The 230,686-nt window shown below is 71.9% G+C and carries 203 protein-coding genes, 1 tRNA gene and 1 pseudogene (1 of these 205 running past the window's edge); 118 read left to right on the forward strand and 87 right to left on the reverse strand.

The window, feature by feature from the left end; translation table 11 throughout:
* Positions 1–91: 91 nt before the first annotated feature.
* Entirely contained in the window at positions 92–1,558 is a 1,467-nt protein-coding gene (locus AB0N27_RS02750; protein WP_364362661.1) for an MFS transporter, read from the reverse strand.
* A gap of 218 nt (positions 1,559–1,776) precedes the next feature.
* Between AB0N27_RS02750 and AB0N27_RS02755 the strand changes: the two genes are divergently transcribed.
* On the forward strand, positions 1,777–2,358 hold the full coding sequence (locus AB0N27_RS02755; protein WP_364362662.1) for a helix-turn-helix domain-containing protein: 582 nt from the start codon (positions 1,777–1,779) through the stop codon (positions 2,356–2,358).
* A gap of 3 nt (positions 2,359–2,361) precedes the next feature.
* Here the strand turns inward: AB0N27_RS02755 and AB0N27_RS02760 are convergent, their stop codons facing one another.
* Positions 2,362–3,717, reverse strand: a complete 1,356-nt coding sequence (locus AB0N27_RS02760; protein ID WP_364362663.1) for a pentapeptide repeat-containing protein — start codon at positions 3,715–3,717, stop codon at positions 2,362–2,364.
* A 204-nt stretch (positions 3,718–3,921) separates the two neighbouring features.
* On the opposite strand from AB0N27_RS02760, the gene AB0N27_RS02765 reads away from it, so the two are divergent.
* Positions 3,922–4,695, forward strand: coding sequence for an alpha/beta fold hydrolase (locus AB0N27_RS02765; protein ID WP_364362664.1), 774 nt, complete (start codon positions 3,922–3,924; stop codon positions 4,693–4,695).
* Between the two features lie 126 nt (positions 4,696–4,821).
* Here AB0N27_RS02765 and AB0N27_RS02770 read toward each other — a convergent pair whose 3' ends face one another.
* Positions 4,822–5,694 (reverse strand): aldo/keto reductase, encoded by an 873-nt coding sequence (locus tag AB0N27_RS02770; protein WP_364362665.1) that lies wholly within the window; start codon positions 5,692–5,694, stop codon positions 4,822–4,824.
* Positions 5,695–5,894: 200 nt separating this feature from the next.
* Here AB0N27_RS02770 and AB0N27_RS02775 point away from each other — a divergent pair, with 200 nt between their 5' ends.
* Positions 5,895–9,815 carry a CHAT domain-containing protein gene (locus AB0N27_RS02775; RefSeq protein ID WP_364362666.1) on the forward strand — a complete coding sequence of 1,307 codons (3,921 nt, stop codon included), beginning with the start codon at positions 5,895–5,897 and terminating at the stop codon, positions 9,813–9,815.
* A gap of 8 nt (positions 9,816–9,823) precedes the next feature.
* Here AB0N27_RS02775 and AB0N27_RS02780 read toward each other — a convergent pair whose 3' ends face one another.
* Positions 9,824–10,282, reverse strand: a complete 459-nt coding sequence (locus tag AB0N27_RS02780) for a hypothetical protein (protein WP_364362667.1) — start codon at positions 10,280–10,282, stop codon at positions 9,824–9,826.
* Complete coding sequence (locus AB0N27_RS02785; RefSeq protein WP_364362668.1) at positions 10,279–10,599, reverse strand: hypothetical protein; 321 nt, start codon at positions 10,597–10,599, stop codon at positions 10,279–10,281. Before AB0N27_RS02785 ends, AB0N27_RS02780 begins: the two co-directional genes overlap by 4 nt.
* Before the next feature lie 211 nt (positions 10,600–10,810).
* On the opposite strand from AB0N27_RS02785, the gene AB0N27_RS02790 reads away from it, so the two are divergent.
* The 4 genes from AB0N27_RS02790 to AB0N27_RS02805 all read left to right on the forward strand — a co-directional run bounded on the left by AB0N27_RS02790 (position 10,811) and on the right by AB0N27_RS02805 (position 15,217).
* Positions 10,811–11,176, forward strand: a complete 366-nt coding sequence (locus AB0N27_RS02790) for a YciI family protein (protein WP_364362669.1) — start codon at positions 10,811–10,813, stop codon at positions 11,174–11,176.
* 129 nt (positions 11,177–11,305) lie between these two features.
* On the forward strand, positions 11,306–12,688 hold the full coding sequence (locus AB0N27_RS02795) for an FAD-binding oxidoreductase (protein WP_364362670.1): 1,383 nt from the start codon (positions 11,306–11,308) through the stop codon (positions 12,686–12,688).
* A 199-nt stretch (positions 12,689–12,887) separates the two neighbouring features.
* Positions 12,888–14,336, forward strand: a complete 1,449-nt coding sequence (pyk, locus tag AB0N27_RS02800; RefSeq protein WP_364362671.1) for a pyruvate kinase — start codon at positions 12,888–12,890, stop codon at positions 14,334–14,336.
* Positions 14,333–15,217: an acyl-CoA thioesterase II gene (locus tag AB0N27_RS02805; RefSeq protein WP_364362672.1), complete on the forward strand. Its 885-nt coding sequence runs from the start codon at positions 14,333–14,335 to the stop codon at positions 15,215–15,217. Before pyk ends, AB0N27_RS02805 begins: the two co-directional genes overlap by 4 nt.
* A gap of 55 nt (positions 15,218–15,272) precedes the next feature.
* On the opposite strand, the gene AB0N27_RS02810 is transcribed toward AB0N27_RS02805, so the two are convergent.
* Positions 15,273–15,941, reverse strand: coding sequence for a YceI family protein (locus tag AB0N27_RS02810; RefSeq protein ID WP_364362673.1), 669 nt, complete (start codon positions 15,939–15,941; stop codon positions 15,273–15,275).
* Positions 15,942–16,160: 219 nt separating this feature from the next.
* On the opposite strand from AB0N27_RS02810, the gene AB0N27_RS02815 reads away from it, so the two are divergent.
* Positions 16,161–16,625, forward strand: a complete 465-nt coding sequence (locus tag AB0N27_RS02815; RefSeq protein ID WP_364362674.1) for an Rrf2 family transcriptional regulator — start codon at positions 16,161–16,163, stop codon at positions 16,623–16,625.
* 207 nt (positions 16,626–16,832) lie between these two features.
* Positions 16,833–17,819 (forward strand): sulfite exporter TauE/SafE family protein, encoded by a 987-nt coding sequence (locus tag AB0N27_RS02820; RefSeq protein ID WP_364362675.1) that lies wholly within the window; start codon positions 16,833–16,835, stop codon positions 17,817–17,819.
* A 356-nt stretch (positions 17,820–18,175) separates the two neighbouring features.
* Here the strand turns inward: AB0N27_RS02820 and AB0N27_RS02825 are convergent, their stop codons facing one another.
* Entirely contained in the window at positions 18,176–19,615 is a 1,440-nt protein-coding gene (locus AB0N27_RS02825) for a pyridoxal-dependent decarboxylase (protein WP_364362676.1), read from the reverse strand.
* A gap of 244 nt (positions 19,616–19,859) precedes the next feature.
* Here AB0N27_RS02825 and AB0N27_RS02830 point away from each other — a divergent pair, with 244 nt between their 5' ends.
* A complete protein-coding gene (locus tag AB0N27_RS02830) occupies positions 19,860–22,121 on the forward strand; it encodes a cellulose binding domain-containing protein (RefSeq protein ID WP_364362677.1) in 2,262 nt (753 codons plus the stop codon).
* A 200-nt stretch (positions 22,122–22,321) separates the two neighbouring features.
* Here AB0N27_RS02830 and AB0N27_RS02835 read toward each other — a convergent pair whose 3' ends face one another.
* Entirely contained in the window at positions 22,322–23,365 is a 1,044-nt protein-coding gene (locus tag AB0N27_RS02835) for an LLM class flavin-dependent oxidoreductase (protein WP_364362678.1), read from the reverse strand.
* 14 nt (positions 23,366–23,379) lie between these two features.
* Entirely contained in the window at positions 23,380–23,859 is a 480-nt protein-coding gene (locus tag AB0N27_RS02840) for an Lrp/AsnC family transcriptional regulator (protein WP_364362679.1), read from the reverse strand.
* Positions 23,860–23,942: 83 nt separating this feature from the next.
* Here AB0N27_RS02840 and AB0N27_RS02845 point away from each other — a divergent pair, with 83 nt between their 5' ends.
* A complete protein-coding gene (locus tag AB0N27_RS02845) occupies positions 23,943–25,124 on the forward strand; it encodes an aminotransferase class I/II-fold pyridoxal phosphate-dependent enzyme (RefSeq protein ID WP_364362680.1) in 1,182 nt (393 codons plus the stop codon).
* Between the two features lie 426 nt (positions 25,125–25,550).
* Here AB0N27_RS02845 and AB0N27_RS02850 read toward each other — a convergent pair.
* The 3 genes and pseudogenes from AB0N27_RS02850 to AB0N27_RS02860 all read right to left on the reverse strand — a co-directional run.
* A pseudogene (locus tag AB0N27_RS02850) lies at positions 25,551–25,775 on the reverse strand (NAD-dependent epimerase/dehydratase family protein); the annotation flags it as partial.
* 91 nt (positions 25,776–25,866) lie between these two features.
* The gene (locus tag AB0N27_RS02855) at positions 25,867–26,634 is read right to left on the reverse strand and encodes a transcriptional regulator (protein ID WP_364362681.1); all 768 of its coding nucleotides are present in this window, start codon (positions 26,632–26,634) and stop codon (positions 25,867–25,869) included.
* A gap of 15 nt (positions 26,635–26,649) precedes the next feature.
* Positions 26,650–26,727: transfer RNA gene (locus tag AB0N27_RS02860), tRNA-Leu, on the reverse strand.
* Between the two features lie 97 nt (positions 26,728–26,824).
* Here AB0N27_RS02860 and AB0N27_RS02865 point away from each other — a divergent pair.
* From AB0N27_RS02865 to polA, 8 genes are all read left to right on the forward strand, one after another.
* The gene (locus tag AB0N27_RS02865; RefSeq protein ID WP_364365987.1) at positions 26,825–27,448 is read left to right on the forward strand and encodes a response regulator; all 624 of its coding nucleotides are present in this window, start codon (positions 26,825–26,827) and stop codon (positions 27,446–27,448) included.
* Positions 27,449–27,499: 51 nt separating this feature from the next.
* A complete protein-coding gene (locus AB0N27_RS02870; RefSeq protein ID WP_364362682.1) occupies positions 27,500–28,684 on the forward strand; it encodes a hypothetical protein in 1,185 nt (394 codons plus the stop codon).
* A gap of 208 nt (positions 28,685–28,892) precedes the next feature.
* Positions 28,893–30,059: a branched-chain amino acid ABC transporter substrate-binding protein gene (locus AB0N27_RS02875; RefSeq protein WP_364362683.1), complete on the forward strand. Its 1,167-nt coding sequence runs from the start codon at positions 28,893–28,895 to the stop codon at positions 30,057–30,059.
* A gap of 111 nt (positions 30,060–30,170) precedes the next feature.
* Complete coding sequence (locus AB0N27_RS02880) at positions 30,171–31,121, forward strand: branched-chain amino acid ABC transporter permease (RefSeq protein WP_364362684.1); 951 nt, start codon at positions 30,171–30,173, stop codon at positions 31,119–31,121.
* Positions 31,118–32,308, forward strand: a complete 1,191-nt coding sequence (locus tag AB0N27_RS02885) for a branched-chain amino acid ABC transporter permease (RefSeq protein WP_364362685.1) — start codon at positions 31,118–31,120, stop codon at positions 32,306–32,308. The genes AB0N27_RS02880 and AB0N27_RS02885 overlap by 4 nt, the downstream gene beginning before the upstream one ends.
* A gap of 43 nt (positions 32,309–32,351) precedes the next feature.
* Positions 32,352–33,221, forward strand: coding sequence for an ABC transporter ATP-binding protein (locus AB0N27_RS02890; protein ID WP_364365990.1), 870 nt, complete (start codon positions 32,352–32,354; stop codon positions 33,219–33,221).
* Positions 33,211–33,921 (forward strand): ABC transporter ATP-binding protein, encoded by a 711-nt coding sequence (locus AB0N27_RS02895; protein ID WP_364362686.1) that lies wholly within the window; start codon positions 33,211–33,213, stop codon positions 33,919–33,921. Before AB0N27_RS02890 ends, AB0N27_RS02895 begins: the two co-directional genes overlap by 11 nt.
* Before the next feature lie 135 nt (positions 33,922–34,056).
* Positions 34,057–36,756, forward strand: coding sequence for a DNA polymerase I (gene polA, locus AB0N27_RS02900; protein WP_364362687.1), 2,700 nt, complete (start codon positions 34,057–34,059; stop codon positions 36,754–36,756).
* Between the two features lie 100 nt (positions 36,757–36,856).
* On the opposite strand, the gene AB0N27_RS02905 is transcribed toward polA, so the two are convergent.
* Genes AB0N27_RS02905 through AB0N27_RS02920 form a run of 4 tightly spaced genes read right to left on the reverse strand, consistent with a single transcriptional unit; the run spans position 36,857 to position 38,911 of the window.
* Positions 36,857–37,204, reverse strand: a complete 348-nt coding sequence (locus tag AB0N27_RS02905; RefSeq protein WP_357993731.1) for a DUF3140 domain-containing protein — start codon at positions 37,202–37,204, stop codon at positions 36,857–36,859.
* Positions 37,191–37,409, reverse strand: coding sequence for a DUF2945 domain-containing protein (locus AB0N27_RS02910; RefSeq protein ID WP_364362688.1), 219 nt, complete (start codon positions 37,407–37,409; stop codon positions 37,191–37,193). Before AB0N27_RS02910 ends, AB0N27_RS02905 begins: the two co-directional genes overlap by 14 nt.
* Before the next feature lie 36 nt (positions 37,410–37,445).
* Positions 37,446–38,048 carry a Uma2 family endonuclease gene (locus AB0N27_RS02915; protein WP_364362689.1) on the reverse strand — a complete coding sequence of 201 codons (603 nt, stop codon included), beginning with the start codon at positions 38,046–38,048 and terminating at the stop codon, positions 37,446–37,448.
* A gap of 56 nt (positions 38,049–38,104) precedes the next feature.
* Entirely contained in the window at positions 38,105–38,911 is an 807-nt protein-coding gene (locus AB0N27_RS02920) for a class I SAM-dependent methyltransferase (protein ID WP_364362690.1), read from the reverse strand.
* 379 nt (positions 38,912–39,290) lie between these two features.
* Between AB0N27_RS02920 and rpsA the strand changes: the two genes are divergently transcribed.
* Both rpsA and coaE read left to right on the forward strand, forming a co-directional pair.
* On the forward strand, positions 39,291–40,793 hold the full coding sequence (gene rpsA / locus AB0N27_RS02925) for a 30S ribosomal protein S1 (RefSeq protein ID WP_364362691.1): 1,503 nt from the start codon (positions 39,291–39,293) through the stop codon (positions 40,791–40,793).
* 189 nt (positions 40,794–40,982) lie between these two features.
* Entirely contained in the window at positions 40,983–42,164 is a 1,182-nt protein-coding gene (gene coaE / locus AB0N27_RS02930; RefSeq protein ID WP_364365993.1) for a dephospho-CoA kinase, read from the forward strand.
* Between the two features lie 26 nt (positions 42,165–42,190).
* On the opposite strand, the gene AB0N27_RS02935 is transcribed toward coaE, so the two are convergent.
* A complete protein-coding gene (locus AB0N27_RS02935; RefSeq protein ID WP_364362692.1) occupies positions 42,191–43,669 on the reverse strand; it encodes a hypothetical protein in 1,479 nt (492 codons plus the stop codon).
* Between the two features lie 299 nt (positions 43,670–43,968).
* Here AB0N27_RS02935 and uvrB point away from each other — a divergent pair, with 299 nt between their 5' ends.
* From uvrB to AB0N27_RS02955, 4 genes are all read left to right on the forward strand, one after another.
* Complete coding sequence (uvrB, locus tag AB0N27_RS02940) at positions 43,969–46,077, forward strand: excinuclease ABC subunit UvrB (protein WP_364362693.1); 2,109 nt, start codon at positions 43,969–43,971, stop codon at positions 46,075–46,077.
* Between the two features lie 70 nt (positions 46,078–46,147).
* On the forward strand, positions 46,148–46,984 hold the full coding sequence (locus tag AB0N27_RS02945) for a helix-turn-helix domain-containing protein (RefSeq protein ID WP_364362694.1): 837 nt from the start codon (positions 46,148–46,150) through the stop codon (positions 46,982–46,984).
* A 65-nt stretch (positions 46,985–47,049) separates the two neighbouring features.
* Entirely contained in the window at positions 47,050–47,418 is a 369-nt protein-coding gene (locus AB0N27_RS02950; RefSeq protein WP_364362695.1) for a VOC family protein, read from the forward strand.
* Positions 47,419–47,602: 184 nt separating this feature from the next.
* Positions 47,603–48,460 carry a helix-turn-helix transcriptional regulator gene (locus AB0N27_RS02955; protein ID WP_364362696.1) on the forward strand — a complete coding sequence of 286 codons (858 nt, stop codon included), beginning with the start codon at positions 47,603–47,605 and terminating at the stop codon, positions 48,458–48,460.
* Between the two features lie 112 nt (positions 48,461–48,572).
* Here AB0N27_RS02955 and AB0N27_RS02960 read toward each other — a convergent pair whose 3' ends face one another.
* A complete protein-coding gene (locus tag AB0N27_RS02960; RefSeq protein ID WP_364362697.1) occupies positions 48,573–48,866 on the reverse strand; it encodes an antibiotic biosynthesis monooxygenase family protein in 294 nt (97 codons plus the stop codon).
* A gap of 388 nt (positions 48,867–49,254) precedes the next feature.
* Between AB0N27_RS02960 and AB0N27_RS02965 the strand changes: the two genes are divergently transcribed.
* Entirely contained in the window at positions 49,255–50,253 is a 999-nt protein-coding gene (locus AB0N27_RS02965; protein ID WP_364362698.1) for a TerC family protein, read from the forward strand.
* Positions 50,254–50,290: 37 nt separating this feature from the next.
* On the opposite strand, the gene AB0N27_RS02970 is transcribed toward AB0N27_RS02965, so the two are convergent.
* Positions 50,291–51,205 carry an NlpC/P60 family protein gene (locus AB0N27_RS02970; RefSeq protein ID WP_364362699.1) on the reverse strand — a complete coding sequence of 305 codons (915 nt, stop codon included), beginning with the start codon at positions 51,203–51,205 and terminating at the stop codon, positions 50,291–50,293.
* A 60-nt stretch (positions 51,206–51,265) separates the two neighbouring features.
* A complete protein-coding gene (locus AB0N27_RS02975; protein WP_364362700.1) occupies positions 51,266–52,363 on the reverse strand; it encodes a dipeptide epimerase in 1,098 nt (365 codons plus the stop codon).
* 43 nt (positions 52,364–52,406) lie between these two features.
* Here AB0N27_RS02975 and AB0N27_RS02980 point away from each other — a divergent pair, with 43 nt between their 5' ends.
* On the forward strand, positions 52,407–53,204 hold the full coding sequence (locus AB0N27_RS02980; RefSeq protein ID WP_364362701.1) for a tyrosine-protein phosphatase: 798 nt from the start codon (positions 52,407–52,409) through the stop codon (positions 53,202–53,204).
* On the opposite strand, the gene AB0N27_RS02985 is transcribed toward AB0N27_RS02980, so the two are convergent.
* The 3 genes from AB0N27_RS02985 to typA all read right to left on the reverse strand — a co-directional run bounded on the left by AB0N27_RS02985 (position 53,173) and on the right by typA (position 56,757).
* The gene (locus AB0N27_RS02985; protein WP_364362702.1) at positions 53,173–53,874 is read right to left on the reverse strand and encodes a lysoplasmalogenase; all 702 of its coding nucleotides are present in this window, start codon (positions 53,872–53,874) and stop codon (positions 53,173–53,175) included. The genes AB0N27_RS02980 and AB0N27_RS02985 overlap by 32 nt on opposite strands.
* 52 nt (positions 53,875–53,926) lie before the next feature.
* Entirely contained in the window at positions 53,927–54,775 is an 849-nt protein-coding gene (locus AB0N27_RS02990; RefSeq protein WP_364362703.1) for a serine hydrolase, read from the reverse strand.
* A gap of 113 nt (positions 54,776–54,888) precedes the next feature.
* Positions 54,889–56,757, reverse strand: coding sequence for a translational GTPase TypA (typA, locus tag AB0N27_RS02995; RefSeq protein WP_203176814.1), 1,869 nt, complete (start codon positions 56,755–56,757; stop codon positions 54,889–54,891).
* Between the two features lie 133 nt (positions 56,758–56,890).
* Here typA and AB0N27_RS03000 point away from each other — a divergent pair, with 133 nt between their 5' ends.
* Together AB0N27_RS03000 and AB0N27_RS03005 are read left to right on the forward strand one after the other, a co-directional pair.
* Complete coding sequence (locus AB0N27_RS03000; protein ID WP_364362704.1) at positions 56,891–58,309, forward strand: DedA family protein; 1,419 nt, start codon at positions 56,891–56,893, stop codon at positions 58,307–58,309.
* Positions 58,310–58,343: 34 nt separating this feature from the next.
* Positions 58,344–59,222: a lytic transglycosylase domain-containing protein gene (locus tag AB0N27_RS03005; RefSeq protein WP_364362705.1), complete on the forward strand. Its 879-nt coding sequence runs from the start codon at positions 58,344–58,346 to the stop codon at positions 59,220–59,222.
* A 60-nt stretch (positions 59,223–59,282) separates the two neighbouring features.
* On the opposite strand, the gene AB0N27_RS03010 is transcribed toward AB0N27_RS03005, so the two are convergent.
* Positions 59,283–61,409 (reverse strand): efflux RND transporter permease subunit, encoded by a 2,127-nt coding sequence (locus AB0N27_RS03010; protein WP_364362706.1) that lies wholly within the window; start codon positions 61,407–61,409, stop codon positions 59,283–59,285.
* A 123-nt stretch (positions 61,410–61,532) separates the two neighbouring features.
* On the opposite strand from AB0N27_RS03010, the gene AB0N27_RS03015 reads away from it, so the two are divergent.
* The 5 genes from AB0N27_RS03015 (at position 61,533) to AB0N27_RS03035 (ending at position 66,668) form a co-directional block, all read left to right on the forward strand.
* Positions 61,533–62,048 (forward strand): MarR family transcriptional regulator, encoded by a 516-nt coding sequence (locus tag AB0N27_RS03015; RefSeq protein WP_364362707.1) that lies wholly within the window; start codon positions 61,533–61,535, stop codon positions 62,046–62,048.
* A 2-nt stretch (positions 62,049–62,050) separates the two neighbouring features.
* On the forward strand, positions 62,051–63,724 hold the full coding sequence (locus AB0N27_RS03020) for a CocE/NonD family hydrolase (protein WP_364362708.1): 1,674 nt from the start codon (positions 62,051–62,053) through the stop codon (positions 63,722–63,724).
* A gap of 144 nt (positions 63,725–63,868) precedes the next feature.
* A complete protein-coding gene (locus tag AB0N27_RS03025) occupies positions 63,869–64,744 on the forward strand; it encodes a hypothetical protein (protein ID WP_364362709.1) in 876 nt (291 codons plus the stop codon).
* A 71-nt stretch (positions 64,745–64,815) separates the two neighbouring features.
* Positions 64,816–65,391, forward strand: coding sequence for a metalloregulator ArsR/SmtB family transcription factor (locus AB0N27_RS03030; protein ID WP_364362710.1), 576 nt, complete (start codon positions 64,816–64,818; stop codon positions 65,389–65,391).
* On the forward strand, positions 65,388–66,668 hold the full coding sequence (locus AB0N27_RS03035; RefSeq protein ID WP_364362711.1) for an MFS transporter: 1,281 nt from the start codon (positions 65,388–65,390) through the stop codon (positions 66,666–66,668). The genes AB0N27_RS03030 and AB0N27_RS03035 overlap by 4 nt, the downstream gene beginning before the upstream one ends.
* 49 nt (positions 66,669–66,717) lie before the next feature.
* Here the strand turns inward: AB0N27_RS03035 and AB0N27_RS03040 are convergent, their stop codons facing one another.
* A complete protein-coding gene (locus AB0N27_RS03040; RefSeq protein WP_007072071.1) occupies positions 66,718–66,921 on the reverse strand; it encodes a cold-shock protein in 204 nt (67 codons plus the stop codon).
* Positions 66,922–67,114: 193 nt separating this feature from the next.
* Between AB0N27_RS03040 and AB0N27_RS03045 the strand changes: the two genes are divergently transcribed.
* Together AB0N27_RS03045 and AB0N27_RS03050 are read left to right on the forward strand one after the other, a co-directional pair.
* Complete coding sequence (locus AB0N27_RS03045; protein ID WP_364362712.1) at positions 67,115–67,798, forward strand: 50S ribosomal protein L11 methyltransferase; 684 nt, start codon at positions 67,115–67,117, stop codon at positions 67,796–67,798.
* A gap of 101 nt (positions 67,799–67,899) precedes the next feature.
* A complete protein-coding gene (locus AB0N27_RS03050) occupies positions 67,900–68,508 on the forward strand; it encodes a VTT domain-containing protein (protein WP_364362713.1) in 609 nt (202 codons plus the stop codon).
* 160 nt (positions 68,509–68,668) lie between these two features.
* On the opposite strand, the gene AB0N27_RS03055 is transcribed toward AB0N27_RS03050, so the two are convergent.
* Positions 68,669–69,322 (reverse strand): MBL fold metallo-hydrolase, encoded by a 654-nt coding sequence (locus AB0N27_RS03055; protein ID WP_364362714.1) that lies wholly within the window; start codon positions 69,320–69,322, stop codon positions 68,669–68,671.
* A 7-nt stretch (positions 69,323–69,329) separates the two neighbouring features.
* Positions 69,330–70,046, reverse strand: coding sequence for a maleylpyruvate isomerase family mycothiol-dependent enzyme (locus tag AB0N27_RS03060; protein WP_364362715.1), 717 nt, complete (start codon positions 70,044–70,046; stop codon positions 69,330–69,332).
* A gap of 179 nt (positions 70,047–70,225) precedes the next feature.
* Between AB0N27_RS03060 and rsgA the strand changes: the two genes are divergently transcribed.
* From rsgA to AB0N27_RS03085, 5 genes are all read left to right on the forward strand, one after another.
* Positions 70,226–71,296, forward strand: coding sequence for a ribosome small subunit-dependent GTPase A (gene rsgA, locus AB0N27_RS03065; protein WP_364362716.1), 1,071 nt, complete (start codon positions 70,226–70,228; stop codon positions 71,294–71,296).
* A 192-nt stretch (positions 71,297–71,488) separates the two neighbouring features.
* Positions 71,489–74,434, forward strand: coding sequence for an excinuclease ABC subunit UvrA (uvrA, locus tag AB0N27_RS03070; RefSeq protein ID WP_364362717.1), 2,946 nt, complete (start codon positions 71,489–71,491; stop codon positions 74,432–74,434).
* 168 nt (positions 74,435–74,602) lie between these two features.
* A complete protein-coding gene (locus AB0N27_RS03075) occupies positions 74,603–75,085 on the forward strand; it encodes a Rieske (2Fe-2S) protein (protein WP_364362718.1) in 483 nt (160 codons plus the stop codon).
* A 111-nt stretch (positions 75,086–75,196) separates the two neighbouring features.
* A complete protein-coding gene (gene uvrC / locus AB0N27_RS03080; protein WP_364362719.1) occupies positions 75,197–77,185 on the forward strand; it encodes an excinuclease ABC subunit UvrC in 1,989 nt (662 codons plus the stop codon).
* Positions 77,186–77,734: 549 nt separating this feature from the next.
* On the forward strand, positions 77,735–78,391 hold the full coding sequence (locus tag AB0N27_RS03085) for a C39 family peptidase (protein ID WP_364362720.1): 657 nt from the start codon (positions 77,735–77,737) through the stop codon (positions 78,389–78,391).
* A 63-nt stretch (positions 78,392–78,454) separates the two neighbouring features.
* On the opposite strand, the gene recQ is transcribed toward AB0N27_RS03085, so the two are convergent.
* Positions 78,455–80,296, reverse strand: a complete 1,842-nt coding sequence (recQ, locus tag AB0N27_RS03090; RefSeq protein ID WP_364362721.1) for a DNA helicase RecQ — start codon at positions 80,294–80,296, stop codon at positions 78,455–78,457.
* Positions 80,297–80,460: 164 nt separating this feature from the next.
* On the opposite strand from recQ, the gene rapZ reads away from it, so the two are divergent.
* The 8 genes from rapZ (at position 80,461) to AB0N27_RS03130 (ending at position 87,592) form a co-directional block, all read left to right on the forward strand.
* Positions 80,461–81,393: an RNase adapter RapZ gene (gene rapZ, locus AB0N27_RS03095; RefSeq protein WP_364362722.1), complete on the forward strand. Its 933-nt coding sequence runs from the start codon at positions 80,461–80,463 to the stop codon at positions 81,391–81,393.
* A complete protein-coding gene (locus tag AB0N27_RS03100; protein WP_364362723.1) occupies positions 81,390–82,466 on the forward strand; it encodes a 2-phospho-L-lactate transferase CofD family protein in 1,077 nt (358 codons plus the stop codon). The genes rapZ and AB0N27_RS03100 overlap by 4 nt, the downstream gene beginning before the upstream one ends.
* Before the next feature lie 54 nt (positions 82,467–82,520).
* Positions 82,521–83,501: a DNA-binding protein WhiA gene (gene whiA / locus AB0N27_RS03105; protein WP_074312802.1), complete on the forward strand. Its 981-nt coding sequence runs from the start codon at positions 82,521–82,523 to the stop codon at positions 83,499–83,501.
* Positions 83,502–83,762: 261 nt separating this feature from the next.
* On the forward strand, positions 83,763–84,767 hold the full coding sequence (gene gap, locus AB0N27_RS03110; protein WP_364362724.1) for a type I glyceraldehyde-3-phosphate dehydrogenase: 1,005 nt from the start codon (positions 83,763–83,765) through the stop codon (positions 84,765–84,767).
* Positions 84,764–85,963, forward strand: a complete 1,200-nt coding sequence (locus AB0N27_RS03115; RefSeq protein ID WP_364362725.1) for a phosphoglycerate kinase — start codon at positions 84,764–84,766, stop codon at positions 85,961–85,963. Before gap ends, AB0N27_RS03115 begins: the two co-directional genes overlap by 4 nt.
* Complete coding sequence (gene tpiA / locus AB0N27_RS03120; RefSeq protein ID WP_364362726.1) at positions 85,964–86,755, forward strand: triose-phosphate isomerase; 792 nt, start codon at positions 85,964–85,966, stop codon at positions 86,753–86,755.
* Between the two features lie 95 nt (positions 86,756–86,850).
* Positions 86,851–87,111, forward strand: coding sequence for a preprotein translocase subunit SecG (gene secG, locus AB0N27_RS03125; RefSeq protein ID WP_109819549.1), 261 nt, complete (start codon positions 86,851–86,853; stop codon positions 87,109–87,111).
* A 139-nt stretch (positions 87,112–87,250) separates the two neighbouring features.
* Positions 87,251–87,592 carry an RNA polymerase-binding protein RbpA gene (locus AB0N27_RS03130; RefSeq protein ID WP_364362727.1) on the forward strand — a complete coding sequence of 114 codons (342 nt, stop codon included), beginning with the start codon at positions 87,251–87,253 and terminating at the stop codon, positions 87,590–87,592.
* Between the two features lie 4 nt (positions 87,593–87,596).
* Here AB0N27_RS03130 and pgl read toward each other — a convergent pair whose 3' ends face one another.
* From pgl to tkt, 6 genes are all read right to left on the reverse strand, one after another.
* Entirely contained in the window at positions 87,597–88,367 is a 771-nt protein-coding gene (gene pgl / locus AB0N27_RS03135) for a 6-phosphogluconolactonase (RefSeq protein ID WP_364362728.1), read from the reverse strand.
* Positions 88,368–88,506: 139 nt separating this feature from the next.
* The gene (locus AB0N27_RS03140) at positions 88,507–89,523 is read right to left on the reverse strand and encodes a glucose-6-phosphate dehydrogenase assembly protein OpcA (protein ID WP_364362729.1); all 1,017 of its coding nucleotides are present in this window, start codon (positions 89,521–89,523) and stop codon (positions 88,507–88,509) included.
* A complete protein-coding gene (zwf, locus tag AB0N27_RS03145) occupies positions 89,520–91,034 on the reverse strand; it encodes a glucose-6-phosphate dehydrogenase (protein WP_364365996.1) in 1,515 nt (504 codons plus the stop codon). The genes AB0N27_RS03140 and zwf overlap by 4 nt, the downstream gene beginning before the upstream one ends.
* Positions 91,035–91,057: 23 nt before the next feature.
* Entirely contained in the window at positions 91,058–92,707 is a 1,650-nt protein-coding gene (locus AB0N27_RS03150; protein ID WP_364362730.1) for a glucose-6-phosphate isomerase, read from the reverse strand.
* Positions 92,704–93,879, reverse strand: a complete 1,176-nt coding sequence (tal, locus tag AB0N27_RS03155) for a transaldolase (protein WP_364362731.1) — start codon at positions 93,877–93,879, stop codon at positions 92,704–92,706. The genes AB0N27_RS03150 and tal overlap by 4 nt, the downstream gene beginning before the upstream one ends.
* 15 nt (positions 93,880–93,894) lie before the next feature.
* The gene (tkt, locus tag AB0N27_RS03160) at positions 93,895–96,033 is read right to left on the reverse strand and encodes a transketolase (protein WP_364362732.1); all 2,139 of its coding nucleotides are present in this window, start codon (positions 96,031–96,033) and stop codon (positions 93,895–93,897) included.
* 264 nt (positions 96,034–96,297) lie between these two features.
* On the opposite strand from tkt, the gene AB0N27_RS03165 reads away from it, so the two are divergent.
* The 3 genes from AB0N27_RS03165 to AB0N27_RS03175 all read left to right on the forward strand — a co-directional run bounded on the left by AB0N27_RS03165 (position 96,298) and on the right by AB0N27_RS03175 (position 98,802).
* Entirely contained in the window at positions 96,298–97,251 is a 954-nt protein-coding gene (locus AB0N27_RS03165; RefSeq protein WP_364362733.1) for a heme o synthase, read from the forward strand.
* A gap of 280 nt (positions 97,252–97,531) precedes the next feature.
* On the forward strand, positions 97,532–97,867 hold the full coding sequence (locus AB0N27_RS03170) for a hypothetical protein (protein WP_364362734.1): 336 nt from the start codon (positions 97,532–97,534) through the stop codon (positions 97,865–97,867).
* Between the two features lie 14 nt (positions 97,868–97,881).
* Positions 97,882–98,802 carry a hypothetical protein gene (locus tag AB0N27_RS03175; RefSeq protein ID WP_364362735.1) on the forward strand — a complete coding sequence of 307 codons (921 nt, stop codon included), beginning with the start codon at positions 97,882–97,884 and terminating at the stop codon, positions 98,800–98,802.
* Between the two features lie 27 nt (positions 98,803–98,829).
* On the opposite strand, the gene AB0N27_RS03180 is transcribed toward AB0N27_RS03175, so the two are convergent.
* Positions 98,830–99,792, reverse strand: a complete 963-nt coding sequence (locus AB0N27_RS03180; RefSeq protein ID WP_364362736.1) for a COX15/CtaA family protein — start codon at positions 99,790–99,792, stop codon at positions 98,830–98,832.
* A gap of 176 nt (positions 99,793–99,968) precedes the next feature.
* Between AB0N27_RS03180 and AB0N27_RS03185 the strand changes: the two genes are divergently transcribed.
* The 10 genes from AB0N27_RS03185 to AB0N27_RS03230 all read left to right on the forward strand — a co-directional run bounded on the left by AB0N27_RS03185 (position 99,969) and on the right by AB0N27_RS03230 (position 108,289).
* The gene (locus AB0N27_RS03185) at positions 99,969–100,691 is read left to right on the forward strand and encodes an HTH domain-containing protein (protein WP_364365999.1); all 723 of its coding nucleotides are present in this window, start codon (positions 99,969–99,971) and stop codon (positions 100,689–100,691) included.
* The gene (gene sufB, locus AB0N27_RS03190) at positions 100,688–102,118 is read left to right on the forward strand and encodes a Fe-S cluster assembly protein SufB (RefSeq protein ID WP_364362737.1); all 1,431 of its coding nucleotides are present in this window, start codon (positions 100,688–100,690) and stop codon (positions 102,116–102,118) included. The genes AB0N27_RS03185 and sufB overlap by 4 nt, the downstream gene beginning before the upstream one ends.
* A gap of 65 nt (positions 102,119–102,183) precedes the next feature.
* Positions 102,184–103,350 carry a Fe-S cluster assembly protein SufD gene (gene sufD / locus AB0N27_RS03195; protein WP_364362738.1) on the forward strand — a complete coding sequence of 389 codons (1,167 nt, stop codon included), beginning with the start codon at positions 102,184–102,186 and terminating at the stop codon, positions 103,348–103,350.
* Complete coding sequence (locus AB0N27_RS03200) at positions 103,350–103,676, forward strand: non-heme iron oxygenase ferredoxin subunit (protein WP_364362739.1); 327 nt, start codon at positions 103,350–103,352, stop codon at positions 103,674–103,676. Before sufD ends, AB0N27_RS03200 begins: the two co-directional genes overlap by 1 nt.
* Complete coding sequence (gene sufC, locus AB0N27_RS03205) at positions 103,676–104,449, forward strand: Fe-S cluster assembly ATPase SufC (RefSeq protein WP_364362740.1); 774 nt, start codon at positions 103,676–103,678, stop codon at positions 104,447–104,449. Before AB0N27_RS03200 ends, sufC begins: the two co-directional genes overlap by 1 nt.
* 20 nt (positions 104,450–104,469) lie before the next feature.
* Positions 104,470–105,774 carry a cysteine desulfurase gene (locus AB0N27_RS03210; RefSeq protein WP_364362741.1) on the forward strand — a complete coding sequence of 435 codons (1,305 nt, stop codon included), beginning with the start codon at positions 104,470–104,472 and terminating at the stop codon, positions 105,772–105,774.
* A gap of 2 nt (positions 105,775–105,776) precedes the next feature.
* Positions 105,777–106,250 (forward strand): Fe-S cluster assembly sulfur transfer protein SufU, encoded by a 474-nt coding sequence (gene sufU, locus AB0N27_RS03215; protein WP_121653048.1) that lies wholly within the window; start codon positions 105,777–105,779, stop codon positions 106,248–106,250.
* The gene (locus AB0N27_RS03220) at positions 106,247–106,711 is read left to right on the forward strand and encodes a metal-sulfur cluster assembly factor (RefSeq protein ID WP_364362742.1); all 465 of its coding nucleotides are present in this window, start codon (positions 106,247–106,249) and stop codon (positions 106,709–106,711) included. The genes sufU and AB0N27_RS03220 overlap by 4 nt, the downstream gene beginning before the upstream one ends.
* Positions 106,712–106,950: 239 nt before the next feature.
* Positions 106,951–107,583 carry a LysE family transporter gene (locus AB0N27_RS03225; protein ID WP_364362743.1) on the forward strand — a complete coding sequence of 211 codons (633 nt, stop codon included), beginning with the start codon at positions 106,951–106,953 and terminating at the stop codon, positions 107,581–107,583.
* A 52-nt stretch (positions 107,584–107,635) separates the two neighbouring features.
* Positions 107,636–108,289 carry an acVLRF1 family peptidyl-tRNA hydrolase gene (locus AB0N27_RS03230; protein ID WP_364362744.1) on the forward strand — a complete coding sequence of 218 codons (654 nt, stop codon included), beginning with the start codon at positions 107,636–107,638 and terminating at the stop codon, positions 108,287–108,289.
* An 87-nt stretch (positions 108,290–108,376) separates the two neighbouring features.
* Here AB0N27_RS03230 and AB0N27_RS03235 read toward each other — a convergent pair whose 3' ends face one another.
* A complete protein-coding gene (locus tag AB0N27_RS03235; protein WP_364362745.1) occupies positions 108,377–109,300 on the reverse strand; it encodes a neutral zinc metallopeptidase in 924 nt (307 codons plus the stop codon).
* Positions 109,301–109,562: 262 nt separating this feature from the next.
* Between AB0N27_RS03235 and AB0N27_RS03240 the strand changes: the two genes are divergently transcribed.
* Positions 109,563–111,167: an ABC-F family ATP-binding cassette domain-containing protein gene (locus AB0N27_RS03240; protein ID WP_364362746.1), complete on the forward strand. Its 1,605-nt coding sequence runs from the start codon at positions 109,563–109,565 to the stop codon at positions 111,165–111,167.
* A gap of 15 nt (positions 111,168–111,182) precedes the next feature.
* Here the strand turns inward: AB0N27_RS03240 and AB0N27_RS03245 are convergent, their stop codons facing one another.
* The gene (locus AB0N27_RS03245) at positions 111,183–111,782 is read right to left on the reverse strand and encodes a cadmium resistance transporter (protein WP_364362747.1); all 600 of its coding nucleotides are present in this window, start codon (positions 111,780–111,782) and stop codon (positions 111,183–111,185) included.
* A 216-nt stretch (positions 111,783–111,998) separates the two neighbouring features.
* Here AB0N27_RS03245 and AB0N27_RS03250 point away from each other — a divergent pair, with 216 nt between their 5' ends.
* Complete coding sequence (locus tag AB0N27_RS03250; protein ID WP_074312753.1) at positions 111,999–112,226, forward strand: helix-turn-helix domain-containing protein; 228 nt, start codon at positions 111,999–112,001, stop codon at positions 112,224–112,226.
* Between the two features lie 18 nt (positions 112,227–112,244).
* Here the strand turns inward: AB0N27_RS03250 and AB0N27_RS03255 are convergent, their stop codons facing one another.
* Positions 112,245–112,385, reverse strand: a complete 141-nt coding sequence (locus AB0N27_RS03255; protein ID WP_244295905.1) for a hypothetical protein — start codon at positions 112,383–112,385, stop codon at positions 112,245–112,247.
* On the opposite strand from AB0N27_RS03255, the gene AB0N27_RS03260 reads away from it, so the two are divergent.
* Both AB0N27_RS03260 and AB0N27_RS03265 read left to right on the forward strand, forming a co-directional pair.
* On the forward strand, positions 112,327–113,040 hold the full coding sequence (locus tag AB0N27_RS03260; RefSeq protein ID WP_364366003.1) for an enoyl-CoA hydratase/isomerase family protein: 714 nt from the start codon (positions 112,327–112,329) through the stop codon (positions 113,038–113,040). The genes AB0N27_RS03255 and AB0N27_RS03260 overlap by 59 nt on opposite strands.
* 112 nt (positions 113,041–113,152) lie before the next feature.
* Entirely contained in the window at positions 113,153–115,129 is a 1,977-nt protein-coding gene (locus tag AB0N27_RS03265; protein ID WP_364366005.1) for an ABC transporter ATP-binding protein, read from the forward strand.
* Between the two features lie 12 nt (positions 115,130–115,141).
* Here AB0N27_RS03265 and mug read toward each other — a convergent pair whose 3' ends face one another.
* The 6 genes from mug to AB0N27_RS03295 form a co-directional block, all read right to left on the reverse strand.
* Entirely contained in the window at positions 115,142–115,747 is a 606-nt protein-coding gene (gene mug / locus AB0N27_RS03270; RefSeq protein WP_364362748.1) for a G/U mismatch-specific DNA glycosylase, read from the reverse strand.
* Positions 115,748–115,776: 29 nt separating this feature from the next.
* Positions 115,777–116,538 (reverse strand): SDR family oxidoreductase, encoded by a 762-nt coding sequence (locus AB0N27_RS03275; protein WP_364362749.1) that lies wholly within the window; start codon positions 116,536–116,538, stop codon positions 115,777–115,779.
* Positions 116,523–117,053, reverse strand: a complete 531-nt coding sequence (locus tag AB0N27_RS03280; RefSeq protein WP_364362750.1) for a hypothetical protein — start codon at positions 117,051–117,053, stop codon at positions 116,523–116,525. The genes AB0N27_RS03275 and AB0N27_RS03280 overlap by 16 nt, the downstream gene beginning before the upstream one ends.
* A complete protein-coding gene (locus AB0N27_RS03285; protein ID WP_364362751.1) occupies positions 117,050–117,868 on the reverse strand; it encodes a DUF692 domain-containing protein in 819 nt (272 codons plus the stop codon). The genes AB0N27_RS03280 and AB0N27_RS03285 overlap by 4 nt, the downstream gene beginning before the upstream one ends.
* Complete coding sequence (locus AB0N27_RS03290; protein WP_364362752.1) at positions 117,865–118,773, reverse strand: TIGR04222 domain-containing membrane protein; 909 nt, start codon at positions 118,771–118,773, stop codon at positions 117,865–117,867. The genes AB0N27_RS03285 and AB0N27_RS03290 overlap by 4 nt, the downstream gene beginning before the upstream one ends.
* An 81-nt stretch (positions 118,774–118,854) precedes the next feature.
* A complete protein-coding gene (locus AB0N27_RS03295) occupies positions 118,855–119,427 on the reverse strand; it encodes a TetR/AcrR family transcriptional regulator (protein WP_139586810.1) in 573 nt (190 codons plus the stop codon).
* Positions 119,428–119,505: 78 nt separating this feature from the next.
* Here AB0N27_RS03295 and AB0N27_RS03300 point away from each other — a divergent pair, with 78 nt between their 5' ends.
* The 3 genes from AB0N27_RS03300 (at position 119,506) to AB0N27_RS03310 (ending at position 122,191) form a co-directional block, all read left to right on the forward strand.
* Positions 119,506–120,366, forward strand: a complete 861-nt coding sequence (locus AB0N27_RS03300) for a carbon-nitrogen hydrolase family protein (protein WP_364362753.1) — start codon at positions 119,506–119,508, stop codon at positions 120,364–120,366.
* Between the two features lie 65 nt (positions 120,367–120,431).
* Complete coding sequence (locus tag AB0N27_RS03305) at positions 120,432–121,076, forward strand: HAD family hydrolase (protein ID WP_364362754.1); 645 nt, start codon at positions 120,432–120,434, stop codon at positions 121,074–121,076.
* A 182-nt stretch (positions 121,077–121,258) separates the two neighbouring features.
* Positions 121,259–122,191: an RIO1 family regulatory kinase/ATPase gene (locus AB0N27_RS03310; RefSeq protein ID WP_364362755.1), complete on the forward strand. Its 933-nt coding sequence runs from the start codon at positions 121,259–121,261 to the stop codon at positions 122,189–122,191.
* 45 nt (positions 122,192–122,236) lie between these two features.
* On the opposite strand, the gene AB0N27_RS03315 is transcribed toward AB0N27_RS03310, so the two are convergent.
* A complete protein-coding gene (locus tag AB0N27_RS03315; RefSeq protein ID WP_364362756.1) occupies positions 122,237–122,485 on the reverse strand; it encodes a DUF2630 family protein in 249 nt (82 codons plus the stop codon).
* 464 nt (positions 122,486–122,949) lie between these two features.
* Here AB0N27_RS03315 and AB0N27_RS03320 point away from each other — a divergent pair, with 464 nt between their 5' ends.
* The 9 genes from AB0N27_RS03320 to AB0N27_RS03360 all read left to right on the forward strand — a co-directional run bounded on the left by AB0N27_RS03320 (position 122,950) and on the right by AB0N27_RS03360 (position 132,650).
* Positions 122,950–124,287, forward strand: a complete 1,338-nt coding sequence (locus AB0N27_RS03320) for a cytochrome P450 (RefSeq protein WP_364366008.1) — start codon at positions 122,950–122,952, stop codon at positions 124,285–124,287.
* Positions 124,288–124,304: 17 nt separating this feature from the next.
* Positions 124,305–125,201, forward strand: coding sequence for a terpene synthase family protein (locus AB0N27_RS03325; protein ID WP_364362757.1), 897 nt, complete (start codon positions 124,305–124,307; stop codon positions 125,199–125,201).
* A complete protein-coding gene (locus AB0N27_RS03330) occupies positions 125,194–126,801 on the forward strand; it encodes a prenyltransferase/squalene oxidase repeat-containing protein (protein WP_364362758.1) in 1,608 nt (535 codons plus the stop codon). Before AB0N27_RS03325 ends, AB0N27_RS03330 begins: the two co-directional genes overlap by 8 nt.
* Before the next feature lie 125 nt (positions 126,802–126,926).
* A complete protein-coding gene (locus tag AB0N27_RS03335; protein ID WP_364362759.1) occupies positions 126,927–129,497 on the forward strand; it encodes a nitrate- and nitrite sensing domain-containing protein in 2,571 nt (856 codons plus the stop codon).
* A gap of 90 nt (positions 129,498–129,587) precedes the next feature.
* The gene (locus AB0N27_RS03340; RefSeq protein ID WP_139586819.1) at positions 129,588–130,010 is read left to right on the forward strand and encodes a roadblock/LC7 domain-containing protein; all 423 of its coding nucleotides are present in this window, start codon (positions 129,588–129,590) and stop codon (positions 130,008–130,010) included.
* A 5-nt stretch (positions 130,011–130,015) separates the two neighbouring features.
* Positions 130,016–130,402, forward strand: coding sequence for a DUF742 domain-containing protein (locus AB0N27_RS03345; protein WP_357355436.1), 387 nt, complete (start codon positions 130,016–130,018; stop codon positions 130,400–130,402).
* On the forward strand, positions 130,383–130,994 hold the full coding sequence (locus AB0N27_RS03350; RefSeq protein WP_364362760.1) for an ATP/GTP-binding protein: 612 nt from the start codon (positions 130,383–130,385) through the stop codon (positions 130,992–130,994). The genes AB0N27_RS03345 and AB0N27_RS03350 overlap by 20 nt, the downstream gene beginning before the upstream one ends.
* Before the next feature lie 86 nt (positions 130,995–131,080).
* Positions 131,081–131,416, forward strand: a complete 336-nt coding sequence (locus tag AB0N27_RS03355; RefSeq protein WP_364362761.1) for a YciI family protein — start codon at positions 131,081–131,083, stop codon at positions 131,414–131,416.
* Positions 131,417–131,420: 4 nt separating this feature from the next.
* Positions 131,421–132,650 carry a sigma-70 family RNA polymerase sigma factor gene (locus AB0N27_RS03360; RefSeq protein ID WP_364362762.1) on the forward strand — a complete coding sequence of 410 codons (1,230 nt, stop codon included), beginning with the start codon at positions 131,421–131,423 and terminating at the stop codon, positions 132,648–132,650.
* Positions 132,651–132,676: 26 nt separating this feature from the next.
* On the opposite strand, the gene AB0N27_RS03365 is transcribed toward AB0N27_RS03360, so the two are convergent.
* The 3 genes from AB0N27_RS03365 to AB0N27_RS03375 form a co-directional block, all read right to left on the reverse strand.
* Positions 132,677–132,796 (reverse strand): DUF397 domain-containing protein, encoded by a 120-nt coding sequence (locus AB0N27_RS03365; RefSeq protein WP_364362763.1) that lies wholly within the window; start codon positions 132,794–132,796, stop codon positions 132,677–132,679.
* Between the two features lie 9 nt (positions 132,797–132,805).
* On the reverse strand, positions 132,806–133,030 hold the full coding sequence (locus AB0N27_RS03370; protein WP_364362764.1) for a winged helix-turn-helix domain-containing protein: 225 nt from the start codon (positions 133,028–133,030) through the stop codon (positions 132,806–132,808).
* Between the two features lie 690 nt (positions 133,031–133,720).
* Positions 133,721–136,573 carry an aconitate hydratase gene (locus AB0N27_RS03375; protein ID WP_364362765.1) on the reverse strand — a complete coding sequence of 951 codons (2,853 nt, stop codon included), beginning with the start codon at positions 136,571–136,573 and terminating at the stop codon, positions 133,721–133,723.
* 275 nt (positions 136,574–136,848) lie between these two features.
* Here AB0N27_RS03375 and AB0N27_RS03380 point away from each other — a divergent pair, with 275 nt between their 5' ends.
* Entirely contained in the window at positions 136,849–137,505 is a 657-nt protein-coding gene (locus AB0N27_RS03380) for a DedA family protein (protein ID WP_364362766.1), read from the forward strand.
* 63 nt (positions 137,506–137,568) lie between these two features.
* On the opposite strand, the gene AB0N27_RS03385 is transcribed toward AB0N27_RS03380, so the two are convergent.
* From AB0N27_RS03385 to AB0N27_RS03395, 3 genes are all read right to left on the reverse strand, one after another.
* Positions 137,569–138,228: a C39 family peptidase gene (locus AB0N27_RS03385; protein ID WP_364362767.1), complete on the reverse strand. Its 660-nt coding sequence runs from the start codon at positions 138,226–138,228 to the stop codon at positions 137,569–137,571.
* 825 nt (positions 138,229–139,053) lie between these two features.
* Positions 139,054–139,776 (reverse strand): hypothetical protein, encoded by a 723-nt coding sequence (locus AB0N27_RS03390; protein ID WP_364362768.1) that lies wholly within the window; start codon positions 139,774–139,776, stop codon positions 139,054–139,056.
* Between the two features lie 16 nt (positions 139,777–139,792).
* Positions 139,793–139,999: a hypothetical protein gene (locus tag AB0N27_RS03395; protein ID WP_364362769.1), complete on the reverse strand. Its 207-nt coding sequence runs from the start codon at positions 139,997–139,999 to the stop codon at positions 139,793–139,795.
* 19 nt (positions 140,000–140,018) lie between these two features.
* On the opposite strand from AB0N27_RS03395, the gene AB0N27_RS03400 reads away from it, so the two are divergent.
* Entirely contained in the window at positions 140,019–140,684 is a 666-nt protein-coding gene (locus AB0N27_RS03400; protein ID WP_364362770.1) for a hypothetical protein, read from the forward strand.
* Between the two features lie 37 nt (positions 140,685–140,721).
* Entirely contained in the window at positions 140,722–141,111 is a 390-nt protein-coding gene (locus AB0N27_RS03405; RefSeq protein ID WP_364362771.1) for a hypothetical protein, read from the forward strand.
* 75 nt (positions 141,112–141,186) lie between these two features.
* Here the strand turns inward: AB0N27_RS03405 and AB0N27_RS03410 are convergent, their stop codons facing one another.
* The gene (locus AB0N27_RS03410) at positions 141,187–141,648 is read right to left on the reverse strand and encodes a hypothetical protein (RefSeq protein WP_364362772.1); all 462 of its coding nucleotides are present in this window, start codon (positions 141,646–141,648) and stop codon (positions 141,187–141,189) included.
* Here AB0N27_RS03410 and AB0N27_RS03415 point away from each other — a divergent pair.
* From AB0N27_RS03415 to pulA, 3 genes are all read left to right on the forward strand, one after another.
* On the forward strand, positions 141,635–141,898 hold the full coding sequence (locus AB0N27_RS03415) for a hypothetical protein (RefSeq protein ID WP_364362773.1): 264 nt from the start codon (positions 141,635–141,637) through the stop codon (positions 141,896–141,898). The two genes, AB0N27_RS03410 and AB0N27_RS03415, sit on opposite strands and share 14 nt — an antisense overlap.
* Before the next feature lie 77 nt (positions 141,899–141,975).
* Positions 141,976–142,650, forward strand: coding sequence for a cellulose binding domain-containing protein (locus AB0N27_RS03420; protein ID WP_364362774.1), 675 nt, complete (start codon positions 141,976–141,978; stop codon positions 142,648–142,650).
* A gap of 108 nt (positions 142,651–142,758) precedes the next feature.
* Positions 142,759–148,260, forward strand: coding sequence for a pullulanase-type alpha-1,6-glucosidase (gene pulA / locus AB0N27_RS03425; protein ID WP_364362775.1), 5,502 nt, complete (start codon positions 142,759–142,761; stop codon positions 148,258–148,260).
* An 84-nt stretch (positions 148,261–148,344) separates the two neighbouring features.
* On the opposite strand, the gene AB0N27_RS03430 is transcribed toward pulA, so the two are convergent.
* From AB0N27_RS03430 to AB0N27_RS03440, 3 genes are all read right to left on the reverse strand, one after another.
* Entirely contained in the window at positions 148,345–149,985 is a 1,641-nt protein-coding gene (locus tag AB0N27_RS03430; protein WP_364362776.1) for a hypothetical protein, read from the reverse strand.
* A 303-nt stretch (positions 149,986–150,288) separates the two neighbouring features.
* Positions 150,289–152,067, reverse strand: a complete 1,779-nt coding sequence (locus tag AB0N27_RS03435; protein WP_364362777.1) for a right-handed parallel beta-helix repeat-containing protein — start codon at positions 152,065–152,067, stop codon at positions 150,289–150,291.
* A 366-nt stretch (positions 152,068–152,433) separates the two neighbouring features.
* Positions 152,434–153,915, reverse strand: coding sequence for an aminopeptidase P family protein (locus AB0N27_RS03440; RefSeq protein WP_364362778.1), 1,482 nt, complete (start codon positions 153,913–153,915; stop codon positions 152,434–152,436).
* 135 nt (positions 153,916–154,050) lie between these two features.
* On the opposite strand from AB0N27_RS03440, the gene asnB reads away from it, so the two are divergent.
* Positions 154,051–156,012 carry an asparagine synthase (glutamine-hydrolyzing) gene (gene asnB, locus AB0N27_RS03445; protein WP_364362779.1) on the forward strand — a complete coding sequence of 654 codons (1,962 nt, stop codon included), beginning with the start codon at positions 154,051–154,053 and terminating at the stop codon, positions 156,010–156,012.
* Between the two features lie 78 nt (positions 156,013–156,090).
* Here asnB and AB0N27_RS03450 read toward each other — a convergent pair whose 3' ends face one another.
* Entirely contained in the window at positions 156,091–157,188 is a 1,098-nt protein-coding gene (locus AB0N27_RS03450; RefSeq protein WP_364362780.1) for a lytic polysaccharide monooxygenase, read from the reverse strand.
* A 324-nt stretch (positions 157,189–157,512) separates the two neighbouring features.
* On the opposite strand from AB0N27_RS03450, the gene AB0N27_RS03455 reads away from it, so the two are divergent.
* Entirely contained in the window at positions 157,513–158,658 is a 1,146-nt protein-coding gene (locus tag AB0N27_RS03455) for an XdhC family protein (RefSeq protein ID WP_364362781.1), read from the forward strand.
* Positions 158,659–158,756: 98 nt separating this feature from the next.
* Positions 158,757–159,692: a PfkB family carbohydrate kinase gene (locus tag AB0N27_RS03460; RefSeq protein ID WP_364362782.1), complete on the forward strand. Its 936-nt coding sequence runs from the start codon at positions 158,757–158,759 to the stop codon at positions 159,690–159,692.
* Here AB0N27_RS03460 and AB0N27_RS03465 read toward each other — a convergent pair.
* The gene (locus AB0N27_RS03465; protein WP_364362783.1) at positions 159,689–160,519 is read right to left on the reverse strand and encodes an MBL fold metallo-hydrolase; all 831 of its coding nucleotides are present in this window, start codon (positions 160,517–160,519) and stop codon (positions 159,689–159,691) included. The two genes, AB0N27_RS03460 and AB0N27_RS03465, sit on opposite strands and share 4 nt — an antisense overlap.
* Positions 160,516–160,920 carry a hotdog domain-containing protein gene (locus tag AB0N27_RS03470; protein ID WP_139583813.1) on the reverse strand — a complete coding sequence of 135 codons (405 nt, stop codon included), beginning with the start codon at positions 160,918–160,920 and terminating at the stop codon, positions 160,516–160,518. Before AB0N27_RS03470 ends, AB0N27_RS03465 begins: the two co-directional genes overlap by 4 nt.
* A 127-nt stretch (positions 160,921–161,047) precedes the next feature.
* On the opposite strand from AB0N27_RS03470, the gene AB0N27_RS03475 reads away from it, so the two are divergent.
* The gene (locus AB0N27_RS03475; RefSeq protein WP_364362784.1) at positions 161,048–162,082 is read left to right on the forward strand and encodes a phosphatase PAP2 family protein; all 1,035 of its coding nucleotides are present in this window, start codon (positions 161,048–161,050) and stop codon (positions 162,080–162,082) included.
* Between the two features lie 36 nt (positions 162,083–162,118).
* Here AB0N27_RS03475 and AB0N27_RS03480 read toward each other — a convergent pair whose 3' ends face one another.
* The 3 genes from AB0N27_RS03480 to AB0N27_RS03490 all read right to left on the reverse strand — a co-directional run bounded on the left by AB0N27_RS03480 (position 162,119) and on the right by AB0N27_RS03490 (position 164,536).
* On the reverse strand, positions 162,119–163,519 hold the full coding sequence (locus tag AB0N27_RS03480) for a PH domain-containing protein (protein WP_364362785.1): 1,401 nt from the start codon (positions 163,517–163,519) through the stop codon (positions 162,119–162,121).
* Between the two features lie 34 nt (positions 163,520–163,553).
* Positions 163,554–164,081 carry a PH domain-containing protein gene (locus AB0N27_RS03485; RefSeq protein WP_364366012.1) on the reverse strand — a complete coding sequence of 176 codons (528 nt, stop codon included), beginning with the start codon at positions 164,079–164,081 and terminating at the stop codon, positions 163,554–163,556.
* 224 nt (positions 164,082–164,305) lie between these two features.
* The gene (locus AB0N27_RS03490; protein ID WP_357989361.1) at positions 164,306–164,536 is read right to left on the reverse strand and encodes a hypothetical protein; all 231 of its coding nucleotides are present in this window, start codon (positions 164,534–164,536) and stop codon (positions 164,306–164,308) included.
* A gap of 241 nt (positions 164,537–164,777) precedes the next feature.
* Between AB0N27_RS03490 and AB0N27_RS03495 the strand changes: the two genes are divergently transcribed.
* The 3 genes from AB0N27_RS03495 to AB0N27_RS03505 are packed head-to-tail and all read left to right on the forward strand — an operon-like array spanning position 164,778 to position 167,811.
* Entirely contained in the window at positions 164,778–165,884 is a 1,107-nt protein-coding gene (locus AB0N27_RS03495) for a MoxR family ATPase (protein WP_364362786.1), read from the forward strand.
* On the forward strand, positions 165,863–166,864 hold the full coding sequence (locus AB0N27_RS03500; RefSeq protein WP_364366015.1) for a DUF58 domain-containing protein: 1,002 nt from the start codon (positions 165,863–165,865) through the stop codon (positions 166,862–166,864). Before AB0N27_RS03495 ends, AB0N27_RS03500 begins: the two co-directional genes overlap by 22 nt.
* On the forward strand, positions 166,861–167,811 hold the full coding sequence (locus tag AB0N27_RS03505; RefSeq protein ID WP_364362787.1) for a VWA domain-containing protein: 951 nt from the start codon (positions 166,861–166,863) through the stop codon (positions 167,809–167,811). The genes AB0N27_RS03500 and AB0N27_RS03505 overlap by 4 nt, the downstream gene beginning before the upstream one ends.
* Positions 167,812–168,154: 343 nt before the next feature.
* On the opposite strand, the gene AB0N27_RS03510 is transcribed toward AB0N27_RS03505, so the two are convergent.
* A complete protein-coding gene (locus AB0N27_RS03510) occupies positions 168,155–168,478 on the reverse strand; it encodes a hypothetical protein (RefSeq protein ID WP_364362788.1) in 324 nt (107 codons plus the stop codon).
* 309 nt (positions 168,479–168,787) lie between these two features.
* Between AB0N27_RS03510 and fabG the strand changes: the two genes are divergently transcribed.
* The 4 genes from fabG to AB0N27_RS03530 all read left to right on the forward strand — a co-directional run bounded on the left by fabG (position 168,788) and on the right by AB0N27_RS03530 (position 172,210).
* Positions 168,788–169,492: a 3-oxoacyl-ACP reductase FabG gene (fabG, locus tag AB0N27_RS03515; RefSeq protein ID WP_364362789.1), complete on the forward strand. Its 705-nt coding sequence runs from the start codon at positions 168,788–168,790 to the stop codon at positions 169,490–169,492.
* A gap of 28 nt (positions 169,493–169,520) precedes the next feature.
* The gene (fabI, locus tag AB0N27_RS03520) at positions 169,521–170,288 is read left to right on the forward strand and encodes an enoyl-ACP reductase FabI (RefSeq protein ID WP_364362790.1); all 768 of its coding nucleotides are present in this window, start codon (positions 169,521–169,523) and stop codon (positions 170,286–170,288) included.
* A gap of 97 nt (positions 170,289–170,385) precedes the next feature.
* On the forward strand, positions 170,386–171,438 hold the full coding sequence (locus AB0N27_RS03525; protein WP_364362791.1) for a ferrochelatase: 1,053 nt from the start codon (positions 170,386–170,388) through the stop codon (positions 171,436–171,438).
* Positions 171,431–172,210: an HAD-IIA family hydrolase gene (locus tag AB0N27_RS03530; protein WP_139587782.1), complete on the forward strand. Its 780-nt coding sequence runs from the start codon at positions 171,431–171,433 to the stop codon at positions 172,208–172,210. Before AB0N27_RS03525 ends, AB0N27_RS03530 begins: the two co-directional genes overlap by 8 nt.
* A gap of 145 nt (positions 172,211–172,355) precedes the next feature.
* Here the strand turns inward: AB0N27_RS03530 and AB0N27_RS03535 are convergent, their stop codons facing one another.
* Positions 172,356–173,150, reverse strand: a complete 795-nt coding sequence (locus tag AB0N27_RS03535; RefSeq protein WP_364362792.1) for a hypothetical protein — start codon at positions 173,148–173,150, stop codon at positions 172,356–172,358.
* Positions 173,151–173,382: 232 nt separating this feature from the next.
* Between AB0N27_RS03535 and AB0N27_RS03540 the strand changes: the two genes are divergently transcribed.
* Positions 173,383–174,195, forward strand: a complete 813-nt coding sequence (locus AB0N27_RS03540) for a DUF3097 domain-containing protein (RefSeq protein WP_364362793.1) — start codon at positions 173,383–173,385, stop codon at positions 174,193–174,195.
* A 24-nt stretch (positions 174,196–174,219) separates the two neighbouring features.
* Here the strand turns inward: AB0N27_RS03540 and AB0N27_RS03545 are convergent, their stop codons facing one another.
* The gene (locus AB0N27_RS03545) at positions 174,220–175,521 is read right to left on the reverse strand and encodes a serine hydrolase domain-containing protein (RefSeq protein ID WP_364362794.1); all 1,302 of its coding nucleotides are present in this window, start codon (positions 175,519–175,521) and stop codon (positions 174,220–174,222) included.
* A gap of 108 nt (positions 175,522–175,629) precedes the next feature.
* Here AB0N27_RS03545 and AB0N27_RS03550 point away from each other — a divergent pair, with 108 nt between their 5' ends.
* The 4 genes from AB0N27_RS03550 to AB0N27_RS03565 all read left to right on the forward strand — a co-directional run bounded on the left by AB0N27_RS03550 (position 175,630) and on the right by AB0N27_RS03565 (position 180,514).
* Positions 175,630–176,103, forward strand: a complete 474-nt coding sequence (locus AB0N27_RS03550) for an NfeD family protein (RefSeq protein ID WP_364362795.1) — start codon at positions 175,630–175,632, stop codon at positions 176,101–176,103.
* 4 nt (positions 176,104–176,107) lie between these two features.
* Positions 176,108–177,214, forward strand: coding sequence for an SPFH domain-containing protein (locus tag AB0N27_RS03555; RefSeq protein ID WP_364362796.1), 1,107 nt, complete (start codon positions 176,108–176,110; stop codon positions 177,212–177,214).
* Positions 177,215–177,364: 150 nt separating this feature from the next.
* Positions 177,365–178,132 (forward strand): hypothetical protein, encoded by a 768-nt coding sequence (locus tag AB0N27_RS03560; RefSeq protein WP_364362797.1) that lies wholly within the window; start codon positions 177,365–177,367, stop codon positions 178,130–178,132.
* A gap of 186 nt (positions 178,133–178,318) precedes the next feature.
* Positions 178,319–180,514, forward strand: coding sequence for a transglycosylase domain-containing protein (locus tag AB0N27_RS03565; protein WP_364362798.1), 2,196 nt, complete (start codon positions 178,319–178,321; stop codon positions 180,512–180,514).
* A 66-nt stretch (positions 180,515–180,580) separates the two neighbouring features.
* Here the strand turns inward: AB0N27_RS03565 and AB0N27_RS03570 are convergent, their stop codons facing one another.
* Together AB0N27_RS03570 and AB0N27_RS03575 are read right to left on the reverse strand one after the other, a co-directional pair.
* Positions 180,581–181,309: a hypothetical protein gene (locus AB0N27_RS03570; protein ID WP_364362799.1), complete on the reverse strand. Its 729-nt coding sequence runs from the start codon at positions 181,307–181,309 to the stop codon at positions 180,581–180,583.
* A gap of 141 nt (positions 181,310–181,450) precedes the next feature.
* Positions 181,451–183,298 (reverse strand): thiamine pyrophosphate-requiring protein, encoded by a 1,848-nt coding sequence (locus AB0N27_RS03575; protein WP_364362800.1) that lies wholly within the window; start codon positions 183,296–183,298, stop codon positions 181,451–181,453.
* Between the two features lie 117 nt (positions 183,299–183,415).
* Here AB0N27_RS03575 and AB0N27_RS03580 point away from each other — a divergent pair, with 117 nt between their 5' ends.
* The 3 genes from AB0N27_RS03580 to AB0N27_RS03590 are packed head-to-tail and all read left to right on the forward strand — an operon-like array spanning position 183,416 to position 187,545.
* Complete coding sequence (locus AB0N27_RS03580; RefSeq protein WP_364362801.1) at positions 183,416–184,228, forward strand: RNA methyltransferase; 813 nt, start codon at positions 183,416–183,418, stop codon at positions 184,226–184,228.
* A gap of 28 nt (positions 184,229–184,256) precedes the next feature.
* The gene (argG, locus tag AB0N27_RS03585; RefSeq protein ID WP_364362802.1) at positions 184,257–185,708 is read left to right on the forward strand and encodes an argininosuccinate synthase; all 1,452 of its coding nucleotides are present in this window, start codon (positions 184,257–184,259) and stop codon (positions 185,706–185,708) included.
* A gap of 52 nt (positions 185,709–185,760) precedes the next feature.
* Positions 185,761–187,545: a PucR family transcriptional regulator gene (locus AB0N27_RS03590; RefSeq protein ID WP_364362803.1), complete on the forward strand. Its 1,785-nt coding sequence runs from the start codon at positions 185,761–185,763 to the stop codon at positions 187,543–187,545.
* A gap of 106 nt (positions 187,546–187,651) precedes the next feature.
* Here AB0N27_RS03590 and AB0N27_RS03595 read toward each other — a convergent pair whose 3' ends face one another.
* Positions 187,652–189,004, reverse strand: coding sequence for a hypothetical protein (locus AB0N27_RS03595; protein ID WP_364362804.1), 1,353 nt, complete (start codon positions 189,002–189,004; stop codon positions 187,652–187,654).
* Positions 189,005–189,085: 81 nt separating this feature from the next.
* Between AB0N27_RS03595 and murD the strand changes: the two genes are divergently transcribed.
* Complete coding sequence (gene murD / locus AB0N27_RS03600) at positions 189,086–190,432, forward strand: UDP-N-acetylmuramoyl-L-alanine--D-glutamate ligase (protein WP_364362805.1); 1,347 nt, start codon at positions 189,086–189,088, stop codon at positions 190,430–190,432.
* A 1-nt stretch (position 190,433) separates the two neighbouring features.
* Here the strand turns inward: murD and AB0N27_RS03605 are convergent, their stop codons facing one another.
* The 3 genes from AB0N27_RS03605 to AB0N27_RS03615 all read right to left on the reverse strand — a co-directional run bounded on the left by AB0N27_RS03605 (position 190,434) and on the right by AB0N27_RS03615 (position 192,520).
* Positions 190,434–190,940: a DUF6114 domain-containing protein gene (locus AB0N27_RS03605; protein ID WP_364362806.1), complete on the reverse strand. Its 507-nt coding sequence runs from the start codon at positions 190,938–190,940 to the stop codon at positions 190,434–190,436.
* Position 190,941: 1 nt separating this feature from the next.
* The gene (locus tag AB0N27_RS03610; RefSeq protein ID WP_364362807.1) at positions 190,942–191,571 is read right to left on the reverse strand and encodes a DUF6230 family protein; all 630 of its coding nucleotides are present in this window, start codon (positions 191,569–191,571) and stop codon (positions 190,942–190,944) included.
* 184 nt (positions 191,572–191,755) lie between these two features.
* Complete coding sequence (locus AB0N27_RS03615; RefSeq protein ID WP_364362808.1) at positions 191,756–192,520, reverse strand: TetR/AcrR family transcriptional regulator; 765 nt, start codon at positions 192,518–192,520, stop codon at positions 191,756–191,758.
* Between the two features lie 395 nt (positions 192,521–192,915).
* Here AB0N27_RS03615 and AB0N27_RS03620 point away from each other — a divergent pair, with 395 nt between their 5' ends.
* Positions 192,916–193,599: a Tat pathway signal sequence domain protein gene (locus AB0N27_RS03620; protein ID WP_364362809.1), complete on the forward strand. Its 684-nt coding sequence runs from the start codon at positions 192,916–192,918 to the stop codon at positions 193,597–193,599.
* Between the two features lie 63 nt (positions 193,600–193,662).
* Here AB0N27_RS03620 and AB0N27_RS03625 read toward each other — a convergent pair whose 3' ends face one another.
* Positions 193,663–194,688, reverse strand: a complete 1,026-nt coding sequence (locus AB0N27_RS03625) for a hypothetical protein (RefSeq protein WP_364362810.1) — start codon at positions 194,686–194,688, stop codon at positions 193,663–193,665.
* Between the two features lie 166 nt (positions 194,689–194,854).
* On the opposite strand from AB0N27_RS03625, the gene AB0N27_RS03630 reads away from it, so the two are divergent.
* The 5 genes from AB0N27_RS03630 to AB0N27_RS03650 all read left to right on the forward strand — a co-directional run bounded on the left by AB0N27_RS03630 (position 194,855) and on the right by AB0N27_RS03650 (position 201,104).
* Positions 194,855–196,153, forward strand: a complete 1,299-nt coding sequence (locus AB0N27_RS03630; protein ID WP_364362811.1) for an aspartate aminotransferase family protein — start codon at positions 194,855–194,857, stop codon at positions 196,151–196,153.
* Positions 196,150–197,637, forward strand: a complete 1,488-nt coding sequence (locus AB0N27_RS03635) for a CoA-acylating methylmalonate-semialdehyde dehydrogenase (protein WP_364362812.1) — start codon at positions 196,150–196,152, stop codon at positions 197,635–197,637. Before AB0N27_RS03630 ends, AB0N27_RS03635 begins: the two co-directional genes overlap by 4 nt.
* A 185-nt stretch (positions 197,638–197,822) precedes the next feature.
* On the forward strand, positions 197,823–199,235 hold the full coding sequence (gene ngcE / locus AB0N27_RS03640) for an N-acetylglucosamine/diacetylchitobiose ABC transporter substrate-binding protein (protein ID WP_364362813.1): 1,413 nt from the start codon (positions 197,823–197,825) through the stop codon (positions 199,233–199,235).
* A 64-nt stretch (positions 199,236–199,299) separates the two neighbouring features.
* The gene (locus tag AB0N27_RS03645; RefSeq protein WP_364362814.1) at positions 199,300–200,208 is read left to right on the forward strand and encodes a sugar ABC transporter permease; all 909 of its coding nucleotides are present in this window, start codon (positions 199,300–199,302) and stop codon (positions 200,206–200,208) included.
* On the forward strand, positions 200,205–201,104 hold the full coding sequence (locus AB0N27_RS03650; RefSeq protein ID WP_364362815.1) for a carbohydrate ABC transporter permease: 900 nt from the start codon (positions 200,205–200,207) through the stop codon (positions 201,102–201,104). The genes AB0N27_RS03645 and AB0N27_RS03650 overlap by 4 nt, the downstream gene beginning before the upstream one ends.
* A gap of 151 nt (positions 201,105–201,255) precedes the next feature.
* On the opposite strand, the gene AB0N27_RS03655 is transcribed toward AB0N27_RS03650, so the two are convergent.
* Complete coding sequence (locus AB0N27_RS03655; RefSeq protein ID WP_364362816.1) at positions 201,256–202,245, reverse strand: BadF/BadG/BcrA/BcrD ATPase family protein; 990 nt, start codon at positions 202,243–202,245, stop codon at positions 201,256–201,258.
* A gap of 204 nt (positions 202,246–202,449) precedes the next feature.
* Here AB0N27_RS03655 and AB0N27_RS03660 point away from each other — a divergent pair, with 204 nt between their 5' ends.
* From AB0N27_RS03660 to AB0N27_RS03680, 5 genes are read left to right on the forward strand one after another with little or no spacing between them, the layout of a single operon-like run.
* Entirely contained in the window at positions 202,450–203,412 is a 963-nt protein-coding gene (locus AB0N27_RS03660) for a MurR/RpiR family transcriptional regulator (protein WP_364362817.1), read from the forward strand.
* Positions 203,409–204,158 carry an SIS domain-containing protein gene (locus AB0N27_RS03665; protein WP_364362818.1) on the forward strand — a complete coding sequence of 250 codons (750 nt, stop codon included), beginning with the start codon at positions 203,409–203,411 and terminating at the stop codon, positions 204,156–204,158. The genes AB0N27_RS03660 and AB0N27_RS03665 overlap by 4 nt, the downstream gene beginning before the upstream one ends.
* 27 nt (positions 204,159–204,185) lie before the next feature.
* Positions 204,186–205,622 (forward strand): N-acetylglucosamine/diacetylchitobiose ABC transporter substrate-binding protein, encoded by a 1,437-nt coding sequence (gene ngcE, locus AB0N27_RS03670; RefSeq protein ID WP_364362819.1) that lies wholly within the window; start codon positions 204,186–204,188, stop codon positions 205,620–205,622.
* Between the two features lie 18 nt (positions 205,623–205,640).
* Complete coding sequence (locus AB0N27_RS03675) at positions 205,641–206,549, forward strand: sugar ABC transporter permease (protein WP_364362820.1); 909 nt, start codon at positions 205,641–205,643, stop codon at positions 206,547–206,549.
* The gene (locus AB0N27_RS03680) at positions 206,549–207,478 is read left to right on the forward strand and encodes a carbohydrate ABC transporter permease (protein ID WP_364362821.1); all 930 of its coding nucleotides are present in this window, start codon (positions 206,549–206,551) and stop codon (positions 207,476–207,478) included. The genes AB0N27_RS03675 and AB0N27_RS03680 overlap by 1 nt, the downstream gene beginning before the upstream one ends.
* Positions 207,479–207,485: 7 nt before the next feature.
* On the opposite strand, the gene AB0N27_RS03685 is transcribed toward AB0N27_RS03680, so the two are convergent.
* Together AB0N27_RS03685 and AB0N27_RS03690 are read right to left on the reverse strand one after the other, a co-directional pair.
* Positions 207,486–209,183: an ABC transporter ATP-binding protein gene (locus tag AB0N27_RS03685; RefSeq protein ID WP_364366018.1), complete on the reverse strand. Its 1,698-nt coding sequence runs from the start codon at positions 209,181–209,183 to the stop codon at positions 207,486–207,488.
* Positions 209,184–209,233: 50 nt separating this feature from the next.
* Entirely contained in the window at positions 209,234–210,967 is a 1,734-nt protein-coding gene (locus AB0N27_RS03690; RefSeq protein ID WP_364366020.1) for an ABC transporter ATP-binding protein, read from the reverse strand.
* Positions 210,968–211,066: 99 nt separating this feature from the next.
* Between AB0N27_RS03690 and AB0N27_RS03695 the strand changes: the two genes are divergently transcribed.
* Complete coding sequence (locus tag AB0N27_RS03695) at positions 211,067–212,776, forward strand: bifunctional 3'-5' exonuclease/DNA polymerase (RefSeq protein WP_364366023.1); 1,710 nt, start codon at positions 211,067–211,069, stop codon at positions 212,774–212,776.
* 204 nt (positions 212,777–212,980) lie between these two features.
* Complete coding sequence (locus AB0N27_RS03700; protein ID WP_139585168.1) at positions 212,981–213,574, forward strand: NTP transferase domain-containing protein; 594 nt, start codon at positions 212,981–212,983, stop codon at positions 213,572–213,574.
* 125 nt (positions 213,575–213,699) lie between these two features.
* Here the strand turns inward: AB0N27_RS03700 and AB0N27_RS03705 are convergent, their stop codons facing one another.
* The 13 genes from AB0N27_RS03705 to AB0N27_RS03765 all read right to left on the reverse strand — a co-directional run bounded on the left by AB0N27_RS03705 (position 213,700) and on the right by AB0N27_RS03765 (position 230,634).
* A complete protein-coding gene (locus AB0N27_RS03705) occupies positions 213,700–215,109 on the reverse strand; it encodes a GH1 family beta-glucosidase (RefSeq protein ID WP_364362822.1) in 1,410 nt (469 codons plus the stop codon).
* A complete protein-coding gene (gene yicI, locus AB0N27_RS03710) occupies positions 215,106–217,337 on the reverse strand; it encodes an alpha-xylosidase (RefSeq protein ID WP_364362823.1) in 2,232 nt (743 codons plus the stop codon). The genes AB0N27_RS03705 and yicI overlap by 4 nt, the downstream gene beginning before the upstream one ends.
* The gene (locus AB0N27_RS03715) at positions 217,334–217,819 is read right to left on the reverse strand and encodes a carbohydrate ABC transporter permease (RefSeq protein ID WP_364362824.1); all 486 of its coding nucleotides are present in this window, start codon (positions 217,817–217,819) and stop codon (positions 217,334–217,336) included. Before AB0N27_RS03715 ends, yicI begins: the two co-directional genes overlap by 4 nt.
* Positions 217,798–218,205: a hypothetical protein gene (locus AB0N27_RS03720; protein WP_364362825.1), complete on the reverse strand. Its 408-nt coding sequence runs from the start codon at positions 218,203–218,205 to the stop codon at positions 217,798–217,800. The genes AB0N27_RS03715 and AB0N27_RS03720 overlap by 22 nt, the downstream gene beginning before the upstream one ends.
* 10 nt (positions 218,206–218,215) lie before the next feature.
* Positions 218,216–219,184 (reverse strand): sugar ABC transporter permease, encoded by a 969-nt coding sequence (locus AB0N27_RS03725; RefSeq protein ID WP_364362826.1) that lies wholly within the window; start codon positions 219,182–219,184, stop codon positions 218,216–218,218.
* A gap of 67 nt (positions 219,185–219,251) precedes the next feature.
* Positions 219,252–220,556 (reverse strand): extracellular solute-binding protein, encoded by a 1,305-nt coding sequence (locus AB0N27_RS03730; protein WP_364362827.1) that lies wholly within the window; start codon positions 220,554–220,556, stop codon positions 219,252–219,254.
* Positions 220,557–220,634: 78 nt separating this feature from the next.
* Entirely contained in the window at positions 220,635–221,666 is a 1,032-nt protein-coding gene (locus AB0N27_RS03735) for a LacI family DNA-binding transcriptional regulator (RefSeq protein ID WP_364366027.1), read from the reverse strand.
* Between the two features lie 197 nt (positions 221,667–221,863).
* Positions 221,864–222,772 (reverse strand): amidohydrolase family protein, encoded by a 909-nt coding sequence (locus tag AB0N27_RS03740; RefSeq protein WP_364362828.1) that lies wholly within the window; start codon positions 222,770–222,772, stop codon positions 221,864–221,866.
* Positions 222,769–223,578: a metal-dependent hydrolase gene (locus AB0N27_RS03745; RefSeq protein WP_139585151.1), complete on the reverse strand. Its 810-nt coding sequence runs from the start codon at positions 223,576–223,578 to the stop codon at positions 222,769–222,771. Before AB0N27_RS03745 ends, AB0N27_RS03740 begins: the two co-directional genes overlap by 4 nt.
* A gap of 103 nt (positions 223,579–223,681) precedes the next feature.
* Positions 223,682–225,304, reverse strand: coding sequence for a serine/threonine-protein kinase (locus AB0N27_RS03750; protein WP_364362829.1), 1,623 nt, complete (start codon positions 225,302–225,304; stop codon positions 223,682–223,684).
* Positions 225,305–225,424: 120 nt separating this feature from the next.
* On the reverse strand, positions 225,425–227,134 hold the full coding sequence (locus AB0N27_RS03755; RefSeq protein ID WP_364362830.1) for a protein kinase: 1,710 nt from the start codon (positions 227,132–227,134) through the stop codon (positions 225,425–225,427).
* 84 nt (positions 227,135–227,218) lie between these two features.
* Positions 227,219–228,553, reverse strand: coding sequence for a glycosyltransferase family 4 protein (locus AB0N27_RS03760; protein ID WP_364362831.1), 1,335 nt, complete (start codon positions 228,551–228,553; stop codon positions 227,219–227,221).
* A 137-nt stretch (positions 228,554–228,690) separates the two neighbouring features.
* Positions 228,691–230,634, reverse strand: a complete 1,944-nt coding sequence (locus AB0N27_RS03765; RefSeq protein ID WP_364362832.1) for an amylo-alpha-1,6-glucosidase — start codon at positions 230,632–230,634, stop codon at positions 228,691–228,693.
* 42 nt (positions 230,635–230,676) lie between these two features.
* On the opposite strand from AB0N27_RS03765, the gene AB0N27_RS03770 reads away from it, so the two are divergent.
* On the forward strand, positions 230,677–230,686 hold the beginning of the coding sequence (locus AB0N27_RS03770; RefSeq protein WP_364362833.1) for a glucosidase. Its footprint extends 2,699 nt past the window's final position; the window shows 10 of its 2,709 coding nt (coding positions 1–10); its start codon is at positions 230,677–230,679; the stop codon falls past the right edge of the window.

The raw sequence follows: 230,686 nt of genomic DNA on the forward strand, positions 1-230,686 counted from the left end.
TCACTCCGGGGTCCGGGGGGGGGCCGTGCCCGTTCACCCGTGTGGGTCGCGGGCCGGGGCCCCCCCCCCCCCCGCCCCGCGACACGGACCCTCAGCGGGTCGCGGGCATGGTGGCGAACTCGCCGGCTAGCTCGGATTCGACGATCGTCGAGGTGGACGGCCGGCGACCGGCCGACGCCCGCCGGGCGGACGGGACGGCGAGGGCCGCGAGGGCGGCCGCCAGGGCGATCGCGGTGAGGACGAGAAACCCGGTGGTGAAGCCGGCCTCCCGGGGCAGGCCGCTGGCCTGCGGGTGGGCGGTGATCACGCCGCTGACCACCGCGGCGCCGATCGCGCCACCGATGGTGCGGATGTTGGCGTTCATGCCTGTCGCCACGCCCGTCTGGCTGGCCGGCACACTGCCGACGATCAGGTTGGCCATCGACGCGAAGGCCAGGCCGATGCCGAGGCCGACCAGGCCACCGGCGACGGCGACCTCCCAGCGGGTGTCGTGCGCGGCGGCGAGCATGGCGGAGGCGGCCACGTTGAACGCGGCGCCTGTGGCGAGCTGCGCCTTGGCGCTGAAGACGGACTGGAGTCGCCCGGCGACCAGGCCGGCGACGAACATCGCGACGAGCATCGGCAGCATGAGCAGGCCGGCCTGGCTGATGCTGGCGCCGAACCCGTAGCCGGCGGACGTGGGGGTCTGCACGAACTGCGGGAGGAACGCGTACACCGAGAACATCGACGCGCCGTAGAGCAGGGCTACCAGGTTGGTGGTCCAGACGCCGGGCAGGCGCATCATCCGCATGTCGATGAGCGGGTTGGGCGAACGCACCTCGGCGACCAGCCAGCCGACGAGCAGCACCACGGCGAGCGCCAGCAGGCCCAGCACCCGGGTGGAGGTCCAGCCCCAGGACGCGCCCTGACTGATCGGGAGCAGCAGCGCGACAAGCCAGGCGGAGAGCAGCACTGTGGCGCGCCAGTCGATCCGGCCGGGCGTGCGCACCGGCGACTCGGGGATGAACAGGTGCGCGGCGACGGCGGTCAGCCCGACCACGACCATGGGGATCCAGAACAGCCACCTGTAGTCCAGCGCGGTGACGATCGGGCCGGCGAGCACGACACCAAGGCCACCGCCGGCGGCGACGATCGCCGAGATGGCGGCGACGGCGGAGCCGACCCGCGCGGCGGGGAACTCGTCGCGGATGATGCCGAACGACAGCGGGAACACCGCGCCGCCGATGCCCTGCACGACCCGGGCGATGATGAGGACGCCGATGTTCGGCGCGACGGCGGCCAGCAGGCAGCCGAGGGCGAGCGCGGCGAGCGAGACGACGAGCATCCGCTCCTTGCCGACCATGTCGCCGACGCGGCCGAGGATGGGCGTGAAGATCGACGCGGAGAGCAGGTAGGCGGTGAGCACCCAGGTCACTGTGTTCTGGGAGGTGTGCAGGTCCTGCTGGATGGTCGGCAGCACCGGAGTGATCAACGACTGGAGCATCGCGAAGAACCCGGCGCCGGCCGCGAGCACGGTGAAGGTGAGCCGACGCGAGCTGCGTCGGGAGGTCACTGACACGAGAGAGAACTCCTGATGATGGTACGGAGGGAGGTTTGTGGCCCTGCCGTCTGCGGCGGGCGGGATGTCGGGGTCCGGGCGATCGGGTGGCCAGGCGGATCGGGCGGGTCCCGAGGTAAGCTAACCGGAGGGTTCCCTCCGGCATTTCCGGAGGGGTGCCTCCACTAAGCTAGCGGAGGGGTGCCTCCGGATGCAACCAGGATGAGGTGACGCACGTCATGACCAGCGGGGGGCAGACGCCCGAGGTCTTCGCGCGCCGGCCCAAACGAGCCGACGCGCGGCGCAACTACGACGCCCTGGTCATCGCGGCTCGTGACGCGTTCGCCGAGAACGGTGCCGCCGCCTCCCTGGAGGACGTGGCCCGCCGGGCCGGGGTGGGCATCGGCACGCTCTACCGCAACTTCCCGACCCGGCGGCACCTCTTCGAGGCCGTCTACGTCGAGGAGGTCCGGGCGCTGAGCAGTTCCGCCGCCGACCTGGCCGAGCTGCCCCCGTGGGACGCGCTCGTCGCGTGGCTGCACCGCTTCGTCGCGTACGTCGCCACCAAGAGGGCGCTCGCCGAGCAGTTGCTGCACGACTCGGAGATCTTCCAGAGCTGCCGTACGGAGATCTACGCCGCCGGCGACCCGTTGATGCGCCGCGCGCAGGCCGCCGGCGTGGTGCGTGACGACATCGTGTTCGACGACGTGGTGCGGCTGATCAGTGGCCTCACCATGGCCCAGTTCCCCTCGCCCGAGCAGCGCGACCGGGTACTCGGCGTGGCCCTCGACGGGCTGCGCCCCACGGCCGCCGCTCGCTGACCGTCAACCGTCGACGAGCAGCAGCCACTCGTCGTCGAGCCGTTTCACCACGGTGCCCGCCGGCCAGCGGTGACCGAGATCGACCACCGCCCGCGCCTGCTCGACCTGCGGCGACCGGCTGAAGTGGACGTCGCGGAAGCTGGCCATGCTGTGAAAGCGGGCCCTGCCGAAGTTCGCGGCGTCGGTGAAGCGGGCACCGTCGAACAGCGCCTCGGCACCGAAGATCGTCCAGCGGAACAGCGCCATGTTCGTGAAGCGGACGGAGCGGAAGCTGGCCGACCCGCCGAACTCGGTGTGCTCCATCGACAGGGCGCCGAGGAACTCGGCCTCCCGGAACGAGGCGGTGTCCTCGAAGCGGGTCGCGTCGAAGCTGGTCGGCTGGCCGAAGGTCGCCCGACGAAATGAGGTCGGGCCGGCGAAGCGGGACCGCCGGCAGGACAGGCCGTCGAACGCGGCCCCCTCGAAGCTGGCCGACCCGCCGAACCGCACGCCGTCCAGCACGACCTCCGCCTCGGCGTTGAGACCGTCGAAGACCACGTCACCGACGGCCGCCGCCCCGAACAGCAGCGACCCGCGCACAGTCGCGCCCGCGAAGCTGGTCGTGCCTGTGAACACCGCACGCCTGAAGTCGGCGTCGACGAGCGTGCAGCCGGCGGCGTCGAAGTCGACGAGCGTGGCGCCGGTCAGGTCCAGGACGATGCCCGGCCAGTGGTCCGCGTCGTCCGCGCGCAGGTGCCGGGTCAGGACCCGCTGCGCGGTGCGCCGGACCTCCGTCTCGCGCGGCTCGTCGTTCGGCGCCGGCATCCGCAGGTACGCGCAGAGCACCGCCACGATCGTCGGCCGCTGCGCCGGATTGTCCTGACCGAGGCGTTCCAGGGCGTGCAGCCCGCCGAGGCGTACGGCCGCGCTGTCGTTGCCGAGCAGCTCGACCGCGCGGGTGTACAGCTCGGTGAGTCGGCGTTCGGCGGCGTCGTGTTCGGCCGACCGGGACTGCCGGTCCTGGTGGTGCTGCGCGGCCTCGGCCACCGACTCGGCGTGTGCCTGCACCCGGTCGCGGTGTGCCTGGTCGCGGGCGGCGACGCTCTCCTGGTGCCGCTGCGCGCGTTCGGCGATCCACTGGCGGCGGGCGGCCAGCAGCAGCGCCAGCCCGCCGCCGGTGCCGGCTACCACTGTCAACCCGGTGCGGATCGCGTCGATGCGCAGGGTGGCGCGGGTGTCCGGCTGCCCGGCCCGGTCGGCCTCGGTGAGCAGCAGGTCCAGGACCAGCCAGCCGAGGGCGACGGCGACCAGCAGGCCGACCAGGACCAGCCACCACGGCATCACCCGCAGTTGGCGTTCGGGGGGTTCGTCCGCGGCCACTGCCACAGCATGCCAGCCGGCAGCTGCGTCCGATATGGAGTGCGGCGGTATGCCGGTTTGCACCCTCGGTGGAACAACGGGTTACCGGCGCGTAACAAGCCATTGACGTTTCCAAATTGTTGCGGGCATCATCGGCGCACGGTCGACCGGACACCCCCACCCACCTGCCCGGTCCGCCGGGCGCCTCCCTCCGGAGGTGCAGCCATGCTGCTCCGAAAGACCGCCCTCGCCCTGGCCCTGGCCACCGCCGCCGTCCTCGCGACCACCACACCGGCGGCGGCCGCCCCCACCCCCGCCGCCAATTCCGCACCGGCAGCCGCCGCCAACCCCGTCATCGTGGTCGGCGGGCTCAGCGGCGTCGCCGTCGCGTACGAGCCGATCGCCGCCCGGCTGCGCGGCGACGGCTACCGCACGTTCATCTACCAACTGCCCGGCCTCGGCCTCGGCGACATCCCGGCCTCCGCCCGCGCGTTCGCCGGCTTCGTCGAGCAGGTACGGGCCAGCACCGGAGCGTCAATGGTGGACGTCGTCGCCCACTCCGAGGGCGGCCTGGTCAGCCGCTACTACCTCAAACGGCTCGGCGGCACCGCCACCATCGGCAGGTACGTCAGCCTCGGCACCCCGCAGTACGGCACGTACGTGGCGAACATCGTGGCGTTCCTGGGCCTCGGCAGCTGCGCCGGTGTCGTGGCCTGCCAACAGATGACCATCGGTTCGGCGTTCCTCGCCGACCTCAACGCCGGTGACGACACACCGGGCGCGGTGCGGTACACGACGATCCGCACCCTCCAGGACGAGTTGGTCCGCCCCACCGGGAACGCCGCCGTGAACGACGGAGCGACGAACGTGCTGATCCAGGCGTACTGCCCGCTGCGGGTCGTCGGGCACCTCGGTCTGGTGCTCGACGGCACCGCGTACACAATCGTGCGCGGCGCCCTGGTCGACGGCCCGGTGCGACCCAACTGCGTGGCGCTCTGATCCGACCCGCGCGGGCGGTCCCCGAAACGGGGGTCGCCCGCGCGGCTGCGCCGGCGAGTGTCGGGTGGGCGACGTTGCGGGCCGGACACCACCGGCTGAACCGGTGGCGTCCGACCCGGCAGCGGGTCAGCTCGCCTTGGCGAGCGCCTCGAACTCGTCGTCGGTGAGCCGCACGTCGGCGGCTGCCACGTTCTCCTCCAGGTGCGCCACCGAGGACGTACCCGGAATCGGCAGCATCACCGGGGAGCGGCGCAGCAGCCAGGCCAGCGCGAGCTGCGCGGGCGTGGCGTCGTGGCCCGTGGAGATCGCGTCCAGCGGGCCGCCCGGTCGGGCCAGCTCGCCCGTCGCGATCGGGAACCACGGGATGAACGCCAGGTCGTTGCGCTCGCAGTACTCCAGCACGTCCTCGGCGCTGCGGTTGGCGAGGTTGTACAGGTTCTGCACCGAGACGATCTCGGTGATCGCCCGCGCCTCTTCGATCTGCTCCACGCTCACCTCGGACAGTCCGATGTGCCGGATCTTGCCCTCCTCGCGCAGCAACGCCAGCTCGCCCAACTGGTCGGCGAGCGGCACCTGCGGGTCGATCCGGTGCAACTGGTACAGCGGGATGCTGTCCAGGCCGAGGTGGCGAAGGCTCAGCTCACACTGCTGGCGCAGGTACTCCGGCCGGCCCAGGGGCCGCCAGTCGCCGGGGCCGGAGCGGCTCAGCCCGGCCTTCGTGGCGATGACCAGATCGTCGGCGTACGGGTGCAGGGCCTCACGGATCAGCAGTTCGGAGACGAACGGCCCGTACGAGTCGGCGGTGTCGATGAACGTCACGCCCAGCTCGACAGCCCGACGCAGCACGCGCAGCGCCTCGGCCGGGTCCTTCGGGTCGCCCCACACACCGGGGCCGGTGAGCTGCATCGCGCCGTAGCCGAGCCGGTTGACCTGGATGTCGCCGCCGATCAAGTACGTGCCGGACGCCTTCGCGGGCTGCTTGCTGATGTCGGTCGCCATACGCGGTTCCCCAATCATGTCGTCGCGGCGGGAGGCCAGCCACCCGCCGCCCCGGTGATGATCCCCCGAATCACGCCGCCCTACCCCGGGGAGCCTGTGGGAGGGAACACGACGGCTGTCCGGAATTCGCATCTTCCTGCCACTGGCATGCGACCTGTCCGGTCTGCTACCCCTGAACCAGGCCGGTCGGGGGAGGCGCGATGTGGCGACGGTTCAGGTCCGACCCGGTACGCCATCTGCGGGAGCGGCTGGACCGCTTCGCGGCCACCCTGAGCCCCCGTGAGGTGCTCGACTCCGGCGCGATCCGCGACGCCGAGATGGTCATGGAGTTGGTCGCCGGCACGCCGACGGACGGGCCGCTGCCGGAGCAGGTGGCCGAGGGCATGGTCCTGCTCGCCTGCCTGCACTCGTACCGCTACCAGCTGCTGCCCCCGGGTGAGGACGCCGACGACCTGGCCCGGGCCGTCCAGCTCACCGAGTTCCTCCTGCGTGTCGCCCCGCACCGGGTGCCACCGTCGCTGCTGGCTGTCCTGGGCCTCGCGCGCCCGGGCGGCGCCCGCGTCCCGAACCCCCGGCCGGCGGACGACACGGCAGGCGTCCGGTACGTGGAGGCGGTCATGCTGATGGGCGCGGCGGAGGCGAGCAACGACTACCGGGCCGCCGACCGGGCCGAGACGCTGCTGCGCGAGGCGGTCACCGCCACTCCGCCGGGCGCGCCGGAGCGCGCGCACTACCTGTCGGCGCTCGGCAAGGTGCACCGCGACCAGTTCCAGCACCTCGGACGCGGGCGCGCCCTGCCGGCCGCGATCGACGCGCACCGCGAGAGCCTGGAGTCCACCCCAGTCGGGGACCGGGAACGGCCGGCGCGACTGTTCAACCTCGGCAACGTCCTCGGCGACCGGTACGACACCGGGAGCGACCCGGCCGACCTGGACGAGGCGATCACCCTGCTGCGCGAGGCAGCCCGGACCGCCGGCGCGGCCGCCCCGGTGGCGGCCATGGCACGCGCGAACCTCGGGCAGCGCCTACGCGACAGGTGGCGGCTGCTCAGGCGGCCCGGCGACCTCGACGAGGCGGTCGACGCCCTCGGCGCGGCCCGCGACAGTGGTGATCCCCGGATGGCGGCGCTGCACGGCACGGCTCTTGCCGAACGGTTCCTGCGCGACCGCGCCGACCGGGACCGGGACGCCGCGATCGACGCGTACCGGTCGGCGTTGAGCGGGTTCGGAGGGCTCGCCCCGGACCTGGCCGGCACCGCCCAGGCCGGGCTCGCCTCCCTGCTCGCCGTACGGCACGAGGCCGACGGCGCCCCGGGCGACCTCGACGCCGCCATCGAGGCGTACCGGGTGGTGGGGTCTGTCGGGTCGACCCACGGCGGACCGGACCGCGCCGACGCCCGGCAGGCCCTGGCCGGCCTGCTGGTCACCCGGTACGAGCAGCGGCGGCGCGTCGACGACATCACCGAGGCGGTGCGGTTGGTGCGCGACGCCGTCGCCACCGAGCGGGACCCGGCGGGGAGGGCCCGACGGCTCGCCGACCTCGGCTACACGCTCGCCAGGGGACAGGCCGACCTGGGTGGGGTGGACGCGCTGCGGGCGGCCCGCGACGCGCTCACCGAGGCCGGCTCGCTGCTGCCCCGCGCCGACCCGCTGCGCCACCAGGTGCTCAACAACCTCGGCAACACGCTGCGGGAGCTCAGTGACCTCGCGGGGGAGCCGGAGCTGCTGGAGCCGGCCGCCGTGGCGCTGCGGGACGCGGTGGCCGCCGCCGCCCCGGACGCCGCCCTGCTGCCCCGCTACCGCTCGAACCTGGGCCTGGTGTTGCAGTCCCTGTTCGCCTCCACGCAGGACCTGGCGACCCTCACCGAGGCCGTCGGGGTGCTGGCCCAGGCGACCGAGGCCGCGCCACCGGGGCACCCGGACCGGATGCTGGCGCTCACCAACTACGGCTCCGCGCTGAACCGCCGTGTCGAACTCGCCGTCGAGGGCGCCCTGCCCGCCGGCGGGGAACCGGAGGACCGGGTCGCGGCCCGCGTCGCCCGGGACTCCGACGCCGCGATCACCGCCCTGCGCGAGGCTGCCGACCTGGCCGAGCGGGAAGCCGAACCGGTCGAGTACGCCCAGACGCTCGCCACCCTCGCCCTGGCCCACCTGCTGCGGCACCGACTGCGCGACGACCCGGCGGCACTGGACGAGGCGATCGGCCTGCTCCAGCGGTTGGACGGGCTGCCGTCGGCCGACGTGGACCGGCACCGGATCCGCACCAACCTCGGCAACGCCCTGCTGCTGCGCTTTCGGGCGCAACGCGCCGACGCCGACGGGGTACGCGCCGACGGCGAGGCCATGCTGGCCGCGTACCGGGGGGCGGTCGACGCGCTGGCCGCCGACCATCCCGCCCGCGCCATGTGCCTGAGCAACCTCGCCACCGCCCTGGAAGCGGTCGCCGGGGCGGCCGAATCGACCGAGGCAACCGAGGCGCTGCGCGCCGCCGCGCGGGTGGAGGCCGCGCCGTCGCTGCTGCGCGCCAGGGCGGCCAGCCGGTACGCCGCGCACGCCGAGGCGGCCGGCGACCTGCCTGCCGCGCTCGACGGGTACGCCACAGCGATCGAGCTGATCGACCTGGTGGCCTGGCACGGCATGGACCCCGACGACCAGGCCCGCCTGCTCGGGCTCTTCTCCGGGCTGGCCAGCGACGCGGCGGCCGTCGCCGTCGACCTGGGCCGGCCGGAGCGCGCGGTCGAGCTGCTGGAGTACGGCCGGGGCGTCCTGCTCACCCGGGCCCACGACGCGGGCGCCGACCTGGCCGCGCTCCGCGCGCAGGCACCCCGGCTGGCCGCCCGGCTCACCGAGATCCAGGCCACCCTCGACGACTTCGCCGTGCCGCCGGCCGTGTCGATGTCACCTGTCGGTCCGCCCGGGCCGGCCCCGGAACGACGCTACGACCTCGCCGTACGCCGGCGTGAGGTGCTTGCCGAGATCCGCGAGCGGCAGGGGTTCGCCGACTTCCTGCGCCCGCCGCCGTTCGCCGCGCTGGCCGGGGCCGCCGCCGGTGGTCCCGTGGTGCTGGTCAACGTGGCCGCCCGGCGCTGCGACGCGCTTGTCGTCGCCGACGGCCGGGTCGAGCTGGTGCCGCTGCCCGGCCTGACCCTTGCCGAACTCGTCAGCCGGACGGCCGGATTCCTCACCGCGATAGCGGCGCTCACCGGCCCGGCCCAGCCGGACGCCGCCGAGCCGCAGACGCAGCGCAGCCGGGTTGCGGCCCGTGGCGAGGTCGCCGACACGCTGGACTGGCTGTGGCGTGCCGTCGCCGCACCGGTGCTCGACGCCGCCCTGCCCACACCCGCGCCGTCCGAGCCGGACTGGCCCCGGCTGTGGTGGTGCCCCACCGGGCTGCTCACCCTGCTGCCGTTGCACGCGGCCGGCCCACTCGACGGCGGCGACGGGCTCCTGGACCGGGTGGTGCCGTCGTACACGGCCTCGCTGCGCGCGCTGGCGCACGCCCGCCGTGGCGTACCCGCCCGAGCCGAACCTGTCGACTCGGCGCTCGTGGTCGGCATGCCCCGGACCCCGGGCCTGGCCGACCTGCCCGGCGTCGGCCGGGAGGAGGAGATCGTCCGCCGGCACCTGCCCCGGGTCCGTTCGCTGCTCGGCCCGGCGGCCACCCCGGCGGCGGTGCTCGCCGCGCTCCCCGGGCAGCCGGTCGCGCACCTGTCCTGTCACGGCACCCAGGACCTGCGCGCCCCGGCCTGGGGACACCTCGCGCTGGCCGGCGGCGCGCTGCACGTACGGGACCTGTGGCGACCCGCCCACAACCCGGCAGCGCTCGCCGTCCTGTCCGCCTGCGAGACGGTACGCGGCGGCGCGGCCCTGCCCGACGAGGCGCTCACCCTCGGCACCGCGTTCCAGCTCGCCGGGTTCCGGCACGTCATCGGCGCGCTCTGGTCCATCTCGGACGCGTTGACGGCCCAGCTCTGCGCGGACGTGTACGACGGCCTGGCGGTGCCCGGCGGGATCGCACCCGACCGGGCGGCTGCGGCCCTGCACCAGGCGGTCCGCCGGCTCCGCGCCGCCCTGCCGGGGCTACCCGACACGTGGGCCGCCTACGCGCACCTCGGGCCGTGACGGCCTGGTCAGGAACCGGGCGCGTACCAGGTCACGCCCACGGCGGCGACCAGCAGCGCGGTGCAGAGCAGCACCAGCCCCACCCCGGTCCGCAGGAACCGGACCGCCGCCAGGGCCTCCAGGTGGTCGCCGAGCGGCGCCGGCGGAAGGTCCTCCACCGCGATCACCGTCAACCGGCCGTGCGCCGCGCGCAGCAGAGCCAACGCCCCGCCCACGCCAGCGGTCAGCGCGGCGAGCAGCAGGACACCGACCAACGCACCCCAGCCCGACGCGAGCGTGCTGACGTCGGTGCGACCCCGGATCAGACTGAACCCGACAAGCGCCACCAGCAGCCCGCCGAGACCGTTGCGCCAGGCCACCGCCGCCGCGCGGACCCGCTCCAGCTCGCCCCGCAGCAGGCCGGCCAGCTGCTGGGCGCGGTGCAGGTCGGCGACCGTCGCGGGCGGCCCCGGACGTAACCGGATCATGCCTCGGCCTCCAGCCGCACCGTCCAGTACGCGCCGCACCCGCGCGAACCGGCAGGCCGGGCCGGATGGTCGGCCTCGCACTCGCAGAGCACCGCCCGGTAGTCGGCATCCGGGACCGTCGCCGGGGCGTTGCGCCGGTACAACGCGTCCACAAGCGTGCTCGTGGTCGGGTGGTCGCAGCGGGGGCACCGCCCGCTGAGCTGCACCGCGAACCCGAACTGCCGCACCGTGAAGTCGGCCGCGGCCCGCACCGCGTACGCCTCGTCGGTCACCTCGGCGTACGGCAGCGCGACCACCACCGGCTCGTCGTCGCCCATCCGACCTCCCTGCGCGCGCCGCCCGGATCGTCCACCGTAGCCGGTCGGGGCACCGGGCCGGCGGCCCCGAACCCCGGCACCGTGGGAGGCGCCGCCCCGACCGGGGCCAGTTGCGCCGAGCGGCAGGTACGGCCCGCACCGGCGTGCGACGCTTGGCGCGTGCCGGCGACACCTGCCGGTACGTGCCGACGCGACGGCGGAGGGAGCGCCCATGACGGGAGTGCCGCAACTCAACTTCGCGCTCGACACGTACGAGTGCATCGTGATCTATCCCGGCGCGGCCGGACGGGCCCTGCCGGCGGAGACCGTGCAGCGGTTGCAGGCCGAGCACACCGAGCACATGCAGGCGTTGCAGCGGCGCGGCATCATCCTGGTCGCCGGTTCCGTGGACGGTCCGGCCCGCAACCCGGACCCGCCGATCGGCTTCGGGCTGGCCCGCACCGGCAGCGTCGACGACGTCCGCAGCGTCCTGGAAGCCGATCCCGCCGTGCAGGCCGGGCTGTACCGGGTGGACGTGCTGACGTTCCTCTGCCCGGCCGGTTCGCTGGAGTTCCCGCTGGTCAAGACCGAGAGCTGACCTGGCGATCCAGCGATGGCTGTCGTGATGGTGACGGCGCCCGGCCGGCCGCCGGTGCTACGGTCGCGCCCTGCGCGGGCCGCCGGGGCGTACCCGGCGCCACCGGTCGGCCCCGGTCGAGGAGTCGCCGTGATCTCCGCCGCCCGCCCCGATGTCGCGTCGGCCACCGCCCGGCTGCGCGCCCTGCTCGGTGACCGGCTGCACGAGCCGGCCGACCCCGCGTTCGCCGCCACCACCCGACTGTGGAACGGCGCCGTGGACCGCTCTCCCGCGCTTGTCGCCCGATGCGTGGACGCCGACGAGGTCGCCGGCGTGCTCCGCGTCGCCGCCCGGTGTCACCTGCCGGTGTCGGTCCGCTCCGGCGGCCACGACTGGGCCGGTCGGGCGCTGCGCGACGGCGGCGTGGTGCTCGACGTGACAGGTCTGCGGGCCGTCCGCGTCGATGCGGACACGGCCACGGTGACCGTCGGCGGCGGGGTCACGGCCGCCGCGCTGCTCGCCGCCGCCCGCCCGTACGACCTGGTGGTGCCCACCGGCACGGTCGGGAACGTGGGCATGGCCGGGTTGACCCTCGCCGGCGGGTACGGGCCGCTGTGCGGCCGGTTCGGCCTCTCCCTGGACAGCCTGCTCGGCGCGGAGGTCGTGCTCGCCGACGGCCGCCGGGTCACCGCCGACCCCCACCACGACGCCGAGCTGTACTGGGCGCTGCGCGGGGGCGGCGGCAACGTCGGGGTGGTCACCGAGCTGCGCTTCCGCGCCCACCGGCTGCCCGCCGTGCTGGCCGGGATGATCATGTTTCCGTTGGCCGAGGGGCCCGCCGTGCTGCGTGGCTACGGCGCGTTGCTCGCCGAGGCGCCCGACGAGCTGACCGTGATGGCCGGTTTCCTGCCCGGTCCGGCCGGCGAGCCGGTGATCTTCGTCTGCCCGTTCTACAGCGGCCCGGACCTGGCCGCCGGGCAGCCGTGGATGGACCGGCTGCGGGCCCTGGGCACGCCGCTCGTCGACCAGATCATCCAGATGCCGTACGCGGACGCGCTGCGGATGTTCGACGGCGGGATGGTCGACGGCAACCACTACCTGCTGCGGACCCGCTGGCTGCCGGCGCTCGGCGACGGCGCCGTCGACACGCTCGTCGACGCGGCCCGGCGGGTCAGCTCGCCGTACTCGGCGGTGGCCCTGCACCACTTCCACGGCGCGGCCACCCGGGTCGGGCTCACCGACACCGCGTTCGGCCTGCGCACCGAGCACATCCTGACCGAGATCATCGCGGTCTGGGCGCCGGGGGAGCAGGCCGACCCGCACCGGGCCTGGGCCGAGCGCACCTCCGCGGCCCTCGCCCCGCTCGCCCTGCCCGGCGGCTACCCCAACCTGCTCGGCCCGACCGAGACCGACCGGGTCCGCCTGGCGTACGGCCCGAACTGGGCGCGGCTGCGCCACGCCAAGCGGCGGTACGACAACCGTGACCTGCTCACCGCGGTGCCGACGCTGCCCCCGCCGGGGCCCGAAACGTGACCCGCCCTCGGGAGCACCCCGAGTGCCGGCGCCGGCAGAGGCGTACGATTCCCGGCGCGCGGTCGCCGTTGCCCGTCGCCACAACGTTCCCGGTGCGGTTCCGCCCGCCGGCCCGACGCGCACCGCGCGTCGTTGGACACCTGTTCCGCTGCCTGCAAGGGGTCGGCCACGAGTTCGACCCGAAGGAGAGACTAGCCTGATGGGCGTGACACGCCGCGCGAAGATCGTCTGCACTCTTGGTCCCGCCACCTCGTCCCCGGAGCGCATCCGGGGTCTCGTCGAGGCCGGCATGAACGTGGCGAGGCTCAACTTCAGCCACGGCAGTCACGCCGACCACGAGGCGGTCTACCGACTGGTCCGGGAGGCGTCCGAGGCGGCTGGCAAGCCGGTGGCCGTCCTCGCCGACCTGCAGGGTCCCAAGATCCGGCTGGGTCGGTTCGCCGACGGCCCGCACGAGTGGCGTACCGGCGACTCGGTCGTGATCACCGGCGACGACATCGTCGGCACCAAGGAGCGGGTCTCCTGCACGTACCGCAAGTTGCCGCAGGAGGTGAAGCCCGGTGACCGGCTGCTGATCGACGACGGCCGCGTCGCCGTCGAGGTCACCGACGTCACCGGCAACGACATCCGCTGCCTGGTCACCGAGGGCGGTCCGGTCTCCAACAACAAGGGCGTCTCGCTGCCCAACGTGGCCGTCAGCGTGCCCGCGATGTCGGACAAGGACTCCGAGGACCTGCGGTTCTCCCTCGGGCTCGGCGTCGACCTGGTCGCCCTGTCCTTCGTCCGTTCGGCCGAGGACATCAAGCTCGTGCACGGCATCATGGCCGAGGAGGGCGTGTTCCGCCCGGTGCTGGCCAAGGTCGAGAAGCCGGAGGCGGTGGAACACCTCGAGGCCATCGTGCTGGCCTTCGACGGCGTCATGGTCGCCCGCGGTGACCTCGGTGTCGAGATGCCGCTGGACCAGGTCCCGCTGGTGCAGAAGCGCGCCGTGCAGCTGTGCCGGGAGAACGCCAAGCCTGTCATCGTGGCCACCCAGATGCTCGACTCCATGATCGAGAACTCGCGCCCCACCCGCGCGGAGGCCTCCGACGTGGCGAACGCGGTGCTCGACGGCGCGGACGCGGTGATGCTCTCCGGCGAGACCAGCGTCGGCAAGTACCCGGTGCTGACCGTCAGCACCATGGCCCGGATCATCACGACGACCGAGTCCGGCTCGATCGGCGTGCCCCGGTTGCAGCACGACCCGCGTACGCACGGCGGCGCGCTCACCGTGGCCGCCTCGTCGATCGCCCGGGCCATCAACGCCAAGGCGCTCGTCGCGTTCTCGCAGACCGGCGACACCGTCCGGCGGCTCTCCCGGCTGCACTGCGACCTGCCGCTGCTGGCCTTCACCCCGGTCCCCGAGGTGCGTGACCAGCTCGCCCTGACCTGGGGCGTGGAGACCTTCCTGATGCCGTTCGTGCAGCACACCGACGACATGTTCCGCCAGGTCGACCAGGCGCTGCTCGGCCTCAACCGGGCCAACCCGGGTGACTACGTGGTGATCGTGGCGGGCAGCCCGCCCGGCACCCCCGGCTCGACCAACACGCTGCGCGTACACCAGTTGGGCTCGCTCGTCGACGCGGCGTCGGCGCGGGCGCTGCAGTGAGCGACGGCCGGGTCGCGGTCGGCCAGGCGGCGGTGGACCAGCTCCTGGAGGTGCTGGACCTTGAGGCGACCGGGGCGATGACGTTCCGGGGGATGAGCCCCCGGGTCGGCCCGCAGCGGGTGTTCGGCGGCCAGGTGGCCGGTCAGGCCCTTGTCGCCGCCGGCCGCACGGTCGACCCGGAGCGGTTCGTGCACTCCCTGCACGGCTACTTCGTCCGCCCCGGCGACCCGGCCGAACCCATCGCCTACGAGGTGGAGAACATCCGCGACGGCCGCTCCTTCTCGGTGCGCCGCGCGGTAGCCCTCCAGCACGACAAGCCGATCTTCTTCATGTCGGCGTCGTTCCAGCGGGCCGAGGAGGGGCTGGACCACCAGGCGCCGGCGCCGCCCGACGTGCCCGCCCCGCAGGACGTGCCGACGATGAGCGACAGGCTGGCCCGCTACCCGGAACGCCTGGGCATCTGGGGCCAGATTCCCCGGCCGATCGACGTGCGCTACGTCGGTGAGCCCGGCTGGGTCCGCCCGGGGGACCGGCCGGCCGACCCGCACCAACGGGTGTGGATGCGCATCGACGGCAAACTGCCGGACGACCCGCTGCTGCACGCCTGCGCCCTCACCTACGCGTCGGACCTCACCCTGCTCGACTCGGTGCTCTCCGTGCACGGCGAGGTGTGGGGGCCGGGCGGGGTCGTCGGCGCGAGCCTCGACCACGCGCTCTGGTTCCACCGTCCGTTCCGCGCCGACGAGTGGTTCCTCTACGACTGCTGGAGCCCGTCGGCGTCGGGGGCGCGAGGGCTGGCCACCGGCCGGATGTTCACCACCGACGGCCGGCAGATCGCCAGCGCCGTGCAGGAGGGTCTGCTGCGCCGCGTCGGCGCCTGAGACCGCCGTCGTCCCCGCCAGGCGCACACCAGCGTTCCTGGCGGGGATTCGCGTCTCACGCCTGGTGGATGGCCTCGCCGGCGATCTCGATCTGCACGGTCTTGCCGACCAGCACCCCACCGCTTTCCAGCGCGACATTCCAGAGCAGGCCGTAGTCCTCACGGTTGATTTCCGCCGTCGCGCTGAATCCGAAGATGTTCTGCCCGTACGGATCCTGGCGCGCGCCACCGTAATTCACCTGAAGCTCGACCGCCCGCGTGATTCCCTTCACAGTCAGCTCGCCGGTGAGGACGAATCGTCCGGACGGCGAGTCGGGCTGCGGCGGGGAAATGTGACTTCTGCCTCGTGCGCCGAGTCGGCTGCTCCGCAATCGCGCCCATTGGAAGATCGGGTCCTCGTTGCGCTTCCACTCGATACCAGTGCTTCTATATTCAAGATTCGGAAAGCGTTCCACATCGAGGAAGTCGGCGCTCTTGAGATGCGTGTCCCGGTCGAGGCTGCCGGTGGTGATGCTGGCCGCCTCGATGGTCGCGGTCACGGACGAGAGCAGCGGATCCTCCGCCACCGATATCTGCGCGGTCGCCTCGGTGAACTCGCCACGCACCGGGCTCACCATCATGTGTCGGGACAGGAAACCGATCCGCTTGTGCGCCTGATCGAGACGATAGGTGCCGGCGACCGGGATGGTCATGCCATCCCAGGTACGTGTGGCGACATCGGTCATCGTGTTGCTTCCCCCCGACGTGATCCAGGTGTTTATCAATATGCTTCCGGAGGCCGCCCTAACGAATTGTCAGTCGCACTCCCCGCCCAGCATAAGGTCGCTTCATCGCGGCTTTTCGGCCCCACCTGACGGTGGATCGAGACGTACCCGGCCGCTGGCTGGATGATCGGTTGAGGGCCGCTCGTCCGGCCGGTCGGCCACCGGGCTAACCTTGCCGACATGCGCCTTTCCGCCCGGGTCGACTACGCCCTCCGCGCGGCCGCGGAACTCGCCGCGACGGCAAGCGGCCCCGGGCGCGGCCGGCCGGTCACGGCCGACCAGATCGCCCGAGCCCAGGAGATCCCGCCGAAGTTCCTGGAGAGCATCCTGCTCCAGCTGCGCCGGGGCGGCATCGTGCACGCCCAACGCGGGCCGGAGGGCGGCTACTGGCTCGCCCGCCCGGCCGAGGAGATCTCCCTCGCCGAGGTGATCCGCGTGATCGACGGCCCCCTCGCCCACGTCCGCGGGCAGCGCCCGGAACAGCTCGGCTACCACGGCCCGGCCCGTGCCCTCCAGGAGGTCTGGATCGCCCTGCGCGCCAGCGAGCGGGAGATCCTGGAGCTGGTGAGCATCGCCGACGTCGCCGCCGGCACGCTGCCCGCCCGGGTCACCGAACTGGCCGCCGACCCCCGCGCCTGGATCTGACGACCCCTCGCCGAGGCTCTTCCGGCCTGCGCGGCGTCCCGGCCTGCGCGGCGTCCCGGCCTGCGCGGCGTCCCGACCTGCGCCGCCTTCCGGCCTGTGCTGCCGTCGGCTGGCGTCCCATCCACCGATCAGGGGCTTGACCCTGGCAGCCCCGTGGCGCATTGTCGACCAAGTCGATAGGAGATATCGAAAAGTCAGGGGGCGCTCGTGCGCAAGCTGCTGGTTCTCGCACTGGTGGGGCTCGTCGCGCAGCTGATCGACGGTTCCCTCGGCATGGCGTACGGCCTGACCTCGTCCACGCTGCTGCTGGTCGCCGGCGTCGCCCCGGCCGCCGCCTCGGCCTCGGTGCACCTGGCCGAGATCGGCACCACCCTCGCCGCCGGCGTGGCCCACTGGCGTTTCGGCAACGTCGACTGGCGTGTGGTGAGCCGCATCGCGGTCCCCGGCGCGATCGGCGCGTTCGCCGGCGCCACAGTGCTCAGCTCGATCTCCACCGAGTCCGCCGCGCCGTGGATGGCAGGCATCCTTTTCACCCTCGGCGCGTACCTGCTGGTTCGCTTCGCCCGTCCACTGCGTACCGACCGGGTCGGCGGGCGGCTGCGCGGCCGGTTCCTCAGCCCGCTGGGCCTGTTCGCCGGGTTCGTCGACGCCACAGGCGGCGGGGGCTGGGGTCCGGTCGCCACCCCGGCGCTGCTCGTCTCCGGCCGCCTGGAACCGCGCAAGGTGATCGGCTCGGTGGACACCGCCGAGTTCGTGGTCGCCGGCGCCGCAAGCGTCGGCTTCCTGATCGGACTCGGCACCGAAGGATTCCTCCTGCCCACCGTCGCCGCGCTGCTGATCGGCGGGCTCATCGCCGCCCCGCTGGCCGCCTGGCTGGTGCGCATCGTGCCCGCGCAACTGCTCGGCGCGGCGGTCGGCGGCGTGATCGTGCTGACCAACGCCCGCACCCTGATCCGGTCCGCCGAGCTGGACGGCCCGGTCCGCCCCACGCTGTACGCCCTGCTGGCCGCCGGCTGGCTGGCGGCGCTCGTGCTGGCCGTGCGCGCGCTACGCCGTACCCGTCAGGCCCGCGCCACCGCCGCCAAGGCCGCGGCCTCGGCCCTCGTGCCCGTCGGGGCCCTGGCTATTGCGCCAGTCGGGTCGCCCGCCGGCGCGGTCGATCTGGCCACGACGGGTACGTCAAACCCACGCTGAACTTCGCCCCGCCCGCATCCCGCCCGGCCCGCCAGGCGTGTCCGCCCGACCTGCCCGACCTGCCGACCGGTAAAGATCGTGCTCGATCATTAATGTAGTGGCATGGGCGCGCCGCGAGGCCGCTACATCCTGGGTCGAGCACGATCTTGGCGGCCCCATGCGCTCCGCACCCCGTTCGGTCTCCGGGCACGGTGTTCGTCGTCAAGATCCGCGCAACATCGGGGATGTTGCTGTCTCCCGCGCGCCGGAGGCAGCAACATCGGGAACTTGCGTTGATCATGGCGTAAGGCGTGGGGCGTAAGGCGTGGGGCGTAAGGCGTGGGGCGTGGGGCGCGGGGCGTGGGGCGTGGGGCGGGTCAGGGGGTTGGCAGGTTGTCGGCCGCTGCGGACAGCAGCCTCCACGCCTCGTCGACGTGCGCCTCGGTGGTCTGCGGCGCGCCGACGGCCAGCCGCAGCGTGTACCGGCCGGAGACCCGGGTGTGCGTCAGGTGCACCAGGCCGCTTCCGTTCACCTCCGCCAGTAGTGCCGCGTTGGTGTCGTCGTCGGCGCGCAGCCGGAAGCAGACAAGCGAGAACGGGTGCGCCGCCACCACCTCGAAGCGGTCGTCGGCGCGGACCCGTTTGGCGAACCGGGCGGCCAGGGCCACGCCGGAGCGGATGTGTGCCCGCAGTCCCTCGGCGCCGTACCAGCGCAGCACGAACCACAGCTTCAGGGCCCGGAAACGGCGGCCCAGCGGTACCTGCCAGTCCCGGTAGTCGATGACCGCACCGGATTCGGTTGCCGCGTTGCGCAGGAACTCCGGCAGGACGGTCAGCGCCTCGACCAGTTCGGCCCGGTCGGCCACCCAGAACGCGTCGTAGTCGAAGCCGGTGAGCAGCCACTTGTGCGGGTCGAAGCAGTACGAGTCGGCGTACTCCAGGCCGGCGTGTGACCAGCGGAGTTCGGGACAGACCGCGGCGGAGCCCGCGTACGCGGCGTCGACGTGCAGCCAGATGCCGTACTCGGCGCAGATCGCCCCGATCTCCGCTACCGGGTCGACGGCGGTGGTGGAGGTGGTGCCGATGGTGGCGACGACGATGGCGGGGATGTCACCGGCGGCCAGGTCGGCCTCGATCGCGGCGCGCAGCGCGGCCGGCAGCAGGGCCTGGCTGTCCGGGTCGACGTCGATCGAGCGGACGCCGTCGGCGCCCAGCCCGGCGATCCGGGCGGCCTTCTCGATGGAGGAGTGCCCGTGGGTGGAGGTGTACGCGCGGTAGCGCCTGTCGATGCCGTTCTCCCGCCAGCGGCCCCGGCTGGCCCGGTGCAGCGCGGCGAGTGTGGCCACGAGGGTTGCCGAGGACGCCGAGTCCTGGATCACCCCACCGCCGCCGCCTGTCGAGTGGAACCGCTTCGGCAGGTCCAGCAGGTGGGCCAGCCAGTCCATCATCACCGTCTCCAGCTCGGTGCAGGCGGGGCTGGTGGTCCAGAGCATTCCCTGTACGCCGAGCCCGGAGCTGACCAGGTCGCCGAGGACGCTGGGGCCGGACGTGTTGGCCGGGAAGTAGCCGAAGAAGCCCGGGTGCTGCCAGTGGGTCAGCCCGGGTACGACGATCGAGTCGAGGTCGGCGAGGATCGCCTCGACCGGTTCGCCGCCGACGGTGGGCGGCGCGGTGGGCAGGGCGGACGCCACGGCGCCGGGCGGGCCTGCCGGGGTGACCGGCCGCTGCTCCACCGTGGTCCAGTAGTCGGCGATCCAGTCGATGACGGCGTATCCGGCGCGGCGGAACTCGTCGGGGCTCATGTGGGGGGCGCTCACCCCCACGAGTCGATCAGGTGGCGCGTGCCGGGGCAAGACTCTGACTGAGGAACAACGGTCGTCGATGTTGCGTACTGGAAAGCGCTTGCCCTACGATGCGGCTTGAGTCGGATCCGTGAGTTCCAGGGCGTTCATCCCGATCAGATCGCCGTCCGTCGCCGTCGCGGCGGGCAGGGTTCCACCGTGCTTCCCGGGCAGGGTCGGTGGACCGTGGCGGTCACCACCGGATCCCCGGAGGCAGTTCATGCACCCGTCCAGACATCGGCTGATCCTGCTCGCCGCATCGACGGCGGCAACCGTCGTGGCCGGCACCGTCGGCACCGTCGTCGCCTCGGCCGCCGCCGTCGGCTGTCGCGTCGACTACCAGGTCACCAATCAGTGGCAGGGCGGCTTCGGCGCCAACGTCACAGTCACCAACCTCGGCGACCCGGTCAACGGCTGGGCGCTCACGTGGTCGTACGCCGGCGGTCAGCAGGTGGCGCAGGCGTGGAACGCGACGGTGACCCAGTCCGGCGCGCAGGTCACCGCGCGCAACGTCGACTACAACGTGGCCATCGCGACGAACGGCACCGCCGCGTTCGGCTTCAACGCCTCGTGGAACGGCAGCAACCCGGCGCCGGCCAGCTTCGCGCTCAACGGCGTCACCTGCACCGGCGCCCCGCCCACCGGCGAGCCGACGACCCCGCCGCCGACCACCCCGCCACCGACGACGCCACCACCCACCACGCCACCGCCGACCACGCCACCGCCGACCGGCAGCGGGATGCAGATGGAGAACCTCGACCGGGGGCTCGTCAGTGTCCGCTCCGGCAGCGGCAACCTGGTCTCCTGGCGGCTGCTCGGCACCGAGACCTCAGGTGTGGCGTTCAACCTGTACCGGGGCTCGACCAGGGTCAACTCCAGCCCGATCACCGGGGCGACCAACTATCTCGACAGCGGCGCGGCGGCCGGCTCGGCGTACACCGTGCGGGCCGTGGTGGGCGGCGCCGAGCAGGCGGCGTCCGCGCCGGCCCTGCAGTTCGGCAACGGCTACCTGGACGTGCCGTTGCAGGTCCCGGCCGGTGGCACCACCCCCAGCGGGGAGAGCTACACCTACAGCGCCAACGACGCCTCGGTCGGTGACCTCAACGGCGACGGCAGCTACGAGATCGTGCTCAAGTGGGATCCGTCGAACGCCAAGGACAACTCCCAGTCCGGCTACACCGGCAACGTCTACGTGGACGCGTACACCCTCACCGGCACCCGGTTGTGGCGCGTCGACCTGGGCCGCAACATCCGCGCCGGCGCGCACTACACCCAGTTCCAGGTGTACGACTACGACGGCGACGGCCGCGCCGAGGTGGCCATGAAGACCGCCGACGGCACCCGCTCCGGCACCGGCCAGCTCATCGGCTCGTCGTCGGCGGACTACCGCAACTCCAGCGGCTACGTGCTCGCCGGTCCGGAGTACCTGACCATGTTCGACGGACGCAACGGCGCGATCCTGTCCACGGTCAACTACGACCCGCCGCGCGGCACCGTGTCGTCCTGGGGTGACTCGTACGGCAACCGGGTCGACCGGTTCCTCGCCGGCACCGCGTACCTGGACGGGCAGCGCCCGTCGCTGATCATGGCCCGGGGCTACTACACCCGCGCGGTGATCGCGGCCTGGGACTTCCGCAACGGCACGCTGACCAGGCGCTGGACGTTCGACTCGAACTCCTCCGGCAACGGCGCCGCCGCCGGCCAGGGCAACCACCAACTCGCCGTCGCCGACGTGGACGGTGACGGCCGTCAGGAGATCGTGTACGGCGCCGCCACCATCGACGACAACGGCCGGCTGCTCTACTCGACGGGCAACGGGCACGGCGACGCCCTGCACGTCGGGGACCTGGACCCGGGCCGCGCCGGCCTGGAGGTGTTCAAGGTCGACGAGGACGCCAGCAAGCCCAGCTCCTGGTTCGCCGACGCCCGTACGGGTCAGATCCTCTGGTCCACGCCGGCGTCGGGCGACAACGGCAGGGGTGTCTCCGCGGACATCTGGGCGGGCAGCCCCGGCGCGGAGTCGTGGTCGTCGGCGGTCGCCGGGCTGGCCAACACCAGGGGCCAGAACGTCGGCCGCAAGCCGTCGTCGGCGAACTTCCTCGCCTGGTGGGACGGCGACCCGGTGCGGGAGCTGCTCGACGGAACGAAGATCGACAAGTACGGCACCGGCGGCGAGACCCGGCTGCTCACCGGCAGCGACGTGGCCTCCAACAACGGCACCAAGTCCACGCCGGCGCTCTCCGGCGACATCCTGGGGGACTGGCGTGAGGAGGTGATCTGGCGGACCACCGACAGTCGGGCGTTGCGCATCTACAGCACGCCCACCCCGACCAGCACCCGGATCCACACGCTGATGCACGACCCGCAGTACCGGGTGGCGGTCGCCTGGCAGAACACCGCCTACAACCAGCCGCCGCATCCGGGCTTCTTCATCGGTGATCAGATGGCCGGCCCGCCGACCCCGAACATCTACCTACGGTGATCCGACCCCTGGCGGTCCCGAACGGGGTCGCCTAGGGTGGCAGGCACCGGGCCGCAGCCGCGGAATCCGCTCAGCTCCGGCCCGGTGCGCCACACCGCGGCATTCCCGACCCGTCCCGACCGGGAATGCCGTACCACCACCGGCACCAACATTAGGCACCGTCCGGGTCGCCGGGGTGACGCTGACGTGAAGATCGTGTTTCACGCGTCCTGGCGCAGGCCGCCCGCCACCTGCTCGGCGATCAGCTCGTACGAGCGCACCCGGTCCTGCACGTCGTAGACGAGCGTGGTCAGCATCAGCTCGTCCGCGCCGGTGCGCTCCTGCAACTCGGTCAGCTGCCGACGCACCGTCTCCGGCGAGCCCATCGCCTGACCGTCGCGGCGGGCCAGGACGAACTCCCGCTCGATTTCCGTGTACGGGTAAGCGGCCGCCTCGTCGGGCGTCGACAGCGGCTCCGGCCGGCCGGAGCGCAGCTTCAGGAACGACAGGGCGCTCGGCCCGGCCAGCCACTCGGCGCGCTCGTCGGTGTCGGCGCAGACGGCGTTGACGGCCACCATCGCGTACGGCTTGTCCAGCCACTGCGACGGCCGGAAGTTCTGCCGGTACAGGGCCAGCGCCGGCAGGGTGTTCGCCGAGCTGAAGTGGTGGGCGAAGGAGAACGGCAGGCCCAGCAGGCCGGCGAGCTGCGCGCTGAAGCCGCTCGACCCAAGCAGCCACACGGCCGGCTGCTGGCCGCGACCCGGGGTCGCCACGATCTGCCCCGGCTTCTCCCCGCTAAAGTAGTTCATCAGGTCGGCCAGCTCGTTGGGGAAGCCCTCGGCGGACAGCCCTTCCATCGTGCGGCGCAACGCCAGCGCGGTCATCTGGTCGGTGCCCGGCGCGCGACCGATGCCCAGGTCGATCCGACCCGGGTGCAGCGCCTCCAGGGTGCCGAACTGCTCGGCCACCACCAGCGGCGCGTGGTTGGGCAGCATCACCCCGCCCGACCCGAGGCGGATCGTCGAGGTGTTCGCGGCCAGGTGCGCCAGCAGCACGGCGGGCGCGGAGCTGGCGATCGCCGGCATGTTGTGGTGCTCGGCCACCCAGAAGCGGCGGTAGCCCAGCTCCTCGGTGCGCCGGGCCAGCTCGGTGGTGGCCTGCAACGCGGCGCCGGCGGTGGCGCCCTTCGCGACCGGGGCAAGATCAAGAACAGACAAGGGTACGGTGATCACACGTTGTGCCAACTCCCCGGCCTGCCCGTTCATTCCATCCGGGCCGCTCAGCCCATCCCGCGCGCCTGCTCGAAGATCAGGCTGGTCTGGGTGTGCTGCACCACCGGATCGACAGCCAGATGGTCCAGCACGAAGTCGCGCAGCGCGTCACCGGACGCCGCCCGCACGTGCAGCACGTAGTCCTCCGCGCCGGCCACGTGGAACACCGACACCACCCCCGGCAGCCGCACCGACCGGGCCCGGAAGGCGTCCACGGCCGCCCGCTCGTGCGCGGTCAGCCGCACCGACACCAGCGCCTGCAGGGGCAGACCCAGCGCAGCCGGGTCCACCTCGGCGTGGAATCCGCGGATCGCGCCACGCTCCCGCAACGCCCGCGTACGGGTCAGGCAGGTCGACGGCGCCACCCCCACCCGCTCGGCGAGGGCGTTGTTCGGCAACCGGCCGTCCGCAGCCAACTCGGACAGGATCGCCCGGTCCACCTCGTCCAGGGCCGGATACGGCCGTACATCATTCGGCTCAGCAGGCATTCCACCATTCTCGCCCGAATGCGGCGACGAAAACAGCCCTCTCAACAGAATGATCTGCCGAACCATTGCCCCTGAGCCGGTAGATGTTCGACGCTACGCGCATGACGACGACGGTGGACACCAGAGCCGTACACGCCGGCCGCGACGACCTGCGCGCCCTCGGCGTGCACGTGCCACCGATCGACTTCTCCACCACCAACCCCCTGCCGTCGGTCGACGGCGGCGGCGACGCCTACGAGCAGCTGGCCACCGGCGGCACCCTCCCCGCCGACGGCAGCGCCGTCTACCAACGGCTCTGGAACCCGACGGTCGCCCGCTTCGAAACCGCGCTGGCCGACCTGGAGGGCACCGAGCAGGCCGTCGCCTTCGCCAGCGGCATGGCCGCCCTCACCGCCACCCTGCTGGCGGCCACCCGCGACGGCCACCGGCACATCGTCGCCGTCCGACCCCTGTACGGCGGCACCGACCACGTCCTCGCGACCGGCCTGCTCGGCACCACAGTCACCTGGGCCCACCCCGACCAGGTCGCCGACGCCATCCGCCCCGACACCGCGCTGGTCATCGTCGAGACCCCCGCCAACCCCACCCTCGACCTCGTCGACATCGCCGCCCTCGCCACCGCCGCCGGCGACGTCCCGCTGCTCGTCGACAACACCGTCGCCACCCCCGTCCTGCAACAACCCGCCCGGCACGGCGCCGCCCTCGTCCTGCACAGCGCCACCAAGAGCATCGGCGGTCACGGCGACGTCCTCGCCGGCGCCGTCGCCTGCGACGCCGACTGGGCCACCCGGCTGCGCCAGGTCCGCGCGGTCACCGGCGCGATCCTGCACCCCCTCGGCGGGTACCTCCTGCACCGCGGCCTGCAGACCCTGCCGCTGCGGGTCCGCGCCCAGCAGGCCAGCGCCGAGAAGCTCGCCGGCTGGCTCGCCGACCATCCGGCCGTACACCTGGTGCACCACCCCTCGGTGCACGACCCGGCGGCGCTCGTCGGCCGGCAGATGGCCGGCCCCGGCAGCCTGCTCGCCTTCGAGGTACGCGGCGGCGCACCCGCCGCGGCCGCCGTCGCCGGCGCCTGCCGCCTGATCACCCACGCGGTGTCCCTCGGTGGCGTCGACACCCTCATCCAGCACCCGGCGTCACTCACCCACCGGCCGGTCGACGGCGACGCGAAACCCGCCGCCGCCCTGCTGCGCCTCTCGGTCGGCCTCGAAGACCCCGAGGACCTGCGCGCGGACCTCGCCCACGCCCTCGACACGATCGCCTGACCAGCGCAGCTCGCGGTTGCCCAACACCCGGGTCGGTGAGCCCTCCCGCGCCACCCGCAGCATGGCCCGGCCGATCCCGTCGGTGGTGGTGACCTGGTTGGGGAAGAGTCGCCTCAGCACCGGGAACAACGGACGCGTGACCGCGTACCCGGTCCGATACAACCGGGTCTTCGACACCGCCCCGTACGTCGGCTGGATGAATCCCGGCCGCGCCGCGTACCCGTTGGGCAGCAGGTCGATGATCGCGTTCTCGGCACGACCCTTGACCCGCGCCCACATCACCCGGCCCTGACCCGACGAATCGGTCCCCTGGCCCGAGACGTAGATGAACGTGACAGGCGGACTCACCTCCGCCAGCAACCGCGCGGCGGCGAGCGGGTAGTCGTAGCTGATCCGGGTGTACGCGGCCTCGTCCAGACCCAACGACGACGCACCCAGGCAGTAGAAACACGCGTCCACGCCTGTCAACTCGGCGCGTACCGCCGCCAACTCGCCCACGTCCGCGACCGTCAGCTCGCGCAGCTTCGGGTCCGGTCGGCCGGTCGGCCTCCGGCCGACAGTCACCACCTCCCGCACGTCCTGGGCGAGCAGACACTCCCGCAGCACGCCCTGACCGACCATGCCGGTCGCACCGAAGATGACCACCCGCATCAGTTCCCACCCCTGTCGTCGACCCGCCACCGGCCATCCGCCCGCGCGTCAGCCAGGCTCCCACGATCGGCACGACCCGCGCCGGCGGCGGTCAGGACTTCGGGCCCACATGCCGGTCCAGCGCGGCGACCGCGCCTCGCCGCGCCACCGAGAGCGAGTTGCGCCGGTTCATCCGCCAGTCGATGCCGAGCAGGTCGAGACCCCACTGGCACAGCTGCATGATGTCGGTCGACTCGTTGACGAACATGTATCGCGGATAGACGTACGCCTTGCCGCGCACGGTCACGCGGTTGGCGACTCGACAGCCGTCGGAGTGGAACAGGCCGCGCAGGAAGTCGCCGGGATGGCTCTGGAGAATCGGTCGCTGCCAGTCGGTCAGGACGATGGGCCGATCGTGCTTCTTGCCGGGGCCGTGCTGCGGGAACAGGCACGGCCAGTGCATGCCGTAGCTCTGCACCCCGACGCAACCCTGTTTTTGGACCCGTTGCACCTTCGACGCGAGTACGGCCCGCATGGCCATGTCGCACGCCTCGATCAGCCCTGGCCATGCGTTGGAGCAGTAGATGCGCAACACCGGCACGCGCGCAGTCGTCACCAGGTGGCCATCGCCCAGGTAAAGGCCGAGCAGATAGGCGTAGGCCTTCGGGTCTGTCGGACTGTCGACACCGTCACGGCAGCGAAAACACCGGTGTTGCGTGCCCTGGAACTTCGTCTCTGGTCGGTCGTTGCACCAGTGCCAGACAGTCCGATAGGGCAGGCTGACCGCACGAGCGGTGTCGGCAACCGTGCCGCCAGCGAGGAAGAGCTGTCGCGCACGGGCACGTATCTCGGGTGGGTGCACGAGAAAATTCTCGAACACCCGTACGACAATTTTTGGTGCCCTCGGTGGGATTCGAACCCACACTGTATGGAGTTTGAGACCATTGCCTGCTGCCAGTTGGGCTACGAGGGCGCTTCCCTGATTCAGCACTGACAGGATACCCACTACGCTGAGGGCGGTGACACCCGGCTGGGCGGGTGACGCGTTCGAACTGGTGGGGGTTGGGCTGGTGGCTGAGACGCCGACGGATGCCGAGCGCAGGCGCGTACTGATCGCCGAGGACGAGGCGCTGATCCGGCTGGACCTCGCCGAGATGCTCGTCGAAGAGGGCTACGAGGTGGTGGGGGAGGCCGGCGACGGCGAGACCGCCGTGCGCCTCGCCGAGGAGCTGAAGCCCGACCTGGTCATCCTCGACATCAAGATGCCGATCATGGACGGGCTGGCCGCCGCCGAGCGGATCGCCGGCGCGCGGATCGCCCCGGTGATCATCCTGACCGCGTTCAGCCAGCGTGACCTGGTGGAGCGGGCGCGTGCCGCGGGCGCGATGGCGTACCTGGTGAAGCCCTTCCAGAAGAGTGACCTGGTCCCGGCCGTGGAGATCGCGCTGTCGCGCTACTCGGAGGTCGCGGCCCTGGAGGCCGAGGTCGCGAGCCTGACCGACCGGCTGGAGATCCGCAAGACGGTGGAGCGCGCCAAGGGCGCGCTGATGACGACGTACGGGATGACCGAGCCGCAGGCGTTCAAGTGGATCCAGCGCACGGCGATGGACCACCGGATGACCATGAAGGAGGTCGCCGAGCGGATCCTGGCCGAGACCGCCGGTGGCGAGATGGCGCAGCAGCCGACGGTCTGACCGTCGCGGCGGGGGCCGCGTCCGGTCGGCCGGATCGATAGCATCACATGCGTGTCGGTCCGGCGTGTGATCGCGGTGTTCGGGGTGGTGGCCACGCTGCTCGCCGGCTGTCGAGCCGGCCGGGACGAGGGTCCGCCGGAGCCGGTCCGGCCGCGGTGGGAGGCCGCCGCTCTGCCGGTTCCGCCGGGTTCCGCGGGTCGGCTCATCGTCCGTGACGTGACGGCCTGCGCGGGTCGGTGGTACGTGGTGGGCGCGGTGGGTGGGCCCGACGGCGCGACCCGCCCGGCCGCGTGGGGCAGTCCGGACGGTCGCATGTGGACGCCGCTGCCGTTGCGCCCGATCAGTTACTACGGTGAGCGGGCGATCCTCTATGCCGCAGGCTGTCATGAGGGCCGGGTCGCGGTCATCGGGGCCCGGGCGGGCGGCGCGCACGGCAATCCGCGGGTGCGGACGTGGCGACCGGACCCGGACGGCGGTCTGACCGAGGTGCCTGCCGAGTTCGAGGTGTACGGCGGGCCGGAGGCGGTGAGCGCGAGCCGTATCGCCGGTGGCGCCGGCGGTTGGTTGATCGCGGGCGCGCGCACGGGTGGCGCCGCGGTGTGGCTCTCCCCGGACGCTGCCGACTTCCAACTGGTCGACCGCGCCGCGGCGTTGGCCAGCGACGCGGGTCTGACGACGCTCGCCACGGACGCGGTGGCGGTGCCGGACGGCTGGCTGGTCGGCGGTGGGGGGCGGCCGGCGGGTCGGGCCGATCGTGATCCGTTCGTCTGGTTCTCCGGCGACGGCCGGTCGTGGACACGTGTGGCGCTGCCGGCGACGGGGGACGACGAGATCGTGCAGCGTCTCGTGCGGATCGGGTCGACCATGTACGCGGTGGGGGTGCGCGGCGGCGCGTTCCAGGCGTGGGTGAGCGAGCCCGGGGATGGGGCCACGGGCGCCGCCACGTGGCGGGCGGCGGGTCGTTTCGGTGCCACGGGCACGGGTGCGGTGGCCGGTGTGGAGTCCGCGGCCGGCCGTGCGGACGGGCTTGTGGCGATGACTGTGGCGGCCGGTGGGCATCGGCTGTGGCGGTCCGCAGCGGGTGCCGCGTCGTGGCTTCCGGTGGTGCTTCCGAGTGACGTTTCCGCTGGTGGGGACACGTCTGCGGCGGTCGCGGTGCTGGCTAACCGGGTGGTGGTCATCGTCGATGACGGGGTCGCGGCGAGGGTCTGGTTCGCGCCTTCCGGGGCCGCCTGACGGGTTGTCGACAGCCGCCGATGTGACATCTAAACGCGAGGTTCTCCGCGTCTGGTAACGGTTGAGTCAATGCCGCCTACGACACCTTACGGTGAGTAGTGCTTCTGGGATAACGTCCCGCCCCAGACCGGGTGAACGGTCCGGTCCGTTGGCGTCGAGGCGCTCTGCCAGGCGACATCGGGCTTCTGGACGGAGGAGGGTTCCAGCCTTGAGGCAAAACTTCGTGCGCGTCCTCGGCAGCGTCGCCATCGTGGCGCTCGTTGCCGGCGGCGCCAGCGCATGTAAGAAGGACGAGGGCACGTCGGGTGGTTCCGCCAGCAAGGCGTGCGACCTCAAGATCGGTTTCTTCGGGGCGCTCTCGGGCGCCGACGCCGGCCTGGTCACCCCGATGAAGCAGGGTGCCGACCTGGCCGTGGAGAAGTACAACGCGGCGAACGCGGACTGCAAGGTCACCGTTCAGGCGTTCGACTCGCAGGGCAAGGCCGACCTGGCCGGTGGTCTGGCGACCAGCGCCGTGGCGGACACGAAGATCGTCGGCATGGTTGGCCCGGCGTTCTCCGGTGAGAGCGAGGTCGCGCTGCCGATCTTCGACACCGCGACCCTGCCCAGCATCAGCCCGTCGGCCACGCGGCCGAGCCTGTCCGAGAAGGGCTGGAAGGTCTTCCACCGGGGCGTCGGCAACGACTTCTCCCAGGGCCCGGCGATCGCCAGCTACATCAAGAACGTGCTCAAGGCGCAGAAGGCGTTCGTCATCGACGACCAGTCGGCGTACGGCGCGGGTCTGGCCGACGAGGCCAAGAAGGGCCTCGGCCCGCTGGTCATCGGCACCGACAAGGTCGTCGACAACGCGCAGGAGTTCGGCGCGCAGATCTCCAAGGTGAAGACCAGCGGCGCGACCGTGCTGTTCTACGCGGGTTACACCGAGGAGGCGGCGCCGTTCCTCAAGCAGCTGCGCGCCGCTGGCTGGACCGGCACGTTCATCGGTGGCGACGGCATCAACGACGCCAACATGCTGTCGGTGGCCGGTCAGAAGGACGTCGAGGGCACCATCGCGACCTGCCCGTGTGGCCCGGCGACCGCGGCCAAGGGCACCTTCGTGACCGACTTCAAGGCCAAGTACAACGTGGACCCGGGCGTGTACGCGGACGTGGCGTTCGACCTGGCCAACATCTACCTTGAGGCGATCAAGGCCGGCAAGACCACCCGCACCGACATCCAGGCCTTCCTCTCCTCCTACAACAAGGCTGGTTCCGCCTCCGGCGTGACCTACAAGTGGGAGGCCAACGGCGAGCTGGACCCGGCGCAGGTCAAGGTGTGGGCCTTCAAGGCGACCGCCGGTGCGTGGGCTCCGGACGTGGAGATCCCGAAGGCCTGATCCCGTTCCAGGGTCACAGGTTTGAGGGCGTGACGAACAGAGTTGTTTCGATGCGGTCGGGGTGCGTAACCCCGGCCGCATCGGCTCAACGCAACACCCTTCGGAGCATCGGTGGACTTTGCAGAACTCGTCCGGGGCTTCCCGGAACTGACCACAACCGGGTTGGTGCAGGGTGCGATCTACGCGCTCATCGCCCTCGGCTACACCCTCGTTTACGGCGTACTGCGCCTCATCAACTTCGCGCACTCCGAGGTCTTCATGATCGGCACGTTCGGTGCCATCTGGACCTGGGCAGCCTTCGGGCTCGATAGCAACAGCGGGGCACCCTCGGTGGGTCGCGCCCTGCTGCTGATCGCACTGGCGATCGTGGCGGCGGCGCTGCTGTCCGGCAGTGTCGCGCTTCTGATCGAGGTTACCGCCTACCGTCCGCTACGGCGGCGCAACGCGCCGCCGCTGGCCTTCCTGATCACGGCCATCGGCGCGTCGTACGCCCTGATGGAGCTGATGGGGACGCTGACCCAGCGTCGCCAGGTCGGCGCGCCGGCGCTGCTGCCCGCTGACACGTTGTTCAGCATCGGCGGCTGGAGCGTCACGCCCGTGCAGATGCTGACGCTGAGCGTGGCCATCGTCATGATGGTCGGGCTCGACTGGTTCGTTAACCGCACCCGCTTCGGCAAGGGCATCCGCGCGGTCGCGCAGGACTCCAACACCGCCGCGCTGATGGGTGTCAACAAGAGCCGCGTGATCGCGCTGGTCTTCGTCCTGGGTGGTCTGATGGCCGGTGTGGCCGCTGTCTTCAGTGACATGAAGAGCGGAAACACCAGGTACAACATCGGCTTCCTGCTCGGGCTCAAGGCGTTCTCCGCCGCGGTGCTGGGCGGTATCGGCAACCTGCGGGGCGCGGCGATCGGCGGCGTGCTGCTGGGTCTGGTCGAGAACTACGGGTCGGCGCTGTTCGGCTCGCAGTGGCGGGATCTCATCGCGTTCGTCGTGCTGATCGTCCTGCTGATGTTCCGGCCGACCGGTCTGCTGGGCGAGTCGTTGGGGAGGGCGCGGGCATGACCGCTCTGCGAGAGCGCTGGCACTCCGCTTCGAGTGCCATCGGTCGGCGGGTCGACGGGCTGCCGAAGTCCGCCCGGATCACCGGGTTGCTGGCCTTCATCGCCTTCATGTACGTCCTGCCGAACAAGTGGTTCTACGAGTACCTGAACATTCCGGGTCTGTGGATCCCGCTGTACACCACCCGCAACGACATGGCGGCCGTGCTGTTCTACTGCGCGTGGATCGTGCTGCTGTCGCTCGGCCTCAACGTGGTGGTGGGGTACGCAGGCCTGCTGGACCTGGGTTTCTTCGGCTTCTTCGCGGTCGGCGCGTACACGGTGGCGTTGCTGACGTCGCCGGAGAGCAAGCTCATCACCGAGTACAACTGGCTGGAGAGCCCGTGGCCGTGGCTGGTGACGATTCCGATCGCCATCGCCCTGGCGCTGCTGTCAGGTGTGCTGATCGGTGCGCCGACGTTGCGGTTGCGCGGTGACTACCTGGCGATCGTGACGCTCGGCTTCGCCGAGATGATCCGGATCATCGCGAAGAACCAGGACTGGATCCTCAACGGTGACCGCGGTATCCCGCAGGTGGCGCACCCGCCGGGCAAGTACCCGGACGGAACGGCCATCTTCCAGTTCGAGTTCAAGCCGTACTACTGGCTGCTGCTCACCGTGATCATCGGCGCGGTCTTCCTGATCCGTAACCTCGCAAACAGCCGGGTGGGTCGGGCGTGGGTCGCGATCCGGGAGGACGAGGACGCGGCCGAGCTGATGGGCGTTCCGACGTTCCGGTTCAAGCTGTGGGCGTTCGCGATCGGCGCTGCGGTCGGCGGTCTGTCCGGCACGCTGTGGGCCGGTCAGGCCAACTTCGTCAACTCCTCGACGTTCTCGTTGGAGAATTCGATCCTGGTGTTGGCGGCGGTGCTGCTCGGCGGTGCCGGCAGCATCGGCGGCGCGATCCTCGGCGGCTTCCTGGTCATCTACATTCCGGAGTGGCTGCGGTCGGTGGGTGACGTGTTCGGTCTGCCGGAGACGGCCACCGTCTTCGGCAACGACTTCGACGTGAGCCCGACGTCGTTGCGCTACTTCATCTTCGGGATCCTGCTGATCATCGTGATGATCTTCCGGCCGCAGGGTCTCTGGCCGAACCGGCGGCGGGCCGCCGAGCTCAAGGACCGGCAGAAGGAGGTGGCTGTCGTTGAGTGAGCCACGGATGGGTAGCGAGCGCGACGTCACCAGCGAGCGCGACATGGCGATCGACGCGCGGACGACGGCGGGTAGCCCCCCGGAGACCTCGTCGACGCCGGACGAGGCGGTCAGTGAGCCGACCCCGTCGGCCGACGGTCGCAAGCCGCTGCTGGAGGTCGACCACGTCACGCTGCGGTTCGGCGGCGTGGTGGCCCTCAACGACGTCAACTTCACCCTCTACGAGGGGGAGATCCTCGGGCTGATCGGCCCGAACGGCGCGGGCAAGACCACCTGCTTCAACGCCATGACCGGCGTCTACACCCCGACGACCGGGCAGATCCGGTTCCGGGGCGAGAAGGTCAGCGGCCGCAAGCGGTTCCAGATCACCAAGCTGGGCATCGCGCGTACCTTCCAGAACATCCGTCTCTTCCCGGAGATGACGGCCCTGGAGAACGTGCAGGTCGGCGCGGACGCCAACCACAAGACCAGCGTCCCGAGCGCCCTGCTGCGGTTGCCGCGGCACTGGCGCGAGGAGCGGCAGGGCAAGGAGAAGGCTCGCGCGCTGCTGGACTTCGTGGGTATCCAGGGCCGCGCCGGTGACCTGGCCCGCAACCTGTCGTACGGTGACCAGCGCCGACTGGAGATCGCCCGCGCTCTGGCCACCGACCCGCAGCTGCTCTGCCTCGACGAGCCGGCGGCCGGCTTCAACCCGGCCGAGAAGGTGGCGCTGCTCCAGCTGATCCGCAAGATCCGCGACTCGGGCGTCACCGTCCTGCTGATCGAGCACGACATGCGACTGGTCATGGGCGTGGTGGACCGGCTCGTGGTGCTGGAGTTCGGGCAGAAGATCGCCGAGGGGTCGCCGGCCGAGGTGCGCGACGACCCGAAGGTGATCGCGGCGTACCTGGGAGGTGTCGAGGATGCTGCTTGAGATCGACAACCTGAAGCTGCTCTACGGCCGGATCGAGGCGTTGCACGGCATCAGCCTGCACGTGGAGCAGGGCGAGATCGTGGCGCTGATCGGCGCGAACGGCGCGGGCAAGACCACGACCATGAAGGCGATCTCGGGGCTGCACGCCATCTCCGGCGGCAGCATCAAGTTCGAGGGCACCGACGTCAGTCGGCTGCGCGCCGACCTGCGGGTGATCCGGGGCATCGGGCAGTCGCCCGAGGGCCGCGGTGTCTTCCCCGGCATGACCGTGCTGGAGAACCTGGAGATGGGGGCCTACACCCGCAAGGACAAGGCCGACATCGCCAAGGACCTCGCGATGGTGTTCGACCTGTTCCCGCGGTTGCAGGAGCGCCGCAAGCAGGCCGGCGGCACGCTCTCCGGCGGTGAGCAGCAGATGCTGGCGGTGGGTCGCGCGCTGATGACCCGTCCGAAGCTGCTGCTGCTCGACGAGCCGTCGATGGGCCTCGCGCCGAAGTTGATCCAGCAGATCTTCGAGATCATCACGCGGATCAACGAGCAGGGCACCACGATCCTGCTGGTGGAGCAGAACGCCCAGCAGGCGCTGTCCCGGGCCCACCGGGGGTACGTGTTGGAGACCGGCCGGATCGTCAAGGAGGGCACCGGCCAGGAACTCCTGCACGACCCGGCGGTCAAGGAGGCGTACCTCGGCGTCGCCTGAGCTGTAGGTGCGGCGGCCGGTCATTCCCTCGGGGGTGGCCGGCCGCGGCCGTTTCGACCGGGCTGTCCGTTCCGGCCCCGGCGCGCGCGGTGCCGCCGCCGGGAGATGTCGGTGCGACGGACTAGAGTCGCTGCCGTGACAGCTACGACGCCGCGCCTGCTCCTCGTCGACGGACATTCCATGGCATACCGGGCCTTCTTCGCCCTACCCGTGGAAAACTTCTCCACCACGACGGGTCAGCCGACAAACGCGGTGTACGGCTTCACCTCGATGCTGATCAACGTGCTGCGCGACGAGCAGCCCACGCACATCGTCGTGGCGTTCGACGTCTCCCGTCGCTCCTTCCGCACCGAGAAGTACGCGGAGTACAAGGCCGGCCGCAGCGAGACACCCAACGACTTCAAGGGCCAGGTCAGCCTCGTCAAGGAGGTCCTGGCCGCGCTGCAGATCCCGGTGGTCGAGAAGGAGGGCTTCGAGGCCGACGACGTGATCGCCACGCTCGCCTGCCAGGCCCGCGACCAGGGCATGACGGTGCTGATCAGCAGCGGTGACCGGGACGCGTTCCAGCTGGTCGACGACCAGGTGACCGTGCTGTACCCGCGCAAGGGCGTCTCCGACCTGGCCCGGATGGACCCGGCGGCGATCGAGGCCAAGTACGGCGTTCCGCCGCAGCAGTACCGCGACCTGGCCGCGCTCGTCGGCGAGACAAGTGACAACCTGCCCGGCATCCCGGGCGTGGGCCCGAAGACCGCCGCCAAGTGGATCACGACGTACGGCGGGGTGGAGGGCGTGATCGCCCGCGCCGACGAGATCAAGGGCAAGGCCGGCGACAGTCTGCGGGAGCGTCTCGCGGACGTGATCCGCAACTACGAGATCAACTGCCTGGTGTCCGACCTGGAGCTGCCGTTGCGCCCGGAGGACACCAGGTGGACCGGTTGGGACCGCGAGGCGGTGCACCAGGTCTTCGACACCCTGGAGTTCCGCATCCTGCGCGACCGCCTCTACCAGTATCTGGAGTCCGTCGAGCCGGAGGCCGAGTCCGGGTTCGACCTCACCGGCGCCGTGCTCACCGAGCCGGGTGCGCTCGCCGCCTGGCTGGCCGACCACGCTCCGGCGGGTACGCCCGTCGGGTTGGCGGTCAAGCTCGACACCGGCCCCAACCGCCGGCACACCGCCTCGATCACCGGCCTGGCGCTTGCCACCGCCGGGGGCGCGGCGGCCTGGGTCGACCCGGTGGGGCTCGACCCGACGGACGAGAGCGCCCTGGCCGCCTGGCTGGCCGACGCGCAACGACCCAAGGTGCTGCACGACAGCAAACCCGCTGTGCTGGCGTGCGCCGCGCACGGCTGGGAGCTGGCCGGGATCCAGCGCGACACCCAGATCGCCGCGTACCTGGCCCGACCGGACCAGCGTTCCTACGACCTGACCGACCTGGCGTTGCGCTACCTGCACCGGGAGCTGCGCGTCGACCTTCCGGAGTCCGGCCAGCTAACCCTCGACGGGCTGGGTGACGAGGGTGTCGTCGAGCAGAACCTGATGCTCCAGGCCCGCGCGACACTGGATCTGGCCGACGCGATCGACGCCGAGCTGTCCCGCGACGGCGAGCAGTCCGCCCGGCTGATGGCGGGTGTGGAGCTGCCCCTGATGCGGGTGCTGGCCGGCATGGAGCGCACCGGCATCGCCGCCGACACGGACTACCTCTCCGAGTTGGAGGCGCACTTCGCGGCCGAGGTGAAGGCCGCCGCGCAGGGCGCGTACGAGGCGGTGGGCCGGGAGTTCAACCTGGGTTCGCCCAAGCAGTTGCAGGAGATCCTCTTCACCGAGCTGGGCCTGCCGAAGACCAAGAAGATCAAGACCGGTTACACGACCGACGCGGACGCGTTGCAGTGGCTCTACGCGCAGCAGCCGCACCCGGTGCTGGCCCACCTGCTGCGCCACCGCGACGTCGCCAAGCTCAAGTCGACAGTGGACGGCCTGCTCAAGTCGGTGTCCGACGACGGCCGCATCCACACCACGTTCAACCAGACGGTGGCGGCCACCGGGCGGCTCTCCTCCACCGAACCCAACCTGCAGAACATCCCGATCCGCACCGAGGAGGGCCGGCGGATCCGCCGCGCGTTCGTGGTCGGCGAGGGCTACGAGTGCCTGCTGACCGCCGACTACAGCCAGATCGAGATGCGCATCATGGCGCACCTCTCCTCAGACGACGCCCTGATCGACGCGTTCAACTCCGGAGCCGACTTCCACGCCGCCACCGCGTCGTCGGTGTTCGGGGTGCCCGTCGACGAGGTCACCCCCGACCAGCGTCGCAAGATCAAGGCGATGAACTACGGCCTGGCGTACGGGCTGAGCGCGTTCGGCCTGTCCCAGCAACTCGGCATCAGCACCGAAGAGGCACGCGGGCTGATGGAGAACTACTTCGCCGGCTTCGGCGGAGTGCGCGACTACCTGCACCAGGTGGTCGCCCGAGCCCGCCAGGACGGCTACACCTCGACCATCCTGGGCCGCCGCCGCTACCTGCCCGACCTGGTCAGCGACAACCGGCAGCGTCGCGACATCGCTGAACGGATGGCGCTCAACGCCCCCATCCAGGGCTCGGCGGCAGACATCATCAAGGTGGCGATGCTGCACGTCGACACCGCGCTGGGCGAAGCCGGGCTGCGCTCGCGGATGCTGCTGCAGGTGCACGACGAGTTGGTCTTCGAGGTCGCCCCCGGTGAGCGGGAGGCGTTGGAGGCGCTGGTCCGGCGGGAGATGGGTGGGGCGTACCCGCTGTCGGTGCCGTTGTCGGTGTCGGTCGGCGAGGGCCGGGACTGGAACAGCGCCGATCACTGATCTTGTGGTTGTGGTGGGGGCTGCCCCGGAAACTTTGACCAGGTCATGCTGGTCGCGTCCACCGCCGTGAGCGCTTGATCTGGAGGCGCTCGGTGGTGGGTTACTTGAGGGGGTCGTGGCCCCAGTTCATGAGGGACCAGCGCCACTTGGTGTCGCGGACGTCGCCGGAGGGGCGCTGGGCCATGTGCCGGCGGACGTAGCCGACCACCTTGCGCATGTGCTTGTAGTCGCCCTCGGACAGGTCGGCGCGCTTGCGACGCAACAGGTCGATGATCTTCCGACCGGACTCGTGCCCGACGGACTCGCCGCCGCCGGAGCGGCCGCCCTTGTGCCAGCCGACCTGCTTCGACTCGTCGGTCTCCAGCCAGGTGGACAACTCGCGGGGCTTCATGTTCACCGCCTCGGTGAACTCCCGGTAGGTGTCCCGGCCGTCGTCACCTCTGCTCATGGCGCAGCGCCCCGGGTCGGTGGGCCACGTCGCGACCCGTTCCGTCGCTGCGAACCCGGTACTGCGGGTCGTCGGGAGCCGCGTTCACGGCCCGCCCCCGAATCCGGGTCCGCTCGGTGATCTTCCCCTGCACCACGCCGTACGCGCGGCTTCCGTGGGCCGACCAGGAGACGTGGTCGCCCTTGCGGAACCTCTGTTCGGCCATGCGCCCCGGCTACCCGACCCCGGCGGGGCGAAACGGCTACGGCCTGATCTCGGCGATCGGCAGCTTCATGTCGAACGGCTCGGTCAGCTCGATCACGTCGGCGCCGTCGGTGACCAGCTCGTACTGTCGCTCACCGCCCGGCCCCACCCGGTCGCCGATCCGGTACGCGTACACGTGCACCGGGTCCTGCTCGATCCTCCAGTAGTAGGGGATGCCGGCGGCGGCGTACTCACCGGGCTTCGCGAACCGGTCGATTCGTCGCGTGCCGGGCGAGACGATCTCCACGGCGAGCACGACGTCGGCCGGCAGCAGTGTGGACCGGTGGGACGGGATCTCGGCGTGGCAGAGCAGCACGTCCGGCAGGCGGCTCGTGTTTCGGCTGAGCGCGACGCCGACGGCCTGTGCGGCACGGAGGTCCGCCGGGGCGTGCGAGCGCAGCCACAGCCACAGCAGGCTGCAGATGTCCTGATGGCCCAGGGTGGGGGAGGGTGTCACCTGGACAACTCCGTCGACGAGTTCGACGCGGGGGGCGTCGTCCGGCAGGGCGAGCAGGTCCTCCAGCGTGTAGTCGGCACGCTGCTGCCGCATCGGATCCGGACACCAGGGGCCAGGTGATGTCGGGATGGGCTCGGCGCTCATGGGACGAGCCTACCGGCGATCGATGGAACGCAGGCCAGACAACGCGTGCGACGCGCTCACCCGGCCGGCTTCTCGGTCACGAAGATGGCGGTGCCGGGGAACAACCGTCCCCGCAGGGGGCTCCACTGCCCCCAGATCCCGTCGTGCCCCTGCGGCCACTCCGGCTCCACCAGGTCCACCAGCCGGAAACCGGCGCCGACCAGCTCGCGGACCCGGTCGCCCAGGGTGCGGTGCTGCTCGACGTAGGTGGCGACGCCCGCCTCGTCCTGCTCGACGTAGGGCGAGCGGTCGAAGTACGAGTGCACGGCCGTCAGGCCACCCTCGCCCGGGTCGTCGAGGAAGATCCACCGCATCGGGTGGGTCACCGAGAACACCCACCGGCCGCCGGGACGCAGCACCCGGTGCACCTCGGCGTGCAGCGCCGCCGAGTCGTCCACGAACGGGATCGCGCCGAACGCGGTGCACGCGAGGTCGAACGACAGGTCGGCGAACGGCAGGGCGAGCGCGTCGGCCTGCGCCAGCGGTACGCGTACCCCGGTGCGGTCGGCGGCCTCGGCGGCGTGCCGCAACATGCCGGCGGACAGGTCGAAGGCGACCGGCTGGGCGCCCTGGGTGGCGAGCCAGCGGGCGGCGGCCGCGGCGCCGCAGCCCACCTCCAGCACCCGTCGCCCCGACACGTCGCCGAGCAGCCGGGCGTCGGCCTCCCGCAGGCCCTCCGGGCACCAGACGAAGTCCACGTCGCCGAGGAACGCGCCGTGCTCGGCCTGGTAGTCGTCGGCGTCGGCGTCCCACCAGCCGCGGTTGGCGCGCCGGGCCTCGGCGTCACCCACCCGGCGCCGGGTCACCCGGCTGTCGTCATCCACCCGCCCACGCTAGGCCCCCTCGGGGCCGAGCGGCCCGCTGGGCCGACCCGACCCGCCGACCGGCTCCCGCGGTGGCTATCGGGGCGGGTGTGACGCACGAGACAGCAGGGGCGGTTTCCGGGCGATTGTTCGGCTTTCGCAGGTCATCGCATCCAGAGAAGCCGGGAGGGCTTGCACGCTGTGGTAATGCGCACGGTAGGCTAGACGATGCGCTCGCGGATCGTGTGTCTCGGCAGGGAGCAGGTGCGCGGTCGACGGAGCCACATCATGATCTCACTAGGCGATCGTTCGGTGTGCCCGGCGACGGATCCGCTGGCGCGAACAGGTCACTGCGACACCAGCCTGCTGTGACAACCCACCGACCGGAGCAACCGCCCACATGACGAGCAGCATCGAGGCCCCCTCGAGCGCCACCCGGGTCACCCACGACGATCTCGGTTCCGAGGAGGCTTTCCTCGCCGCGATCGACGAGACCATCAAGTACTTCAACGACGGCGACATTGTCGAAGGCACCGTCGTCAAGGTCGATCGGGACGAGGTCCTGCTCGACATCGGCTACAAGACCGAGGGTGTCATCCCCTCTCGGGAGTTGTCGATCAAGCACGACGTGGACCCCGCCGAGGTTGTGACTGTTGGCGACCACATCGAGGCCCTGGTCCTCCAGAAGGAGGACAAGGAGGGTCGTCTGATCCTCTCCAAGAAGCGGGCGCAGTACGAGCGGGCCTGGGGCACGATCGAGAAGATCAAGGACGAGGACGGCGTCGTCCGCGGTTCGGTCATCGAGGTGGTCAAGGGTGGCCTCATCCTCGACATCGGGCTGCGCGGCTTCCTGCCCGCGTCCCTGGTCGAGATGCGGCGCGTGCGCGACCTGCAGCCGTACGTCGGGCGGGAGCTCGAGGCCAAGATCATCGAGCTGGACAAGAACCGCAACAACGTGGTCCTGTCCCGCCGGGCCTGGCTGGAGCAGACGCAGTCCGAGGTGCGCACCGAGTTCCTCAACAAGCTGCAGAAGGGCCAGGTCCGCAAGGGCGTCGTGTCCTCGATCGTCAACTTCGGCGCCTTCGTGGACCTCGGCGGCGTCGACGGTCTGGTGCACGTCTCCGAGCTGTCCTGGAAGCACATCGACCACCCGTCCGAGGTCGTCGAGGTGGGCCAGGAGGTCGAGGTCGAGGTCCTGGACGTCGACCTGGACCGCGAGCGCGTCTCCCTGTCGCTGAAGGCGACGCAGGAGGACCCGTGGCGTCAGTTCGCCCGCACCCACGCGATCCAGCAGATCGTGCCCGGTAAGGTCACCAAGCTGGTTCCGTTCGGCGCGTTCGTCCGGGTGGACGACGGCATCGAGGGCCTGGTCCACATCTCCGAGCTGGCCGAGCGCCACGTGGAGATCCCGGAGCAGGTCGTCCAGGTCGGCTCCGAGGTCATGGTCAAGGTCATCGACATCGACCTGGAGCGTCGCCGGATCTCGCTGTCGCTCAAGCAGGCCAACGAGGGCTTCGTCGAGGGCGAGGAGCACTTCGACCCGACCCTCTACGGCATGGCCGCGACGTACGACACCGAGGGCAACTACATCTACCCGGAGGGCTTCGACCCGGAGACGGGCGAGTGGCTCGAGGGGTACGACAAGCAGCGCGAGACCTGGGAGAACCAGTACGCCGAGGCCCGTCAGCGTTGGGAGGCCCACACCAAGCAGGTGCAGACCTCTCGGGCCGCCGACGCCGAGGCCGCTGCCAACCCGACTCCGGCCGTCCCGGCCGCCGCTGGGGGCACCACCTCCTCGTCGTCCAGCCCGGCCCCGAGCCGGCAGGCCGAGGAGCCGGCCGGCACGCTGGCCACCGACGAGGCGCTCGCCGCACTGCGGGAGAAGCTCGCCGGCGGTAAGTGACCCGCTGAACGACGACAGGCCCCGTCCCCGCGATCTTCGGATCGCCGGGGGCGGGGCCTTCGCCGTTCGTAGGCCCGGCCTTCGCCGTTCGTGGACCCGGCCGTGCTGCGCACTCCGGACCGGGCGCGACGCGCGGCCGGCGCGGTGCCGGGTTTGGCGGCGGGCACGGTGATCCGGTTGACTGGTCGGGTGCTGAGGGTGGGGTTGACCGGTGGAATCGGATCGGGCAAGAGCGCGGTGGCCGCGCGGCTCGTCGAGCGGGGCGCGGTGCTCATCGACGCCGACCAGATCGCCCGCGAGGTCGTCGCACCTGGCAGCCCGGGCCTGGCCGAGATCGTCGCCGCCTTCTCCGACCGGGTGCTGGACGCCGACGGCGCGTTGGACCGGGCCGCGCTGGGCGCCGTGGTGTTCGCCGACGAGGCGGCCCGCCGTCGGCTGGAGGCCATCACCCATCCTCGGGTGCGGGCCCGTACCGCCGAGCTGACGGCCGCGGCACCACCCGACGCGGTAGTCGTCAACGACGTGCCGCTGCTCGTGGAGGTCGGACTCGCGCCCGCGTACAACCTGGTGGTCGTGGTGCAGGCGGCCGTGTCGACGCGACTGGACCGGCTGGTGCGCACCCGGGGGATGGACCGGGCGGACGCCGAGCGGCGGATCGCCGCGCAGGCCGACGACGACCGTCGCCGCGCGGCGGCGGACGTGGTGCTGACGAACGACGCGTCCCTGACGGCGCTGCACACCGCCGTCGACGAGCTGTGGGAGCGGCGTCTGCTGCCCTACGAGCGCAACCTGCGGTCGCGCCGGGTGGTGCCGCCGGCCCGGGTCGACAGGACGGTGGCCGACCCGACGTGGCCCGAGCAGTACGCCCGGCTGGCCGCGCGGATCCGGCAGGCGCTCGCGCCGGCCGAACTCCGGATCGACCACGTCGGTCCGACGGCGGTGCCCGGCGTCGCCGCGGAGGACGTCATCGACGTGCAGGTGGCGCTGCCCGACCTCGCCGACGCCGACGGGGTGTTCACCGACCGGTTGGCGAACGCCGGGTTTCCCCGGGTGCCGGGCCAGTGGTGGGACGACCCGCGGCCGGTCGGCGGCGGCCGTTGGGAGAAGCGGCTGCACGGCAGCGCCGACCCGGGCCGCCCGGTGCGCCTGCACGTGCGCCAGGTCGACTCGCCGGGCTGGCGGCACGCGTTGCTGATGCGCGACCACCTGCGGGCCGACCCTGACCGGCGGTCCGCGTACTTGCTGCTCAAGCGGGAGCTGGTCGACGCCGCGCCGGACGCCAGCGGGTCCGGTACGGCGCGCGACCCGTGGTTCGACGAGGAGTACCTGCGCGCCGAGCAGTGGGCCGCGCAGACCGGTTGGCGGCCCTGAGGGTCACGGACTCCGCGGCGCGGGGGTCAGCGCGGCCGGGCGGCCGGGCGGGTCGTGGCCGGTGGCCGGGGCGCCGGGCCCAGCCGGGGCATGACGCCGGGGCTGAGGTCCAGTTGCGCCCACATGCCGGCGCTGGTGTGCAGTTCCAGCCGGCGCAGTGAGCCGTCGCGGTCGATCCAGTAGCGCAGCCGGCCGGGGCCGGTGCCCAGCTCGATGACGTCCACGGTCCGCCCGTCGGCGACGTCCTCGCGTACCCGTTGGGCCGGTCCGCGCCGCACGTCCGTGCCGGCGGCGAGCGCGGCCCCGGCCAGGACGCTCAGGTCGTCCGTGCCGGTGCGGTCGAAGCGCCAGGGGCCGGCGGGCGGTGGCATGGGTGGCCGGCCGGGCGTCTCGGCGGTGCCGCCGCCACCGGCCGTGGCGGGCACGTCCGCGCGGGCCTGCGTCGCGGCGTCCCGCCACAGCAGGGTCCGCCGGTCGGGTACGCCGAGGTCGGCGACCGCCAGGTAGGCGGTGCGCGTGGTCCAGCTCAACCAGCCGGCGCCCCGCAGGTTGGTGTCGGTGCCCACCGGCGCGGTGAGAGTCGCCGTGGCGCCACCGCCCTGGGCCCGCAGCCGGGCGGGTAGCCGGTCCAGCCGGCGCCGCTCGGCGTCGGTGAGCGCGCGGGGCAGCCCGGGCCGGCCGCCGAGCGCGTCCACGGGGCGCAGCGTCGGGCGGTCCGCGCGGTTGAGGGTCACCGTGACCGGGCCGACTCCGGGCAGCCGGGTCACCAGCTTGTGCAGCCGGGCGTCCCCGTCGAGCCAGTAGCGGGGCTGCCCGTCGTCGGGCGCGGCCGGGCTGGCCGGTGTCGCGGCCGGCAGTGTCGCGGCGGGCAGTGGGGCGGCGAGGACGTCCACCGGACCGCCGGCGACGGTGTCCCGGGCAACCCAGCGGCCCACCGTCGGCGACGGGTCGGGCCGGTCGGCGCAGAGGCCGAGGAGCAGGTCGAGCACCGGTGCCAGGCCCGTGCCGGGCGTCAGGCGGTGCTGCCGCCAGCGGTCGGCGGGAGGCACCAGGGGAGGCGCGGCGGGGGTGGGCACCGCCGCCGGGTCCGGCCGGACCACCAGTGCCGGGCCGACGCGCTGCAACAGGCCCCGCTCGATGCCGGCGCCCGGCCCGCCCACGTCCAGGTAGAGCAGGGACCGCGACCAGTCCACCCAGCCGACCAGTTCGGTGCGCTCGGCGCCGGTGCCGGCCGTGACACGGACCCCGGCGCGCAGGTCCCGCAGGTTGGTGACACGCATCGCGGCCAGTCGCTCGCCCTCGGCGAGGGTGAGCGGCCGGGCCGGCTCGGGTGGGTCGGGAGCCCAGCTCAGCAGCCCGATCACCAGCGCCGTCGCGGACATCGCCGCGGTCAGGCCGAGCAGCAGCAGCACCGTGCGCCGTCGGCGGGCGGGTGGCGTCGGGCCGTCGGACCGGGGCGCGTCGCCGGAGTCGGTGTCGGTTGCCGGGTGCGCAGAGGTGTCCACGGATGTGAAACGGGTGGAGCGCGACGGGGTGACGAGCAGGGGCGCTCGCGGCGGCCGGTCTGCGCCTCGAGCGCGACCACACAGGTGCGCACGCCGGACGTGCCGGGTGCTGCGACCCGCAGTGCCGGGGGCGACCGGCCGAGATGACGGCCCGGCCACCGGCCCGGTCGGCCGCCGCGAGCGGCCTACGTCGAAAGCCTAGCGCCGGTGACATGTGCCACACAATGGGAATATTGAAGCTGATCACGTACCCGGCGTGACGGCCGATCCTGTCGGACCTCCGGCGTACCGTTGAGGTCATGGCGCTCGACATTCCCCGGCTGGACAGCCGCTTCCAGGTCGTCAGTGAGTTCCAGCCGGCCGGTGACCAACCGGCCGCCATCGACGATCTTGAGCGACGCGTGCGGCGTGGCGACCGTAACACGGTGCTGCTCGGCGCGACAGGCACCGGCAAGAGCGCCACGACGGCGTGGCTGATCGAGCGGTTGCAGCGCCCGACCCTGGTGCTCGCCCCCAACAAGACGCTCTGCGCGCAGCTGGCCAAGGAGTTCAGCGAGCTGATGCCGCACAACGCTGTCGAATACTTCGTCTCGTACTACGACTACTACCAGCCCGAGGCGTACATTCCGCAGACCGACACCTACATCGAGAAGGACTCCTCGATCAACGAGGAGGTCGAGCGGCTGCGGCACTCGGCGACGATGTCGCTGCTCACCCGCCGCGACGTGATCGTGGTGGCGACCGTCTCGGCGATCTACGGTCTGGGCACCCCGGAGGAGTACCTGGACCGGGCGGTCCGGGTCGGGGTCGGCCAGGAGCTCGACCGCGACCAGTTGCTGCGCCGGTTGGTCGACATCCAGTACACCCGCAACGACATGGCCTTCCAGCGGGGCACGTTCCGGGTCCGGGGCGACACCCTGGAGATCATTCCGGCGTACGAGGAGCTGGCGGTCCGCATCGAGCTGTTCGGCGACGAGGTGGAGAAGCTCTACTACCTCAACCCGCTGACCGGTGACGTGGTCCGCGAGGTCGACAAGCTGGTGATCTTCCCGGCGACGCACTACGCGGCAGGCCCGGAGCGGATGGAGCGGGCGATCCGCGACATCGAGGCGGAGCTGGCCGAGCGGCTGGCCGAGCTGGAACGGCAGGGCAAGCTGCTGGAGGCGCAGCGGCTGCGGATGCGCACCACCTACGACATCGAGATGATGCGGCAGGTCGGCTTCTGCTCCGGCATCGAGAACTACTCGATGCACATGGACGGGCGGCTGCCCGGCAGCCCGCCGCACTGCCTGCTCGACTACTTCCCCGACGACTTCCTCACCGTGGTCGACGAGTCGCACGTGACGATCCCGCAGATCGGCAGCATGTACGAGGGTGACGCCTCCCGGAAGCGGATGCTCATCGACCACGGCTTCCGGCTGCCCAGCGCCGCCGACAACCGGCCGCTGCGCTTCGACGAGTTCCTGGAGCGGGTCGGCCAGATGGTCTACCTCTCCGCGACCCCCGGGCCGTGGGAGCTGGAGCAGTCCCAGGGTGAGTTCGTCGAGCAGGTCATCCGCCCCACCGGCCTGATCGACCCGGAGGTCGTCATCAAGCCGACCAAGGGTCAGATCGACGACCTCATGCACGAGATCAAGCTGCGCACCGAGAAGGACGAGCGGGTCCTGGTCACCACGCTGACCAAGAAGATGGCCGAGGACCTGTCGGACTACCTGCTCGAGAACGGCATCCGGGTGCGCTACCTGCACTCGGAGGTGGACACGCTGCGCCGGGTGGAGCTGCTGCGCGAGCTGCGCAAGGGCGAGTACGACGTGCTGGTCGGCATCAACCTGCTCCGCGAGGGTCTGGACCTGCCCGAGGTGTCGCTGGTGGCGATCCTCGACGCCGACAAGGAGGGCTTCCTGCGCAGCGGCCGTTCGCTGATCCAGACCATCGGGCGGGCCGCCCGTAACGTGTCCGGGCAGGTGCACATGTACGCGGACAAGATCACCCCGTCGATGGCGGCGGCGATCGACGAGACCGACAGGCGTCGGGCCAAGCAGATCGCCCACAACGAGGCAAACGGCATCAGCCCGGAGCCGCTGCGCAAGAAGATCCACGACATCCTGGACGACATCTACCGCGAGGCGGAGGACACCGAGAACTCCCGGGTCGGCGGCGCGGTGCGCCAGCTCTCCCGGGGCAAGGCGCCCGTCAAGGAGACGCGCAGCCGGAGTCGGGCCGGCGCCTCCACTCCCTCGCGGGAGGGGATGGCCCGTGCCGACCTCGCCCAGCTCATCCAGGAGCTCAACGACCAGATGCTGGCCGCCGCCCGCGAGTTGCAGTTCGAGCTGGCGGCGCGGATCCGCGACGAGGTGGCCGACCTGAAGAAGGAGCTGCGCGGGATGGACGCCGCAGGCGTGAAGTGACGACGGTCCCCGGCGACGCGCGGGTGGGCGCGGCCGGTCGGGGCGGGGGAGGGCGGTCGGGTTGACAGCGGTGACGCCTGCCGACGAGATGGTCGTCGGCCTGCCCGAGGTCCGGTTGCGGCCGTTCGTCGACAGGTACATCGGCTACCGGGAACGCGCCGATGTGCCGCTGGTCCGCCGGGAGACCGCGGGCGTGTTCGTGGTGCTGATCCTGGGTTGGGGCGCCCCGCTGGACGTGACCGACCCGCGCAGTGCGGAGCGCGGCGTCCGGCGGGTGGACTCGTTCGTGGCCGGCACGTTCGACGGCTGGTGCACGACCCGCACGGTGGGGGTGGGGGAGGGCGTCGAGCTGCTGTTGTCGCCGCTGACCGCCCGCCGCCTTCTCGGCCTGCCGCTGGGTGAGCTGACCAACCGGGCGGTGGGTGTCGGGCAACTCCCGGGCGGTTGGCTCGATCGGCTGCGGTACCGGCTGGCCGACGCGCCGGACTGGCCGCGCCGTTTCGCGCTCCTCGACGCGGCGCTCGCCGCCCGGCTGGCGGCGTCCCCACCTGTCGACGCCCGGCTCGACTGGGCCTGGCGGTGGCTCGTGGCACGGGGTGGGCAGGGTGGCGTGGGCGCGCTCGCCACCGAGCTGGGATGGAGCCGGCGGCACCTGGCGGCCCGGTTCCGGCAGGAGGTCGGCCTGCCGCCCAAGACGGCGGCCCGGCTGCTGCGCTTCCAGCAGGCCCGCGCGGCACTGGGCAGCGCGGACGCGGCGACCGGAACGGCGTCGGCCGGGCGGGCCGTCGACTGGGCCGAGGTGGCGGCCCGTTGCGGGTACTACGACCAGTCCCACCTTATCCGGGACTTCCACCAGTTCGCCGGAACCACCCCGGCGGCACTTCTCGCCGCCCGCCCGGCGGGCTGACCGCCGGCCTGCCGCAGGTCACATTCGTCCAATCGGGAGCGGTCCGTGGGCGGGAGACTCGTCGTATGCGAACCGTCTATCCGATCCTTCGGTATCCCGATCCCCGCGCCGCGATCGACTGGCTCTGCTCCGCCTTCGGTTTCCAGGTGCACGCCGTGTACGACGCGCCGGACGGCACTGTCGCGCACGCCGAACTCGTCCTGGACACCGGCATGATCATGCTGGGTCCCCGTGTCGACGGGGCGCCCCGGCCGGCCGACGACGACTGGGCCCTCTACGTGGCTGTGCCGGATGTCGACGCGCACTGCGCCCGGGCCCGAGCCGCCGGCGCGGACGTCACCCGGGAGCCGTACAACACCGACTACGGGTCCCGTGACTACGCCGCCCGTGACCTCGCCGGCATCCCGTGGGCGTTCGGCACGCACCGGCCCTGAGCCGCCGGTGGACGCCGGCCGGGCGACGCGGGGGCGCCCGGTCGGCGTCGGCCACCGGGTGCGGAAACCGCACGTGCCTGTCGGTCCGGCCCGGTGGGTGATGGACCTCCCCGGTTGCGGTCTGCGAGCAAGGTATTGCACTGGGTGATCGTCCTGCGTACTCTCCCTCGGTGGGGAGGCCGGGATGCCGCTGCCAACAAGTCCTGTCATTCGACGAGTACGTCTGGGCGCAGAACTGCGCCAGTTGCGCCGACGTGAGGCGCTGACCCTGGAACAGGTCTGTGACCGGCTGGGGTGGGCCTCGACGTCGAAGTTGTCCCGCATCGAGCTGGGGCAGAGCCGACCGGACCTCGCCGACGTGCTGGACCTGCTGGACGTCTACCAGGTGCCGTCGCCGGCCCGCGAGGCGCTGATCGTGATCGCCCGGGACGCGGCCACCAGCCGGGGCTGGTGGAGGACGTTCGGTGAGATGAGCGAGCGGCAACGCACGTACGCCGAACTGGAGGCCGGTGCGGCGCACATCGTCGAGTACCAGCCGGCGATCGTGCCGGGGCTGCTCCAGACACCGGCGTACGCCCGGTTGCGGGTCGCCGCCGGCGCCCTGCTCGCGCCCGACGTGAACGTGGAGGTGGAGGTGCGCGCCCGGGCGCTGCGCCAGGAGGTGCTGCGCCGGGCCGACCCGCCGCGCTACACGGCGGTGCTCGCCGAGGCGGCCTGCGACCCGGGCGACCTGCCCGTCGAGGTGTGGCGCGAACAGTTGCGGCACCTGGTCGCCGTGACCGGGCTGGCGCACGTGACGGTGCGGCTGCTGCCGCGTGGGGCGGCCGGTGGCGGCCTGCACCCGCTCACGCCGTACTCCTGCTATGCCTTTCCCGACCCGGCGGACCCGCGGACGGTGATGTTGGAGGCGTTGACCACCGACGTGCGGCTGGCCACGGTGCTGGACGTCGACCGCTACGAGCGGATGACCGAGGCCCTGCTGGCGGCCGCGCTGTCACCGGAGGAGTCGGTCACCGCGCTGGCCCGGCGCGTCGGCGAGTGAGGGCGGGCACGGTGGTGCCCGCGCGGCCACCGGGCCCGGCGCCCCCGAGCCCGTCGGGACCGGCGACCGGCGCGTGCGCGGGCACGCTATCTGGGGGGTACGACAGCTTCGCTCAGGCCGGTACGTCGAGGAAGTGCTCGACCACTGGCGGCCCGGCGAAGTGCGGGCCGATCAGGGCGCGCCACTGCTCGAACCGCTCGGTGGCCCGGAAGTTCTCCTCGTGCGCCTCGACCGAGTCCCATTCGACGAGCAGCACGAACCGGGTCGGGGACTCGATGCCCCGGGTCATCCGCACCGACCGGCAGCCGGTGGCCCCGGCCAGGATCGGGTGACCCTCGGCGTACGCGGCGGCGAACGCGTCCTCGTGTCCGGGCAGTACGTCGATCAACGCGACCTCAAGCACCATGTCGCACAGCCTCCCACGGTCCGGGGGAGCGGCGGCCTCGTGGGGTCGGCGTCCACGCCGGACCTGCACTAGCCTCCTAGGACACGCGTGCGGGTGTGATGTGCGCGATACCGGTGGGCGCAGCCACCGGCTGCCCGGGGTGTGATCACGGCGCGTGGTGGGCAACAATGGTCATTGAGGAGGGGAGTATTCCCCCGCGTCGGAGTCGTCAGCACGGTCGATCGCCGCAAGCCCCGGGCGTCCCGACCCGGCTCCGTCGGTCGTCGCCCGGTGGGGCGGCGGCGGAAGAGACCTCCGACAGTCACCAGAGTGAGCGTCACCGGTACACCGGCCTCCCCACGAGCGTACGGTGTGCCCGACGTCGCGTGTCTGCCGGAGGATGGAAACGTTGGACGTGTCCGGATTGGTGTGGGCGGGGACCCTCGTCGCACTGACTGCGGTTCTGCTCGTCGACCTGTTGATCATCGGTCGGCGTCCGCACGAGCCGAGCGTGCGGGAGTCGAGCCTCTGGGTCGCGTTCTACGTCGGCCTGGCCCTGCTCTTCGGCGCCGGCCTCTGGTTGACCTCCGGGGCCAGTGCGGCGGGGCAGTTCTACACGGGCTGGCTCACCGAGTACAGCCTCTCGGTGGACAACCTCTTCGTCTTCGTGATCATCATGGCCCGCTTCGGGGTGCCCCGGCAGTACCAGCAGAAGGTGCTGCTCATCGGCATCGTGCTGGCACTGGTGATGCGCGGCGGGTTCATCGCGGCGGGCGCCGCGCTGATCTCGCAGTTCTCCTGGGTCTTCTACATCTTCGGCGCGTTCCTGATCTACACGGCGGTCAACCTCGCCCGCCAGGGTGAGCCGGACGAGGACGAGTTCTCCGAGAACCTGCTGATCCGCTGGAGCCGCCGGGCGCTGCCGATCTCCAAGGGCTACGACGACGCGAAGCTGATGACCCACGAGAACGGCAAGCGGCTGTTCACCCCGATGCTCATCGTGATGATCGCGATCGGCACCACCGACCTGATCTTCGCCCTGGACTCGATCCCGGCGATCTTCGGCATCACACAGGAGCCGTACCTGGTCTTCACCGCCAACGTGTTCGCGCTGATGGGCCTGCGGCAGCTCTACTTCCTGCTCGGCGGCCTGCTGGACCGGCTGATCTACCTGAGCTACGGCCTGGCCGTGGTGCTCGGTTTCATCGGGGTCAAGCTCGTGCTGGAGGCGCTTGCCGACAACAACCTGCCGTTCATCAACGGCGGGGAGCACGTGGGCTGGGCGCCGCACATCCCGATCTGGCTCTCGCTGCTGGTCATCCTCGGCACGCTGGGCGTCGCCACCGCCGCCAGTCTGATCAAGTCCTCCCGGGACCGGCGCCGCGAGCTGACCGACGCCCGACGCTGACGTCGCGCCGGCCGGGCGTCCGGACGCCCGGCCGGTGTCAGACCCGGTGCGCGCCGACCAGGGTGGCGGTGCGCTCGGCCGGCAGGGCCTCCTCGACGACCCGCCGCCGCCGGTAGCAGGCGTGCAACATCCGTCGCTGCTCCCCGCCGGGCGGCGCGGTGACGATCCCGATGTGGTGGATGCCGCGGCCGGGTCGCGCGAAGAAGTAGAGGTCGCCGGGGCGCTCCGCGCCCAGCGGCAGGGGAGTGGTGGCCACCGCCTGGTCGTCGGCGTCGCGGGGCAGCAGGACCCCGAAGCGCCGCCACGCCAGGTGCACCAGCCCGGAACAGTCGATGCCGTACGACGACAGCCCACCCCACACGTACGCCACGTCCAGCAGGCGCTGCGCCACGGCGAGCACCTGCTCCGCGTTCGGCGGCTCGGTGGACGGCGGGGCGAGGTCGCCCTCGGACAGCCAGAGCGGCGTGGGCTGGCCGGGGACGTGCACCGGCTGCCAGCCGTCGCGGGCCGGGCCGGCCGGCACGAGGCGGGTCCCGACGACCACGCCTGGCACCACGACAGGCCCGTTCGGCGTGGCGCGCAGCCCGGTGACCGTCGCGTCCACCACAAGCGCGTCCCCGGCGACGGCCGGGTCGACGGGGGTGAGCTGGTCGGCGGGGAGCCAGCCCGGGTAGCCGCGGGGGTCCAGTTTGGCGGCCGGCTGCTCGACGGCGACCACCCGCGCCCAGCCGTCCGGGCGTAGCTCGCTGACCAGGACCCGCTCGCCGAGCAGGAGTTGGCTCAGCACGCAGTCGCCTACCTGCTGGTCGGTGTCCAGACCGGAGATCCAGGCCGAGATGTCGGCACCGGCGCTCAACGCCGGGCCGTCGACCGGGCGGACCGCCTCGGGGGAGGTCCACAGGGTGGCCACCGCGACCCGGACGAGGGCCTCGCGGCCCGTTTGCAGATCCACGTCAACCCCCAGCTCGAATCGGCTGTCCCGGGGAAACTCTATGAAAGAAACCAACGGCCATCAACCTCGGTCTTGCACCTTAGCTTCAGCCAGGCCGGAAATGCCCAGGCCAGGGGCCTCCGGCAGCACCACAGTCGCCCCGTCGTAGCGGATACCACCCTGCACCGGCGACCAGGCCAGCCACCAGCCGGCGTCCAGGTCCGCCACGGCCGTGGTGCCGTACGCCGCGACCAGGCTCGCCGCCGCGCCGATGCCCACCTGACTCTCCATCATCGACCCGACCACAGTGCCGAGGCCGTGCGCGGCGGCCAGCTCCAGCAGAGTGCGCGCCGGCTGCAACCCGCCGCACTTGGCAAGCTTGACGTTCACCATGTCGGCGGCCCGGCGACGGATCACCTCCACCAGGTCACGCACCCCGAAGACCGCCTCGTCGGCGAGGATCGGCACGGACACCCGGTCGCTGACCCACGCCAGACCGTCCAGGTCCCAGCGCGCCACCGGCTGCTCGACCAGTTCCACGTCGAGGCCGGCGTCCTCGATACCCCTGATCACCCGTACCGCCTCGCGGGGCGTCCACCCCTGGTTGGCGTCCAGCCGGATCCGGACCCCGGCGCCTACCGCCGCGCGGACCGCCCGCACCCGGTCCAGGTCACCTGCCGCGTCGGTGCCCACCTTCATCTTGAGCACGCCGAAACCGTCGGCCTGCCGCTGCCGCGCGGCCGCCGCCAGGTCGACCGCGTCGCCGGCCGCGAGGGTCACGTCCGTCGGGACCCGCAGCGCCGTGCCACCCAGCAGACGCACCAGCGGTACGCCCAAACGCCGGGCGGCCAGGTCGTGCAGCGCCACGTCCACAGCCGCCTTCGCGGCCTCGTTACCGACCACCGCCCGCTGCACCTGCGCGCAGCGGGCCACCAGGTCGTCCGGGTCACGGCCGATCAACAGCGGCCCGAGCAGCTCGCGTACGCACGCCTGGGAACCGGCGACCGACGCCCCGGTGACCTGCCAGACCTGCGGTGCCTCGCCGAAACCTGACCGGCCGTCGGCGTCGACGAGTTCGACGACCAGGGTGTCGACAGTCGTGGTGCGGCGCAGCGCGGTGACGAACGGGGTGTGTAAGGGGGCGGAAACCCGGTGGGTGCGTACCGCCGAGATCGTCATGTGGGGCACCCTATACGCAGACTCGCGGCGGAGGGGGAGACCGATGACCGGGCGGGACTGGGAGCTGGTGGGCGCGCCGAACGCCCGTGACCTTGGTGGCCTGCCGGGCGCCGACGGCCGGCGGGTACGCACCGGACGGCTGATCCGTACCCCCGCGCTGGGCCGCCTCACCGACGAGGACCTGCCGGTGCTCGCGAAGCTCGGACCGGCCTGTGTGCTGGACCTGCGGGACTTCTCGGAGGTCGCGGTCGCCCCGGCCGACCGGCTGGCTGGCGAACCGCGGCTGGTGCACCTGCCGGTGCACGACCCGGAACACCCCGTCTTCACGTACGTCTCGGCGGTGCTGCTCGGCCACGACCTGGACGCGTACGCGGAGCTGGCCCGGCAGGGCACGGCCGGGGCGATGGCCCAGATCTACAGGTGGTTCGTCACAGGTGAGTCGGCGCGGGTCGGCTTCGCCGAGGCGGTGCGGCTGGCCACCCGGCCGGAGAACCTGCCGCTGGTCTACCACTGCTCCGCGGGCAAGGACCGCACCGGCTGGCTCACCGTCATCCTGCTGACCGCGCTTGGCGTCGACGAGGCCACCATCCGCGCCGAGTACCTGCGTAACAACGCGCTGACCGAGAGCCTGCGCGCGGTGATCATCGAGGCGATGCGGCGGCGGCAGCCGGAACTGGACGTGGAGGCCGTGCTGCCGGTGCTGGAGGTCCGCGACGCGTACCTCGACGCCGGCTACGACGAGGTACGTCTGGTGCACGGCTCGTTCGACGGCTACCTGCGCGACGGGCTCGGGCTGACCGACGACGTCCTCACGGCGTTGCGGGCGCAACTGCTGGAGTGACAGGCGTCTCCGGCGGTGCCTGCGCGTGTGCCGCCCGGCCCGCGACGATGAGCGCCTGACCTGCCGCGTACGTCGCCATGACCAGCACCGGCGCGCCCGGCGGCTGTGCCACGTCGGCCACCCCGGCGGCGATCAGCAGATCGGAGCCGAGGAACAGCGCGGCGCCGAGCCCCACCCGCCAGCCCTGCGTGACGGCGGTGGTGGCCATCGCGGCCAACGCGAGCGCGTAGCCGGCCACCGGTACGGCCAGACCCTCGTCGGTCAGTCCCGCCCACATCCAGGCGAGCGCGAGGACGGTCAGGACCGCGTACCCCAGGGGGACCGCGACAAGCGGCGGACGACGCAGCGCGGTCGCGGCGCCGCCCCTGGTGAACGCCGCGAGGTAGCACAGATGGGTGCCGAGGAAAGAGGCCATGCCGGCGATGAACCAGCCGGTGCCGTCGTCCAGCAGGGCCACGTCGCCGCCTGTGGCGAACGCCAGCCCGGCGAGCACCAGCCGGTCCGCCCGGGCGCCACGCTCGACTGTGGACCGCAACAGGTACGCGGCCAGCAGCGGCATGAGCAGCGGCTTGCTGAGCACCTCGGCCAGGTGGTTGTCGGTGGCGTTGGCCAGCAGGTTCACCGCCGTGACGGCGAGGAAGACGATCAGGATGGTGCGGCTGCGCGGCATCGACGGCTCCGGGGTTGGGGTGCGAGCAGCCTAGCCGCAGCGGCGGTCCCGGTCAGAGTTGGTGACGGGCGGCCCACACCTGCGCCGAGATGTGCGCGAGCAGTAGGCAGGCGTCGTCCTCGACGTCGTCGCCGCCGGCCAGGTCGGTGGTGGTGCAGACGGCGATCAGGTACGGCGGGGCGTCGTCGGGCAGCACCACTCCCGCGCCGTGCCGGACCCCGCGCACCCACCCGTTCTTGTGCGCGATGCGGGTGCCCTCGGGCAGGCCGGCCGCCAGGTCCTCGCGGTGCTCCTGGGCGAACAGGACGTCGAGCATGGCCGCGCAGGCCGTCGGGGACGCGAGGGGGCCGGCGGTGGTGGCCCCGGTGGCCAGCGCGCCGAGCAGGGCGGCCAGGTCCGCTGCGGTCACCTCGTTGGTGATGCCTGCCTCGCGGGCGGCGAAGTCCTCGATGCCCCGGCCGGTGACGCTGGTACGGGCGCCGGCCGCCGCCCACACCTGCGCCACCGCCGGCAGCCCGACGTGCCCGATGACCAGGTTGGTGGCGAGGTTGCTGGACCGCACGATCATCCGGTCGGCGAGCCAGCGCAGCGGCGCGGTGCCACCGACCCGGTCCCAGACCGCGTCGTCGTTGTCGTAGTGCCTGGCGCAGGAGAACCGGGGCGCGCCGGGCTGGGCCGAGTCGAACTCGTTGACCACGGGGACCTGCGCGTCCAGGTCCAGGACGCCGGACTCGGCGGCGCGGTGCAGCGCGGCGAGCACCGCCACCTTCATGGTGCTGGCGGCGTAGTGGGCGGCGTCGGCGTGCCGGGTCCAGGTCGGCGGTGCGTCGAGCCGGCCCACGTACGCCGACACGGTGCCGGGCACCCGGTCCAGGTGGGCGTCGAGATCATCCCAGGTCATGCCGGTGACCGTAGCCGATCACCTGCCGGGCGGGCCCGCGTACCCGCGCCGGGACGCGAACGGGCGCGCCGGCCGCGAGCGGCCGACGCGCCCGGAAGCCGGGTGCCGGTGGGTCAGCCGGCGTGCTTGCGGCGGGCGGCGGCCCGGCCGCGCAGCTGCTGGTCCAGAACCACCTTGCGGATGCGCACCGCGGTCGGGGTGACCTCGACGCACTCGTCCTCGCGGCAGAACTCCAGCGCCTGCTCCAGCGACAGCTTGCGCGGCGGGATCAGCTTCTCGGTCTCGTCGGAGGTCGACGCCCGCATGTTGGTGAGCTTCTTCTCCTTGGTGATGTTGACGTCCATGTCGTCGGAGCGGGAGTTCTCCCCGACGATCATGCCCTCGTACACCTCGGTGGTCGGCTCGACGAAGAGCTGACCGCGCTCCTGAAGGTTGATCATTGCGAAGGCGGTGACCGCGCCCGCCCGGTCGGCGACGAGCGAGCCGTTGTTGCGGGTCCGCAGCTCACCGAACCACGGCTCGTACGACTCGAAGACGTGGTGCAGGATGCCGGTGCCACGGGTGTCGGTGAGGAACTCGGTGCGGAAGCCGATCAGGCCACGCGCCGGAACCAGCCACTCCATCCGGATCCAGCCGGTGCCGTGGTTGACCAGCTGCTCCATCCGGCCCTTGCGGGTCGCCAGGAGCTGGGTGATCGCGCCCAGGTACTCCTCCGGCGCGTCGATGGTCAGCCGCTCCACCGGCTCGCAGGTCTTGCCGTCGATCACCCGGGTGACCACCTGCGGCTTGCCGACGGTCAGCTCGTAGCTCTCCCGGCGCATCTGCTCGACCAGGATGGCAAGGGCCAGCTCGCCGCGGCCCTGCACCTCCCAGGCGTCCGGCCGCTCGGTGGGCAGCACCCGCAGCGACACGTTGCCGATCAGCTCCTTGTCGAGCCGGTCCTTGACCATCCGGGCGGTGACCTTGGAGCCCTTGACCCGGCCGACCAGCGGCGAGGTGTTGGTGCCGATGGTCATCGAGATGGCCGGCTCGTCCACGGTGATCAGCGGCAGCGCCACCGGGTTCTCCGCGTCGGCGAGGGTCTCACCGATCATGATGTCGGAGATGCCGGCGACGGCGATGATGTCGCCCGGGCCGGCGGTCTCGGCCGGCTTGCGCTCCAGACCCTCGGTCATCAGCATCTCGGAGATGCGGACCCGCTGGGTGCTGCCGTCGGTGCGGCACCAGGCCACCGTCTGGCCCTTGCTGATGGTGCCCTGGCGGACCCGGCACAGCGCCAGCCGGCCGAGGAACGGCGAGGCGTCGAGGTTGGTGACGTGCGCCTGCAACGGCGCGCCGTCCTCGTACGCGGGGGCCGGGATGGTGTCCAGCAGGGTGCGGAACAGCGGCTCCAGGGAGGTGCTGTCGTCGGGCACCGAACCGTCGGCGGGCTGGGTCAGCGAGGCGATGCCGTCGCGGGCGCAGGCGTAGACGATCGGGAAGTCGATCTGCTCCTCGTCGGCGTCCAGGTCGAGGAAGAGCTCGTAGGTGTCGTCCACGACCTCCTTGATCCGGGCGTCCGGACGGTCCACCTTGTTGATCACCAGGATGATCGGCATCCGGGCCCGCAGGGCCTTCCGCAGCACGAAGCGGGTCTGCGGCAGCGGGCCCTCACTGGCGTCCACCAGCAGCACCACACCGTCGACCATGGTCAGGCCGCGCTCCACCTCGCCACCGAAGTCGGCGTGGCCAGGGGTGTCGATGATGTTGATGGTGACCGGGTCCGACCCGTCGGCGGGCAGGTAGCGCACGCCGGTGTTCTTGGCCAGGATGGTGATGCCCTTCTCCCGTTCCAGGTCACCGGAGTCCATCACCCGCTCGGTCGTCTCGCCTCGTGCGCCGTACGCGCCGGCCTGCCGCAACATGGCGTCGACCAGGGTGGTCTTGCCGTGGTCGACGTGAGCGATGATGGCGACGTTGCGGAGGTCGGTGCGAAGCTGCATACCCTCTATCCTTCCGCCTGCGCTCGCGCAGGCTGCGTCGGGGTCACCCCCAGGTGCCCCTGATCTCTGGTGAAACCGCTGTGCCGGTCGTTCCCCCGGCTGGCATGCTGGCTCCCGTGTCCCGGGGGCCTGAGTGCACGACCTGCTGACCGCGGTGCAGGGTCTGCCCACTCTGTGGATCTACCTGGTCGCCGCGCTGATCGTGGCGGGCGAGACCGCGGTGATCTTCGGCCTGCTGGTGCCGGGTGAGGCTACCCTGCTGCTCGTCGGCTTCCTCACCTACAACGGTACCTTGCGGCTCGGCCCGGCGTTGGTCGCGATGATCGTCGCGGCTGTCCTCGGTGACGGGCTGGCGTTCCGCGCCGGGCGGCGGTACGGCCCGAAGTTGCGCGCCGGGCTGGGGCACCGGGTCGGGCCGGAGCGGTGGGGTCGGGCCGAGGCCATGCTCGCCCGCCTCGGCGGACGGGGTGTGTTCGCCGCCCGCTGGGTGGCCTTCGCCCGCACCCTGGTGCCCCGGCTGGCCGGCGCGGCAGGCATGCCGTACCGGCGGTTCGCGCCGTGGAACATCGCCGGCGTGGTGACCTGGGTGGGCGGCTCGGTGCTGCTCGGTCACCTCGCCGGTGAGTCGTACGACACGGTCTCCGGCTTCCTGGGCCGTGCCACGGGTGCGGCGCTGGTGCTGCTGGCCGGTCTGCTGGGCGTGGTGCTCGCCGGCCGGTGGCTGGGCCGTAACCCCGACCCGGTGCGCGCGCTGCTCTCCCGCGCCGGCGCGCTGCCCCCGGTGCGCTGGCTCAGCGCCCGGTACGGGCTGCTGTTCTTCCTGGTGGCCATGCGGGTCGGGCCGGCCTGGACGCTGCTGCTCAACCTCGCGGCGGGGCTGTTGCTGCTCTTCGCCGCCGGGTTCGCCATCGCCGGTCTGCTCGCCGTGGTGGTACGCAACAGCGGGCTCGCCGCGCTGGACGGGGCGATCGGGGGCTGGTTCGCCGCCCGGCGGACCCCGGACGCCGCCGAGGCCACAGCGGTAGTGGTGTCGCTGGTGCGCGGGTGGGTGCTGATCGTGCTGGTGGCGCTGGTGGCGGCGGTGGTGGCGTGGCGGAACCGGCCGTGGCGGGCCGACCTGCTCAGCGTGGTCGGCACGGTGGGCGCGTTCGTGCCGCTGCTGGTGCTGGCAGTGGTGGCGGAGCTGACCGGGTCGCCCGCGGCGGGGCCGGGCGGACGCGAGTCGGTCCCGTTCCCCACCCAGAACGCGGTGGTCGCGGCGAGCTTCTGCACCCTGGCCTGGCTGGTGTCGCGTAGCGCCCGCTGGCCGGCGGCGGTGGCCGCCTGGACGGCCGCCGCCGCGGGCGTGGTGGGCGTCGGAGGCGCGCGGCTCTACCTCGGGTTGGACACGGCGAGCGGGACCGCTGCGGCGGTGCTGCTCGGGGTGCTGTGGACAGTGGTGTTCGTCGTCGCCTGGGCCACGAGGGACCGGGCGATCAGGGATCGGGAGCAGCCGGTGGAGCCGGTCCGGACGCCGCCGCAGGGGCCTCGGCGGCCTGTCGAACCTTGCTAGGGTGCGGCGACAGTCTCACGGGGGAGGCACGGCGATGGTTCGATGGACAGGTCGGTTGAGCGCCGCGGGTCTCGCCGGGCTCCTACTGGCGGGCACGCTTGCCGGCTGCGCGGACAAGGGCGACAGCCCGGCGGACCTGGGCGCGCCGGTAGCGGTCACCGACGCCCCGACCGACGTCCCCCTGGACGAGGTGCCCGAGGAGCCGACGCCGTCGGCGAGCGCCGTGGCGTCGATGGGCGTCGCGCCCAGCCGCACCGCGTCCCCCACGCCGACCAGGAAGCCGACCCGGACGACCGGGTCGGCGCCGAAGCCGCGCGCCGTGGCCAAGCCGCCCAGCGAGACAAAGGTCCCGCCGCCGCCGCCGAAGCCGGCTCCGGCCTCCTGCAAGCCGAGCTACAAGGGCACCCAGGCGAGCCGGTCGGCGGTGAAGGCGGCACTCACCGACGCCGCCGCGCGCACCTACTGGCCGACCTCGGCACCGGACATCAAGATCCCGCTCGAACTGGTCCAGGCCACCGCCTGGCAGGAGAGCGGCTGGCAGTCCAACATCTACGCCTGTGACGGCGGTGTCGGCCTGATGCAGGTGATGTCGGGCACCGCCACCTGGATGAACCAGCGGTTCGAGCAGAGCTACGACATCGACGACTACCGGGACAACGCGTACCTGGGGGCCAACTACCTGGCCTGGCTGACCAAGTACATCGGCGACATGTACTTCGAGTCCGACTTCCGCCTCGACGCCGCCCTGTGCACCTCGGAGTTGGACTCCTGCCTGCTCAACGCCGTCATCGCCGCGTACAACTACGGGCACGCGGCGGTGGCGCAGGAGGGTGAGCCGTTGACCATCCCCAACCCGTCGTACGTGCGCAACGTGCGGGCGTTGATGACCGAGTGCGTCTGCCTGACGTACTGACCGACGACGGCGGGGCCGTGGCAGTCGCGCCACGGCCCCGCCGTCCGGTTGGTACGCCTGTCAGTCCCGGGCGGCGACCGCCTCGGGTGCCGCCTGGGTGTCCGCGTCGTGGTCCCGCTTGATCCGGCCGGGCCACCAGAAGCGGTCGCCGAGCAGGAACGCCAGCGCCGGCACCAGGACCGTGCGGACCAGCAGGGTGTCGAGCAGGACGCCGATGCAGACGATGATCCCGATCTGGGTCAGCGTGATCAGCGGCAGCACACCGAGGACGGCGAAGACCGCGGCGAGCAGCACGCCGGCGCTGGTGATCACGCCGCCGGTGACCCGCAGGGCGGAGAGCATCCCGTCCCGGGTGCCGGCCGTGCGGGCGTCCTCCCGGGCCCTGGTGACCAGGAAGATGTTGTAGTCCACCCCGAGCGCCACCAGGAACACGAACGCGAGCAGCAGCACCCCGCTGTCCAGTGCCGGGAAGTCCAGCACGTGGTCGAAGAGCAGCCACGCGGCGCCGAGGCTGGCGAAGAACGACGCGATGACGGTGAGCACCAGCAGCAGCGGCGCGAGCAGGCCGCGCAGCAGGAGCACGAGCACCGCGCCGACCAGCAGCAGGATGATCGGGATGATCAGCCGCAGGTCGCGGTCGTTGGCCTCGTCTGAGTCGTACGTGGCGGCCACGGTGCCGCCGACGATCGCCCCGGTGGGCGCGTCGGCGCCGTCGACCGCGGGAGGCGCGGAGTCGGGAACGGCGGCGACGGCGTCGCGCAGCGCCTCGATCGCCCGGTCCGAGGCGGCCGTGCCGGGTTCGGCCTCCAGCACCACGTCGACCTGGGCGACGGCCTCTCCGGCGTCGCCGGGACGGGCCGAGGAGACGCCGGGTACGCCGGTGGCGGCGTCGGTGACCGCCCGCACCGCGGCCGGGGTGGTGAGCACCGCCACCGGCTGGGTGGTGCCGGCGGGGAACGCCCGGGCCAGGGTCTGCGCCCCGGTGACCGCCTCCGGCTGGGCCCGGAACTGTTCGGTCTCGGACAGGCCGGTGCGGATACCGAGCCCACCAAGCGCGAGGCCGGCGAGCAGCAGGGTGGCCAGCACGGCGACCGGCAGGGGACGGCGTTCCACGGCGGCGCCGAGCCGACCCCAGAGCCGACCCTCGCGGGCCGGGCCGCCGACCTTGGGCACGAACGGCCAGAACAGGCCACGGCCGAAGAGCACGAGCACGGCGGGCAGCACGAACAGCGCCGAGAGCATGGCGAAGACCACACCTGTGGCACAGGCCACGGCCAGTGCCCGGTTCGTCTCCTGCTCGCTGAGCAGGAGGGTCAGCACGCCGAGCACCACGGTGCCGCCGCTGGCCAGGATGGGTTCGGCCGTGCGGCGCAACGCGGCGCGCATCGCCGCGAACCGGTTCTCGTCGCGGCGCAGCTCCTCGCGGTAGCGGGCGATGAGCAGCAGGGCGTAGTCGGTGGCGGCACCGAAGACCAGCACGCTGGCGATGCCGGTGACCTGCCCGGACTGCAGGGTGATCCCGAACGCCGGCACGATCGTGTCGACCGCGCGCAGGGTGATCTGCTCGGTCGCCGCGACCACGACCAGCGGCACGATCCACAGGAACGGGCTGCGGTAGGTGATCAGCAACAGCAGCGCCACCACGGCGGCGGTCACCGCGAGCAGTGTGATGTCGGCGCCCTCGAAGACCGAGGCGAGGTCGGCGGTGAAGGCGGGAGCGCCGGTCACCTCGACCGCGAGCCCTTCGGGCAGCGCCTCCAGCGCGGCGCGGACCTCGTCGACCTTCCCGGTGACCTCCTCCTGGCCGCCGGCGGTGCTCAGCGGTACGGCGACCAGCGCAACCGTGCCGTCCGGGGAGAGCTGCGGGGGACTGACCCGCCCGCCCACCGCGAGGTTGCCCAGCTCACCGGAGCGGGCGGCGACGGCAGCCCGGTCGGCCTCGCTCAGCGCGCCGCCGTCGTCGCGGCTGACCACCACGATGGCGGGTTGCACCTCGCTTGACGGAAGCTGGTCCTGCAGGCGTTCCACCTGCGTCGACTGCCACTGCACGGACAGCCCGCTGGCGGATACCGGCGCCGGATTGTCCGGCCGGGGTAGCCCGAAGACGGCCGCGCCGACGACGATCGCGGCGGCCACGGTGAGCCACGCGGCCAACCGGCCGCGGGCGACTCTGGTGAAGACGGACATCAGGTAGACCCCATGTGTTTCGAGCGCCGAGTATCTTGGTTATCGAGATTATCTCCGGCTGCTCTATGCTGCAACCGGAGGTCGGACGACGGGGAGAAGCGGCACGAGGTGGCGACTCACGGCATGTATAGGCGGCGCGACACGCGCCGCGCACAACTGGTCGGGGAGATCACCAACAACCTTCGGCGGTACGCGGTGGACGCCCAGCAGGTCGGCCACGCCTTCGCCAACCTGCACGGGCTCAACCCGACCGACCTGCAGGCGCTGATCGCCGTGATGGACGCCGAAATGCTCGGCGACCCGATCACCCCCGGGCGCCTCGGTGAACAGCTCAACCTCTCCTCCGGCTCGGTCACCGCCCTGATCGACAGACTCGAACGGGCCGGTCACATCCGCCGGGACCGGGACACCGCCGACAGACGCAAGGTGCTGCTGCACTACGCCGACCAGGGCGCCGCGCTCGCCATGGAGTTCTTCCGGCCGCTGGGCACCCGTACCGACACGGTCATGGACCGGTTCAGCGAGGACGAGCTGGAGGTGGTGCAGCGGTTCATGACGGCGATGAGCGAGTCGATCCGTACGCACCGCGACTCGGTGCGCGCCGCCCGACCCGAGCCGCCCCGCCGCCCGACGAGCTGACCGTGCCACCCCCGTTCGTCGCCCGCCTGGCCAGCGCCGCGCTGCGGCTGCCGGCGACCCGCACCGGACCGGTACGGGTCACCCGCGACATTCCGGTACGCGCCCGTGACGGTGTGGTGCTGCGCACCGACCACTACGCCCCGACCGTTTCCGACGCGCCGACCGTGCTGATCCGCACCCCGTACGGGCGGGGTGGCCCGCTACGCCTGCTCGGGCGGCTGCTCGCCGCACGCGGCCGGCACGCCGTCATCCAGTCCTGCCGGGGCACCGGCGGATCCGGCGGCACCTTCGCCCCGCTGGTGCACGAGCGCGACGACGGGTTGGACACCCTCGACTGGCTGCGCCGCCAACCCTGGTGGGCCGGTGCGCTGGGCATGTTCGGGATCAGCTACCAGGGTTTCGCGCAGTGGGCGCTGGCCGCCGACGCCGGCGACGACCTGCGGGCGATGGTCGCGGTGGTCACCGCCTCGGCCACCCGCGACTCGACGTACGCGGGGGAGTCCTTCGCCCTGGACACGGTGCTGACCTGGGCGGAGCTGCTACACGCGCAGACCGTCCCGTGGCTGGCCCGGCAGTGGGAGCTCAAACGGGGGCAGCTCCGGCTGGCCGCCGCGCTGGAGCACCTGCCGCTGGCCGACGCCGACCGGGTGGCCACCGGCGTGACCATCCCCTTCTTCCAGGAGTGGCTGCGCCACCACACTCCGGACGCCCCGTACTGGCGGACGCGGGTCTTCGCCGACCGGGTCGCCCGCGTACGGGCACCGGTGCTGATGGTAACCGGCTGGCACGACATCTTCCTGCCCGCCCAGCTCGACGACCACGCCACGCTGCGCGCCGCCGGTGCCCGGGGGCGCCTCGTGATCGGGCCGTGGACGCACGGCAGTCCCGGACTGTTCGTCGCCGCCCTGCGGGAGGGTTTGGCCTGGCTCGACACGCACCTGACCTCTGGGGATCGCCGTCCGGGCGGGTCGGCGGCGCCGGTCCGGCTGTACGTGGGGGGCCGCGGCGGCGGCTGGCGTGACCTGCCGGACTGGCCGCCACCCGCGACGGACACCGCCTGGCACCTGCACCCGGGCGCCGAGCTGGCGACACGTGCGCCGGTGCCGTCGACGCCTGACGAGTTCCGCTACGACCCGGCCGATCCCACCCCGTCACAGGGCGGGCCGCTGCTCGTCGCGAAGCGCGCCGGCGCTGTTGACAACAGGCGCGTCGAGGCCCGACCCGACGTGCTGACGTACACCAGCGCCCCGCTGACCCGGCCGCTGGAGGTCGTCGGCCCGGTACGCGCCGACATCCACGTCCGGGGCGAGCTGCCGTACCTGGATGTCTTCGTGCGACTGTGCGACGTGGACCGCCGGGGCAGGTCCCGGAACATCTGCGACGGGCTGGTCCGGGTCGCGCCCGACCGGTTTCCGGCAGACCCGTCCGGCGCGGTGCGCGTGCCGGTGCCGCTCTGGCCGACCGCGCACCGGTTCGCCGCCGGACACCGGCTGCGGTTGCAGGTCAGCGGAGGCGCCCATCCGCGCTGGGCGCGCAACCCGGGCACCGGCGAATCCCTCGGTACGGCGGTGACGCTGCGTGCCGGCTGGCGGCAGGTCTTCCACGACCCCGAGCGCCCCTCCGCGCTGATCCTTCCGGTCGTCCACTCTGGTTTATCGCAACCGTCACGCCTCTGAGCTGGGCATTCGTCCATATAGCGGGCTATGGTTGGGTCAACGCCCGGCGCCGTGCACCAATAGGCCGGGCTCGCCCGCAAGCCCACACCGCGTACGCGGCGTGACGCCGTGCCCGGCCCCTGTCCATCCGGAAAGGGGGACCCCATGACCCGGGCCCCGGCGAATCTGTTGGCCCTTCGAACCCTGCTCCTCACCCACCTCGACAACGCCCCCGGACCGGACGACCTGGAGCCGGCGGAGGTCGGCATCGTCGGCGACCCGGCCCACCGGGGCGGGTACCACTGCGGATCGGACCGGGTGGTCACCAACGACTACTCGGTGGTGGAGTCACCCCGGGACCGGGCCGGCCTGACCCTCGACGCGGCGGCGCTCGACGTCGGCGGGTTCGAGGTCCGCTCCGGCGGCAGTACGCACACCCTGGCCAGCTTCTCGCGCTGGTGCGTGGGGCAGTGCGCCGCGAACGCGGCGGACACCAGGGACATCCGCGAGATCATCTACAGCCTCGACGGTAAGACAGTGAAGCGGTGGGACCGGCTCGGCAAGCGCACCAGCGGGGACAGTTCGCACCGCTGGCACACCCACGTCAGCTTCTTCCGCGACGCGATCAAGGCGGGTCGTGACCAGCGACCCCTGTTCCGCCGTTACCTCAGCTCCATCGGACTCCTGGAGGAGAACGACATGACCCCCGAAGAGCACAACTGGCTGGCCACCGTCCACAAGAACCTGACAGTGCTGGACGGCCGCAACCCGATCGGCCAGATCTACACCAGGATGGCGATGGGCGAGGACGCCACAGCCACCAACTACGTGTCGGCGCACCCGACGCTCAAGACGCTAGGCGCGCAGTTGACCGCCCTGCAGTCCGCCCTGGCCGCGCTGTCCGGTCGGGACTTCACCGACGAGCCCGCCATCATCCAGGGCGTGCTGGCCGGGCTGACGCCGGAGCGGATCGCCGCGGCGATCCCGCCCGCCATGGCCAAGCAGGTGGCCGACGAGCTGGCGCGCCGCCTGGTCGCCTGATCCAGCGATCCGCAACAACTCTTGGGCAAAACCTATTGCGCAAGAGTTGTTGCGGATGTCAGGCTGACCGCATGGAGAGCCCAGACGTACGCCAGGTCACCGACTCGCGGGTCCTCGCCGCCATGGCCCACCCGCTGCGCCGCCGGCTGATGGACGTCCTCAAGGTCCACGGGCCGTCCACGGTCGGCATGCTCGCCGACCGCACCGACCAGGCGCCCGCCAACGTCAGCCACCACCTCAAGGTCCTCGCCGCCGCTGAACTGGTCACCGAGGCCCCTGAGCTGGCCCGCGACCGACGCGAGCGGTGGTGGCGGCTGGTCACCCGGGGAGTGCGCTGGTCCAACAGCGACTTCGACGACGACCCCGGCGCCCGGGCCGTCGCCGACGCGGCCACCTCGCTCAACCTCGACAGGCACGTCGCCCTGGCCCGGGCCTGGCACGCCGCCGAGGAGGCGGCGCAGGCCGCCTGGCGCGACGGCCCGTTCTCCACCGACAAGTGGCTGCACCTCACCCCCGACGAACTGGCCGAGCTGAGCCGCGAAATGATCGACCTGCTGGCCCGCTGGGCCGACCGGCCGCTGCCCGACGACGGCCGCGAACGGCAGCCCGTGTTCGTGTTCGCCCACGGCATCCCGGCCCGACCGTGACCGCGACCACAGACGCCGGCCCCCACCGTGCCCGGGCACGCGGCGGACTGCTGCGACACCGGGACTTCCGGCTGCTCTGGGCCGGCCAGACCGTCAGTAGCATCGGCAGCAACGTCACCACCGTGGCACTGCCGCTTGTCGCAGTGGCCGTCCTCGACGCCGGCACCTTCCAGGTGGCGGTGCTCACCGCCGCGGCCTGGCTACCCTGGCTGCTGATCGGCCTCCCGGCCGGCGCGTGGGTGGACCGACTGCCACGCCGGCCGGTGATGGTGATCTGCGACCTGCTCTGCGCGCTGGCCTTCCTCAGCGTGCCCCTCGCCGCCGCGCTCGACCGGCTCACCGTCGAGCATCTGCTGCTCGTCGCACTCGGCGCCGGCGCCGCGCGGGTCTTCTTCGAAACCGCCGACCAGGTCTACCTGCCCGTCGTGCTGCGCCCCGAGCAACTGCCCGAGGGCAACGCGAAACTCCAGGCCACCAAGACCGTCAGCTACGTCGTCGGGCCGGGCCTCGCCGGCCTGATCGCCCAGCTCACCGGGGCCGTCGCGGCACTGCTGCTGGACGCCGTCACATTCCTGCTCTCCGCGGCCTTCCTACTGCGCATCCGCACCGTCGAGCCACGCGCCGACCGCACCGACCGCTCCCGGTCGCTGCGCCGCGACATCGCCGAAGGGCTGCGCTTCGTCATCCGCGACCCGTACCTGCGGGTGCTCACGGTCTTCGGCGCGGCCAGCAACATCGGACTGACCGGCTACCAGGCCGTCCTGGTGGTCTTCCTGGTCCGCGAGCTGCGACTCGCGCCCGGCATGGTGGGTGCCCTGGTCGCGGTCATGAGCGTCGGAGGGATCGTCGGCGCGCTGCTGGCCACCACACTGGCGCGGCGCTTCGGCACTGCACGGGCCATGCTGATCGGGGCGGCCCTGACCGGCCCGCCCGCGCTGCTCATCCCCCTGGCCGCACCCGGTGTGGGCCTGATCTGGCCCGCGCTCGGCGGCGTGCTGATCGGCCTCGGGGTGGCCGTCGGCAACGTGGTCAAGGGCGCCTTCCGGCAGACGTACACCCCGCACCACCTGCTCGGCCGCGTGACAGTGAGCATGCATCTGCTCAACTTCGGCGCCATCCCGCTGGCGGCCCTGCTGGCCGGTGCGGTCGGCGCGCGCTACGGCGTCGGCACAGCGATCACGGTGATGACCACCTGGCTGGCCCTGACGCCGATGATTCTGTTGATCGGACCGCTCCGGCGGCGGCGGGACCTGCCCGCCGCCCCGGCGGCGTCTTGAGTGCGCTGCGACGGCGGCCGGAGACCCGGCCGCCGTCACCGGCACGGAGCTACATCGGGCGGACGTTGTCCGCCTGCGGACCCTTCTGCCCCTGGGTCACCTCGAACTCGACCTTCTGGCCCTCGTTGAGCTCCCGGTAGCCGCTCGTCGCGATGGCGGAGTAGTGGACGAACACGTCCGGCCCTCCGCCATCCTGCTCGATGAAGCCGAAGCCCTTTTCCGAGTTGAACCACTTAACCGTGCCGGTTGCCATGCATCTCTCCCTGTTCAAAGCGGCTGACCCTCGGCCGTTGACCGATGATCGCCCGTACCTGTTCGACAGTAACGGGCAAACCCCGGATCCGCCGGCCGAAGTGCCGTAGGTCTTTGTGCGAAGTCGGGTGAACTCTGCGCGGCGGCACGTGAAACACGCCCCGCCGACCCTCCGCTGGGGCATGCTTGCGCCGATGAAGGGTGCCACAGCCGCCGCGCTGTCCGTGCTGGAGCGCGAGATCGACGCTCCCGGCGACGGGCTGGACCGGCTCCGGCTCGTGCCCACCCCCTTCGTCCCGGAGGTACGGCTGCACCTCGCCGAGGACGCGATCGTCTGGTGGGCACGGATGGAGGCGGCCGCCGGGCACGCCCTCCCGCCGCCCTACTGGGCCTCCGTCTGGGCCGGCGGTCAGGCCCTGGCCCGCCACCTGCTGGACCACCCCGAGCTCGCCGCCGGCCGGCGGGTGCTCGACCTCGCCGCCGGATCGGGCCTGGTGGCCATCGCCGCCGCGCTGTCCGGCGCCGCACGGGTGGTCGCCAACGACATCGACCCGTACGCCGTGGCCGCCGTCACCCTCAACGCCCGGGTCAACCAGGTGAGCGTCGACACCACCGGGGACGACCTGCTCGACCAGGCCGGCGCGGAGGCCGACCTGGTGGTCGCCGGAGACGTCTTCTACAGTCGCGCCCTGGCCGAGCGGGTGCTGCCGTTCCTGCAACGGGCCGCCGCCGGCGGTGCCGACGTCCTGGTCGGCGACCCCGACCGGGGGCACCTGCCCGAGGACCGCCTGACGGTGCTTGCCGACTACCCGGTGCCCACCACCGAACCGTCTGTCGACTCGTCACTACGCCAGGTGCTGGTGCTGCGACCGGTCTGAGGCCGAGGCCACCTCAGGGGCGACCCCGAGGCCGATACCAGGGGACGCTGGGGGACGCGACCGGATGTCCACGGTGGCCCGCCGGCCATAGCGTACGGGACATGACGCAATGGCTTGCCCAGGTCGGAGAGCTGCCCATCCTGCTGCTGATGGGGGCGCTCGGGGTCGTCATGCTCTTCGACGCCGTACCGCTGCTGGGCGTCCTCATCCCCGGCGACGTGGCGATCCTCGCCGCGGTCGGGGTGGGCCGTCCCACCACCGGGCTCGCCACCTTCGCCGCCGTACTCGCCGGGTGTCTCGCCGGCTGGTCGCTGAGTTTCCTCGTCGGCCGCCGGTACGCCGAGCGGCTGCGGCACAGCCGGGTCGGCGACTGGATCGGCGAGGCCCGCTGGAGCGCGGCGGAAGGGATCCTGCGTCGCGGCGGTGGCCGGATGATGGTCGTCGCGCCGTTCCTGCCGGTGTTCAACGCTCTGCTGCCGCTGGCCGCCGGTGGACTGCGCATGTCGTACCGCAGGTTCCTCGGCTGCGCGACCGTCGGCGCCGCCGCCTGGGCCGGTCTCTACCTCGCGCTGGGCACCGCGTCGCGGTCCCTGGCCGGCCTGCTCCCCGGCGAGCCCAGCCCTCTGCTGGTCACGATGGGGGTGGGTCTGGTGCTGGCCTCGGTCGTGCTGCTGGGGGCTCGGCGTCGGTTGTTCGCTGTCGCTGGCTGAGTCTCTGGTTGCGGTGGTGGGGCGGGGGCCTGCCGTGCCCGGCTCCGGGCGGTCAGGCTTGATCCCCGCGCCGGGCACGGCAGGCCCCCGCCGCGTCGTGGTGGCGGCTCGTCCGGTGGTTCCGCGACCTACCGACCGGGGTGTCGATCTTGTAAATCGGTTACCAGCCGCGGGCCTTCCACTGGGGGAGGGCCGGGCGCTCGGCCCCCAGGGTGCTGTCCCTGCCGTGGCCGGGGTAGAACCAGGTGTCGTCCGGAAGCTTGTCGAACACCTTGTGCTCGACGTCGTCGATCAGCGCAGCGAAGCGCTCCGGGTCCTTGTCGGTGTTGCCGACCCCGCCGGGAAAGAGGCTGTCGCCGGTGAAGAGGTGCGGGGTGCCGGCCGGATCGCGGTAGAGCAGCGCGATCGAGCCCGGGGTGTGCCCCTTGATGTGGATGACCTCCAACGCGCAGTCGCCGACCGGCACGGTGTCGCCGTCGGCGAGCCGCTCCGCCTCGATCGGCAGCCCCTCCGCGTCGTCGGCGTGCACGAGCGCCCGCGCGCCGGTCTTGGCCACCACCTCCTCCAGCGCCACCCAGTGGTCCATGTGCTGGTGGGTGGTCACCACTGCGGTCAGCCCACCGTCACCGATCAGCTCCAGCAGCCGGGGCGCCTCGTTGGCGGCGTCGATCAGCACCTGGTCGCCGGTGCCCGTGCAGCGCAGCAGGTAGCCGTTGTTGTCCATCGGACCCACCGACAGCTTGCTGATGGTGAGCCCGTCCAGCTCTCGTACCGCCGGCGCGCCACCCTGGGCGACATCTCCGCTGTAGGTCATGAGGTTTCTACATCCATTCCGGTGGAGTGGGCAGGGGACCGTCAGGGGTGACGGAGAGCGTGTCGCCGCCGCCGCGGCCGATCAGCCAGGCGGCGAGGTCGGGGGCGGAACCGGAGACGACAGGGGCGTCGGCCCGGCCGCCGATGACCACCTCGTGCCGGCTCCCGTCGACGCGGAGCACCAGCGACGGCGGTGCCGCCCCCGTCGCGTGATGACTGGCGGCCTCCCGCAGCAGTCGGTGGGTGAACGCCTCCGACCAGTCGGCGGCGCCGTAACCGGCGGCCAGATCGAGATGGTGCACCTCGATCTCCCGCAGACGGCCCCAGACGAGCAGAGCGGCCGGCCACGGGCCCCGCCGTGCCTGCACCGTCGCCGCCCACGCCTCGACAGGCATGGCCGCGACCGCCTCGGCGAACAGGTCAGCGGTCCGCCGCAGGTCGTCCAGGTGCGCGGTGGGTGGCCGGCCCGAGCCGGTCTCGATGTCCGTCGTACGGGCCGCCAGGGAGGCGTACATCGGCACCGGCTCGCCGGTGCGGGCCGAGGTGAGCAGGTTGACGAAGCCGTCGGCGTTGCGCGCCAGGTGGGCCAGCACGTGCCCGCGCGTCCAGCCCGGCAGCAGCGAGGCGCCCGCCAGGTCGGCGGCGTCCAAGGAGGCCGCGGTGCGCAGCAACCGATCGGTGGCGGCGTCCACCTCACCCATCAGCAGCAGCGGATCCGTGGTCACCCGTAGACCCTAACGGTGATCCGGTCACACAGTCGCCGGGGAAATCGCTTTCGGCGCGTCGGCGCGCGACCTACCGTCAGCGGCAGATGCGGCACCGGGACGTCGGACGGAGGTGGTGATCATGCCGGACGTGGCACGCGTGTACCGCCATCACCAGCTTCGACACCGATGAGGATGCCATGACGATCGACCTGACCGCCCTCGGCTGGGACGCCGAGCGCGCGGCGTACGCCGCTACCCGCGACGAGTACCGACCGGGCCGGGTGGCCCGGGCGGACCGGGGGGTCTGCACGGTGCTCACCGCGTCCGGCCCGGTCCGGGCCAGCCTGGGCGGGACGGTGCTGAGCGCCGCCGCCCGGGACCCCTCCGCGCTGCCCTGCGCGGGCGACTGGGTGCTGCTCGGGCACTGGCCCGACGGCCGGGTCACCGTGGAGGCGGTGCTGCCGCGACGGACCGCGCTGGTCCGCCGTACCGCCGGCAAGGACGCCAGCGGCCAGGTGCTCGCCACCAACCTCGACACGGCCGCCGTCGTCGAGCCGGTGCACCCGGAGCCGGACGTCGGCCGGATCGAGCGACTGCTCTCCCTGGTGTACGAGTCCGGGGCGCGGCCGCTTGTCGTGCTGACGAAAGCCGACCTCGCAGCCGACCCGGCCGCGCTGGGCCGGCAGTTCGCCGCTGTCGCCCCCGGGGTGCCGGTGCTGCCGGTCAGCGCCGAGGCCGGCGCCGGGCTCGACCGGCTGCGCGACGAGGTGGTGCCGGGGCGCACTCTCGGCCTGCTCGGGCCGTCGGGCGCCGGCAAGTCGAGCCTGGTCAACGCCCTCGCCGGCGCGGTGATGATGCCGACGCAGGCGATCCGGCGGGTGGACGGCAAGGGGCGGCACACCACCACCTGGCGGGCACTCGTACCGATCCCCGGCGGCGGGGCGGTGATCGACACGCCCGGCGTACGGGCGGTCGGCCTGCTCGACGGCGTGGCCGGGCTCGACCGGGCGTTCGCCGACATCGCCGGGTTGGCGCAGGGCTGCCGGTACGCCGACTGCGGGCACGACGGCGAGCCCGCGTGCGCGGTCCGGGATGCGCTGCGCAGTGGTGAGCTCTCCACCCGCCGGTGGGAGAGCTGGCGGCGGCTGCAGGGTGAGGTGGCGCACGAGAGTCGACGCCGCGAGGCGCGGCTCGCCGCCGAGCGCCGTGGCGGATGGCGTTCGGCCCGACGGCGAGCGGCCCGGCCACCCGCGCCCGGGGGCTACTGACCCCGGCCCGTGGTGAGGGCTCGCGGGGCGCGGCCGACCGGGCTGAGCTGGGGGAATGTGCGGGCGGGGGAAACCGTCGTACCTCGGGGCTAGAGTTGCCGAGGCGCGTTCTCCGCGCCCGCACGACCGCTCAGAATCACTCCAGAGCGGGACAGATCCTCCGCTTCGTCTTCTCCCGGGAGTACACGCACCGTGGCCGACCGACTGATCATCCGTGGCGCGCGCGAGCACAACCTGCGTGACGTCAGTCTCGACCTGCCCCGGGACGCGCTCATCGTGTTCACCGGGCTGTCCGGGTCGGGCAAGTCGAGCCTGGCCTTCGACACGATCTTCGCCGAGGGGCAGCGCCGCTACGTCGAGTCGCTCTCGTCGTACGCCCGGCAGTTCCTCGGTCAGATGGACAAGCCCGACGTCGACTTCATCGAGGGGCTGAGCCCGGCCGTCTCGATCGACCAGAAGTCCACCTCGCGCAACCCGCGGTCGACAGTCGGCACCATCACCGAGGTCTACGACTACCTGCGCCTGCTGTACGCCCGCATCGGCGAGCCGCACTGCCCGGTCTGCGGCGAGCGGATCTCCCGGCAGAGCCCGCAGCAGATCGTCGACCGGGTCCTCGCGATGGCCGAGGGCACCAAGTTCATGGTGCTCGCCCCGGTCATCCGCGGCCGCAAGGGCGAGTACGTCGACCTCTTCGCCGAGTTGCAGGCCAAGGGCTACGCCCGCGCCCGCGTCGACGGTGTGGTGCACCCGCTGACCGAGCCGCCGAAGCTCAAGAAGCAGGAGAAGCACACGATCGAGGTGGTGATCGACAGGCTCACCGTGAAGCCGAGCGCCAAGCAGCGGCTGACCGACTCGGTCGAGGCCGCCCTGGGCCTGTCCAGCGGCCTGGTGCTGCTCGACTTCGTCGACCTGCCGGAGGACGACCCGGACCGCGAGCGCCGCTACTCCGAGCACCTCGCCTGCCCCAACGACCACCCGCTCGCCATCGAGGATCTCGAGCCCCGGGTCTTCTCCTTCAACGCGCCGTACGGCGCCTGCCCGGAGTGCACAGGCCTGGGCACCAAGAAGGAGGTCGACCCGGAGCTGCTGGTCCCCGACCCGGAGCGCTCCCTGCGCGAGGGCGCCATCCAGCCCTGGTCCACCGGGCACAACCTGGAATACTTCCTGCGCCTGCTGGAGGCGCTCGGCGAGGCGCAGCACTTCGACGTCGACACCCCGTGGCGGGCGCTGCCGGCGCGGGCGCAGAAGACGATCCTGCACGGCTCCGACGACCAGGTGCACGTGCGCTACCGCAACAAGTACGGCCGTGAGCGTTCCTACTACACCGGCTTCGAGGGTGTGGTGCAGTGGATCGAGCGCCGGCACTCCGACACCGAGTCCGAGTGGTCCCGCGACAAGTACGAGGGCTACATGCGTGACGTGCCGTGCGCGGCCTGCGGCGGCGCCCGGCTCAAGCCCGAGGTGCTCGCCGTCACCCTCGCCGGCAAGAGCATCGCCGAGGTCTGCAACCTGTCCGTGGGGGAGTGCGCCGACCTGCTCGCCGGCATCGAGCTGACCGACCGGCAGAAGATGATCGCCGAGCGGGTCCTCAAGGAGATCAACGCCCGGCTGCGGTTCCTGCTCGACGTCGGCCTGGACTACCTGTCCCTGGACCGGCCGGCCGGCACCCTGTCCGGCGGCGAGGCGCAGCGCATCCGGCTGGCCACGCAGATCGGTTCCGGCCTGGTGGGCGTGCTCTACGTGCTCGACGAGCCGTCGATCGGCCTGCACCAGCGCGACAACCACCGGCTCATCGAGACCCTGATCCGGCTGCGCGGGCTCGGCAACACGCTGATCGTGGTCGAGCACGACGAGGACACGATCCGCGTCGCCGACTGGATCGTCGACATCGGGCCCGGCGCGGGTGAGCACGGCGGCAAGATCGTGCACAGCGGCTCGGTTCCGGCGCTGCTGAAGAACAAGGAGTCGATCACCGGGGCGTACCTGTCCGGGAAGCGGTCGATCCCGACGCCGACGTCGCGTCGCCCGCAGGACGCTTCCCGCGAGCTGGTGGTGCACGGCGCGCGGGAGCACAACCTGCGCAACCTGACAGTCGGGTTCCCGCTGGGTCAGCTGATCGCCGTCACAGGGGTCAGCGGCTCGGGCAAGTCGACGCTTGTCAACGACATCCTCTACGCGGTCCTGGCCAACCAGATCAACGGCGCCCGGCTGGTGCCGGGCCGGCACACCCGGGTCTCCGGTCTGGAGCACGTGGACAAGGTCGTCGGGGTGGACCAGTCGCCGATCGGCCGGACGCCCCGCTCCAACCCGGCCACCTACACCGGTGTCTGGGACCACGTCCGCAAGCTCTTCGCCGAGACCACCGAGGCCAAGGTGCGGGGGTACGGGCCCGGGCGGTTCTCGTTCAACGTCAAGGGCGGTCGCTGCGAGGCGTGCTCCGGCGACGGCACCATCAAGATCGAGATGAACTTCCTGCCCGACGTGTACGTCCCCTGCGAGGTCTGCAAGGGCGCCAGGTACAACCGGGAGACCCTCGAGGTGCACTACAAGGGCAAGACCGTCTCGGACGTGCTGGAGATGCCGATCGAGGAGGCCGCCGAGTTCTTCTCCGCCATCCCGGCCATCCACCGGCACCTCAAGACCCTTGTCGACGTCGGCCTGGGCTACGTACGTCTCGGCCAGCCGGCGCCGACCCTCTCCGGCGGCGAGGCGCAGCGGGTGAAGCTCGCGTCCGAGCTGCAGAAGCGTTCCACCGGGCGGACGGTCTACGTGCTCGACGAGCCGACCACAGGTCTGCACTTCGAGGACATCCGCAAGCTGCTGATGGTGCTCGAGGGTCTGGTGGACAAGGGCAACACGGTGATCACCATCGAGCACAACCTCGACGTGATCAAGACGGCCGACTGGCTGATCGACATGGGTCCCGAGGGTGGTCACCGGGGCGGCACGGTGCTCGCCACCGGCACCCCTGAGGAGGTGGCCGAGGTGGCCGAGAGCCACACCGGTCAGTTCCTGCGCCAGGTGCTCAAGCTCGACGGCGAGGCCAAGGGCGCGGCAGCCGCCACCACTCGGGCCGCCAAGGCCAACGGTGTGACGAAGGCGCGGGCCAGCCGCAAGGTGCCAGCCGCCGCGCGCTGACCCCGGTCGGGCAATGTCAGTTTTGTACGGGGCGGGTCCGGTCGGGCCCGCCCCGTTCGCATTTCCCGGGTCGGACAGGCGGCGCGGTGAACCATCCGGCACAGTTGCCCGTGTGAAGAAGTGTGGCCGGCTTCCGACCCGGCGCAGTGGGCTAGAGAGAGGCGAGGCATGACTGACGATCAGGCGCTGACCGGTCCGGGTACGCAGACCCGTCGGGCCCTGCTCACCGGCGTCGGGGCGGTCGGCGCGGCCGTCGTCCTGGCCGCCTGCGGCAGCGACGACGGTGGTGAGGGCGCCGCCCCGACCAGCGGCGGCCCGGCCGTGCCCAGCACCGGCGACGCGGGCGGCGGCGACAGGCAGAATGCCCAGTCGCTGGCCACCACGAACGACATCCCGGTCGGCGGTGGCAAGGTCCTTGCCGCCGAGGGCGTGGTGATCACCCAGCCCACCGCCGGTCAGTTCAAGGGCTTCAGCCCGATCTGTACGCACCAGAACTGCCCGGTCACGAACGTCGACGGCGGGACCATCAACTGCACCTGCCACGGCAGCAAGTTCTCGATCGAGGACGGCTCGGTGAAGGCCGGCCCGGCCACCAAGCCCCTGCCGCCGAAGGACATCAAGGTCACCGGCGACCAGATCTCCCTCGCCTGACCGGCCGCGCCCCCGGCAGGACGCCGCCGCCGGGTCGACCCGTCCTGCGGGAGCCCGAGTCAATCAAGCGGTTGCGGTGGCCTGTCGGGGGCGCGGACTAGGCTTGCTGACGTGGCTGACCCCTCGACCTACCGCCCCGCACCCGGCACCATCCCGGAGCTACCGGGGGTCTACCGCTTCCGCGACGGCACCGGCCGGGTGATCTACGTCGGCAAGGCGAGAAACCTGCGCAGCCGGCTCAACTCCTACTTCGGCGACATCTGGAACCTGCACGAGCGCACCCGGCAGATGGTCACCACCGCCGAATCGGTGGACTGGATCACCGTCGGCACCGAGGTCGAGGCGCTCCAGCAGGAGTTCACCTGGATCAAGCAGTACGACCCCCGGTTCAACGTCCGATACCGCGACGACAAGTCGTACCCCTATCTGGCGGTGACCCTCAACGAGGAATACCCCCGGCTGCAGGTGATGCGCGGCGCCAAGCGCAAGGGGGTGCGCTACTTCGGTCCGTACTCGCACGCCTGGGCCATCCGGGAGACCCTCGACCTGCTGCTGCGGGTGTTCCCCGCCCGGACGTGCTCCGCCGGGGTGTTCAAGCGGGCCGGCCAGGTCGGCCGTCCCTGCCTGCTCGGCTACATCGGCAAGTGCTCGGCGCCGTGCGTCGGCACCGTCTCGGCCGACGAACACCGCGCGATCGTGGACCGGTTCTGCGACTTCATGGCCGGACGCACCGACACCATGGTCCGCAAGATCGAGCGCGAGATGACCGAGGCGAGCGAGCAGCTGGAGTTCGAGCGGGCCGCCAAACTGCGCGACGACGTGGCCGCGCTGCGCCGCGCCATGGAGAAGCAGACAGTGGTGCTCGGTGACGGCACCGACGCCGACGTGGTCGCGTTCGCGGACGACCCGCTCGAGGCGGCCGTGCAGGTCTTCCACGTCCGCGACGGCCGGGTCCGGGGGCAGCGCGGCTGGGTGGTGGAGAAGACCGAGGACCTGACCACCGGCGACCTGGTGCACCACTTCTGCACCCAGGTGTACGGCGGCGAACACGGCGAGGCCGACGTGCCCCGGGAGCTGCTGGTGCCCGAGCTGCCCGCCGACGCCGACGCACTCGCAGAGTGGCTCACCACCCACCGGGGCAGCCGGGTGTCGCTGCGGGTGCCGCAACGCGGCGACAAGCGCGCCCTGATGGAGACGGTCGAGCGCAACGCCAAGGACGCGCTGGCCCGGCACAAGCTCAAGCGGTCCGGTGACCTCACCACCCGGGGCAAGGCCCTGGACGAGATCAGCGAGGCGCTGGGCATGCGCACCTCGCCGCTGCGCATCGAGTGCTTCGACATCTCCCAGATCCAGGGCACCGACGTGGTGGCCAGCATGGTGGTCTTCGAGGACGGGCTGCCCCGCAAGAGCGAGTACCGGCGGTTCATCGTCCGTGGCGCCACCGACGACCTCTCCGCGATGTCCGAGGTGCTGCGCCGTCGCTTTGCCCGCTACCTGGACGCGCGGGCGGAGACGGGCGAGGTGGGCGTCGAGTCGGCCGACGACCCGGTCACCCCGGAAGACGCGGCTGAGCCGCAGGTCGGCGTGCTGATCGATCCGACCACCGGCCGGCCGCGGAAGTTCGCGTACCCGCCGCAGCTGGTGGTCGTCGACGGCGGTGCACCGCAGGTCGCGGCCGCCGCCCAGGCCCTCGCCGACCTGGGCATCGACGACGTCGCGCTGTGCGGGCTGGCCAAGCGACTGGAGGAGGTGTGGCTCCCCGACGACGAGTTCCCGGTCATCCTGCCCCGCACCTCCGAAGGGCTGTACCTGCTGCAACGGGTTCGCGACGAGGCGCACCGCTTCGCCATCACCTTCCACCGGCAGCGCCGCTCCAAGCGGATGACCGAATCGGCACTGGACCATGTACCCGGCCTGGGCGAGGTGCGGCGCAAGGCACTGCTGCGGCACTTCGGGTCGCTCAAGCGGCTTTCCGCCGCCACCGTTGACGAGATCACCGAGGTGCCCGGGCTGGGCCGGCGCACCGCCGAGGCGATCCTGGCCGCCCTCGACAACGACACGAAGACCGACGAGAGCGCGGACGCGACCCCCAACACCTGACGCCCGCGCGCCGCGCCGTCCGCCGCCGACCGCGCCGTCCGCCGCCGACCGCGCCGTCCGCCGCCGACCGCGCCGCCCGGCCCACCGGCAGCCCCGCCGACCCGCTGCCCGCCACCCGGGTCAAGATCCGCGCAGCTTCGGGGAACTTGCTGCCTCGGCGCGTTCTGAGGCAGCAAGTTCCCGGAAAGTGCGCGCATCGTGGATTGACCGCGCCAGGGGATTCGGGTGCGATGTCCGGTTCGACGGATCCGACAGTGGGGCGGGTGTCCGGTTTGGGGATCAGTGTCGCGTGGTCGGTGCCACCCGGGCGGCGGAATCGTGGGCCGGGCGGGGTCGTTATACCTGGCATGCCACCGCGACTTTCGGGTCGTCAGGCGGGGGCGCACCGGCCGGGAACATCCGCCGGGCCGCCCCGGTTACATCCCCCGCGACGCCCGAGCAGGTCCCCCGAGGATCGCCGGCGTTTGTCGCGAGACTTTCCCGCACGCTCGCCGCATCCCCCTTGTGACGTGCCGTGCGGACACCCCCGATGCAGAGGAGCACGCCATCATGCGTACCGATCTGATCCGTAAGACCGCTCTGACCGCCGCTGGCCTCGCGTTCACCGGTGGCGCCATCGCCGGACCGATCACCACCGCCTACGCCGCGGACGCCAAGCCCGCGTCGCAGACCCAGTCCGACCGCAAGCCCGCCGGTGAGCGTCAGCTGGGCGTGCGCTACGAGGCCCAGCCGAACTTCTACTACTGCGGCCCCGCCGCCGCGCGTAACGCGTTGAGTGTGCAGGGCAAGGACATCAGCGTCGACGCCATGGCCAAGGAGATGGGCACCACCGAAGCCGGCACCAACTCCATCAACGACATCACCCCCGTGCTGAACAAGGAAACCGGTAAGAACGACGCCTACCGCTCCGTCGAGATCAGCACCCCGATGGCGGACGACAAGCAGACCGACAAGCTGCGCGCCGACATCGTCAAGACCGTCGACCAGGGTCGGGCCGTGGTCGCCAACATCGCCGGCACCACCACCGACACCGACGGCGGCGTGCACTCCTTCGAGGGCGGGCACTACATCAGCGTCGTCGGCTACCGCGACAACGGCCAGACGGTGAAGATCGCCGACTCCGCCGACCCGAACACCGCCTCCTACGAGGTGACCGTCGAGCACCTCGCCGACTGGATCGCCACCCGCGGCTACGCCACCAGCTGACCCCCACACCACGTCACGAAGCGAAGGGCCGGACCCGAAAGGGTCCGGCCCTTCGTCGCGTCCTCAGTCCTCGGCGAGGACGGCCAGGATCTGTTCGCCGTACTTGGCGAGCTTGTTCTCGCCGACCCCGCCGACCCGGGACAGCTCGGCGAGGGTGCCCGGCGCGTCGCTGGCGATCTGCCGGAGCGTGGCGTCGTGAAAGATCACGTACGCGGGGACGCCCTGTTCCTTGGCGGTGGCGGCCCGCCAGGCGCGCAGGCGCTCGAAGACCGGTACGGCGGCCGGGGCCAGTTCGGCGACGACTGTGGCCGAGCCGCGGGGCTTCGACGACCGGCTCGACGCGGGCCTCTCCGGCTCGCGGCGCATCGTGACGGTACGGCGGCGGCCCAGCACGTCGGCGCTCGCCTCGGTCAGGGCGAGGGTGCCGTAGTCGCCCTCCACGGCGAGCAGCCCTTCGGCGAGCAGTTGCCGGACCACGCCCCGCCATTCGGCCTCGCTCAACTCGGCGCCGATGCCGAACACGGTGAGCGTGTCGTGGCCGTACTGGCTGATCTTGTCGGTCTGTCTGCCCAGCAGGATGTCGATGCAGTGCCCGGCGCCGAACCGCTGGTTGCGTTCGCGGTCGAGGCGGAAGACTGTGGAGAGCAGCTTCTGGGCGGCGACGGTGCCGTCCCAGGACTCCGGTGGGGTGAGGCAGGTGTCGCAGTTGCCGCAGGCGGCAGTCGTCGTCTCGCCGAAGTATTCGAGCAGTTGGACGCGGCGGCAGCGCACCGTCTCGCAGAGGGCGAGCATCGCGTCCAGGTGCGCGGCGAGGTTGCGGCGGTGCGCGAGGTCGCCGTCGGACGTCTCGATCATCTTGCGTTGCTGGACGACGTCCTGGAGCCCGTACGCCAGCCAGGCCGTGGAGGGCAGGCCGTCGCGGCCGGCGCGGCCGGTCTCCTGGTAGTAGCCCTCGACGGACTTGGGCAGGTCGAGGTGGGCGACGAAGCGGACGTCGGGCTTGTCGATGCCCATGCCGAAGGCGATGGTCGCCACCATGACCAGGCCGTCCTCGCGCAGGAAGCGTTGCTGGTTGGCGGCGCGGGTGGCCGCGTCCAGACCGGCGTGGTACGGCAGCGCGGCGATGCCGTTGGCGACGAGGAACTCGGCGGTCTTGTCCACCGAGGCGCGGGACAGGCAGTAGACGATGCCGGCGTCGCCTGGGTGCTCGTCGCGGAGCAGGGACAGCAGTTGCTTGCGCGGCTCCCGCTTGGGCACGATCCGGTACTGGATGTTGGGCCTGTCGAAGCTGGCCACGAAGTGCCGTGCGTCGTCGAGCTTGAGTCGGGTGGCGATCTCGGTGCGGGTGGCGCTTGTCGCGGTGGCGGTCAGGGCGATCCGGGGGACCTGCGGCCAGCGTTCGTGGAGCATCGACAGCGCGAGGTAGTCGGGGCGGAAGTCGTGCCCCCACTGGGACACGCAGTGCGCCTCGTCGATCGCGAACAGGGAGATGCGGCCCCGGTCCAGCAGGGCGAGGGTGGAGCGGACGCCGAGGGCCTCCGGGGCCAGGTAGAGCAGGTCCAGTTCGCCCGCGACGAAGGCGGCCTCGACCCGGCGTCGGGCGTCCAGGGTCTGGGTCGAGTTGAGGAAGCCGGCGCGGACGCCGACCGCGGTGAGCGCGTCGACCTGGTCCTGCATGAGCGCGATGAGCGGGGACACGATGACCGCGACGCCCTCGCGGACGAGGGCCGGAATCTGGTAGCACAGCGACTTGCCGCCACCTGTGGGCATCAGCACCAGCGCGTCGCCGCCGCCGACCACATGGTCGATCACCTCCTGCTGGAAGCCGCGGAAGGCGTCGTACCCGAACACCCGGCGCAGCACCGGCAGCGCGTCAGCGGTCCGCAGGTCGGTGGAGGAGGCCATCCGCGGAGTCTACGAGCCCACCCCGACACCGCACGCCCGGCGCACCCGAGCCGCGTGACCCGTGCCGGCTGCCCGGCTCCCCGCCGGGCGGCGGGATAGAGTCGCTGATTGACCAATCGCGGCCGATGGCGGTCGCGGCGCCACGGGCTTGGGGGTACGTACGGGTGAGCGAGGCGCGCACAGCCGCAGACCGGGTCGACGCCCCGACGGGTGCCGACGGGCAGGCGACGGCCGAGTCGGAGACCACGCTGGTGGTGGTCACGGGGCTCTCCGGCGGCGGCCGCAGCACGGTCGCCCGCGCATTGGAGAACGTCGGCTACTACGTGGTGGACAACCTGCCCCAGGCGTTGATGCTCGACATGGCCGAGTTGGCGTTCAGGGCCGGGGGAGCGGCCCGGCGTACGGCCATGGTGCTGGACGTACGGTCGCGGGCCTTCTCCACGGATCTGGCCGGGGCGATCCGCGAGCTCAAGGAGCGGGGCTTCTCGCCCCGGGTGGTCTTCGTCGACGCCGACGACGAGGTGCTCATCCGGCGGTTCGAGAGTGTGCGCCGGTCGCACCCGTTGCAGGGCGAGGGGCGGCTGGCCGACGGCATCGCCGTGGAACGCGGCCTGCTGGAGGAGGCCCGCGACCAGGCCGACGTGATCATTGACACCAGCCACCTGAACGTCAACCAGCTCCGGCGGCGCATCGAGGAGCTGTTCGGCGGCGAGGATGCCCGCCGGCTGCGGGTGACAGTGCTGTCGTTCGGCTTCAAGTACGGTCTGCCGCCGGACGCCGACTTCGTGCTTGACGCCCGGTTCCTGCCCAACCCGTACTGGGTGCCGGAGCTGCGGGAGCACACCGGGCGGGAGGAGGCGGTGAGCGCGTACGTGCTGGGTCAGGAGGGCGCGGACGCCTTCGTCGCCTCGTACGCCGACCTGGTCAACGCCACCACCACCGGGTTCGAGCGGGAGGGCAAGCGGTACCTGACGGTCGCCGTGGGCTGCACCGGCGGCAAGCACCGCAGCGTGGCCATCGCCGAGGAGTTGGCCGGGCGGCTGCGCCAGTCCGGGTTGGCGGCCAACGCGCAGCACCGCGACCTGGGGCGGGAATGACGGCGCGTCGGGTGGTGGCGTTCGGTGGCGGGCACGGGCTGTCCGCGTCGCTGCGGGCGCTTCGCCACTGCGCTCCCGAACTCGACCTGGACATCACCGCGGTGGTCACTGTCGGTGACGACGGTGGGTCGAGCGGTCGGCTGCGCGCCGAGCGGGGTGGTCTGCCCCCGGGCGACCTGCGGCAGGCCCTGGTCGCGCTGGCCGGCGACCACCCGGCCACCCGGCGCAGCGCCGGACTGTTCCAGCACCGCTTCGCGGCCGTCCCCACGAACGCCGCACCCACGAACGCCGCACCCGGGAACGCCGCACCCACGAACGCCGCACCCGGGAACGACGTACCCCCGCTCGGAGAGGTCGACGCGGGCCCGGCGGCGGCCCGCGCGGACGGGCTGGCCGGGCACGCGGTGGGCAACCTGGTGCTCTGCGGCCTCATGGAGCTGCTCGGTGACCCGGTGGCGGCGCTGGAGCACGCCGGAGCGATGCTCGGCGCGGTCGGTCGGGTGCTGCCGATGTCCCGCCAGCCGGTGGGCATCGAGGCCCGGGTGCGCGGGGCGGACCCGGCCGCCCCCGACGAGGTGCGCACGGTACGCGGCCAGCACCAGGTGGCGGTCACCACCGGGCGGGTCGAGTCGCTGCGGCTCACCCCGGCGGCCCCGGCGGCCTGCGCGGAGGCCCTCGCGGCGATCGGCGCGGCGGACTGGTTGATCTTCGGGCCGGGCAGTTGGTACACGAGCGTGCTGCCGCACCTGCTGGTGCCGCAGCTCGCCGACGCGATCGTGTCCAGCCCGGCCCGGCGGCTGGTCACCCTGAACCTCGCCGCCGAGAAGGAGACCCTCGGGCTCTCCGTCGCCGACCACCTCGCTGCGCTGCGCTGGTATCTTGCCGAGCTCAAGGTGGATCTCGTGCTGGCCGACGCCAAGGCGGTGGGTGACCCCGAACCGGTCGAACGTGCGGCAGAATCGCTTGGTGCCCGCCTGGTCCTCGCCCCCGTCGCCGTCACCGACGGCACTCCCCGCCATGATCCGGCTGCCCTGGGCGCCGCGCTGGTGCCTGTCCTGGGCGCCGATCGTTAGACACGTACGTAATCTCCGGCGACACGCCGGAACAGGTCCGTGAGGGGACGCACAATGGCGATGACGGCTGCGGTCAAGGACGAGCTGAGTCGGGTCGACGTGCCCAAGCCCTGCTGTCGGCGGGCGGAGATGGCTGCGCTGCTGCGCTTCGCCGGTGGGCTGCACATCGTCTCCGGCCGCGTGGTGGTGGAGGCTGAGCTGGACACCGGGGCGGTGGCCCGCCGGCTGCGGCGGGAGATCGCCGAGGTCTACGGCTACCCCAGCGAGATCCACGTGCTGGCCTCCGGCGGCCTGCGCAAGGGCAGCCACTTCATCGTCCGGGTGGTCAAGGACGGCGAGGCCCTCGCCCGCCAGACCGGCCTGCTGGACGTACGCGGACGCCCGGTGCGGGGGCTGCCCCCGCACGTCGTGGCCGCGAACGTGTGCTGCGCGGTGTCCGCGTGGCGGGGCGCGTTCATGGCGCACGGCTCGCTCACCGAGCCTGGCCGCTCCAGCGCACTGGAGATCACCTGCCCGGGGCCGGAGTCGGCGCTGGCGCTCGTCGGCGCGGCCCGACGCATCGGCATCACCGCGAAGAACCGCGAGGTACGCGGGGTGGACCGGGTGGTGGTCAAGGACGGTGACGCCATCGCGGCCCTGCTCACCCGCATCGGCGCGCACTCCAGCGTGCTGGCGTGGGAGGAGCGGCGGGTGCGCCGCGAGGTGCGGGCCACCGCCAACCGGCTGGCGAACTTCGACGACGCGAACCTGCGCCGCTCCGCCCGGGCGGCGGTGGCCGCCGCCGCGCGGGTGACCCGCGCCCTGGAGATCCTCGCCGACGAGGCGCCCAACCACCTCACCGACGCGGGCCGCCTGCGGCTGGAGCACCGACAGGCGTCGCTGGAGGAGTTGGGAGCGCTCGCTGAGCCGCCGCTGACCAAGGACGCCATCGCCGGGCGGATCCGCCGGCTGCTGGCGCTCGCCGACAAGCGAGCCCGGGACCTGGGCATCCCGGATACCGAAGCAGCCGTCACGCCCGACATGCTCGTGGTCTGATAGGACGGTGAGGCCGCGCGGTGCGCCCGGGACGCGACCCGGCGCAGCGTGGCGTCGCACGCTCGGATAGGGTCGCTGCGTACGGCAAGGGGGCCGACACAGGCACCTCTCGCCGTGCCCACCGCCTCGGGCGGTCAGGTCCTCAGACCGCGGCGGGGTGCCGAGATGAACCGTCAACGGCCGGCTCCAACGGTCGGCGCACATCACTTCGCCGGCCCGTTGTCTGAAGCCGGCGGACCAGAACGCGAGGAGATCGGACCTGTGACCATCCGGGTTGGCATCAACGGCTTCGGCCGGATCGGCCGTAACTTCTTCCGGGCAGTGCTGGCGTCCGACGCCGACATCGAGGTCGTGGCGGTGAACGACCTGACCGACAACGCCACGCTCGCCCACCTGCTCAAGTACGACAGCATCCTGGGTCGCCTCCCGTACGAGGTGAAGGCCACCGCCGACGAGATCACCGTCGGTGGCAAGACCATCAAGGCGTTCGCCGAGAAGGACCCGTCGGCGCTGCCGTGGGGCGAGGTCGGCGCCGACGTCGTCATCGAGTCGACTGGCTTCTTCACCGACGGCACCAAGGCCAAGGCGCACGTCGACGGCGGCGCCAAGAAGGTCATCATCTCCGCTCCGGCGAAGAACGAGGACGTCACCGTCGTCATGGGCGTGAACCACGACCAGTACGACCCGGCGAAGCACACGATCATCTCGAACGCCTCGTGCACCACGAACTGCCTCGCCCCGATGGCGAAGGTTCTGCACGACACGTTCGGCATCCAGCACGGTCTGATGACGACGATCCACGCGTACACCCAGGACCAGAACCTGCAGGACGCGCCGCACAAGGACCTGCGTCGGGCCCGGGCCGCCGCGCTGAACATCGTCCCGACCTCGACCGGTGCGGCCAAGGCCATCGGCCTGGTGCTGCCGGACCTCAAGGGCAAGCTCGACGGGTACGCGCTGCGGGTGCCGATCCCGACCGGCTCGGTCACCGACCTCACCGTCAACGTGGGCCGTGAGACCACCGTGGACGAGGTCAACGCCGCGCTGAAGGCCGCCGCGGACGGCCCGCTCAAGGGCATCCTGGTCTACAACGAGGACCCGATCGTCTCCACCGACATCGTCACCGACCCGGCGTCGTGCATCTTCGACGCGCCGCTGACCAAGGTCGTCGGCAACCAGGTCAAGGTCGTCGGCTGGTACGACAACGAGTGGGGCTACTCCAACCGCCTGGTGGACCTGGTCAAGCTGGTGGGTTCCTCGCTGTGAGCATCCGGACCCTCGACGACCTGCTCGCCGAGGGGGTGTCGGGTCGGCGCGTGCTGGTGCGCGCCGACCTGAACGTCCCGCTCGACAAGCAGACCGGTGACATCACGGATGACGGGCGCATCCGCGCGGTTCTGCCGACGCTCGGCGCGCTTGTCGAGGCCGGCGCGAAGGTGGTCGTCTGCTCGCACCTGGGCCGCCCGAAGGGCACGCCGGACCCGCAGTTCAGCCTCCGTCCGGTCGCGGGGCGGCTCGGTGAGCTGCTCGGCGCGCCCGTGCACTTCGCCGAGGACACCGTTGGTGACTCGGCCCGCTCCACAGTCGCCGGCCTGGCCGACGGCCAGGTCGCCCTGCTGGAGAACCTGCGCTTCAACGCGGGGGAGACCAGCAAGGACGAGGCCGAGCGGGGCGCCTTCGCCGACCAGCTCGCCGCGTTCGGGGACGCGTACGTGGACGACGCGTTCGGCGCCGTGCACCGCAAGCACGCGAGCGTGTACGACGTGCCGGCGCGGCTGCCGCACGTCGCGGGTCGTCTGGTGCTGCGTGAGGTCGAGGTGCTCTCGAAGCTCACCGGCAGCCCGGAGCGGCCGTACGTGGTGGTGCTCGGTGGTTCGAAGGTGTCCGACAAGCTGGCGGTGATCGAGGCGCTGCTGCCGACCGTCGACAGGCTGCTCATCGGCGGCGGGATGTGCTTCACGTTCCTCAAGGCCCAGGGCCTGGAGGTGGGCACCTCGCTGCTGGAGAAGGACATGGTCGAGACCTGCCGCAACCTGCTGGAGCGGTCCGACGGCAAGATCATGCTGCCGGTCGACGTGGTGGCGGCGGACGCGTTCGCCCCGGACGCCGCGCACGACACGGTCCGGGTCGACGGCATCCCGAGTCACCGGCTGGGTCTGGACATCGGCCCGGAGACGGTCGCCGGTTTCGCCGCCGCGCTGTCCCAGGCGAAGACCATCTTCTGGAACGGCCCGATGGGCGTGTTCGAGATGGCCCCGTTCGCGGCTGGCACCCGGGGGGTCGCCGAGGCGATCACCAAGGCCGACGCGTTCAGCGTCGTCGGCGGCGGCGACTCTGCGGCCGCGGTCCGTGCGCTCGGTCTTGACGAGTCGTCCTTCGGGCACATCTCCACAGGTGGCGGCGCCTCCCTGGAATACCTTGAGGGCAAGTCCCTCCCCGGCATCGCGGCCCTGGAGAACTGAATGGCGAGCACGACCCGCCGGCCGTTGATGGCCGGCAACTGGAAGATGAACCTCAACCACCTCGAGGCCAACCTGCTTGTGCAGAAGCTGGCCGCGAGCCTCACCGAGAAGCAGCTCACCGAGGTCGAGACGGTCGTGCTGCCCCCCTTCACCGATCTGCGCACCGTGCAGACGGCTGTGGACGGGGACAAGCTGCTGATCGGCTACGGCGGGCAGGACCTCTCCCCGCACGCCTCCGGCGCGTACACGGGTGACATCTCCGGCGCGATGCTGGCCAAGTTGGGCTGCACGTACGTGGTGGTCGGGCACTCCGAGCGGCGGGCCTACCACCACGAGGACGACGCCCAGGTCAACGCCAAGGTGAAGGCGGCGTTGACGCACAACCTGACCCCGATCCTCTGCGTGGGGGAGGGGCTGGACGTGCGCGAGCAGGGCACCCATGTGGCGCACTGCGCCGACCAGCTCGACGGTGGTCTCGCGGGGCTCACGGCCGAGCAGGTCAAGCAGGTGGTCATCGCGTACGAGCCGGTCTGGGCGATCGGCACCGGCAAGACCGCGACACCGGAGGACGCCCAGGAGGTCTGCGGCGCGGTCCGGCAGCGGTTGGCGGAGCGCTTCGACGCCGAAACCGCCGACGCGGTCCGCGTCCTGTACGGCGGCTCGGTCAAGGCGTCGAACGTCGCCTCGATCATGGCCCAGCCGGACGTGGACGGGGGTCTCGTGGGGGGCGCCAGCCTGGACGCGGAGGAATTCGCGCAGATCTGCCGGTTCCCCGAGCACATCGCCCGCTGATCGCTCGCTATCCTTGACACCGCCCGTCCACCGGCCGGTGCCATCGTGCCCGACCTGTCCGGGCGAGGATCGCTACGAGAGGACTGCCCCCAGCCATGCCGATCTGGTTCGCATACACGTTGATCGTGTTGCTGGTCATCACGAGCGTTCTGCTCACCCTGCTGATCCTGCTGCACCGCGGTAAGGGCGGCGGACTGTCGAGCATGTTCGGCGGTGGTGTCAGCTCCAGCCTCGCCGGCTCCTCGGTCGCGGAGAAGAACCTGGATCGTTACACCGTTCTGGTGGGCGTCGTCTGGTTCGCCGCCATCGTCGGGCTCGGCCTCTGGCTCCGGCTCCAGATGAACAGCGGCGCCTGAGCAGGCTCGTAAAGTCGTACAATCTGCGCGCGGTCCGTCACCCGACGGGCCGCGCGCAGGCTTTTCTCCGCTGCACCGCGTCGCCCGCCGTCCACCCCCGAAGACGGCGGGTCCCCTCCGACGACAGGAGCGAGCAGCCGTGCCTAGTGGCAACGTTATCCGCGGCGCCCGGGTCGGGTCGGCGCCCGTCCGCCCGGACGAGCGATACCAACCCGCACCCCGACAGGACGTCACCTACTGGTGCCGCAACGACCATCGGACCAGCATCCGGATCGCCGCGGACGTCGCGCCGCCACCGCTGTGGGACTGCCCCCGGTGCGGGCTGCCCGCCGGCCAGGACGAGCAGAACCCGCCCGGCCGGGTCCGCGCCGAACCGTACAAGAGCCATCTGGCGTACGTGAAGGAGCGGCGCACCGCCGAGGAGGGGGAGGCGCTGTTGAACGAGGCGTTGGCCGCGCTGCGCCGCCGCCGAGGCGAGTAGCGGGTCAGCGCAGGCTGCGCAGCCGGGTGGGCACGTCGGCGGCCGCGGCCCGGTCCAGCAGCCAGCGGGTACGGTCCACGCCGTGTACGCCCGCCGCCGGCAACTGCACCGGCCCGGCGCCGGCCAGCGCCATGCCCACGGCACGGGCCTTGTCGGCGCCGCCTGCGACCAACCAGACCTCCTCGGCCGTGTTGATCGCGGCGAGGGTGAGGGTGGTCCGCACCGGCGGGGGCTTCGGGCTGCCCCGCACCGCGCTTACCGGACGGGTGTCGTAGTGCACCGGATGCCCGGGGAAGACCGACGCGACGTGGCCGTCCTCGCCGACGCCGAGCATCAGCACGTCGAAGTGCGGCAGCGCGGCGTGCCCCGGCCGGGCGGCGCGCGCCAACTCCTCGGCGTACGCGGCGGCGGCCGCCTCGGGGTCGTTGCCGGCCGGGCCGTCGGACGCCGGCATCGGGTGTACCCGGTCCGGGTTCAGCGGCACCACGTCCAGCAGGGCGGCCCGCGCCTGGGTCTCGTTGCGCTCCGGGTCGCCGGCGGGCAGGAACCGTTCGTCGCCCCACCACACGTCGACGCGGGACCAGTCCACCGCGTCGCGGGCCGGCAGCGTGGCGACAGCCCGGTACACGGCCGCGGCGACCCGGCCGCCGGTCAGGACCACCGACGCCTCACCACGGTCGGCCTGCGCGTCGAGCAGTTTCACAAGCAGCCGGGCCGCCACGGCCTGCGCCAGCAGGTCGGCGTCGGCGTGGACGGCGACACTCGCCTCACTCATGGGTTGTGCCTTCCCGACCGCTGAGCGGTCGCTGTCGCGTCGTCGTGCCCGGACGTACGCCCGGGGAGGAGGTGGTGGGGCGGGATGCCCCGGGACCGGGGCAGAGCGGGGACGGTGCCCGGCCCTGCCCCGGTGCGGCTCAGCTCTCGCCGCTCGTGCCGGCGTGCGCGGTGACCCCGGCCTCGGCGCGCTGTGCGGTGGCCGGGTCCTTCCAGACGTGCACCCGCTGCGGTGGACGCTGCTCCAGGCCGCGCAGCCCGACTGTCGCGCCGAGCGCCTCCGCGTACACCTGGTCGGCGTCGAGGCGGCGCAGTTCCTCGGCCAGTTCGTCGCCGAGCGGGCGACGGACCAGCGGCAGGGTCCGGTCGTCCTGACCGGTCCGGCGGAAGACGGCCAGGCTGTCCTCCCGGGTCAACGTCAGCTGGTCACCGTTGGCGCAGGTCAACTGCACCTCACGCATCCGGGGGAACTCGGTGTCGTCCACCCGGCGGGGGGTGATGCCCAGCCGGCTGGACAGCCAGCCGATCATCAGCGTCGCCGTCGGGTCGCTGGGCGGCGCGACGACTGTCGCCTCGGTGACCTTCGCCTCGGTGGTGTCGAACGCTCCCGCGACGAGGGTCCGCCACGGGGTGATCCGGGTCCACGCCAGGTCGGTGTCACCCGGAGCGTAGTCCCGGGCCCGCTGCCGCAGCGCCTCCTGCGGGTCGGCGGCCTGCGCCGAGTCGGTGATCCGCCGGTCGGCGACCACACCGAGGAAGTCGGTGGCGATCTCCGCCGGCGGTTCGCCGTGCCACCAGGTGACCACCGGCACGTCCGGAACGAGCAGCGGCATCACCACCGACTCGGCGTGCAGGGCCAGCCGCCCGTACATCCGGGTGACCACCGCCTCGCACGGGCCGAGCCGGCCACCTACCACGATCTCCGCGTCCAGCCGGTTGCGGTCCCGCTCGATCTCGGAGCGGACCACCACCACGAGCCGGCACGGGTGGGCGGCGGCGGCGATGGTGGCAGCCGCCTCCGCCTCGCGGACCCGCCGCTCGTCCACCACGACGATGAGGGTGAGCGCCATGCCGCTGGCCACGCCACCGGCGCTGCGCCGCTCGGCGGCGAGCGCCTTGACCACCTCGTTGCCGGTGGTGTCCCACAGCCCGATCATGCTCTTCTCCAAGCGCGGCCCTCGCGGGCCAGCATCTCGTCGGCCGCCCGCGGCCCCCACTCACCGGCGCGGTACGGCTCCGGCGTGGTGCCCTCCCAGGCGTGCTCCAACGGGTCGATCACCTGCCAGCTCTGCTCGACCTCGGCCGCGTCGGGGAACAGGGTGCGGTCGCCGATCAGCACGTCCAGCACCAGCCGCTCGTACGCCTCCGGGCTGGACTCGGTGAACGCCTCGCCGTACTGGAAGTCCATCGCGATGTCGCGGACCTCCATCGTGGTGCCCGGCACCTTCGAGCCGAACTTGAGCACCACGCCCTCGTCCGGCTGCACCCGGATGACCAGCTGGTTGTTGCCCAGCGACTCCATGTCGGCGTCGTTGAACGGCAGGTGCGGCGCCTTCTTGAACATGATGGCGACCTCGGTGACCCGCCGGGGCAGCCGCTTGCCGGCCCGGATGTAGAACGGCACCTCGGCCCAGCGGCGGTTCTGGATGCCGAGGCGCACCGCCACGTACGTCTCGGTGGTGGAGTCGGCGGGGACGTCCTGCTCCTCCAGGTAGCCGACGGCGCGTTCGCCGCCCACCCAGCCGGGCAGGTACTGGCCGCGGACGGTGTCCCGGGCCACGTCCTTCGGCAGGGTGATCGCCTTGAGCACCTTGAGCTTCTCGGCCCGGATCTCGTCGGCGTCGAAGCTTGTCGGCTCCTCCATGGCCACCAGGGCGAGGAGCTGGAGCAGGTGGTTCTGCAACACGTCACGGGCGGTGCCGACCGTGTCGTAGAACCCGGCGCGGGTGCCGATGCCGACGTCCTCGGCCATGGTGATCTGCACCGAGTCGACGTACTTGGAGTTCCACAGTGGCTCGAACAGGTTGTTGGCGAACCGCAGGGCCAGGATGTTCTGGACCGTCTCCTTGCCCAGGTAGTGGTCGATGCGGAAAACGTCCTGCCGGGTGAAGACGTCGTCGACCAGGTCGTTGAGCGCCTTCGCCGACGGCAGGTCGTTGCCGAACGGCTTCTCCACCACGACCCGGCGCCAACCGCCGGACTTCTCGTTGTCGGCCATCCCGGTGCGGGCCAGCTGCTTGAGCACGACGGGGAACGCGGCCGGGGGGATCGAGAAGTAGAACGCCGCGTTACCGGTGATGCCGTGGGTCTGGCGCAGGTCGTCGAGCGTCTCGGCGAGGGTGTCGAACGCCGCGTCGTCGTCGAACGACCCGCCGACGAACTTGATGTTGCCGGCCAGACGCGCCCACACCTCGTCCCGCCACGGAGTACGGGCGTGCTTGCGGGCCGCCTCGCAGGCGAGTGTCTCGAAGTCGCCGTCACCCCAGTCGCGGCGCGCGAAGCCGAGCACCACGAAACCGGGCGGCAGCAGGCCCCGGTTGGCCAGGTCGTAGACCGCGGGGAGCAGCTTCTTGCGGGCCAGGTCGCCGGTCACCCCGAAGATCACCAGAGCGCACGGCTCCGGGATCCGGGGCAACCGGCGGTCCTGCGGGTCGCGTAGCGGGTTCACGCCTTGGGTCACGTCGTCCATCCTCACGTGCGCAGCTGACCGGCCGCGTCGAGCAGTTGGGCGACGCCGGCCGCCCGGTCGGTCAGGTGCAGTCGCAGCACGGGCCGTTCCCGACCGGCGAGGGCCTGCCGGTCGCCGGCGGCCTGCGCCGCCTGCAACTCACCGAACGTGTACGGCTTGCCCGGCACGTCCAGGTCCTCGGCGACCGCACCGGTCACCTGGAGGTAGCTGCCGACCTGCGGACCACCCTTGTGGTACTGGCCGGTCGAGTGCAGGAACCGCGGCCCCCACCCGAAGGTGACGGGCCGGCCGGACGCCTCGGCCAGCAACGGACGCAGCCGGGCCGTGTCCGCGTCGGCGAACCGGTCGAGGTACGCCATGACCGCCAGGTAGCCGTCGTCGCCCAGCCCGTCCAGCAGCCACCGCAGCACACCCGCCAGGTCGCCGGGTGCGCCCTGCGGCGCGTACACCTCGATCGCGCCCTCGGTGAACGACGGCGTCTCCGTCGGCAGACCCGAGGCCAGGATCTTGTTGGTGTTCTCCTTGGACTCGGTGACGTTCGGCTGGTTGAACGGGTCGATGCCGAGCACCACACCCGCCACCGCCGTGGCGTACTCCCAGGCCAGGAACTGCGCGCCGAGCGGGCCGTTCACCGCCACGTCCGGGTCGGTGCCGCCACCGGGCACGTCGCCGGTGGCCAGTGCGCCGCCGTAGGTGACGGTCAGCACGTCGGAGCCGGTGGCGCCGGGGCTGTTCGGGGACTCCACCACCACCGGCAGGATGCCCACGCCGGCCTTGCCTGTCGACTCGGCGATCAGCTGTTCGGCCCAGTCGCCCAGCCCGTCGATGCCGGTGCCGTCGGAGATCAGGGCGACCTTGTCCCGGGCCAGGGTGGCGGCGGCGCCCAGCGCGGCGCCCAGCGCCAACGCCGGGTTGTCCCGGTCCCCGGCGAGCGACTCGGCCAGCGCGTCGGCCTGGTCGATCAGCTCGGACACCTCGACGCCGGCAAGGGCCGACGGCACCAGGCCGAACGCGGTGAGCGCCGAGTACCGGCCGCCCACGTTCGGGTCGGCCAGCACGGTGAACGCGCCCATCTCGGTAGCGGTCGTCTCCAGCGGCGAGCCCGGGTCGGTGACGATGACGAAGTGCCGGCCGGCCTCCGCCTCGGTCATCCCGGCGTCCAGGAACGCCTGCCAGTACGCGCGCCGGTGGCTGTCGGTCTCCACCGTCGAGCCGGACTTGCTGGCCACCACCACGACTGTGCGCTCCAGCCGGTCACCGAGGGCCGCGCGGACCTGGCCGGGGTCGGTGGTGTCCAGCACGGTCAGCGGCCGGCCGAGGGTCCTGGTGATCACCTCGGGGGCCAGCGACGAGCCGCCCATGCCGGCGAGCACCACGTGGTCCAGGTCGGCCAGCTCGGTGGTCAGCTCGGCGAGCTGCACCAGCAGCTCCCGGCTGCGCCTGTGGGTGTCCACCCAGCCGAGCCGGATCTTCGCCTCGGCCTCGGCGTCCGGACCCCACAGGCCCGGGTCCTTGGCGGCCAGCTTGCCCGGGACGCCGGCCTTGACCAGCGCGTCCCGGGTCGAGGCGGGTGCGGACCTGTCGATCGCGTCCGCGCCGTGCACGACGAGCCCGGCGGCGGCCTCCGCCGGCCCTGCGAGTAGGTCGCTCATGCGCCACCGGCCTTCTCGGCGCCCTTGGCGTTGCCCTCGGCGGCCTTGTTCGGAGAGCCCTTGCCCTTCGCCGCCGCCTCCAGCGACTTGCGGACCCCGTCGAGCAGCTCCTGCCAGCTGACCTCGAACTTCTCCACGCCCTCGCGCTCCAGGGTGACGATCACGTCGTCCATGTCCACCCCGACCGACTCCAGGTCCGCGAAGACCTTCCGGGCCGCGTCGTAGGCGCCGGTCACCGTGTCACCGCGGGTCTCGCCATGATCGGCGTACGCGTGGATGACCGCCTCCGGCATGGTGTTGACAGTGCCGGGAGCGATCAGCTCCTCCACGTAGATGACGTCGCGGTAGTCCGGGTTCTTCGTCGAGGTCGACGCCCACAGCGGCCGCTGCGGGTGCGCGCCGGCGTCGGCGAGTGCCTTCCAGCGGTCCGAGGAGAACACCTCGGAGTAGCGCTCGTACGCCAGCTGGGCGTTGGCGACTGCGGCCTTGCCCTTCAACGCCTTGGCCTCGTCCGAGCCGATCTTCTCAAGCCGCTTGTCGACCTCGGAGTCGACGCGGGAGACGAAGAACGACGCGACCGAGCCGATGGTGGACAGGTCGTGGCCGTTGGCCTTGGCCTGCTCCAGGCCGGCGAGGAACGCCTCCATGACCGCCGAGTAGCGGTCCAGGCCGAAGATCAGCGTCACGTTGACGCTGATCCCCTCGGCAAGCGTGTCGGTGATCGCCGACAGGCCCTCCTCGGTGGCCGGGATCTTGATGTAGAGGTTGGGCCGGTCGACGAGCCACCACAGCGCCTTGGCCTCGGCGACGGTCTTGTCCGCGTCGTGCGCGCTGCGGGGGTCTACCTCGATCGAGACGCGGCCGTCGACGCCGTCGCTGCCGTCGTACGACGGGCGCATCACGTCGCAGGCCCACCGCACGTCGTACGTGGTGAGCATGCGTACGGCCTCTTCCACGTCCACGTCACGAACAGCGAGGTCGCGCAGCTGCCAGTTGTACTCGTCGGCGTCGCTCAGCGCCTTGGCGAAGATCGTCGGGTTGGTGGTGACCCCGGCCACGTGCTTCTCGCGGCGCAGCTGGTCCAGCCCGCCGGAGCTCAGACGCACCCGGGAAAGATCGTCGAGCCACACCGCCACGCCTGCGGCGGTGAGCTCATTCAGCTTGTCGGTCATGCCGTCCACGCTCCCTCAGTTGCCGGTAGTGAAACCGGTGATGTCGCCCACCCGGGCCAGCGAGGCGTGTGCCGCCGCCACGATCCGGTCGCCGGTGAAGCCGAACTGCTCGAAGAGCACGGTGTGCGGGGCGCTCGCTCCGTAGTGCTCCAGGCTCACGCTCTCGCCGAGGTCGCCGACGATCCCGCGCCAGGACATCGCGATGCCCGCCTCCACGCTCACCCGTGCCTTTACCCCGCGCGGGAGCACCGACTCCCGGTAGGCCTCATCCTGCTCGTAGAACCACTCCTGGCAGGGCATCGAGACCACCCGGGTCGGGGTGCCGTCGGCCTCCAGGCGCTCCCGCGCGGTCAGGCAGAGCTGCACCTCGGAACCGGTGCCGACGATGATCACCTGAGGCTTGCCGTTGGACGCCTCGGCCAGCACGTAGCCGCCCTTGGCGACCCCCTCCGCGCTGCCCAGGACGTCCCGGTCCAGGGTCGGCAGCGGCTGACGGCTCAGCGCCAGCGCGGTGGGCCGGTCGGTGTGCTCCAGCGCCTGCCGCCACGCCCAGGCCGTCTCGTTGGCGTCGGCGGGGCGGACCACGTCCAGGCCCGGGATGGCGCGCAGCGCGGTCAGGTGCTCCACCGGCTGGTGGGTCGGGCCGTCCTCACCCAGGCCGATCGAGTCGTGCGTCCAGACGTACGTCACCGGAAGCTTCATCAGCGCGGCCAGCCGCACCGACGGGCGCATGTAGTCGCTGAACACCAGGAATGTGCCGCCGTACGGGCGGGTGCCGCCGTGCAGGGCGATGCCGTTGAGGATCGCTCCCATGGCGTGCTCGCGGATGCCGAAGTGCAGCGTGCGGCCGTACTCGTGGCCGGGGAAGTCCTTGGTGGCGTGCGCGGCCGGGATGAACGACGGCTCGCCCTTCATCGTGGTGTTGTTGCTCTCGGCCAGGTCGGCCGAGCCACCCCACAGCTCCGGCAGGACCGGCGCGAGGGCCTCCAGCACCTTGCCGGACGCGGCCCGGGTGGCCACTCCCTTGGCGTCGGCGGGGAAGACCGGCAGCGCGTTGGTCCAGCCGTCGGGAAGCACGCGTCCGGCCATCCGCTCGTAGAGCGCCGTGCGCTCCGGGTTGGCCTTCTTCCAGGCGTCGAACGCGGTGGTCCACTCCTGCTGGGCCTCGGAGCCGCGGCCCATCACCGTGCGGGCGTGGCCGAGCACCTCCTCGTCCACCTCGAAGGTCTGCTCCGGGTCGAAGCCGAGGATCCGCTTGGTGGCCTTCACCTCGTCGGCGCCGAGCGCCGAGCCGTGGATCTTGCCGGTGTTCTGCTTGTTGGGGGCGGGCCAGCCGATGATGGTGCGCAACGCGATGAAGGAGGGACGGTCGGTCTCCGCCTTCGCGGCGAGCAGCGCGCGGTACAGCGCCTCGGCGTCCTCGTGGTAGTCACCCTGGTCGGCGTCGCCGCTGCGCCAGTCGACGGTCTGCACGTGCCAGCCGTACGCCTCGTAGCGGGCCGCCACGTCCTCGCTCTTGGCGATGCGGGTGTCGTCCTCGATCGAGATCTCGTTGTCGTCGTAGATCACCGTGAGGTTGCCCAGCTGCTGGTGCCCGGCGAGCGCGCTGGCCTCGTGGCTGATGCCCTCCTCGATGTCGCCGTCGGAGACGATGCACCAGATGTCGTGGTCGAAGATCGACGCGCCCGGCTCGGCCTCCGGGTCGAACAGGCCGCGCTCGCGGCGGGCCGCCATGGCCATGCCCACCGCGTTGCCCAGGCCCTGCCCGAGCGGCCCGGTGGTGGTCTCCACGCCCGGGGTGTGCCCGTGCTCGGGGTGACCGGGAGTGAGCGAGCCCCACTGCCGCAGCGACTTCAGGTCCGACAGGCTCAGCGGGTACCCGGACAGGAACAGCTGGATGTAGAGCGTCAGGCTGGAGTGCCCGGCGGAGAGCACGAAGCGGTCCCGGCCGGGCCAGTTCGGGTCGGCCGGGTTGTGCCGCATGACCCGGTTGAACAGGAGGTACGCCGCGGGCGCCAGGCTCATCGCGGTACCCGGGTGGCCGTTGCCGGATTTCTCCACGGCATCCATGGCCAGGACGCGGACGGTGTCGACAGCCCGGCGATCGAGGTCGGACCAGTTGAGTTCGGAGTGCTCGGGTCGGTTGGCAGCCACGATGGTTGTGCTCCTCGGCAGATGGGCGGAACCCTCACTGGTGACCCTATCGAGCGTGACTAAACGTCCGCCCGGGGATCTCTGCATGGTCTGCGGTACGGGACAGGGCATCGAGTCGTTCAACCCGGTGGTGTGACGGCCCGCACCGTTGTCGGGTCGGCCGGGCAGCCAAAACGACAACGCGTAGTGTGTGGCTCGGTGTGCGGCCCCCGAACAGGTTGGGCCGACCGATCTCCCCGTGCCGATGCCGGAAGGTGGCAATCCGTGAGCATGATCACCGAGCGCCCCGCGAGCAACCCCGCGGGGCAGCCCTCGGCGCGGACGGCCGACGGTCCGGTGGCGCGACGGGACGTCCGCGCGATCGTCTCGGCGTACGTGGCGCTCACCAAACCGCGCATCGTCGAGTTGCTGCTGGTCACCACAGTGCCGGCGATGATGCTCGCCGAGGGTGGCCTGCCGTCGCTGTGGCTGATGGCAGTGGTGCTTGTCGGCGGCTCGCTCGCCGCCGGCGCGGCAAGCGTCCTCAACTGCTACATCGACCGGGACATCGACCAGCTGATGCGCCGGACGAAGCGCCGGCCGCTGCCGGCGCACACGGTGTCACCGCGCAGCGCCCTGATCTTCGGTCTGGTGCTGGCGGCGGTCTCGATCGTGCTGATGGCGGCGTTCACCAACCTGCTCGCCGCCGCGCTCACCCTCGCCGCGATCGTCTACTACGACGTCGTCTACACGCTGTGGCTCAAGCGCTCCACCCCGACGAACACGTTCTGGGGTGGCGCCTGCGGGGCCGCTCCGGTGCTCATCGGCTGGGCGGCGGTGACCGGTTCGCTGGCGCCGGCCGCGTGGGGGCTGTTCGCGGTGGTCTTCTTCTGGCAGATGCCGCACTTCTACCCGCTCGCCATGAAGTACAAGGACGACTACGCGCGGGCCGGGATCCCGATGCTGCCGGTGGTGGCCTCCACCCGCCGGGTGAACGCCGAGATCCTGATCTTCGCCTGGCTCACCGTGCTGACCTCCCTGGCGGTGTGGCCGCTGGGCCTGAGCGCGATCTACGGCGTACCGACGCTTGTGGTGGGCGCCATCTTCATCGTCGAGGCGCACCGGCTGTGCCGTCGCGCGACGCGGGGCGAGGCAGTCAAGCCGATGCGGCTGTTCCACTGGTCGACCACGTACCTGACGATCGTGTTCGTGGCCGTCGCGCTCGACGCGCTGATCTGACGGTTGCCGGCTCGACCCTGAGTCGTTCCGTCGAGTGAATCAATCATCATCATGGATGAGTTGTCCGGGTTTAACGTCACATCAGGGTAACTTTCGCATGAGTCGGATGGGCTCAACCTGCGCCGGCTCGATCCGGGTTTGCCAGGACTTTCCGCACCCATAAGTCCGGAAAAAACCGGACAGAATATCAGTGTTCTGTCTTAAACCTGTAGGTAATTGGCATCACAAAAGCTTCATGGTTCTCGCCCGGGCGAGTGGAACTCTGCTTAGGCTTCGCGTCATGGCAGATGGTTCCGATACGACGCTGACGGACGAGCAGACCGTCGGTGGGCAGGCTTCGCACGGCCTGGTAGCCGGCCTCAAGGCGTTCGCCGCCGGTCACGGTGGAGCGAAGGCGGTCATCGAGTACGTCGGCAAGCGTGGAGCGCGGATCGTCCTGGTGGGCTCCGACGGTGAGTGGGGCGACCAGTTCGCCGACGACACCGTCACCGCCCGGGAGGCGTGCGCCAAGGCGGGAGTCACCGTCGAGAACGCCTGGGAGCGTGAACTGATGGACCAGATGCGTCCGAGCAACGACCTCTGGCGGTCGATGGCCCGACGCACGATGGCCCGCTGAGATAGATAGTTGAATTGACCGACCACCACCAGTCGACCCGGGGGAAACCCCGGGTCGCTCTCGTCACCTGCACCGAGCTGACCGAGCTGGACCCGGACGACAGGCTCGTCCTCGCCCCGCTCGCCGCCCGGGGCGTCACCGCCGAGGCTCCCGTCTGGGACGACCCCGACGTCGACTGGTCCTCGTACGACCTGGTCGTGCTCCGCTCGCCGTGGGACTACGCGCTGCGCCGCGACGAGTTCGTCACCTGGGCGGCCACCGTCCCGGCGCTCGTCAACCCGGCCGACGTGGTCCGCTGGAACACCGACAAGCGGTACCTCGCCGAGCTGACCGCCGCAGGCGTGCCCACCGTGCCGACCTCCTGGGTCGAGCCGGGGGAGAGCTGGCAGCCTCCGGTCGACACCGGCGAGTACGTGATCAAGCCGGCGGTCAGCGCGGGCAGCCAGGACACCGGCCGGTACGACCTGGCCGACCCGGAGCACCGCGACCTCGCCGTGGCGCACGTACGCCGGCTGTCCGCCGCCGGCCGGACGACAATGGTCCAGCCGTACCTGAACGCCGTCGACACCGAGGGCGAGACGGCGCTGCTCTTCCTGGCGGGCGCGGGCGGGCTCGCGTTCAGCCACGCCATCCGCAAGGGGCCGATGCTGACCGGGCCGGACCTCGGCCCGGACGGGCTCTACAAGGCCGAGGAGATCAGCGCCCGTACCGCGCTCCCGGACCAGCTGGCGGTCGCCGAACGCACCCTCGCCGCGGTTCCCGGCGGCACGCGGCAGCTGCTCTACGCCCGGGTCGACCTGATCCCCGGCCCGGACGGCGACCCCGTCCTTGTCGAGCTGGAGCTGACCGAGCCGTCGCTGTTCATCGGGTACGCCGACGGCGCCCCCGACCGTCTCGCCGAGGCGATCACCACCCACCTGGCCCGCCGCGCCTGACCGCCGGGCGCGGTGGGGGCGCGGGCCTCAGGCGGTGACCGGGACCGCTCGCGCGTCCGCCGGGACGGTCGACGGGGTCGGGGTGTTCGGGCGGCGTTCCCGGGTCGACCACTGCACCGAGAGGGTGGCGAGCAGCACCACGCAGGAGCCGAGCATGTGCGCGCCGACCAGGAGCGCGGGCACGTGGGTGAAGTACTGCACGAAGCCGATGACGCCCTGGCTCAGCTCGACGGCGACCAGGACGATCGCGGCGCGGGTGGCCCGCCGCGCGCCTACCGCCCGGAACGCGAAGATCAACGCCACCGAGAGCCCGATCAGCAGGAAGACCGCGTCGGCGTGCACCTGCGAGATCGATTCCGGGTCGAGCCCGTTGCGGGCGGCGCCCTGGTCGCCGGCGTGCGGGCCGCTGCCGGTGACCCAGGTGCCGATCACCAGCACCGCGACGCTGACGCCCGTGGTGATCCTGGTCAGCGTGCGCAGCGGCGTGGGCACCACGGCGACCGTCGGCCCGTCCGGCTCGCCGATCCGCCGCCAGAGGGCGTACGCGGCGGCGATCACCGCCATGGAGGCGAGGAAGTGCAGCCCGACCACCCACGGGTTGAGGTTGGTGAGCACGGTGATGCCACCGAGCACCGCCTGGGCGGGGATGCCCAGGAAGACGGCGACGGCAAGCGCGAGGAGGCCGGGTCGGCGCGGCCGGTGGGCCAGTACGGCCAGCACTGTGGCGAGCGCGATGAGGCCCACCGCGAAGGTCAGCATCCGGTTGCCGAACTCGATCACCCCGTAGATGCCCATCTCGGGTGTGGTGACGTACGAATCGTCGGTGCACCGGGGCCAGGTGGGGCAGCCGAGGCCGGAGGCGGTCAACCGGACGGCCCCGCCGGTCACGACGATGCCCACGTTCGCGATGATCGAGGCGAGCGCGAGGCGGCTCAGCAGGGTGCCGGAGACCGGACGGACGATTCGGTTCACGGCGCAAATCCTACGCACCGTAGTGATCGAGGTTCGTCCGACTCCGCCGGGTCGGTGGTTCGGATCACCGGGACCCGGGTTTGCGACAGTCCGGGTAATTACGTAACGTTGGCGTTGTGAAAAACGCGGCGGCGCTCTCCGGGCAGCGGTCGGCGGCCGACCCGGCCGTCGGTGCTTCCGCGTGCGCGCCCGTCGTGACCACGGCGACCGGCCTCGCCGGTGCCGCCGCGGCCGAGGTCTCCACCCGGGACCGGGTCACCCAGCTGCTGCTGGAGCGGGGGGCCACCACCGCCGCGCAGCTCGGTCAGGCGCTCGGTCTGAGCCCGGCGGCGATCCGCCGACACCTGGACGCGATGCTCGCCGACGGTGACGTCTTCGCCCGGGAGCAGGCCGTGCAGGGCAGTCGTGGTCGGGGCCGCCCGGCGAAGGTGTTCCTGCTGACCGAGGCCGCCCGGGTGCGCTGTGGCACCCATCACTACGACAACATGGCCACCGCGGCGCTGCGCTGGATCGCCCGCAGCGGTGGTTCGGACGCCGTCGAGGCGTTCGCCACCGAGCAGGTGTCCGCCCTGGAGTCGCGTTGCCGGGCCGCCATGGAGGACGCCGGCGACGACCCTCTCGCGCGGGCTGAGGCACTCGCCGGAGCGCTCACCGCCGAGGGATACGCTGCCAACGCGACCACTATCGCCTCCGGCGGCCAGCTCTGCCAGCACCACTGCCCGGTGGCGCACGTGGCCGCCGAGTTTCCCCAGCTGTGCGAGGCCGAGACCGCGGTGATCTCCCGTCTGGTCGGCACCCACGTGCAGCGCCTGGCCACCATCGCGCACGGCGACGGGGTGTGCACCACGCACATTCCGACCCAGCCGACCCGCGCCCAATCCGGTAAGCCCGTCACCACTGTGAGGACAGATAGATGACCGAGCAGATCGTCCAGCCCCTGACCCAGGAAGAGCAGCTCGCGGCGCTGGGTCGCTACGAGTACGGCTGGTCCGACCCGGACACCGCCGGGGCGGTCGCCCAGCGCGGTATCAACGAGGCGGTGGTGCGGGACATCTCGGCCAAGAAGAACGAGCCGGCCTGGATGCTCGACCTGCGCCTGAAGGGGCTGCGGCTGTTCGGCCGTAAGCCGATGCCGGCCTGGGGCGCGGACCTCACCGGGATCGACTTCGACAACATCAAGTACTTCGTGCGGTCCACCGAGAAGCAGGCCACCAGCTGGGAGGACCTGCCCGAGGACATCAAGAACACCTACGACCGGCTGGGCATCCCGGAGGCGGAGAAGCAGCGCCTGGTCGCCGGTGTCGCGGCGCAGTACGAGTCGGAGGTCGTCTACCACAAGATCCGTGAGGACCTTGAGGAGCAGGGCGTCCTCTTCCTGGACACCGACACGGCGCTGCGCGAGCACGAGGACGTCTTCAAGGAGTACTTCGGCACGGTGATCCCGGTCGGCGACAACAAGTTCGCCGCCCTGAACACCTCCGTGTGGTCCGGTGGCTCGTTCATCTACGTGCCGAAGGGCGTGCACGTGGAGATCCCGCTGCAGGCCTACTTCCGGATCAACACGGAGAACATGGGCCAGTTCGAGCGGACGCTGATCATCGTCGACGAGGGTGCGTACGTGCACTACGTCGAAGGCTGCACCGCGCCGCTGTACTCCTCCGACTCGCTGCACAGCGCGGTCGTGGAGATCATCGTGAAGAAGAACGCGCGCTGCCGGTACACGACCATCCAGAACTGGTCGAACAACGTCTACAACCTGGTGACCAAGCGCGCCGTCTGCCACGAGGGCGCGACCATGGAGTGGGTCGACGGCAACATCGGCTCCAAGGTCACCATGAAGTACCCGGCGGTCTACATGACAGGCGAGCACGCCAAGGGCGAGGTGCTCTCGGTGGCGATGGCCGGCGAGGGCCAGCACCAGGACGCCGGCGCCAAGATGGTGCACGCCGCACCGCACACCTCCTCGACCATCGTGTCGAAGTCGATCGCCCGGGGCGGCGGCCGCACCTCGTACCGGGGTCTGGTGCAGGTGCTGGAGGGCTCGCACCACAGCCGCAGCACCGTCAAGTGCGACGCGCTGCTTGTCGACACCATCTCCCGCTCGGACACCTACCCGTACGTCGACATCCGCGAGGACGACGTGTCGATGGGGCATGAGGCGACCGTCTCCAAGATCAGCGACGACCAGCTCTTCTACCTGATGAGCCGCGGCCTGAGCGAGGACGAGGCGATGGCCATGATCGTGCGTGGCTTCATCGAGCCGATCGCCAAGGAACTTCCGATGGAGTACGCCCTGGAGCTGAACCGGCTCATCGAGCTCCAGATGGAGGGCGCGGTCGGCTGACGCCGTCCGCTCCCGTCCGGCCGACCTGACACCGTCGTCGTAGCAGAGAACAGACCAAGGAAGAAATGACTACCCAGGCTTCCGCGCCGCCGCCCAGCACCAAGTCGCAGGCGCTGCGCTCGTTCGACGTCGCCGACTTCCCGGCCCTCACCGGCCTGGAGGAGGAGTGGCGTTTCACCCCGCTCAAGCGCCTCCGCGGCCTGGTCGGCGACGGGCCGGCGTCGTCGGACGAGGCGTCGGCCGCGTCCGGCGCCGTCCGGCACGAGTACGGCGACCTGCCCGAGGGCGTGGCCGTCGGACGGATCGGCCGTGACGACAAGCGGATCGGCAGCGTGCTCACGCCCGTCGACCGGGTCAGCGCGCTGGCGTACGGCGCGGCCACCGACGCCCTGCTGGTGCGTGTCGACCCCGACGCGGTGCTCGGCGCTCCGGTGCGCCTGCGCGTGGTCGGCGACGGCGCCGGGCAGCCGGCGTTCGGTCACACCTTCGTCGAGGTGGGCCGCTTCGCCGAGGTGACGGTGGTGCTGGAGCACGTCGGGTCGGCCATCCTTGCCGACAACGTCGAGGTCACGGTGGCCGACGGCGCGAAGCTGACCCTGGTCACGGTGGCCGACTGGGCCGACGACGCGGTCCAGGCGCAGCACCTCAAGATCAAGCTGGGTCGGGACGCCAAGGTCATCCACATCCAGGTCACCCTCGGCGGTGACCTGGTCCGGCAGTTCACCTCGGTGGAGTACACCGGCCGGGGCGGCGAGGCGGAGCTGTACGGCGTCTACTTCGCCGACTCCGGCCAGCACCTGGAGCACCGGCAGCTGGTCGACCACAACGTGCCGGACTGCCGCAGCTACGTCGGCTACCGGGGCGCTCTGCAGGGCGACGACGCGCACACCGTCTGGGTGGGTGACGTGCTGATCCAGGCCGAGGCGACAGGCACCGACACGTACGAGATCAACCGGAACCTGCTGCTCAGCGACGGCGCGCGTGCGGACTCCGTACCCAATCTGGAGATCGAGACCGGCGAGATCGCCGGCGCCGGCCACGCCAGCGCGACAGGCCGCTTCGACGACGAGCAGTTGTTCTACCTGATGGCCCGGGGCATCCCGGAGGGTGAGGCCCGGCGCCTGGTGGTCCGGGGCTTCTTCGCCGAGCTGATCAACAAGATCCCGGTGGAGGAGCTGCGCGAGCGCCTGGGCGACGCGATCGAGGCCCGGCTCGCCAAGGCCGGCGCCTGATGATCCGGATCTGCTCCACCGAGGACGTGCCGAAGGGCACCGCCATCAGCGCGGACGTCGACGGCACGCCGATCGCCCTGGTGCACGGCGAGGACGGCAGCTTCTACGCCGCCTACGACGAGTGCTCGCACGCCGCGGTCGCCCTCTCCGAGGGAGAGGTCGACGGCTGCACGCTCGAGTGCTGGCTGCACGGCTCCCGCTTCGACCTGCGCACCGGGCAGCCCACCGGCCTGCCGGCCACCGAACCCGTACCCGTCTACCCCGTCGAGGTCCGCGACGGGGACATCTACCTCAGCCTGACGCCGAGTAATGGAGTGACCCGATAATGAGCACCCTGGAGATCCGCGACCTGAAGGTGTCGGTCAAGCTGCCCGAGGGTGAGCTCAAGCCGATCCTGGCCGGTGTCGACCTGACTGTGAGGTCCGGTGAGACCCACGCGATCATGGGCCCGAACGGCTCCGGCAAGTCCACCCTGGCGTACTCGATCGCCGGCCACCCCAAGTACGAGATCACCGGCGGCACGGTCACCCTCGACGGCGAGGACGTGCTGGCCATGACCGTCGACGAGCGCGCCCGCGCCGGCCTCTTCCTGGCCATGCAGTACCCGGTCGAGGTGCCCGGCGTCTCGGTGGCGAACTTCCTGCGCACCGCGAAGACCGCCATCGACGGTGAGGCCCCGAAGCTGCGCACCTGGGGCGGCGAGCTGCGCGGCGCCATGGAGCGCCTCCAGATGGACCCGGCGTTCGCCCAGCGCAACGTCAACGAGGGCTTCTCCGGCGGTGAGAAGAAGCGGCACGAGATCGTCCAGCTCGAGCTTCTCAAGCCGAAGATCGCGGTCCTCGACGAGACCGACTCCGGCCTCGACGTGGACGCGCTGCGCGTGGTCAGCGAGGGCGTCAACCGGGTCCGCGACACCGGCGACACGGGCGTGCTGCTGATCACCCACTACACGCGGATCCTGCGCTACATCAAGCCGGACTTCGTGCACGTCTTCGTGGCCGGCCGGATCGTCGAGCAGGGCGGCCCGGAGCTGGCCGACAAGCTCGAGGCCGAGGGCTACGAGCGGTACGCCGCCGGGGCCGGCACGGCCAGGGCCTGACCGAGAGAGGCGCTGCCGAGATGACCAGCATCGCGATCCCCGAGGGGATGCCGCAGTACGACGACGTGCCGCGTTTCGACGTGGCCCGGGTGCGCGCCGACTTCCCGATCCTCGATCGTGAGATCAACGGGCATCCGCTGGTCTACCTCGACAGCGCCAACACCTCGCACAAGCCGCGGGTGGTGCTCGACGTGCTCGCCGAGCACTACGCGCTGCACAACGCGAACGTGTCGCGCTCGGTGCACACCCTGGGCACCGAGGCCACCGAGGCGTACGAGGGGGCGCGGGCCAAGATCGCCGCGTTCATCAACGCCCCGAGCGTCGACGAGGTGGTGTTCACCAAGAACTCCACCGAGGCGATCAACATCGTGGCGTACGCCTTCTCCAACGCCTCGCTGCGGCCCGACGGCGACCCCCGGTTCCGGCTGGGGCCGGGCGACGAGGTGGTGATCTCCGAGATGGAGCACCACTCGAACATCGTCCCGTGGCAGCTGCTCTGCGAGCGCACCGGCGCGACCCTGCGCTGGTTCCCGGTCACCGACCAGGGCCGGCTCGACGAGTCCGGCCTGGACGACCTGGTCACCGAACGGACGAAGATCGTCTCGCTGGTGCACATGTCGAACATCCTCGGCACGGTGAACGCGACCTCCCGGATCACCGCGCGGGTCCGCGAGGTGGGCGCGCTCCTGCTGCTGGACTGCTCGCAGTCGGTGCCGCACCTGCCCATCGACGTGGTCGACCTGGACGCCGACTACATCGTGTTCACCGGGCACAAGATGTGCGGCCCGACCGGCATCGGTGTGCTCTGGGGCCGGGGTGAGCTGCTCGCGGCCATGCCGCCGGTGTTCGGTGGCGGTTCGATGATCGAGACGGTCACCATGGCCGGGTCGACGTTCGCGGCACCGCCAGCCCGGTTCGAGGCGGGCACCCCGCCGATCGCCGAGGCGGTAGCGCTCGGCGCCGCGGTGGACTACCTCACCGGGATCGGCATGCCGTCGATCCAGTGGCACGAGAAGGAGCTCACGGCGTATGCGCTCGACGCTCTCGGCTCGGTGCCCGACCTACGGATCTTCGGCCCCACCGTGCCGGTGGGTCGGGGCGGCACCATCTCGTTCGCGCTGGGTGACGTCCACCCGCACGACGTGGGTCAGGTGCTCGACTCGCTCGGCGTGCAGGTGCGGGTGGGTCACCACTGTGCCAAGCCGGTGTGCAGCCGGTTCGGCGTCCCGGCCATGACCCGGGCCTCGTTCTACCTCTACACCACCACGGAGGAGATCGATGCTCTGGTGGCCGGTCTGGAGCAGGTGCGGAAGGTGTTCGACTGATGGTGCAGCTCGACCAGCTCTACCAGGAGATCATCCTGGATCACTACAAGCATCCGCACGGGCGTGGCCTGCGCGACGCCGACGACCCGGGCGACCAGGTCGCCGAAGCGCACCACGTCAACCCGACATGCGGTGACGAGGTCACCGTCCGGGTGGCCACCGACGGCGCCGTGCTGCACGACATCTCGTACGACGGGATGGGCTGTTCGATCAGCCAGGCCTCGGCGAGTGTCCTGCACGAGTTGCTGCGCGGCCGGGGCGCCGGGGAAGCATTCGAGGTGCACGAGGCGTTCGTGGAGTTGATGTCCGGACGTGGCCAGGTCACGCCGGACGAGGACGTACTCGGTGACGGGGTTGCTTTCGCGGGTGTCGCCCGCTACCCCGCCCGGGTCAAGTGCGCGCTGCTGCCGTGGATGGCGTTCAAGGACGCCGCGGCACGCGCCGGTGTGGGCGTGAGCCCGGAGGTGAAGGCATGAGCAGCGAGAACACCGCTACCGCGGCGACGTCGGAGGCCGGTGACGCCACCGCGGCGCCGCAGACCGACGCCGTGACGACCGACAGTGCCGCGACGGCGGGTGCCGGCGATGCCGCCACCCCGACGGCGGGCGTCAGCAAGGCCATGATCGCCGACATCGAGGAGGCGATGAAGGACGTCGTCGACCCGGAGCTCGGCATCAACGTGGTCGACCTCGGCCTGGTGTACGGCGTGCACGTCGACGACGAGAACATCGCCACCCTGGACATGACGCTCACCTCGGCGGCCTGCCCGCTGACCGACGTCATCGAGGACCAGGCCCGGCAGGCGCTGACCACCGGCCCCGGCGGCGGTCTGGTCAACGACATCCGGATCAACTGGGTGTGGCTCCCGCCGTGGGGCCCGGACAAGATCACTGACGAGGGTCGGGACCAGCTCCGTTCCCTCGGCTTCAACGTCTGAGTCGACCCCGGTCGGCTCTGCCCGTCGAGCGCGACACCCCGGTGGGGTGCCGCGCTCGACGCGTTCCACCCCTGACAACGGCGCGCCCGGTGGGAATTGTGGTGGCGGAGGCACGGCTGCGGGGCGCAGGATGCGGCGGTGACTGAGGCGTACCCGATGCAGGTCCCTGTCCGTGCGGCGACTGCCGTGCGTCGACAGCGGCTGGTCCCCGGGCGGGCCTCGATCCGGCTTCGACGGCAGTGAGCGGGGCGTTCCTGGCCGGCCTGGTGGCCGGCTACGGCGTCGCCATCCCGGTCGGCGCGATCGCCATCCTGATCCTGGGGCTCAGTGCCCGTACCTCGTTCCGGGTCGGGGCCGCGGCGGCGCTCGCCGTGGCGACCGCCGACGGGCTCTACGCGGCCGTCGCCACGCTCGGCGGCGCGGGTCTGGCCGGGCTCATCGCGCCGGTCGCCGTTCCGCTGCGGGTCCTCGCGGCCGTGGTGCTGCTGGGGCTCGCCGCGCACGGTCTCTGGCGCACCTGGTCGACCCACCGTTCCGGGCGACCGCAGGCGGCGCGCGCCGGGGCCGGCCTGGGCACCCCCGGGCGTGCCTACGCGGCGCTGCTCGGGTTGACACTGCTGAACCCGACGACGGTGCTCTACTTCACCGCCCTGGTGCTCGGCCGTCGGAACTCGACCGACGCGGGCGCCGTCCCCGCGGCGCTGTTCGTGGCGGGTGTGTTCCTGGCGTCGGCGAGCTGGCAGCTGCTCGTCGCCGGCGGCGGTTCGGTGGTCGGGCGGGCGTTGACCGGGCCGCGCGGCCGGCTGGTCACCGGCCTGGTCTCCAGCGCGCTCATCGCCGCCCTGGCGGTGGCGGCGCTGCTGCCGGGTTGAGCGGTAGCCGCCCGGCCGCCCAGGAGGGCAGGCGGTGCCGTACGGTCGGGCGGTGACCAGTCGACCCGCAGCCGGGGGAGGCCGGTGGGTCGAGGTCGACCCGGCCCGCGTCGGCCGCTGGGTCGAGGGCTTCGCCGACCGGCACGGCCCGCACACCACCACCGCCCGGGAGTACGGCCTGCTGCTCACCGCGGCCGACGGGACAACCGCCGAGTTGTACGCCCCGCCGGGAGCACCGGCCGGCGTCGACGTGCCCGGGTTCGTGGCGTCCGCCGTCGCGCCCCGCCGGATCGGCCTGCTGTTGGCCCGCAAGGGCGCGGTGGCGATCGGTGTGGCCGACGGCGCCGACCTCGTCGTCTCCAAGGTCGACACCCGGTACGTGCAGGGGCGCACGGCGGCGGGCGGCTGGTCGCAGCACCGGTTCGCCAGGCGGCGCGACAACCAGGCCAAGGCGGCGCTCGGCGATGCGGCGGACCTGGCCGTACGACTGCTGTTGCCGCAGGCCGCGAGGCTCACCGCTGTGGTGTGCGGCGGTGACCGGCGGGCGGTGGACACGGTGCTGGCCGACCGGCGACTGTCCCCGCTCGTGCCGCTGCGGGCCGAGCGGCTGCTCGACGTGCCGGAGCCCCGCCACGCGGTGCTGGTGTCGGCAGTCGACGCGGCCCGGGCGGTACGGATCCGGCTGCGCGACCCCGCACCCGACTGACCTGGAGTCTGGAGGCATCAGGTCTCGCAACTGCCCTGACCGGTGCGTGGCGGGGCCGGTGGGGCCCCGCCACGACGCGGGTTGAGGTCAGAGCTGGTTGGTCGCGAAGGTGTCGCAGGTCTTCGGGTCGCCGCGGTCGTAGCCCTGGGTGAACCAGCGCTTGCGCTGCTCGGACGTGCCGTGGGTGAACTGGTCCGGGTTGACCCGCCCGCCGGAGCGCTCCTGGATGCTGTCGTCACCGATCGCCTCGGCGGCGTCGACGGCCTGGTTGATGTCGGCCTCGGTGATCGACGTGAAGAGCGGCTGCTGTCCCGTCTTGTCCTTGCTCTCGGTGGCGTGCTTGGCCCAGGCGCCGGCGTAGCAGTCGGCCTGCAACTCCAACCGTACGGAGGCGGAGCGGGGGCCGCTCTGGTCGCCCTGGCCGGCCTTGGCGTTGGTGCCGAGCAGGTTCTGGATGTGGTGGCCGTACTCGTGGGCGAGCACGTACGGCTGGGCGAACTCGCCCTTGGCGCCGAAGCGGGAGGCCAGCTCGTCGTAGAAGCTCAGGTCGATGTACACCTTGCGGTCGGCCGGGCAGTAGAACGGCCCGACGCCCGAGTCGGCCTGACCGCAGCCGGTGTTCACGGCGGCCTGAAAGAAGTTCGTGGTGGTGGGCTCGTACTTGCCGTTGCCCAACTCCGGGTACGCCTTCTGCCAGTAGGCCTGGATGCTGTTGACGTAGAGCAGGTTGCGGCAGCGCGGGTCGTCGAGACGGTCCGCGTTGGCGGTGGAGCACACCTGATCCAGGTCGCTGCCGCCGGCCTGGCCGCCCTCGTCGCCGTTGGTCATGGCGTTGAGACCGAACCCGCCGCCGAGCAGGGCGACGAGCACGGCCACCACGATGCCGATGATGCCGCCCCGGCCGCCGCCTCCCGGGATGGGGATGCCGATGCCGCCACCCGACCCGCCGCCGCCCCGGCCCAGGTCGTTGGCCTGGGAGGTGTCGAGCTCGGCCCGCTCGTTGAGTTCCATACTGACCCCGATCGCCGTATGCCGGTGAATGTCGTCTCTGTATCGGTTCGTCATAAAGGTGCCGGACGGGGTCCGGACAGGCGTTCCGGTACCCGATGATCTTGATCGGTAATCCGGGCGGCCCGACTCGGGGCGCCCGGTACACTTGTCCCCGTGCCGCGCTGCGAAGGCTGAACCGCCCCGCGCCGACGGGCCCACCGCCCGCCGGCGCTTTCGCGTGCCCTGAGTCAGCCTTCCAGACCCCGAGAGCGAGTCCCACGAGATGATCACTGCCACCGGCCTGGAGCTGCGTGCCGGCTCCCGGATCCTGCTGTCCGACACCACCCTGCGCGTGCAGCCAGGTGACCGGATCGGCCTGGTCGGTCGCAACGGCGCCGGCAAGACCACCACCCTGAAGGTGCTCGCCGGCGAGGGGCAGCCGTACGGCGGCCAGATCGACCAGCGCAGCGCCATCGGCTACCTCCCGCAGGACCCGCGCACCGGCGACCTGGAGGTGACCGGCCGCGACCGGGTCCTCTCCGCCCGCGGCCTGGACGTGCTGATGTCCCAGATGAAGGAGATCGAGGCCCAGCTCGCCGAGGACGCCAACGAGAAGCTGGTCCGCCGCTACGGCGCGCTGGAGGACCAGTTCGCCGCCCTGGGCGGGTACGCGGCCGAGGCCGAGGCCGCCCGGATCTGCGCCAACCTGGGCCTGCCGGACCGGGCGCTCGCGCAGACCATCGGCACCCTCTCCGGTGGTCAGCGCAGGCGCATCGAGCTGGCCCGGATCCTGTTCCGTGACGCGGGTGAGAACGGCGGCGGCATCCTGCTGCTCGACGAGCCGACGAACCACCTGGACGCCGACTCGATCACCTGGCTGCGGGGCTTCCTCGCCAACCACAAGGGCGGCCTGATCGTGATCTCCCACGACGGCGCGCTGCTGGAGTCGGTGGTCAACAAGGTCTGGTTCCTCGACGCCACCCGGTCCGTGATCGACGTCTACAACCTGGGCTGGAAGGCGTACCTGGAGGCCCGCGAGACCGACGAGCGGCGTCGCCGCCGGGAGCGGGCCAACGCGGAGAAGAAGGCCGGCGCGCTGATGGCGCAGGCCGACAAGATGCGGGCCAAGGCCACCAAGACCGTCGCCGCGCAGAACATGGCCCGCCGGGCCGAGAAGCTGATCTCCGGCCTCGAGGAGGTACGGGTCGCCGACCGGGTCGCCAAGGTGCGTTTCCCCAGCCCCGCGCCGTGCGGCAAGACCCCGCTCACGGCGACCGGGCTGTCCAAGTCGTACGGCTCGCTGGAGATCTTCACCGACGTCAACGTGGCGGTGGACAGGGGTTCCCGGGTGGCCATCCTCGGGCTCAACGGCGCCGGCAAGACGACACTGCTGCGGATGCTCGGTGGGCTGCTCACCCCGGACACGGGTGAGGTGCACGCGGGGCACGGGCTGCGGTTGGGCTACTACGCCCAGGAGCACGAGACGCTTGACGTGGAGCGGACGGTGCTGGAGAACATGCGGGCCGCCGCCGTCGAGCAGTCCGACACCGACCTGCGCAAGATCCTCGGCGCATTCCTCTTCTCCGGCGACGACGTGAACAAGCCGGCCGGGGTGCTCTCCGGTGGCGAGAAGACCCGGCTGGCCCTGTCCACCCTTGTCTGTTCCGGTGCCAACGTGCTGCTGCTCGACGAGCCGACGAACAACCTCGACCCGGTCAGCCGCGAGCAGGTGCTGGACGCCATCGCCAACTACCCGGGCGCCATCGTGCTCGTCACGCACGACCCGGGCGCCGTGCTGGCCCTCAAGCCGGACCGCGCGATCCTGCTGCCCGACGGCGACGAGGACGCGTGGAGCGACGACCTGCTCGAGCTGGTCGAGCTGGCCTGACCGCCCCCGGCCCGGTCAGCCGAGCAGGTCGACCAGTTCGCCGAGCACGCCGGAACCGGCCAGGATCACCACACCGATGCCGATGAAGATCGCCGGTACCAGCCAGTGGCCGGCGCGCTCGACCAGCCGGACCACGCGGGGGTGCCCGCCGAGCCAGGCGCCGGCGGCGCACCACAGCGCGATGAGCAGCACGAACATCAGTAGGAAGATCGCGCTGTCGGCCGGCCCGAGCGCCCGGAACACAGGTACGTAGACGGCCACGTTGTCGGCGCCGTTGGCGATGGTCACCCCTGCCACACCGAGGGTGGACGCCACCACCGCCGGCGTCTCGTCGTCGTCGCGGCGCGCCAGGGCACGGACTCCCAGGGCGATCGGCAGCAGACCGAGCAGCCCGGTCCACGGCTCGGGCACCACCAGCAGGCCTGCCGCGACGACCGCGCTGGCCAGCGCCAGCGCGCCGATTCCCAGGTACTGACCTGTGACGATCTGCCAGGGGCGGGGTCGGCCGCCGGTGCGGGCCGCGACGAAGAAGAGCGTCAGGATGACGATGTCGTCGATGTCGGTGGCGGCGAACACGACAGCCGCTCCGGCCGCGGTGCCCAGGAGGTCGATCATGACCGAAAGGGTACGGCCGTCGACAGGTGTCGCCGCGCCGCGACGGTACGCCCAGCCGGCGCGGCGGGACGGATCGCCAGGATCACTCTATCGGGAAGCTGACATTGCATAGCGTGTCGGTTGGCGAAGAGTTGATATCTGGCGCATGATCGTTCGAGGCGGTCTAATAGGTGGGACCGTATCCGAACCGCACAGTCTGGGACGTGAGGACACAGCATGGCAGCCACTGGCACAGCCACCAGCACTGAGAAGGGTCGCCGGATCATCGGAGCCGAGCGTCAGACGCTCGCCAAGGACCTGGTAAAGCGGTACACCTCGGGGGAGAGCATCCGCGCGCTGGCGGCCTCGACCGGCCGTTCCTACGGGTTCATCCACCGAGTGCTCACCGAGTCCGGGGTGCAGCTGCGTCAGCGCGGCGGTGCCCGGCGCCGCAAGAAGGCGTGACCCGCCCCTCAGCGTCGTTCACCAGCGCCGCGCCCCGGGCCGCCCGGTGACCGCCGAGGCGACCGGGGTCCGGCTGACCTGCGACGGGCCGGTTGCCACGGTGACGTTGTGCCGGCCCGACGTGCTCAACGCCCAGACGCCCGCGATGTGGCGCGCCATGAGCGACTTCTCCCGGGACCTGCCCGGCGATGTGCGGGTGGTGGTGGTCCGTGGTGAGGGCCGCGCGTTCTCCGCAGGCCTCGACCTGTCGGTGGCCGGCGCCTCCGGTCCGGGGTCGTTCGCCGAGCTGGCCACGCTGCCCGAGCAGGAGTGCGCGGACCGGATCGCCGAGTTCCAGACGGGTTTCACCTGGCTGCACCGCCCCGATCTCATCACGGTGGCCGCCGTGCAGGGCCACGCGATCGGCGCCGGTTTCCAACTGGCGCTCGCCTGTGACCTGCGCGTCCTCGCCGCCGACGCGAAGCTGTCGATGGCCGAGGTGACCCTCGGGCTGGTGCCCGACCTAGCCGGTACGAAGCGCCTCGTGGAACTGGTCGGCTATTCCCGGGCGCTGGAGATCTGCGCGACAGGCCGCCGGCTGGACGCCGCCGAGGCGGACCGGATCGGATTGGCCACACTCGTCGTACCGCCGGGTGAGCTGGACGACGCGGTCCGCGACCTGAGCGCGGGCCTGCTCGCGGGCGCCCGCGACGCCGTCGTGGAGATCAAGGCGTTGCTCGCCGGCGCGGCCGGGCGTTCGCACGCCGACCAGCAGCGAGCCGAACGCGAGGCGCAGACCCGCCGGCTGCGCGACCTCGCCGGCCGGGGAGAATAGTAAGGACCGCACGGGAAGATCCGGGTTACGACCGAGGTTGTCAGAGTCGTCGGGAGAATTGACCTGACGTGCGGTCAGCCCGACGACCCGGAGGTGAACGGTGTCCAACCCGATGTCCGGCGGTGGCATGGCGGGATGGAGCATGCTCCGGTCGATGCGCAACCGCGACGAGGTGTCCGCCCACCGGCTCAAGCGTGGGGTGGCCCGGCGGATCGTCGCCTTCGCCCAGCCGTACCGCCGCGACATCATCGTCTTCCTGGCCACCGTGGTGCTTGCCGCCATCATCGGCGTGGCCACCCCGGTGCTCGCCGGCGACGTGATCAACGCGATCAACAGGGGTGGCGCCGAGGCGGGCCGGCTGGTGGTCCGCCTGGCACTGTTCATCGCCGCGCTCGCCGTCGCCGACGCGCTGCTGTCCCTGGCCCAACGCTGGTATTCGGCACGCATCGGCGAGGGCATCATCCTCAACCTGCGCACCCGGGTCTACGACCACGTGCAGCGGATGCCGTTGCAGTTCTTCACCCGCACCCAGACCGGCGCCCTGGTCAGTCGACTCAACAACGACGTGCTCGGCGCCCAGCGGGCGTTCACCTCCACCCTCTCCGGCGTGGTCAGCAACGTCATCCAACTCGTGCTCACCGCCGCGGTCATGTTCACCCTGTCGTGGCAGATCACCGCGCTCTCCCTGGTCCTGCTGCCGATCTTCATCATCCCGGCCCGCCGGGTCGGGCGGCGCCTGGCCGACATCACACGTGAGGCGTACAACCTCGACGCCAAGATGAGCGCGACGATGACCGAGCGGTTCGGGGTGGCCGGCGCGCTGCTGGTGAAGCTCTTCGGCCAGCCCGAGATCGAGGCCCGCCGGTTCGCCGACCGGGCCGAACGGGTCCGCGACATCGGCATCCAGTCCGCCATGTACTCCCGCACGTTCTTCGTGGCGATGCTGCTGGTGGCGTCGCTGGCACAGGCCCTCACCTACGGCCTCGGCGGCTGGCTCGCGGTCACCGGAGGCGTCAGCGCCGGCACCGTCGTGACCCTCGCGCTGCTGCTGACCCGCCTGTACGGTCCACTCACCGCGCTCTCCAACGTCCGGGTCGACGTGATGAGCGCGCTTGTCTCCTTCGACCGCGTCTTCGAGGTGCTCGACCTCCAACCCGGCATCGTCGAGAAGCCCGGCGCGGTGCCGGTGCCCCGGGGCAACGGCCGGGTCGATTTCCGGGACGTGCGGTTCCGCTACCCGAGCGCCGCCGAGATCTCCCTCGCCTCCCTCGAAGAGGTCGCCACCCTCGACCGGACGGTCAACGAGCCGGTGCTCAGGGGTGTCTCGTTCAGCGTCGAGCCGGGGCAGATGGTTGCCCTGGTCGGCCCGTCCGGCGCCGGCAAGTCGACGCTGTCCATGCTCATCTCCCGGATCTACGACGTCACCGACGGCCAGGTGCTGGTCGGCGGGGTGGACGTCCGCGACGCGACACTCGCCTCGCTGCGCGACGAGATCGGCGTCGTCACCCAGGATTCGCACCTGTTCCACGAGACGATCGCCGAGAACCTGCGCTACGCCAAGCCGGACGCCACCGACGACGAGATCTGGGCAGCCCTCGCCGGTGCCCAGGTCGCCGACCTGGTCCGGTCGCTGCCCGACGGGCTGGACACCACAGTGGGGGAGCGCGGCTACCGGTTCTCCGGCGGCGAGAAGCAACGCATCGCCATCGCCCGGCTGCTGCTCAAGGCCCCGTCGATCGTGATCCTCGACGAGGCCACCGCACACCTGGACTCGGAGAGCGAGGCCGCCGTACAGCGCGCGCTGTCGGTGGCGCTGGCCGGGCGTACCGCCCTGGTGATCGCGCACCGGCTCTCCACCGTCCGCGACGCCGACCAGATCCTGGTCCTCGACGGCGGACGGATCGTCGAGCGGGGCCGCCACGACGAACTGGTGGCGGTCGGCGGGCTCTACGCCGAGTTGTACCGCACACAGTTCGCCGTCGCCGACTCGCCCCGGCCCTTCGAGGACGCGACAGGCCCCGAGCCGGTGGTCATGCCGCTGGGCACGTACGTCGCCGACGAGGCGATGCCACCCGCCGCCGCCAACTGACCGGCGGCGGGCTCAGGCCGGGCGGCGGTCCGGCAATCCCGTCGCCACCCGTAGTTCGGCGAACGCGGCGCCCAGCGTGACAGGCGTGAAGTGCGCGTTCAGGCCACTCGGGTTGGGAAGCACCCACAGCCGCGCCCCGGCCAGCGACTCCGGCTGCGGCCCGAAGGCGGCCTTCGGCCGCTGAAAACCGATCCGGTACGCGGTCACCCCGACCACCGCCACCCATCGCGGCCGGTACCGGGCCACCTTGTCGGTCAGGATCGTGGCGCCGTCGAGGAGTTCGGAGGCGGTCAGCTCGTCCGCTCGGGCGCTGGCCCGCTCGGCCATGTTGGTGATGCCGAGCCCGAGGGCGGGCAGCGCGTCCTGTTCGCTCGGGTGCAGCAGTCGGGGAGTGAACCCGCCAGTGTGCAACGCCGGCCAGAACCGGTTCCCCGGTCGGGCGAAGTGCCAGCCGGTCGCGGCCGACCAGAGGCCGGGATTGATGCCGACGAAGAGCACCGCGAGGCCGGGCGCGAGCACGTCGGGGATGGTCCGGTCCGCTGCGGCGGCCAGCTCCGCCCTGGTAGGCCGGGGATGGCCGGCGGCAGCACCGCCGGGCCGGACCAGGTCTGGCGGCACCTCGCCGGCTCGCCGGCCCGCGCCCGCTGTCACAGGCCGCGCAGCGCGCCGCCGTCGACCGGCACGGTGAGACCGGTCAGGTAGCTGGCGGCGGGGGAGAGCACGAACGCGGCCACCCGACCGAACTCGGCCGGATCGCCGAGGCGCCGCAGCGGGATGATCGCCTCCGCCTCGGCGCGGGCCCGCTCCGGGTCACCGGTCGCGGCGAACAGTTCGCGGTTGCGGTCGGTCAGGATCCGGCCCGGCAGCAGGCCGACCACCCGTACGCCGCGGGGGCCGTAGTCGTCGGCCACGTCCTTGGCGACGCCGACCAGGCCCGGACGCAGGCCGTTGGAGATGCCGAGACCGGGCACCGGGCCACGGGCCGAGGTGGAGAGCACGAGCCCTATCGCGCCGCCCTCGCCGAGCGCGCCGGCGATCGTGCGTACCGCGCGGACGGTGCCCAGGAAGACGGTCTCGAAGGAGGTCCGCCACTGCTCGTCGCTTATCGACGCCGCGTTGCCGGCCGGCGGGCCGCCGACCGAGATCAGCGCGCCGTCCAGTCGGCCGAAGTGCTCCCGCGCCGCCGCGACGAGCCGCTGCGGGGTCTGCGGGTCGGCCAGGTCCGCGGCGATGCCCACCGCCCGCTGCGGCCCGCCGAGCTGCTCCGCGGCGGCGGCCACCGCGTCCGCGTCCCGGGCCGAGAGCACCACCCGCGCCCCGTCGGCGACCAGGCACTGCGCCGTGGCGTAACCCAGGCCGCGGGAGGCGCCGGTGAGCACGTAGACGCGGTCGGTCAGTCCGAGATCCATGCCGCCGATCCTGCCGCATCCGACAGGCCCCCGCCAACGTCTGCGGCCGGCGCGGGCGGGCGTGGGGCCGGGCGCAGCAGGCGTACCCGACCGGCGATCTGCACCGCCACGGCCCCGCCGGCGCGGGTCACCGCCGGCAGCCGGCGCGGACGTGGCGCCGTGTGCCCGTCGTAGCGCAGGCCCGCCTCGCGCACGGCCAGCTCCTCCGCGCCGGCAGGGGGCAGCGCACCCCGCTCGCGCAACGTCCGGGCCAGGTCCCAGCCGTCGCGCAGCGAACCGGTCGTGGGCCGGCCGGACGCCCAGCGCGCGAATGTCGCAGGCCACCCGTGGCCCAGGCCGGCGGCGAGCAGCGGCCAGTGCCGGGCCACCTCGCCGGCCCGCTTGCGCAGCAGCGCCGCGCGGGCGGCGGCCAGCGGACCCGGCGCGAACCCCGCGGGCGGCGCGCCACCGGCGACCAGAGCCGCGACCAGCTCGGCCTGCCGTTCGGCGAGCCCGGGGCGAGGTTCGCCCGTCATGTCACGGCCGGGAAGCCGGCGGCGGCGGCCAGGGTGTCCAGCTCGGCGCGCAGCTCGGCCGCCGGTGGATAGCTCCCGTCGCGTTCCAGCAGCAGCGCCGGCGGTCGCCGACTGGCGCAGAGCGCGCCGACCAGGTCCAGCACGTCCGGCGGCACCGGGTCGGTGTGCGTGTCGTGGTAGTAGCCGCCGTGCTCCGCCCCGCCGGCCACGTGCGCGTACCCGACCCGGTCCAGGGGGAGGCGGTCGAGCAGCGCGAACGGGTCGGTGCCCCGGTTGCGGGCGTTGGCGTACACGTTGGCGACGTCGAGCAGCAGCAGAGCGTCCGTGCGGTCCAGGATCTCGGTGAGGAAGTCCGCCTCGTCCAACTCGTCGTCCGGCCAGTCGACGAGCGCGGCGATCGGTTCCAGGGCGATCGGCACCGGCAGTTCGGCCTGCGCCCGTGCCACGTTGGCGCAGACCGCGTCGACCGCCTCCCGGCTGCGGGGCAGCGGCAGCAGGTGCCCGGCCTCCAGCCCGCCGGCCCGGACGAAGGCGATGTGTTCGCTCACCAGCGGGGCGTCGACCCGCCGCGCCACCGCCGCCAGGTGGGCGACCCGGGCCGGGTCGACCGGCTCGGCGCCGCCGAGCGAGAGCCGCACCCCGTGCGGTACGACTGTCACCGCGCGGTCGCGCAGCTGCGCCAGTCCCGGCGGGAGCGGCCCGGACGCGGGCACCGACTCGGCCACCACCTCGACGAACCGCAGGCCGGGCAGCTCGGCCACGAAACCGGCGATCTCCGGGCGCCAGCCGATGCCGATCCCGGACAGGCCCGTCATCCGCCGCACCCGCCGCCGCCGCAGCCTCCGCCACCGCACGAGCTGCCGCCACCGCAGGAGCTGCCACCGCCCGACGTGCCGCTGGAGCCCGACGACCAGCCACCGCCGAGGGCCTGGCGCTGCACCTCGGCCTGCTCGGCGAAGCCCGGGTCGAGCGCCCAGAGCGACGCGGTGCCGTACAGGGCCACTCCCATCGCCGCGCCGGCCGCCCCGTAGGTGGCGTACGCGGGCGACGAGCCGGGGGCCAGGTGGGTGTGCGCCCGGCGCTGGTCGCGCAGCGCGGCGCGGCCGGCCCGGGTGGTCTGCGGGGCGCGCCACAGCAGCAGCACCGCCGCCAGCACAGCGAACAGGGTGAGCAGCAGGTAGCCGACCGGGCGCCCGTTGGTCAGGCCGGCGAACAGCCGCACCACGCCCAGCACCAGCAGGGCGGCGAGGACCCGGCTCCACCGCCGGACGGCTGCCCGCTGCGCCGGGCTCAGCAGCAGGCCTCGTTGCTCCAGGTCGGCGCGCAGCTGGTCGAGGGCGTCGCGTACGCGCTGTTCCCGCTGCAGGTCCCGGGCCCGGGACCGCTGGTGGGCGGCCCAGTGGATCGCCTGGTCCAGTGGGGTGAGCCCGGTCGGCGCCGGGCCGGTGGTGAGCAGCCGGCGGTCCGGTCCGACACCTATCGCGCCGCTGCCGCGCAGTCCACCGAGCGCGGCGTGCACGGCGAGCGCCGGCCCGCCGTTGAGGTACGCGAGCTGCTGCGCCCCGAGCGGGCCGGGGACTGCGGTGTTCGCGCCGGCCAGCAGCCGGACCCGGTGGTACACCGCGACCGCCACCACCACGGCGCTCGCCAGGAGGTAGAACCGGAGGAAGGTCGGGCCGGGGATGCCCCAGGTGTCGCCCGACGCGGCATGGACGATCATCAGTTGCTCCTGTCGCCGGAGGGATCGGCGGCCCCATTGTGGAGCAGCGCCGCCACGTCCGGCGGACCGGTGTCGGGGCGGTCAGTGGCGGCGGACCGCCTCCTCGACGAGGTCGAGCACGGGACCGAGGTCGCCGGCCGGCCGGCCCATCGCCAGGTGGAGCACCAGGCCGTCGTACGCCAGCTCCAGGAACTGGGCGAGCACGTCGATCGGTACGTCCTCGCGCAGCACGCCGGCGTCGCGCTGGCGGGCCAGGCGGTCGCGGGTGGCCTCGGCGATCGCGGCGGACCGTTCCGCCCAGCGGCGGGCGAACGCCGGGTCGGTGCGCAGCCGGCGGGACACCTCCAGTTGGCTGCCCAGCCAGCCTGTGGTGTCCGGGGAGACCGCCCGGGCCAGCAGGTCGCGCATGACCTGGACCAGGCCGTTGCGGGCCACCGTCTCGACCATGACGGCGGCGTCGTCCTCGGCGACGGCCAGAAAGAGCGAGTCCTTGTCCCGGAAGTGGTGGAAGATGGCGCCGCGGGACAGGCCGGTGGCCTCCTCGAGGCGGCGTACCGTCGCCCCCTCGTAGCCGTGCCTGGCGAAACACGCCCGCGCGGCGGCGAGGATCTCCTGCCGGCGCGCGTCGAGCTGATCCTGGCTTACTCTGGGCACGCGTCGATCGTCGCAGGTCACCCTGGGGGCATGCAAACCGTACGTACGGCTTGGTGCGCTTGCGTCTACCATCGGCCGGTGACCCCGCCCCACCCCGTGCCGACCGCCCCGCTGACCGTCGCCACCGTCCAGGCCACGCCCACACCCGGTGACGTCGCCGGCAACGCGCTGGCCGCCGCCGACCTGGTCCGCCGCGCCGGTGGGCAGGGCGCCCGGGTGGCAGTGCTGCCCGAGTTGTACCTCTGCGCGTACCATCCGCCGACCCTCGCCGCCGACCCGGCCGGCACCGACGTCGCGGCCGACCCGACAGGCGCGGTCGCGGACGCCCGGCTCGACCCGCTGCGCGTCGCGGCGCGCGAGGCCGGCGTCACGGTGCTCGTCGGCGCCGCCGCCCGCCACCCGGACGGGCGGCGGACCATCGCCGCCCTGGTGGTCGACCGCGCCGGCGCGGTCCGGGTCGGCTACGACAAGCAGCAACTGTGGGGCGACGAACGCGAGCTGTTCGACGTCGGTGCACGGGGCGCCACGCTTCTCGTCGACGACTGGCGGCTCGGGTTGGCCATCTGCTACGACGGCTGCTTCCCCGAGCACGCCCGGGCCGCGGCCCTCGACGGCGCGCACGGCTACCTGTGCCCCAGCGGGTACCTGGCCGGCTCGGAACACCGCCGGGACCTCTACTACGCCGCGCGGGCACTGGACAACACGATGTTCGTGGTCTTCGCGAACGCTGTCGGGGGAGCGGACCCGTGGCGGTTCAACGGCGGCGCGGCGATCTACGACCCGCAGGGACGGGCGCTGGCCCGGGGCGCCGACGAGGGCACGGCGGTGCTCGTGGCCACGCTGGACCCGGCCGCGCTCGCCGCCACCCGGGCGGCCCATTCGATGCTCGCCGATCGGATGCCGAACCAGGGTGGCCAGCGGGTGTCGATGTCCGGTTGAGCGCCCCGTCAGGTCGACACCCGCCGGATCTGTTGGCGGACACGTCGGTCCCGTAGGGTGCCCGAGTGCCACTGCTCCTGCTGGACCTGGACAACACCCTGCTGGATCGGGCCGGGCCGTTCCGCCGCTGGGGTGAGCGCTTCCTGGACGGCATCGGCGCGCCCCCCACCGACATCGAGTGGCTGCTCTCGATCGACGCGGACGGTCTGACCGACCGCTGGGACCTGGCCGACGCGATCCGGGACCGCTACGAGCTGCGGGTCCCCTCGATCGACCTGGTGGAGGAGCTGCACGACGGGGTGGTCGCGCAGACCCGGCTGGATCCGCTCACCGCGTGCGCGCTGCGGATCGCCGACGACGCGGGCTGGATCCCGGTAGTGGTCTGCAACGGCACGGTACGCGTGGAGGAAGCCAAGATCCGCCGGACCGGCCTGGACCGCTACGTCGCGGACTGGGTGATCTCCGAGGAGGCCGGGGTCAGCAAGCCCAACCCGCGGATCTTCGCGCTCGCAGCGCAGCGGGTACGGATGCCCCTGCGGGGCGCCTGGGTGGTCGGGGACAGCCCGGAGGCGGACATCGGCGGCGCCGCCGCGGTCGGCCTGCCCAGCGTCTGGCTGCATCGCGGGCGTACCTGGTCGGACGTGCGGTTCGCGCCCAGTCGCACCGTGGACGGGCTGATCGCCGCGGTCGCCACCGTGCTCGCGAGCTGACGCGCGCCCGCCGGTCCGCGGCGGTAATTCGGTTGACCGGCCGGCGGGGCTGCGGCGAGCATTGTCGACGCAACGTGCACCCCGGGCGTGCGCCCGGTCGAGGAGAGGGGGTCGGTCATGGCCGTCTTCGCAGGTCGCTTCCAGCTGCCTATCTCAGCCTCGACCAAGGGAACCTCACCACAGTGCGCGATCATGACCTGCCGGCGCTCGAGCGCCGCAGCCGCGGCAAGCGCCGCTTCGACGACGACGAACCACAGTTCCTGAAGCGCGAGCGGCCCACCGAGCCGCCCGCCGATCCCGACACCGAGCCCGACCCGGACACCGGCGAGCACTGGTCGTCCTGGGACGACGCCGTGCACGGGCCGCAGCCGCACCCGGACTGGCTGGTCACCGAGCTGGCCGCCAAGGACACCGAACTGGGTGTGCTGAAGACCGGCAAGGAGGCGGACGTCCACCTGGTCCGTCGGGCGGTGCCGGACACGGACCGGTCCTGCCTGCTGGCGGTCAAGCGGTACCGGGACGCCCAGCACCGGCTGTTCCACCGCGACGCCGGCTACCTGGAGGGCCGTCGGGTACGCCGGTCCCGGGAGAACCGGGCGATGGCCGGCCGGACGGCCTTCGGCCGACAGATGATCGCCGGGCAGTGGGCCGCCGCCGAGTTCGCCGCCCTGGCCCGGCTCTGGGAGATCGGCGCCGGGCACGACCGGATCGCCGTGCCGTACCCGGTGCAGCTGCGCGGCACCGAGCTGATGCTGGAGTTCGTCGGCGACGCCGAGTCGGGGCTGGCCGCGCCCCGGCTGGCCCAGTTGCGTCCCGGCCCGGCCGAGGTACGCGATCTGTGGGCGCAGCTGGTGGAGGCGCTGCGCGTGCTGGCCCGGGCCGGGTACGCGCACGGCGACCTGTCGCCGTACAACCTGCTCGTGCACTCCGGCCGGCTCGTCGTGATCGACCTGCCGCAGGTGGTCGACGTGGTGGCGAACCCGCAGGGGCCCGACTTCCTGGCCCGCGACGTGCGGGTGGTGAGCGCCTGGTTCGTGGCCCGGGGGCTGCCCGTGGAGCAGGCCGATCCGCTCGCGCTGACCGGGGAGCTGCTGCGCGAGGCGGGTATCCGCTGACCGGGGCGGGTCGGGCGGCCCGGCCGTCCGACCCACCCGCGTCGGTCACTGGAGGTAGCGCTCCACCTCCGGCTTGGGGCGCTCGCCCTGGGCGTCCGGGTCGCCGTGGGTCTCCCGGGCGGCCCGCCTGCGGCGCAGCAGGTCCCAGCACTGGTCGAGGGACTCCTCGAGGTCGCGCAGCCGGGCGCTGGCGTCGCCCTCGGTGCCCGACTCGGTGGCCTGGGCCTCGGCGCGCAGCTTGTGTTCCTCGTCGACCAGTTCGGAGATCCGGTTCAGGATGGTCTTGTCGTCCATGCCTGAGAGCCTGGCACAGGGTGCCCTGCGTCGCCCGGATTCGGGGGTACCGGTGCGTCCTCGCTCACGTCCTGGGATCGCGGCCCGTCCCCGGGCCGCGCGGAGCCCTGCCTCGCCGCCGACCCGCCTCCCGGCGACCGGCCGGAGTGATCACCGATCGGGCCGTCCGCGTCGTCGGTGGCCGGTCCCGACCTGCGCCGCGATCACTCCTGACTGTCCACTCAGGAGTGAAATGGCTCACCACCACTGCGGCAGGCCCGGTGCGACTGTGGAATTCGCCGGGTTGGGGGTCTGGAGGTGGCTCGCGTTTGGTGAGATGCTTCCGACGCCCAGAAGGTGAAAGTTCCACAGTCCTGACCGTGCCAAGTGGACAATTGCGCGCGGTGGGACAACGAGGAGACGTGGTTTCGATGTCGCAGGTGTCCGATGCCGGCCCCGCCCCCCTCAGCACCGAGCCGCGGACGATCCCGCTGCACCGCGCCCTGCCCGCGCTGGTCCGTGATCCGCTCGCCGCGCTTGTCAACTTCGCCGACGCCGCCGCCGGCGAGGTCGTCCGGCTGAACCTGGGCACGTTCCGCCCGTACCTGGTGAGTCATCCCGAGCACCTGCAACGCGTGCTGAGGGACAACGTTGCCAACTACACACGCGACGGAGACGGGCTGCTCTGGCGACCCGTCCGCCGCATCGTCGGCGACGCCATCCTGGTCGCCGAGGGGGAGATCTGGGAGTCCAGCCGGGGTGCGCTGCAACCGCTGTTCACCGCCAAACGGGCCGAGACGCTCGTCGACAGGATGGCCGAGGCGATCAACGAGGCCGTCGACGAGTGGCTGGAGCCGGCCCGCGAGGGCCGCCCCATCGACGGCGGCGCCGAGCTGACCCGGATCGTCCTGCGCACCACCATGCGGGTCCTCTTCGCCGACCGGATCTCGGTGCCGGACGCGTTGCGCATCAGCGCCGCGCTGGACACGGTCACCACCGCGATGCTCCCGCGACTGCTCGTGCCGTTCGTGCCGTACGCCCTGCCGATGCCCGGCGACCGCGCCTTCAACGAGGCGGTACGGACCATCGACGAGGTGGTGCTGCCGATCATCCGGGAGGCGCGTGCCCGGCCCACCGACGGCGACGACATCATCTCCACCCTCTGCCGACCCCGCGCAGACGGAACGGAACCCGACGAGTACGCCATCCGCGGCGACGTGGTCGCCATGTTCTCCACCGCCACCGAGACCACAATCGCGCTGCTCTCCTGGCTCTGGCCGGTGCTGTCCTCCCGCCCCGACGTGGCCGAGCGGATGACCGACGAGATCGAGCGGGTGGTCGGCGCCGACCGGGTCGGCCGCGAGCACCTGCCCCAGCTGCGCTACGGCCGGATGGTGCTCGACGAGATGCTCCGGCTCTACCCGGCCGGGTGGATGATCCCGCGGACCGCCGTCGCCGACGACGTGCTGGGCGGGGTGCGGATCAAAGCCGGCGGCACCGTGCTGGTCAGCCCGTACGTCACCCAGCGGATGTCGACGTTCTGGACCGACCCGACGCTGTTCGACCCGGAGCGCTTCGCCCCGGAGCTGCCCCGGAGGCGGTACCGCTACTCCTACTTCCCGTTCGGTGGCGGCCCGCACCAGTGCCTCGGGCAGTATCTCTTCCTCCTCGAGGCGCAGCTCATCGTTAGCACCGTGCTGAGTCGCTACCGATTCCGGCTGCGTGAGCCCGTCGACCTGACACCCCGGCTCGGCGCCTCGCTGCAACCCAAGCAGCGGGCCGAGCTGATCCTCACCCCGGTCGAACGCCCGGTCGCGTCGTGACGGGGGCGTCGTGGCCGGTGCGGACCGGTCCAGACGCCGTCGCCGAGCAGGGCCGGGTGTGCGCGCTCGCCGTGCGCGGCGTCCGCGACCTCCAGGACGTCACCGCCGCCCACCCCGAGCTGTTCGACGCCGCGCCCTTCGACCCGGCGCTGCTCAGCTCGGTGGCCACCGCGATCGCGTTCACCGCGCCGTGGCACACCGCCGCCGAACTGCGCATCACCACCCGTACCCTGCTCTGGGTCTTCGCGGCCGACTGGCAGGTCGACTACCTCGCCCGGTCGGCGGACGACGTCCGGCAGGTGGTGACCGACTGCCTGGCGGTGGCCGACGGCGCCGCCCCGCCGCCGGGGCGCCATCTCGCCCGGCTCCTCGCCGACCTGCGCGACGCGCTCGTCGAGGTGCCGGCGTTCGCCCGCTACCGGCCGATCTGGCGCGAGGAGCTGGCGCGGATGTTCGCCGCCGTTTCCCGCGAGTGGGACTGGAAGAACCTGCCCACCGACCCGTCCACCGGTCGGCGTCTGCCGGACCTCGACCGCTACCTGGACAATGCCGACAACCTGGCCTGCTCCTTCGTCAACGTCACCCACTGGATCGCGACCGGCGACGAGAAGACCCTCGCCCAGCTGACCGACCTGCTGGACGCTGGGCGCGGCGTGCAGCGGGTGCTGCGGCTGGTCAACGACCTCGCCACCCACGGCCGGGACGACGAGTGGGGCGACCTGAACGCGTTGCAGCTGGTCACCGCGCCGGAGCAGGTGCACGCCCGGCTGACCGAGCTGACCAGCCGGTCCCGGGGGGACCTGGCCGCCCTCGCGGAGCGCTGCCCCCGCCAGGCGGACTACCTGCACCGGCAGATCTCCTTCACCGGCGGCTTCTACCAACTGTCGGACTTCTGGGGAGCACGCGATGAGTGAGGGCCCCCACCGGATCCTGGCCCAGCCGGCCACCGACGCCGCCGCGCGCGAGCTGATCGCCGGCCTCGCGCTGCGGCCGTGGGGGCAGGTCGCCGCCTCGGTGTACGAGAGCGCCCGGCTGGTCGCCGGCGCGTCCTGGCTGCCGGGACATGACAAGCGGGTCGGGTTCCTGCTGCGCGAGCAGCGCCCGGACGGCGGGTGGGGCCCACCCGAGGGGTACGCCCTGGTGCCCACGCTCAGCGCCACCGACGCCCTGCTCGCCGTGCTGGCCGACGGCGGATGGGCCGGGGCGGACCCGCTCGCCCCGGTGGCGCGCGGGCTGGACGCGCTCACCGGCCGGCTGCTCGCCACGCACGCGCGGGAGTTGCCGGACACCCCGGCGCTGGACCTCATCGTCCCGGCGCTGGTCGAGTCGATCAACGACCGGGTGGCCCGGCTGGACCGGGCGGTCGCCGACCGGCTGCCCCGCTGGCCGCTGGCACTGCCCGCGGGGCTCGGTCCCGACCGCTTGAGTGCGGTACGGGCAGCGGTGGCCGCCGGGGCGGTGCTACCGACGAAGCTTGCCCACTTCTACGAGGTGCTGGGCGCGACGCCGGCCGACGCCGGGCCGACCCTCGCCGCCGTCGGCGCGTCACCCGCCGCGACCGCCGCCTGGCTGACCGTCGCCAGTCCGGACGCCGGCCCCGCCGCGCACGCCTTCCTGCGGGAGTTGATCCGCGAGGGCGACGGGCCGGTGCCCTGCCCGACCCCGATCACCGTGTTCGAACGGGCCTGGGTGCTCAGCGGACTTGGCCGCGCCGGCGTCGCGGTCAACCCGCCGGCCACCGTGCTGCGTACCCTGGCCGCCGCCACCGGCGCCGAGGGCGTCGCCACAGGCGAGGGCCTGCCGACCGACGCCGACACCACGTCGGTCACGCTGGACGCGCTGGCCCGTCTCGGCCGTCCCGCGGACCCGGCCAGCCTGTGGACGTACGAGACGGCTGACGGTTTCTGCACCTGGCCGGGGAGCGAGGACGGTTTCTCGGTCACCACAAACGCCCACGTGCTGGACGCGTTCGGCCAGCACGTGGCCGCGCGGCCCGGCGCGGACGCGCGGTACCACCGGACGATCGAACGGCTCAGCGTCGTGCTGCCGGCGTACCAGCTCGCCGAGGGCCCCTGGCAGGACCGGTGGCACGCCTCGCCGTACTACGCGACTGCCTGCTGCGTGCTGGCCCTGGCGGAGTTCGGTCGCGGCGGCGCGGCCGCCGAGGCGGTGGACCGGGCGGCCCGCTGGGTGCTGGAGAGCCAACGCGTCGACGGCTCGTGGGGGCGCTGGGGCGGCACCGCCGAGGAGACCGCGTACGCCCTGCAGGTGCTGCTGGCCGCGCCGACGGGAGCGCCGCGGGTCGACGATGCGGTGGCTCGCGGCCACGCCTACCTGCACCAACCGACCGGCCGACAGCACCCTCCACTGTGGTACGGCAAGGAGCTGTACTGTCCTACGGCGATCGTTCGCGCGGCGGTGCTTGCCGCCTGCCGGCTGTCCTCCGTCCACCTGGCGGGCGTCGACCGTTCGGTGGTGGATTGTGGTTACCAGGTAACAAAAACAACAACTTGAGGGGTTGTGTGGACACTGCTAGCGTACGCAGAGCCTCAGCCCCGTATGCCCCGCTGTGGCGGGACGCGTCACCCTCATGATCACCCGTTGATGAGCTGAGTCAACGCCCGGCCTGGGACGGTTCAATGCGTTCTCGCGGTACGAGTATCCGCACCAAGGTTGTCGCCCTGCTGCTCTCCCTTGTCGCGCTCTGGATGTTCGCGGCCTGGGTGACCCTGCGTGACGGGTTCAACCTGCTCGGTGTCCAGCTGCTCAACAGCAAGATCTACGCGCCCAGTGAGCCGCTGTTGCAGGAGCTCCAGTTGGAGCGGCGGCTCACCCAGTCGTACCTGAGCAACCCCGGCGCCGAGCAGCGGGCGGCGCTGGAGGCCAAGCAGCGCGAGACCGCGAAGCTGGCGGCGGACTTCGCCGGCTCGGTCGACAACTGGCAGGTCGACGTGGCCGGCAGTTCGGCGCTCGACGCGCAGCTGAACGCGTCCATCACGCGGATCAACGCGTTGGAGCAGACCCGCGCCCAGGTGCTCGGCCGCTCCGTCGACCGGGTCGCCGCCGCCGACGCCTACACCGAAGCCATCGAGTCGATCTTCCAGATCTACGACGTCACGGGCAGCCTGGACGACAAGACGATCGCCGCCGACGCGGCCGCCCTGATCCAGCTGAACCGGATGAAGGAGTTGATCTCCCAGGAGGACGCGCTGCTCAGCGGCCTCTTCGGCAACGGTCGGATGAGTGGCCCGGAGTACGCCCGCTACGTCAGCCTGGTCGGGGCCGAGCGGTTCCTCGGCGAGGAGACCCGGGCTCGGCTCGCCGACGCCGACGAGCGCCGCTACCAGCAGCTCGTCGAAGGGGAGGCGTTCACCCAGCTGCGCGCCGTACAGGACAGCATCATCCGCGAGGGCCGCCCGGCGACCCAGCTGCCGATCAGCGCCGAGCAGTGGCGCGGCACCGTGGAACCGGCGCTGGCCGGGGTGAACGACGTGGTGGCCGACGGCGGTGAGGGCATCGTCGGCCGGGCCACCGGCGTCGCCGTGATGGTCGTCGTCCGGCTGGTGCTCGCCACCGGTCTGGGTCTGCTCGCCGTCATCGCCTCCGTGGTCATCTCGATCTCCACGGCCCGGAACCTGCTGCGCCAGCTCGACCGGCTCCGCCAGGCCGCCTGGCAGCTCGCCGACGAACGGCTGCCGCGCGTGGTGGAACGACTCGGCCGCGGCGAGGAGGTCGACGTCGCGACCGAAGCGCCCCCGCTGGAGTTCGGCACCGACGAGATCGGTCAGGTCGGCAAGGCGTTCAACGCCGTCCAGGAGACCGCGCTGCGCACCGCCGTCGAGCAGGCCGACCTGCGCCGCAACGTCCGCGAGGTCTTCCTCAGCCTGGCCCGACGCACCCAGGCGCTGGTGCACCGCCAGCTCACGCTGCTCGACGCCATGGAACGGCGTGAGCACGACGCGGAGGAGCTGGAGGACCTCTTCCGGGTCGACCACCTGGCCACCCGGATGCGGCGCAACGCGGAAAACCTCATCGTGCTCTCCGGCTCCACCCCCGGCCGGGCCTGGCGGCGCAACGTCCCGATGGTCGACGTGGTCCGTGGCGCGGTGGCGGAGGTGGAGGACTACACGCGGGTCAACGTGCTGCCGCTCGGGCCGGTCTCGCTCGCCGGCCGCGCGGTCGGCGACATCATCCACCTGCTCGCCGAGCTGATCGAGAACGGTCTGTCGTTCTCGCCGCCGCACACCACTGTTGAGGTACGCGGTCAGCTCGTGGCCAACGGGTTCGCCATCGAGATCGAGGACCGGGGCCTCGGCATGAGCGAGGAGGACCTGGCCGCGGCGAACCACCGCATCGTCGACCAGTCCGAGCTGAACCTCGCCAACGCCGCCCGGCTCGGCCTCTACGTGGTGAGCCGGCTGACCGAGCGGCACGGCGTGCGGGTGCGGCTCAAGGAGTCGGCGTACGGCGGCACCACAGCCGTGGTGCTGATCCCGCTGGACCTGGTCACCGAGAACGGTCCGTCCCCGGAGGACTCCGGCGCGATGCGGACCGGCTCGCCGGCCATCGCCCTGCCCTCGGGTGCGACCGGCGACACCGCCCGGCCGGCAGTCCTCGCGCCGGTCGCGGTGGCGGCCGAACCGGCGGCGCCGGGAACGACAGCCCCGCCGGCGCCCGTCACCCCGGACGGGCCGCCGGTACCCGACACCACCACCGTGACAGCGCAGGCCGATGGCGTCGACGTGGACGCCGCCCTGCCCACGCGTCAGCGCACCCAGCAGGCCACCGGCATGCCGGACCTGCCCACCCGGGCCCGGCGCGTTCTGGGCCAGCCCGCCCTGGAGGCCCCCACGGTGCCCACCGGTCTGCCCGCGGTCGAACCCTCCCACCCGACGGACAGCGCGAGCGAGCCGGCTCCCGACGCCGGGCCGCTGCCGGCCCGCGCCGAGACCGACCGCACCGGCTCAGGCCTGCCGGTCCGGGTGCGACAGGCGAACATCGTGCCCGAGCTGCGTGACGACCCGGCGGCGACAGACACCGACGACGAGGACGTGGCACGCCCCCCGGAGCAGGTGCGCCGGATGATGAGCTCCTACCAGACCGGCACCCGACGCGGTCGTACCGACGCGGCGCGACTGCTCGGCGGCGGAGCGGGCACCCCGCCGAGCGCGACGCCCGAGCCGGGTGACGAGGACCAGCAAGCTACCTGACCGGCCGCCGAGGATGCGGATCTCCGCACGGTGTGACGGTCAGCCCCAGACGAATACGGCGCAACAGCCGGGCGAGAAGAGGACGACGAAGTGGCGCAGAAGACGGCTTCGAGTGCCGACCTGACGTGGTTGCTGGATGATCTGGTGGGCCGGGTCAAGCAGGCCGAGCACGCGGTCGCGCTCTCCACCGACGGACTGTTGATGGCCTCCTCCCAGGGATTGAGCCGGGACGACGGCGAACACCTCGCGGCGATGGCCGCCGGCATCCAGAGCCTGGCCCGGGGCGCGGGGAAGCGCTTCGGTGGTGGGCAGGTGCAGCAGACCATCATCGAGATGCAGTCGTCGTTCCTGTTCGTCACCGCCGCCGGCCGCAACGCCTGCCTCGCGGTCCTGGCCACCGAGGACGCCGACGTCGGCCTCATCGCCTACGAGATGGCGATGCTTGTCACCCGGGTCGGCAAGTACGTCGCCTCCCCGTCCCGAGGCGTCGAGCAGCCGGCCGGCGAGAAGTAGGGCCCATGACGGTGCAGGGAGACTCCGCAGACCATCAGTGGGTGGACGACCATGCGGGCCCGGTGGTGCGCCCGTACGCGGTGACGCGTGGCCGGGCACGCCCGGTCACCGGCACGTTCGACCTGATCTCCCTTGTCACCGCGACCCGAGCCGAGGTCACGCCGGAGGTCGGCCTCGGCCCGGAACACCTGGCGATCGTCGGGCTGTGCCAACGCATACAGTCCGTCGCCGAGATCGCCGCCCATCTCGACCTTCCGGTGGGCACCATCCGGGTGCTCCTCGGCGACCTGGCGGCCCGCAGCCTGGTGCAGGTCCGCGAGCCGCAGACCACGGCCGGTCTTCCCGACAACAGCATCTTCGAGGCGGTAATCAATGGACTACGGGCACTCTGACCGGCCGGCGGGAGCGACCCCACTGCCCACCGCGATCAAGATCCTGGTCGCCGGTGGGTTCGGCGTGGGCAAGACCACGATGGTCGGCGCGGTGAGCGAGACCCGGCCGTTGCGCACCGAGGAGGTGCTGACCGAGTCAGGTGTCGGCATCGACGACCTGTCCGGGGTGGAGGGCAAGACCACCACCACCGTGGCGATGGACTTCGGTCGGATCACCATCAGCGACGACCTGGTGCTCTACCTGTTCGGCACGCCCGGGCAGGACCGGTTCTGGTTCGTCTGGGACGAGCTGGCGCTCGGCGCTATCGGCGCGGTAGTGCTTGCCGACACCCGCAGGCTGGCCGACTGCTTCCCGTCCATCGACTACTTCGAGGGTCGGGGCACCCCGTTCGTGGTCGCCGTGAACTGCTTCGAAGGCGCCCGCACGTACCGGTTGGACGAGGTGCAGGCCGCGTTGAACCTGGACCCGGATGTGCCGGTGCTGCTCTGCGACGCCCGGCAGCGCGAGTCCAGCAAGGAGGTCCTCGTGACGCTCATGGAGCACGCCATGAAGACCCGCGAGGCCCGCCGCCGCGCCGCCGGGGGAAACTGACAGGGGTTTTTCGGGAGAGGGTGTCCGGAACGGCTCCGGCCGATCGTCATGCTGGTGATACCCCGAGAAACCGAGGGAGCGACCAGATGAAGTACCTGATGTTCGTGTGCAGCGACAGCGAGCCGGACACCGACCCCACCGAGCTGCCCGACATCCACAAGTGGGTGGCGGAGAACGACTCCCGTGGCCGCCGCCTGACCGGCAACGTGCTGGCGCCGACCAGTGCGGCCACCACCGTCCGTGTCCGCGCCGGCGAGCTGCTGGTCTCCGAGGGGCCGTTCGCGGAGACCGCCGAGGTGATCGTGGGCTTCGACCTGCTCGAGTGCGCCGACCTGGACGAGGCGATCGAGGTGGCCCGCACCCACCCGATGGCCCGCGAGGGGCGACTGGAGCTGCGGCCGTTCGCGGACCTGCCCGACTGACCGGATGACCCACGCCGACTCGCCAGCCGGCGCGGTGGCCGCGGCGGACGCCGTCGCGGCCGCCGGCGTCGAGGCGTACCCCCGGATCGTCGCGACCCTCATCCGGTTGACCGGGGACTGGACGTTGGCCGAGGACTGCGCCCAGGAGGCGTCGGCCGTGGCCCTGGAGCGCTGGCCTGTGGACGGTGTGCCGGCCAACCCGGGCGGCTGGCTCATGACGGTGGCCCGCAACCGTGCGCTCGACGTGCTGCGTCGGGCCGCCGCCGAGCGCCGCAAGCTGCACGACCTGGCGCTGCTCACGCCGACGGACGCGCCACCCGGGCACGACCTCGTGGACGACAGGCTGCGGCTCATCTTCACCTGCTGCCACCCTGCGCTCGCGATGGAGGCCCGGGTGGCGCTGACGCTGCGCACCATCTGCGGCGTGCCCACCGCCGACATCGCCCGGCTCCTGCTGGTCAGCGAGTCGACGATGACCCGGCGGCTGACCCGAGCCCGCGCCCGCATCGCCCAGGCGGGCATCCCGTACCGGGTGCGGAGCGGGCCGGCCCTGACCGAGCGGCTGCCCGGCGTCCTCGCCGTGCTGTACCTGCTGTTCACCAGGGGCTACGTCGCCGACGGCGAGCCGGCCTTCGCCGACGAGGCGGTCCGGCTGGCCCGGCTGCTCGACGCGCTGATGCCCGGGCAGTCCGAGGTGGCCGCCCTGCTGGCGCTGATGCTGTTGCAGCACTCCCGCCGGGACGCCCGCCGGGACGCCGCGGGCAACCTGCTCACCCTGCACCGCCAGGATCGCGCGCGGTGGGACCGCGCGGCCATCGCCGAGGGCCTGGCCGCCCTTGCTCGGGTACGCCACGACGGGCCGTACGCGTGGCAGGCCCGGATCGCCGCCTGCCACGCCATCGCCACCTCGGTCGACGACACCGACTGGCCGGCGATCGCCCTCGCCTACGACGCCCTGCTGGGCATCAGGCCGTCGCCGGTGGTGGCGCTCAACCGGGCGGTCGCGCACGGCTACGCGTACGGGCTGGCAGCCGGACTGACCCTGCTCGAAGCCGCACGTGCCGGAGGAGGCCTGGACGGTTACCCGCTTGCCGTGGCCGTGGAGGCCGATCTGGTGGCCCGACAGGGTGACCGGCTGCGGGCCGAAGCGCTGTTCCGGGCGGCGGCGGCTGCGGCGGACTCGACCGCTGAGCGTCGCGCCCTGCTCCACCGGGCTGCCGACCTCGCCCGATAGGCCGGGCGCGCTCGAGCGGTGTGGGGTCAGCCGCGCTTGGCCAACACCAGGAATCGGGTCCAGGCCGCCGGGTCAAAGGCGAGCGCCGGACCGGCCGGGTCCTTAAAGTCCTGTACGCCGATGACGCCCGCGAGGTTGTCGGCCACCTCGACGCCTTACTCGGCGACGAAGGTTCCTGAGCCCGGTACGCCGACCACCAGTCCGCGGGACTTCAGAGCGTCCACGGCACGGGCGACGGTCCGTCGGGCTGATCCGTACTCCTCGGCCAGCGCGTCGTACGTGGGTAGGCGTGAGCCTGGCCGGAATTCCCCGGCGGCGATTCGTCGAGTCAGGTCGTCCTCGATCTCTCGGGCCGTGTACGGGATGGGCACGTGCGTCATGGTCCTTCCTACCCGCGCGAGCCCTGCTTGCACCTATGGCACTACTTGCACTGGCGGCACTGCTGGCACTACTTTGGTGTAAGTAAGGGCGCGGCTCGTGGTGGACAGCGAGTCGGTACGGGTCGCTGCGAGATGGAGGGGCGTCCCGCCTCCTGGCAAGAGGCGGGCGTTCCGCCCGTTATGCGGAGGTGGTGCCGGTGCTGCCCGAGGAAAAGCCGATGCAGGTGCCCGTCAACGTTGATGCGTGACGGTGGCCATTCCGGACCGAGCGGATCGAGTGTGGGGAATGCGGCGATGCGCTGCGGGTCGAGCGGTTCACGGCGCTGTCCGAGCTGGCTGCGGCCCTCACCGAGCACGTGTCGCGCTGTCGCGTCTTCTGCTGATACGACGGCCCCACGCGCCGACCACACTCCCGTTCGCTGCGATTGCAGCGGTGGCGACGGTGCGGGCGAGCCAACCAGTGACAGAACTTCGAGATCTTGGACAGTCTCCGTTCGGCGCTAACGGAAACTGTCCAAGATCTCGTGACGGAGGCGGGAAGACGGATGGCTGTACCGCCTGGTCGACATGATGGGCCCATGAATTGGCCAGGTATGAGGTCGGCCGGCGCTACGTTCGAAAGGAGCCACCCGGATACGACGCAGGCTCCCTCCCGCCGAGGCGGGAAGGAGCCTGCGAGCCGACGGTACGTCAGTTGGCGATCATGCGGCGCAGCACGTACTGCAGGATGCCGCCGTGCCGGTAGTAGTCCGCCTCACCCGGGGTGTCGATCCGGACCACCGCGTCGAACTCCACGCCCGTGTCGGTGCTGACCCGCACGGTCCGCGGGGTCTCGCCGTCGTTGAGCGCCGTCACACCGGTGATGGTGAACGTCTCGGTACCGGTCAGGCCGAGCGACTCGGCTGTGGTGTCCACCGGGAACTGCAGCGGAAGCACACCCATGCCGATCAGGTTGGAGCGGTGGATCCGCTCGTACGACTCGGCGATGACCGCCCGGACGCCCAGCAGCATGGTGCCCTTGGCCGCCCAGTCCCGCGACGAGCCCGAACCGTACTCCTTGCCGGCCAGGATGACGAGCGGAATGCCGGCCTCCTGGTAGGCCATCGAGGCGTCGTAGATCGAGGACTGCTCGCCGGTGAGGTGGTTGACGGTGAAGCCACCCTCCACACCCGGCACCAACTGGTTACGCAGCCGGATGTTGGCGAACGTGCCCCGGATCATCACCTCGTGGTTGCCCCGGCGGGAGCCGTACGAGTTGAACTCGTGGCGCGGCACGCCGTGCTCGGCCAGGTACGTGCCGGCGGGGGAGTCGGCCTTGATCGAGCCGGCCGGCGAGATGTGGTCGGTGGTCACCGAGTCACCCAGCTTGGCCAGCACCCGCGCGTCGGCGATGTCGACGACAGGGCTCGGCTCCTGCTGCATGCCCTCGAAGTACGGGGGCTTGCGCACATAGGTGGAGTCGTCGGCCCAGGCGAAGGTGTCGCCGGTCGGGGTGGGCAGCGACTGCCACCGCTCGTCACCTGCGAACACGTCGGCGTACGCGGCGCTGAACCCGGTCGCGCCGATCGCCTGGGCGATGACGTCCTGGATCTCGGCGCTGTTCGGCCAGATCTCCCGCAGGAAGACCGGGTTGCCGTCGCTGTCCTCACCGATCGGCTCGTTGGCCAGGTCGATGTCCATGGTGCCGGCGAGGGCGTAGGCGACCACCAGCGGCGGGGACGCCAGGTAGTTCATCTTGACGTCCGGGTTGATCCGGCCCTCGAAGTTCCGGTTGCCGGACAGCACCGACACGACCGACAGGTCGTGCTCGTTGACCGCGGCGGACACCTCCTCGGGCAGCGGGCCCGAGTTGCCGATGCAGGTCGTGCAGCCGTAGCCGACCAGGTTGAAGCCGAGCTTGTCCAGGTACGGCGTGAGGCCGGCACGCTCGTAGTAGTCCATGACGACCTTGGAGCCCGGCGCTAGGGTGGTCTTCACCCACGGCTTGCGGGTCAGGCCCTTCTCCACGGCGTTGCGGGCCAGCAGGGCTGCCCCGATCATCACCTGCGGGTTGGACGTGTTGGTGCAGGAGGTGATCGCGGCGATCACCACGGCGCCGTGGTCCAGCTCGTACTCGACGCCGTCGGCGCCGGTGACCCGGATCGGGTTGCTGGCCCGGCCACCCGCTCCGACCGCCGCCGTCTCCAGGTCGCGCGGCTCGTCGGCCGGGTCGCTGAAGTCGTTGGCCGGCGGGTCGCTGGCCGGGAAGGACTCGGCGCTGGCCTCGTCGGCCGGGCCGTTCGCGCCGCGCGGAAGCTCCTCGCGGGGTACGCCCGGCTTGAGGTCCCGCTCACCGACGGAGTCGTCGGCGACGTAGTCGGTGAGCGCCGAGCGGAACAGCGTCTTGGCGGCGCCCAGCGGCACCCGGTCCTGCGGGCGCTTCGGGCCGGCGAGCGACGGCTCGATGGAGCCCAGGTCCAGCTCCAGGCGCTCGGAGTACTCCGGCTCGGCCTCCGGGTCGTGCCAGAGGCCCTGCTCCTTGGCGTACGCCTCGACGAGCGCGACCTGCTGCTTGTCGCGGCCGGTCAGCTCCAGGTAGCGGATGGTCTCCGCGTCGATCGGGAAGATCGCCACGGTGGAGCCGTACTCGGGGGACATGTTGCCGATCGTGGCCCGGTTGGCCAGCGGCACGGCGCCCACGCCAGGGCCGTAGAACTCGACGAACTTGCCTACCACGCCGTGCTTGCGCAGCATCTCGGTGATGGTCAGCACCAGGTCGGTGGCGGTGGTGCCGGCCGGCATCTCGCCGGACAGCTTGAAGCCCACCACGCGGGGGATCAGCATGCTGACCGGCTGGCCGAGCATCGCGGCCTCGGCCTCGATGCCGCCGACGCCCCAGCCCAGCACGCCCAGGCCGTTGACCATCGTGGTGTGCGAGTCGGTGCCGACCACGGTGTCCGGGTACGCCTGGCCGTTGCGCTCCATGATCGTGCGGGCCAGGTACTCGATGTTGACCTGGTGCACGATGCCGGTGCCCGGGGGGACGACCTTGAACTCGTTGAACGCGGTCTGGCCCCAGCGCAGGAACTGGTAGCGCTCCTTGTTGCGCTCGTACTCCAGCGCGACGTTGCGTTCGAAGGCGTCCTCGCGGCCGAACAGGTCGGCGATCACCGAGTGGTCGATGACCAGCTCGGCGGGGGCGAGGGGGTTGACCTTGGTGGCGTCGCCGCCCAGGTCCCGTACCGCCTCGCGCATGGTGGCCAGGTCGACCACGCAGGGCACGCCTGTGAAGTCCTGCATGAGCACCCGCGCCGGGGTGAACTGGATCTCCACGCTCGGGTCGGCGGCGGAGTCCCATCCGCCGAGCTGGCGGATGTGGTCGGCGGTGATGTTCGCGCCGTCCTCGGTCCGCAGCAGGTTCTCCAGCAGGATCTTCAGGCTGTACGGCAGCCGATCGTGGCCGTCCACCTTGTCGATCTTGAAAATCTCGTAGCTCGCGTCTCCGACGCGTAGCTGGGTCTTCGCACCGAAGGTGTCGAGGCTCGCCACGTCGTACTCCTTCACACCAGCGACCGTGAGTAGTCCTGAGCAGTCTGTCGCACCGGTCGGGGTGCCGCCGAGGTTAGGTGACACTTACCGCCGATTCCGCTCTCAACAAAACCGTACGTCCGTCTTGCTAGTTCCGCAAGCCGGCGCGCTCGCCGCTCGGTTCGTCTTACCCCTAGCCTCCTAGGACGGCCTGCGGGGTGTGCGGCCGATCTCCACGGCCGCGCCGCGACGGCACGTACGACAGGCTCGCCACGGGTAGGGTTCGAGGCCCGCCGGGGAAGGGGTCCACTGTGTTCGACGTCCAGCACTGGCTCACGTCCCTGCCACCGATCGCCGTCTACCTGCTCGTCGGCGGGGTGATCGGCGTCGAGAGCATGGGAGTTCCCCTGCCCGGCGAGATCGTCCTGGTCAGCTCTGCTCTGCTCGCCGCCACCGGTGTGGTCGAGCCGGAGTGGGTGGCCGCCGCCGCGGCCACAGGCGCGATCGTCGGCGACTCCATCGGGTACGCGGTGGGCCGCCGGGGCGGACGACCGCTGCTCGTCCGGCTGGGCCAGCGCTTCCCCCGACACCTCGGCCCCGCCCAACTCGTCCGCGCCGAGCAGAGCTTCGCCCGGCACGGCGTGTGGGCGGTCTTCTTCGGCCGGTTCGTGGCACTGCTGCGGATCCTGGCCGGGCCGCTCGCCGGGGCACTGCACGTGCCGTACCGGCGCTTCCTGATCGCCAACGCGGCCGGCGGGCTGGTCTGGGCGTTCGGCACCACCTATCTGCTGTTCAGTGTGGGTCGGGCCGCCGAGCACTGGCTCAAGGACATCTCCTGGGCCGGCCTGGCCCTCGCGGTGTTGGCCGGCCTCGCCAGCACCTGGTGGCTGCGGCGACGGGCCCACCGGATCGAGACCGCCTCGCCGACCCCGGACGCCGAGCCGACCCGCGCGGCCAGCGAACTCTGACCTGGACGCGACGAAGGGCCGGTCCCCGTGGTGGGGGTCCGGCCCTTCGTCGTTGGTTGGTGCTCAGCTGGTGGCGTAGCCGCGGGTGGCGATCCAGTCGGCGAGGTGCTCGACGGTCACCTCGTACGAGGCGGTGTTCGGGTCGGCCGAGTCGGCGATCTTCACCGTCTGGCCGTTGTCGCGGTAGCCGACGACGCTGATGTAGTGCCCGCCCTCGAAGGAGTGCACGCCGCCGTCGGTGTCGGTGGTGGTGCCGGCGATGTTGGCGACCACGGCCCGACCGTCGTCGACGGTCTTGACGATGTCGGCGCGCAGCTTGTCGGTCTGCTTGTCGTCGGCCGCCGGGGTGCTGATCTCGACCGACCGGTAGGCGTCGTTCTTACCGGTCTCCTTGTTCAGCACGGGGGTGATGTCGTTGATGGAGTTGGTGCCGGCCTCGGTGGTGCCCATCTCCTTGGCCATGGCGTCGACGCTGATGTCCTTGCCCTGCACACTCAGCGCGTTACGGGCGGCGGCGGGGCCGCAGTAGTAGAAGTTCGGCTGGGCCTCGTAGCGCACACCCAGCTGACGCTCACCGGCGGGCTTGCGGTCGGACTGCGTCTGCGCACTGGGCTTGGCGTCCGACGCGGCATACGCGGCGGTCACCGGTCCGGCGATGGCACCACCGGTGAACGCGAGGCCGGCGGCGGTCAGAGCGGTCTTACGAATCAGATCGGTACGCATGATGGCGTGCTCCTCTGCATGTCGGGGGTACACGGCACGCCAAAGGGGATGGGCGTGCCGCACGTGCAAGGGGGAAAAGGTCTTCGCTCCCGGCGGCCCTTGGGGGCCGGCGTCGGGAGACTGTGCAACGACCGGCGACAGCGGATCATTCCGCCGGGCTGACAGCCCGTGCTTGGCCGTGCGGGGGGATACAACCGAGGCGACCCGGCCGGTGTTCCCGGCGGCCACCCCGCCCCGCGACCCGAAGTCGCGGCGGCGTGCCAGGTATAACGACCCCACCCCAGCCCCGATTCCGCCCCCACGGTGACGCCAACCACGAGACAGCGACACCCAAACCGACAGCCGCCCCCACAATCGGACCCGCCCAACCGGACAACCCGCCCATCCGCCGCCAGACCGGATCTCCCCCCGACCACCCCCGCAACCAGGCACCCTCACCAGACCGCGCCCTGTAGGCGACGGACTGCACCCGAGGCGGCGTGATGACCACGACCGGAGGTCTAACCCACCCGACACGACCCCCCAAGATCCCCACAACGTCAGGGAAACTGCTGCCTCACCACGCGCTGACACAGCAACATCCCCGAAACTGCTGCCGATCTTGGGCGGCCCGGAATCGCACGCCGCCTGAGACGAGAACGCGCCCGGGGACCACCCGGGCGTCAGACCGGACAACCGACGCGCGCGGCCCATGTCGCAGCACAGGCGCAGAAGGACGACAACGACCCCAGCCCTCACGATGTGCTCGATCCTGGAAAGAGGCCCCTCACCGCACGCAGGTGACCACTACAACAAGGATCGAGGACGATCATGCGAGCAGGTGGGTCACTGGGTGTCGAGCAGGGCGAGGACCGCGTCGCGGGCGGCGAGCACGGCTTCGCTGGACTGGGCCGTGTGGTCGAGGATGTCGAAGGAGTGCTGCCCGTCCGGCACCTCGATCACCTGGACCTGCCAGCCGTGGCTGGCCGCTGCCGGGAGGAACGCGTCGATGCCGGCCAGGACCGGGGGGATGTCCCGCCCGGCGCGGGTCAGCACCAGCGGGACGCCGGGGCCGGCGGCGAGCGCGTCGACGGGGAGGAACCGCGCGTCGACGTCCCAGCCGGGGAACGGGACGAGCAGCGGGTAGGTCAGGGCGATCCCGCGCAGCCAGGGCGGCGCGTCGCGGAGCCAGTCGGCGGCGAAGAGGCTCCCGCCGGAGAAGAACCAGAGCACCACCCGGTCGGGGTCGACCCGAGGGTCGGCGCGGACCTGCTCGACCATCGCGGCGATGTCGTCGGCCGAGGCGGGCATTGCCGACAGTTCGGTGACCTGGTAGCTGATCAGCGCGCCGACCACGCCGCTCTCGGCGAGCAGTGCGCCGTAGCCGCGGTAGAGCAGCCAGTCGCGGGGGTCGGGCACGTCTGGTGGGAGTGGTGCGCCGTGCACCACGACGACTGCCGGTGCCGGCCCGGTGCGGGCCGGCACGTACAGGTCGACGGTGCCGTGCCGTTCGACGGGCGCGGCGGGTGTGGCCAGGACGAAGGGTCGCTCGGCGACGGGTGTCGTCATCTGCGCACGATATCGGTCACCCGTCGGTGACGGTGCCCCGCGCGTCGTCCACAGGGGAGTTCTCCCCGGCTTGTGCGTGCCGTTCGAGGAGCCGCTGCCGGATCTCCTCGGGGGTGTACGCGCGCCGTCGTCGTTCGGCGCGGGCGATGACCACGCCGGACGCCGCGACGCCGGCGAGGCCGGCGAGCCCGAGGACCTTCCACCACCGCATCCGTTGCCGCATCGGCCTAGGGTAGACCCTCATGAGCATCAGCCTGGATGAGGCCGTCGAGTTGACCCGCACCGGTGACGTGTGGGTGTTCCGGGGCCGCAGCGTGCCGGACCGGGCGATCCAGTTGACCACCAACAGCCCGGTAAACCACGTCGGGATGGCGGTGGTCCTGGACGACATGCCGCCATTGATGTGGCACGCGGAGCTGGGGCGGTCGCTGCCCGATCTGTGGTCGGGCGGTCATCAGCGGGGCGTGCAGTTGCACGACCTGCGGGACGCGGTCTGCGTCTGGGCCAACCGGTACTGCCAGCGGGCCTGGCTGCGGCAGCTCGACCCGCCGGCGGACGGGGAGATGGAACGGGCCGTGCTGCGGACGATCGCGCGGCTGGACGGGACGCCGTTCCCGTCGACCGCGCAGCTGGCGTGGCGGTGGGTGCGGGGACGGGTGCCGGCGCTGCCGCGTCCCGGGCGCCTCGGGTCCCAGCCGGCGCGGACGTCCGAGGCGCGGGAGCGGGCGTTGGAGACGGCGTACTGCGCGGAGGTGGTGGCGGTGACCTATGAGGCGATGGGGTTGCTGCCGGCGGGACGGCGTCCGAACTGGTACGACCCGGGGCGGTTCTGGAGCGGGGACGATCTGGGTCTGGCCTCGGGTGCGGGCCTGGGTGCGGAGATCGAGGTCCACGTTCCGCCGCGTTGAGGTTTGGCCGGGCCGGTGACAGGCAATTGCTGTCGCCGTGAACGCCTCCACCGATCTCGACACGCTGGCGGACTTCTTCGACAGGTACGGCGTGGCGCTGGTCTCCGGTGACCTGCCGGCCCTCGCCGGCTGTTACGCCCTGCCCGGACTGGTGGTGGCCGACACGTACAGTTTCTCGTTCACCTCGCCGGCGGCGGTGGCGCTGTCCTTCGTGGGCGCGGCCCCCGACTACCAGGACCGGGAGTTGGTCGCGGCGCACGCCCGGATCGAGGACGTCCAGCCGTTGTCCGCGCTGCTGACCATGGTGGCGGTGGAGTGGGAGTTCCTGGACAGCCGGGGGTGCTCGGTGCCGGGTGAGCGGTACCGCTATCTGCTGCGTACCGCCGACTCGGAGCCGGTCATCTGCACGGTCGTCCGGACGGCCTGATCGGCCGGGGTCGCCTGCGCGACCGGCCCGTTCGTGGTGTCGGGTGGGCCGATCGGCCCGATCGGTCGGTGCTGGCTACGCTGGCGCGTCGGTGGGGACGAGGGGAGACCTGATGGCGGTGCGGCCGGAGGGTGCGGCAGAGGCGCGGACGGCTCGACTGTTGGCGTCGGTGCCATGGGTCGTGGTGCTACTCGGCGTGTGTGTGCTTGTGGCGTTGTTGGTGGTCGCGTTGCTGTCGTTCCGTACCCGGGAGAAGGGTGACGGGCCGCGCGCCGCGCCGCCGGTGTTCCTGCCGACGGTGCCGGCGGCGGTGTCGCCGACGGGTGGGCCGACGCCGGCGGGGGTGGAGCGGCGGACGGTGTCGCCGCGGCCGTCGCGGAGCAGTCGGGCGCCGTCGCCCCGGGTCGCCACGGCGTCGCCGTCGCCCGGGCGGGGGAGCGCGCCGGCCGTGGCTTCGACGTCGGCGAGGACGGTGAGCGCGCGGTACGAGGTCGGTACGGATGGCCGCGACGGGACCGCGGCGGTGCTGTCGGTCACGAACTCCACGGGCCAGTCGGTGGACTGGCGGGTGGAATTGACGTACGACGACGACGTGTGGGCCCTGCGGGTGAACGACGACTCGGGGGTTTCTGTGTGGGGGCGGGGCGACGGCGAGTTCGTCCTGCGGGGCACCCGTTCGTTGGCCCCGGGCGACACCCGGACGGTGCGGTTGCGGCTGGGCTGGGGCGAGTCGGGTTCCCGGCCGCTGCGGTGCGCGGTGAACGGGCTGGCCTGCCGCCTCGGCTGATCGCCAGGTCGTCGTCGGCGCTTCCGGGCCTGGCCGTCGGTCGCTACGCTGCCCGGACGGCCTGCTGAGGGAGGTACATGTTCGGCATGCGTCGTGCCCGTCGACCGTCCCGTGGTCCGGTCGCCATCGCGTCGTCGCCGTGGATCGTGGTGCTGGCCGGTGTCGTGGTGATGGTGGTGCTGCTCATCGTGGCCCTGGGCGCGTACCGGGGGCGTAGTCCGGCGCCGGACGCCGGTTCGCCTCCGCCGGCGTTGCCGCTGCCGGCGGTGCCGTCGGAGGAGCCGACGCCGACGCCTACCGGGTCGTCGTCGCCGGCGCTGTTGCCGGGGCTGTCGCCGCGTGCCACCGGGGTGCCGTCGAGCAGTTCGGCGGTGTCGCGGGCACCGACGGCCGGGGTGACGCCGACGCGGGCGGCCACGCGCGCTGCGCAGGCGCCGGCGGTCGGTGGCCGGTATCGGGTGGTGCAGAGCTTCGACGGCGGGTTCATCGGTGAGGTGCTTGTCGTCAACGCGTCGGGCGTTCGTCGTGGTTGGACGGTGCGCTTCGAGTTCTCCGGCGGTGGGCGGCTGGTGACGACCTGGGTGGAGGGCGTGCCGCAGGGGACGGTGCGGCAGTTCGACGGTGGTTTCACGTACGTCAGCGGGGTTGACGTGCCGCCCGACGGGTCGGCGGCGCTGCGGTTCCACCTGGAGCGGGCGTCCGTCACGCCGCGGGGGTGCACTGTCGACGGGGTGCGGTGCAGCGGCTTCTGACGCGCCGCTTCCGCAAGGACGCTGCTTTGTTGCGACCATGTTTGCAAGGTATTGCAGAATGTTTCGGCAAGGGTTAGCGTGCGGCCAATCCACCAGAGGAAGGCGTCGATGAAACCCCCGCCGATACCGCGCACCGCCCTGCTGGCTCTCGTCTCCCTGCTCACCGTCACCCTCGTCGGCGCCCCGGTCGCGGTGCGCCAGCTCGGCGCCACCGACGACAGCCGTCCGTCCGACGCCGACGCCCTGGCCGTCGCCGGCGCCGTCCAGTGGCGCGACGAGCCCACAGCCGACGCGCTGCTGAAGGCGGGCGACACCTCCGCGCGCGCCGAGCAGTTCTACTTCGTCCTGCCGGACCGGTTCGCCAACGGCGACCCCCGCAACGACCGAGGCGGCCTCACCGGTGATCGGCTCCGCACCGGGCTCGACCCGGCCGACAAGGGCTTCTACCACGGCGGCGACCTCAAGGGCGTCATCGACAAGCTCGACTACATCCAGGGGATGGGCACCACAGCCATCTGGCTCGCGCCGATCTTCAAGAACCGGCCCGTGCAGGGCGAGGGCGACGACGTCTCGGCCGGCTACCACGGCTACTGGATCACCGACTTCACCCAGGTGGACCCGCACTTCGGCACCAACGAGGAGATGAAGCGGCTGGTCAGGCTCGCCCACCAGCGCGGCATCAAGATCTACCTCGATGTGATCGTCAACCACACCGCAGACGTCATCAAGTACGCCGAGGACAGGTACGCGTACGTGGACAAGGCGACCTCGCCGTACACCGACGCGCAGGGACGGGCGTTCGAGGACCGCAACTACGCCGACGGCAGCCGCGCCTTCCCGCAGGTCGACCGGGAGTCGTTCCCGTACACGCCGACGTTCGACGAGCCGGCGGACGCCACGGTGAAGGTGCCGGCCTGGCTGAACGACGCCACCATGTACCACAACCGGGGCGACTCGACCTTCGCCGGCGAGAACAGCGAGTACGGCGACTTCTTCGGCCTCGACGATCTGTGGACCGAACGTCCCGAGGTGGTGCGAGGGTTGACCAAGGCGTACGGGGACTGGATCGGCGCTACAGGCGTCGACGGGTTCCGGCTGGACACCGTGAAGCACGTCAACATGGACTTCTGGCCGCAGTTCAGCGCGGGCATCGAGCGGGCCGCCGAGAAGGCGGGCAAGAAGGACTTCTTCATGTTCGGCGAGGTGTACAGCGCCGACCCGGAGATCACCTCCAGCTACGTCCGGCAGGGCGGCCTGCCGGCCACCCTCGACTTCGCCTTCCAGGAGGCCGCGCGGGGCTACACCGCCGGCGCCGGCTCGGCGAAGGCGCTTGCCGACGTGTACGCCCGCGACGACCTGTACGCCGCCCGGGACACCGACGCCGGTCGCCTGACCACGTTCCTCGGCAACCACGACATGGGCCGGATCGGCTCGTTCATCGCCGGTGGTGGCACCGATGCGGCCAGCCACCTGCGGCGTGACCAGCTCGCCCACCAGTTGATGTTCCTCACCCGTGGCCAGCCGGTGGTCTACTCCGGCGACGAGCAGGGCTTCACCGGCCCCGGCGGGGACAAGGACGCCCGGCAGGACATGTTCGCGTCGAAGGTCCCCGACTACCTCGACGACGACCTGCTCGGCACGGACCGCACCCACGCCAGCGACCAGTTCGACACGAACCATCCGCTGTACCGGACCATCGCCGAGCTGGGCCGGCTGCGCCAGGCGCACCCGGCGCTGCGCGACGGTGTACAGGTCACCAGGTACGCCGCCGACGGCCCGGGTGTCTTCGCCGCCTCCCGGATCGCCCCCGCCGACCGCACCGAGTACGTGGTGGCGGTGAACAACGCCGACACCGCGCAGACTGTCACGGTGGACACCTGGTCGGCCGGCGCCACCTTCACAGGCGTCTACGGCGGCAGCCAGACCACCACGGCGGGCACCGACGGCAGACTCACAGTCACCGTGCCGCCCCTGTCGGCGGTGGTGCACCGCGCCGGCACCCCCATCGCGCGCCCGACCGCCGCGCCGCGTGTCACCATCACCAGCCCCGCCCCGGACGCGCCGGTCGCCACCCGGGCCGCCGTCACCGCCCAGGTGACAGGCGACCCCCTCGCGACAGTCACCGTCGCCGCCCGGGTCGCGGGCGGGAAGTGGACGCTGCTGGGCAGCGCCGACCACGCGCCGTACACGGTGCGGCACGACCTGACCGGCCTGGCCGGGGGCACCCGGGTCGAGTACAGGGCGGTGGTCCGCGACGGCCGGGGCCGCACCGCCACGGCCCGGTCCACCGCCGTCGTCGGTACGCCGCCGCTCGGCGAGTCCCGGGAGTGGGCGGTGGTGCATTACCAGCGCCCCGCCGGTGGCTACGACGACTGGGGTCTGTACGCGTGGGGTGACATCGACCCGGCGTACGTCACCGAGTGGCCCAAGGGGCAGCCGTTCGCCGGCGAGGACTCCTACGGCCGGTTCGCGTGGGTGAAACTCAAGCCGGGCGCGAAGTCCGTGGGTTTCGTGGTGGTCGACAGGAACGGCACCAAGGACGTCGCCCAGGACCGCAGCATCGACGTCACCTCCACAGGTGAGATCTGGCTCAAGCAGGGCGACCCGGTGATCTACCCGACCCGGCAGGCAGCCGCGGGTGAACCGGCCCCACCTGTCGAGGAGGGCACCGCCGTGATCCACTACCGGCGGGCCGACGGCAACTACGACGGCTGGGGCCTGCACCTCTGGGACGGGGCGGCCACCCCGACGGAGTGGTCGAGCCCTCTGCGCCCGAGCTCGGTCGACGCGTTCGGCGCGGTGTTCCGGGTACCGCTGGCGGCCGGTGCCACCGGGCTGAACTACATCATCCACAACGGCGACACCAAGGACCTGCCCGACGACCAGCGGCTCGACTTCGCCAGCGCCGGCCGGGAGGTGTGGCTGCTCGCCGCCACCCCGGGCCGCCTGCTGCCGACGACCGCGACAAGCGCCAGCGGGGACACCGACATCAGCAGGCAGAAGGCGCACTGGATCGACAGGTCCACAGTGGCCTGGCAGACCGGACCCACCGACGGGAAGACGTACGCGCTGGTCACCGCGCCGGCCGGCGGGGTCAGCGTGGTCGACGGCGAGCTGGCCGGGACGTACACCAGTCTGCCGTTGCGGGCGCAGCGCAACGGGCTCACCGAGGCCCAACGCACGGCGTTCCCGCACCTGTGGTCGTACCGGAGCTTCACGCTGGACCGGGGTGACCTGGCCAGGGTCCCGGCGGCGCTGCGGGGGCAGCTGCTCGTCACCGAGCGCGACGCCGACGGTGCCCTGCTCGCCGCGACAGGCGTGCAGATCCCCGGCGTGCTCGACGACGTGTACGCCAGGGCCGCCGACGCGACGCTCGGCCCGACGTTCGCCGGCCGTACGCCGAGCCTCGCGGTGTGGGCGCCGACGGCCCGCACGGTGGCGCTGCACCTGTTCGACTCGCCCACCGCGCAGCCGACGACGGTGCCGATGCGCCGCGACGACCGCACCGGTGTGTGGTCGGTACGCGGCAACCACACCTGGGTCGGGAAGTACTACCGCTACCAGGTGCAGGCGTGGCAACCGGCGGCGCAGAAGATGGTCACCGCCTCGGTGACCGACCCGTACTCGGTGGCCCTCGCCGCGGACTCCACGCACAGCCAGATCGTCGACCTGAACGACCCGGCGCTGGCCCCGGCCGGCTGGCGCACCCTGCGCAAACCGGCGCCGGTACCGGCCGCGAAGGCGCAGGTCTCCGAGCTGTCGGTGCGGGACTTCTCGATGGCCGACGACACAGTGCCGGCCGAACGGCGGGGGACGTTCCTCGCCTTCACCGACCCGAGGACGGCGGGCATGACCCACCTGCGGGCGCTCGGCGACGCCGGGGTCACCCACCTGCACCTGCTGCCGGCGTTCGACTTCGCCACCATCCCGGAGAAGCGCGCCGACCAGCGCCAGCCGGCCTGTGACCTGGCGGCGCTGCCACCGGACTCGGCCGAGCAGCAGAAGTGCGTGGCGGCGGTCGCCGAAACCGACGGCTACAACTGGGGGTACGACCCGCTGCACTACTCGGTGCCCGAGGGCGGCTACGCCGTCGACCCGGCCGGCGCGGCGCGGACCACCGAGTTCCGCTCGATGGTCGCCGGGGTCAACGGCGCGGGCCTGCGGGTCGTCATGGACGTCGTCTACAACCACACGTCCGCCGCCGGCACCGACGACACGTCGGTGCTCGACCAGATCGTGCCCGGCTACTACCAGCGGCTGCTGGAGGACGGCACGGTGGCCAACTCCACCTGCTGCGCCAACACCGCGCCCGAGCACGCCATGATGGGCAAGCTGGTGGTCGACTCGCTTGTCACCTGGGCGCGGCAGTACAAGGTGGACGGCTTCCGGTTCGACCTGATGGGGCACCACCCGAAGGCGAACATCCTGGCCGTCCGCAGGGCACTCGACCGGCTGACGGTCGCCCGCGACGGCGTGGACGGCCGGTCGATCATGCTGTACGGCGAGGGCTGGAACTTCGGCGAGGTCGCCAACGACGCCCGGTTCGTGCAGGCCACCCAGGCCAACATGGCAGGCACCGGCATCGGCACCTTCAACGACCGGCTGCGCGACGCGGTGCGCGGCGGCGGCCCGTTCGACGCCAACCCGCGCGTCCAGGGCTTCGCGTCCGGGCTCTACACCGACCCGAACGGCGACGCCGTCAACGGGTCGGCGGCCGAGCAGAAGGCCCGCCTGCTGCACGCCCACGACCTGATCAAGGTCGGGCTCACCGGCAACCTGCGCGAATACCGGTTCACCGACACCGCCGGACGGCAGGTCACCGGCGCGCAGGTGGACTACAACGGCTCCCCGGCCGGCTACACCGCAGCGCCGGGGGAGGCCGTCACCTACGTCGACGCGCACGACAACGAGATCCTGTACGACGCGCTGGCGTACAAACTGCCGCAGGGCACCTCGGCGGCGGACCGCTCCCGGATGCAGGTGTTGGCGCTGGGCACAGTGGTGCTGGGACAGGGCACCGGGTTCGTCACCGCCGGCACCGAACGGCTGCGGTCGAAGTCGCTGGACCGCAACTCGTACAACTCAGGTGACTGGTTCAACCAGATCCGCTGGAACTGCGAACAGGGCAACGGCTTCGGCGCCGGCCTGCCACCCGCGCAGGACAACGAGGACAAGTGGTCGTACGCGAGGCCGCTGCTTGCCGACCCGGCGCTGGTGCCGGACTGCGCGGCGATCACCACCACCGACGCACGGTACGCCGAGCTGCTGCGCATCCGGGCGTCGTCGCCGGTGTTCGGGCTGGCCACCGCCGCGCAGGTGCAGCAGCGGGTGGCGTTCCCGCTGTCCGGGGAGCGGGAGACGCCGGGCGTGCTCACCATGACCCTGGACGCCCGCGGGCTGGGCGGCCCGTACACGTCGCTGGCAGTCGTCTTCAACAGCACCCCGACGGCGGCGACGCAGACGGTGGCAGGTCTGCGCGGCGCGAACGTGGCACTGCACCCGGTGCTGCTGACGTCGGCCGACCCGGTGCTGCGCACTGCCGCGTTCGACAGGGCGTCCGGCACGTTCACGGTGCCGGCGCGCAGCGTGGCGGTGTTCGTCCAGAAATGACGACGGACCGGCCCCCTTCCGCGTCGTGCGGAAGGGGGCCGGTCTCTGGTGTGTTCGGGTCCTGCTGCTGTCACCCGAGGGTGATCAGGCGAAGCAGTTCTCGATGGTGCCGCCCGGGATGGCCAGGCAGTTGGTCGGACGGTTCGCCGTGATCGCCGACTTGTCGTCCACGTTCACCTCGCCGAAGAAGGTGAAGACACCGCCCGGAGCGAAGGTGGAGAAGTTGTGGGCGACAGTCGTCTTCGACAGGGTGACCTCGCCGAAGATGTTGAAGATGCCGCCGCCGACCCCGATCGGGCCGATGGCCCGGTTGCCGACGACCTCGCTGTCGCGCAGCGTGGTGACGCTGTCGGCGTTGAAGAGCCCGCCGCCGAAGAAGCCGGCGGTGTTGTCCTTGATGCTGCTCTTCTCGAACGTGACCGCGCTGTCGAAGGCGATGGCCACACCGCCACCGACACCCGCGGTGCTGTTCTTCTCGACACTGACGTGGTGCAGGTTCAGCTGGCTGTCCGCCGCGGCCAGACCACCGCCGGCGAGGACCGCGGTGTTCGAGGCGAACTTCGTCTCGTACGCCGTGGTGTTGCCGCCGATGTCGAGGAGGCCACCGCCGAAGCCGAGCGTCTCGTTGTCGGTGATCTCCGTCTTCTTCAGCTCGACGGTCCCGCCGTCGACATCATCGGTGAAGATCGGCGCCGCGCCGTTGGAGATGCCGCCGCCGCCGATCACGGCGGTGTTGTCGGTGACCTTCGACTCCTCGACCTTGAGCAGGCCGGCGTTGAAGACACCGCCGCCGAAGAAGAAGGCGGTGTTCCGGGTGACGGTGCTGTGCCAGATCTGCGTGGTGCCGAAGTTGGCCACGCCACCGCCGTTGCCGCCGGACTGGTTCAGGACGACCTCGGACTCCAGGATCTCAGCGGTGCCGCCCGGCTGGACCAGGATGCCGGCGCCGTCGGTGGGCTCCGGCTGCTGCACGAGCGGCGTGACCACGCCGGCCTGGGCCTTCGGCGCGGCCTTGAGCGCTGCCTTCGGTGCCGCCTTCAGGCCCGCCTTCGGGTTGGCCTGCCGGGCGGTGAGCGCCTGGTTCAGCGGAACACCCGCCTTCACCTGAGCCGCGATCGCCTCAGAGTCCGAGTAGGACGCCCAGACGGCCGCCGGCTCGACAGCCTCGAGCAGTTCGAGGGTCTGGCCACCCTTGATGGTCAGGCCCTTGATGGTGAGGTGCCCACCAGTGCCGACGTTGAGGATCCGGAAGTAGTCCGCGGTCGCTTCCCGGGCGATCGTCGTGTGGTCACCCTTGAGGGTGATGTCCTCGGTGATCACCGGGAGGCCGTTGCCCTGGAAGTCGTTGCGGGACAGGTTGTAGGTGCAGCCCTTGGCCAGCTCCAGCACACCGCCGTGCTTGTTGTTGGCGAAGACGATCGCCTGGATCAGCTTGTCGGTGTCGCAGGGCACCTCCTTCCCGCGCTCCTGGTCCTTGTCCCGGCCCTGGTCGCGGTCCTTGTCCTTGTCCCAGTCGCGGCCCTCGTCGCCGCGCTGGTCGCCGTCCTTGCTCACCTGCGTGGTGTTCCAGTTCAGGCCGACCGCACCGGCGCTGCCCGCGACGCCCACCGCCGCGAGACTGACCACGCCCGTCAAACCGGCCACGCCGCTGGCGAGCCAGAGCTTGCGGCGACGCTTGGCCGCCGCCCGCCCGGAGGCTTCGTTGTTCGTTAGGTAGTTGGACATCGGAGCTCTCTGCCCTCTCCTCGTACCAGACAGGGTCGCCGCCCTCAGGCGGGCGTCCCCTGCTACAAATCGGTTGTAGCTCCCAAAACCAACTTATGAGAATGTTCCTCGCCTCGCGGGCTTATCCGAAACAACCCCACATTAGGTTCGTAGCGGGCCCGGAGGGGTCCGGAAGCCCCGGTTCGGGACGGCCCCCCCAAGCCGGTCGCCGGGCCCGTGAGCAGCCCAAATGGGTACGCCCCTCCTCGCCGGAGACCGGCTCGGAGGGGCGCGCCCTCTATGTGGATCAGCCACCCGTTCCGGTCAGAAGCAACCGGGAACGTTCAGGCAGTTGGTGGGGCGGTTGGCCGACACCGCAGACTCGTCGTCCAGTCGTACGAAGCTGCCGAGGCCGTTGGAGATCCCGCCCGGCGGCAAGGTCGCGACGTTGTGCGACACAGTCGTCCGGCGCAGCGTGACCTCGCCGCCGTCCGTGTTGTAGATGCCGCCGCCGCTGCCGAACGGCCCGATGGCCCGGTTGCCCACCACCTCGCTGTCGCGCAGCGTGGTGACGCTGTCCTCGTTGTAGAGGCCAGCGCCGAAGAAGCCGGCGGTGTTGTCCCTGATGGTGGTGTCCTCGATCGTCGCGGTGCTGTCGAAGGCGACCGCCACGCCGCCACCCACACCGGCGGTGCTGTTCCTCGCGACAGTGGCCTGCTCGAGGGTGAGCTGGCTGTCGGCCGCGGCCACCCCGCCGCCGGCGAGGACCGCCGTGTTGCCGCTGACCGTCGTCTCGTGCAGCGTCGTGGTGCCCCCGACGTCCAGGACGCCGCCGCCGAAGCCGAGCGTCTCGTTGTCGGTGATCTCGCTCTTGTAGACCCACACCGAGCCGCCGTCGACGTCCTCGGTGAAGATCCCGGCCGCGCCGTTGGCGATACCGCCACCGCCGATGATTGCCGTGTTGTCCTTGATCTTCGACTCGTCGACCTGGAGCACCCCGGCGTTGAAGATGCCGCCGCCGTGGAAGAAGGCCGTGTTGTGCGCCACCGTGGTCCTGCTGAGACGGGTGCTGCCGAAGTTGGCCAACCCGCCACCGTTGCCGCCGGACTGGTTGTAGAGCACCTCGCTGTCCAGGATCTCCGCGCGGCCACCGGGCTGCACCAGCACCCCGGCACCGTCGTTGGTCCCCGGCTCCTGCACCAGCGGTACCGCCGCGGGCCCGGCCGTCGCCGGCTTCGCCACCGTCGCCGTGGGCCTGGCCGCCGTGGTCGCTGCCGCCGTGGCCGCCGGCTTCGCTGCCGCCGTGGCCGCCGGCTTCGCTGCGGGCTTGGCGGCCGCCGTGGTCGGCTTGGCCGCCGGCGCGACCGGCTTGGCTACTGCGGCGGGCTTGGCTGGCGCGGTGGCCGGCTTGGCCGCGGCCGATTTGGCCGTCGTGTTCCGGACCGACGTCGAGTACGGCGCCCATACCGTCGCCGGGTCCGCGGTCATCGCGCGCTGGATGGTCTGACCGCCCTTGATGCTCAGACCCTTGAGAACGAGGTCTCCGCCCGGGCCGACGTTGAGGATGCGGAAGTAGTCGGCGGTGGCCTCACGACCGATCGTCGTGTGCTCCCCCTTGAGGGTGATCGGTTGGGTGATCACCGGAAGGCCGTTGCCGTCCTGGTTGCGGGTCAGGATGTACGTGCAGCCCTTGGCGAGTTCCAGCACGCCGCCGCTGGCGTTGTTCGCGTACGTGATCGCCTGGATCAGCTTGTCGCTGTCGCAGGGGACCTGCGTACCCCGGTCCTTCTCGGCACGCTTGTCGGCCCGGTCGTCGAAGCCGCTCCAGTCGTCGCCACCCCACTCGTCGTCCCGGCCGCCGGCCTCCTTGCCGCCGTCGGCGGTGTCCCCGGCGTCGCTGGCGTTCTGCCGGTTGGTCGAGGGCTGGGCGTCGGACACCCGGTCGGAGCTGGGCTTGTCGTCGCGTGCGGCAAGGCCGCCGAGGGCCGCGAGGCCGACCACGCCGGTCAGCCCGGCCACGCCGGCGACCCAGAGCGCCCGCCTTCGTCGTGTCGGCGGAGCTGACGAGGCCCCGCCGTCGGTACTCGTTACGTCGTAGGACATCAGAGCCTTCCGCCCTTCCTGCTACCAGACGGGATCGCACCGCCCGAGGCGCCACGACCAGCTACAAACGGGTTGTAGCCTCCGATCCCCACCGTATGAGAACCATCTTCGCGATGTGGACTTATCCGAGATAACTCCGCATATGGTGCAGGTGGCGGCAGGAGCCGGTGAACCGGCCGGCGTGGCGGTAAGGGTGTGAGCAGCGCAAACGCCGACGGAAGGTGCCAGGTCCCCACCGGGGATCACGTCGTCGGATCGCCGTCGCTGAGGCGGGCGGACGAGGTCGGGCCGCAGAGACAGGCCCGGACCGCGACGGTGAGACGTCGCGGCCCGGGCGTGAGGTTGCGGGTGTTGCTTGTGTCGCGGTCAGCCGGGCAGGCGGGGGCCGGCCTCGCGCTGCTCTGCCAGCCAGGTCTCCACCTCGTCCGAGGTACGCGGCAGCCCGGCCGAGAGGTTCACCGCACCCGTCGCGGTGACCAGCACGTCGTCCTCGATGCGCACACCGACGCCGCGCAGCTCCTCGGGGACCAGCTCGTCCTCCGGCTGGAAGTACAGACCCGGCTCCACGGTGAGCACGTAGCCCTCGCCCAGGGCGCCGTCGCGGTACGTCTCCTTGCGGGCGTTCGAGCAGTCGTGCACGTCGATGCCGAGCATGTGACCGAAGCCGTGCAGCGTCCACCGCCGGTAGACGGTCGACTTCTCGTCCATCGCCTCGTCCACGCTCACCGGGAGCAGACCCAGGTCGGACAGGCCCTCGGCGAGGACCCGCATGCAGGTCAGGTGGACGTCCTTGAACTTCACCCCAGGGCGGATGGCCTCCATGCCGGCCTGCTGCGAGGCGTACACGATGTCGTAGACCTGGCGTTGCAGGGCGGTGAACCGGCCGCTGACCGGCAGCACGCGGGTCACGTCGGCGGTGTAGAGGTTGCGGCCCTCGACGCCCATGTCCATGAGCAGCAGGTCACCCGGACGGGTGGCACCGTGGTTGTGCACCCAGTGCAGGATCGTTGCGTGCTCGCCGGCGCCGACGATCGAGCCGTACCCGACGTCGTTGCCGTCGTGCCGGGCGCGCAGCGCGAAGACCCCCTCCAGCAGCCGCTCGGAGACCGCCCGGTCGGCGGGCAGGACGCGGGCCACGTCCTCGAAGCCGCGTACGGTGGCGTCGATCGCGTCCTGGAGCTGGCCGATCTCCCACTCGTCCTTGACCAGCTTCATCTCCGAGATGGCGATCGCCAGCTCCCGGTCACGGGGCGGCTGCCCCTCGGCGCGGACCCCGTCGTACGGGCGGACGGAGGCGTCCACCCGGGCGTCGAAACCGCGCAGCACCCGGGTACGCCCCGGCGCCAGGTCGGCCAGTGCCGCCTCCAGGCCGGTCAGGTCGGCGGTGGGCAGCCCCAGCTCCGTGGACTTCTCGCTGAGCGTGTGCCGCCGGCCCACCCACAGCTCGCCGTGGCGGCTGCGGAAGAACTCGTCGGTCTCCCGCGAGGAGCGGGGCCGCATGTACAGAGTCGCGTCGTGCCCCGAGCCGGTCGGGCGCAGCACCAGCACGCTGTCCGGGTCGTGGTCGCCGGTCAGGTAGGCGAAGTCGCTGCCCGGCCGGAACGGGTGGTCGGTGTCGTTGGCCCGGACCTTCTCGGTGCCGGTCGGGATGACGAGCGTCTCGCCGGGGAAGGCCGCCGAGAGCGCGGCCCGCCGCTTGGCGTAGTTGGGCACCTCGGCCCGAGGCGTCACCGGCAGCGCCGTGTCGCGCCAGCCCTGCCGCATGAAGGACAGGAACGCCTCCGGGAAGTCCGGATCGTGCGATTCCGTACCGTCCGCCGGCGTACCGTCGGTGCGTCCCTCGGTCATTGCGCCGCTCCCTTTCGCTTCGTTGCTGGTCCCGACGGTACCGCGCGCCCGGTTCGCGGTGGTGCCGCCCGGGGAGCGCTCCGGATGCACGGACGGCTGCGACGGGCCCGTGGCGCGCGTGGGAAGATGACCACCATGTGCGGACTCCTGGCCTTCTTCAGCGCGAACGGCAATGCCGCCGCGCACCGCGACCACATCGCCGGAGCATTGGAATGCCTGCACCACCGCGGCCCCGACGAGACAGGGGTCGAGGTGGTCGGCGACGCCTCCGGCCGGTACGCGGACGGAGTGTTCGCCCACAAGCGGCTCGCCATCATCGACGTGGCGTCGAGCCACGAGCCGCTGCCCTACGCGAACGGCCGTTACCTGCTGACCTTCAACGGTGAGATCTACAACTACATCGAGTTGCGTGACGAGCTGGTCCGTGACTTCGGCGCGCAGTTCGCCACCGCCGGTGACGGCGAGGTGATCGTCGCCGGCTACCACTACTGGGGAGAGCAGGTGCTCACCCGGCTGCGGGGCATGTTCGCGTTCGTCATCTGGGACCGGCAGGAGCGGCGCGCGTTCGGTGGCCGCGACTACTTCGGCATCAAGCCGCTGCACTACCTGGAGACCGCCGACGGGCTCTACCTGGCGTCGGAGAAGAAGGCGCTGCTGCCGTTCGCGCACAGCAACTACCAGGGCGACGCGGGTGTCGACGCGGCCAACCTCAGCCACTACCTGACGCTTCAGTACGTGCCGGAGCCCGGCACGCTGCACAAGGGCATCAGCCGGATCGGCTCGGGGGAGTACCTGACCTGGACGCCGGGCGGGCGGATCGACGTACGCCGGTGGTACCGGCCGGTGTTCCGGCCGGCGCCGGTCGACGACGAGCAGAAGCTCTACCACGAGATCCGGGAGACGCTGCGCGAGAGCGTGCGCATGCACATGCGCTCCGACGTGCCGGTGGGCTCGTTCCTGTCCAGTGGCATCGACTCCACAGCGGTGGTCGCGCTGGCCCGCGAGTTCAACCCGAACATCCTCACCTTCACCGTCGGCTACGACGTACCTGGGTATTCGGAGATCGACGTCGCGCAGGACTCGGCCCGGCACCTGGACGTCACCACCATCCCCACCAAGATCGGTCCGCAGGACATGATCGACGCCCTGCCGAAGATCGTCTGGCACCTGGACGACCCGGTGGCCGACCCGGCGCTGGTGCCGCTGTACTTCGTGGCGAAGAAGGCAGCCGAGCACGTCACAGTGGTGCTGTCCGGTGAGGGCGCCGACGAGTTCTTCGGCGGCTACACGATCTACCGGGAGCCGCTGTCCCTCGGCACTGTGAACGGCCTTCCCGGCGGCGTGCAGAAGGGCCTGCGGGCGGTCTCCAAGGCGATCCCGCAGGGGGTCAAGGGCAAGAGCTTCCTGGAGCGCGGCACCACGCCGATCGAGGAGCGCTACTACGGCAACGCCCGGATGTTCACCGAGGAGGAGAAGCAGCACCTGCTGCGTCGCTACGACCCCTCGGTGCGCTACACCGACGTCACCGCCCCGATCTACGCCGAGTGCACCGAACTGGACGACGTCACCAAGATGCAGTACGTCGACCTCTACACGTGGCTGCGCGGCGACATCCTGGTCAAGGCCGACCGGATCTCGATGTCGCACTCGCTGGAGGTGCGGGTGCCGTTCCTCGACCGCGAGGTGTTCGACGTGGCGGCGAAGATCCCGGTGGACCTGAAGCTGCCGCCGCGCTCGGACGCCACCAAGTACGCGATGCGTCAGGCGTTGCAGGGTGTCGTCCCGCCGGCCATCGTGAACCGCAAGAAGTTGGGCTTCCCGACCCCGACCCGGGTCTGGCTGCGCGGGGAGATGTACGAGTGGGCCCGGCACGTGCTGAGCACCTCGGGGGCCGGTGACCTGCTCGACCTGTCGTACGCGCTGCGGCTGCTCGACGAGCACAAGCGGGAGGAGGCCGACCACTCCCGCAAGGTGTGGACGGTGCTGATCTTCTGCATCTGGCACGCCATCTTCGTGGCGAAGACCCTCGATCCGGGCATCCAGCGCAACCAGTCCGCCCTGCTCACGAAGCCGGTGGTCGGCTCCATGGTCCGCTAGCTCCTGTCGATCAAGAGGTTTGCGTCATCCGGATTGACTCCGGTGACGCAAACCTCTTGATCAACTAGTGGAGGTCGATCAGCGACGGGCGCAGGTGACCGTCGGGAGTCCGTTCGTTCCTGACGTGCTCGCCAGGAAGCCGAACGTCGTGGTGCCTTCCGGTGCGACAGTGCCGTTGTAGGCGACGTTCGTGGCTGTCACCGAGGAACCGGACGACGTCTGCGTCGCACCCCAGATCTGACTGATCGACTGCCCGTTGGGCCAGGTCCAGCTCGCGGTCCAGCCGTTGAACGGCGTACTGCCGTGGTTCATGATCGTGACCTCGCCCTGGAAGCCGCCCTGCCAGGCGCTGCTCACCTTGTAGACCGCCATGCAGTCACCACCCGCGGGCGGCGGGGTGGTGGTGGGCGGCGGGTCGGTCGGCCCGGGCGTCGGGGTGGTAGGCGTCGGGGTCGGCGACGTCGTACCGCCCTTGATGCCGGTCACCTGACCGTTGCCGCCGTCGAAGACGACGTCGGAGCAGCCGAAGAAGTTCTCCTGCGAGTCCGAGCGGACCCAGCGGGAGTAGATGATGTGCTGACCGCTCTTGCCCGACGGCAGGTTGCCGCTGAAGTAGTAGTGCCCCTCGTTGGTGCCGACCGCGCCGCTCTGCGGCGGGTTGGTCACCGTGAGGAACGGCTGCTCCTCCAGGTCACTCCAGGCCAGCGCCCGGGTCGGGCTCCAGCTGTTCTTCGTCACGTAGAAGTAGAAGGTGCCCGGGTGGTGCGCCCAGTTGCTGTACCGGAAGTCCAGCCGCGCACCGGAGGTCAGGTGGGTCAGCGGCCAGTCGGTGCGCGGCAGGTCGTAGCCGCGGTAGCCGGAGTTGCCACCGCTGCACAGCTGCCCGTCCGGGATGAAGCCGGTGGTGCGACCGCCGGCGTCCGAGCGCAGCACGCTGAACCAGTTGTAGAGCGAGTTCGCCCCGCTCTGCGCCACGGCTGCGGAACACGCGGGGTTGGTGGGCCGGATCTCGCCGGTCGGGCTCAGGCCGTCCTGCCAGCACAGGTAGGTGCGGCTGCCCGGGGTCATCGCGGCGCCGTGCGCGGCGGCCGGCTGTGGGCTCGACGCCAGGGCGACGGCGCCCAGGGCGAGGGTAAGGGCCGCGGTGAGCAACGCGGCCGTACGGGAACGGTTCACGGGATCTCCTGACTCGCGAGGCGTGCCGCCCGAGACGCCCCGCCCAATCGGGTGGGATGTGGCGATCACGGCGACGTGTCCGGCCGGAAGCGGCCAATGGACGCGCGCCATCAGCGGTCCTGTCACGGACCGGCGCCCTCGCGTCGAACAACCCGGCAACCGGCGGCGCGGCAGCCCTCGCACCGCCCGGTACGCGTCATCCCACCATGCCGCCCGACCGGCACGCAATAGCCGATCCTCGATGTGTTGGACCACCCGCAGCGCCACCGTCTGCGGCATATCCTGCCAAAAAGGAAGAATAGGGACCTAAGGCGGAGGCGGCGCGTGCCGGACGTGTTCGACGAGATGCACCGCCGCTGCCACGCGGGCGAACCGGTCGCCCTGGCCACGGTCGTGGCCACCTGGCGCTCCGCGCCACAACCACCTGGCGCCGCCATGCTTGTCGCTGCCGACGGCACCGTCACCGGCAGCGTCTCCGGCGGCTGCGTCGAGGCCGACCTGTACGAACGCGCCCGCCGGGTCCTCGACACCGGCGCACCCGAACTCACCCGCTACGGCGTCAGCGACGACGACGCGTACGCCGTGGGACTGACCTGCGGCGGCGTGCTCGACGTGTTCGTGGAGCGGATCGGCCCCGGCCGTCGTACGGAGCTGGAGGCGGTCGCCGCCGCCCGCCGCGCCGGACAGCCGGCGGCGGTGATCACCTGCGTGGCGGCCGACGCCGGCGAGGGGGCGGCACCGGCCGATCCGGCCGGACGGCTCGGCCGGCGACTGGTGCTCACCGCCGACGAGGTCACCGGCTCGCTCGGCGACGACCGGCTCGACGACGCCGCCACCACCGACGCCCGCGGGCTGCTCGCCGCCGGCCACAGTGGCCTGCTGCGGTACGGGTACCACGGTCAACGCCTCGGCCTCGGCCTCAGCCTCTTCGTGACCGCCTACGCCACACCACCTCGGATGATCGTCTTCGGGGCGATCGACTTCGCCGCCGCAGTGGTCCGGATCGGCGCTTTCCTGGGCTACCGGGTCACCGTCTGCGACGCCCGGCCGGTCTTCGCCACCGCACGACGGTTCCCCGAGGCCCACGAGGTCGTGGCGCAGTGGCCGCACCGCTACCTGCGTACCGAGCTGGACGCCGGGCGGGTCAACGGACGCACAGTGGTCTGCGTACTCACCCACGACCCGAGGTTCGACGTGCCGCTGCTGGAGCTGGCGTTGCGCCACCGACTCGCGTACGTCGGGGCGATGGGGTCGCGGCGCACCCACGACGAGCGGCACAAGCTGCTCCGCGAGGCGGGACTCAGCACCGCCCAGCTCGCCCGGCTCGCCTCCCCGATCGGGCTGGACCTCGGTGGTCGTACCCCCGAGGAGACCGCGGTGAGCGTGGCCGCGCAGATCGTCGCGGCCCGGTGGGGCGGGTCCGGCCGGCCGCTGGCGGCGCTCGCCGGGCCGATCCACGAGCCGGCGTAGCGCGGCGTTGCGTCGCCTTTCCCCGCCCGCCGGGCCGCCGGCTGTGCCAGCCTGGTGCGGCGGCCGGTGGCGGCCCGCGACGGACGAAAGAGGGCGGCATGGGGTACGCGGTGGTGCTCGGCGAGGCGCTCGTCGACCTGATCGACAGCGAGTGCGACGGGGAACGGGTGTACCGGCAGGCCATCGGTGGCGGCCCGCTGAACGTCGCGGTCGGGGTGGCCCGACTCGGCGGCGCGGCACAGTTCGTCGGCTCGCTCGGCGACGACGTGCTCGCCGGCCGGATCCGCGCGTTCCTGGCCGCCGCCGACGTCGGGCTGACCGGTGCGGTGACCGCGCCGGCGTCCACCTCGCTGGCCGTGGTCACCCTCGCCGGCCCGGAACCCGACTTCCGCTTCTACGGCGAGCCGCCCTCCTACAGCCTGCTCGGCCCCGACGACCTGGACCTGGCGCTGATGGAGGGCGCCGACGTGCTCTACTGCGGCTCGGTGGTGCTGCTACGACCCTCCACCCTGGCCGCCGCCCGCCGCGCCTGGTCACTCGCCACCGGGCTGCGGGTCTTCGACCCGAACGTACGGCCCCGGCTGCTGGACGGGCCGGCCGCGCTGGCCGGGCTGCGCGAGGTGGTGGCCGAATTCGCAGCCGGCGCGCACGTGGTGAAGTTGAGCGGCGCCGACGCGCAACTGCTCTACCCGGGCGAGCCGGCCGAGGGGGTGGCCGCGTACCTGCGTGAGCTGGGCGCCGCCACGGTGGTGGTGACGCTCGGCGCGGCCGGCGCGGTGCTCGCCGCCGGCGACGCCGACCCGGTCCTCGTGCCCGCGCCCAAGGTCGACGCGATCGACGCCACGGGCGCGGGGGACTCGGTGATGGCCGCGTTGATCGCCGACCTGCTCGTCGACGGCGAACCGACCGACCCGCAGGGCTGGATCGCGCGTGTCGCGTTCGCGCTGCGGGTGGCCGGCCTGGTCTGCGAATCCCCGGGCGGCGCCACCGCCATGCCCACCCGCGCCGACGTCGACCGCCGCTTCGGGGCCTAGGCGGTGCCGTCCAGTTCCAGGTAGCCGCGGTTGGCGGCGACCAGGGCGGCGCGGGCGCCGAAGGGGGCCTCGGCGGCCACCCGCTCGGGCGGCGCGCTGCCGGTGTGCGCGGCCCGGATCAGCCAGGCCAACCGCACCAGGTCGGCGTGCTGGGCGCGGACGAACTCGACGTCCACCGGGTCGCCGTGCCCGGGCACGACGACCGTGCCCGCCGTGGTCAACCGCAGCAGGTCGGCGACGGCGTCCGGCCAGCGCAGGGGGTACGAGTCCTCGAAGGCGGGCGGCCCGCTCTGCTCCACCAGGTCACCGGCGACGAGCACATCCGCGTCGGGCACGTGCACCACCAGGTCGGCGTCGGTGTGCCCGCGACCCGGGTGGCGCAGCAGCACCGACCGACCACCCAGATCGATCTCCGTCTCGGTCTGCACGGTGTGCGTCGGGGCGAGCAGCGGGGTGGCGGCCAGCTCGGCGGCGAGCGACGGATGATCGTGACGCAGCTCGTCGTACGCCTCCCGGCGCAGCCGTTCCGGCTCATCCCGCAGGGCCGTGGCGGCCAGCTCGTGCGCGTACACCGGGCGGGGTGGGTCGCCGGCCAGGACGGCGTTGCCGAAGCAGTGGTCGTAGTGGTGGTGGGTGTTCACCACGGTCAGCGGACGGTCGGTGACCTCCCGGACGGCGTCGCGCAGCTCGACGGCCTGGGCGGCGGAGGACAGCGTGTCCACCAGCAGCGCCTCGTCGGCCCCGACGACAAGCGTGACATTGACCCCCAGCAGCGGTTCGCCGCGCACGTACACCCGGTCGGCGACCTCGACGAACCCGGCGGTCACGAGGACCGCCCGGCGCGCTCGACGAAGCGTTGCCGGTCCACCAGGATCCGGTCCACCCGGCCCCGGGCCACCGTCTGGTCGCCGTCGCTGACGGTGACCTCGAACGACAGCCGGCGGCCGTCGACGGTCGCCAGCAGAGCCTGCGCCCGGACCGTCCGTCCGACCACCGTCGGCGCCAGGTGTTCCAGCTCGACGCGGGTGCCGACAGTCGTCGACCCGGAGGGCATGCCGATCGCCGTCGCCGCGACCGTGGCCGCCTCGACAAGCGCCAGCACCCGGGGAGTGCCGAGCACCGGTACGTCCCCGGAACCGACCGCCTGGGCGGTGTCCGCGTCACTGACGGTCAACTCGACCTGGGCGGTCAGACCCGGCGCGAAGGCCGGCTCGGGCTGCTCCTGCATGGTCGTCAGCCTAGGTGCTCATCCGGGCCGCCGAGCACGCGCCCGGTGATCCCGGTGCGCCCGCCCGGAACGACCGACGGGTGGTCCCCGTCGGTCGATGCCGTATCCGTCGTTAACCTTGACCGCGATGGCCGTCGTGACTGACCCCCAGCCCCCCGCCCGGACCGACCCGCCCGCGTCGCCCGACGGGGGCCGTCGGCGCGTCGTCGCCATGACGATCTGGGCTGTCGCCTTCGTCGCCGCGTGGCTGGCGATCGGGCTGCCCACCGACCCCGCGTACGCCTTCGTCTGGATCTGGGTGGCGACGATCGCCTGGAACAGCGACCGGCCGTGGCGCAGCCACCTGCGCTTCGCCCGGGACTGGGTGCCCGTGGTGCTGCTGTTCGTCGTCTACAACCTCTCGCGCGGGTTCGCCGACAACGGCGCCACCCCGCACGCGATGGAGCTGATCGTCGCCGACCGGTTCATGTTCGGCTGGGCCACCGGCGGCGAGGTGCCCACCGTCTGGTTGCAGGAACACCTCTACCGCCCGCAGGTGCACTGGTGGGACGTCGCCGCGAGCTGGGTGTACTTCTCGCACTTCGTGGTGGCACTGGCCGCCGCCGCCGTGCTCTGGCTGCGGGACCGGCACCGCTGGGCCGCGTACATGCGGCGCTGGGGTTTCCTCTGCGCCGCCGGCCTGGTGACCTACTTCCTCTACCCGGCCGCCCCGCCGTGGTGGGCGGCGCAGAACGGGCTGCTCACCGAGGTCGCACGGATCTCCACGCGGGGCTGGAAGGCGTTCGGCATGCACGGCGCCGGCAACGTCCTCAACGCCGGTCAGATCGCCTCGAACCCGGTCGCCGCGATGCCGTCGCTGCACACCGCGTGGGCGCTGTTCGTGGTGCTGTTCTTCCTGACCACCACCCGTCGCCGCTGGTGGCCGCTGCTGCTCGCGTACCCGCTGGCGATGACCTTCACCCTGGTCTACTCGGGCGAGCACTACGTGATCGACGTGCTGGTCGGTTGGGCGTACGTGGGGATGACCTTCCTGGTGGTCGGCCTGGCCGAGCGGGCCTGGAGGGCCCGCCAGACCCGCCGCTCACCCCAACCCCCACCCCCACCGGCCGACCCCGTCGATCATGAAGTTGTTGCCAGCGCGGACGGCGTGTCGCGGCGATAACTTCATGATCAACCCGGTGGGCGGCGGGGTGGGGGACTAGGTCGGGCGGCGGGCGGCGTGCGCCCGGGCGGTCAGCTCGGCCGCCAGGGCCCACGCCTCGGCCACGTCCCGGTCCTCGGCGGCGGCACCCGCCCCGCCGGCGGTGTCCGCATGGACGGTGGCCAGCCCCAACCGGCGCTGCACCGGCCCCTGCACCACCCGCACGCTCTGGATCCGCGCGTACGGCACGATCACCAACTGCCGGGTGAGCAGCCCCGAGCGGGTCGCGAACACCCGGTCGAACAGACCCGCGCCGAGCGCTCCCCGGCCCAGTGGGTGCACCCAGCGGGTGCGGGGCGGCGGTGGGGTCAGCGCGAGCCCGTCGAGGCGTACGCCAGGCAGCACCTCGGCGACGATCGTGGCCGCCGTCGGCAGGTCACCCACCGGCAGCAGCCGGTCCGGCCGGTTGCGGTCGTCGGCCTCGGCGAGCGAGTACCCGGCCACCTCCAGCCGCAGCCGCAGCCAGCCGTTCACCCGCCACAGCAGCGGCCAGGTGGCACGCACCGTCTGCACCCGTTCCAGCGGCACGGTCTGCGCCCGGGTCTCCAGCAGGCCGTTGTGCACCCGCAGCGTGCCGCCGTCGCGGCCCAGCCGGAAGTTCCAGTCGTCCAGGACCCGCCGGATCGGCTGCAGCAGCACACCCGCCATCGCGGTCACCGTGCTGGCCACCGCGACGAACGACCACGACCCGGCGGTGAGGAACTGCACGACGACGAAGGCCACGCCGAACGGGAGCAGGAACGCCTGCGGCGTGAGCAGTTGACTGACCAGCAGGTCCCGGTTGCGTACCGCGTGCAGGGGCCGACCCGGCACGACAGCCGGGGCCGGTCCGGCCGTGGTCGAGGGCGCGGCGTCCGGCGCGGACGGCTGGGCCACCCGGCCGGCCAACGCCAGCAGCCGCTCGCGCAGCCGGGCCGCGTCGGCCACCCCGAGGTACGCCAGCGGCGCCTCCGTCTTGCCCCCACCGACCACCTCCAGCCGCAGCTCGGCCAGGCCGGTGAGCTGGGCGAGCAGCGGCCGGACCACCTCCACGGCCTGCAGACGCTCCAGCGGGATCGCCCGCGTACGCCGCCAGAGCAGCCCCTCGTGCACCCGCAGTTCGCGGCCCACCACGTGGTAGCCCGTGTTGTACCAACTGATCACCGACAGCACTGTGGCGCCGAGCGCCAGCACCGCCACCATGGCGGCGAACCACCCGAAGCCGACCCGGGACAGCGTCGACCAGGACAGCCCGGCGATCACCACGACCAGCGACTTGGCGCCGTGCAGCGCCGGGCTCAGGGGGTGCAGACGCTGCCGTGGCTCGGCGTCGACACCCGGTGGCGGCGTCGGCCAGGTGTGGGGGACGGTGTGGTGCGGCGGCGCGCCGACGGGCGGCTCGGCCGGGTGGTCGCTCATCGCGGCGGCCTCCGACGCTTGCCGGCTCGGGGCGTCACAGCCCCTCCGCCCGGTCCTGGCCGAGGGCGGTGAGTCGGTCGCGCAGCCGGGACGCCTCCGCCGGGCGTAGCCCGGGCACCCGCGCGTCGCTCGCCGCTGCCGCCGTGTGCAACTGCACGGTGGCCAGGTCGAAGGCGCGTTCCAACGGCCCGGCGCTGACGTCGACGAACTGCATCCGCGAGTACGGGACGATGGAGAGCCGCCGGACCAGCAGCCCGTGCCGGACGAGCAGGTCGTTCTCCCGTTCGGCGTACCCCCAGGCCCGGACGGCGCGGACGATCGCCACGGCACGCCACAGGCCGAGCACCGCGACGACGGCGAGGGCGAGCCCGAACAGCCAGTGGCCGCTCAACGCCCAGCCGACCGCCGTGACCGCCAGCCCGATGGCCACCACGATCGCCAGCCGGATCAGCTCCACCCAGATCAGGTCCGTGGAGATCGACTGCCACTGGACCGTGTCCGGCCAGGGCTCCAGCGGCCCGCGCCCCACCGGCCCGGGCGGTAGGAGGCCGGGCGCCGGCAGGTCGGGCGCGTGCTGATCGGTGGTGGGACCCGGCCGGTGCCCGGGCGGCGGAAGCGCGCCCGGTGGCAGGGGGGCGGGCGACGAGACGTCGGGCGCGGTGGGGTCCGGGCCGAGCGTGCCGGGCGCCGGGAATGCGCCGGGCGGCGGCTCGACGGCCGGTGGGGCGCCCGGAGCGGGCGGCTGGGACGGAAAGGTGGGGCCGGGGGAAGCCGGTGGGTCGCCGCTCACATGTCGAGGGTAGGCGATCCTGGCACCGCGGTGACGGCGCGCAGGAAGCCGCGGGCGTCCAGGAAGTCGCCGAGAGTGCCGCGATGGTCGGCGCAGGCGAGCCAGGTCTTGCGGCGGTCGGCGTCGTGCAGGCGCGGATTGTTCCACTCCAGGGCCCAGACGGCGGCGGCGCGGCACCCTCGTGCCGAGCAGACCAGGGGCTCATCGGCCGGGGAGGGGATGCTCATCGCGGCCAGTCTAGGGCGACGCGACGGAGAGCTTGAGCGCCGGGCGGCCACGGGGGGAGCCGCCCGGCGACGGGGTGAATCGTACACGCGGCAGGCGGGTCCGTGTCCACCCGTCACGGGCGATTCGGCCGTCGAGGACGGCGCGGCGAAAATCGGCTTCTCCCCCCCTCGACACTCAGGAAGGCGTGCGAGTCTTGATACCGCACCAGCCGCGACGACAAACGAACGCTGTGGAGGACCGGTGGCCCAGCCGACCACGCCCGACGCTCCGACGCCGAACGGGGCGTCGGCCCCGGAGAAACCCGCTCCGGTGACGACTCCCGCGCAGGACGCCAGCCTGCTGGAGAAGGCGCTGTTCGAGATCAAACGGGTGATCGTCGGGCAGGACCGGATGGTGGAGCGGATGTTCGTCGCGCTGCTCGCCCGCGGTCACTGCCTGCTCGAAGGGGTGCCCGGGGTGGCCAAGACCCTGGCCGTGGAGACCCTCGCCACTGTCGTCGGCGGGTCGTTCGCCCGGGTGCAGTTCACCCCGGACCTGGTGCCCGCCGACATCATGGGCACTCGGATCTACCGGCAGTCGAGCGAGAAGTTCGACGTGGAGCTGGGCCCGGTCTTCGTCAACTTCCTGCTCGCCGACGAGATCAACCGGGCGCCGGCCAAGGTGCAGTCGGCGCTGCTCGAGGTGATGAGCGAGCGGCAGGTGTCCATCGGTGGGGAGAGTCACCGGGTGCCCGACCCGTTCCTGGTGATGGCCACCCAGAACCCGATCGAGCAGGAGGGCGTCTACCCGCTGCCGGAGGCGCAGCGGGACCGGTTCCTCATGAAGATCGTGGTGGGCTACCCGACGGACGCCGAGGAGCGCGAGATCGTCTACCGGATGGGCGTGGCCGCGCCCGAGCCGACGGCGGTGTTCGACACCCCCGAGCTGATCGCGCTGCAACGCAAGGCCGACCAGGTGTTCGTGCACAACGCGCTTGTCGACTACGCGGTACGCCTGGTGCTGGCCACCCGCGCCCCCGCCGAACACGGCATGCCGGACGTCGCCCAGCTGATCCAGTACGGGGCCAGCCCCCGCGCCTCGCTCGGGCTGGTCCGGGCCACCCGCGCGTTGGCGCTGCTGCGTGGCCGCGACTACGCCCTGCCGCAGGACGTGCAGGACATCGCCCCGGACATCCTGCGGCACCGGTTGGTGCTCAGCTACGACGCGCTCGCCGACGACGTGCCGGCCGACCACATCGTGCACCGGGTGATGTCCACCATCCCGCTGCCGGCGGTTGCTCCCCGCCAGCAGGCCACCCCGTCGACAGCCCCGCCGCCGGGCGCCGGCTGGCCCGGGCAGCGCCCGTGACCTCACCCACCCCTCGCCCCGCCCCTCTCGCTGACCGCAGTGAGGCGGTGCTGTCCCGGCTCCAGTTGCTCGTCACCCGCAAGCTCGACGGCCTCCTGCAGGGCGACTACGCGGGCCTGCTCCCCGGTCCGGGCAGCGAGGCGGGGGAGTCGCGCGAGTACCGGCCCGGGGACGACGTACGGCGGATGGACTGGCCGGTCACCGCACGGACCACGACGCCGCACGTGCGGCGTACGGTCGCCGACCGGGAACTGGAGACCTGGCTGGCACTTGACCTGTCGGCAAGCCTCGACTTCGGCACCGGGCAGTGGCTCAAACGCGAGGTCGTGGTGGCAGCAGCCGCCGCCATCACCCACCTGACCGTGCGGGGCGGCAACCGCATCGGCGCCGTGATCGGCACCGGCGGCGGCGCGTCCGCCCCGGCCCGACGCTGGCGGGGCGGACCACCGCCGCCCGGGCCGGGAGTGCTCACCCGGCTGCCCGCCCGCTCCGGCCGCAAGGAGGCCCAGGGCCTGCTGCGTGCCGTCGCCGGCACCGCCATCCAACCCGGCCGGGGCGACCTGGGCGCCCTGATCGAGATGCTCAACCGCCCGCCCCGCCGTCGCGGCGTGGCAGTGGTGGTCTCGGACTTCCTCGCCCCGGCCGAGCAGTGGTCCCGGCCGATGCGCAAGCTGCGCGTACGACACGACGTGCTGGCGATCGAGGTGGTCGACCCGCGCGAGTTGGAGCTGCCCGACGTGGGGGTGCTGCCGGTGGTCGACCCGGAGAGTGGTGAGCTGCACGAGGTGCAGACCGCCGACCCGCGGCTGCGGCAGCGCTACGCCGAGGCTGCCGCCGCCCAGCGGGCCGCGATCGCCGCCGCGCTGCGCGGTGCCGGCGCGGCCCACCTGCGTCTGCGTACCGATCGAGACTGGCTGCTGGACATGGTGCGTTTCGTCGCCGCGCAGCGGCACGCGCGTACCCGGGGGACGACACGATGATCCGTTTTCTGCAACCGTGGTGGCTGCTGGCCGTGCTGCCGGTGCTCGCCCTCGCCGCGTTCTACGTCTGGCGGCAGATGCACCGCCGGGCGTACGCGATGCGGTTCACCAACGTGGACCTGCTGCGTACGGTGGCGCCCAAGGGGCTGGGCTGGCGTCGGCACGTGCCGGCGACGGCGTTCCTGCTCTGCCTGCTGGTGCTGGCCACCGCGCTGGCCCGGCCCGCCGTGGACACGAAGGAGCCGCTGGAGCGGGCGACCGTGATGCTCGCCATCGACGTGTCGCTGTCGATGCAGGCCGACGACGTGGCGCCGAACCGGCTGGAGGCGGCGCAGGAGGCGGCCAAGCAGTTCGTCGCCGAGCTGCCGGAGAGCTACAACCTGGGCCTCGTGTCGTTCGCCAAGGCCGCGAACGTACTGGTGCCGCCGGGCAAGGACCGGGACGCGGTGACCGCCGCCATCGACGGTCTGGTGCTGGCCGAGGCGACCGCGACCGGCGAGGCGGTGTTCACCTGCCTGGAGGCGATCCGGTCGGTGCCGGCCGACGGCGCGGCCGGCATCCCGCCGGCCCGGATCGTGCTGCTCTCGGACGGGTTCCGCACGTCCGGCCGGTCGGTGGAGGAGGCGGCGGCCGCCGCCCAGGCGGCGAACGTGCCGGTCTCCACAATCGCGTTCGGCACGGACACCGGTCAGGTCGACATCGGTGGGCAGCTCCAGCGGGTGCCGGTGGACCGGCTGGCCCTGGCCGAGCTGGCCGAGACCACCGAGGGCTACTTCTACGAGGCGGCCTCGGTGAGCGAGCTGAAGCAGGTCTACCAGGACATGGGCAGCTCGATCGGCTTCCGGACCGAGCCCCGCGAGGTGACCCAGTGGTACGCGGGGGTGGCGCTGCTGCTGGCGCTCTGCGCGGGTGCGCTCAGCCTGCTCTGGTCGTCACGGATGCTCTGAGGCGCCGGCCGGCGGTGGTCAGTGACCGCCGCCGGCCAGCACGAAGACGACGGCCACCCAGACGGCGGCGAGGGTGAAGCCCAGCGGGGCGACGTAGCGGCTCATGGACGGCTCCGGGTGGCGGCTGGACGGTCCGCGGGGCAGGGCGGACCGCAGGGGGTGGGGACGCGCACACGAAGTCGTGACCGGGCGGCTCCCGGCGACCGTCCGGAGGATCGGACGGCGCGGCGCACGCACCCCGGTGTGGGCCGGGGCGGTGGGGGAGCGGAGCGGGGTCAGCTCGCCAGACTGAGTCGTGGCTCAGCGGGGCTGACCATCGGCCCGGCCACGACTGGGAGGATCGCTATCTCGCACAGCGATCACCTCCTGCAAGTCGGCCCGGCCGGAACGTCGATGATCGTACACCCGAGGTGTCGGACGGAAGCACCGGCCGGTCGACACGCGCGACGACACCCGCGAGCACCGCCACCGAGCCGAGCGCCAGCGGCGGGGTCCACGGCCACGACTGGTCGGCCGGCGCGTTGAACGTGCACACCAGCAGGGCCAGCACCGTCAGCCGCCAGGCCAGCAGCGGACGCCGGGGCAGCGCCAACAGCGGTGCCACGGTCATCGCCGCGAACAGCACCGCGATCGGCGTCGGCAGGCCCCAGTCGCTCTCCACCGTCACCGTGATCCAGAAGAGACCGAGGGCGGCGAGCAGGCCGACCGGGCCGGCATGGCGGGCCAGCCCGGGCCAGCAGCGGCCGGCCGGGCGGGGCGTCCGGGCCCAGCACTGTCTGCCGCAGGGCCCGCAGGACCACGACGATCGGTTGCCGGTTCACCACCGGGAGGCTACGGGCCAACCCCCGGTCGGGGCGTGCCACCAGGGGTTGATCCCGGTGTCGTACCCCGGTGTGGCACGACTCCCGTTAGCGCTTACCTGCCGGTAACGCCTAGGCTCCGACGCGTCCGTGCTGACCATTCGCAAGGGGGAACAGTGGCCCGTACCGTGCTGGTGACCGGGGGCAACCGGGGAATCGGCCTGGCCATCGCGCAGGCCTTCGCCAAGCAGGGCGACCGGGTGGCGGTCACCCACCGCAGCGGCGAGCCGCCGGAAGGGCTGTTCGGCGTACGGGCCGACGTCACCGACGCGACCTCGATCGACGCCGCGTTCACCGCTGTGGAGGCCGAGCTGGGCCCGGTCGAGGTGCTTGTCGCAAACGCCGGCATGACCGACGACACGCTGCTGCTGCGGATGACCGAGGAGCAGTTCACAGGTGTGGTGGACACCAACCTCACAGGCGCGTTCCGGGTCGCCAAGCGGGCGTCGGGCAAGATGCTGCGGGCCAAGTGGGGTCGCATGATCTTCATCTCCTCGGTGGTCGGCCTGTCCGGCGGAGCCGGCCAGGTCAACTACGCCGCCAGCAAGGCCGGCCTGGTCGGCGTGGCCCGTTCGATCACCCGGGAGCTGGGCAGCCGCAACATCACCGCGAACGTGGTGGCGCCCGGCTTCATCGACACCGACATGACCGCAGGCCTGTCCGACGACCGCAAGGCGGAGATCCGCAAGTCGATCCCGGCCGGCCGGATGGCCAGCCCCGACGAGGTCGCCGCAGTGGTCACCTGGCTGGCCTCGGACAGCGCCGGGTACGTCTCCGGCGCCGTCATCCCGGTCGACGGCGGCCTCGGCATGGGCCACTGACCCTTTCTGACTACGGAGGAAACCCCGCATGTCCGGACTGCTCGCCGGTAAGCGACTGCTCGTCACCGGTGTCATCACCGACGCCTCGATCGCCTTCTCGGTGGCGAAGCTCGCCCAGGAGAACGGGGCGCAGGTCGTGCTCACCGGCTACGGCCGGCTCTCCCTGGTCGAGCGGATCGCCAAGCGGCTGCCCGAGCCGGCGCCGATCATCGAGGTGGACGTCACCAACACCGAGCACCTCGCCGGCCTCGCCGACCGGGTCCGCGAGCACGTCGACGGCCTCGACGGCGTCGTGCACTCGATCGGGTTCGCCCCGCAGAGCTGCCTCGGCGGCGGCTTCCTCGACGCGCCGTGGGAGGACGTGGCGACCGCCCTGCACGTCTCCACCTTCTCGTACAAGTCGCTCGCGATGGCGGCGCTGCCGCTGATGTCGCCGGGCGGCGCGGTGGTCGGCCTGACCTTCGACGCGACGAAGGCCTGGCCGGTCTACGACTGGATGGGCGTGGCCAAGGCCGGCCTGGAGTCCGCGTCCCGCTACCTGGCGATGCACCTGGGCAAGCAGGGCATCCGCAGTAACCTGGTCGCCGCCGGGCCGCTGCGCACCATCGCCGCGAAGTCGATCCCCGGCTTCGACCAGTTCGAGGACGCCTGGACCGAGCGTGCCCCGCTGGGCTGGAGCCTCACCGACCAGGAGCCCGCCGCGAAGGCCTGCCTGGCGCTGCTGTCCGACTGGTTCCCCGCCACCACCGGCGAGATCGTGCACGTCGACGGCGGCTACCACGCCATCGGCGCCTGACGTTCCCGACGACGCCCCCGGTCTCGTCCGTGTGATCCACGCGGTCCAGACCAGGGGCGTCGCCTGGCGCTCCCGGCCGACCGGCAAGAATGACCCCATGTCGTACGACGCGGTGGTGCTGGTGTCCTTCGGTGGGCCGGAGCGGCCCGAGGACGTGATGCCGTTCCTGCAGAACGTGACACGTGGCCGAGGTGTGCCGCCCGAGCGGCTGGCCGAGGTCGCCGAGCACTACCAGCACTTCGGCGGGGTGTCCCCGATCAACCAGCAGTGCCGTGACCTGCTGGCCGCCGTCCGCGCCGACTTCGCCGCGCACGGTCTCGACCTGCCCGTCTACTGGGGCAACCGCAACTGGGACCCGATGCTCGCCGACACGGTGACGCAGATGCGGGACGAGGGGGTGACCCGGGCGCTGGCGTTCGTCACAAGCGCGTACGGCGGGTACTCGTCCTGCCGGCAGTACCAGGAGGACATCGCCGCCGCCCGGGCCGCGGTGGGCCCGGACGCGCCGGTGATCGAGAAACTGCGCCAGTTCTGGGACCACCCGGGCTTCGTCGAGCCGCACGTCGACGCCGTCCGGACCGCCCTGGGTCAGCTGGACCCGGCGAAGCGGGACAGCACCCGGCTGGTCTTCACCGCCCACTCCATCCCCAGCTCGATGGCCGCCAATGCCGGGCCGCACGGCGGCCGGTACGAGGCGCAGCTGCGCGAGAGCGCCAGGCTGGTCGCCGAGGCCGCCGCCCCCGACCTGCCGTACGACCTCGTCTGGCAGAGCCGCTCCGGCCCGCCGCACGTGCCGTGGCTGGAACCGGACATCAACGACCACCTGACCACCCTCGCGCAGGACGGCACCACGAGCGTGGTGGTCAGCCCGATCGGGTTCGTCTCCGACCACCTGGAGGTGGTGTGGGACCTGGACACCGAGGCGCTGGAGACCGCCAAGCAGCTCGGTCTGGACTTCGTCCGCGCCGCCACACCGGGCACCGACCCGCGCTTCGTGACAATGGTCCGTGAGCTGGTCACCGAGCGCACCGATCCGGACGGCGCGCAGCTGCGACGCCGCCTCGGCGAGCTGCCGATGTGGGACACCTGCCCCACCGTCTGCTGCGTGCCGACCCGTCGCCCGACGCCTGCTGGGAGCACCGATGCATGACCGCAAGCCCGTGCAGAGCTGGCTGACCGACATGGACGGCGTGCTGGTGCACGAGGGCCAGCCGGTGCCTGGCGCGCCGGAGTTCGTCAACCGGCTGCGCGCCTCCGGCAAGCCGTTCCTGGTGCTCACCAACAACTCGATCTACACCCCTCGGGACCTGACGGCCCGGCTCAGCCGGATGGGGCTGGACGTGCCGGAGGAGTCGATCTGGTCGTCCGCGCTGGCCACCGGGCAGTTCCTCGCCGACCAGCGGCCGGGCGGCACCGCGTACGTGATCGGCGAGGCCGGGCTGACCACGGCGCTGCACGCCGTCGGGTACGTCCTCACCGACTTCGCCCCGGACTACGTGGTCCTCGGTGAGACCCGCACCTACAGCTTCGAGGCGATCACCAAGGCGGTCCGTCTGATCAACGACGGGGCCCGGTTCATCTGCACCAATCCCGACGTGACAGGCCCGTCCGTGGAGGGCGCGCTCCCCGCCGCCGGCTCGGTCGCCGCCATGATCTCCAAGGCGACCGGGGTGGAGCCGTACTTCGTCGGCAAGCCGAACCCGATGATGATGCGCTCGGCGCTGAACACGATCAACGCGCACTCGGAGAGCACCGCGATGATCGGTGACCGGATGGACACCGACATCCTGTGTGGTCTGGAGGCCGGGTTGGAGACCATCCTGGTGCTCACCGGGATCAGCAGCCGCACCGAGGCGGAGCGCTACCCGTACCGCCCGTCCCGGATCATCAACTCGGTAGCGGACCTGCTCGACGAGGTCTAACCCACCCCACCCCACCCCACCCCCCGTCCCGCGATCTTGCACTTGCTGTCGCGACACGAAGGGCATTCCCCCTCATATCGACGACGGAAACTGCAAGATCGGCGACGGCGGTGGTGGGGCGCGGGGGTTCGCGGGGATGGTTTGGTCAGGGGCGTAGGGGGGCGTTGCAGGCGGCCACCAGGGCCTGGCGGCAGGCGGCGGTGAGTGGTCGCAGCGCCGCGTCCCGTTGCTGCGCCTCATAGTTGTTGATCGCGCCGCCGGGCGCGGAGTGCCCGGCCAGCGCGAGCACCCGGTCGAGCACCGCGGCCCGGGCGAAGAGCCGACGGGCCCTCGGGTCGAACCCTGGTGGCAGGTCGGTGGTGCCGTCGGGGCGGCGTAGCGCGGCCAGCGCGCCTGCCAGCTCGGGCCGCCACTGGGCGACGTCGAGGCGGGTCAGCGCGGCGGTCGTCTCGGCCAGCGCGGCGGCCAGCTCGGCCTCCGCCTCGGCGGCGCCGGGCAACGAGAGTGACGCGGCGGGCGCGTTGGCCGGCAGCGGGTACACCCGCCACAGGACGGTTTCGAAACAGTCCCCGGAGCCGGAGGTGTGCGAGCGGACCTCCGGGATCAACCCGAGCCCGCCGGCGACCACCGCCTCACCCGCCACCAGCGCCGCGCCGGCGAAGTCGCCGGGGCCGGGCAGACCCCGGGGGTCGCCGGGTGCGGGCAGCACCAGGCGGATCTCGTCGGGGGAGATCTTGGCCAGGGTGGGCAGCGCGGCGCCCAGCGGGACGTCGGTCCAGGTGCCCGGGGCGTCCGCGACGAGATGTTCCTCGTCACCGGCGATGGCGTCGGCGACCTCGTCGTACGGCACCAACCCGGCTCGCCACGCGCGCACCCAGGCAACGAACCGGCTCGACCGGCGCGGCGCGAGTGTGGCCGCGCCCGTTGCGGGGGTGGACATGCCGAAAGGGTACGTGGTCACGACCGGCCCTGTCTCGACTGCCGCTCCGGCCGCCCTGCGTGCCCCGAACTGCCCGGGTCCGTGCCGGGAACGATCTCGCCCGACCCGGTGCTGGTCACCGTTGCCTCCCTTGAAGAAACGGAACGATGTTCCGGGCGGCTCGAATCCACCTCGTGACGTACGCGGTGTGTCGGGGGACCGGGGTGCTGGCGCGGGAGTTAGCGTGATCGACATGGCGGGGCGATACGGCGAGGACGTGTTGGCGGGGGACTGGCGGCGGCGCAAGGTCACCCCCGAGGTGGACGCCGAACCGGACCTCGTGGTGGAGGACGCCGACTCCGGTTTCTGCGGTGCGGTGGTCGGCTTCGAGGCCGGCGCCGTCGTCCTGGAGGACCGGCACGGCAAACGGCGCAACTTCCCGCTGCTGCCGGCGGCGTTCCTGCTCGACGGCAGCCCGGTCACCCTGCGCCGCCCCATCCGTGCCCCGGTGCCGGCGGCCCGCCGACGTACCGCGTCCGGTTCGGTTGCCGTGGACAACGTCCGCGCCCAGGTCGCCAAGGCCAGCCGGATCTGGGTGGAGGGCATCCACGACGCCGCGCTCGTCGAATGGATCTGGGGCGACGACCTGCGGATCGAGGGCGTCGTGGTGGAGCCGCTGGACGGCATCGACGCGCTCGACGCCGACGTCCGCGACTTCGGCCCCGCACCGACCCGGCGACTGGGCGTCCTCGTCGACCACCTGGTGCCCGGCAGCAAGGAGAGCCGCATCGTGGCCCGGGTCACCTCGCCGTACGTGCTGGTGACGGGCCATCCCTATGTGGACGTCTGGCAGGCGGTCAAGCCGGCGGCGCTTGGTATCGCGGCGTGGCCCGTGGTGCCGCCGGGGCGACCGTGGAAGGAGGGGGTCTGCGCGGCCCTCGGGGTGGCCGAGCCGGCCGACATGTGGCGGCACATCCTGTCCCGCGTGAACAGCTTCGCCGACGTGGAGACCCCACTGATCAACGCCATGGAACGCCTCATCGACTTCGTCACGGAAGCGCCCTGACGGCCCGACCCGTCAGGTGGCGGGTCAGGGGACCTCGTCGGGACTGCGCGTGAAGACGAACGTGGCGATGTCGATCGCCACCGCCCGTCCGTCGTCGTCGCGCCGCACCGTCAGGATCTCGCCGTTCTCCGGGCCGGACCGTCCCCGCCAGCGGTCCGGTCCCTCGGCGGTGAACCGGCTCACCCGCTCCCCGCGTACGTGGGCGACCAGGTCACCGGCGTCCCAGCTCAGGTCCAGCGACGTGCCCATCCACCACCAGCGGCCGGTCAGCTCGGTCAGGCCGGCGGCAGGCGTGGCGGTGGCCGGCCGCCACGGCTGCGCGAACGCCGGCTCGGCGTCCAGCACCGTGGTCAGCAGTTGGCGGCCGAGCCCGGTGATCGGGAAGCCGTACGAGTTGGCGAAACCGACAACGGCGGTACGGGTCGGCCGGTGCACCGTGAGGGCGGCCACGTACCCGGGCATCGAGCCGCCGTGCCCGACGTACACGCGTTCCCCATCGCGGTAGAGCTCCAGCCCCAGGCCGTGCCCGCCGGTCCAGGAGTCGAGATCGCTGATCACCACGGGGGCGCACATCTCGGTGAGCGTGGCGGGGGCCAGCACCGACGGGTCGGGGTCGGCGAGGAAGGCCGCCCACCTGCCCAGGTCCTCGATCGTCGACCAGAGCTGTCCGGCGGGGGCCATCGCGCCGGTGTCGGTACGGGGCTCCTCGCGCAGCGTGCCGTGCCAGGGGTGGACGACGTAGCCGCGGGCGTACGGCTCGGTGGCCGTGTACGTGGTGCGGCGCATGCCCAGCGGGGTGAGGATCCGCTCGTCGAGCAGGTCGTTCCAGGGTGTCCCGGTGAGCCGTTCGAGCACTCCGCCGAGCAGCCCGTACGCCAGGTTGGAGTAGTGGTACGCGGTGTGCGGCGGATAGGCGATCTTGTCGGTGGTCACTGTCGCGAGCAGGGTCGCCAGGTCGACGCCGGCCGCCCGTTCCCACCAGTCGCCCTCGGGTTCGCGTTGCATGCCGCTGGCGTGCCCGAGCAGCTGACGCAGGGTGAGCGAGCCGACGGCGGTGCCCGGCAGGTGTTTCTCCAACTGGTCGTCGACGCTGAGGCGGCCGGCGTCGCGCAGCTGCATGATCAGCGTCGCGGTCATCGTCTTGCTTATCGATCCGACCCGGTACTGCAGGTCGCTGCCCGGGCGGGGGTGTTCGCCGGCGGCGGCCAGGTGGACGAGCGTGCCGTCACGGAACACGCCCAGCACCAGTGACGGGGTACGACCGTCGATCTGTGCCCGGGCGACCTGGTCGTCGATCTGTCGGGCGGTCGCCTGCAGCAGGGTCACGGGGATCTCCTCGTTCGGCCGGCGGATTCGGTGGACGGCTGTCACTGCGCCGAGCGTACTGATCATCACGGGTGGGCTGCTCGTGCATTAACGTGTCACCCTTGCGGTGTGGACGCCGTGGTGTGGATCGTTTTGGGTGTGGTACTGGCGGTCGCCGAGATCTTCACGACGACCCTCTTTCTGATCATGTTCGGGGTCGGTGCGTTCGCCGCCGCGGGCGCTGCCGCCCTGGGCGCGCCGGTGGCCGTGCAGGCGCTCGTCTTCGCGGTGGTGTCGGCGCTGAGCCTGGTGGTCGTCCGACCGGTCATCCGGCGGCACGGCCGGTCCGCACTGGAGAGCGGCGAGCAGCCGTTCGGCGTGGAGGCGATCGAGGGCTCCACGGCCCTGGTGCTGGAACGGGTGGACGCCGAGCAAGGCCTGGTCAAGATTGACGGGGAGCTGTGGACGGCCCGGTCGTACGACACGACGCAGACTTTCGAGCCCGGTCAACGGGTTCGGGTGATAAAGGTCCGGGGCGCGACAGCCCTGGTATGGCAGGACGATGTTTCTTCCGCCGGCGAGCTGCCGGAAGCGAGAGGGTGAACGCATGACGGTCATCGGAGTGCTGATCATCGCGGTGGCGTTGATCGCCGTGATTACGCTGGCCAAGGCGGTGCGGATCGTGCCGCAGCAGCGCCAGGACGTGGTGGAACGGCTCGGCAAGTACAAGCGCACGCTGAACCCCGGCCTCAACCTGCTGGTGCCGTTCATCGACGCGGTGCGCACCAAGGTCGACATGCGCGAGCAGGTGGTCAGCTTCCCGCCGCAGCCGGTGATCACCTCGGACAACCTGGTGGTCTCGATCGACACCGTCCTCTACTTCAAGGTGGTCGACTCGGTCCGGGCCACCTACGAGATCTCCAGCTTCCTGCAGGCCATCGAGCAGCTGACCGTCACCACCCTGCGTAACGTGATCGGCTCGCTGGACCTGGAGCGCGCGCTGACCAGCCGGGACGAGATCAACAGGCACCTCTCCGGTGTGCTCGACGAGACCACCGGCCGCTGGGGCATCAAGGTCACCCGGGTCGAGATCAAGGCGATCGAGCCGCCGGCCAGTATCCGTGACTCCATGGAGAAGCAGATGCGCGCCGAGCGGGACCGTCGCGCGGCGATCCTCACCGCCGAGGGCCACAAGCAGTCGGTGATCCTCACGGCCGAGGGTGACAAGCAGTCCGCGGTGCTGCGGGCCGACGGTGACCGGCAGGCCCGGATCCTGCAGGCCGAGGGTCAGGCGAAGGCGATCCGGACGGTCTTCGACGCGATCCACCAGGCGAACCCGAGCCAGAAGGTGCTCGCCTACCAGTACCTCCAGGCGCTTCCGCAGATCGCCCAGGGCAGCGCCAACAAGGTCTGGATCGTCCCGGCCGAGCTGACCAAGGCCCTGGAGGGCATGGGTGGCGCGCTCGGCGGGCTGAGCCAGATGGTGGGGGACCTGCCCGCGCCGGAGGCGGCCGAACACGCGAGCCAGGTCGAGCGCGAGGCCGCGCAGGCGGCGCAGGCCGCGGCGGATGCCGCCCAGCAGATCCACGACGAGGTACGCGTCGCCGAGGCGCAGGCCACCGGCGGCAACAAGCCGCAGGGGCTGCCCGCGCCGGAGCCGGTCTCGCCGGCCAGCCTGGTCAACGACCCCGCCGACCAGCGCGAGCGCGGCTGATCAGTACCCCGGCCGCCACGGCGGCTAAATACGAGAAATGCTCATGGGGCGCTCCGACGCCTGCCACGATCGGTCCTAGGACGGGTGGTGACCAGGCAATCGGGGCGCCCCGGCGCGTCTCGCACCGCTCGCGGACGAGCGAGGTGACGCATGAAGGATCCGGCGAATCGGATGTGGTCCTCGGCCCCCGTGCCCGGCGCGCACGACCCGGTCGCCCCGCTGGGCTCCCGACGCAGCGGCGGCGGATTCGGCGTCCTGCCGTTCGTCGGTGAGCCGACCCCGGCCGGCCCGGCCACGAACGCCAGCTGGGCCTGGTCGATACGCCGGTTCGCGCGGGCCGCGGTGTGGCTGCTGCCCGCGTACGCCATCCTCTACGGCGCGGTGGCGATGGCAAGCGACGGAGGGGTGGGCAACGACCCCTATCCGGCCGACGGCCGGGCCGCGTACCTGATCGGCTGGGTGGCCGCGGTCTGGCTCGGCCTGCTCGCGCTCCTGGCGCTCACCGGGCTGCTGGCCGCGACCCGCAGCCGCCGGGTGGCCGCCGCCGGGCTGCTGGTGAGCATCGCCGGCACGGTACTGATGCTGCCGTTCGCCGGGCTCGCCGAGCAGACGCCGGTCTTCGGCACCACCGCGCGTTCGCTGGTGCTGCTCGGGGCGACCTTCTACAGCGCGGGCTGGTTCCTGACCGGGTGGGCGGTGGCTCGTTCCGGCGCGTTCAGCCTCGGTGACGGCGTCATGCTGATCATCGCCGCGCCGCTGCTCGGCCTCGGAGGGGCGCTGATCGGCTCCCTCCAGACCTTCGGCGCGATCTTCGTCCTGGTCGCCGGGATCGGCATCGGCTACCGCTCCGGCCGCCTGATGCCCCGCGAGACGGCACGCGACGCCGCCTCCGCCAGCCTCACCACCCCAACCCCCTGACCCACCGGCGCCCAACCCTTTCCGGTGATCATGAGGTTGGCGGGCGATTCCGTGATCAAAGCTCCGGCCAACCCCATGATCACCGAGATGCGGGGGTGAGAGTTGGCTGGTGGGGAGCCGTGAAGTTGGTGACAGTCGGGCCGCCGGGGTGGTCGGTTGGTGTTTTTTGTGGCAATCCTGGGTTGCATGGCCGCCCCCCGCTCGCCGCTGTCGCGGCTGTTCACCGTGCTGCTCGCCGGCCTTCTGGCCGGGTTGGTCCTGGCAGTCGCCGCACTGCCGGGCAACCTGCTGCTCGGGTTCGCCGCGCGCTCGGCGCTCGGGTCGTACGCCGCGTTGCCCGACTCGCTGCGCACCCCGGCCACCCCGCAGCGGTCGTACCTCTACGCCAACGACGGCAAGACGCTGATCACCACGTTCTACGACGTGAACCGCACCGACGTCGCGCTGGAGGACATCGCCCCGGTCATGCGCCAGGCCATCGTGGCGGCCGAGGACCGGCGCTTCTACGACCACGGCGGCGCTGACCTGCGCGGCCTCGCCCGGGCGCTGGTGGCGAACGTCAAGGGCGGCGGCACCGAGCAGGGCGGCTCGACGCTCACCATGCAGTACGTCCGCAACGTCCTCAAGACCGACCCCGCCCGCTCCGCCGAGGAGCGGGCCGCCGCGACCGACCCCACAATCGGGCGCAAGATCCAGGAGATCCGGTACGCGGGCGCGTTGGAGAAGAGCCTCGGCAAGGACGAGATCCTCGACAGGTACCTGAACATCGCCTACTTCGGCTCCGGCGCGTACGGGATCGCGGCGGCCAGCCAGCGCTACTTCGGCAAGGTCCCGGCGCGGCTGACCCTCGCCGAGTCGGCGCTGCTCGCGGGCCTGGTGCAGTCGCCTGACGCGTACAGCCCCATCGACGGCGACAGGGACGCGGCGCTCGCCCGCCGGTCGTACGTGCTGGACTCGATGGTCGCCACCGGGGCGGTCACCGCCGCCCAGGCCACGCAGGCCAAGGCGGAGCCGCTGACCCTGCGCCCCACCGCGCAGCCCAACGGCTGCACCGCCGTGTCCCAGGGCCACGACGACTGGGGTTACTTCTGCGACTACCTGCGGCGCTGGTGGCTGACCCAGCCGGCGTTCGGGGCCACCGTGGCCGAGCGGGAGCAGGCCCTGCGCTCGGGCGGCTACACCGTGGTCACCTCGTTGGACCCCAAGGTCCAGGCCACCGCACAGCAGCAGGCGACGAAGGTCTACGGGTACGGCAACAAGCGCGCCCTGCCGATCGCCGCCGTGCAACCGGGCACCGGTCGGGTGTTGGCGATGGCCGTGAACAGGCACTACAGCCTCGCGGACAACCCGGCCGGCCAGGCGAACTACCCGAACACCGTCAACCCGCTGATCTCCGGCGGGGCCAGCGTCGACGGGTACCAGGCGGGGTCGACGTTCAAGCTGTTCACGATGCTCGCCGCGCTGGAGTCGGGCCGTACGCTCTCCACCGGCTTCGACGCGCCCGCCAAGCTGCCGACCCGGTACCCGGCCGAGGGGCCGGGCAGTTGTGACGGCCGCTGGTGCCCGGCCAACGCCAACCCGGACTGGATGGACGGGTACCGGATGATGTGGGACGGCTTCGGCCGCTCGGTGAACACCTACTTCGTCTGGCTGGCCGAGCAGGTGGGCCAGGACAAGGTGGTCGAGATGGCCCAGCGGCTCGGCATCACGTTCCGCGCCGACTCGGACGCCGCGTTCGCCAAGGACAACGCCGCGAACTGGGGTTCTTTCACCCTCGGCGTGGCAGCCACCACCCCGCTGGACCTGGCCAACGCGTACGCCACGGTGGCCGCCGAGGGCACCTACTGCACGCCGCTGCCTGTGGTCTCGGTGACCGCCGCCGACGGCGAGAAGGTGCCGGTGGGGGAGCCGTCCTGCAAGCGGGTCCTGGACGCCGACGTGGCCCGCGCCGCGACCGACGCCGCCAGGTGCCCGGTGGGGCAGCAGTCGCCGTACGGGCAGTGCAACGGCGGCACCGCCACAGGTGTCGACGACATCCTGGACGGTCGACCGGTGGCCGGCAAGACGGGCAGCTCGGAGCAGAACTCCACCGAGACGTTCGTCGGCTTCACCCCGCAGGTCGCGGTGGCCGGCATCGCCGCCAACCCGGACGACCCGGCCGACTCGGTGGGTTCAGCGGTGCAGTCGAAGGTGATCGACGCGGTCGCCCGGGTCATCGCCACAGCCGTGAAGGGTCAGCCGGAGAAGGCGTTCGCCGCGCCCAGCCGTGAGCTGGCCGGTGAGCCCCGCCGCCCTGTCGAACGCGCCCCAGTGGTGCCGGACCGCCAGCCCACCCAGGACCCGCGCAGCGCCCTCCAGCGCTGGCTGGACCGCCGCGGCTGACCTCGCGACACGACGGCGCCTCCCCACCGCTGGTGGGGAGGCGCCGGCCGTAACGGTTCGTGTCGTCTACCTGCGTTTGAGCTGGTCGAAGTCGATCACCTGGCCCTCCGGCGGCGCCTTCACGTCGTCGAAGGTCGCGCCGAACTCGCTGAACGTGATCTGGCCCGCCGCGTCCTGGCCGCCCTCCAGCCGGACCGGGTACGGCTCGCCTGTGGTGGCGACGTAGAGCGTGCCGCTCTTGTCGCCGTCGACGAGGCCGATGGTCTTGACGCCGTCGATCTCCTTGGCCTCGCCCTTGGTCATGGTGCCGTCCGGCTTGAGCAGTTCATCGATGTTGGCGATGTTGAACAGCTGGGAGAGGTCGTTCTTCTTGGAGACCTTCGCCCACTTGTCACCCATCAGCTTCACCATCTCGTCCGATGCCTGGGCGCCTGCGTTCTTCGCCCAGAACTTCTCGTCCGGCCGGATGTACTGCTGGCCGGCCACCGAGAGCAGTTCCACGGTGCCGTCGTCGATGGACACCCGACCACCCAGGTCACTGCCCGTCACCTTGAGGTCCAGGGTCATCTTCTGGCCGTCGTCGTCGATGTCACCCACCAGGTGGTAGGACTTGGCGTTCTTCACCGCCGTCGTCGCGCGCTGAAGCACCTCGTCCGGTGCGAGTGCGGCGACGCCGTTGTCGGCGGGGGCAGTCGATGCCGGCTGTCCGCCGTCACTGTCGCCGCCCCCGCAGCCAGCCAGCAACGCCGCCGCCACCACGGCGACCAGGCTTCGTCTGATTGTCGTCGATCTCATCGTCAGCTCCCTCGTGCCACCCCCCGTGGGTGAACCGACAGGCACGGTACCCCTGATCGATCTCTCACAATCCATCGATATGCCGGGGACGAACGCACCGAAGCCGAGTTGCGGCAGACCGGTCGCCGGGGCCGGCCCCGGTCAGCTCTCCCGGCGGCGGGGGCGGTAGCTGGCGATCGTGGACGGTAGGCCGCGGCGGATGATGCCCGCCCAGTCGGTGTCGCCGCGCAGCACCGCCGCCGCGGTCTTGCGGGCCTGCTCGGCGGTGAAGTGCGGCGGCAGCATCAGCTCGGCCGGGTCGACCAGCGCGTTGATCACCACCGGTCGGTCGGCGGTGAGCGCCCGGTCCCAGGCGCTCGACACCTGCTCCGGGGAGTCGACAAGCTCACCGCGCAGGCCGAGGACCTCCGCCCACTGGTGATAGGCGATGTCCGGCAGTTGCTGGCTGTCCGGGAACATCGGCGTCCCCTCCGAGGAGCGCTGCTCCCAGCTGACGAACGCCAGGTCCCGGTTGTTGAGCACCAGCACCACGAACCGGGGGTCGGCCCAGCTGCGCCAGTACTTCGCCACCGTGATCAGCTCGTTGACGCCGTTCATCTGCATGGCGCCGTCGCCGATCAGCGCGACGAGCGGCCGGTCCGGGTGGGCGAACTTGGCGCTCAACGCGTACGGCATGGCGCCGCCCATGGACAGCAGGGTGCCGGACAGGCTGGCCAGCATTCCCGGGCGCACCTGGATGTGCCTGGCGTACCAGGCGGTGGTGGTGCCGCAGTCGACGGCGAGCATCACGTCGTCGGGGAGCCGCTGGTTGAGGGTGTGGAAGAGCAGTTGCGGGTTGACCGGGTCGGCGCTCTGCTCGGCCAGGTCGCGCTGCGTCCGGCGCCACGCTGAGGTGGTCTCGGCGACCTTCGCCCGCCAGGCGGTCGGCCCGGGGCCGGGGCCCAGCTCGTTCAGCAGCGCCCGCAGGGTGGGGGCCGCGTCGCCGGTCAGGTTCACCTCGGTCGGGTACCGCAGCCCGAGCTGGGTGCCGTCCAGGTCGATCTGCACGGCGCGGGCCTGCCCGGGCGGCGGGTAGAACTCCGAGTACGGCATGTTGCTGCCCACGATGAGCAGCCTGTCGCAGCCCGTCATGAGCTGCCAGCTCGGCCGGGTGCCGAGCAGCCCGATCGCGCCGGTGACCCAGGGTTCGCGGTGGTCGACGGCGGTGAAGCCGAGCAGTGCGGTGGCCACGCCGGCACCGAGACGGTGGGCGATCTCGCGGACCTCGTCCTGCGCGCCCAGCGCGCCCTGCCCCACGAGCATCGCCACCCGCTCACCGCCGCGCAGCACCTCGGCGGCGCGGCGCACGTCCGCCTCCGGTGGCACGGTCGGGGTGCTGCTCGGCGCGTTGCTGGTCCGGTAGTAGCCGTGCGCGTGCGGCGGGTCCACCACGGCCGGCTCGTCCTGCACGTCCAGCGGCAGGATCAGGGCGGTCACGGTACGTCGGGCCAGCGCCGTACGGCAGGCCCGGTCGACGAGGTGCCGGACCTGCGCCGGATTGTCGAGCTGGGCCAGGAACGCCGCTGCCACATCCTTGTAGAGGGCGAGCAGGTCCACCTCCTGGTAGTAGCCGCCGCCCTCGGCGGTGGTCGCCGTGTGCCCCACCAGGGCGACCACCGGCTGGTGGTCGAGCTTGGCGTCGTACAGGCCGTTGAGCAGGTGGATCGCGCCCGGCCCGCTGGTCACCAGCGCGCAGCCGAGCGGACCGCCGCCGTACTTGACGTGCGCGGAGGCGGCGAACCCGGCGGTCTCCTCATGGCGGACCTGGATGAACTGGGCCCGCTCGCCGGCGCGTTGCAGCGCGGAGGTCATGCCGTTGATGCCGTCGCCGGGATAGCCGAAGTAGCGGTGCACGCCCCAGCTGGCCAGCCGGGACACGATGTGGTCCGCGACTGTCGGGTTCCGGGGCAGAGGGCCGGTCTCGTACGGCACGGTGCGGTCGGTGCTCACCTGGCTGCTTCCTTCCGTCCGGTCCGGTTCTGCACGGTCGTTCCCCTTCTCCATCGGACAAAACACCACGCGGGCGGGCCGCGGAGGGGTGGACTCGACGTCCGGCAGAATCGTCGGGTGCCCGTCCACGAGATCACCGACCCCGACGACGACCGGATCGCCGACTACCGCGCGCTTACCGACGTCGAGCTGCGCACCCGCTGGGAGCCACCGCACGGCCTGTTCATCGCCGAGGGGGAGCTGGTGCTGCGCCGGGCGCTGCGCGCGGGCTACCCCGCCCGGTCGTACCTGGTCGACGCCAAGCGCGTGGACCAACTCGCCGACCTGGACACCGGCGACACGCCTGTCTACGCCGCGACACCCGACGTGCTGCAACGGGCCACCGGGTTCCACGTACACCGGGGAGTGCTCGCGTCGTTCCACCGCCGGCCGCTGCCGACGGCGGCCGAGGTGCTCGACGCCGCGCGCCGGGTCCTGATCCTGGAGGACGTCAACAACCACACCAACCTGGGGGCGATCTTCCGGGGGGCCGCCGCGCTCGGCATCGACGGGGTGCTGCTGTCGCCGTCCTGTGCCGATCCGCTGTACCGCCGCAGTGTGCGGGTCAGCATGGGTGAGGTGTTCGCGATGCCGTACGCCAAGCTCGACCCCTGGCCGGCGGGCCTGGACCAGGTGCGGCAGGCGGGCTTCACGGTGCTCGCCATGACGCCGGCGCCGGACGCCGTACCGATCCAGCGGTTGACCCCGGCGCAGCGCGAGCGGGCGGCGCTGCTGCTCGGAGCCGAGGGTCCGGGCCTCACGGCGGCGGCCCAGTCCGCCAGCGACGTGCGGGTGGTCATCCCGATGCGGCGCGGAGTGGACTCGTTGAACGTCGCCGCCGCCGCTGCCGTGGCGTTCTGGGAACTGGGTCGCGACGATCAGCTTGCATGACCATGCGTCTTGTTGAATAATCTTCCCCGTGTCCAAGGTTCTCACCTCCCTGCCCATCGGCGAACGTGTCGGCATCGCCTTCTCCGGCGGCCTCGACACCTCGGTCGCGGTCGCGTGGATGCGCGACAAGGGCGCCGTCCCCTGCGCCTACACGGCCGACATCGGCCAGTACGACGAGCCCGACATCGCGTCGGTGCCCGGTCGTGCGCTCAGCTACGGCGCCGAGGTCGCCCGACTGGTCGACTGCCGCGCCGCCCTGGTCGAGGAGGGCCTGGCGGCGTTGACCTGCGGCGCCTTCCACATCCGTTCCGGCGGGCGGGCGTACTTCAACACCACCCCGCTGGGCCGGGCCGTCACCGGGACCCTGCTGGTCCGCGCGATGATCTCCGACGACGTCCAGATCTGGGGCGACGGGTCGACCTTCAAGGGCAACGACATCGAGCGGTTCTACAGGTACGGCCTGCTGGCCAACCCGCAGCTGCGCATCTACAAGCCGTGGCTCGACACCGCCTTCGTCACCGAGCTCGGTGGCCGCAAGGAGATGTCCGAGTGGCTGCTCGACCGCGACCTGCCGTACCGGGACAGCACCGAGAAGGCGTACTCCACCGACGCCAACATCTGGGGCGCCACGCACGAGGCGAAGACCCTTGAGCACCTCGACACCGGCATCGAGACGGTCAACCCGATCATGGGCGTCCGCTTCTGGGACCTGTCGGTGGAGATCCCCACCGAGGACGTCACGATCGGCTTCGACCAGGGCCGCCCGGTGACGATCAACGGCAAGGAGTTCGGCAGCCCCGTGGACCTGGTGCTGGAGGCCAACGCCATCGGCGGCCGGCACGGCCTGGGCATGTCCGACCAGATCGAGAACCGGATCATCGAGGCCAAGAGCCGGGGCATCTACGAGGCGCCCGGCATGGCGCTGCTGCACGCCGCGTACGAACGGCTCGTCAACGCCATCCACAACGAGGACACCCTGGCGAACTACCACAACGAGGGTCGCCGCCTCGGTCGCCTCATGTACGAGGGTCGCTGGCTGGACCCGCAGGCGCTGATGCTGCGCGAGTCGTTGCAGCGTTGGGTCGGCACGGCGGTCACCGGCGAGGTCACGTTGCGGCTGCGCCGGGGCGAGGACTACTCGATCCTGGACACCACCGGCCCCGCGTTCAGCTACCACCCGGACAAGCTGTCGATGGAGCGTACCGAGGATTCGGCGTTCGGCCCGTCGGACCGGATCGGCCAGCTCACCATGCGCAACCTGGACATCGCCGACTCGCGGGCGAAGTTGGAGCAGTACGCCTCGCTGGGCATGGTCGGCGGCGGGGCTCCGCAGCGGATGATCGGCGCCGCGCAGGCCGCCTCGACCGGGCTGATCGGTGCCATGCCCGAGGGCGGGGCGGAAGCCATCGCCTCGCGGGGCGTCGCCTCCGCCGACGACGAGGCGCTCGACCGGGCCGCCATGGAGTTCGGCGTGGACTGAGCACCACCCCGCCAGGTCGAGAGCCGGTGTCACGGACGGTAGCGTTGCGGCCGTGTTCCCTACCGTCCGTGAGGTCCTCGCCCTGGACCCGGTCCGCCACGGCGCCCCGCGGGTCGTCGCCGGAGACGCGGGGTTGGACCGGCCCGTCCGCTGGGTGCACGTCGCCGAGGTGCCGGACATCGCCACCCTGCTCGGCGGCGGAGAGCTGGTCCTCACCACAGGTATCGGGCTGCCGGGCGACGACGCGGGACTGCGCGCGTTCATCGGCGACCTCGCCGACGTCGGAGTCTCCGGGCTCGTCGTCGAACTGGGCCGCCGGTACGTCAGCGGGGTGCCACGGGTGATGGCGGCCACCGCCGAGCGGCGCGGTCTGCCCCTGGTGGAGTTGCGCCGGGCCACCCCGTTCGTGCGGATCACCGAGGCGGTGCACGCGCTGATCGTCGACGCGCAGCTCACCGAGCTGCGCGCCACCGAGGAGATCCACCAGCGGTTCAACGACCTCTCCGTCGAGGGCGCCGACGCCGCCGAGGTCATCCGGCAGGCCGCCGAGCTGTCCGGCTGCCCGGTGGTGCTGGAGAACCTGTCCCGGCAGGTCCTCGGGTACGACCACGCGGGCGAGAGCGCGGAGCTGCTGCTGGACGGCTGGGAGCAGCACTCGCGGCGGATCCGGCCGGCCGGGCGCACCGCGTACGACCCGGACAGCGGCTGGCTGGTGACCGCCGTCGGCGCCCGGGGGCAGGACTGGGGTCGGTTGCTGCTGCGCTGGCCGGCCAACGGCGACGTGCCGAGCGTTCAGGCCGGCGAGCCGGCCGCCGGCCCGCCCACCCGGCTCAGCATCCTGATCGAGCGGGCCGCGTCCACCCTCGCGCTGGGCCGGCTGATCCGCCGCGACGCCGAGGGCCTGGAACGGCAGATCCACCGCACCCTGCTCACCGCGCTGCTCGACCACTCCCGGCCGGTGGACGAGGTGGCGCTTCGGGCCAAGGCGCTCGGCGTCCTGCTCGACAGGCGGCACCTCGTCGGCGTGATGGTCCGCCACCGCGCGGACGACCCCGCCGGGGAGTCCGGCCCCGAGGCTGGTCAGGCCCGACTGCGCGACCTGTCCGAAGCGGTCGGCCAGGCCCTGCGGGAGGCGAAGCTGACCGCGCTCACGAGCGCCGTCGACGACAACTCGGTGGGTGCCCTGCTGGCCCTCGCGGACCCGGCCGCCGAGGACCGCGCGCTGTCCGCGTTCGCCAGCGCACTTCGTCGGGTACGCCTCGACGCCGGCACCGGCCGCGCGCCCGCCGGCGAGGCGTCCCGGTCGGCCACCGGCGCCGATGTGTCGCGCCCGGCGCCCGGTGTGGAGCCCGCGCGGGCGGTGGCAGGTGTCGACCCGTCCCGGGGTGGCGGGGTGATCGTGGCCGCCGGGTCGGGCGTGAGCAGTCTGCGCGAGGCCCGCCGGTCGCTGGTCGAGGCGCGGCAGATCGCGGAGGCCGCCCGCCGGGACCGGCGTGACCTGCCGATCTTCCGGCTGCCCCACGTCGGCCTGGCCGGGCTGCTGCACCTGCTGCGCGACGAGCCCCGGTTGCAGACCTTCGTCGAGCGCGAACTCGGCGCGCTGCTGGAGTACGACGCCCGGCACCCCCGGGAGCAGTTGCTCGACACCCTGCGCGCCTACCTGGAGCAGGGCCGTAACAAGTCAGCAGGCGCGGCCGCTGCCCACCTGTCCCGCCCGGCCTTCTACGAACGACTGGCCCGCATCGCCCGAATCCTCGACGCAGACCTGGACTCGGTGGAGACCAGCCTCTCCCTGCACGTGGCCCTGCTGGCCCTGGAAGCAGTCCGCACCCCCTGACCCGGCCGACCCCGCCCGCCCGCCCTACCACCCGCGTTGATCATGATGTTGTTGCCGTGACACGCCGGTGCGAGTGGCGACAACCTCATGATCAACGCACTGAGGGTCAGGCGCCGAGGGCGGTCAGGGCCTTCGCGTAGGTGGGGGGGATGTGGTTCGGGCCGCCCGGGGTGAAGACGTCCGATTTCGCCACCGCCGACCAGGCCGTCGCCGGTACGGCGTCGACAAGGGCCCGGATCACCGGGGCGTCGCGCCACTGGTCCTGTTCGGCGAGCAGGCCGAGGGCCACCACCGACTCCTCGACCTCGCCGACGCACTCGAACGGCTTGTGCCCGTCCACGCCGAGCAGTTCCCGGTAGCCGGGGATCTGCTGCGGGTCGGCCAGCAGGTCACCGCCGAAGATGCCCACCACCCGCTCCCGGGCCATGAACGGCGCCATGGCGAGGAAGACGAACCGGCACTTCGGGCAGTCACGGCACCAGCGCTCGGACGCGTCCCGCAGCTTGAACGCCTGGTTGCAGCTGGTCACCACGTCGTCGTACCTGGTGAACTCGGCGAACATCCGGGCGATGTGCAGCTCGGATAGCGAGCGCAGCAGCGAGAAGTACGGTTCGGTGAGACCGGCGTGCTCGGCCAGCGACGCCCGCAGCAGCCCTTCGGCCTCGACGCCCTTGGACCACTGGTGGTTGATCTCGTGGCCGTCCCAGACGAGGTTCGGGTCGGACGCCGAGCGCTCGTTGGACATCACCACCGGGCCGAGCCCGTGCAGAACGGCGGTGGCCACGGCGATCAGCGAGTTGATGGCGGTGACCGGGATGTGCCCGTTCAGCGCGCCTGACGCGTTCAGGTCGAACAGCAGCGGGTCGATCCGCCGCCGGGCAGCCAGCGGGGTCAGCCCGGACGCCTCGTTCACCGAGACGATCACGTGGTTCGGGTTGACCGAGAACGGCACCGGGTGCAGGTCGGCGCGGCGAAGCGCCTCCAGGCTGACGATCGAGTCCTTGCCGCCGCCGACGGCGGAGAGGGGGCGGCGGTCCGAGGTGTCGTACACCCGTGGTGGCTCCGGAGAGCCGGCCGGCACCTCCGGGCGCAGCTGGAGCACGTGCGGCAGCTGGTTGCGGTACGCGTACTCGGCGAGGCCCCTGGTGTAGATGGCCGTGACGTAGTCGACGGTGGCCGCGCCCAGCGGCGCCGGCAGCACGAGTCGGGGCGGCGCGGCGGCCTTGTAGTAGCTGACCCCGGCGACCAGGTGCAGCACCTCCAGCACCCGGTTGAGGGTGGCCACCGTCTGGTCCGACGGCGGTTCCGCCGGCAGCGGGAGGGTGATCACCTCGGTGAACCGCTGCTCACCGCCCGGGCCGGTCAGCGCGTAGTCGAACAACACCTCGCCGGTCGCGAAGTCGATCGAGTAGGACGGGAAGGTGAAGGCGTCCATCCGCCGGAGCTGCTCGTTGGGCACACGCCATACTAGGCCCTGGTTCGTCCGGCCGTGTCCGGACCGGGCCTGCCCAACCGCCGCCGTGATCCCGAGGAGAGTCCCGTGCGCCTGTCTGACCTGCGCGGACGTACCGTCGCCGTCTGGGGGACCGGCCGGGAGGGCCGGGCCGCTGTGACCGCGATCGCCGCGCACGGCCCCGCCGACCTGGTCGCCGTCGACGACAGCGCGAACTTCCTGTCGCTGCCCTGGGACGGCCCGCTGGCCGAGGCGGCGCCGCTGGTCACCGGCGAGGCGGGCTTCGAACGGCTCGCCGCCGCCGACGTGGTGGTCCGCTCGCCAGGTGTGCCGCAGACCCACCCGTGGCTGGTCGAGCTGCGCCGGCGCGGCGTACCTGTCACCCAGGGCACGGCGCTCTGGATGGCCGACCACGCCGCGCGCACCGTGGGGGTCACCGGCAGCAAGGGCAAGAGCACCACCTCCAGCCTGATCAGCCACCTGCTCACCGCGATGGGCCGGCCGAACGTCTTCGGCGGCAACATCGGCGTGCCCACGCTCGATCTGCCCGAGTCCGAGCTGTACGTGCTGGAGCTGTCCAGCTACCAGTGCAGCGACCTGACCGACTCGCCCCGGGTGGCGGTGGTCACCGCGTTGTTCCCCGAGCACCTGGACGCGCACGGCGGGGAACGCGAGTACTACCGGGACAAGCTCAACCTGCTCGCCCACGATCCGCAGACGATCGTGGTGAACGGCGGCGATCCCCGGCTCGCCGCCGAGCTGGGGGAGCTGCCGGCGGTGCGGGCCGGCCGTCCGGACACCACCCACGTCGCCACCGGTGCCGACGGCACGCCCTGGTTCCATGTCGGCGACCAGCCGCTGTTCCCGCGCGCCGTGCTGCCGCTTGTCGGCCGGCACAACGAGGGCAATCTGTGCGTCGCCCTCGCCGTGCTCGACGCGCTCGGCGTCGACGTGGTGGCCGAGAAGGACAGCCTCGCCATCGCCGTCGCCGAGTTCCAGGGGCTGGCCCACCGGCTCACCGAGATCACCGACCCGTCGGGGTTGACGTTCGTCGACGACACCCTGGCCACCAGCCCGTACGCGGCCATGCACGCCATCGACGCGTACGACGGACGGCCGTTGACCGTGATCGTCGGCGGTAACGACAGGGGCCTGGACTACACGCCGCTGGCCGAGCACCTGGCGGAGCGGGAGATCACGGTCATCGGCATCCCGGACAGCGGCCCCCGGATCATCGAGGCGCTGGCCGGGCTGCCGATGGTGCGTACCGAGCTCGCCGAGGATCTGGTGGCAGCGGTCGGGCTGGCGCGCAAGCTGACGCCCGCGGGCGGTGTCGTGCTGCTCTCCCCGGCGGCGCCGAGCTACGGGCGGTTCCGCAACTTCGAGCACCGCTCCGAGGTGTTCGCGCAGGCGGTCGCCGACACCGCCCGTTGACTCAGCCCCGGTCGACCGGGCTGGGGTCCGGTGACGGCATCCCGGGCAGCAGCGCGGTGTCGTTCTCGTCCTCGTCGTCGTTCTCGGGCGACGCGGGTTCCGTCGCGGCGCCGGTGGGATGGCCGTCCTTGTCCGGGGTCCAGGCGAAGGCGAGTGCCCCGCCGGTCAGGGCCAGCAGCATCCCGACCACGAAGCCGCCCAGGTTCGAGGTCAACCAGGAGACCAGGCCGAGCACCAGCGAGACCACGGCGTAGAAGACCCGCTGCTGCGGGGTGGTGATCAGCAGCACCCCGCAGATGACGAGGATGGCGGGTACCAGGTACGCGGCGAGCCCCTGCGGGCCGATGTGCAGCAGCACTCCGAGCGGCGCGCGCAGGGTCGCCAGCATCTCCACGCCCCCGAGGGCGATCAGCACGGCGGCGGTGAATGGGCGGGCCCGCCGCCAGCGGCGCCACCGCCCGCGGGATCCGCGGACGGCAGGCGCCGCCTGGTGTCGTTCGGCGCTCACGTCAGCACCCGTCGGAGGTGAACGCCATGCGCAGGTTGGGCAGGTTGAAGACGGCCGCCGTGGTGGCGTAGTTGTTCTGCCGCAGGTTCTCGATGACGACCGAGTCGGCCTGCTGCGAGAAGACGCCGGGGTTGCCCTTCACGCCGGGCACCTTGTCCAGGGTGCTGGCGTCCTGCCCGACGTCGATGTTGCGGAAGGCGGCGTCGCCGTTGACCTCGTCGCCGTCCACCACAAGGGTCCGGGCGGTGACCGGTCGGTCGCCGCCGCCGGCGGTGATCTTCAGGAAGATGCCACCGAGGTTGATGCTCTGGCAGAGGTTGGTCAGCTCCGCCTTGTCGATCGCCGAGACCATCACCAGGACCTGTCCGCCGGTGTCGCCCTGGTTGGGGCTGTCCGGGATCATCTGGTCGAGGGTGGCGAACTGCTCGAACCCGGTGCCGGTGAGCCTGTCGGCGGTGACGGTGAACGGCATACCCGAGATGGCGAACTGCGCGCCCAGCACGCCCTGGGCGGTGAGCATGATCATGCCGGCGGCGCCCGCCACGACGATGCCGAACGTGGCGGCGAACCGGCGCCAGCGCACGCCACTGCGCGGCGGGCCTGCTGCGATTGGTGTGGTTTCCTCCGACATGGCGGCTCCCTTAAGATCAATTCATCCACGACAATGGGAATTGCATCCGTGGTCTGCGCTCGGTAGGCGCAGAGCCGAAGTTACCGCTGAGTAAAGGGGAGGTCAACGGCGTGTGGCGGCCATTTGGGCGGTATTTGTTAAATGCGGCCAAAGTGAAAAACCGCTGCGGTTTCCGACCGTGTGATCAAGACTGGTGGATCGGTGCGCACGGTGCGGTCGTGCTCGGACCGTCGTCCGGCCGTATCGGCCGGGTCGCCTGAATCGCACCCTCGGTACCCAGGAACGGCGCCGTGGCCGCGTAGGTGAGCACCGGCAGCAGTTGCGGCAACTCCGCCGCCCGACCCCGCGCCACCCGGCCGCGGACCGTGGCGTAGATGCCACCCACCACGGTGGACACCAGCTCGTCGCGGCCCACGTCGACGAGCGCCGGCCCCGGCCCGGCGTCGGCGAAGAACCGGCGGAAGCTGGTGAGCAGCGCGTCGCGCTCGCGGCGGGCGTCGGGGCCTGCCGCGTCCACCTCGACGAGCGCCATCCGGGCGAACGCCGGCACGCTCGCCAGCACCTCCAGCAGGGTGCGCAGCGCGGCCCGTGCCGCGTCCGGCCAGGCCGGGCCGGCCTCGCGGTAGGCGCTCTCCATCAGCTGCGACACCACGGCGATCCCGTGCCGGTACGCGGCGAGAAAGGCGTCCTCCTTGCCGGTGAACAGGGCGTAGAAGGCTGGCCGGGTCACGCCTGCGGCGTGGCAGATGTCGCTGACCCGGGCGTTGTCGTAGCCCTTCGTCGCCACCTCGTGCACGAGCCCGTCGAAGAGGCGGTCACGTTGGGTGGCGGCCACGAGCTCCGCGGAGACCCGTCGCGGGCCGCGCTTGATCGCGCGGTCCGGGTCGCGGCCCGGGCGCGCGCCGGGCAGGGGTGCCGGCACCGGCGGGGGGTGGCTCTGCGTGGTCAACTCATTGACCTCCGTTGATTCGTTGACTTTGCGACCCTCCGGGGTTTATAACTTTCCTCACGCTCAGTTTGCTCCCCGTCACCATTGGTGATCTCCCGGATGGTCACCCCGACTCGTCGAAGGAGGGCTCGATGGCTGTCATTATCGCCGAACACGAACGCTCTCCCAATGCCGGAAAGGCGCAGGTGACGCGGCTCCGCCGCAGTGCACCACGCCGAGCCGCCCGCTGACCCCGCGGCGCCTTCCGTCATCCGCCGTCGACCCGACGGTCGCCCGGCACCTCCACCACCGCCCGTCCACCATGGACGGCCACACTCGCCGCCCGGACCTACCCGCCCGGCGGTGACCGCCTGTGCGGTCCGCTCGTTCCCGTCCCACCACCGGAAGGAAGCACCATGCCCAGGTACGGAAAGATCGGCGGGGGCCTCGTCGCCCTCGCGCTGCTCACCGGCCTCCTGGCCGGCACGCCAGCCTCCGCCGACCCGTCGGCCGCGCTCGCCGGCAACGTCCTGACCTACCCCACGGCCGGCGGCACCGCCGTCGCCGTCAACGACGTCATCCAGGCCAGCCTCAAGACCGGCACCAACGCCACCTTCTACAACTCGACCTCGGGCACCACCGGCATCAAGTGCGGCGCGTCGAGCTTCAGCGCCAAGGTGCTCACCAACCCGACCGCCCCGGGCACCGCCACCGAGAGCCTCACCGCCCAGAGCTTCGGCACCTGCACCACAAACGTGTTCGGCACCACCGGGGTGCAGAGCATCGCCCTCAACAACCTGCCGTACGCCACCTCCGTCACCAGCGCCGGCGTGGTCACGATCTCCGGCACCACGGCGGCGCCGGTCCAGAGCACCGTCGTGCTGAACTCGCTGCTCGGCACGATCACCTGCGTCTACCGGACCAGCACCAACAGCCTCACCGGTGTGGCGGCCAACGCCACCAACTCGATCACCTTCACCAACCAGCCGTTCACCAAGTTCTCCGGCCCGTCTCTCTGCTTCGGCACCGCGTACTTCTCGGCGACGTACTCGCCGGTGCGTGACAGCACCAAGGGCAACGCCGCCGTCTACGTGAACTGACCACGTCACATCGGGGCCGGTGCGCGGCGATCCGCCGTGCGCCGGCCCTCGACGTCGCGCGGATCAGCCGGCGACCAGCGCCGCGTGCAGGGCGCGCATCGACCGGACGGCCGAGCGGATCTCCTGCAGGTAGCGGCCGGGGCTGAGCGTCGGCTCCGGCAGCCGGGCCAGGTCGGGCAGAGTGGGGTCCACCCCGACGGTGTCGATCCCGCAGCCGTACGGCAGGGCCAGGGTGCGCAGCGCGTCGCAGTGCTGGAACGGCACGTAGATCGGCGCGGTCACCAGCAGCACCGCGTCGTCGGTGGCGAGCTGGACGTGCCCGGCCCAGAACCGCTGGGTGTCAGCGGTGTGCGCGCGCCGCCGATGGGGCTCGCTCGACGGCGCCGCCAGCACCCGCACCGGCGGCAGACCGGCCGGCAGATAGGTGCGCGACGACCAGGAGTGGTGCGGGTGACCCGCGTCGACCCCGTCCCGCAGGGCCGGCGCGCTCATCCCCAATGCCAGCCGGACCGCCGCGTCCAGGGCGTCCACCTCCGTCGCGCAGTCGAGCACCCCCGCCTCGGCCAGCGTCCGGCGTTCCAGGTCGGAGAGCGGCCGGAAGCTGCCCAGCACCGCCACCTCTCCGGTCACCCGCAGCCCCTCGCGCAGCAGGTGCACGGCGTACGCGACGCGGCGCAGGCAGGCGTGCGCCAGACCGCCCAGCACCAGCAGGTGGGCGTACGCGGGCCGGGCCGGCGGCACGGGTCGGACGAGCCCGAGCGCGGCGGCGGTGACGCGTACCAGCTCGGCGGTGTCCGGGTCGAGTGCCGGCTCCCGGGCGTCGGGCCTCTCGCGGCCGCCCCGGAAGTCCCAGTGGACGCCGGAGAAGTCGTCGAGGAACCGGAGAGTGTCGGCGAGGTCGCCGCCCGGCCAGGTGCCGCCGAAGCGGGCGACCAACAGGCGCAGCGGGTCGGCGCCGACCCAGCCGGCGACCCCATCGATCATCGTGGGCGTATCAGGGGCTCCGGCGGGCAGCGGCACGTCCGTCCCGACGGGCACCGGCCCGGTGCGCACCGACCCGGACGCTGGCGGGGCGGGGAGTTCGGGCACCGCCGGATCGTACCGATCGGAGCGCCCGGCGCGCGGCCGACCGCCACGACCGGGCTGACGCACTGTCAGGAGCGGACGCTCCCTGCGCTACACAGTGGCAGTTGTCCATGCCGGCGTGGTGGTGGGAGCGTGCGGTATCCACGAACGCCGCTGAAGGGTGCCCACGATGACCGACGACCTGCTGGCCCGGCACCGGGCCGTGCTCCCGTCCTGGATGCCGCTGTACTACGCCGAGCCGATCGAGCTGGTCTCCGGCTCGGGCCGCCGGGTCGTCGACGCCCAGGGGCGCAGCTACCTGGACTTCTTCGGCGGGGTGCTCACCAACATGATCGGGTACGACATCCCGGAGATCCGGGAGGCGGTCGAGCGCCAGCTCGCCACCGGCATCGTGCACAGCTCGACGCTCTACCTGATCCGCCAGCAGGTGGAGCTGGCCGAGAAGATCGCGCAGCGGTCCGGCATCCCGGACGCCCGGGTGTTCTTCACCAACTCCGGCACCGAGGCGAACGAGGCCGCGCTGCTCGTCGCCACCAACCACCGCCGTTCGCACCAGATCCTGGCCGTGCGCAACAGCTACCACGGCCGGTCGTACGCGGCCATGGGTGTCACCGGCAACCGCAACTGGTCGGCCAGCGCGCTCAACCCGCTCCAGGTGGCCTGGCTGCACTCGGGTGACCGGGTGCGCGGTCTGCTGGCGCGGTTGAGCGCCGAGGAGCAGGTCGACGCGGCGGTGGAGGACCTGCGTGAGGTGCTGGCCACCCAGACCACAGGTGACGTGGCCGCGCTGATCGCCGAGCCGATCCAGGGCGTCGGCGGTTTCGTGCACCCGCCGGACGGGCTCTTCGCCGGGTGGAAGAAGGTCCTCGACGAGCACGGCATCCTGTTCATCGCCGACGAGGTGCAGACCGGCTGGGGGCGTACCGGGGAGCACTTCTGGGGTTACCAGGCGCACGGCGTCACCCCGGACCTGCTCACCTTCGCCAAGGGCATCGGCAACGGGTTCGCCCTGGCCGGGGTGGTCGGCCGGGCCGAGGTGCTCGAGGCCGTGCCGGCGATCAGCTTCTCCACGTTCGGCGGCAACCCGATCTCCACGGCGGCCGGCAACGCGGTGCTCGACTACCTGCTCGCGCACGACCTCCAGGCGAACGCGGCACGCGTCGGCGCGATCCTCGCCGACGGCCTGCGGTCCGCCGTGGGCGGTCTCGACTGCGTCGCCGAGGTACGCGGAAAGGGGCTGATGCTCGGCGTCGAGTTCGTCAGGGCGGGCACCAGCGAGCCCGACCCGGCGTTGACCAACCAGGTCTTCGAGGCGTGCCGTTCCGGTGGCCTGCTGGCCGGCAAGGGCGGCCTGTACGGCAACGTGCTGCGGATGGGTCCACCGTTGACGCTTACCGAGGAGGAGGCCCGCGAGGGTCTGGCGATCCTCGTCGACGCGATCCGCTCGTCGGCGGGGGTGGCGGCATGACCATCGGACACTTCATCGACGGCAAGCGGGTCGGCGGCACGTCCGAGCGGCGTGGCGACGTGTTCGACCCGGCGACCGGTAGGCGTACCGCCGAGGTGGAGCTGGCCTGCACCGCGGACGTGGACGTCGCGGTGCAGGCCGCGGCCCGCGCGGCGCGGTCCTGGCGGGACGCGTCGTTGGCCAAGCGGTCGGCAGTGCTGTTCGCGTTCCGCGAGCTGGTGCACACCCGCCGCGACCGGCTCGCCGAGGCGATCACCGCCGAGCACGGCAAGGTGCTCGCCGACGCCGCCGGCGAGGTGCAGCGCGGCCTGGAGGTCATCGAGTACGCGTGCGGTCTGCCGTCGGCGCTGCGCGGCGCGTTCAGCGAGAACGTGTCCACCGAGGTCGACTCGTACACCATCCGGCAGCCGCTCGGGGTGGTGGCGGTGATCTCGCCGTTCAACTTCCCGGTGATGGTGCCGCTGTGGTTCGTGCCGGTGGCGGTGGCCTGCGGCAATGCGGTGGTGCTCAAGCCGAGCGAGAAGGACCCGAGCGCGGCGCTGCTGCTGGCCGAGTGGTTCGCCGAGGCGGGCCTGCCCGAGGGCGTGCTGAACGTGGTCAACGGCGACAAGGAGGCGGTGGACGCGCTGCTGGACCACCCGGAGGTGCGGTCGGTGTCGTTCGTCGGCTCCACCCCGATCGCCAGGTACGTCTACCAGCGCGGCACCGCGGCCGGTAAGCGGGTGCAGGCGCTCGGCGGGGCCAAGAACCACATGGTGGTGCTGCCCGACGCCGACCTGGACCTGGCCGCCGACGCGGCGGTCAACGCCGGGTTCGGCTCGGCGGGGGAGCGGTGCATGGCCATCTCGGTGCTGGTGGCGGTCGAGCCGGTCGCGGACGCGCTCGTCCAGCGGATCGCCGCGCGGATGGCCGGGCTGCGCACCGGCGACGGCCGACGGGGCTGCGACATGGGTCCGCTGGTCACCGCCGCGCACGCGGCGAAGGTGCGCTCCTACGTGGACGCCGGTGTCGCCGCCGGCGCGGTGCCGGTGGTGGACGGTCGGGACGTGACGCCGGACGGCGACCCGGACGGCTTCTGGCTGGGCCCGACGCTGTTCGACCGGGTGACCACTGACATGTCGATCTACACCGACGAGATCTTCGGGCCGGTGCTGAGCGTGGTCCGGGTCGGCTCGTACGACGAGGCGGTGGAGCTGGTCAACGCCAGCCCGTACGGCAACGGCACGGCGATCTTCACGAACGACGGCGGTGCGGCCCGGCGCTACCAGCACGAGGTGGAGGTGGGCATGGTCGGGATCAACGTGCCGATCCCGGTGCCGATGGCGTACCACTCGTTCGGCGGCTGGAAGTCGTCGCTCTTCGGTGACCTGCACGCGCACGGCGAGGACGGGGTGCGGTTCTTCACCCGGGGCAAGGTGGTCACCAGCCGGTGGCTCGATCCCCGGCACGGTGGGGTCAACCTCGGGTTCCCCACCCAGACCTGAGCGGAGGCGCCGTCGGCGGCGGCGGGTGGTGATAACGGTTCGACCCTCAGGACTTGAAGTCCGGGCGTGGCTGTCGTAGAAATTCTTCAGCAACAGAGCAGTAACTGAAGAGATTCAACGTGCCTCGCGCGGTGGACGCCGTCCCCCACACCGGCGATCCGCCCGACCCGACCCGAGGAGAACCGATGAACAGGCGTGACATCCTGCGGCGCAGCGCCGCCGCCGGCCTGCTGGCCACCCCCGCCGCCGCTCTGCTGACCGGTTGCGCGACCGGTGGCGGCGACAAGGGCGATGCCGAAACCTACAAGGGCACCAAGAGCGCCGAGAACCCGCTCGGCGTGAAGGAGGACGCCCCGCTCGAGGTGGTGATCTTCGGCGGCGGCTTCGGCGAGGAGTACGCCAAGGCCCACGAGGCGATGTACACCGAGAAGTACCCGAAGGCGAAGATCAAGCACTCCGCCACCCAGGAGATCAGCAAGACCCTCCAGCCACGTTTCGTCGACGGCACCCCGCCCGACGTGGTCAACAACTCCGGCGCCGGCCAGATCGACTTCAACGGCCTGGTCAGCCAGAACGCCATCGCCGACCTCGGCGAACTGCTCGACGCGCCGAGCCTCGACGTCCCCGGCAAGACGGTCCGGGAGACCCTGCTGCCCGGCGCGGTCGAGATCGGTTCGTACGACGGCAAGTTCCTGGTGATGAACTACACCTACACCGCGTACGGCATCTGGTACTCCAACAAGCTGCTCACCGACCGTGGCTGGACGTACGCCAAGACCTGGGACGACCACATCGCCCAGTGCAAGCAGATCAAGGCCGCCGGCATCGCCCCCTGGACGTACGCCGGCCTGCACCCGCGCTACATGAGCTGGCCGCTGATCTCCACCGCGATCAAGCTCGGCGGCCCGTCGGTGGCCACCGCCATCGACAACCTGGAGCCGAACGCCTGGAAGTCCGACTCGATGCGCACCGCCGCCGACGCGTGGTACCAGATCGTCAAGGACAAGTACATCCTCGACGGCTCCTCCGGCCTGGACCACAAGCAGTCGCAGACCGCCTGGTGCCAGGGCAAGGCCGCCTTCATCTCCTGCGGATCCTGGCTGGAGAGCGAGCAGAAGGACGTCACCCCTGCCGGCTTCAACATGACCATCGCGCCCACGCCGAGCCTGGGCAGCGGCGACAAGCTGCCGTTCGAGGCGATCCGGGGCACCGCGGGCGAGCCGTTCATGGTGCCCGCCAAGGCCCGCAACCTCGCCGGCGGGCTCGAGTACTTCCGCACCATGCTGTCCCGCAAGGGTGCGCAGGACTTCACGAAGAAGGTCGCCAGCCTCACCGTCGTCGCCGGCGCCAGCGAGGGCGCGGACCTGCCGTACGGGCTGAACACAGTGGTCAAGGCGCTCGACGCGTCAGGCGCCAACGGGTTCAACTGGGTCTACAACAACTACTACCGCAAGCTGGAGCGCAACCTCGTCGACGCGGCTTGCGGCGAGTTCTTCAGCGGCCGGATCGGCCCCGCGGAGTTCCTCGACCAGTGCCAGAAGGGCGCCGACTCGATCGCCCAGGACAGCTCGATCAAGAAGTACAAGCGAGCGGCCTGACCGCCCGGCCGGTGGGGGAGACGACCACCCCCACCGGCCGTATCCCCTCGGAGAGGTCCTTCTCGTGAGACATGGCAAGTGGCCGCTGATCGTCACGTTCCTGGTGCCGCCGGTGCTGCTGTACGTGTTCTTCGTCGTCTCGCCGTACCTTCAGGCGTTCCAGATCTCCACCACCGACTGGCTCGGCTACTCCGCCGACGCCAACCCGGTCGGTCTGGCGAACTTCAAGGCCCTGTGGCGCGACGACTACGTCTGGAACGCGCTGAAGAACAACGGCATCCTGCTGGCCCTGGTGCCCGTGCTGACAATCGTGCTCGGGCTGTTCTTCGCCACCATGCTCGCCATGGGCGGACGCAAGGGCCGCGCCGGAGTCACCGGGGTACGCGGCGGCGCGTTCTACCGCACCGTGTACTTCTTCCCGCAGGTCCTTTCCGTGGTGATCATCGCGCTGCTGTGGAAGGAGGTCTACCACCCCAACAAGGGCCTGCTCACCAGCGCACTGCACGGCCTCGGCCTGCCCTCGCCGACCTGGCTCGGCGACCCGGCGACAGCCTTCTGGTGCGTCCTCGCGGTGATGGTGTGGAGCAACGTCGGCTTCTATGTGGTGCTGTTCGGCGCGGCCATGTCCGCGGTGCCGAAGGAGATCTACGAGGCGGTGCTGCTCGACGGCGCGTCCCGGTTCACCACGCTGCGCCGGGTCACCCTGCCGCTGCTCTGGGACACCGTGCAGGTCGCCTGGGTCTACCTGGCCATCTTCGCCCTGGACGGCTTCATCCTCGTGCAGCTCATGACCAACGGTGGACCGAACTTCTCCACCGACGTGATCGGCGTACGGATGTACGACACCGCCTTCGGCAGCGAGACCAAGTTCGGCTACGCCTCGGCGATCGGCGTGGTGATGTTCTTCCTGACCCTCTCGGTTGCCGTGCTGTCGCTGCGGATCGGCCGGCGCGAACGGATCGAGTACTCGTGACCACACTGGACAAACCCGCCGCGACCGCGCCGACCCCTACCGCTCGGCGGGACCGTCCCGTACGCCGGGAGCTGGGCGTCGCCAACACCCTGTCGCACGGCTTCCTGCTGATCTGGGGCCTGCTCACCGTCCTGCCGCTGCTGTGGATGTTCCTCAGCTCGTTCAAGACCAACGGCGAGATCCTGGCCGACCCGTGGGGGCTGCCCGGGGCGCTGCACTGGGACAACTGGGCGCGGGCCTGGACCGGCGCGCACATCGGCAGGTACTTCCTCAACAGCCTCGTGGTGGTCACCGGCTCGGTGAGCCTCACCATGCTGATGGGCGCCACCGCCGCGTACGTCTTCGCCAGGTACGAGTTCCGCGGCCGGCAGTTCGTCTACTACCTGTTCGTGGGCGGACTGATGTTCCCGGTGTTCCTCGCCCTGGTGCCGCTCTTCTTCGTGGTCCGCAACGCCGGCCTGTTCAACACCTGGGTGGGTCTGATCCTGGTGTACGCGGCCTACTCGCTGCCGTTCACCGTGTTCTTCCTGACCGCGTTCTTCCGGACCCTGCCGACCTCGGTGGCGGAGGCCGCGATGGTCGACGGCTGCGGGCACTTCCGGCTCTTCTTCCGGGTGATGCTGCCGATGGCGCGTCCGGGACTGATCAGCGTGGCGATCTTCAATTTCCTCAGCCACTGGAACCAGTTCCTGCTGCCGCAGGTGCTCATGCAGGGCGACGAGTCCAAGTGGATGCTCGCCCAGGGGCTGTTCGCGCTGTCGGTCAGCCAGGGTTACGCGGGCGACTACGCGCGCCTCTTCGCCGGGCTGAGCATCGCGGTGCTGCCGGTGCTCGCGATCTACGTGGCCTTCCAGCGCCAGGTCCAGACCGGCCTGACCGCCGGCCAGCTCAAGTAGCCCCGACCGATCCCGATCAGGAACGCCGCCTGCGCCTCCCCGGCCCTCGGCCCCCGGCTAACGATCCGCGCAACTTCAGGGAAACTGCTGCCTCAAAGCGCCCCGAGACAGCAGTTTCCCCGAAAGTGCGCGGGTCGCGCTGCGCGGCGGGTCAGGGGGCGGTGGGGAAGAGGCGGGCGTGCAGGGCGGCCGGGTCGGCCAGCTCGGTCAGGTCGCGGGCGGCGAGCCAGGCTGCGGCGGCGGCCCCGTCGCCGGCGGTACGTAGTGGCGCGTGCGGCCAGTGTCGGCTGATCTCGGCCCGGACGGCGGTGGCGAGCGGGGTGTCAGCGGTGAGCAGTCCGCCGCCCAGCACGACGGGTGTGTCGGCTCCGGCCGCGCGGATCCGGCTGACGCTGGACGCCAGGTGCGCGGCGGCCTCGGCGACGAGTGCGGTGGCGACCGGTTCGCCGTCGGCGGCGGCGGTGACCACGAGTGGCGCGAGCCGGGCCAACTCGACGGGGGGTCGGCGGGTGACCGCCTGGATGGTGGCGTCGACCGTGTCGCGGGGTCGTGGGGCGATGTCGGCGCTGCCCATCAGTTCGGTGAGTACCGCCGTGGCCAGCGAGCCAGGCGTGTGGCCGGCGTCGAGGTTGGCGAGGAGCCGGCGAACCGCCTCGCGGCCGAGCCAGAAGCCGGACCCGGCGTCGCCGAGCAGCCACCCGTGACCGTCGGCGACGCGGTCCAGTCGCAGGTCGCGGACCTGGGCGGTGATCGCCCCGGTGCCGGCGATGAGGACCGTCCCGTCGGGCTCGGCGGTGCCGGAGGCGTACGCGACGAGGGCGTCGCCGTGTACGGCGTACGGGCAGCGCAGGCCGGCGTCGTGCCAGGCGCGGTCGAAGGCGGCGCGTCCGGTCGGGTCGGCGAGTAGTCGGGCGGCTCCGGCCAGCCCGATGGTGCCGGCGGCCACCCGGCTCGGGTCGACTCCGTGCAGCGCGCCGCGCAGGGCGGTGCGCAGTTCGGCGGCGGCCCGTTCGGCGCCGTGGCTGGTGGGGTTGCCACCGCCGGCACGACCGGTGCCGAGGCGGTCACCGGTGAGGGTCAGGGCGGTCGCCCGGGTGGACGTACCTCCGACGTCGAGGCCGACCACGACGGTGTCGGACATCGGCACGGGGCCTCCTTGCGCTGCGCGGCGACGGGCCTGTTCATGCTGGTCGGCGCGCTCGCGTCGGGCAAGGTCCGGCGTGCGGGAGGGGCTGTGCGCCAGGTAACAGTTTGAAAACTTCGCCCACGGTCTTGACACGGAGGGGCCTTCAGTAAGAAATTTTACCACTATCAGTTAACAGTCCTTTCGGATGGTGAGGCTTCAATGGTTGATCACGAGGTGGACACCGCCGCGGGGACCGCGGTGGTCGACGCCGACGCGTTCGACCGGCGGGGCAACCCCGGGTCGGCCTCGGACGGGGTACTGGCTCGCGTCCGCAACGGGCTCGCCGAGCTGACCGGGGCGCTGCGCCGCGTCGCCGAGCACGTGCTCAGCGACCCGGAGGCCGCGGCCCGGTCCACGATCGTGGAGCTGGCCGAGCGTAGTGGCACCTCACCGGCGACCATCACCCGCTTCTGCCGGGCGATGGGCTTCGAGGGGTACGCCGACCTGCGCCTCGGCATCGCCTCCGAAACGGGTCGGGCACGCTCCGCCGGATGGACCGTCGACATCGGACGCGAGATCCAGCCGAGCGACCCCCTGGCCCGGGTGCTCGACCAGATCATGGCCGCCGACACCCGCGCCATGCACGACACCGCCGCGCTGCTCGACCTCGCCGAGGTGGAACGGGCCGCCGTGGCGATCGCCGGCGCGAGTCGGGTGAACATCTTCGGCGCCAGCGGCAGTGCGCTGGTCGGCGAGGAGATGCAGTTCAGCCTGCACCGCATCGGGGTGGCCGCGTGGGCGTGGAACGACGTGCACGAGGGCCTGGCCAGCGCCGCGCTGCTGCGCGCCGGAGACGTGGCCCTGGGCATCTCGCACACCGGGCAGACCCGCGAGACCATCGAGATGCTCGCCGAGGCCGGCAGCCGGGGCGCCACCACGATCGCCCTCACCGGCTTCCCCCGCTCGCCGCTGGCCGAGCTGGCCGACATCGTGCTGCTCACCGCCAGCCAGGCGACGACCTTCCGGCCGGACGCGCTCTCCGCCCGGCACCCCCAGCTGGTGGTGCTCGACCTGCTCTACATCGCCGTCGCCCAGCGCACCCACGACCGCGCCCACGCGGCCTTCCAGCGCACCGCGCAGGCAGTCGACGGGCACAAGGCCGCGAAGGGAGCCAGCTCATGATCAGCGCCCAGGGGTACGCGGACGCGGTCCGCCCGGTGCTGGACCGGCTGCTCGACTCGCAGGCCGACGGGCTCACCCGGGCCGCCGACCTGATCGCCGAGAGCCTGCGCGCCGGCGGTGTGCTCCAGGCGTTCGGTGCCGGGCACTCCGAGGCGTTCGCCGCCGAACTCGTCGCCCGCGCCGGTGGGCTGGTGCCCACCAACCGGCTCTCGGTACGGGACCTCGTGGTGCACGGTGACGCCCCGCGCGACGTGCTCGCCGACCCCAAGCTGGAACGCGACCCCTCGATCGCCCACCAGATCTACGCGCTCGCGGCGCCGCAGCCGCGCGACGTGTTCGTGGTGGCGTCCCAGTCCGGCATCAACGGCTCGGTGGTCGAGCTGGCGGCGCTGGTCACCGAGCGCGGTCACCCGTTGATCGCGGTCACCTCCGTCGAGCACACCGCACGGGTAGCCCCACGGCATCCGTCCGGTCAACGGCTCGCCGACCTCGCCGACGTCGTGCTGGACAACGGCGCGCCGTACGGCGATGCACTGCTGCCGCTCGAGGGCGGCGGCGCGGTCTGTGCGGTCTCCTCGGTCACCACGGCGCTGCTGGCGCAGTTGCTGACCGCTGAGGTCGTACGACGGTTCCACCAGGCCGGAGAGGTGCCCCCTATCTACCTCTCCGCCAACGTCCCCGGTGGGGACGAGCACAACATCGCCCTCGAGTCGCGGTACGCCGGGCGTCTCCGGCGCACCGCCTGACCCGAAATTCCACAAGGAGAGACGACGATGTCGATTACCCCCGAACACCCGGCCGCGCTCGACCGCCGCACGGTGCTGCGTCGCGCCGCCGCCGTGGGTGTGCTCGCCACTCCGGCCATCGGCCTGCTGGGGGCCTGCGCCACCAGCGGGAGCGACGGCGACAACGAGCAGGTCGCCGGTGGCACCAAGAGCGAGAAGAACCCGCTTGGCGTGAAGGAGGACGCCCCGATCGAGGTGGTCATCTTCAACGGCGGTTACGGCGAGAAGTACGCCACCGACGTGCACGAGCCGCTGTACAAGAAGGCGTTCCCCAAGGCGGAGGTCAAGCACCAGGCCACGCAGGCCGTCTCCACGGTGCTCCAGCCGCGGTTCGCGTCCGGCAACCCGCCGGAGTTCGTGAACAACTCGGGCGAGAAGCTGATCGACTTCGGTTCGCTCGTCGCCGACGGTCAGCTCCAGGACCTCACCGAGCTGTGGGACGCGCCGTCGGTCGACGACCCGTCCAAGAAGGTCCGGGACACGGTGGTGCCGGGCACCATCGAGGCGGGCTCGTTCAACGGCAAGCCGTACGTCCTGTACTACGTCTCCACCGTCTTCGGCATCTGGTACTCCGGCAAGCTGTTCAAGGACAACGGCTGGGCGCCGGCGAAGAACTGGGACGACTTCATCGCCCTGCTCACCTCGATCAAGGCCAAGGGCATCACCCCGTACGGCTACGCCGGTGCGAACGCGGCCTACTACCAGTGGAACGTGATCCTCACCCACGCCGCGAAGATCGGTGGCGTGGACGTGCTGAAGAACATCGACAACCTGGAGGACGGCGCCTGGAAGCAGGACGCGGTCAAGCAGGCGGCCACCGCGTGGGCCGAGGTCGGCGCGAAGTTCAGCGACAAGAGCTTCGAGGGCCTCAAGCACACCGACGTGCAGCTGCGGCAGAACCAGTACAAGGTGGCTCTCTACCCCAGCGGTGACTGGCTGGAGGGCGAGCAGAAGAAGGACACCCCGGCCGGCTTCGACTACCAGCTCATGCCGGTGCCGAGCATGTCCGCCTCGGACAAGCTGCCGGCCACCGCGCTGCGGGCCACCGCTGGTGAGGGCTACTTCGTCTCGGCCAAGAGCAAGAACCCCAAGGGCGGCCTGGAGTACATGCGCCAGATGCTGTCCAAGGAGGGCGCGAAGGGCTTCACCGAGGTGGTCAAGGCCCCGACCGTGGTCCCCGCCGGTTCGGAGGGCTTCGCCTTCCCGCCCGGTGTGGCCAGCTCGCAGGCCGCTCTCAAGGCGGCCGGCCAGGACGTGTTCAACCTGTACTTCGACGGCTGGTACAAGGAGCTCGACACGGAGGCGCGTACCGCCACCAACGAGCTGATGTTCGGCCGGATCAACGCGGACGCCTTCGTGGAGCGGATCCAGAAGCGCGCCGACGCGATCAAGAAGGACAGCTCGGTCGCCAAGTTCAAGCGTTGATCGATCGGAGCTAGGGTCATGCGGCACGGCAAGTATCCATTCGTGGTCGGGTTCCTGTTCGCCCCGGTCGCGCTGTACGTGACATTCGTGATCTGGCCGTACGCGCAGGCGTTCCAGATCTCGATGACCAACTGGCGGGGCCTGTCCGCCCCGCAGTGGGTGGGCTTCGACAACTACCGGAGGTTGCTCGACGACGGAGCCTTCTGGAAGGCGGTCCAGCACCACGGCGTACTGCTGCTTGCCCTGCCGCTGATCACCATCGCCATCGCCTTGTTCTTCGCGTTCCTGCTGAACGTGGGTGGCAAGAGCAGCGGTGGTCAACGCCAGGGGGTCTGGGGGTCGAAGTTCTACCGGGTGGTGTTCTTCTTCCCCCAGGTCCTGGCGGTGGCCATCATCGCGGTGCTGTTCCAGATGGTGTACCGGCCGAACGAGTCCGGCCTGATCAACGGCGTGCTGATGAAGTTCGGCATGGAGCCGATCCTCTTCCTGGTCAAGCCGAACCTGGCCCTGTGGTCGATCCTCGCGGTGCTGGTCTGGCAGGCGGTCGGCTTCTACGTGGTGCTCTTCTCGGCCGGGATGGCCTCCATTCCGGGTGAGATCTACGAGGCCGCCGAGATGGACGGGGCGACGAAGGTGACCCTGTTCTTCCGGGTCACCCTGCCGCTGCTGTGGGACACCCTCCAGGTGGCCTGGGTGTATCTCGGTATCGCGGCGTTCGACGCGTTCGCCATCGTGGCGGTGCTCTCGGTGGACGGTGGCGGCCCGGACGGTGCCACCACAGTCCTGGCCATGGAGATCTACCGCAACGCGTTCGTCTACTCGAAGTACGGCTACGCCTCGGCGATGGGCGTGGCGCTGTTCTTCCTCACCCTCACGTTCGCGGCGTTGACGCTGCGGCTCAGCAAGCGGGAAAGCGTGGAGTACTGATGAATCCGCAGTCGACGCTGCCGCCGACACCGGCGGCGCTGCCGCCGAAGACCGGTGACCCGTCCGCCCCGACCGGGCGGGGGCGCAAGGGCCCCCGCTCGGAGGTACGGCTCTTCGCGGGCCTGGGGCACGTCGCGCTCGCCGTGTGGGCGGTGATCGTGATCGTGCCGATCCTCTGGACCTTCCTCGCCGCGTTCAAGAACACCAGCGAGATCTTCAGCAGTCCGTGGACGCTGCCGGCGGAGCTGCGCTGGGAGAACTTCGGCCGGGCGTGGACGAAGGCGAACGTCGGACGGTACTTCCTCAACAGCGTGATCGTGGTGTCGTGCAGCACGTTCGGCACCATGCTGCTCGGCTCGATGGCCGCGTACGTGCTGGCCCGGTACAAGTTCTGGGGCAACCGGGCGATCTACTACCTGTTCGTCTCCGGGTTGGCGTTCCCGGTGTTCCTGGCCCTGGTGCCGCTGTTCTTCGTGGTGAAGAACCTGGGCCTGCTGGACACCCACACAGGTGTGGTGCTCGTCTACATCGCCTACTCGCTGCCGTTCACCGTGTTCTTCCTGGCCGCGTTCTTCAAGACGCTGCCGTCGTCGGTGGCCGAGGCGGGGATGATCGACGGCTGCGGGCACACCCGGCTGTTCTTCCAGGTGATGATGCCGATGGCCAAGCCGGGCCTGATCAGCGTGGCGATCTTCAACATCATCGGCCAGTGGGCGCAGTACCAGTTGCCGTTGGTGCTGCTCTCCAATGCCAAGGACAAGTGGGTGCTCACCCAGGGCATCGCCGACATCTCGGTCAACGCCGGCTACGAGGCCGACTGGTCCGGGCTGTTCGCCGCGCTGACCATCGCCATCCTGCCGATGATCATCGTGTACGCGGTCTTCCAACGCCAGATCCAGGCCGGCCTCACCTCCGGCGCGGTGAAGTAGCCCACGGTCACCTCGGGCGCTCGTCGGCCTGCGTGTGCCAGGAGTGCCAGAGTGCCGCGTACGCCCCGTCGGCAGCCACGAGATCATCGTGGCTGCCGATCTCGGTGATCCGGCCGTCGGCCAGGACGGCGACCCGATCGGCGTCGTGCGCGGTGTTGAGCCGGTGCGCGATCGCGATGACGGTCCGCCCGACGAGCACGGCGGCCAGGGCCCGCTCGGTACGCCGGGCGGTGCTCGGGTCGAGCGCGGCGGTGGCCTCGTCCAGGATCAGCGTGTGCGGGTCGGCGAGCACCAGCCGGGCCAGGGCCAGTTGCTGTGCCTCCGCCGGGCCGAGCTGCCGGGCGCCGTCGCCGAGCGCGGTGTCCAGCCCGTCGGGCAGCTCGGCGTACCAGTCGGCGCCCACCGTGCGCAGCGCGGCGAGCATCTGGTCGTCCGTCGCGTCGGGTGCGGCGAACGACAGGTTGTCGCGGACCGAGCCGATGAAGACGTGGTGCTCCTGCGTGACGAGGGCGATCCGCCGTCGGCGTTCGGCGGGGTCGAGGTCGGTGATCGGGCAGCCGCCGATGCTGACGACGCCGCGCCGTGGCGCGTCGATCCCGGCCAGCAGCCGGGCCAGTGTCGACTTGCCGGCGCCGGACGGCCCGACCACGGCGAGCCGCTCACCGGGTCGCACCTCCAGGTCGATGCCGTGCAGCACGTCGTGCCCGTCGGAGTAGGAGAACCGCGCACCGCGCACGACGAGCCGTTCGCCATGCGAGCTGGCCGCGCTGCCGGACGGCTCCGGCGGAACCAGGCCCACGCCCAGCACCCGGGCGTACGACGCGAAGCCGCGCTGCGCCTGCTCGGTCCACTGCAACAGCCGGTCCAGCGGCTCGATGGCCTGTTGCAGGTAGAGCGCGGCGGCCACCACCGCGCCGAGCGAGACCATGTCCCGGGTGAGCAGGTAGCCGCCGACGAGCAGGACCAGGGCGACCGGCAGCGGGTAGCTGGCCTCCACCACCGAGAAGAAGACGGTCCGCAGCGCCAGGGTCGCCCGTCGGGCTCGCCACACCCGGGTGACGCGTGTGGTGCCGTGCCGGATGCGGTCGTCGGTCAGCCGTAGCGCCTCCACCGTACGGGCGCCGTCGGCGGTGCTCGTCAGCGTCTCGGTCAACTCTGCGACCGCTGCCCCCTCGGCGAGGTACGCCGAGCTGGCCCGGCGCAGATACCACCTGGTCACCGCCACGATCGAGGGCATCCCGGCGAGCGCGGCGAGCCCGAGCACCGGGTGCAGCAGGAACACCGCGCCGAACAGCAACGTCAGCTGCACCGAGGCGATGACGATTGTGGGCACCACGTCGCGGACCGTCGTCCCGACCGTCGCCACGTCGACCGAGCTGCGGGTCGCCAGGTCGCCGGAACCGGCGCGCTCGACGACCGAGACCGGCAGCCCGAGCGTCCGGCTGACGAACTGCTCGCGCAGCTCGGCGACGGCCCGCTCACCGAAGCGGTGACCGGCGTACTGGGCGAACCGGGCGAGCAACGCGCTGACCACTACGCAGCCGGCGATGGCCAGCGCCAGCCGGTCCACAGTGGCCACGCCCGCCCCGGCGGTGACCCGGTCGACGATGGTGCCGAGCAGCCACGGCGGGGCGAGCCCGGCGACCGCGGCGGCGCTGTGCAGCGCCAGCACGACAGCGACGGCACGGCGGTGCCGGCTGATCATGTCCCGTAGCGCCAGTCGTACGGTGCCGCGGTCCGCGACCGGCAGACGGCTCACCGGTACGCCTCCTCGGCGTCGGCGGGCCGCTCGGCGTCGGGGTCGTCGCTGCCCCGGGCCACCAGGTGCCGGTAGTCCGGATCCCGGTCGAGCAGGTCGGTGTGGGTGCCGACGGCGCTGATCCGGCCCCCGCTCAGATACGCGACCTCGTCGGCCCGGCCGAGCAGCAGCGGCGACGTGGCGAGCACAAGCGTGGTCCGCCCGGCCCGCGCGGTCCGCAGCCGCTCGGCGATCCGCGCCTCGGTGTGCGCGTCCACCGCCGAGGTCGGGTCGACGAGGATCAGCACCTCCGGCTCGGCCAGGAGCGCGCGGGCCAGGCGTACCCGTTGGCGCTGACCCCCGGAGAGCGTCCGGGCCCGGGCGTCCAGCGGCGTGTCCAGCCCGGCCGGCAGGGCGTCCACGACGTCCTGCGCCGAGGCGGTCCGCAGGGCCGCGCCGATCCGTTCGTCGTCGGCCCCGGGGCGCAGGACGTCCCGCAGGGTCCCCGCGAAGAGGTACGAGTCGTGGTCGGCGACCAGGATCCGGGCGCGGACCTCGTCCAGGGCGATCCCGCTCAGCGGCACGCCGCCCCAGGTGGTGTCGCCGGCCACGTACCGGCCGAGCCGGTCGGCAAGCGCCACCGCCGCGGCCGGGTCGTCGGAGGCCACACCGGTCAGCCGGCCGGCGCGTACGGTCAGCCCGGTCACCGGGTCGTGCAGATCGGCGGGGCCGGCCGGTGCGGCCACGCCCTCGGGGTGGCGCGCGTCCGGCACGGTGCCCGGCCACCGGCGACCCGGCCCGCCCACGTCGTCAGGTGGCACGTTGAGCAGGTCGGTGATCCGTCGGGCGGCGACCCGACCCCGGATCAGCTCGTAACTGCCCTCCAGCAGGAACCAGACCGGCACGATCAGGCTGGCCACGTAGCCGTAGACGGCGACCAGTTCGCCGACCGTGACGGTGCCGTCGACCGCCATCCGGGCCGTCAACCACACCACCGCCGCCAGGAACAACCCGGGGATGGCGACAGTCGCCGCGTCGATCCAGCTCACCACGGCACCGACCCGGTACCCCTCGGCGCGCAGGTCCTGCGAGCGGTCCGCGTACCGGCGGGCGAAGAGGTCCCGGCCGCCCACCCCGGCGAGCACCCGCAGCCCGGCCACGATGTCGCCGGAGCGGGCCGTGAGCGCGCCCTGCTGCCTGCGGTAGGCCGATTCGGCCCGTTCGAGCCGGCGCAGCAGCGGGCCGACGACCAGCCCGACCGCCGGCACCCCCACCAGCACGCAGAGCGCGAGCACCGGGGAGATCGACCAGAGCAGCACGGCGACGACCCCGTACGCGACGACCGCGCCGACTCCCGGCCCGGTCAGCGTCAGCACCTGCGCCGACCAGTCGATGTCGGAGCCACCGACGGTGGCCACCTCACCGGCGGCGGTCCGGCGTGGCAGCGCCGCCCCGACCCGGGACAGGTGACGCAGCAGGACCTCCGCCGAGCGGGCCTTGGCGTCCTCCCGGATGAAGGTCATCGTGCGGTGCCGCATGATGCCCAGGTACGACAGGCCCATTCCCGCCACGATGATCGCCGCGACCCAGAGGAGCAGGGCGCGTGTGTCACGAGCGCGCAGCCCGTCGTCGACGGCCCGGGAGATCAGGTAGGGCCGGGCCGCCAGCCCGACCATCCAGGCCGTGCCGAGCACGCTGCCACGCAGCACGCGCCCGGGCTGGCAGCGGACCAGCCACCACAGGTACCGCATCGGACCGCGAGTGTCGGGAGTGCCGGGCTCGGAGTGCGGGATCTGCGGGGGCACCCGACCACGCTACCGAGCGCCCGGTCGACCCACCGACCCGTTTTCCTGTCGCAGGGGGAAGGCAGAATCACATTCGTGCTGGTGGCGGTGGTGGCGGGCGAGCGGGGCGGGGGAGAGCTGCGTCCGCTCGACGCCGCCGGCCGGCCCGCCGGCCCGGTCGAGACCGTCAGCGACCTCGCGGCGGCGGTGGCAACACGGGAGGCCGCCGAGCACCCGCGCTGGGTCTGGGCCACCGCCGGCGCGATCTACCCGGCGCTGCTGCGGGCCGGCGTGCGCGTCGAGCGGTGCCATGATGTGGAGCTGACCGAGGCGTTGCTGCTCGGGCACGCCGGCCGCTGGGGGGAGCCCCGCTCGCTTGCCGCCGCCTGGGCCCGACTGAGCGGCGGCCCGGTGCCACCCGATCCGCCGCCGCGCGCCGCCGCGCCGCCCGGGCACGGCCAGGGCGCGCTCTTCGACGCGCTGCCCGGCCCGCCTGGCCCGGGCATCGAGGCCCTGACCGAGGTGTACGCCGACCAGCTCGCCCGGGTCGCCACGACCGAGCACCCGGGCCGGTTCCGGCTGCTGGTGGCCGCCGAGTCGGCCGGCGCGTTGGTCGCCGTGGAGATGGGCGCCGCGGGGCTGCCCTGGCGGGCCGAGGTGCACGACGCGATCCTCGCCGAGCTGCTGGGCGAGCCGTCCCCGGTGGGTGGGCCGCCGCGCCGGTTGGCCGACCTGGCTTCCCGGATCGCCGACGCGTTCGGCGTACGCCGGCTGCACGCCGATTCCCCGGCGGAGCTGTTGAAGGCGTTCGCCCGGGTCGGCGTGGAGCTGCCCAACACCCGGGCCTGGGTGCTGCGCGGCGTGGACCATCCGGCGGTGCCGCTGGTTCTCGAATACAAGGAGCTGTACCGAATCTGGACGGCGCACGGCTGGTCGTGGCGTGAGCAGTGGGTGCGCGACGGGCGGTTCCAGCCGGAGTACGTGCCGGGCGGGGTGGTCTCCGGCCGCTGGGCGACCCGGGGCGGCGGCGCGTTGCAGATCCCGAAGGTGATCCGCCGGGCGGTGGTGGCCGACCCGGGCTGGCGGCTGGTGGTGGCCGACGCCGGTCAGTTGGAGCCGCGTGTGCTGGCGGCGGTCTCCGGCGACGCCCGGCTGGCGGCGGCGGGCGGGGCCGGCGATCTCTACGCCGCGCTCGCCCGTGACTCGTTCGGCGGTGACCGGGCGCGAGCCAAGGTGGCGCTGCTCGGTGCGATGTACGGGCAGACCGGCGGGGCGGCGGTGCCCGCGTTGGCGGTGCTGAAGCGCAGCTACCCGACGGCGTTCGGCTTCGTCGAGGCGGCGGCACGTACCGGTGAGGCGGGTGGGTTGGTGCGGTCCTGGCTCGGGCGTACGTGCCCGCCGGGCAGCCTCGGGTTCGGTGATCCCGACGACGCGCCGCTCGATCCGGACGCGGCGGCCGATCCGCAGGGTCCTCGGGCGCGGGCCGCCCGGTCGAGGGGGCGGTTCACCCGCAACTTCGTCATCCAGGCCACCGCCGCGGAGTGGGCGTCGACGTTGTTGGCGACCCTGCGGACGGAGCTGGCCGGCAGCACCGCCGAGCTGGTCTTCTTCCAGCACGACGAGGTGGTCGTGCACGCCCCGGCGGGCGAGGCCGCCGACGTCGCCGAGGCGGTCAGCCGGGCGGGGGAGCGGGCGTCGGCGCTGCTGTTCGGTGCCACACCTGTCCGTTTTCCGCTGGATCTGTCCATCGTCGACTGTTACGCGGACGCGGCCTGACCGGGCGGCGCCGACCCGTCAGTGATCGCCGGTCCGGCATCGCGTCCTCGGCGGTGGTGGGCTCCGATGCGTAACAGTTGCACTATTTCTCCTTTTCGCCCCGCCACCCGCGAGCCGCCGTCCTCGTTGCAGTGTCCGTAGGAGGGGCCGACCGGTCACGGTCGGTTCGTGCTGGAGGGGGCGCAGCTGAACCGGATCGCAGCAATGATCATCGCCGCAGGCGGGGGACGACGGATCGGTGGTCCCGAGGCCCTGCTGCACCAGGGTGAGAAGCCACTGGTCAACCAGATGATCGACACGATGACCGAGGCGGGCTGCGAGCAGATCGTGGTCGTGCTGGGTGCCGCCGCCGATCAGGTCCGGGAAACCGCGGACCTGGGCAGGGCCACCGTTGTGATCAACAAAGCGTGGGGGACCGGGGTCGGTTCGTCCATCCGGGCCGGCCTGGCCGCGATGGACGACGACGGGATCGAGGCGGTGGTGGTGGTCCCTGTCGACATGCCGGGCCTGACCGCCGCGGCGGTCCGCCGGGTGGCCGCACTGCCGTACCCGGACGTGCTTGTCTGCGCCACCTACGACGGGTTGCGCGGCTACCCGATGCTGTTCGGCCGTCGGCACTGGCCCGGCATCGCCACCCTGGCCAGCGCGGACGTGGGCGCACGCCCGTACCTGCTGGCGCACAAGGACCAGATCGTCGACATCGCCTGCGACTCGGTGGCCGACGGCAGCCGGGTAGACACCCCAGAGTTGATGGCCCTGTACGGCCTAACGGTCCCACCGCAACGCGTCGGGGTCTAGCACCGCGCCGATCTTGCAGTCTCTGTCGCCGATCCGCGTGGAATGCCCCGTATGTCGGCGCAGAAAGTGCAAGATCGCGTGAGGGGTGACCGGGCCGGGCAGCCTTGTGGGCTGCCCGGCGGGGGTTACGCCGTGGGCTGGTCCAGCTCGCCGGTGGCGGCGAGCTGCTGGTACCAGTGGGCGCTGTCCTTCCAGGTGCGGACCTGGGTGTCGTAGTCGACGCGAATGATCCCGAAGCGGCGGTCGTAGCCGTAGCCCCACTCGAAGTTGTCCAGCAGCGACCAGACGAAGTAGCCACGGACGTCCGCGCCCTGCGCCCGGGCGTCGGCCATCGCGCCGATGTGCCGGCGCAGGTAGTCGATCCGCCGGTCGTCGTGGATCCGGCCGTCGGCCGACACCACGTCGTCGAAGGCCGCGCCGTTCTCGGTGATCATCATCGGCTGGCTCGGGTACGCCCGGTGCAGGCGCAGCAGCAGCTCGGTCAGGGCCGGCGGGTCGATGTTCCACCCCATGGCCGTGTACGGGCCGGGCTGCGGCAGGAAGTCGACGTGCTCGGCGGCGACCCAGGGCGTCGAGGTGGAGGCGCCGTGCCCGTCCGCGTCGGAACGCGCCGACACGCCGTCCCAGGCCCGGACGAGCGTGCTGGAGTAGTAGTTCACTCCGAGCACGTCCAGCGGCACCGCGATCAGCTTCTCGTCGCCCTCGCGGACGAACGACCAGTCGGTGACCGACGCGGTGTCGGCGAGCAGGTCGGCCGGGTACTCCCCGTCCAGCATCGGGCCGAGGAACGCCCGGTTGGCCAGGGCGTCGATCCGCCGTACCGCATCGCGGTCCGCCTCGGAGTCCGAGGCCGGCCGGATGACGTGCAGGTTCAGCGTCACCGACAGCTCGGCGGCGGGGGCCACCTCCCGCACCACGCGTCCGGCCAGGCCGTGGGCGAGGTTGAGGTGGTGCACCGCGGCCAGCGCCGCCGCCGGTTCGGTCCGGCCCGGCGCGTGTACCCCGGAGGCGTAGCCCAGGTACGCGGAGCACCACGGCTCGTTGAGCGTGGTCCAGGTGTGCACCCGGTCGCCCAGCGCGCCCACGATGCCTGCCGCGTACTCCTGGAAGCGCAGCGCCGTGTCCCGTACCGCCCAGCCGCCGGCGTCCTCCAACTCCTGCGGCAGGTCCCAGTGGTACATGGTGGCCACCGGGCGGACGCCCCGCTCCAGCAGCCCGTCCACGAGGCGGGAGTAGAAGTCGATGCCTGCCTGGTTGAACCGGCCCGACCCGCCCGGCTGGACCCGGGGCCAGGAGATGGAGAACCGGTACGCGCCCAGGCCCAGCTCGGCGATGTGGTCCAGGTCCTGCTGCCACAGGTGGTAGTGGTCGGCGGCCACGTCACCGGTGTCACCGTTGAGCGTCCGCCCGGGTGTGTGGCTGTACGTGTCCCAGATGGACGGTCCGCGGCCGTCCTCGGTCGCGGCGCCCTCGATCTGGTACGCGGCGGTCGCCGACCCCCACAGGAAGCTCTCCGGGAAGTGGTGTTGCGTCATCGTTCTGTCCCCTGGATCTCGCAGATGTAGCCCGTCGAGGCGCCGGTGACCAGTTCGGCGCTGGCCGCCACACCGTCGTAGCGCACCTCGAACTCGGCGCCCGGACCGTGCCCGGGAGACGGTACCCGCACCCGGGTCCGCTGCCCTCGCGCCGGTGCGTAGAGCCGCAGCCGCACGTCGTCCGCCCACTCGTAGTCCGGTCGGTCGGTGCGGGAGCCGAACGGGATGACCGCGCCGGGGCGGGCCAGCACCGGCAGGCTGTCGTACCCGTGCTTCTCGGTCACCCACGCCGGCCCGGTTACCTGCGCGCCGGTGAGCAGGTGCGTCCACGTGCCGGCGGGCACGTAGTAGGTGACCTCCCCGTCGGCGCTGAGCACCGGCGCGACCAGCACGTCGGAGCCGAGCATGTACTGCCGGTCCAGGTACGCGGTGGCCGGGTCGTCCGGGAACTCCACGATCATCGGGCGCATCATCGGCGTACCGTCGCGGTGCGCCTCCTGGGCGGCGGCCGCGAGGTACGGCATCAGGCTGAGCTTGAGGTGCGTGAAGTGCCGCAGCACGTCCACGGCCTCGTCGTCGAATTCCCACGGCACCCGGTACGAGCCGGAGCCGTGCAGCCGCGAGTGCGAGGAGAGCAGCCCGAACGCGACCCACCGCTTGAACACGGCCGGGTCGGGGGTGCCCTCGAAACCGCCGATGTCGTGGCTCCAGTAGCCGAAACCGGACGCGGCCAGGGACAGTCCGCCGCGCAGCGACTCGGCCATGGCGACGAACGTCGACTCGCAGTCGCCGCCCCAGTGCACCGGGAACTGCTGCCCGCCGGCGGTGGCCGAGCGGGCGAACAGCACCGCCTCGCCCTCTCCCCGTTCGGACTCCAGCAGCTCGAAGACCGCCTTGTTGTAGAGGTACGAGTAGTAGTTGTGCATCCGCTGCGGGTCCGAGCCGTCGTGCCACACCACGTCGGTCGGGATGCGCTCGCCGAAGTCGGTCTTGAAGCAGTCGACGCCCATGTCCAGCAGCGCCCTGAGCTTGCCGGTGAACCAGCGCACGGCGTCCGGGTTGGTGAAGTCGACGAGCGCCATACCGGCCTGCCACTTGTCCCACTGCCAGACCGAACCGTCCGGGTTGCGGACCAGGTAGCCGGCCTCGCGGCCCTCCTCGAACAGGTAGGAGCGCTGGGCGATGTACGGGTTGATCCAGACGCACACCTTCAGGTCGCGTTCGTGCAGCCGGCGCAGCATCCCCTCTGGGTCGGGGAAGGTCGCCGGGTCCCAGACGAAGTCGACCCAGTGGAACTGGCGCATCCAGAAGCAGTCGAAGTGGAACACCGACAGCGGCAGCCCCCGCTCGGCCATGCCGTCGACGAACTCGGTAACCGTCTTCTCGTCGTACGAGGTGGTGAACGACGTGGACAGCCACAGCCCGTACGACCAGGCGGGCACCCGGGCGGGGCGGCCGGTCAGCGCCGTGTAGCGGCGCAGCACGTCCTTCGGGGTGGGCCCGTCGATGACGTAGTAGGTGAGGGTCTGCCCCTCGACGCTGAACTGGGTCTGGGCGACGACTTCCGAGCCGACCTCGAACGACACGTGCTCCGGGTGGTCGACGAACACCCCGTAACCGGCGCTGCTGAGGTAGAACGGCACGTTCTTGTACGCCTGCTCGCTGGCCGTGCCGCCGTCGGCGTTCCAGATGTCGACGGTCTGGCCGTTCTTGACGAACGGGCCGAAGCGCTCGCCCAGCCCGTACACCGTCTCGCCGACGCCCAGCGCGAGCCGCTCGTGGACGTGCCGGCGGCCCTCGGCGTCGGTGACGACGCCGATGCTGCGCCCGGTGGACGCGGTGATGAGCCGGTCGCCGTGCAGGAACTCGACCCGCCAGCCGTCGATGAGCGCGACGCGTGCGGTGAGGTCACCTGTGGTCAGTGTCGCGCTGAGGCCCGTGACGTCGACGGTGACCGGGTGCGCGTCGTCGGTGGTCAACCCGAAGTGCGGCTCGCGGGGCAGCCCGCCGGTGTGGTGGGCGATGGTGACTCCGACGACGCCGGGGGCGGGGGTGAAGAACCGGACGGTGACGACGGGCCGGTTGAGGGTGTCGCCGCGTCCGGTGATCCGACCGGCCGGCGCGAAGACCGTGAATCCGCGGTCGTCCGGCTCGACCGACTCGACGGTGCCGGGTCGCAGGACACTGACACCGGGGCGCAGTTGCCAGTACCCGTCGGTGAACTTCACTTCTCGGCTCCTGCCGTGATGCCGCGCGCGAGGGTGCGCTGGAAGATGAGGAAGAAGAGGATGGCCGGCACCAGGCTGATCAGCGAGCCGGCGTTCGTGGTCGGAGCGTCCATCAGGCGGTCACCCTGCAACGACGCGAGCGCGACCGGGATGGTCTGCGTCTGGTTGTCGATGAGCATGACCAGCGGGATGAGGAACTCGTTCCAGGTCCAGATGAAGAAGAAGATGAGCAGTACGGCGAGGGTGGGTCGCAGGTTGGGGAAGACCACCCGCCACAGCACGGTCCACTTGCCGGCGCCGTCGAGCGCGGCGGCCTCCAGCAGCGAGCGCGGGAACGTCCCCATGACCGAGGCCAGCAGGTAGGTGCCGAACGCGCTCTGGATCACGGTGAAGATGATGATCACCGAGAGTTGGGTGTTGTAGAGGCCGATCTCCTTCGCCACGTAGTACAGCGGGTAGATCAGCGCCTCCTGCGGCAGCATGTGGCCAGCAGGAACAGCCCGACGATCCAGAGCCGTCCACGGACCCGGCCGATGCCCAGGGCGTACGCGTTGAGCAGGGAGACGACCACGCCGAGGACCGCCACGGAACCGGCGATGAGCGTGGAGTTCCAGAGCTTGAGCGGGAAGTTCACAGTGGTCCAGTACGTGCGCAGACCCTTGGTGTAGAACTCGCCAGGCCAGCTCAGTGGCCCGCCCGAGGAGTAGTCGCCGGGTGACTTGAACGCGTTGAGCAGCATGAACGCGAACGGCACGAGCATGACGAGCGCGCCGACGGTGACCAGGGCGAGCACCACCCAGCGGCTCGCGCCGCGGTGGTGCCGGTCGCGGACCGGCCGGCCGGCCGACGCGGGCGTTTCGGTGATCATGACAGCCATCTCAGAACCCCCGGTCGCGGCGCTCGCTGCGGGCCTGCATCCAGATGAAGAGCACTGCCACCAGCACGATGATCACCGTGAGCACCGTGGAGATCGCGGAACCGTAGCCGACCTGGAGCTTCTTGAAGAACGTGTAGTAGGCGAAGTACGACGGCACGTTCGTGGCGTTCTCCGGGCCGCCCCGGGTCAGGGCGAAGATCGGCCCGAACACCTTCAGCGCGGCGATGGTGCAGGTCAGGGCCACCACGAAGGTCTCCGGCCGGATCTGCGGCAGGGTGATGGCCCGGAACCGGTGCAGCCAGTTCGCGCCGTCGACCTCGGCCGCCTCGTACAGTTCGGGGTCGACCCGTTGCAGCGCCGCCATGAAGACGACAACGGGGTAGCCGATCTGCACCCAGATCATCACGGCCATCACGGACGGCAGCGCGGTGCCCGGATCGCCGAGCCAGTCGTGACGCAGCGCGCCCAGGCCGACCGCGTCGAGCAGGCTGTTGAACGCGCCGTCGGGGCGCAGGATCCAGCCCCAGACGATGCCGGCCACCACGACGGGCAGCACCTGCGGGAGGTAGAACGCGGCCCGCAGCGCGGCGGCCGTGCGGGGCTTGAAGCGGCGGCCGATGACGTCGAAGAGCACCGCGGCGAGCAGCAGCCCGAGCGCCGTGGGGACCACGACCATCGCGATGATCATCCAGACGGTGTTGCGGAACGACGACCAGAACACCTCGTCGTGCAGCAGCTGCTGGTAGTTGTCCAGGCCCACGAACGTCGGGTCGCCGATCCCCGACCACTTGGTCAGCGACAGGTAGCCGGTGCCGACCAGCGGCGCGCCGATGACCAGGATGAACAGCACCGCTCCGGGGAGCAGGTAGAGCCAGTACGCCGCGTCGCGGCCGCGAGGTCTGCGGCGGGGCGGCGGCGGGGTGGAAGTCGCCGACGGCTGTGTGGCGGCGACGGTCTCGGAGACTGCCATGGAAGATCCTTCCCGGCGGGGCGGGCGGGCGCGCCGGTCGTACCTGTCGCGCCCGCCGCTCGCCGTGTCACTTGCCGGTGATCTCCTTGACGCCATCGGCGTACGGCTTGGCGATCGTGTCGAGCACCTGGTCCGGGGTCTTGGACCCGTTGATCAGGCCCTGGAAGCCGCCGACCAGCACGTCGTAGTAGCCGGGCACCGGCCAGTCCGGGTAGAAGGCCAGACCGTCCTGCTTGCTCACCGTGTTGAAGTCCTCGATCAGCTTGCGGTCCTTCGCGTCGCTGATCTTCGCGGGGTCGCCGGCCACCGGGACACCGCCGTTGTTGCCGATCAGGTCCTGGATCTCCGGACGCAGGGTGATGTCGATGAAGTCGTACGCCAGGCTCTTGGCCTTGCTGTTCGCCGGGACCACCCAGAGGTTGCCCGACGAGCCGGCGTGCAGGGTGTTGCCCGGGAAGAGGAACGTGTCCCAGTTGGCCTTCATCTCGGTCTTGAACCGGCCGTACCACCAGCTGCCCGAGACGATCATCGGCGTCTTGCCGGCGATGAAGGCCGTGCCCATGTCCTCGGCCTTGAGGCTCGCCGAGTCCTTGGCGACGTAGCCCTTCCTCACCCAGTCGGCGAAGGTGTCCGCGCCGTACTTGAGCGGGTCGGCCTTGAAGTCGACAGGGTTCTTGTAGAGCTGGTAGTTGTCGACGAACTGCCTGTCGGCCTTGGACAGGGCCAGCTGGTAGAAGAGCTGCCCGGCCGGGTACTCGGCGCCGGCCATCCCCAGCGGGGTGATCTTCTTGCTGACGAAGGTGTCCATCGCGGCGGTCATCTCCGCCATCGAGGTCGGCACCTTGACGCCGTTACGGTCGAACAGGTCCTTGTTGTAGTAGACAGTGACGTACTCGCCGTAGTTGGGCACGCCGAACCAGTTGCCCGAACCCATCACGCCCTTGTCGCTGTACCTGGCGGTGGTCTGCAGGCTGGGGCTGAGCTTGCCGGCCCAGCCGCGCTTGTCGGCCTCGGCGCTCAGATCGGTGAGCAGGCCCTGGGAGGACAGCAGGCCGGCCGTCGCGTTGCCCTTGTTGTACTCCATGATGTCCGGGCCCTCGGACGAGTTGATGATCATGCCGGCGTTCTGCTGGATCTGCTCGAACGCCTTGCGCTCGAAGCGCACCTCGACGCCCGGGTGCTCCGCCTTGAAGATCTCGATGGCCCGGTTCCAGCCGACCCCCATGGCGCTGTTCTCGCTCTCGTAGTGCCAGAGCTTGAGGGTCTTGGCCCCGCTGTCGTCCTCGCTGTCACCACCGCCGCACGCGGCCACGGCGGTCGTCGCGGTCGCCGCCAGGGCGATCGCGGCGACGATCCGGCGGAATCGCTGCATTGCTATCCTCCTCGTTGAGTATCTAGCGGTACCTCGATGAGGCCCGTCGTCGCGTTGCAGCGCGGCGGCGGGCTGTTTTCACTTGTCGGCCCCCATGAGCTGGCGGGTCCGTGGTGCGGCGGTCGAGCCCCGGATCTCCAGCGCGCACGGCAGCAGTTGCTGGTGGCGCGCGCCGCCGGGACCGTCCAGGTGGCGCAGCAGCGCCTCGATCGCGATCCGGCCCAGCGCCGACCCGGGGGACGTCATAGCGGTCAGCGCCGGGGTGGCCAGTTCGGCGACCTGCGGTGAGGTGACCATCGAGACGACCGAGACGTCGTCGGGCACCGACAGCCCGCGCCCGGTCAGCTCGCCGAGGATGCCGAAGATCGCTGTCTCGTTCATGGCCAGCACCGCGGTCAGCTCCGGGGCCTGCGCGAACGCGGCGGCCAGGGCGGCCCGCCCGCCCGCGGCGCTGTCCTCGGCGGCGATCATCACCGGCTCCAGGCCGTGGTCGGTCATCGCCGAGACGAAGGCGTCCCGGGTACGCAGCGCGGGGCCGTAGCCGGTGGCCAGCGTGGCGGCGGAGTGGTTGACGTAGACGATCCGTCGATGCCCCAGGCCGACCAGGTGCCCGACAGCCTCCCGCACGGTCTGCTCGAAGTCGATGTCGACGTAGGAGAGGCCGCTGGTGTCGCCGGTGCGCCCGATCAGGACCAGCGGCACGTCCGCCTCCTGGAGCACGGTGACCCGCTCGTCGGCGAGCTGCACCTCCATCAGCACGACGCCGTCGAGCATCCGCTGGGTGGCGAGCCGGCGCAGGTCGTCGAGGTCACCGCCGCCGACCGGGGAGAGCACCAGGTGGTAGCCGGCGGCGCTGGCCGCGGCGGCGGCTCCGGTGACGAAGGCCGTCTCGGTGGCGCCCAGACCACGCTCGTCCATCGGCATCAGCAGGCCCAGGATCCGGCTGCGCCGGCTGGCCAGGCCGCGGGCCATCGCGTTGGGCTGGTAGTGCAGCTCCTCCATGGCGGCGAGCACCTTGTCCCGGGTGGCCTGGGAGATCGGGCGGGCGCCGGTGAGCACGTACGACACGGTGCTGACCGAGACCCGGGCGAGGCGGGCGACGTCGTGCATGGTGGCCACGCGCACCTCCTCCGGCCAGGCGTGGGACCGTTTCCGAACCTGCGTCGAAGCGTTTCGACGAAGCGGTTCGACAGGACGCTAGGCCACCCGTTACGGGGACGTCAATAGCCGATGTCGAAAAGAAGTCGTAGCGCTCGCGCCCGGCGGCCCGGACAGGATCGGGGCGCAATCCCGGGGGCGCGGCGTCGTCAGCGCAGGTCGAACAGGGCCGCGGCGCTGTCCCAGCAGACCGCCCGCAGCCAGTCGTCGCCGAGGTCCAGCCGGACCAGTCCGGTCAGCTGGTCGGCGTACGGGTAGGGGATGTTGGGGAAGTCGCTGCCCAGCAGCACCTTGCCGGCCAGACCCAGCTCGCGTAGCCGGGGCAGCTCGTCGGCGGGGAACGGAACGAACCGGTCGAAGAACGGGGTGAACGCCATGGTCGTGTCCAACCGGACCCGCTCGTACGCCTCCGCCAGGTCGAGGAACGCCCGGTAGTCGGGGGCCCCGAGGTGGGCCACCACGGCGCTCAGTCGGGGGTGACGGGCGAGCAGGGCGGCGAACGGGTCCGGCCCGGTGTGGGTGGTCCCCACCGGGGCGTGCCCGGCGTGCACCACCACCGGCACCGCCGCGTCGGCAAGCAACCCCCAGACCGGATCCAGCAGCGGATCGGTCGGCGCGAACCCACCCACCTGAAGGTGCACCTTGAACACTCGGGCGCCGTCGGCGAGGGCCGCCTCGACGTACCCGACGGCGTTCGGCTCGGGGAAGAACGTGGCCGAGGCCAGGCAGCCCGGGGTGTCCCGGGCGAACTCCAGCGTCCATCGGTTGAGGTCCGCCGCCATGCCCGGCCGGTGCGCGTACGCCAGGGCGCTGAACGCCCGCACGCCGAGCCGGCGCAGGTGCGCGACCCGCTCGGCGTCGCTCCACCTGTAGCGGATCGGCCATTCGGTGCCGACCAGGGGACCGGCCGCGTCGAAGTACGCCCACACCCGGCGCAGCAGGCGCGGCGGCAGGAAGTGCACGTGCACGTCGGCGAGCCCCGGCAGCCCCAGCGCCCGCCAGATGTCAGGCACCTGTCGGTCGGCCTCGGGCGGGGACTGCTCCGCCGGTCCGGTCATATCTCGATGTTGAACCGTTGCAGCACCGAGGGCGCGATCAGGCCGGTGGTGGCGAGCACCGCCACGACGGTCAGCACGGCACGCAGCACGACCACCTCGGCCTTGCTGCCGGTACGCAGGGCGATGCTGTTCGGCAGGCCGATCATCGTCCACATGCGCCGCTTGATCGGGATGGGCCACAGGATCGGCACACCCGCTCGGGTGATCATGTCGCCGAGGATGTGCACGAAGCAGCCCACCCCCAGGGCCGTGCCGATCAGGGGATAGCCGCGCCCGCCCGGGAGGTTCGCGAAGGTGAACCAGGCAGCCCCCGCCGATGCGAGAGTGATGATCACCCAGCCGGCCCGCTCGGCCCACTCGTCGAACAACCCGCGCAGGGCCAGGCCGAACATGAAGAACAGGATGGTGATCACCGCCCACTTGCCGTACGCGGCGCACAGCGCGGTGGTGCCCCACCCGACGAGGACCGTGAACGGGAGCGTGTGGGTGAGCGTCCGGTGGCCGTTGTTGCGGCGTGGATCCTTGCTGAGTTTCGTGGCGTAGTAGACCCCGAGGGAGATCTTCTCCATCACCTCGGCGGCGAAGAGCGAGAAGACCCCGAAGGTACGGGCCACGGTGGCCCCGCCCTGGTTCCTTGTCACCTTGCCCGACATGTCGAGGTCGGGAAAGAGGGCGCCACCCGCGCAGACCGCGGTGCCCACCGCCAACGCGAGCGGTGACTGGTGGTAGTCGGCGAACTGGTCCAGCGCCCAGGACCCGGCCAGCCACACCGCCGCGCCGGACAGCGCGTGCGACGGTCCCATCATCTCGGCTCACCCTCCCCAGGGATCTTGAGCGCCCAAAACTACGCCACTGTAGTCAGCGCCGGCGCCGCAGGGGCATCACCCGGACGGTCCACAGAGGACTGTGTCAGAGAGCGGGGGTGAAGCTCTGCCGGATCATCGGCAAGTATGCCGCGTTGACCTGCCAGTCGAACTCTTTTGTCAACCACGAGACGGTGTAGGAACGATCGGCCGACGTGTTGGCCAGCAGGCGAAAACTGTGCACCTGCTCGCCCACCGCGTTCTCCCAGCCGCACTCCCACACGGCCCCGCCCTCGAAGATGTCCATCGCCGAGATGTCCACCCTGCGGTAGCCCGGCAACGCGTCGCCGCGGGTGAGCCGAGCCTCCTCGGCCTTCCAGTACGCCAGCGGGTCGTCCCGCGGCGGCCCCGCCTCGACGCTGAGCACCCGGGCCCCGTCGGCCTCGCGGAAGCAGGTCGCCGCACCCTCGTTCCAGCGCGCCCAGCCCACCGGCGCGGCGATCCGGAACCCGGTCGGGTCGTCATGCCAGGTCCAGCCCTCACGCAGCCCGTACCGCCCGTCGGCGGCCGGCGACGACGACACCACAGGAGTCGCCGTCGGGGGAGGAGGCGTCGAGCAGGCGAACGCGGCCGGCCGGGCGGTGGCCGCGCCGCCCCCGGAGCCGGACGGCGGTGTCCGCTCGGTGTCCCGGGTCGCCAGCACCGCCGTGACGCCACCCGCGATGGCCAGCGCGCTTGCCGCGCCCGCCAGGCCGATGAGCAGTCGACGCCGGCCGGCGGGCCGGCCCCTCGGCCGGGCGGTCGGCGGCGCGGGACCGCCGAGCGGGCCGAGGGGGGTCTGGGCCAGGTTCCGGCTCGCGCTGCGTACCGCCGCCACCGCCGACAAGGGGGCGGTCCCGGCGGTGGGCTCGTCCGGGTCGGCGGCTGCCCGGCGCAGCAACGGCTCCGCCTCGGCTGCGGTCAACCGCCGCCAGGGATCACGCTGCAACAGACCGGTCAGGACCGGTCGCAGCGGCCCGGCCCGACGCATCGGATCCGGTGGTTCGGTGGCCAGCGCGCTGAGCGTGGCCATCGCGCTCGACCGGGCGTACGGCGACTGCCCCTCCACTGTCGCGTACAGCGTCGCGCCCAGCGACCACAGGTCGGTACGCGGATCCGACACCCCTTCGCGGGCCCGCTCCGGTGCGACGAACTGCGGTGAGCCGAGCACAGTTCCCGGGCCGGTCATCGACCCGTCACCGCCGTCGAAGGTGGCCAGCCCGAAGTCGGTGAGCACCACCCGCCCGTCGTCGGCCACCAGCACGTTGTGCGGCTTCACGTCGCGGTGCAGCACCCCGGCGGCGTGCGCGGCCCGCAGGGCGGCGAGCACCGCCAACCCGATCCGGGCGGTACGTTGCGGGCTCAGCGGCCCCTCGGCGCCGAGGATCTGCTGCACCGAGCGGGACGGCACGTACTCCATCACGATCCAGGGGCTCTCCCGGTCGTGCACGACGTCGTAGATCCGGACCACGTTCGGGTGGTTGAGCCGGGCGGCGGTACGCGCCTCGCGCAGCGTCCGCAGCCGCACCTGCTCACGCTCGGCCTCGGCCAGCCAGGACGGCGGCACGACCTCCTTCACCGCGACGTCGCGGTGCAGCATCTCGTCGCGAGCCAGCCACACCCGACCCATTCCGCCGGTGCCGACCAGGTCGAGCAGCCGGTACCGACCCGCGATCAGCAACTGCTGCACGGTTCGCTCCCCCTCGGTGACCCCGAGTTACACGATAACCACCAAAGCGGGTTTTCTCATCCGCTGACCGGTCTCGGTCCACGCCGGACGGTGGTCGGGATCATGACCATACGGTGCAGCTCAGGGGGGTGGTCGGAAACTGTTTCGGACTGTCGTCCACTCTCTGCCGGCCCCGATCCAGTCCCTGTCGTCGGTGATCCAACCCAGCGTCCAACGGCCGGCCGTGACGGCCTGTTGCCGGGCGTGCAGCCACGCGCCGTACGGCGCCGACCAGCGGCACTCCCACTCCGCCCCACCGTCGATCACGGCGAGCCGGATCTCGTCGTACCCCGGCAAGGCCCCGGCTCCGGCCGCCGCGTCGCGTGTCGCACGCAGCCGGACCAGCGGATCGGTGCCGTCGCCCGCGGCGACGCTGAAGGCCCGGCCGGTCGCCGGGTCCTGGAAGCAGGCGACCGCGCCGTCGCGGGAGTAGTACCAGGTCGCCGGTACGGAGACCCGGAAGCCTGTGGTGTCGGCGTGCCAGACCCAGCCGGGTGGCGGCCGATGCCGTTCGCCGGGCAGCGGCGCGCCGGCCAGCACCGGCGCGCCAGTCACGTGCGGGCGGACACACTCGAACGGCGGCGGGGCTACGTCCCCCCGCCCCACCGGCGGCGGGCCGGGCCGGTCGGGGCCGCGGCCCGGGCCGCCCGGCCCGTCCGGGGGACGGCTCGACGGCGACGCCGTGGGTGGGCCGGCGGTGTCGCGGGGCTGGTCAGCGGTGACGGCCAACGCCGTGCCCACGCCGGCGGCGGCGGCCACCAACAACGCCACCGCGATCAGCGCGCCGCGCCGACGAGCCGGAGCGGCGGGGGAGACGGGGTCTGCCGGGTCGGTGCCGGACCTGTCGGGCTCGGACAGCGGGATGGTGGCCTCCTGGCCGGCGGCCGGTTCGTCGGCATCGGCGGACCAGCCGTCGGACGCCGGCTCGTCGCGGGCGGACGCCGCGCGCGGGTCGGGCCCGTCGGACGCCACAGGCGCATCGGTGTGGCCGCCCGCCGCGTTCGTGAGCAGCCGGTGGGCCGCTTCGTGGTCGAGACGCTCACTCGGGTCGCGGCTCAACAGGCCGGCGAGCACCGGTGCGAGCGGCCCGGCGTGCGGGGCCGGGTCCGGCGGTCCGGCGGCAAGCGCGCTCAGGGTGGCCATCGCGGTGCTGCGGGCGTACGGGGAGCGGCCCTCGACTGCCGCGTGCAGGGTGGCCCCGAGCGACCACAGGTCGGCGGCCACCGTGGACACCCCCTCGGCGGCCCGCTCCGGGGCGACGTACTGCGGGGAGCCGAGCACCATCCCGGGGCGGGTCATCGCGCCGTCCCCGCCGTCGAAGGTGGCCAGCCCGAAGTCGGTGAGCATCACCCGCCCGTCGTGCGCCATGAGCACGTTCTGCGGCTTGATGTCGCGGTGCAGCACCCCGGCCGTGTGCGCGGCGTGCAGCGCGCCGAGCAGCGCCAGGCCGATCTGGGCCGCCGGGGCCGGCTCCAGCGGACCCTCGGCGTCCAGGACGTCCTGCAGGGTGCGCGACGGGACGTACTCCATCACGATCCAGGGGCTGTCCTCGACCGGCACGACGTCGTACAGCCGCACCACGGCGGGGTGGACGAGCCGGGCCGCCGCCCGCGCCTCCCGTAGGGTGCGCGAGCGCAGCTCCGCCCGCTCGTGGTCGGCCAGCCAGCTCGGCGGCACGACCTCCTTGACCGCGACCTCGCGGTGCAGCATCTCGTCGCGGGCCCGCCACACCCGACCCATGCCCCCGCGACCGACCAGGTCGAGCAGCCGGTACCGACCAGCGATCAGCACCTGCGCACGCTCCTCCCCAGCCGCTGTCCGGGCTACACCCTAACCAGCGGATCGGAAGTCACCTATAGGTCATCTGACGTAACCTCAGCAGGCGGCGTGGTCGACGGCGGCGAGCAGATTTCCCTCCGGAATGGCGATCCGGGTACGTCCGCCGGCCAGCCGGGCGGCGGCACGCCGGGCCTGGAGAGGGCCGTGCTCCCGGCGGGCGCCGGCGTAGCTGGCGGCGGTGCGCGCCGCGATCGTGGCCCAGCCGTACCGTTGGCCGACCATGGTGCGGGCCCGGCGGGCCACCCGACGGGCGAAGATCTCGTCGCCGAGGAGCTGACCGACCGCACCGGCGAGCGCGTCCGGGTCGCTGTGCGGGAACGTCACACCCGTCACGCCGGGCTCGACGATCTCGGCGAGGCCGCCCGTGCGGGCCACGGCCAGGGGCGCGCCGGCCGCCGCCGCCTCCAGCGCCACCATGCCGAACGGCTCGTAGAGGCTGGGCACCACCGTCGCGTCGGTGGCGCCGAGCACGGCGGGCAGTTGGGTGGCGTCGAGGAAACCGGTGAAGCGGACCGTCGAGTTGAGCGCCAGGCGGCGGGCCTGCGCCTCCAGTTCGGCGCGGTACGGGCCGTCGCCCGCGATCACCACCCGCAGCCCGGGATGCTCCTCGCGCAGCCGGGGCACCGCGTGCACGAGGTGCTGGACGCCCTTCTCGTAGACCAGCCGCCCGGCGTACCCCACCAGCGGGCCGCTGCCGGCGAACCGGGCGCGGGCCGAGGCGACCGCGCGCGGACGTGCCCGCCAGGCGCGGTCGTCGACGCCGTTGGGCACCACGTCGACAAGCGCGGCCGGCAGGTCGAACAGGGTGGTGACCTGATCGCGCATGTACCCCGAGCAGGTGATCACGCGGGTGGACGAGCCGCTGAGCCAGTGTTCGACGCCGTGGATGGTGCGGTTCATCTCCTCGGGCAGCCAGCCCTGGTGCCGCCCCGCCTCGGTGGCGTGGATGGTGGTGACCAGGGGCAGGTCGAGGTGCTCGGCGAGGGTGACGGCGGTGTGGGCGACGAGCCAGTCGTGGGCGTGGATGACGTCGTACGTGCCGGCTTCGGTGGCGCGCAGGGCGGTGCGGGTGAGGGTGTGGTTGAAGGCCATCGTCCAGGCCAGTAGGGAGCTGGTGGCCAGGGGGAAGGTGACCGGGTCCTCGGGGGCGCGCAGGATGCGGACGCCGTCGGCGTACTCCTCCAGGGGTGCGCCGTCGGTGTGGCGGGTGACGACGGTGACCTCGTGGCCGGCGGCGGCGAGGGCCACGGAGAGGGCGTGCACGTGGCGGCCGAGACCGCCGACGAGCACCGGCGGGTACTCCCAGGACAGCATCAGCACCCGCAGGTGCCGGGCGGGGTGGATGTCGATCACGTGGGCGTCGGGTGACATGCGGCCCCCTTTGAGTTGTCCCCGGGCGCGCGCCGACCGACACCGGAGTCGGTGTCGCCGTCGCGTCTGGATCGGGGCCAATCCTGCCGAAGCCGAGATAACCAGCGGCGACACCGCCGTTGCGGTCGTGTAAAGCGCTACTGGCCCTTTCGGCGCACCCGCAGCAGCTCGGCCACCGACCATGCCTGGAAGGGGCAACCGGTAGCGGAGTGCGGCGCGAGGCCGTCGGCCGTTTCGCTTACCGAGCCTAACCCATATTCGGTCAGATGGGCCTCAATGCCGATGAATACGTCATCGACCGACATCTTGCTCCGGCGGCACGCGTCCACGTACGGGCCGAGCAGCCACGGCCACACCGTGCCCTGGTGGTAACCGCCGTCCCGCTCGGCGGGACCGCCCCGGTGCCGGCCCACGAACTCCGGCGAATCCGGGGCGAGACTGCGCGGCCCGAGCGGGGTGAGCAGCCCCGCCGCCACCCGCCGCAGTGTCTGCTCGTCGGGCTCCAGCGGCGCGAACGGTAACGACCACGCGAGCAGCTGGTTCGGGCGCAACGCGTCGTCGTCGTGCAGGGCCGCGCCCCCCAGCGGGTACGCCGGCGCGGGCGCGTCCAGCACGTCGTGCAGCCAGCCGGTCGGGGCGGGAAAGCGGTCCCGGAACGAGGCCACCGCCTGCCCGTGCCGCCGCCACAGCTCGGCCGCGTCCTGCCCGGCCAGCTCGGTCAACTCGGCGAGCCCGGCCAGCCCGTTGATCCACAGTGCGTTGACCTCTACGGGCTTGCCGGTACGCGGGGTGACCGGCACGCCGTAGACCCGGGCGTCCATCCAGGTCAGGGCCGTGCCCGGGGCACCCTGGGCGAGCAGCCCGTCGGCCGGGTCGACGGCGATCCCGTAGCGCGTGCCGGCCACGTGGGCGTCGACGACAGTCCGCAGCGCGGGCAGCAGCTCGTCACCGAGGTCGGTGTCGCCGGTGACCGTCACGTGCCGGCTCACGGCGTGCAGGAACCACAGCGTGCCGTCGACCGTGTTGTACTCCACCCGCCCGGTGTCGGCCGTGTTGGCCAGCATCCCCTCGGAGAGCGTCGCCGCGTACGACCGCAGCAGCTCCCGACCCTCGTCGGCGCGGTTCGTGCAGAGGAACAACCCCTCGTACGAGATCATCGTGTCCCGCGACCAGGCGCCGAACCACGGATACCCGGCCACCACGTCGACCGTTCCGCCACCGGGCCGCACCACGAACGCGTCGGCGGCCAGCGCCAGGGTCGCGTCGACCGGGTCGGTGGGCTGGGCCGTCGCTACCACCTGCCGGTTACGCCGCCGGGCCGTGGCCACGATCTCCGTGGCGCCCGGGGGTTCCTCGTCGAGCCGACCCGCCCAGGCGCGTACCGACACCGTGTCGCCGGGGCGTTCCAGGTCACCGGTGAAGCGTCCCGCGTACCAGAGGTCCTCGTCCGGGTGCAGACCCCGGCGGGCCTCCTCGCGGTGGTGCACACCCAGCCACCACTGCCCCTCGGGCGCCCAGCCCGGGCCGGCCAGCCGGTACGCGCCCTCGACCACCGCCCCGTCGGCCACCGCCTCGACCCGCGGGGTCGGGCCGTCGGCGCGCCGTTCGCCGTGCGCGTCCCGCCAGGTGCAGGCGGCGGACAGCTCCAGCCGGACCGGCCCACCGGCGATCAGCCGGTGCACCACCGCCACGCAGGACCGACCCGGCAGCATGGCCAGCTCGCGTTCGATCACCACGGCGCCGATCCGCCACCGCCACCGGGGCAGCCCGTCGACCAGGTCGAAGCGTTCCAGCAGCTCGAACCCGCGTGGATCGACGACGCCGGAGGACCACTCGTGCGCGCCGAGCCGCACCCTTGCGCCGGACGGCAGGGTGACCGCCGGGTCCAGGCTCACGAGTCCCACCTGGCGGGACGCGGGGGTTTCGCCGGGCACCACCAGCAGGCCGTGGTAGCGACGGGTGCGCAGCCCGGCGACGGTGCCCATGGCGTACCCGCCGACACCGTCGGGCACCAGCCATTCCCGGCTCGCCGCGCTGCCCAGATCGCCGCAGACCTGCGGGCCGAACCGAATGTCGATCAACTTTCCTCCACCGGCGGCGGGGTGTAACACGCCACGACGAGAATGGCCGCTG

Source organism: Micromonospora sp. NPDC093244, assembly GCF_040683695.1.
Lineage (GTDB): Bacteria > Actinomycetota > Actinomycetes > Mycobacteriales > Micromonosporaceae > Micromonospora.

Coding starts and splice junctions, on each gene's coding strand:
- AB0N27_RS02755 (WP_364362662.1), top strand. CDS start 1,777: ATGACCAGCGGGGGGCAGACGCCCGAGGTCTTCGCGCGCCGGCCCAAA.
- AB0N27_RS02765 (WP_364362664.1), top strand. CDS start 3,922: ATGCTGCTCCGAAAGACCGCCCTCGCCCTGGCCCTGGCCACCGCCGCC.
- AB0N27_RS02770 (WP_364362665.1), bottom strand. CDS start 5,694: ATGGCGACCGACATCAGCAAGCAGCCCGCGAAGGCGTCCGGCACGTAC.
- AB0N27_RS02775 (WP_364362666.1), top strand. CDS start 5,895: ATGTGGCGACGGTTCAGGTCCGACCCGGTACGCCATCTGCGGGAGCGG.
- AB0N27_RS02780 (WP_364362667.1), bottom strand. CDS start 10,282: ATGATCCGGTTACGTCCGGGGCCGCCCGCGACGGTCGCCGACCTGCAC.
- AB0N27_RS02785 (WP_364362668.1), bottom strand. CDS start 10,599: ATGGGCGACGACGAGCCGGTGGTGGTCGCGCTGCCGTACGCCGAGGTG.
- AB0N27_RS02790 (WP_364362669.1), top strand. CDS start 10,811: ATGACGGGAGTGCCGCAACTCAACTTCGCGCTCGACACGTACGAGTGC.
- pyk (WP_364362671.1), top strand. CDS start 12,888: ATGGGCGTGACACGCCGCGCGAAGATCGTCTGCACTCTTGGTCCCGCC.
- AB0N27_RS02810 (WP_364362673.1), bottom strand. CDS start 15,941: ATGACCGATGTCGCCACACGTACCTGGGATGGCATGACCATCCCGGTC.
- AB0N27_RS02815 (WP_364362674.1), top strand. CDS start 16,161: ATGCGCCTTTCCGCCCGGGTCGACTACGCCCTCCGCGCGGCCGCGGAA.
- AB0N27_RS02830 (WP_364362677.1), top strand. CDS start 19,860: ATGCACCCGTCCAGACATCGGCTGATCCTGCTCGCCGCATCGACGGCG.
- AB0N27_RS02835 (WP_364362678.1), bottom strand. CDS start 23,365: ATGAACGGGCAGGCCGGGGAGTTGGCACAACGTGTGATCACCGTACCC.
- AB0N27_RS02840 (WP_364362679.1), bottom strand. CDS start 23,859: ATGCCTGCTGAGCCGAATGATGTACGGCCGTATCCGGCCCTGGACGAG.
- AB0N27_RS02845 (WP_364362680.1), top strand. CDS start 23,943: ATGTTCGACGCTACGCGCATGACGACGACGGTGGACACCAGAGCCGTA.
- AB0N27_RS02885 (WP_364362685.1), top strand. CDS start 31,118: ATGACCGCTCTGCGAGAGCGCTGGCACTCCGCTTCGAGTGCCATCGGT.
- AB0N27_RS02890 (WP_364365990.1), top strand. CDS start 32,352: ATGGCGATCGACGCGCGGACGACGGCGGGTAGCCCCCCGGAGACCTCG.
- AB0N27_RS02895 (WP_364362686.1), top strand. CDS start 33,211: ATGCTGCTTGAGATCGACAACCTGAAGCTGCTCTACGGCCGGATCGAG.
- AB0N27_RS02905 (WP_357993731.1), bottom strand. CDS start 37,204: ATGAGCAGAGGTGACGACGGCCGGGACACCTACCGGGAGTTCACCGAG.
- AB0N27_RS02910 (WP_364362688.1), bottom strand. CDS start 37,409: ATGGCCGAACAGAGGTTCCGCAAGGGCGACCACGTCTCCTGGTCGGCC.
- AB0N27_RS02915 (WP_364362689.1), bottom strand. CDS start 38,048: ATGAGCGCCGAGCCCATCCCGACATCACCTGGCCCCTGGTGTCCGGAT.
- rpsA (WP_364362691.1), top strand. CDS start 39,291: ATGACGAGCAGCATCGAGGCCCCCTCGAGCGCCACCCGGGTCACCCAC.
- uvrB (WP_364362693.1), top strand. CDS start 43,969: ATGGCGCTCGACATTCCCCGGCTGGACAGCCGCTTCCAGGTCGTCAGT.
- AB0N27_RS02950 (WP_364362695.1), top strand. CDS start 47,050: ATGCGAACCGTCTATCCGATCCTTCGGTATCCCGATCCCCGCGCCGCG.
- AB0N27_RS02955 (WP_364362696.1), top strand. CDS start 47,603: ATGCCGCTGCCAACAAGTCCTGTCATTCGACGAGTACGTCTGGGCGCA.
- AB0N27_RS02960 (WP_364362697.1), bottom strand. CDS start 48,866: ATGGTGCTTGAGGTCGCGTTGATCGACGTACTGCCCGGACACGAGGAC.
- AB0N27_RS02975 (WP_364362700.1), bottom strand. CDS start 52,363: ATGACGATCTCGGCGGTACGCACCCACCGGGTTTCCGCCCCCTTACAC.
- AB0N27_RS02980 (WP_364362701.1), top strand. CDS start 52,407: ATGACCGGGCGGGACTGGGAGCTGGTGGGCGCGCCGAACGCCCGTGAC.
- AB0N27_RS02985 (WP_364362702.1), bottom strand. CDS start 53,874: ATGCCGCGCAGCCGCACCATCCTGATCGTCTTCCTCGCCGTCACGGCG.
- AB0N27_RS02990 (WP_364362703.1), bottom strand. CDS start 54,775: ATGACCTGGGATGATCTCGACGCCCACCTGGACCGGGTGCCCGGCACC.
- typA (WP_203176814.1), bottom strand. CDS start 56,757: ATGCAGCTTCGCACCGACCTCCGCAACGTCGCCATCATCGCTCACGTC.
- AB0N27_RS03005 (WP_364362705.1), top strand. CDS start 58,344: ATGGTTCGATGGACAGGTCGGTTGAGCGCCGCGGGTCTCGCCGGGCTC.
- AB0N27_RS03010 (WP_364362706.1), bottom strand. CDS start 61,409: ATGTCCGTCTTCACCAGAGTCGCCCGCGGCCGGTTGGCCGCGTGGCTC.
- AB0N27_RS03015 (WP_364362707.1), top strand. CDS start 61,533: ATGTATAGGCGGCGCGACACGCGCCGCGCACAACTGGTCGGGGAGATC.
- AB0N27_RS03025 (WP_364362709.1), top strand. CDS start 63,869: ATGACCCGGGCCCCGGCGAATCTGTTGGCCCTTCGAACCCTGCTCCTC.
- AB0N27_RS03030 (WP_364362710.1), top strand. CDS start 64,816: ATGGAGAGCCCAGACGTACGCCAGGTCACCGACTCGCGGGTCCTCGCC.
- AB0N27_RS03040 (WP_007072071.1), bottom strand. CDS start 66,921: ATGGCAACCGGCACGGTTAAGTGGTTCAACTCGGAAAAGGGCTTCGGC.
- AB0N27_RS03045 (WP_364362712.1), top strand. CDS start 67,115: ATGAAGGGTGCCACAGCCGCCGCGCTGTCCGTGCTGGAGCGCGAGATC.
- AB0N27_RS03050 (WP_364362713.1), top strand. CDS start 67,900: ATGACGCAATGGCTTGCCCAGGTCGGAGAGCTGCCCATCCTGCTGCTG.
- AB0N27_RS03055 (WP_364362714.1), bottom strand. CDS start 69,322: ATGACCTACAGCGGAGATGTCGCCCAGGGTGGCGCGCCGGCGGTACGA.
- rsgA (WP_364362716.1), top strand. CDS start 70,226: ATGACGATCGACCTGACCGCCCTCGGCTGGGACGCCGAGCGCGCGGCG.
- AB0N27_RS03075 (WP_364362718.1), top strand. CDS start 74,603: ATGACTGACGATCAGGCGCTGACCGGTCCGGGTACGCAGACCCGTCGG.
- AB0N27_RS03085 (WP_364362720.1), top strand. CDS start 77,735: ATGCGTACCGATCTGATCCGTAAGACCGCTCTGACCGCCGCTGGCCTC.
- recQ (WP_364362721.1), bottom strand. CDS start 80,296: ATGGCCTCCTCCACCGACCTGCGGACCGCTGACGCGCTGCCGGTGCTG.
- AB0N27_RS03100 (WP_364362723.1), top strand. CDS start 81,390: ATGACGGCGCGTCGGGTGGTGGCGTTCGGTGGCGGGCACGGGCTGTCC.
- whiA (WP_074312802.1), top strand. CDS start 82,521: ATGGCGATGACGGCTGCGGTCAAGGACGAGCTGAGTCGGGTCGACGTG.
- tpiA (WP_364362726.1), top strand. CDS start 85,964: ATGGCGAGCACGACCCGCCGGCCGTTGATGGCCGGCAACTGGAAGATG.
- secG (WP_109819549.1), top strand. CDS start 86,851: ATGCCGATCTGGTTCGCATACACGTTGATCGTGTTGCTGGTCATCACG.
- pgl (WP_364362728.1), bottom strand. CDS start 88,367: ATGAGTGAGGCGAGTGTCGCCGTCCACGCCGACGCCGACCTGCTGGCG.
- AB0N27_RS03140 (WP_364362729.1), bottom strand. CDS start 89,523: ATGATCGGGCTGTGGGACACCACCGGCAACGAGGTGGTCAAGGCGCTC.
- AB0N27_RS03150 (WP_364362730.1), bottom strand. CDS start 92,707: ATGAGCGACCTACTCGCAGGGCCGGCGGAGGCCGCCGCCGGGCTCGTC.
- tal (WP_364362731.1), bottom strand. CDS start 93,879: ATGACCGACAAGCTGAATGAGCTCACCGCCGCAGGCGTGGCGGTGTGG.
- AB0N27_RS03170 (WP_364362734.1), top strand. CDS start 97,532: ATGGCAGATGGTTCCGATACGACGCTGACGGACGAGCAGACCGTCGGT.
- sufB (WP_364362737.1), top strand. CDS start 100,688: ATGACCGAGCAGATCGTCCAGCCCCTGACCCAGGAAGAGCAGCTCGCG.
- sufD (WP_364362738.1), top strand. CDS start 102,184: ATGACTACCCAGGCTTCCGCGCCGCCGCCCAGCACCAAGTCGCAGGCG.
- AB0N27_RS03200 (WP_364362739.1), top strand. CDS start 103,350: ATGATCCGGATCTGCTCCACCGAGGACGTGCCGAAGGGCACCGCCATC.
- sufC (WP_364362740.1), top strand. CDS start 103,676: ATGAGCACCCTGGAGATCCGCGACCTGAAGGTGTCGGTCAAGCTGCCC.
- AB0N27_RS03210 (WP_364362741.1), top strand. CDS start 104,470: ATGACCAGCATCGCGATCCCCGAGGGGATGCCGCAGTACGACGACGTG.
- AB0N27_RS03220 (WP_364362742.1), top strand. CDS start 106,247: ATGAGCAGCGAGAACACCGCTACCGCGGCGACGTCGGAGGCCGGTGAC.
- AB0N27_RS03235 (WP_364362745.1), bottom strand. CDS start 109,300: ATGGAACTCAACGAGCGGGCCGAGCTCGACACCTCCCAGGCCAACGAC.
- AB0N27_RS03240 (WP_364362746.1), top strand. CDS start 109,563: ATGATCACTGCCACCGGCCTGGAGCTGCGTGCCGGCTCCCGGATCCTG.
- AB0N27_RS03245 (WP_364362747.1), bottom strand. CDS start 111,782: ATGATCGACCTCCTGGGCACCGCGGCCGGAGCGGCTGTCGTGTTCGCC.
- AB0N27_RS03250 (WP_074312753.1), top strand. CDS start 111,999: ATGGCAGCCACTGGCACAGCCACCAGCACTGAGAAGGGTCGCCGGATC.
- AB0N27_RS03255 (WP_244295905.1), bottom strand. CDS start 112,385: ATGGCGCGCCACATCGCGGGCGTCTGGGCGTTGAGCACGTCGGGCCGG.
- AB0N27_RS03265 (WP_364366005.1), top strand. CDS start 113,153: ATGTCCGGCGGTGGCATGGCGGGATGGAGCATGCTCCGGTCGATGCGC.
- AB0N27_RS03275 (WP_364362749.1), bottom strand. CDS start 116,538: ATGGATCTCGGACTGACCGACCGCGTCTACGTGCTCACCGGCGCCTCC.
- AB0N27_RS03280 (WP_364362750.1), bottom strand. CDS start 117,053: ATGACGGGCGAACCTCGCCCCGGGCTCGCCGAACGGCAGGCCGAGCTG.
- AB0N27_RS03285 (WP_364362751.1), bottom strand. CDS start 117,868: ATGACGGGCCTGTCCGGGATCGGCATCGGCTGGCGCCCGGAGATCGCC.
- AB0N27_RS03290 (WP_364362752.1), bottom strand. CDS start 118,773: ATGATCGTCCATGCCGCGTCGGGCGACACCTGGGGCATCCCCGGCCCG.
- AB0N27_RS03315 (WP_364362756.1), bottom strand. CDS start 122,485: ATGGACGACAAGACCATCCTGAACCGGATCTCCGAACTGGTCGACGAG.
- AB0N27_RS03330 (WP_364362758.1), top strand. CDS start 125,194: ATGAGTGAGGGCCCCCACCGGATCCTGGCCCAGCCGGCCACCGACGCC.
- AB0N27_RS03335 (WP_364362759.1), top strand. CDS start 126,927: ATGCGTTCTCGCGGTACGAGTATCCGCACCAAGGTTGTCGCCCTGCTG.
- AB0N27_RS03345 (WP_357355436.1), top strand. CDS start 130,016: ATGACGGTGCAGGGAGACTCCGCAGACCATCAGTGGGTGGACGACCAT.
- AB0N27_RS03350 (WP_364362760.1), top strand. CDS start 130,383: ATGGACTACGGGCACTCTGACCGGCCGGCGGGAGCGACCCCACTGCCC.
- AB0N27_RS03355 (WP_364362761.1), top strand. CDS start 131,081: ATGAAGTACCTGATGTTCGTGTGCAGCGACAGCGAGCCGGACACCGAC.
- AB0N27_RS03360 (WP_364362762.1), top strand. CDS start 131,421: ATGACCCACGCCGACTCGCCAGCCGGCGCGGTGGCCGCGGCGGACGCC.
- AB0N27_RS03370 (WP_364362764.1), bottom strand. CDS start 133,030: ATGACGCACGTGCCCATCCCGTACACGGCCCGAGAGATCGAGGACGAC.
- AB0N27_RS03385 (WP_364362767.1), bottom strand. CDS start 138,228: ATGCGTACCGATCTGATTCGTAAGACCGCTCTGACCGCCGCCGGCCTC.
- AB0N27_RS03390 (WP_364362768.1), bottom strand. CDS start 139,776: ATGACGACACCCGTCGCCGAGCGACCCTTCGTCCTGGCCACACCCGCC.
- AB0N27_RS03395 (WP_364362769.1), bottom strand. CDS start 139,999: ATGCGGCAACGGATGCGGTGGTGGAAGGTCCTCGGGCTCGCCGGCCTC.
- AB0N27_RS03400 (WP_364362770.1), top strand. CDS start 140,019: ATGAGCATCAGCCTGGATGAGGCCGTCGAGTTGACCCGCACCGGTGAC.
- AB0N27_RS03420 (WP_364362774.1), top strand. CDS start 141,976: ATGTTCGGCATGCGTCGTGCCCGTCGACCGTCCCGTGGTCCGGTCGCC.
- pulA (WP_364362775.1), top strand. CDS start 142,759: ATGAAACCCCCGCCGATACCGCGCACCGCCCTGCTGGCTCTCGTCTCC.
- AB0N27_RS03430 (WP_364362776.1), bottom strand. CDS start 149,985: ATGTCCAACTACCTAACGAACAACGAAGCCTCCGGGCGGGCGGCGGCC.
- AB0N27_RS03435 (WP_364362777.1), bottom strand. CDS start 152,067: ATGTCCTACGACGTAACGAGTACCGACGGCGGGGCCTCGTCAGCTCCG.
- AB0N27_RS03440 (WP_364362778.1), bottom strand. CDS start 153,915: ATGACCGAGGGACGCACCGACGGTACGCCGGCGGACGGTACGGAATCG.
- asnB (WP_364362779.1), top strand. CDS start 154,051: ATGTGCGGACTCCTGGCCTTCTTCAGCGCGAACGGCAATGCCGCCGCG.
- AB0N27_RS03460 (WP_364362782.1), top strand. CDS start 158,757: ATGGGGTACGCGGTGGTGCTCGGCGAGGCGCTCGTCGACCTGATCGAC.
- AB0N27_RS03470 (WP_139583813.1), bottom strand. CDS start 160,920: ATGCAGGAGCAGCCCGAGCCGGCCTTCGCGCCGGGTCTGACCGCCCAG.
- AB0N27_RS03475 (WP_364362784.1), top strand. CDS start 161,048: ATGGCCGTCGTGACTGACCCCCAGCCCCCCGCCCGGACCGACCCGCCC.
- AB0N27_RS03480 (WP_364362785.1), bottom strand. CDS start 163,519: ATGAGCGACCACCCGGCCGAGCCGCCCGTCGGCGCGCCGCCGCACCAC.
- AB0N27_RS03490 (WP_357989361.1), bottom strand. CDS start 164,536: ATGAGCATCCCCTCCCCGGCCGATGAGCCCCTGGTCTGCTCGGCACGA.
- AB0N27_RS03505 (WP_364362787.1), top strand. CDS start 166,861: ATGATCCGTTTTCTGCAACCGTGGTGGCTGCTGGCCGTGCTGCCGGTG.
- fabI (WP_364362790.1), top strand. CDS start 169,521: ATGTCCGGACTGCTCGCCGGTAAGCGACTGCTCGTCACCGGTGTCATC.
- AB0N27_RS03525 (WP_364362791.1), top strand. CDS start 170,386: ATGTCGTACGACGCGGTGGTGCTGGTGTCCTTCGGTGGGCCGGAGCGG.
- AB0N27_RS03530 (WP_139587782.1), top strand. CDS start 171,431: ATGCATGACCGCAAGCCCGTGCAGAGCTGGCTGACCGACATGGACGGC.
- AB0N27_RS03535 (WP_364362792.1), bottom strand. CDS start 173,150: ATGTCCACCCCCGCAACGGGCGCGGCCACACTCGCGCCGCGCCGGTCG.
- AB0N27_RS03540 (WP_364362793.1), top strand. CDS start 173,383: ATGGCGGGGCGATACGGCGAGGACGTGTTGGCGGGGGACTGGCGGCGG.
- AB0N27_RS03555 (WP_364362796.1), top strand. CDS start 176,108: ATGACGGTCATCGGAGTGCTGATCATCGCGGTGGCGTTGATCGCCGTG.
- AB0N27_RS03560 (WP_364362797.1), top strand. CDS start 177,365: ATGAAGGATCCGGCGAATCGGATGTGGTCCTCGGCCCCCGTGCCCGGC.
- AB0N27_RS03565 (WP_364362798.1), top strand. CDS start 178,319: ATGGCCGCCCCCCGCTCGCCGCTGTCGCGGCTGTTCACCGTGCTGCTC.
- AB0N27_RS03570 (WP_364362799.1), bottom strand. CDS start 181,309: ATGAGATCGACGACAATCAGACGAAGCCTGGTCGCCGTGGTGGCGGCG.
- AB0N27_RS03610 (WP_364362807.1), bottom strand. CDS start 191,571: ATGTCGGAGGAAACCACACCAATCGCAGCAGGCCCGCCGCGCAGTGGC.
- AB0N27_RS03620 (WP_364362809.1), top strand. CDS start 192,916: ATGCCCAGGTACGGAAAGATCGGCGGGGGCCTCGTCGCCCTCGCGCTG.
- AB0N27_RS03630 (WP_364362811.1), top strand. CDS start 194,855: ATGACCGACGACCTGCTGGCCCGGCACCGGGCCGTGCTCCCGTCCTGG.
- AB0N27_RS03635 (WP_364362812.1), top strand. CDS start 196,150: ATGACCATCGGACACTTCATCGACGGCAAGCGGGTCGGCGGCACGTCC.
- ngcE (WP_364362813.1), top strand. CDS start 197,823: ATGAACAGGCGTGACATCCTGCGGCGCAGCGCCGCCGCCGGCCTGCTG.
- AB0N27_RS03655 (WP_364362816.1), bottom strand. CDS start 202,245: ATGTCCGACACCGTCGTGGTCGGCCTCGACGTCGGAGGTACGTCCACC.
- AB0N27_RS03660 (WP_364362817.1), top strand. CDS start 202,450: ATGGTTGATCACGAGGTGGACACCGCCGCGGGGACCGCGGTGGTCGAC.
- AB0N27_RS03665 (WP_364362818.1), top strand. CDS start 203,409: ATGATCAGCGCCCAGGGGTACGCGGACGCGGTCCGCCCGGTGCTGGAC.
- ngcE (WP_364362819.1), top strand. CDS start 204,186: ATGTCGATTACCCCCGAACACCCGGCCGCGCTCGACCGCCGCACGGTG.
- AB0N27_RS03675 (WP_364362820.1), top strand. CDS start 205,641: ATGCGGCACGGCAAGTATCCATTCGTGGTCGGGTTCCTGTTCGCCCCG.
- AB0N27_RS03680 (WP_364362821.1), top strand. CDS start 206,549: ATGAATCCGCAGTCGACGCTGCCGCCGACACCGGCGGCGCTGCCGCCG.
- AB0N27_RS03685 (WP_364366018.1), bottom strand. CDS start 209,183: ATGATCAGCCGGCACCGCCGTGCCGTCGCTGTCGTGCTGGCGCTGCAC.
- AB0N27_RS03690 (WP_364366020.1), bottom strand. CDS start 210,967: ATGCGGTACCTGTGGTGGCTGGTCCGCTGCCAGCCCGGGCGCGTGCTG.
- AB0N27_RS03700 (WP_139585168.1), top strand. CDS start 212,981: ATGATCATCGCCGCAGGCGGGGGACGACGGATCGGTGGTCCCGAGGCC.
- AB0N27_RS03705 (WP_364362822.1), bottom strand. CDS start 215,109: ATGACGCAACACCACTTCCCGGAGAGCTTCCTGTGGGGGTCGGCGACC.
- AB0N27_RS03715 (WP_364362824.1), bottom strand. CDS start 217,819: ATGCTGCCGCAGGAGGCGCTGATCTACCCGCTGTACTACGTGGCGAAG.
- AB0N27_RS03720 (WP_364362825.1), bottom strand. CDS start 218,205: ATGATCACCGAAACGCCCGCGTCGGCCGGCCGGCCGGTCCGCGACCGG.
- AB0N27_RS03725 (WP_364362826.1), bottom strand. CDS start 219,184: ATGGCAGTCTCCGAGACCGTCGCCGCCACACAGCCGTCGGCGACTTCC.
- AB0N27_RS03730 (WP_364362827.1), bottom strand. CDS start 220,556: ATGCAGCGATTCCGCCGGATCGTCGCCGCGATCGCCCTGGCGGCGACC.
- AB0N27_RS03735 (WP_364366027.1), bottom strand. CDS start 221,666: ATGCACGACGTCGCCCGCCTCGCCCGGGTCTCGGTCAGCACCGTGTCG.
- AB0N27_RS03740 (WP_364362828.1), bottom strand. CDS start 222,772: ATGACCGGACCGGCGGAGCAGTCCCCGCCCGAGGCCGACCGACAGGTG.
- AB0N27_RS03745 (WP_139585151.1), bottom strand. CDS start 223,578: ATGATGGGACCGTCGCACGCGCTGTCCGGCGCGGCGGTGTGGCTGGCC.
- AB0N27_RS03760 (WP_364362831.1), bottom strand. CDS start 228,553: ATGTCACCCGACGCCCACGTGATCGACATCCACCCCGCCCGGCACCTG.